The sequence below is a fragment of the Paenibacillus sp. FSL M8-0334 genome, from assembly GCF_038000405.1.
GTDB classification, from domain to species: Bacteria; Bacillota; Bacilli; order Paenibacillales; family Paenibacillaceae; genus Paenibacillus_AQ; species Paenibacillus_AQ campinasensis.
The window spans coordinates 1,209,703-1,440,388 of record NZ_JBBOCH010000001.1; the positions used below are offsets into that span (position 1 = coordinate 1,209,703).

Sequence of the window (230,686 nt, forward strand, 5' to 3'; positions counted from 1 at the left end):
CCCTCCCGTCGCAGCATCCGCCGCGCCAGGATCCGTAATGTTCAGTTTAAAATATCTTGCCTGAACAGGGACGCTCAGCGTATGTGCAGTCTCTTGATATGTATTGCCTGTCACCGTTACTGCCGGCGTCCAGTTCACATCATCGGTGCTCACTTCAATCGAATAGTCCCGGGTATTGTAGCTGTCCGGTTCACCGGCTGCTCCTGCATGAAACAGCACGAATTGGCGCACGAGAGCCTCAGCGCCAACGTCTACCTTAATCCAATACGGGTTCGCTGGATCCGGCAGGCTTGAACCTCCTGCATAGCTCCATTTCCCGCTGTTCTTGCTGCCGTCGATTGCTTTAGACGGAGCGAAGTCATCCGATATGTATCCGTTCGCCGTTGCCGTGACTCCTGCTCCGGCGAATACATTCGTATCTGTGGCTGCCACGCCAGCCATCTGCGCCGGACTGTACCCTGCTGGCAGCAGAGAGGTCAATAACATAACTATGGCAAGCACACGGCTTGTCAGCGTGATCCTCTTCTTCACTTTCTCTGTTCCCTCCTAAAACATTATAATGTTCGTACATAAGGGTACGTGCTTCTCTCCAGACATTCAATCCATGCATTGTAAAGTGACGAACAATTCTGTGTAAATATTTGAATATGCATATGCGCATTTCGAGATGGAAGGAATTTCCTTATTATGTTCGATCACAATAAACACGCTTACATTTCCAGTTGGTTGTTAGATACTATGAGAGACTTACTTATTATAGAAGGAAAAAAATAAACAGGATTAGGGGGGAGTTCGTGGGAAGGGGAACAGACGACAAACAACTATCTGACCAAATAAAAAAGCAGCGACCTTCGCTGCACGTTAATATGATTTCAATTCGTCAAAACGATTCTATGTCATATTCAATTCCGACCGATCATACTTAATGCCTGCGATAATGGTAGAGGACCGTTCGATAGATTTGACCGGAAAAGATTCGGAACCCGAATGCGCGGCCCGACCACTTCCGCAAAATTCCGCAAAATTGCTTCCACTCGGCGGGGTAAGCATTCAGACCCGTGATCCGTTTCCGTTGATCGCCCCATTCAATCTCCAGGCTCCAATGGGTTCCTTCACTGGCCCCAAGGTCCACATAATGATCATGCCAGTTAAAGATCCGGCAGTTTCGAAGGTCCTCTACGAGAGCAAGCTTGCTCTCCATTCCTGTCAGGGGCCGCGGGCTGATCTCGGCAACAATGCCTTGTTCCGATAGCTCCCAATAGATTTCTCCTGCTGCGAAATCAATCACGATGGTGCATCCGGGACCCAAGGAGCCTCGGATTGTAGCCATCATTCTCGTTAATTGCCTGTACTGATCCATCCATAGTCCCCTTCCTGATGTCATGATTCCGAGGCAGAACCCTCTCATTCTTCAAGTGAGCGATCTCCGTCGAATACCCTTGTCTATCCGAATCCGCTCAGGAATTAAACGTCTTATTTACGCAATGGGTTTCACATTTTTACGGTACGTTGATCGATAATATCGGTTGAGAAGCTCGTCCAGTTCCATAGATTGCTTAAGGACCCTCGGATGCCGCAAACCATACTGCTGCTCCATCTGATACAGCAGTTGTCTAGCATCTTCTATTCGCTGCAGCATCACGTCAGTATACATCATCGCTCGCACCTCCTCGTGTAATATTTTAGAATATAATGTAAAAATAATGTTTTTAGTTTGTAATGCATTGTTTCTGTTTATACACTAGAGTGTACCAGTGATGGTTGTCACATCCATTCTTACCGAGTCGAACGGAAGCGAATGGTTAATGTCATGTAAAGTCAATGGGGCGGGATGTAAAAAAACAAGCCCCGATATCTATCGATATCGAAGCTTGTCTATCTATCTCGTCTACATATTCAGCTATAATGCCTGATTGCTTGATCCTGATTATACGAGCATCCCATTGCGGCGGCGGTAGGCCCAATGGTTGGTTGGACCATGACCGTGGCCGATTCCCAGCTCATCCTCAATCGCTGCCTGGATGAAGGCTTTGGCATCCAGAATCGCCTGCGATGGAGAGATGCCCTTCGCCAGACCGGCCGTAATTGCAGCTGAGAAAGTACAGCCTGTTCCGTGTGTATGCGTGGTCTTTACCCTTTTGCCTATCAGCTCGGTGAAGGATGAGCCGTCATAGAACAGGTCCAGCACCTGGCTGCTCCCGCCCTCTTCATCATGGCCACCCTTGATGACAATCATCTTCGGCCCGGACTGATGAATACGTCTCGCAGCCTCTCGGCGGTCCTCCATCGTCCGAATCTTCATATCCGCCAGCGCCTCCGCTTCCGGAATATTCGGCGTAACGACCATCGCTAGCGGCAGCAGCTCCTCCTTCAGCGCCTGGATCGCTTCCATCTGAAGCAGCTCCGCTCCTCCCTTGGCAATCATCACCGGATCAACGACCACCTTCTCCCAGCCAAAGGCTCTTATTTGCTCCGCTACCAGCCGTATAATCTCGGCACTGAACAGCATCCCGGTCTTCAGCGCATCGACCCCGATATCGGTGCCGACCGCATGAATTTGCTCTGCAGATGCTTCCGCCGGCAGCGGATAGACCCCTTGGACGCCGAGCGTATTCTGTACCGTAATGGCCGTGATGGCCGACATGCCATAGGCTCCCAGCTCCTGAAAAGTCTTAAGATCCGCCTGGATACCGGCACCGCCTCCGCTGTCGGAGCCCGCAATCGTCAGCGCTTTATATACCCTGTGCTCATTCATCATGATGTTATTCCCCCCGTTGCCGCATAATCCTGCACCGTCGCATGCCCGGTCAGCGAGTCCGGTGCAAGCCGGTCCAGTTCATCCAGGAAGGCTGTCTGGAAGCTGCCCGGCCCCAGATCTGTCGTGCGTGCCCCCGCTCGGAAAGCCGCTGCCCCGTAGAAGGCCAGCCCAGCTGTACCGGCAAGCAGCACGTCCGGCTCCACCGCGGCAAAGGCGCCAAGCACCGAGGTCAATAGACAGCCTGCTCCCGTTATCTTAGTCAGTCTGGCATCTCCGCCACGAACCACCCGTAACGTGTCCCCATCTGTAATGACATCCTCCGCTCCGGTAATGGCCACGACGGTGTCCAGCTTGCGTGAAGCCCGAACTGCAAGCTCGGAATGGCCGCTGCTCGATTCGTCATCCCCTGCATCCACGCCGCGAATGCTCCGGCTCTCTCCGATCAGATGGGCGATTTCAGCCGCATTGCCTCTGACCAGCGCAACGTTGACCTCTTGCATAATTCGAAGCGACGACTCCGTACGGAAAGGGGTTGCCCCGGCGCCAACCGGGTCCAGCAAGACCGGTACGCCGTGAGCATTGGCGGATTGCCCAGCAATAATCATTGCATCGACCTGTTCACGGCTGAGCGTCCCAATGTTCAGCACGAGGGCACCGGCGATCTTGGCCATATCGGCCACTTCCTCCGGAGCATAAGCCATTACAGGCGAAGCGCCCAGCGCATAAAGGCCATTTGCCGTAAAATTCGTAACAACGACGTTGGTCATGTTATGAACGAGCGGCTTCTCATTTCGCACCTTAGTGAGAAGTCCAGAAAGCTTTTGTTCCAACAGACTCATATCATCCTGCCTCCTACATACTCAGATCGGCTGTACAGGCCGGGAGATCGCTTCCGGCATCGGCACCGGCCACGCCTCCAGCTTATAAGCCATATCCCAGAACATATACTCCAGCTGGCAGCTGAGCATAAAATGCTCCTTCATCCGTCTGCGCTCATCCGCCGTTGCCGTTTCCGCCCAGGCATCCACCCTTTGACGAAATTTATCCGTGGCACCTCCCGCCCGGCTGCCGTAGAACTGAATCCATTCCTGGAACGGATGATTCTCATCCGGGTTCACTTCCTCCATCAGCCTGCGGCCGATTTCCAGGTACGTCCATGGGCATGGCAGCAGCACCGCCATAATCTCGCCCAAACTGCCCTCGTGCGCCACCGTCAGCATGTGACGGATATAGTGATGTGCGGAAGGCGCCAGCGGGTAACCCTGCAATTCCTCGTAACTGACGCCAGCGACCGTACAAAAATTATGATGCGGGTGAATCTCACTGTTCAGGATAAACGAGATCTGCTCGTTAAATGCCGCGATGTCCTCCCGGTTCGCACATTTGGAAATCGCGATGCCATAAATCCGCATATAGGCATTTAAATACTCGAAATCCTGCTTGACGTAATGGGTCAGCTGCTCCTTGCCCAGCTGTCCTTCGGCAATACCTCTGACAAAGGGATGTTGAAAAATAGCCTCAAAAATACCGTCCGCCTCGCGGCGAAGCTCCTCTGAAAAACGCATGTATACCCCACCTCCTGAAAAATAAAGAGCAGGGAGTCCCGTGATCACCGATTTTCGTGGACAACCAAAAAAGCCGCCCCGAAAACTGGAGCGGCTTCATCGCATAGGACCGACAACGTCAAGTGACGCTGCCATCCTGTATTATGAAGGCTCCACTTTCCTACGCTAGTACGAACTAGATCAGGTTCAAAGGGTCCAGGATATGCTCCTGTCTCAGCCGCTGACGGCTCCCCTAGTGGACTTCCTATTCTTTTGACTAATACTGTACAATAGGTTTTCTTCTGCTGTCAAACTTTCATTTGATGGCTACTGGTTAACCATTTGCCGACGCGGACTGACCGATTTCTTTTGCGACGACGAAGAATACCGAGCGGGTTCTTCTCCTTCTGTCTTTCTTCATACAGCTGCCGGACCCCGCGCATCAGCAGTTTGTATCTCATATCATCATTGTGGCTGAACTTTCTCATTTCTTCGAAATACTCTTTTGTCATGGACATCACCCTAATTACATAAGTCTATAGACCTAGGTTATAGGATGCTGCTATACAATTTCTTTACATGGGTGCCGATTCGTGTCCAAATGCAGGTCAAAGTGACGTCCGTCACAATTTTGTCATAAAGATACTCTTTACAAATAAAGGTTTTGACAATTAAAAAATGGAATATATATCATGTGCTTTATCCCAGAAGTTCGCATATCACAGCGGCGAATCGTGAGCAAGGTGCCGCACAGAAAGGAGATCGTCATGTTGAATAGCAATGAGGTCCACCCGCCGGAGTTGTTCACCGCAGCCTTTACACACAATCCTTATCCCGATTATAAAAAGCTGCGCCATGCGTTTCCGATCTACAAGGTTGTGTTCCCGAGCGGAGAGCCCGGATGGATCATCAGCAAGTACAACCATGCGGTTGAAGTGCTGAAGGATTCGCGCTTTAGCAAGGATATGGTCAAACGGTACGGGCCCGAGAGCCGCAGCGTGTTCACGAACAACATGCTGTTCTCCGATCCGCCGGACCACCGCCGTCTGCGGGGGCTTGTGCAGAAAGCTTTTACTCCGAAAATGATTGCCGGCATGCGCAGCCACATCGAGGATATTGCCAACGATCTTCTGGACCAGGTGTCCGGACGCGAGCAGATGAACTTGATCGACGACTACGCCTTCCCGCTGCCGATTATTGTGATTAGCGAAATACTCGGGGTGCCGCTCGAGGACCGGGACAAATTCCGTACATGGTCCAACACCATCATCGGCTCCGGCAATGAAGACGCCGCGACTTTTCAGCAGCATGCCAAGGAATTTATCGACTATTTGCGCGATTGGTTCGCCCAGGTGCGGCAAAATCCCGGGAAGGATCTGATCAGCGAACTGCTGATGGCGGAAGAGGCCGGGGATCAGTTAACCGAGGAGGAGCTATATGGCGTGGTCACCCTGCTGATCATTGCGGGGCATGAAACGACCGTCAACCTGATCGGCAACGGCATGCTTGCTCTCATGGAGCATCCGGAGCAGAAGGAACTGCTTCTTCAACATCCGGAATACATTCATAACGCGATTGAGGAAATGCTCAGATACAATGGTCCTGTGGAATTCAGCACCTCCCGCTGGGCCAGCGAGGATATCGACTTTCATGGCCATTCGATAGCCAAAGGCGATCTCGTTATCGTCGCCCTCGACTCAGCCAATCGGGATGAGGAGCAGTTCGGCGATGCGGATGTGTTTGATATCACCAAGGAGAAGAGCCCGCATCTTGCCTTTGGCACCGGCATCCATCTGTGCTTGGGGGCGCCGCTGGCCCGCCTGGAAGGAGAGATTGCGATCCAGACTCTGCTCAGGCGGTACCCGCATATCGCGCTCGCCGCAAAGCCGGAAGAACTGGAATGGAGGCCTGGCATGATCGTGCGCGGCGTCAAGGAAATTCCGGTCACGCTCCGCTGACCGCTCGTCGCGGCAGCAATGCGACTGCTCCAGGGCGTGGTGACGCAAAGCGGTCGCTGATCCGCACTTATGGCACAGCGCAAGGGCCCGACCGCCAATGAGGCAGTCTGACGCGCCCCGAGTCGAACCATATAGCCATCCGCCCACTCTTCCACCTGTGAAGGGATGGGCGGATTTTTTTGCATGCAACGACAAAAAAGCACACCCGCCCCGCCTGCTCCGGCAGAAAGGATGGGACGTGCTTCCATGCTTCGCCACATGAAGATTTGTACGATTGATCGTACAAATCCTATGCTAAATCCAGGGATGACAAGCCATTTGTACGATTGATCGTACAAATCACCTTAGCATCCCTATCCAACCTCCGATTTTGTGTGAGAAATCGTACAAAACGGTCCATTTTATCGCATAAATGCATCCCTTTGTATGACAAATGATACAAAAAACGCGAGGTTGTATGAGCAACCTCGAGACGAATACGAACTCCCACAAAATTTAATTCCTATACTGCCCTGCGACATTGTGAAATTGAATGCGAGAGCGTGAAAAAGCCGCCCCTGTCGGAGCGGCCGCCAGAATAACAGGACCCCCAAAATTACAACATCATATGTACGGATAACCGCTTTCGTTCGCGGGACATCTTGTCCATCATATTCAGAAAGTAAGCTCTTATGAAAGTCCCTGTCTATTCTAGTTGCCGGAGCCTTCGTTTCCCTGGCCAGCCGGCGCACCATCCGATGCCGCTACACCGTCCATGAATTCGGAAATCTGGCTGCTGTAGCGATTCAATGTTGCCGGAGATACTTCATGCTTCTTCGCCAGCTCGGATTTCGTTACCGGCAGCTCAAGCAGCGAGGTTGCCAAATGCTCGAGTGCAGCCGCGTATCCCCCTGGCTTGCGATAGCTTGGATTCACTTCCTTCGAGAAGTTGTTCCAGATCAGAAGCAGGCTGAACACCTTGAACAGCGTGTCCTCATCCTTGAGCTTGTAATCGCGGCAGATCTGCGGGAATACGCTTTCCGCAAGCTCGCGATGCTCATCAGCTTTCCAATCCAGCCATACCAGCTTATCATTCAGCATTTGCCATAGACGCTCAGCCTCTGGCTTCATGGCACTAGCCGGTTTCGAACCCGGGAACTGGATCACTTTACCGCGAACGGTATGGCGTTCCCTATGCTGATCCTTCTCCAGACAACATTTCTTGTACTTCTTCCCGCTTCCGCAGTGACATAAATCGTTTCTTCCTAGCTTTTTCATTTCCAGGCTCCTAATTAAAAGATGCTTTCCCTATTATAATAGAATTAATATGAAAATTGCACCACTCCGGGATATTGTTAAAATGTAATTTCCATCCAATTTAATGCTAGAATCTCGTTTTCGGCGGCGCAGACACCCAAAATAGTAACACAAAAACCCCATCCCCACAAACTGTAAAAGTTTCCCCCTTGTACCGCCACCCTCCCGTTAGCGGCAGTTCCGCTGTCTGTACCTGGAACCGAACGGGTACTTAAGTCCTTGAAAACGCGGCAGCTTTCTGGATTCTAGGCCTTTCGGGATACCGCCCCCCAACCCTCACGTCCTGTCCTCTTCCTGGACTTCTGTCCCTTCTTAGGCCTTAATGAATTCTACGCCTTTCTGGATTCCAGGCCTTTCTGGATACTGCGCCCCCCCCTCACGTCCTGTATCTTCCTGGGCTTCTGTCACCTTCGCTGCAGTCGAGAATACACTGGCCATATACCTACAGCCCGAGGAGGGATCGTGAGCATGCCTGTGTTAGACCAGAAGCTTGGCGATGTGAATGGAGACCGGATTCTCGATCTTGTCTATCTGACCGGGGACTCTCAAGCAGACAGCCCTTTTTATGAAAATATTACGTTACACATCCGCGACGGACGGACTGGCCGGATTAGCACCATCCCGCTAAAACAAAATTCAGGATACAATCCGACGATCCAGTTGGCCGATTATACCGGAGATGGTGCCAGCGACATCCTTATCGTTATCGATTCCGGCGGCTCAGGCGGCTTCATCTATGCTTACGTCTTCTCGTATCTTAACAACCAGCCCCGCTTGCTGTTCGACTATGAATTATACAATCAAGCCCATGCTTACAGCATCAACTACGAGGACGGCTACAAGGTCAGAGCCACCAGCGCTACCCCCGCTTCCACGTACATCATCGACTTAACTTATAAAGGCGAGGCTTATTTATCTGAAATCTACACCCCGGACGGAAAGCTCAAGGAGCCGATTCAGGGCGATGTGAATCCGCTTGGCGGCCTGTACCCCGTTGATTTTGACCGGGACGGACGCTATGAGCTGATGGCGCTGCAGCGAATAACGGGGCGGTATAACGCCGACGGACTCGGCTATTTCATGAACGAGCTCAACTGGAATGGTTCTCACTTCTATCCCAGCCAGCAATGGGTATGGATTACTGGCTCAGACACAGGCACAAGCAACGCCTAACATGCCGATGCGCTCCCGGGAACGCGCACGTGATGAACGGACGGCAGTACGCTGATCTGGCGACGCCCATTCCGTGCCCCGGGAGCTTCGGCTGAGTGACCCCCTATAGACATCCCCCGGTGACATCACCCGGTCCGCCGCTCGAAAGCGCCTGACAGGCGCAGAACAAGCCTAATCGCTTCGACCCGACCTACGGCCGCTACGCTATCACCAGACGCACATAGGCGAACACGGGCGAGCATAAACCTACAGGAATGTCCGCCGGTCTTTTCCTAGAAAGGAATCTAATATTTAACTGAGGCCTCAAATCCGGTATACTATCAAAAAATGCCAGGAAAGGGGACAAGTTATGCTGGAACAAATTCTATACAATGAAATTCCGGTTCGCCATATCGAAAAGTCGGCGGCCTGGTTTCAAGAGGTGCTCGGCCTCAAGCTTGCGTGGCACATGCCGGAGGAAGCATTGGCCCAGCTTAATCTACCATCCGGACAGATGCTGTTTTTGGTAGAGACCGCTGACGACACTCAGGCCAACTTCACCAAGAACGGCGAGACACATAATGTGATCGGCTTTCAGACGCGGGATATCGAGAAGCTGTATGCTCATCTGAAGGAACACAACGTTACGGTGGAGAGCATCGTTGACGACGGCGTAGGCAACAAGTTCTTGAACTTCTTCGACCCGGACGGCAACAAATTCAACGTGCAGTGTGATGCCTGATAGGTTCCTTCTCCCTGCTAGCGATCCGTACTTATCCACATGAAAATTCACACCACCTTCAACATCTCGGTCCATACATAACAAGCCCGCTCCCGCTTGAAGTGCTCAAGCAGGAGCGGGCTCTTGTCTTATCTTGCATGGGGTCGACCGACCCCAACCATGCGGCGAAACAGCGTGCGCTGGAGAGCTGCCGCACGGGGCGAATATGTGTCTAAGGAAGCTTCACCAGCACTTCGTACTGCTGACCAGCCTCTACACCGGTGATGACGCTGCCTTCGATCAGGCTTCCGTTCACATAAACCTCCACATCGCTTACGCCAGCCTCACGCTTGAAATTCACCTTCAGCTCCGCACCGCGGAACAGGCGCGTGACGCTTGCCTCATGCCACGCCTCTGGAAGCTGCGGACGAACGCGCAATCCTTCCGGAGTGCCCTGCAGCCCGAACAGGCCGTCGATCAGGCAGCGATACACCCATGGCACGGTTCCGGTGTTGAACAGATGGCTCGACCGTCCGGCTGTGCGCGGAAACTGTCTGTACGCACCGCGATAATAGTTCGGGATAAACACCGGCAGCTGGCCGCGCTGCATAATATCATCCAGGTCCGGACCCGGAATCATTTTGCGCAGCAGACGATACGCATTCTCACGCTCGCCGACCAGATACAGCGCATAAATATAAAATGCCGCCGCATGGTTGTAGACCGCCCCGTTCTCCGCACTGCCCGGATGCTTCTGCGTGACCCGCCCAACGTCCTCGCGCATGGCGGTGAAGGAAGGCGCCAGCTTCTCCACACCATAAGGACTTTCGAGCTGCTCGTGTACCGCCTGAATCAGCTTCTTGCGCTTGTCTTCGTCAGCGGCTCCGCTCATCAGCGCCCAGCCCTGCGGATTGATGTAAATGCGGCCTTCCTTGTCTGTGCTGATGCCGAACACAACATTGTCATCCGTAATTCCGCGCGCATACCAATTCCCATCCCACAGATAGCGGTTCGCGGTCTCATTCGTTTCATCCGCCGCTTGTCTGAACTCCCGGGCTGCCTGCAGATGTCCGCTCTGCTCGCATATGTCGGCCCATACCTTGAAGGCATACGCGGTCGCAATCGTGAGCCAGCCTGATACCCCTTTACCCTTATAGCCAACCATATTCATCGGGTCACACCAGTCCCCCTGATTAATATAGTTGAGCCCGCGGTCATCCCGGTCGCGGATCAGCCAGTGCATGGCCAGGGTAATATGCTCAAATACCGTCGCCAGCTCCTCGCTGTCCTTAAACGGCACTTTCTCTTCCAAAATGCTGTAATCATTCGTTTCGTCCAGATAAGTGCTCAGGCATACCGGCAGCCATACGCAGTGGTCGGTATGCGGAACCTGATTGATATATTTCAGCTCCGCATCCGGATGCAGAATGATGCCGTCCGGCATCGCGCCGCTTGCTTCCTGCTGCGACAGCGCCGTCAGAAAAGCGCCTCGGGCAATCGTCGGCTTGATATAGCTCATGCCCATGTTATCCTGCAGGTAATTTCGCGTCTGCGGGTCAGTCGTCAGCCGGTTCGTCACGCCGTGATAATACATCTGTCTTGGCAGCCAGTGGTTCACAAAATTGTCCAGCCAGCTGTCCGGAGTGCGAATCTGAATGCTGCCTTGGCCCTCGCCCACGTAGGCGGCGTATTCCGGCCCTGCCGCTTCGAAGCCGTCCAGACCATCGGCGTTCTGCTCTAGGAAATACGCCTTGCGTATCCCTTCAATCTCGGCCTCATTCCGGGCCGGGCCGAACAGGAAGCGGTACTGCTGCTGCTCGCCAGCAGCCATCTCCAGCCTGTACTGCATGGCGCATACCGGCGTTTCGTAGCGCGCATCTCCGCAAGGCAGCGTCTCTGCCGCAAGCGCAGACGGGGCGTGCAAGCCTCCTTCGCCCTCAAACGCCTCCTGATTCACCTCCCAGGAGACAGGCGGACGATCCGCGAGCAGATAGGTTTTGTCGCTGAAATTTTTGATTTTGTCATAGTCCTGATACTTCTGATAAGGCGTTACGGAGGAGCAGACGATGCCCTGCAGCTCCTTCACGTACTCCCCGGACTGATTCATCCAGGACATATAGCCTACGGTAAAGTAAGGATACAGGCTGAGCTTGCGCGGCTTGGAGGACAAGTTGGTCACCTTGATCTTCCACAGCTCGATCACATCGGACTTCGGCAGGCTGAGCGTCATCTCCACCGCAATATCGTCGCTGATCACCTTCCACCGAATATCATGCTTGCCCACCGCAAAGGTGTAGCTGTCCAGCTGCTTGCGGACCGGCTCATAAGGCGCAGAGAAGATGTTACCGCTTACTTCATCCTTGATATAAAGGAACCTCCCTGGATGATGCGCGTAATACGGCTGCTCCGGCTGCATGAAGGTCTTTGCCTCCAGATTGGGCGCATGCGAGTACTTCGCTGGCTCCGGCTGCATAAACTGGGCGACCGCATAGCCGCGGCAGTTCATATGTATCATCATGTTCTCATTCCATAGAAATCCCGATGCCTTCGGCATGCTGACAGGGCTGGTCAATTCATAATATTGCTGGTCTTCCGTTGCTCTGATCATCGCTTAACCTCGCTTTCAAAAGATAAAATTCCAACTTGTATACAACTAAACAAGTATACAAGTTTATCCTACCACATCTGATTTCAGAATTCATCTCTTCCTTTGCGAGAGACAGGCATAAGGCCCGCTCCCATCGGAACGGGCCCACGACAAATAGCGGGCTGCCCGGCATCACTGGCAGCCCGCTCCCTGATCTTATTTTTTTACTGTAACGACTATCCTCTTGTTCACGCAGGGGGTGGCTATGTATAAAAGTGACCCGGCGGATGCCAATCCTGCGCGCGCCTTGCCGCACTCCTCAATGCTCAATAGGAGGAATCGGACCTGAAGAGGTTTGCGAAATATGCAGTTCAAGGTTGTCATCGATGGAAGCGTAGAAGATGTCTTCCTTCTGAATCCCTTTCGCTTGCAGCTGATCTTCCAGCCAAGCCTCGTCTTTATGGAGGTAGGACAATACTTTCTCCGAGACAGCCCCCTCAAGAATCAACGGGTAGGCTATGCCCTTCGGAGGCTCCGGCAGCCCCATATCCGCCAAGGTTACCGTCGCTTTCAGCGGCTTCTTGTATACCGACAATTTGCCGTTGGCTTCCAGTATGGCAAGCTCGACGTCATTCAGGTGGAAGATATCCTTCTCACGCAGCATCTGAAGGATGTTGTCTGTCGAATACCGAACTTTGCGCATGTTTTTCACAAGCAGGGTTCCGTCGGAAACAACCACGGTCGGCTCGAAGGTAATCCATTTGCCAAAGGTTCTGCTTTTGATGGCCCATACTGAGACCACTCGCTGCAGCAGCCCAATAAGGATGATGGCGACAGCCGTATGGATATGCTCAATCTTGGGATCGGCGATATCTGCGCCCACGACCGCACCCAAGGCGATGACAACCAGAAAATCAAACACCGGCAATTCACCAACCGACCGTTTGCCCATGAACAGCGCGATGGCCAGCAGCAAGGGGAAGATGGTTACAATTCGTCCTGAGACCAGAAGAAGCTCCTTCAATAATTCCAACACCACTCAACCTGCCTTCTCGGATAATACACAATCTGATACTACTCACTATTTCCAGTCGGGTTGCCGGATAAACTCCGAATAGCTGCTGCCGGGGGACCGCGGGCGGTGCTTCCAATCATCGGTTTCATCTGGTAGCCGAAAAGCGCTCTGGCCTGCCTGATGTCCTCTAGACGCATGGGAGCGACCTTCCACGCCGTTGGCCGAAACGAGAACAAGGAAGGCACTCTTCACGAGCGCCTTCCTTCATCTTGTCTGCCCATCACGACGCGCTCGCTGTCCGCAAACGGAACCGTTATCGAGCATTAGCGGGCTTTATGCTTTATGCATTAATTGATTCACGGCGCTAAACAGCGCTTTTACCGACGAGGTCATAATGTCTACGTCAATGCCGCAGCCCCAGTACCGGGTGCCGTCCGGAGCGGTGATGCCGATGTAGGAGACAGCCTGCGACTTCGAACCTGTTTCCAGGGCATGCTCGCTATAGATCAGATCGCTGTATTCAACGCCAAGGCCGTCTTGCAGCGCATGGCTGATCGCATCCAGTCTTCCGTTGCCGGCGCCTTCGATTTCCTTCACCTCATCACCGGTCCGAATCGTGACAATGGTATGAAAATCATCCTGCTCGGCAGAGCGGTATTTGACAAACTCGACAGGAGCGCTGATGTTCACATATTCCCTGACGAAAATGTCGTAAATTTCATCCGGCATCAGCTCCTTTTGCTGCCGGTCCGATACGTTCTTCACGAAATAGCCGAAGCTTTCCCGCATCTTCGCCGGAAGATCCAGCCCGTACTTCAGCTGCAGCACATAGCCGATTCCGCCCTTGCCGGACTGACTGTTAATGCGGATAATATCGCCTTCATACTCCCTGCCGATGTCCTTCGGATCAATCAGCAGATAAGGAACCGACCAATGCTGCGGCTGCTGCTCCTCGCGCCATTTCATGCCCTTGGCGATGGCATCCTGGTGCGAACCGGAGAAGGCGGTGAAGACCAGCTCGCCTCCGTAAGGATGGCGTTCGCTTACCCGCATTTTGGTCAGGCGCTCATACACGGAGATGATCTTCGGGATGTTCTCGAAGTTCAGCTTCGGATCCACCCCGTGAGAGTACATGTTCAGCGCCAGCGTCACAATGTCAACATTCCCGGTTCTTTCCCCGTTCCCGAACAGCGTGCCTTCCACGCGCTGCGCGCCGGCCAGCATTCCGAGCTCCGCGTCCGCCACGCCTGTTCCTCTATCGTTATGCGGATGCAGCGACAGAATGACATGCTCCCGGAATTTCAGATGCTCGCTCATATACTCGATCTGGCTGGCGTAGACGTGAGGCATGGACATGGATACCGTCGCCGGAAGATTGATAATAACCGGATTGTCTGCTGTCGGCTGCCATACTTCCAGCACGCGGTTGCAGATTTCCAGTGCAAACTCAATTTCAGTGCCTGTAAAGCTCTCCGGCGAATACTGGAACTGGAAGTTCCCTTCCGTCTCCTCTGCGCACTGCTGCAGCAGCTTCGCACCATTCACGGCGATGTCGATGATTTCTTGCTTGGATTTGCGGAATACCTGCTCCCGCTGGGCCACAGAAGTCGAATTGTACAGATGGACTACCGCCTTCTTCGCCCCTTTCAGGGATTCAAAGGTTTTGCGAATAATATGCTCTCTGGACTGGGTAAGCACCTGAATCGTCACATCGTCCGGAATCAGTTGCTGCTCGATCAGCGTCCGCAGAAAGGCAAACTCCGTTTCCGATGCTGCGGGAAAGCCAACCTCGATCTCCTTGAAACCAATATCCACAAGCAACTGGAAGTATTCCAGCTTCTCCTCCAAGTTCATCGGAACGATCAAAGCCTGGTTGCCATCGCGCAGGTCGACGCTGCACCAAACCGGAGCCTCGGTAATATACTCCTTCTGGGTCCAGTTCAAGCTGGTTTTCGGCGGCATAAAATATCCTCTTGCGTACTTTTCAACATTGTTCATGGTTATCCTCCTCTTCATCGACTTGATGCGCTGATCCTCTAAAGACCAGACATGTAAAAAAAGCCTTCCATCTCCTGCAACAGAGACGAAAGACTTTGATATCTTACGCGGTACCACTCCGAATTCATGCCAAGCGGCATGCACTCTACGGATACGGGGCTGTCAACATCGACAAACCAGGCATCCTCCTGATGATAACGGTCAGGCTCCGGCTCCGCCTACTTGAACAAGGGGTCCAGAAGTACGGGATATCCGACTTATTGAACGCTTGCTTCTACGGTTCAGCGGGCAACTCCAAGGCGAGTTCCGATTCTCTCCACGGCTGTTTCGCACCATCCAACAGCTCTCTGATCGTTTGAAAAATCGTACTATTCCTTCTCAACGTATTTTCACTATTTGAAGCAATGTTATATTAGTAACACGTCTGTGTCAATCCTATTCTGAATTTTATTATTTCCGTCCCGCAATGAAAGCAAGTCTCCGGCTCCCATAGCCTCTACCCTTTAAACATCAGCCGGATCGCCACAAGGAACAGGCATACCGACAAGATCCGGACAATGATGAGCCCCGGGATCCTGGAGGCGAGCCTCGCCCCGATTTGTCCCCCTGCCAGCGCGCCAACCGCAAGCCAGATGAACGTGCCCCATAACACATGATCCAGCACGACATGGGAGATGGTGCCCACCAGCGAGGAGAGCAGGATTGAGAACATGGATGTTGCGGTCGCGATATGCGGCGGAAACGCCAGAAACAGAATCATGGTAGGCACCATCACCGAGCCGCCGCCAATGCCGAACAGGCTGGAGATAAAGCCGACAAAAAACGCCACCCCCGAGCCGAACCACAGATTGAACGCATAGCGATGCTCCAGGCCCGAGGCATCGATGAAGCTTCTGGTCACCGTCGGCCGGAGAAATCCACCCCGGCTCTCAGTAGGCTTAAAGTTGATCACGATGGCCATCAGCATGAGGAACAGCCCCAGCGCGATAAAAAAGACGCGGCTGTCCACAATACTCGTCGTCCAGGCTCCCAGCACGGAGCCCGGGATCATCGCCACCGAGAACGCCAGGCCACTCCGGTAATCAATTCGCTTTTGTCTGGCATATGCCCATGTGCTGGAGATCGCGCTGACGAACAGAACCGCCATCGACGTGCCCGAAATCTGGGACACCGGCATCGTATACATAAGCGCCAGCACCGGCACGATGATAAATCCGCCGCCAAGGCCGGCAATCGCCCCGCTCACCGCGGCCAGCATGCCGACCAGCACCAGCAATACTTGTTCCATATGTATGTCATCCCTTCCTTACAAACGATCTGTTATGATATAGCCCTCATCAAGACCGGCCTCCCGGAAGCCGGCCATATGCCGCTCCTGATACCTAATCGGGTGCGCAGCCCCGATGAGAATGATGTTTTGCATATCGGTGCGGCGATCCGACAGAAAAAAAGCCTTCGTATAAGCAAACACCGTTTGCAGCGTCGTATGGATTGCACGGATATAAGGATCCTTCGTCCCGCGTCCAATCAGGTTCATGATGACAGCCCCCTGATCATGCAGCTTCTCCGACGCCATCTTGAAAAACTCTGCCGAAACCAGATGCCGCGGTGTCCCTTCCTTCGTAAAAGCATCCACGATCATATAATCGAGCGTATCCGCCGCCTCCCACTCCAGCAGCTCGCGCCCGTCGCCTATCCTCACAGATTCAGCTTCACTTCCAAAATAGGTGCAGGCCAGCTCCGCCACGCGCGGGTCCACCTCGGCTGCCGTCATCCGGCGGCCGGCATAATGGCGGACAATCGTCCCGATGCCGTGCCCGATCAGGAATGCAGCCTCAAAATCCGGATGGTTCGCATCCATCAGATGAATGATCGCCCTTGGATACTCAAGAACGATCCGCGCCGGATCATCCAGATCCATCGCCCCCTGCACCGCCTGATCGGAGAACTCCAGCACACGGTACCGCCCCTTGACCCCATACAACTCCGCTGTATCATAGACCTTCAGTTCACGAACATCACTTATATCGTGTAACAAAATGCGCACTTTCGTTAATCCCCTTCAATTATCGCTCACTTACGCAGGAATGATTCTCCCAGCGGGACCGTTTGCTGTGGCCGGTCCACCCCATGCGGCCTTGCCGTTTGTTAATGCAGTAATCATATTGTACACCATTCCCGGGCCCGGGCATCGCCAAACCAACAAATTCATCCCGGCTGAACCGATAACAGCACCAGAAGGACCCCACTCCCGCACATCGCAGGAGCCGAGGTCCTTCCCGTTTGCCACTCAACATCCTCCAGGTATCTCACCTGGCACCGCTGAATCAGCCACTACAGCCGACTTCGATGAAACCTGCCGCCGCAATTGATCTCGGTTGAAGCAGCCGAGGGCGAGCCTTCCCGGCTTAAATCACTTCCAGCCCATCGTTGTCCGGCAGCGGCGGATGAGGCGCATGCGGCTCCGACTGATACCAGAAGCTGACGGACGCAATGTCATCCTGCAGCGGCAAGTACCGTCCGCCCGAGCGCCAGCCAAGCGCCTGGATGCTCACGCGCAGATCGGTCTCGAAGCGAATCGGGTCCATCACATGCCAGCGATACATGCCAAAGCGCTGCTGGCTACGGTACAAGCCGTCCGGCTTGATCAGCTGATGAAAGCCCAGATAGGCGGTGGAGTATGTGGCATACTCGCCCCTTGGCTGCTCGAAATTCCAGGCCCCGCCGAAATAATCCTCTGTGCCCGTACCACAGATTGTCGGAAACTCCCGGTCTCCATCCATGTAAAATTTAATCTCCCCTTCACCCCACCAGCCGCTGTTGTTCACCTGCCAGGCCAGATAAGTGCCGACATAATGTCCCTTGCCCCGGACGCCATCCAGCAGCACATGTACATCCTTGTAGCGAAGCGGGTTGCTTCTTCTCCACTGGGCATGAAAATAAGCTGCATCCTCGGGCACCGAGGTCAGCGTATAATCGATCTGATAATACAGCACGACCTCTCCAGGCATCCGGTTCTCCAACGTGATCAGCGCCTTTCGGCGAAACGGCATCACCCAGTAGCTGTTCATACCGCCAGCCGGGTTCACCGCCACTGGCAAGGAGTCCACATTGCTGCGCTCACACCAGCCGTTACAGAAGAAATCCCCCAGCGGCGTCTCCACGCTCGGCTCGCTCTCCCCGTCCCAATACATCCGCACAATCAGATGCCGCCAGCACTCCGGCGCGCAGGTCAGCCAGATATGCTGAATGGCCCCGGGACCATCGATCTCCGCCATCGTGAACACCTCGCCCGCCGGGATCATGACCGATGGCGACACCTTCCAGCCTTGGCCCAGATCGCGCGCAGGTCCCGCACCTGTTCCTTCCGTGGCCATGCCGCCCTGCCCTTTCGCTCCCGTAAAATTTTCCGCGCTGATGGATCTTGTCTTGGCTGCTGACAGTCGATACAAATTGCCCAAGCCGACATCCAGTCCGTTAAATTCGCTCATGCTCATCGCTCTCCCTTGTGTTCATATCATGGTATTCGTCCTGCTTCATCTTCAGCGTTCCGTTTATTCACCAACGTGTACACCTTGGATTGTAGCGAAGACAGACGCCCCTATTCGATGTTAGGACTTGTGATTTGTTGTCCATTCTTGCTATTGTGGGATCATGAAACAAGCGACGGATTGAGTCTGTGACGGAATAATTGCATCCGATCTTGCGAATCAGGAGGAAACGATGAACCATCTGCCGATGCCGCCGACGATTCAGCGCCTGATGCGAAGCCTGTCCCCGAACGTTCGCAGAGCCTGGAACCACCGGGTAGACAGGATGCGCCTCGCGCCGAGAATCATTTTTGACTATGAGCTGCTGTACGTGGAGCGAGGGGAGCTTACGATCCGCGTGGAGAATGAGACATTCCTTGCCGAGCCGGGCGATATTCTGCTCTTCAAGCCGGGGCTGGAGCATGAATTTGTCATGTCCCGGGGGGAGTGCTGGATGCCCCATATTCATTTTGACGTGCTGGATTATGCGGATTACGAAGCGGTGCCGATTCATTTCAAAAGGCGCAGTGAGTGCAGCGAGGAGGAATTGGCCTGGCTCCGCCCGGACATTCTCGGCTCCGCCCTCGGCTGGCCGAATGTGATCCGCATTCCGAATCATGCCGAGGTGTTTCACACCCTGATGCAGATCATCCACGCCTACGAGCGGCGCGATCCCGATTATCCGCTGCTGCAGAAATCGCTGGTGCTCCGCATCCTCTATCTGATTCTGAAGGGGCTTCGGGCCGCCGACAACGCTCACCTGACGATGCACCAGCGGGCGATGGAGCGGGCGGTTACGTATATTATGGAGCATTATAACGCCACCATTCCGCTGGAAACCTTGTCCAAAATGGCCGTGTTGAGCGTGTTCCATTTCTCCCGCCTGTTCAAGCAGACATTCGGTGTAAGCCCGCATCGGTTTCAGATACGCTATCGTATGGAGAAAGCCAAAGAACTGATGATGTTTCATCACCATCTGTCCTTGTCTACGATCGCCGAGAAGGTTGGCTACAGCAATGTGCATTCGTTCAGCAAAGCCTTCAAGCAGGCCGAGGGCATGTCCCCTCGGCAATTTCTGAAGACGCACACCAGCCCTACGTGATCGCGATCGGACCAGGCTGGACAGATTACGACGGCATCGGATCACGCACGATGAGCGAGATCAAGAAAGAGGACACCCTGCGCAGCTTGCTGTGCCTGGTGTCCTCTTCTCCTCTTCGGGCTGGGGCCGCTCAAGAGCCCTTGTTCTTCCCTCTGCGCCCCGACATTCGCGGCGTCCCCTGCTGTATGTTCACAATTTGCTCCGCTGTGGCTTCATCCGTAATCAGCATGTTGATGTAACCGCCCTTCAGCGCCGCTATAATACAATCGATTTTATGAAGTCCGAATGCCATGCCTACCACCGTCTTCGTCTGCTTCAACTGCTCCAGCGGCAGGCCGATCACCTTCCGGTTGATCGGATGGCTGCTCACCTCGCCGCTGCGGGTGATGAACCGGGAATTGATGTCGGCAACCACCTCCAACGACTTCAGCTCGGCCAGCACCTGCTCGTTGAGGTAGCCGGATCTTTCCATCGTTGACATCGAATACGGGTTGCCGATCCCGACAAGCGCCACGTCGATATGCTCTCCCTCCTGCAATACCGAGGAGATGTTGGGCAGCTGAATGATCTGTTCCTTCAGCTCCTCTGTCTCCACGACGGCAGGCGCATACAGCGTTTCGCAGCTGACGCCGAGCTTCTTGGACAGCTCATACGCGATCTGGTTGGAGTGCATCTCATTGCGGGCATTCCCGGTGCCGCCGACAAGCGGAATGACCTTCACATTCTCCTTCTTCTCCAGCGGAAACTCCCGGACCATATGATAAAGCGTATTCCCCCATGACACCCCGACGCGGTCCCCGTTGCGGATCAGCTTCAGCACGAACTGGGCCGCTGCTTTTCCGACGGCGCTCGAGATCAGCTCCTTGTTCAGGTCCTTCGTCGGCACCACCAGCACTTGCGTCAGGCCGAAGAGCTGCTCCAGCTCCTTCTCCAGCTTGGATACCTCATGGTCATCATCGTGAATGACAATCTCCACAATCCCTTCGTCCCGAGCCCTTTGCAGCATCTTGGAAATGACGGGTCTGGACACGCCCAGCTGCGCAGCAATCTTCTCCTGCGTCCAGGATTCGTAATAGTACAGCCTGCATACCCTTACCATGTTTTTGCGTTCTTCTAGGTTCACAAGTCGTCCGCCCTTTTACATTCTTTGGTACAACTTCAAGTCGTTTTGCAATTACAACCCCCACTATAAAATGGCACTCCGGGCATAGTCAAGCGACGGGACTCCCCGCGTTCAGGCGTTTACACAAAATTGACAATAGCTTGACACAGCAATAACAGAGCCTGCTTACAATTGTAACCGTGCAGAACAAATGTAACAACATTGGGTCATGAACAAGAGGTGTGAGGCATGAATGTAAAAATTTTAGGCTATTGGGGAGGATACCCGTCGGCTGGAGGTGCCACCGCCGGCTATCTGGTTACGACGGAGGAAGGACAGATCCTGCTGGATTGCGGAAGCGGCGTGATGAGCAGGCTTCCGTATGAAACGAAGGTTGAACATTTGTCCGGTGTCATTTTATCGCATTTGCACTATGATCACATGGCGGATCTCGGCGTGCTTCAATACGCGGCAGCCGGCGCGATTCGCAACGGCCGAATGAACCACCGGCTGAAGCTGTACGCGCCAAGCGAGCCCGTCGATATGCACAGCAGGCTCTACGGCGAGCATACGGAGGTGCATACGATTGATCCGGCGACCACCATCAGGCTGGCCGGAGCCGAGATCGAATTCGTTCCGGTGCAGCACACGATTATGTGCTATGCCATCCGCATCACCTACCGGGGGAAGGTGCTGGTCTACTCCGGCGATACCTCCTACTGCGAATCCTTGATCGAGCTGGCCAGAGATGCGGATATTTTTCTGTGCGAGGCGACGATCTGCGAAGGAAGTGTGCATACATCAGGTCAAGGTCATATGGATGCCCAGCAGGCTGGGATGATCGCCGGCAAGGCGAATGTGAAACAGCTTGTCCTCGTTCACCTTCCGGGTGACGGCAACCTTGAATATATGCGCCAGGAGGCGAGCCGGGTGTTCCACGGTCCGGTAGCCATTCCCGAGCCGCTCAGCATGTACACCATTTAAGTGAATGTTAACGGAGGATTGATCGATGTATAAATTGCTTGCGCTGGATATGGACGGCACGCTGCTCAACCCGGACAAGATGATTACACCGCAGACGATGGCAGCGATCCGGCAGCTGATGCGGGCGGGCGTGAATGTCACCATTGCCTCCGGACGCTTCCCGGCCTCCGTCTGGCTGCACGCCCGGGAGGTCGGCATGAATTTCCCGCTGGTCGCGCTGAACGGAGCGGTGACGATTGATGCTGATACCGGTCACTTGCTGGAAGGCACTCCGCTTCTGCCAGAGGATGCGCTGACGCTGCTGGACCTGACGGAAACCGCCGGAGCCTACATTCATTTCTACGGCTTCAATGTGCTGTATGTGCGGGAGCTTAATGACATGAACCGGCGCTGGCCGCTCCACAATGTTGTCGTCAGGGCCAACCGGGAGCTGAACGAAGTGAATTACCGGGATCAGACGATGCTCATCCGCGTGGAGGACGTGGGCGGAGATTACCGGAAATTTATCTGCAGCACCGGTGATCCGATCTATAAAGCAGCGGTCATCTGCCGCGACCAAACGGCCCGTGAACAGCTGTACCAGGCGCTGGAGCAGCAGGGACGCTATCAGCTGTCCAGGACAGGCAGCCTGCGGTTTGATGTGAACGCGGCCGGGGTCACCAAGCGCGGCGCGCTGGAACGGCTATGTGCCGCCCATGACATTCCCGCGAGGGAGGTTGCCGCTGCTGGCGATTATGACAACGATCTCGACATGCTGCAGTGGGCCGGACTCGGCATTGCCATGGGCAATGCGGAGCCCCATGTGAAAGAACGGGCTGCGGTCGTCACCGGCAGCAACCGGGAAGACGGCGTAGCCGAGGCCATTCATCGCCATCTGCTGCTGAAAGCCACAAGCTGATGCCATGATTCATTTTTACACCTTATATACAAAAACGAACGAACCAAAGGAGAGATCATCTGTGAAACCATTAACGAAAAAAGCCATACTTCCCCTTCTGGCGGGCATGCTCTTATTCAGCGGCTGCGGCAATCCCCAGCCTGCTGCCACAACCGGACAAGACAGCGCCGAAACACCACCGGCCGCAACAACTGAAATTTCGGGCAATCTGTCGTTCTATACTTCACAGCCGGAAGAGGATGCAAGCAAGCTGGCTGCCGCATTCAATAAGCACTACCCGGATGTGAAGATTGATATTTTCCGCTCCGGTACCGAGGAGGTAACGGCGAAGATCCAGGCTGAGCGCCAAGCGGGCAAGGTTCAGGCCGATGTGCTGCTGCTTGCCGATGCGGTTACGTTTGAAGCGCTGAAGAAGGAAGACATGCTGCTCTCGTATAAATCGCCCGAGCTGAGCCACATTCCGGCTGAGCTGGTAGATCCGGACGGCATGTATGCCGGCACCAAGGTGATGGCTACCGTCCTGGCTACCAATACCCAGAAGGTATCGAGCACGCCGGATTCCTGGCAGGTGCTGACTGCGCCGGAAAGCAAAGACGCCAGCATTATGCCAAGCCCGCTGTACTCGGGCGCAGCCGCCTATAACATCGGCGTATTCAGCCGTACCGATGGCTATGGCTGGGATTTCCTGCAGCAGATGAAGGACAACGGCATGGCTGTCATTAAAGGAAACGGCGCTGTCATGCAGGCTGTTGCCAGCGGCGAGAAATCTTACGGGCTTGTTGTGGACTACATGGTTGCCCGCGAGAAAGCGAAGGGATCGCCGGTAGAATTAACGTACCCTAGCGAAGGCGTTCCGGTCATCACCGAGCCGATCGGCATCATGAAGGATGCTGCGAATGTGCCGGCCGCCCAGGCGTTTGTCGATTTCGTATTGTCCGAAGAAGGACAGAAGCTGGCCGCAGAGATTGGCTATTCCCCGATTCGGGAAGGCATCGCGCCGCCGGAAGGACTTAAGGGAATCGCGGACATGAAGATTCTCTCTGCCGATCTGGCGCAGCTGACAGACGAGCGTGAAGCGGACAAGCAGCAGTTCATCCAGGTGTTTGGTGAGTAACAACATGGAACCGGCATGGATGGAAAATACAAACGCTAGCACGATCGCACTCCCAAAGACCGGAAAAGGGCGCAAGTCCCTTTCCGGTCTGCGGAAGCTTCTGAACCTGAGGCTGCTCGCCAGACTGCTGGGCGCAGCGGCGGTACTGATCTTCTTTGTATATCCGATCCTGAAGCTGATTCTTCTCAGCTTCCAGGGAGAGCATGGCCTGACACTGGACCATTACGCCAACTTGCTGCAGCAGGACCGCTTCTGGTCCACCCTGCGGAACACGGCGGTGATCGTCATCGGCTCCACCGTCTTCTCCCTTGTGCTTGGCACCGCATTCGCCTGGATTGTCGCTTATACCGACATCCGCTACAAGGGGCTGCTGCATATGGCGGTATTGCTCTGCTTTATTCTTCCGTCCTATGTTCTGACCTTGTCCTGGTCCTCCTTCATGGGCGCACAGGGCTGGGTTGCCCAAGGGCTTCGGATGATTCATGCTGACCTAACGCCATGGAGCATGTACAGCATGGGCGGCATCATATTTGTGATGGGCATTCATCATTTTCCGCTGGTATATCTGTTCACACTGGACGTATTCCGCAAAATTCCGCGGGACCTGGAATGGGCCGCCCGCGCCGGGGGGGCCGGCAGGCTGAAAACGATCCGGCAAATTACGCTCCCGCTGGCGCTGCCGGGGCTTACCGCCGGAGGGCTGCTCGTCTTCCTGGCTTCCCTGGACAACTTCGGCATTCCGGCTTTCCTCGGATCGCCGGTGAACATCTCGGTGCTCAGCACCTTGATCTATGAGGAGATTATCGGCTTCGGGCCATCGGCCTTTGCCCGCGGCGCTTCCCTGTCCGTCATGCTCGGCGTGGCGGCGGTGATCGGCAGTCTGATCCAATGGATTCTGCTGCGCAAAAGCCACGCCTCCGACACGATCCAGCCAGACCATGCGCCCCGCTATGCGCTAGGCAAGATGCGCAAGCCGCTGTCGGCGGTGCTGTGGGGCTTCCTGCTGCTGGTCACGGTCGTGCCGCTGGCCTCGATGGTGTCCATGTCCCTCAAGCGGGCCTACGGGCTTGGCCTGACGCCTGCCAACTTCACGCTGGATAACTATCGCTACATTCTGTTCGAGAATGAGCGGGTATGGCAGGCGATCCAGAACAGCCTCGTGCTGTCTGGCGTGACGATGCTGGTCTGCCTCGTGCTCGGCTGCGGATTCGCCTATATGCGGGTGCGCAAGCCGACCCGCTTCAATAAAGCGGCAGAGCTAGCAACGGCCGTCCCTTACACCCTGCCTGGCATCGTGTTTGCCCTGTCCATGATTCTCGTCTGGATGGAGCCGATTCCGGGCTGGAATCCCGGCATTTACGGATCGATGACGATTCTGTTCATCGCCTATATATGCCGCTTCCTGATTCTGCAGATTCGTTCCGGCATCACCTCCTTCATGCAGCTCGACGCTTCGATGGAGGAAGCTGCCCGGGTCTCCGGCGCAGGCGCGTGGCGCAAATGGACCGCCATCCTGCTTCCGCTGCTGCTGCCCGGCATTCTGACCGGCGGCCTGCTGGTCTTCTTGACCGCGCTGACCGAGCTGACGGTATCGGCGCTGCTGTATGCCTCCGGCTCGCAGACGATTGGCGTCACCATATTCAGCTTCGAGCAGGCCGGCAACACGCTTTACTCGACCGCCTTGTCCAGCCTGATCGTCCTGCTGATTGGCATAGGCGGAGCGGGGCTGCTGCTCGTTCAGCGCTGGGCCGCGCGCAAGGGCTTTAAAGCTTAATGAACAATGAAGTGAACGGAGGGTGTCATCGATGAGTATAGAGATCAAGCATGTGAGTAAATCCTTCGGCAGCTTCGAGGCGTTGAAGGATATTCAATTAACGATTCAGGACGGGGAGTTTGTGGCCATACTCGGCCCGTCCGGCTGTGGCAAAACAACGCTGCTGCGCATTCTGGCCGGATTCGAGCAGCCCACCAGCGGCGAGGTTCGGATGGAGGGCCGTGTCGTGGCGGGCGAGCATACGCTGCTGCCGCCGGAGAAGCGGCGGATCGGGATGGTGTTCCAATCGTTCGCGCTCTGGCCGCATATGAATGTGACCGAGCACATCCGCTTCCCGATCCGGACCCATAAAGCCACCCCTGCCCATATTAAAAGTCAGGAAGAGGATCGCATCCGGCAGATTCTGGAGCTGACCGGACTGTCCCATCTGGCTGCGCGGATGCCGCACGAGCTGTCCGGCGGTCAGAAGCAGCGGGTCGCGATTGCCCGGGCTTTGGCTCCCGAGCCTTCCCTGCTGCTGATGGATGAGCCGCTCAGCAGCCTCGACGCGATGCTGCGCATGGATATGCGCCGCGAAATCCAGCAGGTCCACCGCCGGACCCGTTCGGCCATCGTCTACGTCACCCATGATCAGGGGGAGGCGCTGGCCATGGCTGACCGGATCGTGGTCATGAAGGACGGCCGCATCGAACAGGCCGGAACGCCGCAGGACATTTATTTGCGGCCGGAGACCGAATTCGTCGCCAAGTTTGTATCCAAGTCCAATCTGGTGCAGGGCAGCTGGAGCGGCAACCTGTTCACGCCGGAAGGCAGCAACACCGCCTGGAACGGTGACGGCATTGCCGATTATTTCAAAGCGCGCGGTCTATATCCTGTGCGCCCCGATCAATTTCTGCTCCAGCCAGACGGCACGGAAGGCATTCCCGGTGAAGTCGTCAACGTCCAGTTCCAGGGCAAGGAGTTCCATTACGATATCCGCAGTGATGAACGGAATTGGGAGGTCATCTCCCCGGTGGCGCTGCGTCTGCATGAGAAGGTCCGGCTGAATCTGGCGGACAGCGCCGAGCCGCTGGGAGCGTGAATCTTGTGAAGAAACCGCAAGGAAAACTGGTCCTGTTCGACATCGACGGCACGCTGCTGGACCGACATAATCGGATTCCGGCCTCCGCCAAGCGCGCCATCTTCACCCTGAAGGAAGCCGGGCACACTGTGGCGCTTGCTTCCGGACGCTCCCCGTTCATGCTGGAGCATCTGCGGCGGGAGCTGGGGCTGCATTCCTACGTCAGCTTTAACGGGCAATATGTCGTGCACGAACACCGGCTGATCTACAGCAACCCGATCGGGCCGGAGCTCGTTGCGCAGCTGGCCGCCTTCGCGGCAGAGCGGGAGCATCCGCTGGTGTACCTCGATGCGGAAGGGATGCGCTGCAATCAGCAGCATCACCCCTATGTCGAGCAGTGCATGCGCTCGCTGGATGTCCTCCATCCAGAATGCGATCCTCGGTACTACGAAGGCAGGCACATTTACCAGACGATGCTGTTCTGCACGGAGGAACATGAGGCGATGTTCCGACTGGCATTTCCGGACCTGCATTTTGTCCGCTGGCATCCCTGCTCGATGGATGTGCTACCTGCGGGCGGATCGAAAGCGGCCGGCATTGAAAGGCTGATCGCCGAAACTGGGTTCAGGCCGGAGGATATTTACGCTTTTGGCGACAACTATAACGATATGGAGATGTTCCGGTTCGTCGGGTGCAGCATCGCGATGGGCAATGCACCGAAGGCTGTCAAGAAGCTGGCCGCCTTCGTCACCTCCGAGGCGGAGCAGGACGGCATCTGGCATGGACTGCGATGGGCGGGACTCCTCTAGGCGTTCATGCCGTTATCTCCCCGTGCCACGTGCCGCCCGCCGCACTGGACCGGAAACAACCGGTTGATCACAGGCTGCACCATAGCTGTCCCCCAAGCGCTGGCTGCCACCATAAGCCGCAATATAAAAAAAGGACTTCATTCCCACCTGTACCGTGGAATTGAAGTCCTTTGTATATTCTACAGGAGCATCCAGCCGACGAGCCCGGCCAATATGCCGATCGCCACAACCGAGGATGCGGTGAATGCCAGCACCTTACCCGGAAAATGCTTCGCCAGCATCAGCAGCGAAGGCAGACTGATCGCCGGCAGTGTCATCAGCAGCGCCGCTGCAGGGCCAACGCCCATCCCCATGTCCATGAAGGACTGGATAATCGGAATTTCGGCAGCGGTCGGGATGACAAACAGCATGCCTGCAATGGCAAAGCCGATAATGGCCAGCAGACTGTTCGAGCCCGCCCCGTCCATCGCCGGGAACAGCCACGCGCGGAATGCGCCGAGCATCAGGACGACCAGCACATACGCCGGAATGACCGATATGAACATGCTCCACATCGCCTTGCCCCAGCGCACATACATCGGCTGCTCCGGCTCGTTGTCCTCCGGAAGCGCAGCCTGCACCTGCTGCGGCACGAGTTCATTCGGCGCAAAGCGGTTCGCCAGATAGCTGACCCCGAACGTAAGCAAGAGGCCAAACACCAGGCGCAGCAGCGTGAATTCCCAGGACAGCACAAATGTCATGAAGATCAGTGTTGCCGGGTTAATCGTCGGGTTGCCAATCCAGAAGGCCAGGCTTGCCCCTATCGACGCCTTCTTCTTGCGCAGCCCGACAGCGAGCGGAGCGGCGCAGCAGGAGCACATCATCCCGGGCAGGGAGGCCAGACCGCCGATAGCGGTGCTCTTGAAATTGGCTTTGCCGAGCATATCCAAAAGCCACTTGGAAGGCAGCAGCACCTGCACGAGCGAGCCGAGCAGTATACCGAGCACAGCCGCTTTCCAAACGGCTTTAAAATAAGCCGCCGCATATTCCCAGGCGGCGCTCCATGAAGGCGCCGGAATCGTATCGCCGGCATCGGTTAGTATCGACGAGCCGATCGAATGCGTGGTCGCAGACGTGATGGCTTTGCCATAATACGGCCACCATTTTACATACAACAAGCCAGCCGCAGTGATCACGATAAAGAGCAATGCAAACAGCAATGTCTTTCGATTGAAGTGACCGGACGGCTTGGTGGTTTCCACACTATGCATTTCCTTTCCCTCCGGTAAGAACAGTAATAGATTGATAAGAACGGATAGTATTATATCACAAGCAAACGAGGTTTTTACTATTATTTATTGGAGGAGTATAATAGTGACTTGGGTAAGTGTATGCCCAGTTCCTATTGAAAGGAAGTTGTGATGATGTCACTTCAAAATCATATAAACAACGTCAAATTGACGTCTCTATCCTCCAAAGGCGGCTGCGGCTGCAAGATCGGGCCTGCCGACCTGGCGCAGGTCATCCGGAGCCTTCCGCCTGCCGAGCCGAATCCGAACCTTCTGGTCGGCCTGGACACCAGCGATGACGCTGGGGTATACAAGCTCAACGATGAGATGGCTATGGTGCAGACGGTCGATTTCTTCACGCCAATCGTCGATGATCCGTATGCGTTCGGCCAGGTTGCTGCCGCCAATGCCATCAGCGATATCTATGCGATGGGAGGCACGCCGCTGACCGCACTCAACATTGTGGCCTTCCCAATCCATACGCTGGACAAAAGCATTCTGTCCGACATATTGCGAGGCGCGGGCGACAAGCTGAAGGAAGCTGGCGTCACGCTAGTTGGCGGGCATTCGATTGACGACAAGGAGCCGAAATTCGGCCTGGCTGTGACCGGGCTCGTGCATCCGGACAAAGTGCGGACCAACGCCGGCGCCAAGCCGGGAGATCAGCTGATTCTGACCAAACCGATCGGGGTCGGCATTCTGACCACCTCCATCAAGAAGGATCAGCTCAGCGAGGAAGAGATTCAGCGCGTTACCACCGTCATGTCCACGCTGAACAAAACGGCGGCCGAGACGATGGCGTCCTATGACGTGCATGCCTGCACGGACGTTACGGGCTTCGGCCTGCTTGGGCACGCCTCGGAGATGGCCAAGGGCAGCGGCAACGGCGTTGTCATTGAGCAGGCGCTCGTCCCTCTGCTGCCGCGTGTTCGCGAGCTGGCCGAGGCCGGATTTGTGCCGGGAGGAACGAAGAACAATTTCGCCCATCTCGAGGGATCGGTGACGTTCCCGGCTGATATGGATCCGCTGGATCAGTATATTTTGTGTGATGCCGTGACATCCGGGGGCCTGCTGATTGCCGTGGACGGCAGCCAGGCCGAAGCGCTGCTTGCCGATCTGCTGGCAGCGGGCGTCGAAGCGGCGCGCATCGGGGAAATTACAGCAGCGCATCCAGGGCACATCGTCGTCCGTTAAGGACTATTATAGAGGGAGCGATAACACTTGATTCACGACATCTCTGTTGAAGAACTGCTACAACTTCAGAAAGACAATAATCTGCTTCCGATTGACGTCAGATCGCCGTCCGAATATGCTGCTGCAACGATTCCGGGCAGCATCAACATCCCGATCTTCAACGACGAGGAGCGTGCCGAAATCGGCACCTTGTACAAGCAGGTGAACGTACAGGCGGCCAAGGAGCGCGGGCTTGAGATCGTGTCGGCCAAGCTGCCGGCATTTATCCGCGAGTTCGCGGCCATTCCGCAGCAGAAGGCGGTCTTCTGCTGGCGGGGAGGCATGCGCAGCAGAACGTCGGCCACCGTCCTCTCGTTAATGGGCATCAAGGCCTATCGGCTGACGGGCGGAATTCGGGCGTACCGCAAATGGGTCGTTGATCAGCTGGCCAGCTATGAGCTCGAGGCCCCTGCTATCGTCCTGAATGGCCATACCGGATCAGGCAAGACGGAAATCCTGCGCCAGCTTCAGCAGGAGGGCTACCCTGTGCTTGATCTCGAAGGCATGGCGGGCCACCGCGGATCGGTGTTTGGTCACATTGGCTACGCGGCCCGTAACCAGAAGACATTCGATGCCCTGCTGCTGCAGGAGCTGCTTCAGCATCAGCAGGCACCCTACATGCTGTTTGAAGCCGAAAGCCAGCGCATCGGGAAAGTGGCCTTGCCTGAATTTTTGTTGACCAAAAAAGAACAAGGCACTCATCTGTGGATCGACCTTCCGATGGAAGCGCGCATCCGTCACATCATCGAGGATTATAAGCCCGAGCAGCATGCTGAAGCGTGCATGGAGGCATTTCTGCGCATCAAGGAGCGGATTCATACCCCGATCGCGGCGGAGATCCAGCGTCATCTCGAGAGCAGCCAATATGAGGATGCCGTGGGCCTGCTGCTGCAGTATTACTATGATCCCCGCTATGAGCATACCGCGAGCCACTATGACGGTGACAAGCGCATCATGATCCAGGCGAACTCGGTCATGGAAGCCGCTGAGCGGGTCAAGGAATATCTTGCCGCACAACAGAACAGGTAAACAAGAAAGGCATGATCGCCAGCCTCCCCGAAGGGATGGCGGCGATCATGCCTTTTCTCACTTTTCTGCCTTTGCTCTATTCGTTACGGAAAATGAATGCTCCCGGTGTTATACCACAACGCATCATTCATCCCCGATTTGTGCAGATCGACAAGCAGGTTGGTCGCTGCGTTATAATCGACGCTCGGGCGGGACGACACGCCGGAATCCCACACATAGTTGTGAATCCAGCGAATGTTCGGCCACTCCAGCTCCCCGATGTTGTACCAGATCAGGCCCGTATTTTCGCTCGTATGCAGCTCGATGATCTTGTCTGTGCCAATAAAGGCAACCGCCGGATCCTTGCCATCCTGACCGCCCATGCTGCCGCTTGCGTTCCAGGTGATATTCCCGTTCTGGCCCCATGTGCCTGTCGTATAGTTCAGTCGTCCGCCGTCCCGATACACGACAACGATTCTGCCGTCCTGGAAGGCGACATCCGGACGCTCGCCATTCTGATTGTTGATCGTTCCACTGTTGCTCCACGTTATGCTGTAGTTCGACGTGTTGATGCGCCCGGTGTGATAGTGAAGCTTGCCGCCATTCAGGTACACAAGCACTGCCCGATCGCCGTCGATGGCGATGTGCGGCCAATCTCCCGACGTATGCGAGCCGCCGATGGCAATCCGCTCGTTGGTGATCCAGGTGATGGTCGAGTTCGGCTCCAGTCTGCCGATGTTGGCCCACAGCCCGGAACCGGTGCCGTCGGTTTTATTGACCTGGACCACGATCTGCTGGCCGCCCACATTCGTGACATCACTGTGAGGCTGAACGCCGTTTTTATTCTGACCGCCAGGATTGATGCGTTCGTTCGTCACCCACTGAATGTACCCGTCATCACGTACGGACCCGACGGAATACCACAGATTGTTGTTGAACAGTCCTTCGGCCTTGTGCACCTCTACGACGCGCCGGTCATCCGTTATGGACACCGATACGTCTACCCCATTCTGCGTGCCGCCCGGTTTCTCAACCCGGTGGTTGTAATCCCGGAGCGGAACGAGAAAGTGATTGAACAACTTCGTCATGGACTGGTAGGAATCGGTCGATACGAAATGGCGCGTACCGAGCTTGTGGTTCATGTAAGCGAACTGGGTCCAGCGCTGTGCCGCGTCCCCGTCGCCGTTCGGGAATTTGTAATGCCATGCGCCTTCATTGCCGTTCAGGCTGTAGAAGCGGAGCGTGTACCCTTTTTGCTCGGCCATGTACATCATGTCCTTCAAGCGCTGCTCTTCCTCTTGCGACCAGTTGCCCGGCATCAGCGTGTCAAAGCCGCTCTCGATATGCTTCCAGTGAACCGCATAGAACCGGTGATAGATGTCCGCAGCGTTCGGGAAATAATCAGCGACATTGCCATATCTGCTATGCGTTATGCTGTATACCTCGTCTTTAAAGGCCAGCAGCTTGCCCGTCTGTCCGGAAATGTAGTTGAAATACGCATTCTTCAGCGCGTCAGTGCCAGACAAGCACACGGTGATCGCACGCTCGGTGAAGCTGTTCGCACTGCCGATGTAGCCATGGCTCATATAAGACTCATAATGGGTGAAAATCGCCTGCAGCGAGTCAGCCACATCCTCGTAGTTCGGGCTGTTGGCCGTCTTCATGTCCAGGTTGACGATGATGCTTCTTCCGTCGCCGTGAATGCTGCCGCCTCGGGCAGCAATCTGCGCGGCCATATCTTCAAAGTATTGATACAGATGCCTCGTATTGGGCCAGGCAGCCGCATCATGCTTCACGTACAGCTTCACCTTGCCCTGCAAATAGTCAGGATACTGCGGCCCTTCGTAACGGGTGCGATTCGTGTCCACCATGATGTCCAGCTCAACGTTGTAGAACTTCATATCGAGCGCATCGCGGAATTTGCGGTCCGGATCGCTTTCATCATACGTATCGTGAAACGCTTTGTACGGATTGGCGTCAATGAATACCGAGCTTGCCGACGCGCTAGTTGCGATAAAAGGCAGCACTGCTGCTGCGCTTAATACCACCTTCAACAGTTTGCTTGTCCATGAATGCCGCGTGCCCATCATAACCACTCCTTAACCGGTATAAGATGATTATTTTCGTTCCCGGCGAATCCAGAAATTGAACACATCATTACGCAAGTAATCAAGCGAATACAGCACTTCCTTGTTCTGCTCGTCATAATGCAGCTGTTTCATCAAGATGACGGGCGTTTCTTCCTCTTTATCAATTTGCAGACGCTGCACGTACTTGTCTTTCTTCAAAGGAACTAGCAGCTCGGTGTCCGCCCTGGCAATCTGAATTTTGCACTTGTCCTCCAGGAAGCCGAACAGCGACCCGGAGAAATCAATCCGCTCAAAGGCGTCGCCCACCAGCTCCTTCGGCATAATATTGATCGAGTAAGCAACGGCATCGCCGTCCGCATAGCGAATGCGCTCCAGCTTGACTACCCCGCAGCCCTCTTCAATGTTCAGCGCCTCGGCCCACTCGGGGCTGCACTCCACTTCCCCGATCATCTCCTTGTTCTCCTCTTCCGTCAAACCTGCCAGCTTGATCATCGTCCCGATGCTCTGGAGAAATTCAAGCCGGCTCGGAATCATCGGAAGCGGCTTGATGACAAAGGTGCCCACGCCGTGCTTCACCAGCAGCTTGCCCTCCTGCTCAAGCAGCTTGATCGCCGTCCGTAGCGTCTCGCGGCTGACGCCGAAATATTTAGCCAGCTCATATTCCGAAGGAAGCTTCTGGCCGACCTTCCACAGCTTGCTGTCGATCATCTTTCCGATTTCCTGTTTGATATGTTGATAGGTGCCCAATGCTACAGCCTCCCGGTTCTGTTAGTATTCTTCCTGCTCAAGCAAGCCGGCTTGCAGCACATCGAAGATGCGAGGATTGCAACAGATTAATAGCCTGTGATTGTCCATATCCTTGTTCAGTACTATGGCCCCTGCTTCCTTCGCAATTAAAGCCCCTGCGCACATATCCCAATCGCTTAAATCGAATTCCCAATAGCCATCCAGGAACGAGGCAGCGACAAAGCACAGGTCCAATGCGGCACTGCCGGTGCGCCGGATTCCCGACACCTTCCTGATCATCCGGTTGAAATAAGCGAGGTTCACGGTCGACTGGCTGTCTCCGGCAGGAAATCCGGTGGCCAGCAAGCTGTGCCTCAGCTCACATGTCTGTGACACCGCGATGCGTTCCCCATTCAGATAGGCGCCCCGTTCCCGAATCGCACTGAACTTCATCGCCATCCACGGCGCATAGACGATTCCGGCCTGCGTGATCCCTTTATATTGCAAAGCGACCGAGATAGAGGACATCGGAAAACCATGAATAAAATTGGTGGTCCCGTCAATCGGATCGATCACCCACAAATAGTCGCTCTGCTTGTCGATTAACCCACGCTCCTCGGTCAGGATGCTGTGATCGGGATATTTCTCACTGATGCGCTGGACCAGCATATCCTCAGACTTCAGATCCACATTGGTCACAAAGTCCATCTCATGCCCTTTGGTCGACACCTTCAGTTGCTGTTCTCGTTCCGTTTCTCGCTGGAAGGCGGCCACTTGCTCGCCCCATTCCTCCATGTCCTTCATCCATTGCTCCACATTCATGCCATCACATGTCCTCATTTGATTAATTACAATTCCCACTCCCCTGCTGCCAGCCGTCATACGGTCGCTTCGCCAAACCCGACCATCCCAGAATCAACGATGCCCATCTTGCTCGCTGCCTCCGATGGACCGTTTAATATAGAACACGGTGAAAGCCAGGACCAGCGCAACCATGATAACGGATGCAGCCGCGCCGTAGCCTACCTGCAGATTAAACACGCCATGCCTGTAGATATACTGGGTCACGGTCATCGTTGAATTGGCCGGCCCCCCGCCAGTCAGAATGTTCACTTTATCGAACAGGCGGAACGTGTCAATCGTGCGAAGCAGGATCACCAGCAGCAGCGTCGGTATAATATTCGGAAGCGTAATATGCGTAAAAATATTCAGTTTGCCGGCGCCATCCACTCTGGCTGCCTCGTATTGCGACCGTGGTACGGCCTGGAGCGCAGCATACAGCAGCAGGAAAGCAAACGGCGTCCATTGCCAGATGTCAATGAACAGAATCGTTCGGAAAGCTAGATTCACGTCCATCAAAAAATTGAAAGGCCCTGCGCCGAACCAGCCGAGCAGATGATTAATAATGCCATTATGGTTGCTCAGCATCATCTGCCAGATCAGCGCCACCGTAACCGGCGGCAGCAGCGACGGGATCAGCAGCGATACGCGCAGCACTTTCGTGCCCCGTCTCATGCTCTCGACCAGCAGTGCAATCGCAAGTCCCAAGGCGGTTTCAATCGAAACCGCCAGTAGCATGAACTTGACAGTATTCCAGATAGCCTGAAGAAATAACTGATCCTGCAGGAGGCGCTTGTAGTTGGCAATCCCGATAAACTGTTTGGAATCACCCGCCAAGTAGTAGTGGTCGGTAAAGCTGCTTGAGACGGTATAGATGAACGGAAAGACCGTCAATCCGATTAACAACAAGATTACGGGAGCCAGCATGGCCCATTGAAACCGCCGCCTGCTATACAAATTCATTCCGCTCCTTTATCGTCAAACCGCTATTATTGCATGATTTGATTAATCGCATGGTTAGCACTAGCAAGCGCGTCCTCGATCGATTTCGTTCCAGCAATAGCCGCTGACAGTTCAGCACCCAGTGCTTCTTCAACCAAAGACCATTTCGTCGTTCTCGGTCTGGCTACCGAGTTCTGCAGCGCTTCGAGCTGTACAGGGAAATGCTCAAACTTCGCGGACAATTCGCTGTCCAGATACACGCTCTTCCGTGTCGGCACACCGCCGTGCTGAGCCATTACCTTCTGGCTCTCGCTGCTTGTAATGAAGGTCAGGAATTTCGCTGCAAGCTCCTTGTTCTCGGAGTTGGCTGCTACGCCCATCATCCAGTTGCCAATCATACCGGTCGAAGCTTCTGCATCGCTCGCGGACGCCTTGGACGGAATTGGCGCGTAATTCGCGCTAGCCTTTCCTTCGCTAATGAACCATGACGGCCAGCCCAAAGCCATCGCTGCGCGTCCCTCGGATACCGAGCTTACAATATCGGTCTGCTCATAGTTCACGCCGGCTGCCAGCAGATTGATATACGTGTCCAGCGCTTTGCGCCCGGCCTCGGAGTCTAGCTGCGCATTCCAATTGTCGTCAAACACTTGTCCGCCATGTGCCCAGAAGATCGGCAGGAAATCGGAAACGATCGGGTTCCCCTGCTGTCCGCGGATGACATAGCCTGCTCCATCCCCCGAAGCATGAATGGTGTTCGCTGCATTCACCACTTCTTCCCAGGTTTGCGGAACGCTGAGGCTATGTTTGTCGAGCAGCTCTTTATTGTAGAAGAACAGCTGTACATTGCCTGCAAAAGGAAGAGCATACAGATCGCCGGTCTCATAAGGATGCTTGCCCAGCGCCAGCGAGGATTCCTCGAAATCTGCGTCAGCCTCTACACCCAGCTCGGACAGATTCGCAAAAATGCCTGCTTCGCCAAACTCCGGCATCCACGGGTCGTCAGCCATGATCAGATCATAAGCACCGTTCTTGCTTGTTGAATCCAGGGACACCTTCTGCTTCAGGTCCGCTGCTTCCAGACCGAGAATTTCGATTTGCGCATTATGTTCTTGTTCAAACGTTTCTTTCACCGCTTCCATCGCTGTTACGTGCGTCCCGCCCCTAGCGGCGATCACCAGCTTGGTCGGTTCATTGGCCGATGTGGAAGAGGATGACTGGCATCCTGCCATAATGCTAACTGCCGTCACTATGCTTACTAATGCAACCATACGTTTTTTCATTTCTCTCTTATCCTCCTATTCTTTCACTGCACCGGCCGTCAGGCCGTTCATTAAATGCTTCTGCATAAAAATCGCCGCCAGCAGCACCGGCATCATGGATATCAGCCCGCCGCCAGCAACCTTGCCCCACTCCGTCAATTCCTGCTCACTGTTGAGCGTCGCCAGCTTCAACGGGATCGTGAAGTCGCTGGGACGCTGAATGAAGATAACACTGTACAAATACTCATTCCATGAAGCCATAAAGGACAGAATCGAAATGGCGGCGATGCCCGGCACCACGAGCGGCAGCACCACCCGATAGTAGATCGTAAATTCGGATGCACCGTCCATCCTTGCGCTTTCCTCGATTTCCTCCGGAACATGGTAGAAGAACGCAATCATAAACCAGATGACAAAAGGCAAGTTCACCAGAATATGTGCCAGCACAATCGGCATTTTGGTGCTCAGAAGCCCCACATCGTTCATTAAGATGTATAAAGGCAGTGCAAATGTAATCTGTGGCAGCACTCTGACCAGCAAAATCCAGATCAACAGCGTTTTTTTGAGCGGTACCCGAAAGGATCGCCGTGCCAAGACATATGCGCAGGACAAGCCAAATGCGAGTACGATCAGCAAGGAGATGGCTGTAACGGTAAAGCTGTTGATTAACGCCCCTAAGTAATTTTCTTCTGTAAAAACACTGATCACATGCTCCCACGTAACAGAACGGGGGAATAGCGACACATCCGCAAACAAATCGGTCTGTGTGGCCACGATCACCATCCAGTAGATCGGAAACAAGGTCCAGATGAGAACTGTAATCAGTAGTCCGTATTTGGGACTGGCCTGCAACCTGTTCAAGTTATTCTCCTTTCACCGAAATTGTCTAGACGTCTATACCTCTACTGTAATTTTCAATTGTAATCTGGATGTTATCCGCATTTTAGGAGTTGGTTAATTTTATGAATAGATTCTGAGGAAACAGCGGGGATTTGTTAACAAATGAAAAAAGCCCTCCTGGGATCAGGAGAGCTTTAGGGGCAGAGGAAACGGTCGCGTGTGGGAGATAAGTAGCGATGGAGAGGGAGGAGGTGATCTAACAGAAATGGGATAGATCGGTTCGTTAAATCCATGCACTTGTCGCACTCGCATAGAGTGCGACGTGGTCCTGACCCTGGTTGTACTTGTACATCATATTTCGAGCCACGCACTCACGTAGAGTGCGACGCCGGACCATGCCAGCCCAGAATTCTGGGGCGGCGAATTTCAATCCACGCACTCACACAGAGTGCGACCCATATTTGGATAGGCTTTGTCTAACCTCCCAATATTTCAATCCACGCACTCACACAGAGTGCGACAAAGCAAAACAGATCCAGGGTACATACGTAGATGAATTTCAATCCACGCACTCACACAGAGTGCGACATCGAGCAGCGTCAGCGTAGTGGGGACGGCAGTATTTCAATCCACGCACTCACACAGAGTGCGACTGACGATGAGCGCACGGAATTAAGGACACCAAGAATTTCAATCCACGCACTCACACAGAGTGCGACCTGCTCATGTTTCGCAAATTGATCCACCATCGGATTTCAATCCACGCACTCACACAGAGTGCGACCTTATTGACGTTGGATACCGGCATCCGCCCGTCATTTCAATCCACGCACTCACACAGAGTGCGACGTGATATTGCGCCTCTTCCAGCGCAGAGGTCAAGCATTTCAATCCACGCACTCACACAGAGTGCGACACCTGTTCAAAATTTTCTGAGTTTTGAGGTACCCCATTATTTCAATCCACGCACTCACACAGAGTGCGACTTATGTAGGGGCATTAGATATGCCCGCCCGGATCATTTCAATCCACGCACTCACACAGAGTGCGACTTGTCTGTACCTGTATCTAGGCCGATAGATTTTGATTTCAATCCACGCACTCACACAGAGTGCGACTGTTCATTCACAAAAAATTCTTTAAATAGGAGAATATTTCAATCCACGCACTCACACAGAGTGCGACTATCTTTACCTAGTGGACAGACTAGGTCTAGATTGTATATTTCAATCCACGCACTCACACAGAGTGCGACTTATACGTTCAGACATTCAAATTCACCGTCCCAAGCATTTCAATCCACGCACTCACACAGAGTGCGACAATCTTCGCATCTCGGACAAAGGCAGCTATTTCGTTATTTCAATCCACGCACTCACACAGAGTGCGACAGCCCGCCTGACAAGGCCTTGTGATTCATGGGTTTGGCGGGTCAAAAGTGCGAACCTCATTTCTAGATTACTATAAACACCCTGAATTTACCATGTAAATCGCGTTATCCCTTGTCTGACGCGGGGTGCGAACCTCCCTGGGATTTTATGTTCGCTTGGGGTTCGCACCAGAGAGCTCCCTTGAACTAAAAAAGGTTATCCTCTTTAAACCGTGTTTCCACCGCCAAAAGGATAACCATCTTATTCAACCATCGGATGTTACTGTTCCTGGCTAAGAATCTTGCGTCCGCCAGTCTATCGCCTTGTTATGAAATGTCCGTTTATCGCAACCCGACAATACTCAAATTCTGATTCTTGAGGTAGGTGATAATTTCCGGAAGCGAATCTACCACTGCTTGAGACTCATGCAGAATAACGATCGAGCCCGAGGCTTTCATCTGCTTGATGTAATCCACAATTTTGTCCTGATCACGTGTCAGCCAGTCCTCCGGATCTCGATTCCACATTACAATTTTCTTGCCAAGCTGTCCGCTAACGGATTCCGTCCGTTCATCTAACGCCCCGTAGGGAGGTCGAAACAGAATCGACGATTCGCCAATAATGTCCTCTAAGAACCTATCTGGTCCGGTCATCTCCTCCTTCAGCATCGCAAGACCCAGCCCTGGCAACTTGGCGTGCGTCATCGAGTGGCTGCCAATGGAGTAGCCGCTTTCATGAATGGTGCGGACATAATCGGGATGTTTCTTCACATTCGTGCCGACGAAGAAGAAGGTCCCTCCCACCCCATACTCTTTCAAAATACTCATAATTTCAACCGAGTATTGAGATGGCCCATCATCAAAGGTCAAGGCTACGTAGCCTTCAGGAAGGCCGTAGGTAACCCCTTCCTCCAGTTCGACATAAGGCATCTGAGATACCGGCTCCTTGCTCGGCTTGCTGACGCTTGTGTTGAGAAGGGATTTTCCGTTCTCAGCCGGATTCCCCGCAGAGCTTACAGCGGCTTCTACTGTCACATCCGGTGTCAACACGGTCGTCTCGGCGAAGGCCGGATCCGTTGGAGCTGCCTGGTTCAGCACGTCTGCGCTTGAATCCGTGAAATTATGCGAATAATTAAAGGAGCTTAGCACCGTGACCAGAAAGATACTGACAACAGACATGCTGACCAGCTTGAGGGACTGTCTCAAACGGCGGGTACGCCGGAATTGACGTGGTCCGTTCCTTTCGCTGGAGACGTTCTCCTCCTTGTGCGGTTCCGAGTCGGTATGAACTCTGGACAAGAAGGATAGCGCGAGCAGCTCCTGAGGATGCTGTACTCTTTTTACCTCGTCCAGATTGCTCTTGAAGCCCGGCGAACAGCTGAATGGATAACGCGTGCTCTCTTCGCGATACGTTCTCGTAACTTGTGCAATATCAGTCTCGTTCATTACGTCCCGTACGGTATGGCAGGAGAGGCGGTATTTATGCAGCCCATCCATGACCAGGACGGCCTTTAAACTCTGAACGGTCTCACGGTCGGCTTCCCATAGCCACTCCACCGTATCCGTGGAGAATTTGACTCGCAGATAGCCGGACTCCCCGCTATCGCTTTCCTCGACCGCCAGAAGCTCTATGACTTTTCCGTAGGAGTCTGACAAGACGGCGCCCCCTTTCTCTAGTTGTATCTGGAACCCGGGGTGGTGTGCCCGCCCCGTTCAATGCCGGATGCTTTCCGGCACCGCGCCCGGTCTTTAATCCTAAGCCGGAAATGTCTTATTCATCGCTTGATTTCGGGGAGGTTGCCCCTTTTGGCGTGAAGGAGAAGGACATTTTCTCGGTAAAATCGGTAATGGTCTGCATGAGCTTAGCCTTCTCATCCACGATGTTCCGGTACTGCTCCGCATACTTCTGGTTCTCAATTTCCAGCGCTCTGATTTTGTCTTCGAGAGCATTGATTTTGAGCATGTTCTGATATTGGGTGTTCGTTGTCTCCTCTTGGAGCTTGTTGTACTTGGCAATTTCGGTCTCCAGTTGGCTGGACAGCTTCTCATAAGCCAGGTTAGAGGTAAGCTGATATTCCTTGTAATCCTCGAGAAGCTGATCATAGCTCATCTGCTTGTTGGTCAGGACATTTTCCAATTCGCGAATTTCCTTGCTCTTCTCCTGGATCAGCTGGTCTTTCTTGATCTGCTCGTGCTTGTAGCGGCTAATCGCTTCATTGGCAGCGGCCAGCTGCTCCTCCAGGCCCTTGTTCTTGTAAGTCAGCAGCTGCCGATCCTTGAGAATGTTCTCAATGGATACGATGACATCCAGGCTGATCTTGTCCTGATGGTCTTTGGAAAACACGCCGTTCCCCCCTTCGTCGGGAGTGTGCCCGGATTCAGCTGAAAGAGCAGGCTCTGCCTGGGTCTCCTCCGCCGCGGTGCCCTCCTGGATAACCTCATCCTGCTTCTCAGGCTTCGAGAGAGCGTTCTTAAACCACACCATGCCTCGTTTATCCGTATCCCTGGCCAAAAATATCAACTCCTATATATTCCCATTAATTTAAGTATGTAATAGGCAAAAAAGACCCCTAACTATTATCATCGGTCAAAAGACCTCCAAAACTTTACCCCATTTGGCCCAGGAATTAAAAAAATCAGGAAATATTCGATATTTTTTTACGTTTTTCTTGTCATCATCCTGGAATCGTTGAATATCTCAACTATGAAATTAGTCCTGTATATGTTCTCAAAGACACATTCGACTCTCCGAGTGCTCCACAATCTGTACCACAATGCGTATACTTCAAGAAGGAATGATGATCTATGACGGAGAACACCACTTTAGGCAAGAGCTTACTGTGAATTTACAACAGAACTAGGAGGGAAGCATTTGGATTGTTTTGATTTTAGAAGACTTCATGACTACTATCCCATTACGCCAGTTATTGAGATTAAGGAAATAAGCACAGGGAATACCTCCAATGCAAGATTGGTGGTTACTATGGATAACAAATATATTGTGAGAAAGCTGAGAGATACGGAGCAAGCCATCACTGAATTCCGGATATCCACAGCGCTACAAGAGCACGCCATATCCCCCACGATCCTGTTAAGTAATGACAACCAGCCTTACATTAAAGATCAGGAAGCTGTATATAACCTGCAATTCTACGTCGAGCATCATAAGGTAAATAACAGCGATATCCATTTCTATAATCTAGGTAAAACAATCGCTCTATTTCATTCTGCAACCCAGAGCATTCCGGGCATCTATGAACAGAATGACCGGTTTGCTTTAGAACACATGTGGACGGAGCTCATCCAACTGGATGAATTCGATAACATGGAATACAAACCGCAATTGTTAGCCTTGTTTCAGCAGTGTACAACATACAATCATGATAACAACTGCTATATCCATGGAGACTTAGGAATATGGAATCTGCTATTTAATCATAACAAAATGTATATTATCGACTTTGGTGAAGTCAGAAAAGGGAACCATCATTTTGACATCAGTGCCGCGATTTCATCCGCTCTGGACTGGAATCAGGAGGATAAGATCATGGCTTCCTTAACTGATTTCAGAAACGGTTATAGCTCTATTTTTGAGCCATTTCATTGGAACGTTCTTAAAGAGAATTTCAACTTATGGTTTACAAGAGGTATGATGGCTCTATTGATCCATCACGGGATGAACGAGCGCACCCTTCAGTATGTAAATTTAACGTTGTCTAGAAAAAATCAACTGGATAGCATCATCGATGCTCATTTCCTTCAACAGCCGTAATTTTTTTGAAAAAAGAAAGCAGCTTTAGCCGGTAAGGTTACCGTACTAAAGCTGCCCAGCTTCTCAGATCACTGTCCACTCATCTGTGTAGATGGACACCATTTATAGCTTGAATTGTTCAACAAGCTGTTGCATCTCCTCCGCCATCTCGGTCAGTGAGCTCGCCGATCCTTTAATTTCCTCCAGCGAAGCCAGCTGCTCCTCCGTCGAGGCAGAAACGGTCTGTGCTGCACCTGCTGTGGAATCGGCAACCTCGGCCACGTTCTGGAAAGTTAGCACAAACTGCTCTGTTCCGGCAGATATATCTGCGATTTTTCCGGTAATTTCGTTGATCTGGTCCGTAATGGAATGAACATAGCCCGTAATGTTTTTAAACGATTCCCCGGCATGGTTCACGACCTCAATTCCTTTATCTACTTCTGCTGTTCCGGCATTCATCGAATCAACAGCTTTCGTCGTCACCGACTGGATCGTCGTGATCATGTCGCGAATTTGTTCGGCAGATCGCGTGGATTGCTCCGCCAGCTTGCGCACTTCACTGGCCACCACCGCAAAGCCTTTGCCGCCTTCGCCTGCTCGTGCCGCCTCAATTGACGCATTCAATGCTAACAGATTGGTCTGACCTGCGATATCTGTGATCACATCGACAATCTGACTGATCTCTTGGGAGAACCTTCCCAGCCCCTGAATACTTTCGGAGAGATCAGACACCGTATTCTTAATATCATGCATCTGCTCCACGGTGGTCGCAATCGCCTCGTTGCCTTCCTGAATCACGGTAACGGCACGGGCAGCTGTGGAAGAAGCTTCGGCTGCGCTAGAGGAAATGTGGCCAATCGACGCTGACATTTCACCAGCCATTCTGGAGCTTTCTTCTATACGGTGTGCCTGTCCTTCGATTTCAGCCGTCATCTCCTGAATGGATGCCGACACATGCTCACTCGCCAGCGTGTTCTGCTCCGTACTTGCCGTTAATTGCTCGGATGAAGCCGCGAGTGTCAGTGACTTGTCCCGAATCTGCAAGATCAGATGGCTCAAGTTCTTTCGCATATGATTAAAAGCCAGCGCCAGCGTGCCTAGCTCATCCCCGCGTTTCAGATCAATAGGATGGCTCAGGTCTCCCTGGCTCATTTTCTCAGCTGCCTGTACAAGGGCATGAATCGGTTTGGTCATGCTTCGAATCATGAAAACAATCAGCAGGCCGCCTCCGGCAATCGCAACGAGAATAACAATTCCCATCGTGAACATAATCGGGTTGACTTCATTCGTCACCTCGGATTGCGCCATGCTGGCAACGATCTTCCACCCTGTCGTTCCATTCGTATGGAAGGCATATTTCAGCTCTTCCCCGTCAGCCTTATAGTTGAATCCGCCGGAGGTCGAGCGATTGATCTCCTCAAGAAACTCGCCGCTCAGTGGCTCACCTGCTTGCACCGTCGGGTGGCTGATGATGTGGTTGTTCTGATCCAACAGGAAAATGTAACCCTTCTCTCCAATCTTAATATTTCCGATCAGTTCGGTTAAACTCTCCAGTTTAAGATTGACAGCTACAACGCCGCGCTCATCAGCTGTTGCCTTGGCGACAGTAACTACCACCTGCCCGGAAGATTGGGAGATGTAAGGGTCTGTGATGATGATCTGCCCCTGATTCTCCATAGCAGATTGATACCAAGGTCGCTGGCGCGGATCGTAATCCGGCGGGTTCTGGAATGTGGTTGGCGAGTTCATGAAATCGCCGGTACTCGTCCCTACATAGGTCTGCTCCACATCCTCTTTCGAGGATTGAATCCGGTCAAGCAGCTGTCTGATGTCGGGATCATGGTCGTCTTTAATGCGGCCAGCTGCGATCGCCTGAGATAAAAAGTCGATGTTCTCCATCTGTGCAGACATAAACTGGTCAATCGATTCCTCCGCCATCTGAACATTGTTCTGAGCCGTGTCGAGCAAGCGTGTGTCTATCATTCCTTTAACGCTTGTGTAGGTAGTGAAGGCGATCACCGAGCTTGGCACTAACAGAATGACTAAAAAAGACAGTATGAGCTTGTTGCCGTATCGGTTCCATTCCTTAAAAGAAAATTTTGTCCATTTCTTGTTGCGCAATCTAACCCCTCCGAAATTCATTTGTTGTTTTTTGCTACTCACTTGAGTTTTATCGGCAAAAACCGATCAATGGATTATAGATGATTGTTGCATAATGAAACAATTTTGGTGGCGGGGGAATTCCATTAACAGATGAGAAGTGGAAGTGTATGAATTCGGGAAGACAAAAAGCCCTCCGCTTGCTCTGGAGCGGAGGGACATTAGAAAAATCAATCGGCCCTGGGCAGGAGCCGATTGTTGTAATGGTGTGCGCCTCAGGAGATGGAAGGAGCGGAGTATGAATCCACGCATTCATAGGGAATCCGCACGCATCATGGTTATCTCCGCGGATACACTAGTGGAATTTCAATTGACGCACTCATAGAGTGCGTCAAGCACTGGCACAGTGGACACAATACGGATATATCTTTTCAATCCACGCACTCACATAGAGTGCGACTTTGGAAGCGACATTTACGCCTCCGACTTGGTGCAATTTCAATCCACGCACTCACATAGAGTGCGACATCAAACGCCGAAAAACAATTGGGCGCAGCGCAGATTTCAATCCACGCACTCACATAGAGTGCGACAGCGGGCGCTCCTGGTAGGGTTCCAGGCGCATCGGCAGATTTCAATCCACGCACTCACATAGAGTGCGACAGTTGTCATATGGGATTCATCCTCCTGATATGGGTATTTCAATCCACGCACTCACATAGAGTGCGACACCTCCAATTAGTATTTTGGGATTGGTGGACGATGGACATTTCAATCCACGCACTCACATAGAGTGCGACGCAAAGGATTATAAAGCTGCCGCACAAGCGTTGTGGATTTCAATCCACGCACTCACATAGAGTGCGACTATCGAAGCGGGCGACCGACCAAAGGTACTCAAGGACGATTTCAATCCACGCACTCACATAGAGTGCGACGAGGTTATTTTCGCGTTAAAGGAGACGACGTAATATTTCAATCCACGCACTCACATAGAGTGCGACGTAAATTTAACCAAGTATCAAAAAGGAGATCATTCGATTTCAATCCACGCACTCACATAGAGTGCGACCAACAATCATCCGAGCAAGTAGATAATACGGGCGTTATTTCAATCCACGCACTCACATAGAGTGCGACGTGATGCTATACTTCGTTGCATTTAATATTTTTCAATTTCAATCCACGCACTCACATAGAGTGCGACGCACGAGGGAGACGGCTCCTGCTTCGGATGGTGGAAATTTCAATCCACGCACTCACATAGAGTGCGACTTTGATCTTCAAACGATGATGGGGGTCCTACCTTATTTCAATCCACGCACTCACATAGAGTGCGACCGCAACAAATTGGCATGGCGCAATAGACACTTCGATTTCAATCCACGCACTCACATAGAGTGCGACTTGAGATGACACGGCTTTTATTTCTTGTGTTAAGTTGTGGAGTGCTACGATAAAAATGCAGTCGAAAAACACCCTCGTATGAAATAAAATGAAAGCTAATGAGGGGATGAGCGAGAATGAATCGGTACGACAAAACATTCAAAGAAGAAGCGGTAAGGTTAAGCGATGAGATCGGGCCCAAGAAAGCCGCCGAGCAGTTGGGCGTAGCCTACCACACCTTGCAGGACTGGAGGAAACGAAGAACCCTGCACGGTGATGGAGCGCATATCGGAAGTGGACGCGCTTATGCATCTACCAATAAGACTGCGCGTGAAATCGAATTAGAAAGAGAAAACAGCGAGTTGCGTCGTGCGAATGAAATTCTCAAGGATGCACTTGGTTTTTTCGCAAAAGACCGGAAGCGGTAAAAGCATGCCAGCTCTATGGTTACATCCGTGAACGACGGGATCGATGGACCGTCAAGGAGATGTGCAAAGTACTTGCTGTCAGCGAATCAGGCTATTACCGCAGCTTGAAGCCCACACCCAAACGAGAGCGGCAAGAACGCCTTCTGGTCAAAATCAAAGAAATCATCGAAGAATATGAAGACAACAGTAATTACGGCGCCCAGCGGATTAGGCTGGCTCTAGCGCAAAAAGAGATCGTGACCAGCTATAGCACCGTCTATCGCATCATGAAGAAGCACGGTCTGCTGAAGAAAGTGAGGCGTCATCCAAACGGCATTACACGTGAGGATGCGACAGCTCAAAAGAGCGAGAACCTGATTCAGAGAGACTTCAGCGCCTCAGCGCCCAACCAGAAGTGGTTATCGGATATCACAGAAGTGCCTTGTTTAGACGGTAAGGTGTATGTGTCCGCCGTATTGGACTGTTTCAATGGAGAGATCGTGGGTCTGGCCATGGATGACAACATGCGCAAGGAACTCTGCATCCAAGCTTTTGAGAACGCCTGCAAGGCCAGAAATGCTCGTGGAATGATTTATCACAGCGACCGAGGCAGCCAGTTCACGAGCCATGCATTCCGAGCGTGTCTGGCTAAACGAGATGTCGTTCAAAGCATGAGCGGCACAGGGCGCTGCTATGACAACGCAAGAATGGAAAGCTTCTTTGCTACGCTAAAGAAAGAAAAGCTATATAAGATCAAAACCGAGCAATACCCGATGGCCTATATGAAATCGATTATCTTCCGATACATCATGGTCTATTACAACAGACAGAGGGTGTACACCTCTAATCCAGGGGGCTGGCCCCCAGCTATTTATCGCGAAAGAATGCTGTCACAGGCAGCTTAATCATGGGGTTCTCATGAGTGTGTTTTCAAACTGCACTTTTTTTGACAACTCCATTGTATTTCAATCCACGCACTCACATAGAGTGCGACGTCGTAGCGATAGCGGCCATAGAACCTATAGTGAGATTTCAATCCACGCACTCACATAGAGTGCGACAAAATTGAAGGACCGGGGTGAATATTGAATCTATATTTCAATCCACGCACTCACATAGAGTGCGACATCCGCATAGGCCACCACCACAAACGCAAAGATATTTCAATCCACGCACTCACATAGAGTGCGACCTGAAGCCTGTGTGGAGCTATTGCAGTATATCGAATTTCAATCCACGCACTCACATAGAGTGCGACAAGGAAGAGCGCCGGATGGAGGAAAACGCCAGCTCCATTTCAATCCACGCACTCACATAGAGTGCGACGGTCATCAATTTCACCAGGGAGCAACACTTTATATTTCAATCCACGCACTCACATAGAGTGCGACTATAATGTATAACATGGATCATTGAGGTGGGAAAATTTCAATCCACGCACTCACATAGAGTGCGACAGCCCACCTTATAACCCCTTATGCAGTAACGCTTCTTAAGAGCAATAGTGCGAACCTCTTTTTAAAGTACTATAAAATGAGCATATTTTCCACTTAAATCGCCGGGAGTCCTTGTGGGACGCGAGGTGCGAACCTCCCAGGGATTTCATGTTCGCTTGGGGTTCGCACCAGGCCTGCCGTTCATCTGTATTATGGTATAAACTGCTGTAATCTCATTCGATTTCATTTTATTTTACATCAATGACATCCATAATGAATTTCCCGGTTTGCTTTCTCGCCACATGCCCTTAATCCTTATAAGGATCGAATTCATCCGCTCCGGCCATGCACACACCGATTGGCTTCAATACATGCAGGACTTCGATGGTCTCTGCATGTGCATCCAGCACGTCCTGAAGCTTTCGATATACGTAAGGGCTCTCGTCTGTCCCCGCACCACGCAGTTCAACACCGAAATCCCGAACAGCCTTGTGCATTTGTTCTGTCGTAATTTGACCGCCGCTGCGCTTGCGAGTCTTCCAGTTCATTCGGCCTGCCGCCTGGGTGCGGCTCATGATCCGGCCAGCCCCATGAACGGTGCTGTAATAAGCCTCCCGGTTCTCTTCGCTATCCTTGCCTCTAACGATCACGGAGATATCCCCCATACTGCCGCCGATAAAACCAACCTGCCCCGGTGCAGACGGCGTTGCTCCCTTGCGGACGACCACCACTTCTTTGCCGCTGTGCTGCTCAATCCAGGCGAAGTTGTGATGATTATGCACTTCAAGATTCGCGTCCGTTCCCAGAATGTCCAGCACCTGCTGGATCACATAATCCCTGCCCGCATACGCGTAGCGTCCGGCCAGCTTCATCGCCCGGTAATACATGTCGCCCAGCTCGCTGCTCAGATCCAGCAGTACCGGCGGCTGATCCATCTTCTCGCCGGGAGCGTTCGCAAGAAACGGCCTGCCGGCGGCAAGGTTGATGAAGCCGCTCGCTGTCTTATGTCCGAATCCCCGGCTGCCAAAATGATTCGACACCCAGACGCGGCCTGTCCCGACTTCTTCGAATATATCGACAAAATGGTTTCCGCTCCCCACCGTGCCAAGCTGGCTCTGTGCCAGGGCTTTCAGCTTGTCGTGTTCCTGCGTACCTATCGCCTTATAAACCGCCCAATCCGGATCATCGAAGAGCTCATGATCCACCCGTTCATGATTCACGCGGCCGATCCCGAAAGAGACCCTGCGGGATATCTCATCCATGATTATGTTCAACTTAGGCATGATCTCATCGGCCAGCAGGCCGGTACGGACTGCCTTATTCCCGCATGCAATATCATAGCCTACCCCGGAGGGCGAGATCTGCCCGTCATACGCTATCACCCCTCCGATCGGCTGGCTGTAGCCTTTATGATGATCCGCCATCAGCAACGTCTGCACGACATTGCCGGTCTTCGCACACCTCTTGGCTTGGGCAAGCGCCCCTTCGTCAGGCGTCCCCCAGACACGGACACCGTCTATCTGTTGATATGCCATGTATCTTTCAGCTCCTACTCCTGCTCATCTTCTCTCATCCCCTGGCTAAAAAGGGGCCACATCCTTTTATATATCATATTGCAGCGTCATCCGAACATAACGCAATAACAGACCGCCTCCATCCTGCCTCACGGCTCGAATGGAAAGCGGCCTGTTTCCATGAAATCCCAACGGAATTGCTTCACCAGATATCCTTCTTCACGAATTAAGATTTCAGGCTTGCCGGAAGCGGAACATAGTACAGTTTGCCGCCGGTCTGGATCAGCAGCTCGTCACGAATCGTGCGCGTGGTCTCAAGGAAATCTCCTGAACCAAGCTTGTAGGTGGCGACATCCTTGCCGGTTCTGATGTCCTTCAGCACCAGACGTCCATCCGCAAGCCCGATGACAACGACGTTCTCCAGAATATCAAAACGGCTTATTTTCGAAGGATATGACGTTACCTTATCTTTGCCGGTCTTCACATTCTTCAGAACTATTCGGCCATCAGCCAGACTCATCACGATCGTGCTGTCTTTGCTGTCTGAGAGTTCCATCTGGGTGATGACAGCATCATATTGGTAAGTCTTCACAGCGGATGAATAGTTCGGTGCCTGATGCGGTACGACCGCCAGCTGCCCCCCGTTGTCCTGCGTATTCTGAGTAAAGAAGTAATGATCAAACGCGGACGCCACCTTTTTTGCAGATTCCATTTCTACAAACGGCACCGGCTGGTACTCCAGCGTGTTTAACATTTTGCCAGTGGAATATTCAAGCACATCAATCGTGAGGGCATATCCATTATCAATGCCGTTATTATATCTCAGGATATGAAGCTCCGGACCCGTCTGCAGCAGGTCCTGGAAGTTGCCGTTGTAAGTCCATTTGATCTGCCCCGTATACGCGCTAATGGCGTGCAATTGGGTTGTCGTGATCGCGCCGCTAACGGTGGAGCTGGCCAACAGCAGGCCGTTCATCATTTCGATGTTATAGCTGGAATTTCCTTTGCGCTCGGTTTTCCATTTCAACTTGCCGGTCTTGGTGTCATAAGCGGTCAAGCCATAAGCATCGCTAAGGATCAGCATACCGCTATAGTAGTCGATGCTACTCGGTTCATATCCCTTTCCGCTCTTTGGCGCGGCATATGCTTTTTTAACCCATGCGCTCTTGCCGGTCTTCGCGTTTACCTTATGGATGCGGCCTGACGTGTCCGTGAAATAGACATACCCCAAATTTGTTATAGGTGCAGATGATGGGGTGGATTTGTAGCTCCACTTCGTCTTGCCTGTCTTCAAATTCGCCGCAGATAGCGAAGTGCCGGCATTATAATAGACAACACCTTTATCGAATGTATAGCCCATTTGAGGCTGGTCCAGACTTCCCAGATTTTTTTGCCATACCGGCTTCAGCGTCTTGGCACTGCTCTTCTGATGGGCCGCAGGCGCGGAAGTTTTGGCGTGGACTTCACTGTAAGGTATCGAAGTGGCAGACAACACTACGGCAGCCGCCAGAAGCACTGGGACCATTTTATTTCGATTTAATCGTTGTTTCATGAATGGTTAACCTCCTACATTGTGGAAATCTTCTTGCTCTCTCCTGTAAAAACGATCAGACACTGGAAAAGGTTGCAGGGCTACTATGAAAATAATTCCATAGTTCTATCCCTCTTGTCCATACGTAATCCCCTCTTGTGCCAGGTATCCCTAAGGCCGGAAAGCCAAACAACCCCTGCAGGCCGAGGCTGCAAGGGTATCTTCTGCTTCATCGTTGCTAGTCCGATGTTCCTATATCTTCACCCAGTTCAGGTAATTAGTTCTTCGGCAAAAGCGCTCAGCGTCTTTCGGCAGGCTGGGCCGGATTGCAGCTCAATGCTAATCTGTGGTTCCGCGTTCCTGTCTGCTGCCATATTACGCACAACCCACATCCCTTCATCCGCCGGTAGAAGGAACAGAATATTCTCGATCGCCATCTCGTTCCCTCTGCCCAATCTCAGGATGCTTACATTGTCCATTGTCCCGCCATTTGCCTGAAAATCCTGCTGCCACTTATCAATCAACTGCTCCTGATCGGGTGTAAGCGCGTCAGGTAACGAAGAGGCAGAGACTTTCCCGGATGTGAGCCCGTTCCATATCGCCTCAGTGACCACCGCCTTGGATTCGGGTAAGTTAGTGCCCGCAGCTGCCGGGTCTGCTCCATATAAGCGCACCAGCTCCTCTCCCCAATCCGCAGGCTCCGTCCAGGAGAGAAAATGCAGGACGTTGTTATCCGACAAGTGATATAAATACTTCTGACGAAGCTCATGAATCGTTAACGTTTGGCTTGTTTTGCGTTCCTTAACACCTCTGAGCATATAACTGCTGTGCAGCAAATGTTGAATCATCTGCTCGATTTCAGGCGTGAATTTCACTTCTCCTTGCTCTTCATCCAGCTGCTCGATAAATCCTTTGGCCATCAAGCTATGCGTAGCAGCCTGGAACAGCAGCTCCCAGCTCTCCTCCGGCAAATCGCCATAATACGCCTTCATCAGTCCTGCCGCCGCTTCCTCCCCTTGATGAACGGCCAAAGCGTACCCGAGCTCTTCCAATGAGAATATATAGGTATGCTCGCTCATGTAAGCAATCCTCCAATTAAGATCTATTTCGTATCTTTTCCGTTGCGGCTAATAAGTCCGCGCAGCTGCTTCATGACGGACTGAATTTCCGAATCGGTGATCAAGTAATACGTGTTTACTTTCCAGGTGTCTCTATTGGTCAAATGAAAAATCAGCTCAGGAAACTGCGGAACCAGCCATTTGCGAATGGAGGGCCCTTTATAGCTGACTCTTGATATTTCTGTCCATGCCACGGTGCGCGTACCATCTGAAATGGAGTGATCATCGTAGGTCAGCACAGCCGTGCTGGAGCTCAGCGCTCTGGGGAGGCAGGCCACGAAATAACCTCCAAAGAACGGAATCCCGATGATGGCCGACGTGATGCAAAAAAACTTGCGAATCATGGAAGTATCCATAAAAAAAGCCGCGTACAGCAAAAACAGACATGCCAGCACAAACAGCAAGCTGCCAAGCGCCTTGCCCCAAGCTACCGACTTCCGATAAGAGATTGTGTTCATCATCTAGCGCCTTCCTGATTTTATTTAAACAGCCCGCTAACCCAGCGGACACCCTTCTCCGCAAATCCAGCTACAGCATCACCGGCAAAGGCCCCCAATGTGCCGCCTATATAGGAACCGACAGCAGCGCCAACCGGACCTGCAATCGCCGCACCGGCAGCCCCGCCGAGAACAGCTCCGCCATAGGTCACCGCTGTTTTCACCACGACGTTGGATGCGGCCACAGCAACCTCTTCGCCGTTAAGCTTGCCGTCACGGTGCTTGCTGACCAGCCCGGAGGCCTCGCCGATCACATTAAAGGTGGCATTAATCGGGAATATTTTCTTGGCGATCATGCCTGGGATTTTACTCGTTTTGATCCCGTATCTGCCCTTCTCTACCCCCGCGATGACCTGCCTTGTCCATTGCGGAAAGTTCTTGGCCTGGCTAAAGCCTAACCCAAAATTAAGGCCGAGCTTGCTGGCTACCGCATCAAAGCCCTTCACGCCCTTCATGATCAGACCCGGGTTCACAATCTGCCGGTTAATGCTCCTGGCCAGATTTTTCAGGAATCTATTGTTTCCCTTTCCTTTGACCCACGGCGCATTATGGATCTTCGCCCGAGTCGGATCCCTCGGATCCACTCTGAATCGAACTGTATTGGACAGAACCAGAGAAGCTCCCACCGAGCTGTAGAGGAGCGTGCCCCACTTTTCCAGATTATCTCTCGTTCGAAGCGAGGTGTCTAACACGTTATGGGCTTGATCAAATGGATCGTCAGCCGCCCTGGCCTGCAAAGAAGCCTGCGTGGAATCCGCCTCTGTAAAACGATGCACAATATTAGTTAATTCCTTGCTGACTGAACCCACTGCAGCCGTAAAATTATCCATTTGCTGGCGAGCCAGCTGGAAATTCTGATAAAATCGTTGTCTTGTCGTACCTTCCCATCCGCTTTCAAGGATTTGAATCTGTTGGGTAAGGTGACTGCAAATCTGCACCCCGATCTCCCTGGCCTGCGCGAATTGTTGGGATATTTCCATAAGTCTTTCCGGGGGGACCAATATTCTGCCCATGGCATTCACCTCAACAATATACAAATTAATGTAACTATTGTAGTTAAGGTTTTCATTGTTCACAAAAGGAACAAGTAGCAGAATACTCAAAAAATTTTATGGGCCCGTGGCACTACCTATCTTCTCCTAATGACGGAAAAACAAGGACGTTCTGCTGCCTCGATACGAAAGGAACACTCCCTGAACGACAAATCCCTCCAAAGCAGTGGCTTGGGAGGGTGTAGTGCTTCTATATTATAGAAGCGAAAAGCGAACGACTCCGTTCAGACCGGCGTAGGATATAGCTCCTCTCAAATCGTTCTTTTGTCGTTTTATAGGTGAGTTTTCATTTCATTTTCACAATTTCATTTATGCTAATGTCGGGACAGTTCATCACGGACAACAACTCATCTAAATCTGTCATTTCAAAAGGACAAACCACTCCCTGCACGTCTTTATGCAGCGCAATCTTGGCTAACGAGGCGGTCACTATAGCTGTTGTATGATAGTCAGAAAACGTAGATAAAGCTAAAGTTCTAACCCGCTCCTGGTTGCGGTTGCGATCCTTCCCCTTAACCTCAACCGTAAGATAAGCATCCTCACGTTCTTTAGGGTTATGCTGGACTGCCTTAGATAGCCATTTATGATTGATTTTATGTATTTTCTGAATCACACCCATCCTTTTCAGCATCGAGATCAGTTTATTGAAGCCGCTCCCATTCCAAGAGGTGTAATAATTTATAAGGGAGGCTGTTAATCGATTTCGGATTAGATTTTTCTCTGAGTGCTCGATGAGTCTTACCTCTTGTTCCTTGTTGTAATTTAAGAAATACATGGTTCTTTTTTGGGTAAAACCGGGTACGACCTTATTAGGATAAACTACAGGTTGAGCAATGATTCTTAACATATCCAGAACGCCGGATATCCCGGCTTTGGCATTTTTATTTTGCAATAGGGCAACGTTAATCTCTTGAACCTCTTGAAAATCCGAAATCGCCTTTTGTATCATTAAGCCTGATAACCCGGGGAAGAAGCCAGACATCACAACCGAACCCACCTTGTGGTCTACCGCACTATGATGTAGCTCAATCACTTGCTGTACAAAGTCATAAAATGGAGTTGCGTCAATGCACAGGATTTTATTATGAATGCACACTTTTTGGATATAAGGGGTTTTCTGCTTCAGTACAACCACCGCCACATCCACGTTTCTAAGGACTCGCTCCACGCGATCCTCATCGTTCACATCTAAATATTGAAACTGAACATCGCCATGAAAGGAATCTGCCAGCCTTGTTCCTCTATCCGTCTTATAATCCGTAACGATGAGCTTGATTTGGTTGTTAAAAATTCTTAGCAATTCACCACATACCAATTTACCAAGAGCACCGGATGCTCCAACCACCATGATTGTTGTCATGATGACCCCTCCCTCCCAGATCCCTTGCTATCGCGCAATACACTCATTCAAACAACCGCTTATGTTTATCGAAAAATCGATAGAAGAATCGCACATTGTCCAGCTCAAACCATGCTGCTGTTTGCAAGGGCGTGGTATCCAGATTGTAAATTTTGGCGTTTAATGTACCTAGAACAAAGGGAGAATGCGTGGCAATAATGAATTGACTGTCAAAATAGCGTGCCAACTCATTGATCTGCTCGGCAAGCTTGATTTGGTTAGCAGGAGAAAGCGAGGTTTCCGGTTCATCCAATAAATACAATTGTCCGGGCAGCAGGTACTCCTCAAAAAACTGCATCGAGGTCTCCCCATTTGAGTATTTTTCCTGGGAAAATTGAATGTCGTCCAGCTTCTTGGCAAACGCATAGGATGCTTCATATTCTTCAACCTGATCCTGGGATTTTCCTTTACTCCGCTGCTCATGCAACAACGCCTCCCGCAGCACGGAGGATTGCTGTATTTTCTTAATCTCATACATAATATCTTCTGACTTCAGATAGCGGCTTCCATCAGGAAGCTGCCTGATTTCTTGCTCCCGTTCATCCTGCCCGAACTGGCAGCTGCTCATCTCAAGAAACCGCTGAACATAGATACTGTGCCCATGACTGGTCATCTTCTCAGCACCCTTAATATTCAACTTATTGGCTATGACATTGAGCAAAGTCGATTTGCCGCTGCCATTATTGCCGTACAGCACCGTAATTCGATCAAACCAGAGCACCTCGCCAGCGATATGCCTAAACACATGATCCGGATATATGTTGGGATTTCGATCTGTATAACTGGAAATCTTAAAACTCCTTAAATAAATCATACTCTCTCCTCCCCTGCCCAATAACTTGCATTCTATTGTACCAAAAAAGACATGGCATTCTTAGAGCCGCACTAAGCATGAAAAAAAGAACAACGCAAAACTCGCGTCATTCTTCATTCACACATGTTTATTTGATTGCCTGTTAGCCTCGGGACCGGAGCACAATTTCAATACGCTCACATGGAGTACGCCGTAAAGCGAGTGGGCAGCTTGCCTGGGCGCCTATTTCAATCCACGCACTCCATAGAGTGCGACTGGCAAATTAAAACTCAGCACCACAGGTATTATAATTTCAATCCACGCACTCACATAGAGTGCGACGGCAACACCATAGATAGGTTTATCGAGGACTTTTTGCTGATTTCAATCCACGCACTCACATAGAGTGCGACAGCCCGCCTAATACAGCCTTATGCAGCAAGGCTTCAGAAAGCCCAAAGTCGAACCTCTTTTTAAAGTACTATAAATTGAGCATATTTTCCACTCAAATCGCCGAAAACCCTTGCAGGACGCCAGGTGCGAACCTCCCAGAGATTTTATGTGCGCTTGGGGTTCGCACTCAAGGCCCTTTTATTTGATCTTCCTGTTTCCATGGAAGTCCGTCACAAGCCCACCGCACCCCTTCACTGCGCTCCGGCACTGCTAATCTCGCAATCCCTTACCAGCCCAGGGGTAGCTGGACAAAGATCGCATCTGCAAGAAGACCCTCCCTCTATTTCCTTTATTGACTTCTATTACAAACATATAGAAAAATCACTGACAGCTACATCAGTGATTTTCAAGGCGGATCATTTATATACAAAACAGCGGCCCCCGAACGTCTCGTTCGAAGGCCGCCCAGGGTCCACTTCAGTGCTGCTACTCCCGCAGCAGCACTGTCTTTGTATCCGCATGCCAGTTCACCGTCGCACCCAGCCCCTCGGCGATAAACCGGACCGGGACATAGATACGGCCGTCCTTGATATACGGCGCAACGTCCATCTGAAGCGCTGTCTGATCATCCTGGGTCAGGTGAGCTTCGATGGAGCCGACCGACAAGGTGACAGCATCGCCACGAGGTCCGGACAAGGTTACCGTGTCCTGATCCACGAATTTCAGGCTATACTCCAGCGCCTCGGCAATCGCGCGCACCGGCAGCATGATTCGCCCCTTGTGCATCTCCGGAGCCGTGTCAAACACAATCTCCTTCTGATTATGGAGCACGCGAATATCCCCGCTGCCGGCCTCCCAGCCACTTGGCAGCTCATAGAACGATACCTTGCGGATCTTATTGTTCAACGTATCGGCAATATAGAGATTGCCATCCCGATCTAGCGCAATGTCTGATGGCCTATATAATGCAGCCTGCTTTTCATATCCATTCGCACTCCCGTATTCCCCCGCGCTGCCAACGGCGGTGGTTACAAGCCCGTCCTTCAAATAGCGGATGGCGTGGTTCAGACTGTCTGCAATATAGAGTCCTCCGCCTTCATCAACTGCAAGACCGTACGGACTGAAGAACCTTGCTTCTTCCGCCGCGCCGTCGCGATATGCGCCTGAAACGTACATTTGTCCGGCCAGCAGCTCTCCGCCGCCTGCCACGGTAGTCACGATGTCCGTATGAAAATCGATGTATCGAATGCGTTGGTTGCCCGTATCACTCACATACAGATTGCCCTTGCTGTCGAGCGCCAGCCCGGAAGGCTCGTTAAACAGCGCCTCGGCAAGCGGGCCATCCCGATAATCTCCTGTCGCTTCGACAACGCCGTCGAACACTTCAACGATCCGCTCTGATAACGCATTGAGTGTCGTGACATTCCCGGCAGGGTCAACCTTACGGATGGCATGGTTCAGGGTATCGGCAACATAGACATTGCCCGCGGCATCAACCGCCACGTCGGACGGCGTGTGAAAAGAGGCCTCGCTCCCCTTCCCGTCCGCATCTCCCAGAACACCATTGCCCGCAATCGTTGTCACGTTGCCGTCAGGCGAAATTTTTCGAACAGCATGATTTCCCTGATCAGCAACATACACATTGCCCTTCCTATCAGATGCGAGGCCTATAGGACTTGAGAAGTAGCTTACCCCCGCCGCACCATCAGCATAAGCGCCCATCGGAAGGCGGTCTTCACCGGTCAGAACGGAGACCTCTGTTCCGGCATAAACGGCTGTATGGCCGTTCCGAACCGCACGAATCCGATGATTCTCTGTATCGGACACCAATAACGATCCGTCTGCCAGCACCAGAATCGCGCCGGGATGGCGGAACGCGGCTTCCGCCGCATTCCCGCTCCATTCGTTGTACTCCCCGCTGCCTGCAACATCCATCGTTTCAATCAGTGGTCTGCCCTCCGAATAAATCGCTCCATGAGCAGGAACAACCATTCCCAGGAACATAGCCGTCGTCAGCCCCCACATACTAATCGACTTCATCAATTTCATAATGAACTCCTTATTTATCATGGATTAAGTTCGTCCTCTTCGTTCGTCAGCATAACCTCGATTCCGTATCCGTTCTGCTTGAAGAAGCTCAAGCGGAAGATGTTAAGGATCGTGCTGGCCGACGGATCTACAATGGTGAACGGGATGATGACGAATCTGTCCTCAGCATGGAACGCAGCCCCTTGACTTGCTTCGAATATATACTCCATGAAGTCCACATCCTGGTAATAAATTCCCTCATGGATGTACACGGATTCTGTTACCGTTGCCGGATCGAACTTATGAGGATTGTAGTAGCGTACGTTATCGCCGATCAGCGGCTTTAGGCCACGGCCGTATTCGAATTCGAGCTCAGCCCTGTAAAACTCGGAATCTCCGGTGAACCGGTCAAGCGCGATGACCGCATTGAATTGTGTAGGAGAGACCTGCTCGATGAAGAAATACGCATAGCCGGGCAGTTCATGGAACGAAGACACCTCGATTACTTTGACACCCTCGCTTCCAGCTTGCTTCTCTGTGCCTTCGAAAACCGCCGTATACTTATGTGTGAAATCTGAGATCGGCTCCTCGATCAGCACATGAAAGACAACGCTCCCGTCCGCATTCAGCTCCTTGACTTCAAGCTCCCTATCCCCCTCATACAGTGTAACCGTCCCCACAGCCGGGACTTGACCGTGCTTCGGAGATACTTGAACGGTAAACGGGATCGTCTCGCCAACGAGCGCTACTCGATGCGGTGCCGAAATGTCCAGGGTCGTTTCATCCTGCATGACGGTAATGGCAACAGGGAATGAAGTGTTCGACTGCGTCCGTGATGTCGCAGCTGTTACCGCTTCGATTTGACGGGCACCCACATTTAGCGTGAAGCTCTGCTCCGGTGTAATGACAGCCGAAGCTTCGCCATTCATTGTGGTCGCCGTGGCTAATACCTGTTTGGAACTCCGGTCCTGAAAAACAATATTCGTGCCATCTGGAACCGGCATGTTGGTTGACGTAATCACCGCATGGGCACTCACGACGAAGGATTGACCCGCATAAATCTCATGCGTATCAACATCCATCGTTGTGGACGTTGCAAGTGGAGGCGGAACGGAAGGGCCCTGGCCAGGTGCGCCCCCGCTCCCCGGTCCTGCAGGTGCTGACGGTGCGGGCGTTACCGGTGGCGGCGATACTGGCGGTGTCGGTGTCTGTCGTGACACACGTTCTTCCTGCTGCCGCTTTTGCTGCTCAGCCTGCTGGACTCTCTGTTCCAGGCTGGCTCTTTGCTGCTCGCTTAACGTGGCCAAATATTTCTCCTGCGCCTCTTTCGCTTTTTGTTCTTGGGCCTCCTGATTGCGTCTGTTGATTTCTTCCTGCTTCTGCTTGATTTGCTCAAGGATCTGCTGCTGTTGCGCAATCTGCTGTTCGCGCAGACTCTCCTGAGCAGCGGCTTTCTCCTGTTGCCTTGCCTTCACTTCGTCCAGTTGTCTCTGGCGTTCCGCTACGCGATCTGAATCCAGCCCCACGGATGGATCGATAGGCGGAACAGGCCTATACACTTCGAAGTCAGAAAGAGAAGATGAATTTCTCAGAATATCTTCAATCTGCTGCTGGGATACTTTCCCCAGATCCTGAGCATTATTAATGATCCCTTGAATCAGGCGATCAAGGTTATCCCTAAATCGTTCCAGATCCGGGTCAAAGTCGGTCCCGTTCCCCACGTCTGAAGGGTTCTGCGCACCCTCTGTTATTGACTCCAGCATTTGTCTGTTTTCTTCTTGAATTTTGCTTAGTGAGGCAAGTATCTCCTCAACCACCTTACTGGGAACAGAACTCATATACAAACCTAAGTCCACCGGGGTATAACCCGGAAGCGAACTAGCCATTTGTTCGACCTGCTGTGCAGGATACAGGACAATCCCGCCTAGATCGGGCGTTATTGGACTACCAGGAGCCCGGGAAGGCGGCGTGACGGCAACTCGTCCCGACAGAACAGCTACGTTGGAAATCCCTGTAATCGGATCAATGAAGACGGTGAAATTCGTTCCCCGCACGTTCATGTCCGATGTTGGCGTCTCCACCTGATAGGAGCTTCCTTCTCGATCCAGCGTCTGAACGCTGTTGAATATAGATCCCGACCATGTATGTATAGCGGTTTCCATATCGCCAGCTTCGCTTACTCTTAACTTGGACAACGTTCCATTCCAATGCTCACCAAGCGTAATTTCATCCTCACGCCCCGCAACATTCAGCGTCAGGCTCGCGCCACCCTCAACACGAATCCGGTCCCCTTCATGAAAGGTCATTCCCTGATATACGCGAATCTCTTTGCTGCCCCCGGCCTTCTTTACATACACAGCCCCGACAACATCCTTAGCCAGTGCGTAGTGGCCGGAGGCACCGAAAGCTGTTCCTGCGAAATGGCCTAGCATAATGGTCAATATCATCAATAATGACAATCCGGATAACGCCAGTTGCTTCAATGCTTTCAATTTCATCTCCTCCTTTATCCTGAATCTCAACACCCCACCCCCTCACAAGAACTGCTTCGCTTATGGCCTTATAGGATGGATCCCTTGCAGCGCGATAATGTAATTCACCGTAACAAAAGGCTGTCTATTCTCATGAGGGGCATTGCCTCCATTTGGAGAAACCGCCTGCGGGCTCATAGATACCAGATTGGCGTCCGGATCCGCATAAGCCTCCGTTTGTCCCCGTGGAACGGATGCCCACACCGCCCCCTCAGGAGAGATCGTGCTTCCCAATGCAGCGACTTGAACAGCATGCTCATGCCTAGGCATTTGCTCTGGAAGCAAAGTAACCGTACTGGTCCCGCTCATCTCTCCCAAGATCCGCGGGGTAAGCCCCGGTCCGGCACCCGCATGCATCGCTGCTCTTCCTTGCAGATTAGGCAAGGCGAAGGTGTTCAAACCATCGCCACCGTATCGTGTACCCAGGATAGTGTACAGGGCGCGATGCTGAGCTACAGACAACAATTGTCCATTACAGAAAGCCCATCCCTTGGGCTCAAACCTCCCTGCAAAAATTCTAATCTCCCCAATAAACGGATCCATGTATCTTCTTCCTCCTTTTCCTCTCCCTGTCGTGACAACATCAGCTTCCTAGTCTCTTGATGGAAATATACCTTGTACGGCTATGCAATAATTTAGCGCGGTATAAGGCTGCATATTGGAATGAGCCTGCCCTTGACCTGCATTTGCAATCGCCTCAGTACTCATCTGTGTATTATTCGCGGATCCATATAGATGCTGCGTTTCATTGGCAGCCCATATCCTCCCATCCGCCTGCCTGTTATTTGCCCAGCTTGAAGAGGCCCTGACCGCATGATGATGCTGCGGCATTTCAGCCACAGTCAGAGCATGAGCTTCTACTCCGCCCGTAACCCCCACAGCTCCCTGGCCGCCATGAACGGCTACTCTCCCTTGCAGATTAGGAAGAGCAAAGTTGGTCATCCCATTCCCTCCATAAGAAGGACCTATAAGGGCATACAAAGCTTGATATTGGTGAACCTGTAACAGCTGTCCATTACATGGAAGCCAGCCGTTCGGCACTTTACCGAAAGCAAATAATCTGATCTCCCCAATAAAAGGTTCCGCCATGATTTCTTCCTCCTCTTGTGTGGTTATTTCAACCATTCGCTCATTTCTAGTCTAGTTATGGATATATCCCCTCTGTCGCAATCATAAAGTGAACAGCCAGTGTAGGCATCATATTATTGTGAGGCTGGTTTCCTCCAGCCGACTCAAGCGCTCCTTGAACCATCGTCCCGCTAACCTCACCTTGAGCATATTGAGGGATACCCGCGGCCCACACATGCCCGGTTGGACTTGCTTCTGTTCCTGGTGTGGAGGCTGCATTCACGATATGGGTATGTGGAGGCAAATGATTAACCGTTAAGCTCGCAACTTCGCTGCCCCCTTTTTGTCCTAAAGCATAGTGGGTGCCCGCACTAGAAGTCCCGTAATGAATAGGCACTCTCCCTCTTAGGTCCGGCAATCCAAAAGTCGTCAGGCCATCCCCGCAGTATGTCGTGCCCAGCAGCGAAAAAAGCAGTTCGTAATCTTGAATATGCAAAAGCCGCCCGTCACATAATTCCCACCCCACCGGAGCAAAATCCCCTGCAAACATACGTATTTCTCCTATATATTGATCCATATGTATCCCCCCATTACGATTTGGATTTCACCTGGATTGACGGTACCCAGTGCATGCTGATATAGGCTTCATGCTCTAATACCTTCTCAAAACCGAGTTTCACATACCACTTGTAAGCCCTCATATTGTGTGATTGAACACTCAGGCCGAGCGGCATTCTTCTCACCCTGGCTTCATGCTGTAATTTGACAACGACACTCGTCCCAATTCCGAGCCCTTGGAAATCCGGATGAATGATAAGATCGATCAACCGCAGTTCCCTGTCACCGCATACCGTTACCAGTTTGCCAACCGGCTGGCCTCTATAGTGGATCATTCTCCCTACCAGATTCGGATATTGCCACTGATAGGAGCGGCATTGAAAATCATACTGCATTCTCAGAAAGGTCTTCTTCTCCTGCTCCGTCCAGTTCCATAACGCCATCTCCGGCTCCCTGGATTTCTCATACAATAGATAGAAGAATTCTTCCTGCTCCAACCTGGCATGAACCGGCTTTAATGATACCCATCTGTGGATCGTTGTCTCCATATAGCCCTCCTTGCATAAAAAGAGTGTCGAACAGCTTAAAGACTTGCTGTCATAAAAACGTTCGACACTCTGTCTCTGACTTTACCAGGCAATGGTCATGCGAAGCCGGTCAAACATGACTGCAAGGTGAGCTCGGGTCAGAGATTCACCCGGCGGAATCTGAAAAGGCTCCCCTTCCATCCATCCCAGCTTCAGACCCAGAGCCAGTGCATTGCGAGACCATAACTTAACCTCCGATGCATAGGAATAATCCTGCAGTATGCGCTCCACTTCCTGTTCAGACAAGTCAACATCGCTTCCCGCAATAGACAAGGCGCGTGCGAGAATAACGCTGGCCTCCGCCAGGCTGATGTCCTGCCGGGGCTTAAACGTATGGTCCCCGTAACCCTGGACCAGTCCAAGCTCGGACGCAGCCTGCAGTGCAGACGCATACCATACGTTATCCGCCACATCGTCATACACGGTTTCCTGACGGTCCGTCCATAACCCCAATCCTCTTGCCAGAATGGCCGTGTATTCCGCTCGATTCACAGGATCGTCCGGAGCAAAATGTTTATCATCTCTCCCGTTCAGAATGAGCTGCGAAGCCAGCCGCTCCACTGCCTCCTGTGCCCAGTGTCCATCCATATCCTGGAATGACACTCCAGCCGTCTGAATAATGGCTATGTTGCCAGGCCGCATGCTCGTCACACGAAGATAGCGTCCATCCCCATTCTCCATTACCTTGGTAGGGAGCGGCAGCAGAGAACCATCCTCCAGAATGAGAACCGCCACAGCGGAACCATCCCCCGTGTAAGGAACAGAAATGAGCCCCGGAACATGCCCGGAAAATCGGTTGATCGAATATGTCTGCTCATCGTGAACCAGGTACATCTGCAGGTTCAGGACAGGGTTCACAATAGTCGCGCCTGTCTGACGAGCAGCATTCTGTACCCTTCTTTGCGCCTCTGCAGAGCCCTGCTCGACTTTCAGTACCAGCTTGACCTCCTGCTCTTGCAGCCCGTGCAGCTTCTTCACTTCGTTCAGATCAAGAGACTGAACAGGCAACCGATACACTGCTCCTGCGGTGACAACCTCCAGATCCAGCTTGTTGCTGCTTAACTGATTAAAGTGCATCTCCGGCAGCTCCGTCTGCAGCGTATCAGCCTGACCCGTAAGGACCAGCCGCAACGCATTCTCCAGCTTATCCAGCCCTTCCAGCGGAAGACGGTCTTCGAAAGTGACCCGGGTAACTTGCTGTCCGTTGATCACTACGTTCTGCGCCTGAACTGCTTCTGTCACCACGCCCTCGACATGCACCCGCACCCCTTCCTCATGCTGTCCGGGAGGAGGAGAAGGATTAGGCGATGGTCCTGGTGAAGGAGCCGGTGTAGGCCCGGGATTCGGTCCAGGGTTTGGCCCTGGGTTTGGCCCTGGGTTCGGTCCAGGATTCGGTCCTGGGTTCGGCCCGGGATTCGGTCCTGGACCTGGCCCTGGGTTCGGCTCCGGCACATACGGAGCAATATGAATCTCTACCGTCGCCTCTTCAGAGTACAGTTCACCGTCATACGCCCGGTATGTAAAAGTAACTGTACCGTGCTCCCCGCTGTCAGAGACATATTCAAAGCTGCCCGTCTGCGAATCAAAGCTTCTGATCTCGCCTTGATCTGGCTGCTTCACGATCTCAAAGCTCAGGTCATCCTGATCATTATCCACATCCGTCGCCCGCAGTTGACCTTCAAGGACACGGCCTGCGACCGTGTTTAAGCTCATCTTCTCGGCTACAGGTGCGTCATTGACCGGATCGACCTGGATGCTGATCGTCGCGAAAGTTCCGGCGTCTTCGTACTCGTTACCTGCCGTCCATGTCAGAGCGGCTGCTCCGTACCAGTCGGCGTCCGGCTCGAATACCAATCCTTTCGATTCGATCTCCGTCCACAGAATGCGATCACCTGCTGTTACACGCTGATGATCGAACCATAGCTCGCCGTTATCCGGCAGCGTACGGATATGAATCACGTATGGCTCGGTCCGATCCTCATTCTGATGTGCAAAATCCGCCCTGCTGAATGACAGCGGTGCATCTTCCATGCCGGATACGGTGCTGGACAAAGGCACGGGCACGGATTGGTAGATGAGACTGTCCGAAATCACCTGTGTATTCTCGTTCCCTGCCTCATCCTTGATTTGAATATAGATCATCTTCTGCTGATTTCCATCGTTCGGAAACGTCCATGGCTTCACGATCTCAACCGGTCCTGTGCCGACCGGATATTCGGACCATTCATTGTCTGGACTGTCCCAAGAAGCCAGGTCGTCGCTCAATCGTACAGACAGCTTGGAGGAGCCTCCGGTGTCCTCCGCCTGAATGGTAACAGACACCGCCAACAACGCAGAATATGCCGCTCCATCATTTAGGGTCACAACAGCTGTCGGCGCTGTTTTGTCGATCGTAAACCGGACCGTTGTCACATTGCCCGCACGGTCTGTCACCGTCAGCTCATGGCTGCCTTCGCCGCTCACCGTCGATCCGCTTGTGAATGCAGCCCCGTCCAGCCACGCCTCGACGGCATCGGATACGTCATACGTAATCACTTTATCCGCGTTATATAAGAAGCCGTCGCTGACGCCTTGCACCCATGGCGCTGTAGTGTCGATCGTGAACTGCAACCTCGTTTCGTTGCCCGCCTGATCCTTCACAATCAGCTCATAACTGCCTTCGCTGCTGACTGCCGTTCCGCTAGCGATCCGGCTCCCGTTCAAGGTCGCTTCGACCGCATCGGCCTCGTCATACGTAATGATCTTATCCGCGTTGTAATAGTAACCGTCCTCTACGCCCTTTACCCAAGGGGCTGTTTTGTCGATCCCAAAGTGCAGTCTTGTTTCATTGCCCGCACGGTCGGTTACGATCAACTCGTGATCGCCTTCATCACTCACCGTCGCGCCGCTGGCGAAAGACCGGCCATTCAACGTCGCTTCTGCCGCGTCAGCCGTGTCATACGTAATGACCCGATCGGTATTGTACAAGCCCCCGTCATCCACTCCGCTTACCCATGGCGCTGTTTTGTCGATGACAAAACGCACCGTTGTTTCATTGCCTGCATCGTCCCGAACGACCAGCTCGTAGCTGTCTTCGTCCCGTACGACGGTGCCGCTTGCAAAGGCGCGACCGTTTAACACGGCGGTTCCTTTGTCAAACGTGATCGTGACATCCGTGTTGGAATGACTCCCGTCGGTTATGCCCGTGACGACCGGCAAGGTGCGGTCCAGCTCAACGCTTGCGCTAAGGTCGGTCTCGTTATGCAAGCCGTCCCGCAGCTTGAGATACACGGTCTTCGGTCCATCCGTATCCTCGGCAAGCCTCCACACCCTGGACGCTGAGAAAGGCTCCCACGCATTCGCTGCCCATGTATTCGCATCGTTTGAGAGCTGCATTTCCATATTGCCAATACCAGCGCCATCATCGGCTGTTAATGTAAGCAATACCTGCGGGTCGTTGGTGTGCGTCCCCCCGCTGTTAATTGTGATGCTGCCGGTAGGCGCTGTCTGATCCAGCGCAATGCTGCTGTTGATCACGCGCTCATGACCCAGCTGATCCTTCAGCTTCATATACACCGTCTTGGCGCCATCGCCGGATGGCAGTGTCCAGGATGCCGTAGAGGAGAATGGCTCCGCTGCGCTCCAGGTCTGGCCATCATTAGACAGCTGCATCTCAATCCCGCCGATCCCGGCGCCATCATCGGCCGACAGCGTTAAGGTGACGGCTACGTCGCTCGTATAGCGCGCGCCCCCGTTAATGACGACGCTTCCCGTAGGCGCCGTACGATCGACCACCACCGTATTGCTGGTGATTGTATCACTGAGATTGCCCGCTTTATCTTTCAGCCACATGTACACTTGCTGATCGCCATCCGCCGGATCGAATGTCCAGCTGGCTGTATTGGAGAATGGCACCCATGCTCCGCTTGCACAGGTAGTGTCCGAATGTGAGAAGCACATCTGATCGAGATGGTCATCAATTCCCGTAACAGCCAGGCTCACCGTGGAAGCACCGACATAATCGGTTCCTCCGATCGTCCTTCCCGGCGTGATGCGCACATCTCCCGTCGGGTTAGTCGTATCCAGAATGACCTCTGCGGAATATATCCCCGATAATGCGCCGTGGCTATCCCGGTACTGAACCATGATCCTCTTCACGCCATCTCCGCCCGGAACACTCCAGCGCTTCGTCTCCTGGAATAGCTCCCATTGATCCAGGTTCTGGCCCTCGTTGTATACATTCATCTCAATCGGGTCCTGTTCCGGGTCCGAAGCGGACAATCTTAAATCCACTTCCGCTGCATGGGTATACCCATTGCCTTCGACTGACAGCGAACCCGTAGGAGGCGCGTTGACACCGTAGGTGATGACTAATTGCGGGCGATTCTCCGGCGTTCCATCTAGTTTAGAATAAAAGTACACTCTTCTTTCATGACTTGGAGCTGAACCCGGCTCAGGCCCTTCCGCCCCTCGGATCATAAAAGTCGCGGCCGGAGCTCCTCCGGACTGCAAACGATCCTGCACATAACTTGAAACATCAAAGTCGTAAACAACACGTGCCTGGCTTGTAACCGGGAAATGCCCAGTAATGGTTACATCCTGGCTCGGTATAGTTGGCGGACTGCTCCATCCGCTTTCGTTCGAGCCATAAATCTCGAAATAAGGATTATTAACCGGAGAGCTGGCACTTTCCTGAGTCAACCTCAGTTCGATCTTCTCAATCGTTCTGCGAGCATCGATACCGCTCAGATCGAATTGAAGCACGCTTAGCGAAACAATGGGGTCCCCACCCTCATACTCGTACCCTGCGATATTGATCGATTTGCCTAGGACCGTTCCCATATCCGGCTCATAGAATGATGGGTTTGGGTTCACACCCCAGTATTCGATCGTCCTGCTTTGCGCGACAACGATGCTTTGCGTCCTATTGGGGTTGGCGTCAGCTGTCCTTTCATATGCCGGGTATACCAGCATACAGGTCAATAGAAAAACTAGCGCAACCGATATATATCGCCTCATACTCTAACCTCCTTGATCCGGACTCATGCCGGCGCATATCGCAATCATTACCCTTCATCCTCGTTCAAAAGCCCCCACTTATCGCATTTATCAGCCAATTCCCTGCTTGATCGGCTCCAGTTGAATTTCTTCAAAATGCGACCCACATGCTTTTTGACGGCGGCCAGGCTGACCTGCAATTGTTCTGCGATTTGCAGCTGCGTCTTGCCTTCGACCATCAGGCTCAGCAGTTCGCGGTCCCCTTTATTGAGCAAGCTTCTCTTCTTCTCATATACAAGCTTCCTTAACCGGCTGCCGTATTTCGAAGTCGGATTGCTCATCGCCTCGTAGATCGTCTCGGGCAGCTTCTCGAAGTCGTATTTATACAAATAGTCGTAGGCCCCGTTCATGAACGCTTCGTTAAAAATCTCATCATTATCATCCAATGTGCTAAGCATGATCACCTTCACATCAGGGTACTGAATAGTAATATCCAGCGTGGCGTCCACGCCGGTCAACTCGGTATCATCTAGAAGGATATCCATCACCACAACATCGGCAGGCTGATCCTGGAGCACGGAGAAACAAGCCTCAATTGAAGCCGCACAGGCATATAAATCGATTCGCTCATGCGCCTGAAAAAAGTGGCTGATTCCTTCCCTCCACTCAGGATCATCTTCCACATACAGAACTCGAATTTTACTCATTGTTTTCGCTACCCTTTTTATATTGGAATGTTAGCATAACGGTGGTTCCCGCGTTCGGAGCACTCTTAACCTCTGCTTTGCCTCGATGGGCTCCCATGACCTTCTTCACCTGATACATGCCCAGCCCGAAATGCTTGCCGCTCCGATGCTTGGTCGAGTAGAACGGTTCAAATATGTTCTGCAGCTGCAAGCTGTTCATCCCCTGACCCGTGTCACGGATGATCACCTTGGCTTTATTCCGCCCGACTTCAAGCCCGACTTGAAGCGTCCCTCTCTCCTTCATCGCCTCAACCGCGTTGTTGCATATGTTCTGAAGACATTCCATCACGAGCATTCGGTCGATGAACAGCGTGATTGGCGCATAATGCTTGACAACTTGGATATCCTGATAAGCACCCAGCGGCTCCAGCACTTCATCAAGAATGTCCGCGAGATTGGCATATTCCTTCCTCGGTTCAATCTTGCTGCTCACAACATGGGAGATGGTTGACATCGTGGCAATCATCGCTTCGTGCGTTTTTAACAGATTATCAACATGGGTGTCGATCTGGGCATAGTCTCCGTTCTGTACATTTTTGCGAATGTTCAGCGCATTCAGCTTGATTTTGCCGATAGCGTTTTTCAGAGAATGATGAATCAGTCCGGTGCCCACATGCACGGTGTGCATGGACTTTCTTGTAACCCCGAGAAATGCGTCGCGAAAATACAAGAACGCTACGGCCAGCAAGCCTGCAATCGAGACATAGGGAATCATCGACAGAAGTTGGTCGCTAAAAGGGGCAACAGAAAAGTGGTACATATTCAAGATGGCGACTGGAATAAGGAAGATAAGCGCAATGGAAGTATGAATGAGTCGTTGTTTGTCATCCTGTTCCCGGACAATGAATCGCACGGCCAGGTAGACGGTCACCACCAAGTAAACCAGCCCCCACAATGCGACAAAACCGGTGTTCACTCGGTTCTCCAGCAGATCGGTTTGGAAGATTAACGTTACCCATATAGGTAGGCTAAGGGAGAGGAAGAGCCATCGTTGCTGTTGCACCACGCCATTGTACAGGAAGTAGAATACCGCGATGACGTAATAGGGAATGGTATTGACAGCAAGATTCAGCAGAGAGGTAAGCAGCAGCGAAGGTATAATGATAATCGAACTCATCTGCTGTTCGACCACGTATGGCAGCCACCCTTTCTCCAACACGACCTGAAGTCCTACAAGACCTCCGCACATCATAAGCACAGATGCCCATAAGACAAGACGATTGGCTTTGTATTTCAACATAAAATAGGCGCCAACCGACGTTAAACTGAAGAAGAGAAGCAGGAATTCAGCATAAAAGAACATGTAGACCCACCTTTGATCTAAATCGATGTTAAGCCAAGTATACATGTTCTAGTCCTTTCTTAGTAGACACATTCCTAAAGATGAACAACGGTGAGACCAAGTGCATAACGTGAGAATATCATGGATGCTCGGGACCCGGTAAGTGGACACTTTTATGTCTACCTATACCTGTATACTTTGGTCTGTTGCGGCTTATTCCTTATCGTATCTCAAGCTTTGTGCTTGCTTCGAGCGATTGGAGCAGGCGGGCCCGTCCGCTCTACCTCGGAAAGTGAGTCGACGATCCGTTCAACAGCTTCCCGATCCTTGAGTTGATCCTCAAGCAGCATCAATTTCATCACTCCGCACGCTCACTCCCCTTTCCTCCAATCCTCTTCTTATATCTACAGCCCAAATCCCATTGTACAAAGCGCCAATGAAAGATGAATGAAAGATATCGATCTGGTCATAGAAAAAAAACCGTGCGACACTGGGTCTCACGGCGAGGATGTAACCTATGATGTTCCTGCATTAATTCGACAGCAGCAGCTCCGCATACAGCGCTTTAAGTTCTTGCGAAGGATCGATGTTCAGCTCCTGGCGCAGCACCTTCTCGTACGACCGGTACAGCCTCTCGCACGATGACAGCTCCTTCTTGGCTGCATAGGCGCCCATCAGCAGGATGACGGTCTCCTCATCCAATTCATTGCGTGCATGCTGCTTGGCCAGCAATCCGATGGCCAAGTCTTCTTTGCGCTGCTCGATCAGCGCGCTGGCCAGCTTTTTGACCAATGCGGCATGCAGGGCGGACAGGCGTGAAGCATCGTTCAGCGCCCAGATATACCCCTTGTCGCCGAACAAATCGCCAACATACAGCTTCTCCGTCTCCAGACACCATTCCATATTGACGTTATCCATCGTGTCGATCTGTTTGAGACGCGCTTCAAATTCAACATAATCAATTATCGCATCATGCAGATCCAGCCCATACCCGTCGGCATTCGACTGAATGACCGATTTGATGCCATGGGGCTCCAGCGCTTTGCGAAGCTGGTAAATCGACGTATTGAGATAGGTCTCCGCATTCTTCGATGGCATTTCCCCGAACACCTCAGCAACTAGCCGGGCCCGGGATACCATCCGGCCTCGCAGCATCAGGAGATAGGCAAACAGTTCCGCGCTTTTTCGAGATTTCCATTTTACGCTCCCGGCCGCTGTTCGCACCTCAAATCCGCCCAAAGCAAAAATATGAACCGGTGGAGGAGTGGACGCCGCCGAAGCCGTCTCATGGAAATGATAGATGGCCTTCGCCCGCTTGATCGACTTCTCGACGCGTTCCAGCGACACCGGCTTCACGATATAATCAAGTGCCGACAGTTCGAATGCATCCAGCGCATAGCCCTTATGCGAAGTGACAAAAATGACATGCAGGTCAGGCCGCTGTGCAGCCATCCGTTCAGCAAACTGCATTCCGCTCTCCTGCGGCATGCTGATATCCACGAAAGCGACATGCACCTCATGTTCCTGGATGTACCGCGATGCAGAAGCCGTATCTGCAAAGCAACCTGCAAGCTCGATGCCCGGGAGCTTGCGCAGCATTTTGCCCATAATGAGATGCATGGCCTTCTCGTCATCTATGACGATCACTCTCATCCACCGTCCGCCTCTCTCCATGATCTGTATTGCATCTTCGGGGCTCCCGCCGTCGGAAGGGTGAAAAAGAAGGTGCTGCCTTCCCCCTGGCTGGACGTATAGCCAATCTCTCCCCCATTAAGTCGAACGAACTTCTCGCACAGGTAGAGACCGATGCCCGTGCCTTGCTCCCCGTCTGTACCGGGAGAAGAACTCTGCTGAATTTCCCTGAACAAGGATTGGACCACTCCCTCATTAACACCGATGCCGGAATCCTTCACGGACAAGGTGATCTGATCCATCTGGCGAGTCGCCTCGATTCGGATATGACCTCCGGTTCTGCTGTACTTGATGGCATTGAACATTAAGTTTCGCAGAATCAGCTCAACCATCTCCTTGTCAGCATACACAGAAGTACCCGCTTGAACCGATACCGTCATTCCGATCTGCTTGGCTTCCAGCCGATGCTTCATCGTCTTGACCGCCGCATGCACCATCGGTCCCAGCTCCCATGCAAGCGGGCGGAAATGAATCTTCCCCCCCTGACTGCGAACCCAGTCCAATAAGTTCCCTACCAACAGATGGGTATCTCTCACCTGGCTGCTGATCTCTCTGAAGATTTCCGATTCCTCACTCTCCGGATCGATGAAGTCCTCTTCAATAATTTCGGTTAAACTGACCAGCAAAGCAAGAGGATCACGGATATCATGCGTAACCACCGCAAACAATCTGTCCTTGAACGCATGCAGCTCCTCCAGCTGATTCCGGTTGGCCAGCAGCTGCTCCTGATACAGGACGGATTGTGTCACGTCGCTGAACACCATTAATTTGCCGAGGAATATCCCCCCCTGATCATAGATGACCGAAATCTTGACCTGATAATAGTGCGGCGCGCCATCCCGGTCCATGGAAATTCGGAGTTCCCTATAAGCGGAGGACGAGCTCATGGCCAGCAGATCGGGGTGGGATTCGAACAATTCCGCGATCGCGAGGGGCTCGCCCTTCCAGGACCTCAGCTTGGTGAAAAGACAACGCGCCGATTCGTTCACATGAGACAGATTGTGATCATAGTCCAGAACGATGACGCCATCCTGTATCGTTTCGAACACCTGTTGGTAAGCGACAGGAACAAGCCGCAGAAGATGAAAGCGATAGACACCATAGATGAAGACGATCCCCGTGGTCGCAAAACCGAACGGCGTGAGGTCAATCTTCACCACGTCATATGCGAATATGTAGGCAATATTGAACAGCCACGGCGCCACAGCGCCAAAAATCATCATGACCACTTGCCTGCGGACGATCGGCATCGCCCTGGAATACATCCGCACAAACAAGGTGATGCCGACCGCTCCTTGAGTATACAGGTAGGCCACATTCAGCCAGTAAAGTGGCCCCTTCTCAAGAAGGATAGGCGACATATACGAGCTATCAGGATCAAACTGAACATCACGGTAATACAGATGATGGTAGTCATTCGTAAATTGAAAAATGAAAACCATCACCGGAATGACAAACAGGAGCAGCACGCTCCATCTCTTGAGGAAGGCCTGATGCCCGGTGAAGATGATCGCCAGGATGAGCCAGAAGGTGGTGATGAAAGGAATGCCCAGATGCTGGACCTTCAGCCACAGCTTCCCCTGCTCCAGGCTTGTGCTTATAATTTCGAACGCATAGCCGAAAGAATAGCATGCTGCGGCAAGCATAGCCCAAGCGCAATACCGGGCCGCAGCTTGCACTCTTTTGCGATAAGCAAGATACGAAGCCGCGAGTTTAAGTGCCGTTGCAGCTAGCAGGATCCAAAAAACACTCGTGTCCAGACTCAGCCTGTCCACCCCCAGCGATCATTATAGAATCATGTGTCTACAAAAATAACCCGCCCAGGCATCAAGCGAGGTAACGGGTTATTGTGTCCTAAAGCCTTCTAGTTATTGCCGTTCTCTCAGCAAACGCCATATGAAAGCCGCTCCCTCGGCTCTCGTAGCCGATTGCTGAGGCCTGAAGCTGCCGTCCGGATAACCTATCAGCAGCCCATGCGAGGCAGCGGCTTCCACCGCATCGGTCGCCCAGCTCGCGATATCATCGCGGTCGGTATAATGTGGTACCGCACCTGTTCCAGCCAGTGGAGCGACATTCGTTATGATTCTGGCGATTTGCTCCCGGGTAATCGGATCATCCGCGCCAAACGTCTTCTCATCATAGCCGTGAATGATGCCGGATGCATAAGCTGTGCTGATGCTTGCTCTTGCCCAGTGGCTCGCTGTATCCTCAAATACTTTTCCCGTTGTTTCCATTATACCGAATGCTTGGACAAATATGGTCACAAATTCGGCTCTCGTCATCATGCGCTCCGGCTTGAACCCCCCGTCCGGATAACCGCTGATGACATGAAGACGGGTCAACTCATTCACACTCGCTTCCGCCCAGTGCCCCTTCATATCGGCGAATATCTTCTCCTGCGGCTGAACTTGTTCCTCGGTCTCGTCAACCGTGGCCAGCACCGCAAACTTGGTGAAATGATCCACCTCGCCGGTGACCGTCCCCGCTTGCCAATCCACCTGAACGTTGTCCAGTTCGATCCACTCGCCAGACTGTTCGTTTAGCCAGAACAGGCTGATACGAGAGTTCGCTTCATCCACGAGGGAGGAATGGAACGGCAAGGTGATCTGAATCGGGAAAAGAAAAGGGGTTGCCGTATTTTTGCTAATTTCAAACACATCGCTCATGACTCTTTGGAAATCGGGGAGCTTGTCGATCATTTGCACAAGCTCGACGTGGAGCCGGGTCAACTCACTTACTGCGTTTCTTGGAATTTGAATCGTTGCCCCCTGCAGGGTCACAGATCCTCCCGCAGAGGAAATCGTATTCCCCGTTCCGGGCATCGACGGAGCAGGGATGGGGCCTGCTCCATCGCCGCTGCTCCCGGATTCGCCAGCACCGCCGCCCCCTGAACCGCCAGATCCGCCAGATTCGCCAGATTCGCCCCCGCCGGAAGCCGCCGGGGTAACTTCAACGATGCGAGTCACCTGGTCTGCTGCATTGCCAGCGCTGTCAGTCACGTCATAGTAAAGTGTATATTGTCCCGCTCGGGATGTATCCACAGCGCCGGTAACAACAATCGAACCGGAGAGATCCCCGTCTTGATTATCGAAAGCGGAGGCTCCCGGATCAATGAAGGCTGCGCCCTGCACAATCGAGGTCCTCTCATCACCTGTGAGCGTAATGATCGGCTTCTCTCTGTCGATGTTGTCGATTTCAATGGTGGCCACTGTCTCGTTCCCTGCCATATCACGGGCATAGACGGTATAAACACCGTTCTCGCTTGCTTCAAATGTACCGTTCAAGCTTGCACCTGATTGCCCGAAGTAAGAGACCGGCTGATCTCCGGCAGCCCATTTCTGCGTATCTATTCCGCTTGCCAGGTCGTATACATCGGCTGTTACCGTCACGTTGCTGCCCGTCCATGCCGTGTCATCCACGCGTAGCGCAATCGACGGAGATGTCTGATCAATCCGGATTTCCGCCTCTCTGACCCCGCTTCCCGCTACTGACATCCGGGTCTCCAAGATGTAGCGGCCTTCCGTCGCAAATTCAATGGGAGCTGAATCGTCCTGCCAAGCGCCCCATTGACCATCCGAGGTCTGGATTCGGTACTGCACGTCACCCGTCCCATTGTAGCAAGAGCCGCCGTGCAGGGCGACCGAGACGTGCTGATTCCACTTTCCGTTGGCATCCGCAGGTGTCATCGTCAGATCCGGAGGCGTACAGGACACCACCTCTCCTTCGTATACATACAAATCCGTGTTCAAATAGATCACCGGTGCGATGCCTTGAGGCTCCCCTGTTGAAGCAGATACCGGAGAAATAAAGCCATTCGCATCATAATCCCGTATATTCATCAGATTCATGGCGAAATCCGTAGCGGGTGTCAAGGTGTAGTAATTTCTCACAGGATTCAAATGCTGCAGGAGGACGCTTCTGTTTAATTCCGCCTCGTCCATGCTGATAAGCCCAATCTTCGCAGAAACTGAACCTCTGTACCACGAGCCTGTCTGGATCCAGTCCGAATTCGATAGTCGGGAGATAAATTCCGTATTCAGCCAATAAGCGACACTCAGAGGATCCGATAAGTTAAAGTTCACATCTACATCGTATGGACTGCCAGAATTATAGTAATACCTGACATTAACACTATCGTTTGCTATGAATAAACCATCCGGCTGGCTTGCCAGATTCGCCAAATAGACCCATTCTTGCCCACTATAGTAAACCGTGTCACCTGCATTGAGATCGCTTATTTTCTTCGTTTGGGCCATTACTTCTGCAGGAATATGTAACCCGACAAGGAGAAATAGAATGACGATTCCATACCTCAAACGCTTCATTATCACAGCTCCTAAACATCTTTTTATACTTTTATCGTAAGAAATACGACTACCGTTACCCTCCACACGGCCTTCCGTCGATGCATAACCTTGACGGTTAAAAACTGTGGAAAGCTGTGATCTTTCTCATTGTAATCGACACATTTTGATAAGGTAAGTGGACATTTTTCTGTCTACCTATGCCGGGAAACGTAAGGGGCGAAGAGCTTAACCGTCTGACTAGAAAATGACGATGTTCTGCCCTTGTTATAAAAAAAGCTCCCTATCTCCCATGAGATAGGGGGCGGCTAATAGTCGAATCGGTATCACTTGAAAGCTTATGTATTGGCTTGTTTGTCAGAGCACTCGTCTGCTGCCGCAGCGTTCATATACCGCAGCTGCGCGTGTTCCGCTCACACCCTGAGCGAGCCGCGGAAGCCTCGGGCCCCATAATACGACTCTGCTCCGTTATGGTACACGAAGACCGTATCATAACGGCGATCGCAGAAGAGCGCCCCGCCAAGCTTCCGAATACGCTCCGGTGTCTGAACCCAGCTCGATGTTTTCATATCATAGTTCCCGAGCTTCTGAAGCTCCCGGTATTGTGCCTCGGTCAGCAGCTCAATCCCCATCTCGGCCGCCATCTCAACGGCGCTATGCTCCGGCTTGTGTTGTTTCCTTGATTCCAGGGCTTCGCGGTCATAACAAATACTTCTGCGCCCTTTCGGGCTTTCGGCTGAGCAATCGTAGAACATATACTCGCCCGTCTCGCTGTCTTGGCCAATGACATCCGGCTCGCCCCCCGTTCTCTCCATTTCATAGAGCGAGCGCAATTTATCCGGAAGAGCCTCAAGCTTCGCTTGTACATCCGCCCATACCAGCCCTTCATGCCGGATCATGTTCTTCTCAAAACGGGCCTTCAACGTTGCAAGCAGCTCTTCACGCTGGTCTGGCGTCAGCGCCTCCTGGCTGCCGCTTTCCTTGTTAGGCATTGGATTACTCCTTTCTTAGTCTCTGATTCCCTCGGTTCTTCATTCCTTCATTATATATAATTTGCGATAGCAATGCTTGCTCCCCTCAGCCCTAACAAAATAAGTTGCCGCCAGCAACGCAAACAAGCCCCTGCATCCGGTAAGGAACGCAGGAGCTTGGGTTCGCTGAAGGAGAGGGAAGGGGGAAGGAAATCCCTATCTCTGCGGGTCCATACGCAGCATGGGGCTACGCTTATATTGATGAGGCGAATGAAGGCTTCGCCGTCATCAAGTCGTTTTCCGCATAATGATAAAATCCGAGGAGGACTGGTCTCTATACCGCTGAGGCACAATCGCTTCGATGGAGAAATCCGGAAATTTTCTGAGATGGCCAAAAATATCCCGGTCCTTGATCGTATCCACGACATGCGCTTCCTTCCCGGTGGTCAGTCTGGTGTACAGGACAACCAGATCGGAGGACGAGTCGAAGATGTGCCGCAGGGTTGCCTCAAAATCCTCGTCGTCCGTAATATGATACAGGACGTCCAGACAGACGACCATGTCGAATTTCGACAGCTTCCCGTCAGCAAAGGTGCGGGGATCGTACTGCATGAATCTTTTTCCAGGATCGTCCTTGAACCTTTCCGTACACAATTGCACGGCAGATGCAGCCACATCCAGGCCCAGGTATTCGGGATACTTCATCAAGCTCAATTGATTGCCATCGCCACAGCCGAACTCTATGACGGTCCGGACACCGTTTCGCTCCACCAGTTCATTCACAACCTCTGCCTTGAAGTCCGCCAGTTCCCCGTAAGAGCCTCTCCCCGATGTACCGCCATTCGAATAGTTGTCGTCCCAATATTCAATATAATTGAACCTCACTTGCACACCTCCGCATACTCCAGATGCTCCATTGTATTGCGGTAAGTGTGAAAATAGTTCAACAAAGTGATCCCGCCCGCGGATTTATCGCATTAACGAAAATGCTCCAGAACGACTTTTCCCACCATGCTTCCCGACTCAAGCATCGCATGCGCCTTGCGCAGGTTGGCGGCGTTAATCGGCCCGAGCTTCTCATTCACCGTCGTGCGGAGGATGCCCTGGTCGACAAGCCCGGCCACTTCATTCAGCAGCTTGTGCTGCTCAGTCATGTCCGCTGTCCCGTACATCGGACGAGTGAACATCAGTTCCCACACAAAAGTCACGCTTTTGTTCTTCAGCAGCGTCAAATCAAGCAGTTCGTCCGTCTCGACAATCGAGCAGATCTTCCCTTGCGGGGCGATGGCCTCCGCCATGTTCCTCCAATGCTTCTCGGTACTGTTCAGGCAGAAGATATAGTCCACGAGCTCGAAGCCTATCGCCTGAAGCTGAGGGACGAAGTCCTCGAAATGGTTAATGACATGATCAGCTCCCAGCCCCTTCACCCATTCCGCCGATTCCGGCCTTGAAGCCGTGCCGATCACCGTAAGCCCTGCATACTTGGCCAGCTGGGTTGCGATCGAACCGACACCGCCGGCCGCGCCGATGATGAGGATCGTTCGGCCTGCATTGCTGCCTGGCTCGGATGAAATCCCCAATCGGTCGAATAGCCCCTCCCATGCTGTAATCGATGTCAGCGGCAATGCGGCGGCTTGGGCAAAATCCAGTGTGGCAGGCTTGACACCGACGATCCGCTCATCGACAAGATGAAATTCGCTGTTGCCCCCGGCCCGGACAATACTGCCGGCATAATAGACCTCATCACCAGGTTTAAATAACGTGCAATCCGGTCCCGTTTCTTCCACCACACCTGCTACGTCCCAGCCGATCACTCTTGGCTGCGCTTCCGTCCGGTCCTTCGGCGCTCGCACCTTAACATCAACCGGATTGACCGAAACGGCTTTGACCTGGACCAGCAAATCACGGCCGGTTGGTACAGGCTTCTCTATCACAACGTCGATCAGGCTTTCCGGATGATCGATAGGCAAGTATCGGGTTAAACCAACCGCTTTCATCGTGGTATTCGTCATATTGCGTCTCCTCCTAAGGAATGAAATGAATGATGGTTGTAAGTATAGTGGATATCATCTAGAATTGTTAGTACGCACATGAATGTGATATAGTATCCTTTTTTATACTGTTATTAGTGAAGGAGTGGAACGCATGCGCGACCGCAAGAGCGGCTACGGGCATTGCCCGAATGATGAAGGCTGTCCGGTGGAGTATACGCTGGACGTCATCGGCGGCAAATGGAAGGGTGTACTGTTATACCATCTCGTGGAAGGGCCGAAACGGTTTAACGAATTCCGCCGCATCTGCCCGGCCATTACGCAGCGGATGCTGACGCTGCAGCTGCGTGAGCTGGAGAAGGACGGCATCGTCCACCGCGAAGTGTATCACCAGGTTCCGCCGAAGGTGGAGTATTCCCTTACGGAATTCGGTCAGACTCTGGTACCCATCATTATGCAGATGAAAATATGGGGCGAGACATACAAAAACAAACCGACGCCGCCTACGCTGGCCGAAGGGTAAGCCATAGCACAACAGACGCTGCTCTATTCCCCACCTGCTATCGTTCTCCCGCACTTGGGCTTTAAAGAGCAGCTTGTGAATACCGTTTCGGGTAAGCCGGTTCTTGTTATCTGTACGATAATCAAAGACAGCAAGAAACCCAGGTCATGGTGACCTGGGTTTCTTTCACGGAATGTTCCCAGTGCGCTTTCTTTCCCCGATATTCCGGTATGGTATACTGTGGATACTGATAGGTGCTGGTCCAAGATCCTGAATTAAAGGAAGTGTAATGATGGTCGGTTATTCATCGAAGGAAGAGCATGTCCATGCTGTATTTGAGAAGGTCTATGAAAACTATGATTCCATGAACTCCGTCATTTCCCTGCGTTTACATAAACGATGGCGCAAAGATGTCATGAAACAAATGAATGTGAAGCCGGGCGACACGGCGCTGGATGTATGCTGCGGCACCGGTGACTGGTCTCTAGCCCTCGCGGAGGCGGTTGGCGAGGAGGGGGAGGTTATCGGGCTGGATTTTAGCGAGAATATGCTCTCTGTAGCCAGGGAGAAAGCCCACAAAGCCCAGCTCAACACAATCGAGTGGGTGCATGGCAATGCGATGAAGCTTCCTTATGAGGATCATCGGTTTGACTATGTGACGATTGGCTTCGGGCTCCGAAACGTTCCGGACTATATGACCGTGTTAAAGGAAATGCATCGGGTCGTGAAGCCTGGCGGAAAAGTCATATGCCTGGAAACCTCCCAGCCTACCCTGATCGGATACAGACAGCTGTATTATTTCTATTTCCGGTATATTATGCCGCTGCTCGGCAAGTTGCTCGTCAAGCGCTACAAGGAGTATTCCTGGCTGCAGCAATCCGCTCAGGATTTCCCGGGAAAACATCAATTGAAGCATATGTTTCTGGAGGCCGGCTTCAAGCATGTCGATGTCAAGAGTTATGCCGGTGGCAGCGTTGCCATGCACATGGGGCATAAATCTACTTGAGTTCTCTGCACTCAAGTTCAACAGCCCAGCATGATGGGGAGATCGGGCAGGAGACGGTGACGCTCCTGCTCGTCCCATACGCATCGTTGTCCGGGAACTAGAATTCCTCACGTCTCAACGCTGAAATCCCCCTGCTCAGACTTCATAGATTGGCTTCCGCTGCAAGCCCACGGATGTCACGGTCCTGATCATCACAACCACGATCTATTCCATCCTCTGCCACATGAACCTCCCTAACCACTTCGAGAAAAGACAATATGATTGGTGATAGCCACTTGTCTTTATGCCACAGCATCTGGGTGTACACATGCAAATTCGGAATATGCCATGGCAGTGCTACCAGCTCGCCGCGTTCAACTTCGGCTTCCGTTACCACTTCAGGAAGAAAGGCAATTCCGATGCCTGTTATCGCGCATTGTTTAATGGCTTCGGCACTCTGAAACTCCAAATACGTAATCGTATCGATGCCCTCCTGCTCAAATCCCCGGTCAAACATCGTCCGATAGGGACATCCCTTCTCATTCGTCAGGAACACTTCGCCGTGAAAATCCTCCAGCTGCAGCTCCATTCGTTGCGCCAGTGGATGGTCCGGAGCCGCGAACAGGCGGAACGTTTCTTCCTGCAACGGCTCTACCGCAAGTCCGCTTGAACGAAGAGGCTCGTCCAACATAAAGACAACATCTGCCGATCCCTCAAAAAGCGATTGTTTAAGCTCTTGATTAGGTACGGAGCGGAAGATGAGACGCACATCCGGATAGCGGGAGCGAAATCGGTGAAAAACAACCGGAAGCCGATAGGCGCACAATACCTCGTTGGCACTGATCGTTATCGTACCTGTCAGGTTATCCTCGTCATGAACGACGCTTCGCGCCTCGTCTAATCTGTGCAATACTTCCTCCACATGCTTTAAAAAGCGTTCCCCCGCCGTTGTAAGCACCAGCTGCTTGCCTAACCGGTCAAAGAGACGAACACCCAACTCTTCCTCCAATGCTTTCACTTGCATGGTGACATTAGAAGGGACATATCCCATCGCCTCCGCAGCCCGACTGAAATTCAAGGTTGAGGCAACCGTGCGAAACATATTCAATTGACGCAATTCCATCGCGCAATCCCCCTACTGCTTTCAATAATATTGAATACTATATTAAAATCCATTCACTTTTGTTGAGAGTATCACGGAACTATACTAACAACAAGCACCACATTTATAAATATTCAATTGGATGGAAGGGAGCAGACGATACGATGGATTATGAAATTTTTGATTTGGGGGACGTTGCCCTGCAATCCGGCGGGACGTTACCGGGCGCGTTTCTTGCCTATAAGACTTATGGGAAATTAAACGAGAAGAAGGATAATGTGATTGTTTACCCCACGGCTTTCGGAGACCAGCATACTCAGAATGAATGGTTGATTGGCGAGGGCATGGCCCTGGATCCGGCGAAGTATTTCATTATCGTTCCAAACCTGCTCGGCAACGGATTATCTTCGTCTCCGAGCAACACGCCTCCGCCGTTTGACCGGGCTCATTTCCCACAAATCACCATCTATGATAACGTTCGGTTCCAGCATCGGCTCGTGACGGAGAAATTCGGCATTCATCAGCTCGCGCTCGTCGTTGGATGGTCCATGGGAGGCATTCAAGCCTTCCAGTGGGGAGCAAGCTATCCGGACATGGTGGAACGCATCGCACCGTTCGCGGGTGTGGCCAAGACTTGGCCACATACGCATGTCGTCCTGGACGGAATGAGAGCCGCGCTTATGGCTTCGGTTCACTTCGATTCAAGCAGGCTGGACCAATTGACTTCTGCAGACATGCGCGCCGTAGGCCGCGTCTATGCGGGATGGGGGGTATCGCAGGCCTTTTATCGAGAGGAAGTATATCGTGAGCTGGGGATTGATTCATTGGCAGACTTTATAGAGAACGTCTGGGAAGACAGCTTCATGCAGATGGACCCGCACAATGTGCTGGCCATGCTATGGACAGGGCAAAACGCAGATATTAGCGCAAATCCCGCCTATAACGGAGATTTCGACAAGGCGCTCAGCAGCATTCAAGCACTCGCCTGCATCATGCCAGGGAGCACGGATCTCTTCTGCACCGCGGAGGACAACGAATATGAGGCTAAACTTATGCCGCATGCTGTACTCCATCCGATCCCGTCCAACTGGGGCCATTTTGCGGGGCGCGGGATCAACGGCGCCGATAACAAATTCATCGATGACAACCTAAAACAATTGTTGGCGATGACTCCAGCGAAGGCATAACCGCGAACCGATGGTGCCTGACTGTGATCCTCAAGCCATGATTGTACACCATAACGCAAACAGCTATCTAAACGTTTGATCTGAGCCACACTTGATGCGATATGATCCACCTGTTGCTAAGGAAGGGGAACAATGCCCTTCCTTTCTTAATGCGTATGCTGCCTTCTTGAGATTCGCTTCGTGATGCCCATAGCCATTGCCAAAGCGAGCAAGGATATGACCAAATGGGGAATCAGGCTTGTGCTGCCGAACTCCACCTGAGACGTTAGCGTCGAGGTCATGCTCACCGATACGCTGGGCGTGTAAAGCATGGTCAGCAGTATTCCTGATACGATTTGGAGTACGATATAAGAAATGCTGAACATCCCCGCAAACAGTAAGTATTTTTTCAAGTGTCATCCCTCCTTCTTGCTAGAACCTACGGATTAGGCATTGATTCGATTTCAGAATGCTGTATTTATCACAATTTGACTCCAGGGAGCAGTAATTCATAAAATGCTATGCCCTATCTTTCGGAAGTACAAATCCAACGGCAGATCATAGTTATTTGTGTCTATTTTGTAAAATATTATATTTATAACATCCTTTTACTGTAAAACAATAGATTTATATGGGATATTTTGGTATGTTATAGATGAGGGCAACGTTTCCTCCCTTTTGTACAGTCAGCGCATCCTCCATTTTGCTCTTGAAAGTGAGGTGAACCGGCTGTTTTTTTTCAAAGTCTACTTCATGGGTTTCATTAAAAGCATTCCGAAAGGAGCTGAAGAGAACGGTGATTCGCAAATGGAAATGGATGAGGAGCAAATGGTCGAAAAAAAGCGGAATATTGTTATTCAGCATTGTGTTAGCGCTTACAACTATGTTAGGGTCAATGACCCATTCTCCTGTCGCCAATGCGGCCGCCTCCGATTACAATTATGCCGAGGCGCTGCAAAAGTCGATTTATTTCTACGAGGCCCAGCGTTCCGGACCGCTGCCAGACAACAACCGGGTAGAGTGGCGCGGTGACTCCGGGCTGCAGGACGGTGCGGATGTCGGCCATGATTTGACGGGAGGATGGTACGACGCCGGGGATCATGTCAAATTTGGGTTTCCGATGGCAGCGACCGCCACGATGCTAGCATGGTCCGTATACGAATACCGGGAAGGGTACGAACAGGCAGGACAGCTTGATGAAATTCTGGATAATATCCGCTGGGCGACGGACTATTTCATGAAAGCGCATACTGCACCTAACGAGCTGTGGGGCCAAGTGGGCAACGGGACGGCAGACCACAACTGGTGGGGACCGGCCGAAGTGATGCCGATGGAGCGTCCGGCCTATAAAATCGATGCCAACAATCCCGGCTCCGATCTCGCCGGAGAAACGGCGGCGGCGCTTGCTGCAAGCTCGATCATTTTCCGGGACAGCGACCCGGCTTATGCGGACAAGCTGCTCCGGCACGCCAAGGAGCTGTACGACTTTGCCGACCAGTATCGCGGCAAGTATTCCGACAGCATTACCGATGCCAGACAGTTCTACAACTCCTGGAGCGGATACGCCGATGAGCTAAGCTGGGGCGGTGTGTGGCTGTACTTGGCCACTGAGGACGAAGCTTATCTCGATAAGGCTATCGCTGCCAGTGAGCTGTGGGGTACCAACCAGCAGGGCGAATGGGATTACAAATGGACCCATGCCTGGGACGACAAACATTACGGCGCCCAATTGCTGCTGGCCCGGATCACCGAGGATCCGAAGTTCATTCGTTCGGTGGAAAAGAACATCGAATTCTGGACGACCGGCGTTCAGGGAACGGGCGAACGCGTCACCTATACGCCGGGAGGGCTCGCACATCTTGACCAGTGGGGCGTTCTCCGCTATGCGGCTAACCAGGCGTTTCTCGCATTCGTGTATTCCGACTGGGTCGACGATCCCGCCAAGCAGTTAAACGCACGTTCATTCGCCGAACGGCAAATTCTGTACATGCTGGGCGACAATCCGCGCAACAGCAGCTATGTCGTCGGCTTCGGCAACAACCCGCCGCAGCGCCCGCATCACCGCACCTCGCACGGTTCCTGGGCGGACAGCCAGAATGTTCCTGATGACCACCGCCATATTCTGTACGGTGCATTGGTCGGCGGTCCGACCGCAACCGATAGCTATACCGATTCCATTAGCGATTATGTGTCCAACGAAGTTGCGATCGATTATAACGCTGGCTTCACCGGCGCTCTGGCAAGAATGATGATCCTTCACGGACAGGGACAGCAGCCGCTCCCTTCCTTCCCTGCTCCGGAGGAGCGCGAGGATGAAATGTTCGTTGAAGCCTCGGTCAACGCCAGCGGCAGCAACTTTGTGGAAATCCGCGGCCTGCTGAACAACCGCTCAGGCTGGCCGGCCCGCGCAAGCGAAGAGATGTCCTTCCGCTACTACGTCGATCTTAGCGAAGCGGTAGAGGCCGGGTACGGTCCGGAGGACATCACGGTCACGGCGGGAGGATACAATCAGGGGGCAGCGGTATCCCAGCTGCAGCCGCATGATACGGCCCGTCACATATACTACACGACGGTTGATTTTACCGGAACGCGCATCTATCCGGGCGGCCAATCCGCTTACCGCAAAGAAGTGCAGTTCCGCATCACCGCCCCGCTGAACACGAGTTTCTGGGATAACACGAATGACTTTTCGTTCCAGGGTCTGGCCCCTCAGGGAGCGTCTCCGATCAAAACCCCGTATATCCCGGTGTTTGACGCAGGTCAGCACGTGTTCGGCGAGCTGCCCCAAGGAGGCGGAAATCCGGGCGAGCCTGTGGCTCCCGCCGCACCGCGAAACGTAACGGCTGTTCCGGGTGATTCGCTTGTCCGGCTGACCTGGAATGCCGTAAGCGGTGCTCATGACTATGCGGTCAGAAGATCGCTTGTAAGCGGCGGCCCTTACGAAACGATCGGAACGACGACGGAGCCGGCATATATCGATACCGAAGTTGTCAACGATACGGCCTATTACTATGTCATTACCGCCAGAAATGCAGCTGGCGAGAGCCTCCCCTCCACCCAGGTCAACGCCAAACCGCGCGTTGCCCCGGTGCCTGTGGAAGGCGATTTGAAAGTCCAGTACCGCAACGGTGACGGAAGCTCCGCCGATAATCAGATCCGACCGCATTTCCGCATTGTAAACACCAGCGAAGAGACGGTTCCCCTCAGCGAGATTACCCTGCGATATTACTACACGATTGACGGAGATGTGCCCCAGCAGTTCCACTGCGACTATGCCGTGATCGGCAGCGGCAACGTAAACGGCCGGTTCGTCAAGCTGGACAGTGCGCAGACCGGCAGCGACTACTACCTGGAAATTTCCTTCGCTCCCGGTGCGGGCAGCCTGGCGCCCGGCGCGGACAGCGGGGAAATTCAGGCCCGCTTCAATAAGAGCAATTGGTCGAATTATAACGAGACGGATGATTATTCTTACAACGGTACGCAGCAAACGTTTGCCGACTGGGATAAGGTTACGTTGTACCGGAACGGCACATTGATTTGGGGAGTTGAGCCCTGAGCTTTACAGGGGTGAAGTTCAAGGAAACAACCATTTATTAATGGAAAGGATGATGTAAGGATGATGCATTGGCCCAAATGCAAGAGACCTGCTTCCGTCCTGATGAGCGCGGTGTTATTTCTCACTTTGATTACGACCGGGCTGTTCGGTTCCGGGACAGCCCAGGCCGCGTCCGCTTCTCCCGAGGCGGAACGTTTCCTTCAGCTGTATAATCAGCTGAAAGACCCGGGCAACGGCTATTTCTCCCCGGAGGGCATTCCCTATCACTCCATCGAAACCTTGATTAGCGAAGCGCCTGACTATGGGCATATGACAACCTCGGAGGCGTACAGCTATTGGCTGTGGCTCGAAGTACTGTACGGGTATTACACCGGAGACTGGAGCCAGCTTGAAGCAGCCTGGGACAATATGGAGAAATACATTATCCCGGTCAACGAAGGCGACGGCAACGAAGAGCAGCCGACGATGAGCTACTACAATCCGAACAGTCCAGCGACCTACGCGGCGGAATATCCGCAGCCGGATCAATATCCAAGCGAGCTTTCCGGCCAGTACGCGGCTGGCAGAGACCCGCTGGACGCCGAGCTAAAGGCAACCTATGGAGACAACCAGACCTACCTGATGCATTGGCTGCTTGATGTTGACAACTGGTACGGCTACGGGAATCTGCTGAATCCCGGGCATATCGCTACCTATGTGAACACGTTCCAGCGTGGTGAGCAGGAGTCCGTCTGGGAGGCGATTCCGCATCCTTCGCAGGATGACAAGTCCTTCGGCAAAGCCGGCGAAGGCTTCATGAGCCTGTTCACGAAAGAGAACCAGGCTCCGGCGCCGCAATGGCGCTACACGAATGCGACCGACGCCGACGCCCGGGCCATCCAGGCCATGTATTGGGCGAAGCAGCTTGGTTATGACAATGAGGTCTATTTTGACAAAGCGAAAAAAATGGGCGATTATCTTCGTTACGGCATGTACGATAAGTACTTCCAGCAAATCGGCAGCGCGGCAGATGGGAGCCCGGCCGCCGGAACGGGCAAAGACGCCAGCCATTACCTGATGGCCTGGTACACGTCCTGGGGCGGCGGCCTGGGACAAACGGGCAACTGGGCTTGGCGGATCGGAGCCAGCCACATGCATCAGGGTTACCAGAACGTTATGGCCGCCCATGCGCTCTCGGATCCGGACAGCGGCCTGATTCCGGACTCCCCGACCGCCGGGCAGGACTGGACCACTTCGCTGAAGCGCCAGCTGGAATTCTACACCTGGCTGCAATCGGCTGAAGGGGCAATCGCCGGCGGTGCAACCAACAGCTGGGGCGGCTCTTATCAGGCGTATCCGGCTGGAACGAGCACGTTCTACGGCATGGCTTACGACGATGCCCCGGTATACCATGATCCGCCGTCCAACAACTGGTTCGGCATGCAGGCTTGGCCGGTGGAACGGATCGCAGAATACTACTACATTCTCGCTTCGAACGGGGATACGTCGTCCGAGAATTTCCAGATGGCCAAACAGGTCGTTACCAATTGGATCGACTGGTCGATGGATTATGTATTTGTGGACAGCAAGCCGGTTACCGATGCCGACGGCTACTATCTGGACCCGCAAGGCAACCGGGTGCTTGGCGGACAGAATCCGCAAATCGCGACCACGCCGGCGCCAGGCGATTTCTGGATTCCGAGCGATCTGGAATGGCGGGGCCAACCGGATACCTGGAACGGATTCGGCAGCTTCACGGGCAATCCGGAGCTTCGCGTCGTGACCAAAAATCCTGGCCAGGACGTTGGTGTACTGGGCAGCTACATTAAAGCGCTGACCTTCTTTGCCGCTGCTACAGAGGCGGAAAGCGGCAGCTACACCGCACTTGGACAGCAAGCAGAGCAGTTAGCCAAGGCGCTGCTCGATACCGCTTGGAATTACAATGACGGTATCGGCATTGTCAAACCGGAGGCACGCGGCGATTACTACCGCTACTTCACCAAGGAAATTTACTTCCCGGCCGGCTGGAGCGGCACGTTCGGACAAGGCAATACAATCCCAGGGACAAACGCCGTTCCTTCCGATCCGGCTAAAGGCGGCAACGGCGTGTATATCAGTTACTCTGATCTCCGTCCGGACATCAAGAACGACCCTTCCTGGTCCTACCTGGAAGACAAATACACTACATCCTGGAATCCGCAAACTGGGCAGTGGGAAAACGGCGCACCAGAGTTTACCTATCACCGCTTCTGGTCTCAGGTTGATATGGCTACAGCTTATGCGGAATACGACCGTTTGATCAATGGCGGCGGAAGCGGCCCTGTTGAACCTGTGGCTCCACAGGCACCTCGGAACTTGAAAGCAGACGCCGGGGACGCTCAAGTGTCGTTGTCCTGGAGCAGAACGAGCGGCGCGGACAGCTACACCGTGAAACGGGCCGAAACGAGCGGCGGTCCTTATACGGAGATCGCAACCGTCTCTGAAACGAGCTATGTTGATCTGGACGTCGTCAACGACCGTACGTACTATTATGTGGTTAGCGCTGCCAATGCAGCGGGCGCTAGTCCGAACTCGGTCGAAGCCAGCGCGACGCCAACAGCCGCTCCCGTACCGGCGGAAGGTGACCTGAAGCTGCTCTATCGCACGAACAACACCAATTCCACCGACAATCAGATCCGTGCCCAATTCCGGATTACCAACACCGGCGATGAGAGCATTGATCTAAGCGATGTCAAGCTGCGCTACTACTTTACCGTCGATGGGGACAGGCCGCAGGAGTTCCACTGCGACTATGCGGTCATCGGCAGCGGTAACGTGAGGGGCACCTTCGTCAAGCTGGATGAAGCTTCGTCCGGCGCCGACTATTATTTGGAGGTTTCCTTCGCGCCCGGCGCGGGAACGCTTGCGCCTGGCGCAGACAGCGGCGAAATCCAGATTCGCTTCAACAAGAACGACTGGTCGAATTACAACCAAGCGAACGACTTCTCCTATGACCCAACCAAAACCTCGTACACCGAATGGGAGCGCGTTCCGCTCTATGTGGGCGGGCAACTTGTATGGGGGCTCGAACCATAATGCGAACTGGCAAATAACTCGAGCTCCAAACTGAAAAAGACCCGGCAGAGATAACCCCTGCCGGGTCTTGCCGTTGTCAGTGTCTTTGGGACACTTTCGCGTTCTTGCTCCGAATGATTGTGCCTGCCCTGAACATAAAGGCAGCTCAAGCTACTCCATTTCGATGTGAAAGCTTTGGTTCCCGATCTGCACGTAGAACCGATCCTCGGTACGCTGTGGCGGCACCGCAAATACAAAGCGTTCGACCTTGCCGTCAGTGTAAGTCAGGATGATTGTATTTTTCTGGATTTTATACGTCCCTTTGACCGAATCGCGGACGGATGACGCGTCGGTGCGTGCATTACCGGTATCAAGCGAAGCTAGCGAGGATTGATCACTAGTAAACGAACCGTCCGGATAAAAGGTCATGTAATTCGTCCAGGATGTTGCGTATGGCGTAATACCGACCAGACCCGTATAGCCCTGGGAGATAAATTCTCCGCCGAGCTTTGTGCCGTCTGGCAAAGGCACCACTTTGCGCATAGCTACGTCGTTAATTTCCAATTCCCCATCTTTGTTAATGGCAATCGGCAGCGGCTCTTCACCGCTGATTTGCAGCATGCCGTCCTTGATCGAGTATGACCGGCAGGTGTCCTTACTGCAGTCAATCGTTTCCGGTCCGCCTCCCTTCGGCTCGCCAACGACCACCTTTTGATCAGGCAGGAACGTGTAGAACAGCCAGCATACACCGCCGCAGCGATAGCCGGCATAGTCATACTCTCCTCCGAAATACATGCCCCGCAGCTGATTTAGTTGCACCGGGCCTCCGTTGTCTTGAACGACAGGCGGGAGTACGATGGACGGTTTAGCTTTCTCAGCTTCCTTGGCGGCTGCATGTTCGGCGTTCACTTTCGCTTGCGCTTCTTTTAACAGTTTCTCAACCTCCTCCATCGTCAAATCGAAGGAAGTCACATATTCATAGGTATATACGATAATTTCCCGATGCACGCCGTTCCAGTGAACCAAGGCGCCGGTCGATTCGCTCACGAATCGAAGCGGAACCAGCGTATGTCCCTTGACCGTCGTTGCCGGACGGTCCAGTTTCACCGACTGCCCGTTCACCTTCGCGGTTGTGCTGTTCAGTGGCAGAAGGATGGTGACTCCTTCTTTGACCGCAGATACCGTTTGATCTTTCTGGCTCCAAGTCACTTCCATGCCCAGCGCTTCAAAGAACGGGCGCATCTGGACAATGGTTGTTCCCCCTTTGATGTCCGGGTCGATGCTGAATGCAACTTGCTCGTCATTGACGAACACATCGATCGGCTTTAGGGCAGCATGGGACGTCTTCACATTCACAAAGCTAAGCAGGATCATTCCGAGCATCAACAAGCCGGCTGTGATCCACCATCTGGCTCGGGCGCTCCGGGATAATGAAAGATGCATGAGTTCACTCCTTTTCCATACATATCCACTCGATGTTAGCACAGAAGTGATCGCTGCGTAATCGCCCCAAAGTCGCGACTTCCCAAAGCCTGTTTATCCCTCCAAGGTCAGGTGTAGCCTAAGCCGAAATCACGAAACAATAGCTGCATAGCCATGCTTAAACCCGGACTAAAGTCGCTGCCTTTCTATTCGCGTTTCCCCCTGTCACTCAGTCCATACTTGGTGAATGCAGGGGAGCCGACTTCATTGAACGTTACATTTACATTTTCCAGATCCGGTAGAGAACCATCGCTGCTTCAGCACGGGTCAATGGTTCTGCTGGTGCAATCTTGCCATTCTTGCCGTTGACAATTCCGCTTCCTACAAGGGAGGCTACACTCTCCTTGGCGTAAGTGGAGATGCTTGCAGCATCGGAATAAGGAACTAGATTTCCGTTGCTGGCAGTAGGCTTACCAGCTGCCTTCAGGGCTTTCGCCGTCAGAACCATCATATCTTGGCGGGAAATGCTGCTATCAGGTTTGAATGTGTTATCTTCGAATCCGGATGCGATACCGAGCTCTTTGGCAATAGCCACGGCCTGTGCATAGTGAGCGGTTGGCTGTACATCGCTGAAGGCTGCCGTGCTCGTGCCCGATCCTTTCAATTCAAGTGCTCTGACAAGCAAGACGATAAAGTCTGCTCTCGTGATGGAAGCCGCAGGAGCGAAGCTGTCTTCCGTGATTCCTTTAATAATATCGCGTGCAGCCATCGCTTCGACTGCTTGTTTTGCCCACTGCACATGTTGCACATCGGCAAAAGACTTGGTTACATAGGCAACAGCATAGGTGCTGAATTGCGTTGTTATGAACACAACCGAGCCGGACTTGGCATCATATCGTCCGTTTGGTATCGCTGTTGCCTGTCCTTGATTGTCAATATTAAGAACCACGATTTGATCTGTATTGACAAGCTCCTGTGCAGCCGGGTCGTATGGAACCGATACCGTTACAGGCGCCGCAGGGTTGTTCCAGGCCAGAACACGCTCTCCGGCTTTTACGCTTAGATCGATCACCGGACGGCTGCCCACTTTAGCGCGAACATCTGCACTCAAGCGATCTGCCGGGACTTTGTTAATCTGAATAGAGACTTGGTCTGCTAGTTCCGTGATATTAGACAGCATGTTGGACGGAATGTGAAGTGCTGCATGTTCTGTCTTAAGCATAAACTCCACCTTATCGCTGCTCTGCAGGCTTGAGGCCGGGAACTGCACAACATAGGATTGTACATTTGTTTGCTTCGGCACTTCGATGGCTATCTGTTTCCTGCCATTGGCATCCGGGGAAGCTTGTGCAATAGCCTTATTCAGGCTCTCGCTCGAAATGGTTGCTGTGGCTGTCCCCTCTTCGACTTTAATATCCGGCACAATCACGGAGTCGTTTCCTGGAAGCTGTGGTTGAGGCTGAGGCGTAGTCCCTGAGCCCGATCCGCCACTGCCGCCGCCATGGTTACCTCCATTGTTGTTGCCTCCGCCGTTGTTGCCGCCGGAAGAAGGTTTGCCAGTCAGCGTCAATTCACCGAATACGGAAGTATCCTGGTAGCCTTGACCGGATGGATCGTTCCATGCGTTCACACTGATTCTGTTGCCGTCTTTGGCATCATTAATCTGTGCATCAAAACCGATGATGACATTGTTCGCAGGCTTCACCTTTTTGAACGGAATTTTCATCTCTACCGTGTAGTTGGTACCGGCCACGGAGACTTTGGATTCAAATCCTGCGGCGATATGCTCCGGATTAAAGGAAGCCTCGTTCTCGAAGTTCACTCTGTATTGCCCATCATCGTCTTGGAAGCTCGCCGTTTTTCCGTTATTTTCATCGACGAATACTTCAACGGAGTCTTGCTCCCACGGATTCGGGTTGGTTTTGTTCAGTTGATCGTCTCTGACTTGAACGAGCACATACAGATTGTCGTCATCCCACAGTGCTCTTGCTGTTCCTGTGGCACCTGACCACGCCATTTGCTTCGTATCCAGTTTCAATTCAGGAGCTTTGCTCCATATGCTGTCTACAGCACCATCAATGGACGGTGTCCCATAGTGCGCGCTTGATTTCTTGTATTCAAGCTCTTCGGGCGGATTTTCCCTCAGGTACTTTTCAGGATCAGCGACCCCGTAGAATGCTTCTTTGGCTTGAAAATCCTTATCGAACAAGGTTGGATTCTGCTCGGCTCTCCAGCTGGTGCCATCACTTAACCCCCAGAAGGTAACACGCGGAATATGCTCGCTGTTCTTCTTGTAGAGATCCATCAACTGGGCATACAAGTAGGCCTGCTGCTTCGCTTCTTTTTCAGTGATGACAGAGTTGGTGCCTGCCATGATATCCAATTCGGTCACGCTGACTTCCACACCCAAGGAAATGAAACGTTCGAGCGACATCCTGACATTGTCCAATCTCGTGCCCAGATTGTAGTGGGCCTGCATGCCGATGCCGTCAATCAGTTTCTCGCCAGGATGTTTTGCGGCGTACTTCTCATTGATCTCCTTCACCATGCTGTAGATGGCTGTAGATTTATTCTGGTTGTCATCGTTGTAGTCATTGTAGTATAGCTTGATATCCCAGCCGTTATCGTCGATGACTTCTTTGGCCGCAAGGAATGCCTCTTCAATAAATTCAGGGCCGATGGCTTGCAACCAGCCTGAATTACGCAAGGCATTTTTCCAGTCCTCCGGATTAGGCGGGTTATCGTTCATGGCTTCGTTAACAACGTCCCAGGAAATGACTTGGTCACCAAAGTGCTCAACGACCGTTTTCACATGCGTTCTCAGATTGGCCAGTGCTTCATCACGGCTCAATGGTTGACCGTTCGCTGCAGTATGAAGCCAGGTAGGTGACTGCGCATGCCATACAAGCACGTGACCGTGCAAATCAAAGCCTGCATCTTGCACTTTCTGGACAAGGGCATCTTCTGCCGTGAAATCAAATTGTCTGTCTGTGCCATAGGCATAATCCGGCTTCATGTCATTCTCAAACGTAACGACATTGTAGTGCTTCTTCAGAAGCTTGAGCCTTGTCTCGTCAAAGGAAGACGGATTAACAATGTTGCCGATCAGGAAATCATCCTTGTAAACATCCTTGAGGTTAGGCAAATTTTCTTGAATCGGAGGCCCGGAAGCTACAGGGCCCAAATATTTCAGGACAAAGTCATCCAAGAAGAAGGTCCGGTTTCCGCCGTCGTTGTTTGCCGTTTCAATGTAAGCGTTGAGTACGCTTGGAGTTGTCGTGAGTGTATACTTACCTGTCAGGTGTACCCATTCTTGATCTGTAACAGTTGCATTTTGTGACACGTTTGCAAAGCCGCTATCCGCATATTGAACACTGATACGAAGCGTGGTAGGCGCTTGGCCAGGTGCCATTTTCACCCAAGCGGACAGCTCATATTCGTGATTCTTTGCCATTTTTCCAGCTGCATCAACCAAAGCTCCATCATATTGTGCCGTAGTTGTCACAAGCAAGCTTTGTGTGCCGCCAGGTGTATGATTATCGTCTTGGGAAAGGACTACCGTTTCACGGCCGTTCCGTGCTTTGAATCCATCCAGACCATTCTCAAAGTCTGCAGATATGCCCGTTTGATCAACAATCTCCGGTTCCGTTTGTCCAGGTGTCACATCGGTGATGATGACTTCATCAATGTAAATATCTGAGGTTAACACATTGCCCGACGGTTCAACATAAATGATGAACTCATTCGTTCTAGAAGGAACTTCATAGCCCTTGGTTTCAAACAGCGTCCAGTCGGAAGCGGTTACAAGCCTGTTGCCTATAAGCCAAGGGTACTTCTGGTCATCGGCTAATATTTCAGAGTCCACCTTGGAAGCCAGATGGAACTCGCCTTCACCCGAACCGAGTCTCACCTTGAGCGAAATATCATACTTCCGGTCGGATTTCATCTTGTCCGTAAGCACGAGAGCTGGAACTGCCTTCTCATCCGCACGGTTAAAGAACTTCAGAGATTTCGTACCCTCGGAGGCTACATCGTCAACGACCGCAGTATCCCCGTTCGAACCCCAAGACAGCTTGCTCCAGCCTCCGGTATTTCCGTCTTCAAAGCTTTGGTTAAGGACTACAGTGGGCTCGACAGGTGTTTCTACTTGGGTGATCGTGATATCCCCGATATAGAAGTCGACCTCCTTCCCAGCATCATCAGACTTGATTCGCAGAGCTGTATTGACGACACTGGTAACGGTGAGATCTGCAGACAGTAAAATACCTTCTCCTGCTTTAAAGTCTGAAGAGCCGATCCCTCGGTATGCCTCCGAGCCAGCGATTCCCTTGTTAGTTACAATTTCAAGGACAGCTTTCCCTGCTGCAGGGGCGTCAGGATCTTCGTCAACATAAACGGAAGCGGTTACATTGTATTCTTTGTCCAACTCCAAACCAAGGTCATCGAAGGCAAAGTCCACGCCGTCCCAGTTATTGGACCGGTTACTAACTCTTAAAGCAGCTCCATCATCATTGCCGCCAAATGGCTTGCCTGTTACTGCGTCCAGCTGGGCACCGCCTGATTGCGTTGCCTTGCCCTGGCCATTCTGGAATGTTTCTTGATATACGATTTGTGAGTTAGATCCCACTGGATCTACAGCGTTGATTGCCGGAGCAATCCAACCGACCGGAAGAAGCAGAGCCGCTGCGAGCACCCCCGAAACGACCCGCTTAAATGATTTCCTCATTCGAAGCATTCACCCCACACTAATTTTTTAGAAGTCATGTAAAAGCGCTTACATAATTTACTGTAACCAGCCTCCTTTCCCCCCAGATAATACCACTTCATGAAAGAGAAATCTTACTCCAAACTAAAGGTGAAGCCTAGTTTTTTACAGAACTATTCCAAGTCTGATACGCGGGCGGACATGCTCTCCGTCCCCCTGATCAGGCCGCGGCAGATAAATCAATTCGGAAATCCTTATCGAATAAGAAGCAGACTGCAAAAAAGACGCTGGGTTCATTCTTTCCCAGCGTCTTTCATTTCTTCGAACGTGTTACTGTTCTTTGCGTACAACCTTGCAGACGTTTACTCTTTTTTAGTGCTTTGCTTTATTCCCTTACCAACAACGCCACACTCTCTACGTGTGTTGAGTAGACAGTGACCACAAACATGTACGTGTCTAAAGGAATGTGTTTTGGATAAAGATTCCCACTCCCTAAATTCGTTGTTGAAACTATGATTATTTTTATGAAATTTTCTTAGTATTAGGATTAAGCTGGGATAATGATTATCGTGATAAACTTCTCTTATTAGTTTTCGTAAAGATTAAATGAGTTACCATCAACATATCCAATATAAGTGTAGGATATAACTGATACTCCTACACCTGAGAAACTATCAGCAAAGTTAAGCGAAACATAGTTAGAGTCATTTTCGTGTTTAGGATAAGTCTTTTCAAAGATTTTACCGAATCCATCAGTACCTATGGCACCATAAGCAGTAATCCTTGCTTCCACTCCAAGACTTTTACGTTTACTGAGGTCAGAAGTCTGGACATTAATAAAACCCTCAAAAGATCCTCCAAAAAAACCTATGTCACCTTTATAGTAACCAAATCCTTCTGCGTTACCCATTGAACCACTAAAGGTTACATGACTACGTCCCATAGGCTGCGCACTATTTTCAGAAGGTGAACCAATATGCTCCTTTACAAACCTCGCATCTTCCTCACTGAACTCTTCCCTGACCTCATAACGAGCATTAATTTCATCCAATTTTTCTCGAATTTGAATATCAGATAATCCTTCTTCTGGTGCTGCAAATGTCATACCTAATCCGCTAATAGTAAGCCCTAAAACAAGTAATGGTGTCAAAACTAGTCTCACGATTTTCTTTAACATCGTAAATCCTCCCTTGTATTAATTGTGGTTCTATTAATATAAACAATCAATAAATTGAAAAGTTATACAAAATATCAAAAAAGTTCTCTAAATGAACCAAACTTTATTTGATACCAATGTGTTTTTATATGTAGGGACTCAGAAAATCTTAATTGGGAGGAGAAGCAATGCAAGAAAAAAGCAAATCAATTATTCTAATTGGAATCTTAATTTGTCTTATAATGATCGCTCTTAAGCCAGGCCCCTCATTTAATAATAATGCTCCTGATTCTCCATCATACGCCAGCAAGTTAGTTGTCCAGTTAGCCGAGAACAGAATAGCTATAGTTGAAACAGAACCTAATTCTGGACTGAGTGGAGAAGTAATTGTTTTGGAGTTCAATGAGAATAGAAAGACCTTTGATCCTATTGGAAGATATAATTATCTTGACTTTTTTAGAAATCCTGAAAAATACAATTTCTGAAAAAAATGAATCTTTAAAAGACGGGACTGACCCCTGTTTGTGAGACAGGGATCAAAACACCTTTCAAGTTCTAAGCAGCCAGTTGCCGGAAATGAACCGGCGACTGGTTATTTAGTTTTGTTTGAATGCGAATTGAGTTATAGTAAGTAATGTAGTCTTGAACGGTTTGTTCGACGATTGCCGTCGTCGTACAAGTTAAACCTTCGAGATAGAACGTTTCAGACTTTAGCGTGGAATGAAACGATTCGATGGGGGCATTATCAGCGGGTGTACCCTTGCGGGACATGCTCATGGTAATGCCTTTTCCCTTTACAGCTTCTTGATACGCCACGCTGCCCTGGTCGCTATGGAGCACCGTGCCTGGCAGATCGGGTAACTGGCCCAGTGTGTCCAGCACGAATGCCGTGTCTTGCTGTCAGCTATACTGTAGGCCACAATCTCTCCATTAAACAAGTCCAAAATACTCGACAGGTATAACGTTTTTCCGCCAAACGGCAAATACGTAATATCTGTAGTTTTTGCATGGGGGCATCGGCCTCGAATTGACGCTTTAACAGGTGTTCTGCGATGTAGGCTGGTTGCCCCGTAGGTTTGCGTTTCTTCACTTTAACACGGCATTGCAGCCCCTCGTTCTGCATAATCCGCTGTACACGTTTGTGGTTAATCCTGTGCTCTCTCCGAAGCATTCCATGATCTTTCGAGTTCACGAATTTTCTCCACCATGTGATCTTTGTAGCTACTCCATAGGCGGCTTTCCAGCGACAGTAAGTGGCACGAGGAATTCCGATCCATGCACACGCTTGGCTCACACTGACGTCCCCTCGAATGGACTCCACCCACTCTACTACAATCTTCGGGCACACCTCCTTTCCATTTCCCTGTACTTTTTTAGCAGATCTAATTGTTGCTTCAAAAACCGATTCTCAGCCTTTACTTTCTCCATTTCTGAAGTATATTCAGGCCCTTTGCCCGTAGCCATACTGTTTACCCACAGGCTGCTCTAACCGATTCCATTCTCCCTTACGGTACCATCTCATCCAGGTTTCCACTTGTGTCTTATTTCGTATATTCAGTTGTTCCATGACTTCTTTTACGGGAATGCCAGCTAATCTCATTTCGATGGCTTTCATCTTCACTTCTATCGGGTAGCTTACTCTAGTTGCCAACGCAAAAACACCTCCAAGGTTGCCTCCATATCTTACGACATGGCTGCATTCTCTTGAAGGTGTTTTAATTTGTCTCACGCTATGGGGTCAGTCCCCAACGACTTTTTTAACTAATGCGTTTATTGTTATTTAATCTTTTAATTTTATGAAACCTTGAGAGCCTACTCCTCCAACTACTTCAATGCTGCCTTGTTCTTCAAGCCTTCTCAAAAGTGCTTTTAATTCTCTCATCGATATATCAAGCTTTTGGTTGTATATAGCTTCCCACAGTACTTGTATATGCACGACTCTTTTTTTAGATTGCAATGACTTAATAGTACTTAATAATGCATTTGGACCTAAAACTGTAATCGAGCTGAAAAAATTGTTTTTACTCTTAATTTTCTCCAATTCTTGTATTGTCTTATCTTTAGCATCAACAATTCTTTGAGGGGCTTCTGGTCCATCCCCCTGGTTCCCCTTAATTTTGAATTCGAGGTCATTTATGGCCTTTTGAACATCATGTTTTATCTCATCCACTTCTCTTAATTTCTCATCATTGTATTTTTCCAAAGTTTCGCTAACCTTCTGCAAGCTATTTATGTTATGAATCAATTCATTAATCTTACCAGTCAAATCTGCCGTTTGGTTAGAGTTGTCTGAAGACTGAAAGAAAAGAGTATAGCTATAATAGCTAGTGCAATGGAAGAAAGTGTTGAAGCAAAAGATAGTTTAGAATTAGCCAATGACGGATTGTCTGTATAGAGGGTGATTAAAAAGATAATCGAGAATATTAACATCAAAATCCAATAAGTAAGATCTTTTCTGTCCGGAAACTGTTTCCTTTTCAAATTAATGTTAACCCCCACTTTTTAATCTTTTCTTCATTTTGCCATAATTCAAGCTACCCTACAAGAAATAAACTACTTGCTTTGTTGTCTGCAATTTTCTTTTCTGATCTTTCTAGCATCGTCTGAACTGCGCTTTTGGTAATACCCATCTCAAGAGCCACCTGCCGCAAACTGAAGCAAAGACCAAAATGTAGAATGTAAGCTTGCTTCTCTCTCGCTTAATGTAGAAAGTGCATCCTCAATCTGAAACCGTTCAAACTCTGACAATGTTGTAGGGCTTCCGCAAGCTGCTGGCTGGGCGTATGATTGCATTCGCAGTGGATCGAAAGAAATTTCTCCTTATCTTCCTGATCGTCGGTGTATACCCCGTTTAGGGCCCGGATTACGACCTTTTTAATCCAATCAATTGCAAACTGAACATCGGATAACATACTGTTCAGCAGTTTCATTTCTACTTCATCAGTCACTTTGCTTTTTACGCTCATAAGTGTGGCTCTTGTTTTCTTATATTCCAGCAATAAATATCATTCAAAGCTTTCACCCCTCCAGACAATTTTTCTATCAGGCTTGCTTTGGAAACAATTCAGTTATTCTCATTCTTCGCTGAACTAATCTTCTTCGTTCCTTATTTTCATATAATTGGCTACACAATTTGTTGTACTTCGACATCGCCAATTCATATTTCTGATGGGCAGGGCCGATCTGCTCAAGGTACTCAGCGCCTTTGATTATATTTTCTCGCAATCGATTCTCATGATATTGAACAAGTTCATTGAATAATCCCTCGAAATGATCGTATATTTCTCCCCTCGTATTAGCTTCACAAACCCTGCTTAAAAAGTTCAAATAAGTATCAGGCTCCATTTCGCCTTTTTGATAAGCTGCCTCAACTTGCCGAATCAGCATATCTTGATATCGCGCTATAAGTTGTTCATTATCCTCGGCGTAATTCAGTGATACGCTGTGTGGTTCGGTCATAATGCAATTCCACCTTTCCGCATTTTCCGTTACGCTGCTTGGTAAAATTGACTTCCAGAATGTTTTGTTTCTCACTATTCGGATCGTAATATCCCGGTACAGAAGGGCTATAACATCGGCGTTCGTTTCTATACCTGTACTCCCCGATAAGTCTGCATTACCAGGACGTTTATCTTTGCGATCCTCTACGCCACGCACCACTTGGGACAACCCCATCACATGACAATCACATTCCTTTGCTGCTGCCCGAAGTTTCCGGCATACCCTCGCCAGTGCGCTGCCACCGTTATCGTTGATCTCGCCTTGTTCTTTAACATCCTGCAAGTAGTCCACTACTACGAAATCAAGCCCCTGTGTTCGTTTAAGTCTTCGCATTTCGTCCGCGATATAGTCTGCGGAAACCGCCCTCGTAGCGTCTATATAGAGCTTCTTTAGCTCGTCTTTGTACTTTTGCATGTTCTGGTAATGATTCGGAGCCAACCTTCCCGTTCTAAACAGTTCGAAATTAACCTGCATCAAATTGGACATCATCCGAAAGTATAACTGTTGTTTGGACATTTCGAGGGAGAACATAGCGCACTTATAACCGTTGCTTAGGCGTAGAAACATTTCAATTACGAACACAGTCTTCCCCATACTAGTCCGTGCTCCTACTACTGAAAAATCCTTCCTGTGCCAGCCCGTTGTCATTCCATCAATCGTGCTCATGCCGGTTAATAGTCCGAATGCTAAGGCGGGATCCTGGGCAACCTTTCATTACGTAGTCAACCCACTCTTCTACATCGCGTTCAGGGTCGCTGCTATCCTTACTTCCACTAGTGTTCAACTCAAAAACGGACTTTTGCAAACTCCGTAACATTTCGTCGGGGTCTTCACCCATAACGGCTGTGTCTACCACCTTCCGTGATATTTCCAGAAGCTTTTGTCGCAACAGATTCTTCTTCATCAAAGAACCCAAGACTAAAAATTCTAAACGCAAAGTTGCGCTGCCGGCTTCTGTTCTTGAGGAACTGAGGGAATATTACGCCTATAGAGTTAAAGAAAGAGACAAGCTTGGTGATGCATGGAATGGAAGAGATATTGAAGGCAGGGAATGGAACTTCGTCTTCTCACATCCGGACGGAACACCGTTTCACCATGAGCGTCCATATCTTTGGTTTAGACAGTTCATAATGAAAAATGGATTACGATATATTCGCTTCCACGATTTACGCCATACATCGGCTACGTTGCTGATTAATCAAGGAGTTCATGCTAAGATTATTTCAGAACGGCTAGGACATGGAAATATAACGACAACTATGAACATACACGGCCATGCTTTACGATCCGCTGACCAAGCAGCGGCCGATAAATTGGATTCACTGTTTTCCACACGTAAAGAAAAGAATAGCAAAAAGACACTCGGTTAATTTTGCTGAGTGTCTATTTTTGTGTAGAAATTATCACTATTTATTGGAGATTAACATGAAGTTTCACATCAAATTTCACATCATTTGCTTATACCCTCACCTGTTATATTCAGAACCAACAATCGGTTACACATCTAAAACCCTTGATATAAAAGGGGTTTTCGATCTGTATTATTCTCGAACGAGTAACGCAACACTCTCCACATGCACCGTATGTGGGAACATATCCACCGGCTGCACCTCGACGGTGCGGTAGCCGCCGTCTTCCAGAATCCGCAAATCGCGGGCCAGCGTTGAAGGGTTGCAGCTTACATACACGACCCGCTCCGGCTTCATCTGCAGGATCGTGTCCAGCAGGCGAGGGTCGCAGCCCTTGCGCGGGGGATCGACGACGATGACGTCGGCCTCGATGCCCTGCTCTTTCCACTTCGGAATGACATCCTCAGAGGCGCCGACCGCAAACTCGACATGATCCATCCCGTTCAATCTCGCATTGGCGCGGGCGTCCTCGATGGCTTCTTTTACAATTTCAACGCCATATACCTTCTTGGCATGCTGGGCCAGGAACAGCGAGATCGTGCCAATGCCGCAGTAGGCATCGATGACCGTCTCGTTGCCGGTCAGTCCGGCGTACTCCACCGTTTTGCTGTACAGGACCTCCGTCTGAACCGGATTCACTTGGTAGAAAGATCGGGCCGAAATCGCAAACTTCACATCCCCAATATAGTCATGAATGACTTCGCTTCCCCATAATACACGGGTAACATCGCCGAAGATGACATTCGTCTTGCGCGTATTCACATTCTGGCAGATGCTGACGACAGCAGGAAGCTCCTTGCGGATAGCTGTGATCCATTCATCCACATGCGGAATCCGGTCCCCGTTCGTCACAAGGACAATCATCATCTCCTGTGTGGCAAATCCGATCTTCACCACCACATGGCGCAGCAGCCCCTGCCCGGTCTCCTCATCATATGCGGTAATGCCAAGACGTCGGCCCAGCTCCTTAATGCGGCTCACCACTTCGTCATTGTGCTCATGCTGAATGAGGCAGGCTTCCATATCGATAATGCGATGACTGCCTCTGGCATAGAAACCGCCGACAAGGCCGCCCTCCGTTACACCGATCGGAACCTGCGACTTATTGCGATAGCGCCACGGGTTGCTCATGCCAAGCGTCGGAAGAACCCGAATGCCGTCCCTTGGATCTTCTGTGGATTGAGCCCCGGCTGTCAAACTTCCTGTGGCATTCTCTCCTGCGGAGAGTTTCCCTGTGGCTTGACTCCCGGTCACTGATCCCTCTGCCGATTGGCCTACGCCTACCACTGCCTGATCCAAGCTAGCGGAATCGCCCCGTCCAGCAGCTTCCCCTGCCAAGAGTTCTGCCTGTTCCCCCCCTTCTGCCTCACCTGATACCTGCGGCTCCCGAAGCACCGTCAGCTTCCCGACCCGCTCCAGGTTGTCCACCACCAGCTGGCGCTTCCAGTCAAGCTGTGCGGTGTAGTCCATATGCTGCAGCTGGCATCCGCCGCATTGGTCATAGATCGGGCATGGGGCAGCGATCCGGCTTGGGCTCGTTTCGACCAGCTCCAGCAGTTTCGCGTAACCATACTGTTTCTTGGTCTTGAGTACTTTGACACGGACCTTCTCTCCCGGCAGTGCTCCCTGCACGAACAAGGTATAGCCGTCGGCGCGGCCCACGCCTTCTCCGTCATGATTCATTCCGATAATATCGATGACCACTTCATCGTTCTTCGCAACCGGCAGTCCGGCAAGCGCTGCCGATGCTGCTGATGGGCTGCCGGGGCGCGCTTTGCGTCCACTGCGGTTTTTGTTCATAATGGATTGTCACTTCTTTCATTTAACTTGTTCATATGTTGCCTATTCATCACGGCATGATATATGATCGCCCGAACGCGCGGGCTGTCGCTTATTCTATCGATACACTTGTTCTATCAGTACACTTGTTCTATCAGTACCGTTATTCTATCGAACGGCCTCATATGGCCGCTGCTTTCCACTCTCACAACTGACACCCATGAACCTGGCCTTCCGGTTACACTCTCACACCATATAACCAGCATAGCCAGATCCCGTCAAAATAAAAAGCTCCCTCAAGGGAGCCTTGCCACTACACTACTCTCCGTCCATCATTATACGGGAGCGGTGTTCCATATTCAATCCATTGCGGGCGGTCCGGATTACCCTTGCCGCCAGTGCAATTTTCAACCTACCGCTCATACTGCCGTCCGCCATCGCAATCTTCCACGACTGAACGTCCACCATGCATGCGGCAACTTCCAAGTTCACCCTCACGTATCATCATGCAAAAATACGCAGATGCTGCGGCAGAATGCGGAACGTGCCGGGCAGCACACCGCCAAACTCGCCGTCCAGGTTCAGCTGAACCTGTCCCGGAGAGACCACCTCCATATAGTCGGTGCGGAAGTGAACCACCTTCTTGTCATGCACATGCTCACCGCGCAGGGCGAGTGTAGCCACGCGGACGAACTCGGCCAAATTGCATTTGCGCAGCGCGATGACATCGAACAAGCCATCGTCGATGCTGGCTCCCGGAGCCAGCTTCTCGAAGCCGCCGACCGAGTTGCTGTTGGCGATGAGAAACAGCATGAATTCATCATGAATCGGCATATGGCCGTTGGCCTGAATCATGAGCTCCTGCGGCGCCAGGCTGACCATTTTCTCGATTCCCTTCAAATAATAAGCCAGCTGTCCGATCATCGTCTTCAGCCTGCTTGGAACCTCATAGGTCAGCTCGGTCAGCGTGCCGCCTCCGGCAATATTGATAAAATAGCGATCATTGGCCTTCCCGACATCAATCGCCCGCGTCTGGTTTCGGATCACCAGGTCACAGTATTCCTCCCAGTTCTTCGAAATGCCAAGCGCACGTGCAAAGTCGTTGGTCGTTCCTACAGGGAAGATCCCGAGCGGAGGCAAGTTATCCTTGCCCGCCATCCCGTTGATGACCTCGTTCAGCGTCCCGTCACCGCCCGCAGCGATGACAAGATCATAGCCTCGCTCTACCGCCTCGGCTGCCTCGCGCGTCGCGTCGCCCTCCCCCGTTGTTGCATGGCAGGAGGCCTCGATACCCGCACCATCCAGCCGATCCAGAATGTCGGCCAGCCTACGCTTCATTTCCTCCCGCCCGGAGGTCGGGTTATATATCAATCTTGCATTTCTCATCAAGGATACGCCACCTATTTACAAATTCAAGGATTGCAGAAGATGGACCGCCTGAGACTCCATCCACTGCGTAAGCAGCGGGTGAGGAAGCAGCGTGTGACCCGAATAGCGGCAATTAAGACCCGCGAGCCGCTCCGGTATCACCTTCTCCGTAAAGTACCCCTCACTTAAAAAAAGCGGAGCCACGATGACATCGCAGCCGCGCTCCTTCCAAAGAATGGCCTTATCCCGGACATCGCCGGGACTTAGCAGAGCATAATCCGCGTTGGTACCACTTATTTCGCTAACACGCCGGCCGAGCGAGGACATGCCCTGTTCCCAGCGTCGGCGAAAACTGTCATGCCTGCTGCCGTGACCGATAAGGAGCACAACCTCCTTCTCCGGCTGAACCGACAGCGCTTTAACTTTATCCCATACCATCAGGGCAACGTCCGGATCATCGTCCATCGGTGTGCCAAAATGAACACGAGCCTGAACCTGAAACAGGTCAAGCTCCGTCTCCAGCTCGGGAACGTCCTTCGCGCCGATCGCGTAGGCTATTTCATCCACATGTGTGCTTCCTGCCGATACAAACAGCGGAATGACCAGCAGATCGGTAACGCCCTTAGACTCCAGCGCGGTAATGCCATCTTGAATCAGTCGCCCTTCCACCAGCTCAAGATAGGAGGAATAGACCGGCATATCGAGCCGGGCTGCCAGCTTCCCGACAGCTTCGTCCACCAGCGACACCCACTTCGGCTCACGCGAGCCGTGACTGATAACCAGTACCCCCGGCTTGATGGTGCTCATTAGCGGCCTAGACGCTCCAACGTCATTTTATACCCGTCGTTCCCGTAGTTCAAACAGCGCTTCACACGCGAAATGGTGGCCGTGCTGGCTCCGGTTTCTGCTTCAATCTGGTTGTATGTGCAACCCTTGCCCAGCATCCGCGCCACCTCTAACCGCTGGGACAGGGACTGGATTTCGTTAACGGTGCAGAGATCATCGAAAAATATGTAGCATTCCTCGATATTTTTCAGCGTCAAAATCGCCTCGAATAATTGATCAATACTTTTATCATTTAACTTCTTCAACTGCACTGGATGATCATCCCCTATTGTTACTGTGTATAACACTCGCATACTCATTGTACCCGAGCGGATACAGTCTTTTCAAGCATTAACGATTTCACGCACTGCAGGACTCCACCCGGCCAGGCAACCGCATCTCGAATCCGGCCGCCAAGGCGCATCCTGCTTCTGCCTTCATCCCCCGCAGTCCCTATAGGCGCTCGCCCGATTCAGCTCCTATCCCGCCAATTCGGGCATACGCCTAAACCCATTGTAGGCATTCATCATACAGTATAGTATCAATCAAAAAAGGAAAGTGATATCATGTCTGGTCATTCGCACTATTATCACCGACGGTCTGCTTCCACACGATCGCTCAATGAATCACTGCCATCCGAAACACCGCCATCGACGCCTTACCCGGGCATCTCTCCATACAGCGAATATCCCGAAGTAGGAGCCTCCTCGGTGTATCCTTACACCGATATTCCGGCGAGTGCCTCACCGGTTCCGGGAGCGGATACAGCCATGAACACAGCGGCTTTGGCTCCCGACAGCAGCTCGGGTGGACTGTCCAGCCTGTTCGGGGGAGGCAGCGGCAGCGGTGGCAGCGGCGGGCTGCTGTCCGGTCTTGGCATCAACAACATGAATGATGTCAAAGGCCTCATCGACCGGATGGGCGGCATTGACGGCATCATGGCTAATATCGGCAAAGTTCAGAAAATCATGCAGGGTGTGCAGCAAATGGCCCCCATGATCTCCCTGCTGACCGGTGCCCTGGGCAAAAAGAAAGCCGCAACCCCGCCTGTCGCCCATACCGATCACGACGATGATGCTATCGAGTACACGGTCCGCAGACGCCGCCGCAGATCCGGCACGAAGCGAACCGGCAGCGCTGGCAAATCCTCGGGTGCAGCAAGACGCAAACGCCGGGGATAAACGGGCCTGCCAAAAAAAGCGAAGCACGTAGCTCCTCCCATTCCCGGCAGAGAGCAGCTTCCATGTTTCCACAATGCCCGCCCTTGGCAGATGCTATACCTGCTAGGGCGGGTTTCTACCTACATACCGATTACCGGCTCCAGTTCGCGGCATCCTCTGCCGCTTCCTTGTCATCGCGGTCAATCGCTTTCAGGCGGAACCAGTACGAGCCCCGAATGCCAGACCTCAGGAGCATCGAGATGCTTCCTAATAAATACAGCACCTGCGGGATCGGCCTCGTACCCGGATAAAATAAGCATATGCTCCCGGCTACAAATAACATGCCCGTGAACAGCTCGCTGATCATCATCCCGGCCTCGTACCGATTGGTCACGGTCAGCCTGCGCTTGCGTCGTAAAGACTGCCGAATCCGGCGCAGCGCCCGCAAGCGAGGCGGCGCCTCATCATATTCGTTCCTCTGATGGCTATCCGTCTGTTTGCATGATTCTTGCTTCATCAGGCTCCCCCCTCTGGGGCCTTTACCCTTTTGCCGCCTATTTAAACCAGCCTCTGCGGACAAACAGCAGCACCATGCTGCCTGCGAGCGACAGCATCAGAAGCAGCACAAACAGGTACCCGTACCGCCACCCCAGCTCCGGCATCACCTCAAAGTTCATCCCGTAAATGCCTGCAATGAGCGTTAGCGGCATGAAGATGGTCGTAATCACGGTCAACGTTTTCATAATATTGTTCATCCGGTTGGAGTTCAGTGAGATGTAGCTGTCCCTGAGATCGGAGGTCATCTCCCGGTCAGCCTCGATCATATCAGTCAGCTTCAGCAGATGATCATAGATATCGGAAAAATAAGCATGGTGCGCGTGCTTCTCCAAATGCTGTGAGTTCACAATCCGGTACAGCAGATCGCGCATCGGCACCACCGTTCGCCGCAGCCGGAGCAGCCTCGATCTGAGGGCAAACACCTGGTTCATCATATCCTCAATCGAATCCCGTTCTTCCCCCTGGCTCTCCAGCTCACCCAGCTCGTCCTCAATCGCAAATAAGGCCGGAAAATACTGATCCACCAGCTTGTCCATAATCGTGTACGCCGTAAAACTGGGGCCAAAACGCGCCAAACTGCCGCCTCGCGCAATCGCCGTTACACGCTCCCAGGCATCGTCCATCTCCTGCAGATGATCCTGATGGAAGGATACAATGCAGGATGGGCTGAGGAAAATATCCACCTCAACCGCTTCAAGCGTATCCGGATGCAGCGCATGCAGCACAAAAAACTGCGTCTCATCATAATAGTCCAGCTTCGGCCGCTGCAAAGTATGCAGGCAATCCTCCACCGCCAGCGGATGAAAGTGGAAGTAGGCATCCAGCAAATTCGCTTCCTCCGGTGTCGGCCCGCTGAAATCGGCCCAAATCCATTCATACTCGTTCCGATCCATTTGGTCCAGCGGCAGTCCTGTGACGACTTCATGATTTTTGGTGACAGCCAGTGTACGAATCACAGTGTACGGTCTCCTTTCGGCATCGATTACACTTCATCATATCGCCAAGCAAAGAAAAAAGCCAATTCGTTCCATCGAATGGCTTTGGGGCATGTACCTCTATATAGTTCATCATTCTATATGGTCATGTAAACCTAAAAAAGAAGCTTAAATATAAGGCCTGCAAGCACCGCCGTAATCGGAATCGTAATGAACCAGGTTACCACGATACGCCCGGCAAGCGACCATTTCACCGCCGAGAACCGCTTCGCGGACCCTACGCCGAGAATCGCTGACGTGATGGCATGTGTCGTGCTGATCGGCAGATGCAGCAGCGTGGCTGTAAAAATAACCGACGCCGCCGAAAAATCGGCTGCAAACCCGTTGATGGGCTCGATTTTGAAAATTTTCGTTCCCATTGTCTTAATAATCTTCCATCCGCCAACCGATGTACCAAGCGCCATCGCGGTTGCCGCGGATATTTTAACCCACAGCGGTACTTCCATCTCCTGCAGCTTGCCTGAGGTTACAAGCGCGAAGGTGATGATGCCCATCGCTTTCTGTGCATCATTCGTGCCGTGCGTAAAGGACTGCAGCGCCGCCGTGAAGATCTGCATCGTCCGAAAGCCTTTGTTGACCGTATGCGGGCTCCGTCTGGCAAAGATCAGTTTCAGCAGCTGCATGACGCTGTAACCTACAACAAAAGCGATAATCGGCGACAGGATAAGCGCCAGCACGATGTCCGTAAATCCGGAATAGTTCAGCTTGTCATTGCCCGCCCCAACGAATACGGCACCGGCCAAGGCGCCAATCAGCGCATGCGAGGAGGAGGACGGCAGTCCGAACCACCAGGTGACAAGATTCCATATAATCGCCGACAGCAGCGTCGCTATAACGACCTGGATTCCGTTGTCCAGATCGGCCGGATCTGCGATACTGCCGCCAATCGTTTTGGCAACACCGGTAAACATCATCGCTCCGATAAAGTTCATCGAAGCGGCAAGCAGAATCGCTGTTCTGGGCTTCAGTGCCCGGGTCGATACAGAAGTGGCAATCGCATTGGCCGTGTCATGGAATCCATTAATGAAATCGAACGCCAAAGCGAGAAAAATAACGATACCTAATACAAGCATTGTTGTTTCCATGAATTCAGGACTCCCTTACGAATTACGCATGATAATCGATTCAAGCATATTGGCTACGTCTTCGCAGGTGTCCGTCGTCGTCTCAAGGCGCTCATAAATTTCCTTGCGCTTGATCAGCTCAATCGGATCAGATACGGAGGCGAACAGGTCTTTCGTGCAGATGCGGAGCAGTTCATCCCCCTGGTTCTCCAGATCGTTCAGGCGGATCGTGTACTCCCGTATGGCCAGCAGCTTTTTCTCCGACAGAAGATGAATCGCCTTCTGAATCTCATAAGCAGACTGACGCAAAATTTCTGCAAATTGAATCATGTAATTATCCGGCTGACCCAGTTGATACATATAGAACCGGGATGCCGTCGCCTCTAGTCCGTCCATTACATCATCCATGCTGGTTGCCAGATCCATAATATCGTCGCGTTCGATCGGTGTGATAAATGTTTTGTTGAGTTCAGTGATGATCGTATGTGTGAACGAATCACACTTCGATTCATACTTCTTCATCTCATTCGCAAATTCAAGGACATCATCAAGCTTGGTCACATGCTGTGAGAAATAATCGGCGGCTTGTACGATCGTATCGGCCATATTTTCCAGTGTTTGAAAGAATATATCTTTCTTCTTTAGTCTCATGTGCTTTTTAACCCCTTTTGTGGATAATCGCCGCGAACGCAAACGGTAAGATGTCTAGACAACCTTGATTATCTTATCACATCCGATGGAAGCTGTGTATAGAAAAGAAATTTTCAGAAATCTCATTCATTATCATTCATGACATAAACAGGGTGTTAAAACAAGTGTAATTTCTGTCATAATGTGCCCGATTTGCCGCGTTTCATCCTTACGCTCCCTTACGGATTCGTAATCGTAAGATGGCTCTCAAAAGGAGGATCATTCGGAACAATATTCAAATAGGTTGTGCCTGGAACGAACGGCACCTCCTGCCCGTCCTTCACAAAACGAATGACATCGCCCGCAGCCCGGACCCATTGCCCCTTGATCACCCGGCCATTCTGGAACAGCATCGCTTCGCCCCCGCGTTCGAGGTCGATGGCCAAACGACCGACATCATCCAGCACTTTATGATCGGCGCCAAGCACCATCACATTCGATGCCTTGAGCTGCTCATTATCATTCAGGTCAATATGAGGGTTGCCGTTGATCGTGCGCTTGTACACGTTGGCTTCCGGGTCATATTCGTAACCGACCACATAATTTTTCAGTAAAAAGGTAAGCTCCACCTTGGCTGCTGCTTCTCCGCCTTCCGCTCCCGAAACAGCCACCGCATCCCCGGATTCCGCATTCTCCGATGGATAGAACGTGTATTCAGGAATTGGAACCTCGCTGCTGTAACCAAGCTTGTCCGCGCCTTCACGCAGCTTCTCGTCACTGGCATAGAGATTATGCGGCGCCTTCCGGGAGCTGTCCCGCCAGAAGTAGGCACCTGCGTTTCCGATTTCATCCAGGTCTGCCTTGCCCTGCTGTTGAATGATCGCATAGGCCTCCGGGCTTCCGCCGGCATGGACCAACAATCCGCCATAGCTCTCGCCCAGCTCGATCAAATACGGGCGGATGCTGCGAATCGGACCGATGGTATCGATGCCGCTCTGGCTCTGATAGATGCCGACCAGTCGCGTAATTCCGCCTTCTGCCAGCACCTCGACCACGATATCCGCTTGTCCCAGACCGGACTGCGGTCTGGCCGCCGGCGCGTTGTTGATCATGACTGCAAGCGGCCGCTGCGTAACCGGCTCCTCCAATGGCATGCCTGTCAGCGGAGCTGTATAAGGTGCCTCGCCCTCTGCCGTTGCCGGCTCCTCAACCGGTGTCTCCACCGCGACCGGGATTTCCGGCTGCGACTCTTCCTTCGGATTGCTGTTGCAGGCAGACAGCAGCATAACTGCTGCGGCGGATAACAGCGCTATTTTCCAGACTGACCTTAACTTCGTTCGTGTATTGGCATTGTGACTCATCGTTCTCCCCCTAGCTTCGCACTCCCATGCGTAAGTTCAGACCCTTACTTAAACTTCAACATTCATTTAATCATAAATGACGGGCTTTGTCTGTATTGTCATAAGAAAAACCAGCGAAATTGGCTATAGTCCAAAAATAAACAATTAAAATTTTGAGTATAATGTGATTTAAATCACATATATTGTGATTTTTTTCACTTATAATGAAGGTGTAAGGAAGAGATGATCATCTGATAAACAAACAGCGCCTCACCTTTTCAAGTCCAGCGGCGCTAATCCAAAACAAAAATAAATATCAAACCAAGGAGTGGTTCATATGTTTAACAATTGGCTGAGAAACAACAAAGTTGCAATGTGGCTCTTGACGGTCCTTCGGATCTACATCGGGTATGAGTGGTTAACCGCTGGCTGGGGCAAACTAACCGGCAACTTCGATGCAGGAGGCTTCCTGCAAGGCGCCATCGCCAAGGCAGCCGGTGACCATCCGGCGGTGCAAGGCTGGTGGGCCGCCTTCCTCGAGCATGCTGCCCTCCCGGGCGTGAAGTTCTTCAACTTCCTCATCCCGGTCGGTGAAGTCCTCGTCGGTCTCGGACTGATTCTCGGTACCTTCACCACCTTCGCCGCACTGATGGGACTTGTGATGAACGCTGCGTTCCTCCTGTCGGGCACAGTGAGCACCAACGTGCAGCTGCTGCTGATTGAAGTCCTCATCATCGTCGCTGCTGCCAACGCCGGCAAAATCGGCTTCGACCGCTGGGTGCTCCCTTTCCTTCGCGGACTGTGGACCAAATGGACCCGCAAGGGCTATGACGGACATACACCGGCAGCCCGCATGAAAAAACAAACGGCTTAACACGGGATTGGAGGATGGGTGCATCCTCCTTCCTGACTCACATACAGCTGGGATGAAAATCCCAGGCAATCCCCTAAAGGTGATCGAGCATGTCTCGGTCGCCTTTTGTCTATTGAGTTTCAGAAGGCGCATGATCACTTGTATTGCATGGCTTCATGTTGTCCATAGTCCCCTTTTCACACAATTGCAGATGCAGCTTCCAATCGGCTCACTGCTCCGGCAGTTTGGCAAAAACAACAATCAGAAAGGTCGCTAACGGACCGAGCAATAACGAGATGAAGAACCAGTTAAGGCCGCTGCGATTTTTCCCTTGGGCGAGCCCCGCATTGATCAATGCCAAGGTTCCCCAACCCACAAAGTAATTTTCCATCCTCATCGCCTCCGTGTACATAGATACGTATTATTACGCCCCCATGATCAGATGGTTTCTAATCTTGAGACATGTTTGTTGTCTCGCACCACGCTTGCATCATGATCCCTTTGATTCAGGAAGCTGCCTGATCAAACGGGATCATGATGCTAACCCCCACCCCAACAGGGAGTCTGCACTCTCCAAAAAATAAGCAATTAAAATTTTGAGTATAATGTGATTTAAATCACATATATTGTGATTTTTTTCACTTATAATGAAGATGTAAGGAAGAGATGATCATCTGATAAACAAACAGCGCCTCACCTTAATCAAGTCCAGCGGCGCTGATCCAAAACAAAAATAAATATCAAACCAAGGAGTGGTTCATATGTTTAACAATTGGCTGAGAAACAACAAAGTTGCAATGTGGCTCTTGACAGTGCTGCGGATCTACATCGGGTATGAGTGGTTAACCGCTGGCTGGGGCAAACTAACCGGCAGCTTCGATGCCGGAGGCTTCCTGCAAGGCGCCATCGCCAAGGCAGCCGGTGACCATCCGGCAGTGCAAGGCTGGTGGGCCGCCTTCCTCGAACATGCTGCTCTCCCGGGCGTGAAGTTCTTCAACTTCCTCATCCCGGTCGGTGAAGTCCTCGTCGGTCTCGGACTGATTCTCGGTACCTTCACCACCTTCGCCGCACTGATGGGACTCGTGATGAACGCTGCGTTCCTCCTGTCGGGCACAGTGAGCACCAACGTGCAGCTGCTGCTGATTGAAGTCCTTATCATCGTCGCTGCTGCCAACGCCGGCAAAATCGGCTTCGACCGCTGGGTGCTTCCTTTCCTTCGCGGACTGTGGACCAAATGGACCCGCAAGGGCTATGACAGACATACACCGGCAGCCCGCATGAAAAAACAAACGGCTTAACGCCTGGATGAGGAGCTTGATCATCCTCGACCCAGGTCAGCATAAAGTGTAACTCCCAATCTTATACTCCCCCGAAGGTGATCGAGACAACTTCTCGATCACCTTTTATATTAGGGTGGGCTACCATCATCACCAACCGAATGCCTATTAATCGGAAGTCGAGCCGCCTTCGCAGTGCTGAACACGCATTGTTCCGTAAATTACCCAGTTCGGCCAACTCCCGCTCCTTACGCGCACAACAAAAGCCGAGCTTGGATAACCAAGCCCGGCGCCTTATCATCTCTTATTCAAATGACCAGCAGTTCAAGCTCAAACTGCCATATTGGTAAGATTGGAACAATCGCTTTGCCTTGCGGCCATTATCGGCAGCTCCCATCGCATAGAACAGAGGAACAAAATGCTCCATTCCGTAAGAAGGCACGGCGTGGCGGGCATGGGGCGCTTTTTTGTCATAATTAAACAGTGAAGGGAGATTCCAGCTAGCCAGCTGCTCCGCAATCCACTCATCAAATTCCACTGCCCAGTTATCCGGCTCCTCGCTCTCATGGATCATTCGCAAATTATGAACCAGGCCGCCGCTCCCGATAATCAGGATGCCTTCCTGCCGCAATTCGGACAGCATTGCGCCAATATCATATTGCTCCTTCGGAGAACGCTTGGAATCCACCGATAAGGCGATAACCGGGATGTCGGCCGCCGGGTACATCTTCTTCAGAACCACCCAAGCGCCATGATCCAGTCCCCTGCCGGTTACGGTCTTGGCATGCAGATTGCCTGCCTCGAAACAGGCGCTGATGCGAGCCGTCAGTTCCGCGCTTCCTGGAGCTGGATACGTCAGTTGGTACATCTCCTCCGGAAAGCCGTAAAAATCATGCATGGTCTGATGCTGCTGGTCTCCGGTCATTCGTTGATCCGCATCATCCCAGTGGGCCGAGAAGACGGCAATTCCTTTTGGAGTCGGCAGCTCTTGGCCCAGACGTTCCAGAAAACGGGTATATTCGTTGTTCTCAAGCGCCATCATCGGCGAGCCGTGGGCAATAAATAAAGCGGATAACGTCATCGATGCCACCTCCAGCTTCATAATCAAGGGACAACTCTATTGTAACCGTTAACCGCCCGCCATGCCAAATACGTTTATATCATCCAGTGCTGCCATTCCTGCTGGGCCGACTCAAGCCCGTTCAGCCACGCTGTCGTGCGGTTGAGAAGCTGCTCCCGCTGCGGGCCCGCCGAGAATGTATGGTCGCCCTGGAAGATGATCTCTTTATCGCACCGGCCCTCCTGCCGCATCCAGAATACCTTCTGGTACAGAAATGCGTAGTCGACCGGAATGATTTCATCCGACGTCCCGTGAATGACCAGCACATTCCCCGCGAATCGCACCGCTTCCTGGAACGGCTGCACCGTTGCCAGCGATTCGAAGAATACCGGCGTCAGCTCATAGCCAAGGTAATCCGCTTTGCCTTCCTTCACGGACGTGTCGTAGACGTCGCGTCCCGTGATTTTCACAATATCGTTAAACGGATAGCCTACCGCCGCCCAGAGCACCAGATTTTTAACCCGGCGGTCTCTGACCGCTGTGTGAATCGCCACCGCACCGCCAAGACTGTGTCCGATCAGTGTCACGCGGGTCGGATCGACATCGGCGCAGCTCACCCCGTAATCAAGAACGCTTCGCGTCTGGGCAATCATCGACTCCAGTCCTTCGCTGCCATAGCAGCCCGAGCTCTCGCCACAGCCGATGTAATCGAAGCGGATCACCATATACCCCTCCGCGGACAGCTGGCGTGCCGTCTTGACGAACAGCCGATCCACCCCGATGCGGCTCCCGACGAAGCCATGGCAGATGACAACCAGCGGAATGCGGCTGCATCTGCCTGTCTTCTCACTTCCCCCCGCAGCGGGATAATGTATCGTTGCTGTCATTTCCTCCTGATTGTGCCGGATTGTAATTTGCCGCTCCATGCCGAATCCTCCCCACGATCAACTTCAATTTCCAATTAAACAAATTCCGATAAGTTTAATAAGATTAATATTTGAACTTATCTTAGCATTGGGATCGCGGGATTGTCAATGCGGAGGGTTATGCCTGATGAAACGACGGCCTCTGCTTATTCATAGCTTTGACGGAACATGGCGTGTGTCTCTTCGCGCCCGTTCCATTGTCTCATCCAGCTTTCGTCATTCTCTCCGGCGTTGTCTTCCCCCCACAGCGTTTCTTTGGCGAATTCCGTGTCTTCGATCTGCTCGACATCGCCCTCCACCGGCCGGCCAACCTTCCAGTCGCCGGTATTGCTGCGCCGTGCATCCGCCGAGCTGCCAGCCTGCAAAGTGTTCAAACCTTGCCCGGTATCCTCTCTGCCTGGAAAACGCTCCTGGTGATTGTGAAACTGATCGTTGTCATTGTCAGCCATGTTAATCCTCCTTTACCGCCCTGTAACTTAGGGCTTTATCATGATTCCGAATAGTTATTATTGTGAAGTAGGAATGTCGGAATTATACTCCGTTCACAAAAGTGACACCCTCCCCGCCTTCGGTCCTCGCCTACCATCTTGCATGGCAGGACCCGATCCCATTATGCTATTACAGGTCGCTTCAAACGCCCTGACGAAAAAAGGAAACGCGTCGCCCCGGCCATTCCAGGAACGCTGGGGAACGCTTAAAACAAGGATAAAACTCATTTTACACCGTGGAGGACAACAGCCATGAACATAAGACAGATGATACAAGAAAACAACAAGCTTCAGGAAGCCATGACGCCCTCCAACCTGGCGTACTATACAGATATGGTCGTATACATCCGCACCACAAGAGGGCAGGAAGCAAGGGGCGAGGCGCTTCTGCTGGACATCGCCAAGCAGCTGCTTGAAGCACAGGCTGAAGGCAAAACAGCTGAAGAAGTGTTCGGGGAACATCCGGAGGCCTATTGCCGCAAGCTCGCCCAGCAGCTCCCGGAGAGAAAGAGCATGTCCCGGCTTCAATACCAGCTCATGATTCCCTGGATCGCATTGACGTGGTTTTTTCTCATTCATGCCTTGATCGGCTTTGTGACGTTATGGATCGGCGGTCCGCTTGAGCGAGCGCGCCAAATTCCGATTTCGACCCTGATCCTGCTGGCAGCGGGCGCTTCCGTGCTGATCAATCTCGTGATGAATGGACTTACAAAAAGCAGTGCTCAGACCGACCCCAAAACCAAGCCGACGGTCCATGTGCGCGGAATCGCCATCTATGCCGTTATCGCAATCGTCATTATTGCCATAGGCTTCTGGCTCGATCAATGGCTCCCGGTACTGAGCCTTCATCCCGGAACCAGTCTGCTCCTCTTCCTGATCGGACTTCTGGGCACGAGACTGCTGTTCAGAAGAACCTGACCGGTGGCATGACTGCATCCGACAGAATGACAAAAAGTTCAACTTTTGTCACCCACATTGTCATCTTCTTAAGCTAAGATAATGTTAAGATAGGGGAAATGTGGAAAATAGGGAGTGTTCCATGATGAAATCAAAAATGTCAGCAGCAGCCATGATTGTTGTACTCGCCTTATCTTTTCAGACTTTCGCTGTTTCCGGTGCTGCAATAGCCGCATCCGCCACAGATCAGACGACATCGTCGTCAAGCAAAGCAGCAGCTTATGCCAAGGCCGTATATAACAAAGCGGTCAAGCTGCTGAAGGAGAAGGACATTCCTTACGCCAAAGCGTATATTACGAAGCATATTCGAAGTGTCAGCCAGTACCAGGCTACCCTGCTTGTGCTGAGGCTTGAGAATGCCATGAATGCAAAGCTTGGCGCATATACCGACAGGATGTTCACCCCCGGCACCCAGGAAACGATTATGAAAGTGTACAAGTACGGGGAACCGATCAATACAACCATCAGCAAAATCAAGGACACGAACCTCCGCAGCCTGCTAGCGGATTTGAGGGATAGCGGCTATCGGCTTCATACCGCCGAGGGGGTTGTGTTCCCGATTATCGACTACAAAACCTTGCTGCCCTACAAGCCTTATATCAGCAAGGATATTCAGGATTACATCGACATCATGGTGGTGGAATCCGAGAAGGTCGCCGTGAGTGATGCAGCGCTGGTCATCCCATGGTCGGAGGTCATTGAGCGCGCGCTTGCGCAGGAGGTGTTCCTGAAGAACCATCCGAACTCCAACCGTGCCAAAGACGTGAGACAGATGCTGAAATTCAACGAGATCAGCCTGTTCTACGGCTATAACAACACCCCGCTGTTCCAGTACACCTCCAACACCGTCAATCCGGAAGCGCTGGAAGCGATCCGCAAGGCGGTCAGCGGCGATCTATCCGGCAGCAGCTTCCTGACCAAGCTGAAGGGCTGGTATGATATCCTGAAGGACAATGACGGAAAGCTGACCCAAGAGGTATGGAAGTATCGGGCCGATCTGGTACCGAACAGCTAAGCGGCAAACCAACTCATACGTAAAAAGCGATCTATCGCGCCGGAAACACCCGGGGGCGATGGATCGCTCTTTTTTCGTTCAAGAAATCCCTTGAATCCGCATCGGAGACACCGCGTCTCAGATGAGCAGATTGAACAGATTCATATTCTTGTTCAGTTCCGTATATTGAATGCCCTTGCGCTGCATGCGCTCGATCAGCGGCTCGTAATCCTCCGGCCGAAGCAGCTCGATGCCGACAAGGGCCGGGCCGTTCTCCTTGTTGTGCTTCTTCGTATATTCGAAGCGGGCGATGTCATCATCAGGCCCAAGCACTTCCTCCAGAAACTCGCGGAGTGCCCCCGCACGCTGCGGAAAGTTGATCATGAAGTAATGCTTCAATCCTTCATAGATCAGGGAGCGCTCCTTGATCTCCTGCATCCGGTCGATATCGTTGTTGCCGCCGCTGATAATGCAGACGACCTTCTTCCCTCGAATCAGCTCCCGGTTCAGGTCAAGCGCCGCCACCGCCAGCGAGCCGGCCGGTTCCACAACGATGGCATTTTCGTTATACAGCTCCAGAATGGTTGTGCACGCCTTACCTTCCGGGACCGTCACGATATCGTCCAGCAGCCCGCTGCAGATGTCATAGGTCAGCTGGCCGACACGCTTGACGGCGGCGCCATCGACGAACTTGTCGATTTCGTCCATCGTCACCACTTCCCCCTGCTTGAGCGCCTCCATCATGGAAGCCGCACCGGACGGCTCGACGCCGATCAGCTTCGTTGAGGGACTGACTGTTTTCACATACGTAGCGACTCCAGCCGCAAGCCCGCCTCCGCCAATCGTCACAAACATATAATCCGCCGGCGTGTCCATATCTTCCATGATTTCCATGCCAATGGTGCCGTTGCCCGCAATGATCTTCGCTTCATCAAACGGATGAATGAAGGTCATCCCGTGTTCATTGCACGCTTTCATCGCTTCATGGTAGGCATCATCAAACGTGTCCCCGATCAGAATGACCTCGACATAACCGCCGCCAAAACGCTTGACCATCTTCACCTTCTGGTTCGGGGTTGTGCTCGGCATGTAGATTTTGCCCTTGATCTCCAGCGCATTGCAGGAAAAGGCCACGCCTTGGGCATGATTCCCCGCACTGGCACACACGATGCCCGCCTCCCGCTCCTGCTCGGACAAGCTGCGGATCATATTGTAGGCCCCTCGAATCTTGAAGGAGCGAACAACCTGCAAATCCTCGCGCTTCAAATATACGTCACAATCATACTTGGCCGACAGCACGGCATCTCTCTGAAGCGGCGTCCGCACAATCACTTCGCGAAGGACGTGATGGGCGCGCACGATGTCTTCCATGCTGACTAGCCTTCTTGATGTATAGGTTTCTTCCATTTCTCCTGATCACACTCCACTTCGCCGCCATGTATGCATGAAGCCATGTTGCAGCCTTGAATCGTTCTTTCCTACCATTGTAACACTTTTCATGAAAATTTCTCGCCCTTTCTGGCATATTCCCGCCAGATCATTGCCGGATAGCCTAAGAGTACCCCACCACGATACACAGAACAGCGCACACCTCGAGGTGCGCGCTGGTTCTTAGCGTCCTTATGATAGAAGAGCGGAACCCTTAATTCCGGATGTCCACCTTCAGCGGAACCGACTTCTTGCCTTTGTCCGGTTTGAATTCAAAATGCAGCACATGATTGCCGTTCTTCAGGCTGTCCAGGAAGCTCCGGGTCAGATCAATCCGCACATTGTTCACCGTGTAGTCTACCCCTTCCCGGAGATCGGCGCCCTTGTATTTAATGCCTGCAAATTCATTCCCGTTCTTCTCCAGGAACACCTTCGTGGACGTATTCCGGTCCAGGGCGCTCTTGGAATATTCCAGCTTCGTGATATCGAGGCGCGGCGCCATCGGCGTCCGGTCATACAGCTCCACCTCGTTGAACGGAAGCGAGCCCCGAGCGCGGGCCGACGTCACGTTCAGGCGGAAGTACCGTCCCTTCACATTGTCGAAGTCAAGCACATAATCCCGGATATTCACGAGCGTCCCGGTTCTCACCGTTGTCCACGCATTGCCGTCTGCGGAATACTGCAGCTCATAATCGCCAATTCGCGGCTCCTGCTGGCGAATCACGAAGCGGCCAAACGTCTGAGGCGAGCCTAAATCGAAGGTGATCGAGGTCGGCGACTCGACCGTCGGCACCCGGTCTGACGTCTGCCATCTCGTGTCCAGATCCCCGTCAATCAGTAACTTTTTGTCCTGCCCAGGCGCCTCATGCGACACCGACACATCCTCCGCATTCAGGCTTAACAGCAGATTGTCCGGCCGGGCATAGCTGAGCTGCGGCTGATAATCATACACGACCCGGTCTTCCGGAGCCGCGTAGCTGCCGATCTGCACCTCATGAATCCCGATATCGATGCCGCCATCGCGATAGTTCGGATTACCGTAATAATCGACCGTCCCCACCTGCGGAACATACCGCCCTTGATTGATAAGCGGGGACGTTTCCTTCAGCTTGAAGCTCTGCGTACCCTCGTACAAGCCCGTGCCATATTGGGTCGGATCACCCACGAATTGCGGATCAACCGTGATTTTGTACAGATCCACCGGCTCATGCTCCCCGCGAAGGCCGCTCGCTTCATAGATCGCATTGTTCTGGAAGATCATGTTCTGCGTGCCCGGGATGCCGCCGGAAACTCTGCGCGCCCAGGTGGTCGGCGTCTCCGTATTGTAGTTATAGAAGATGTTGTTATAGAAATACATCGGCGATTTGATCTCTTCATCATGCACTTCCGCAATCGCCCCGTCATACACAAACACGTTATTCACAAAATAAGCCGGGGTCCAGTTCACATGCAGCTGATTCTTGATCAGCACCCCGTTATCGTTGACACTCAGGTTGTATCTGGCGACATTGCCGGCCGCCCGTCCCATGTAGGCCATCCAGCCAGCCGGATTGTCATGGGTGTAATTGTATTGGTACACCACGTTGCGGCTCGTGAACTCGAAGTCAAACGCCGTCCCGTCATAGAATGCCGAGGTGCCGCCGTACACTTCGTTGAACTGATGCACGACATCCTGGCTGCACCAGGCGTACAGGCCAGCTGATATCGAGTCATACCGCTGCAGAAATCCGTTCACGACGTTGTATTCCACCGTCATGTTCTTGGTGTTGGCGAGCTGGATCGCCCCTTGGCCGATACTTTCCGCATAGTTGTGCCCGATGTAGACGTCGCGGCTGTACATGTTTTTGCTCCAGATCCAGTCCTGCTCCCAATTGCCAAGGTCATCGAACCAGTTGAAGGCGAACTGAATGGCATGCAGCTCTGTTTTGTAGAAATGGTTATTCTCGATTCTCACATCCTGAAAATAGTACGCATCATCCTCATACGCTGTGTAGGGCTTGGACCCGAACACCTGAAAGTTGATCCCGCCATAATGCATGCGCTGCCAGGTCGTCACCCCGTCAATATCATGGATGTAGTTATCCGAGATCCGAAAATAGTTCATCACCTTGTCGTCCCCGTCTTTCAGCAAGTCCGCATGGATGGAAATGCTGATCCCGTCCCGCACCACCTGCCGCTCCGTTCCCGGCACGTTAATATCATGCTCGAAATCATCATCATTGGAAATTTCCAGATTGCGAATTTCGTAATACTGCTGATTCATCAGCACGACGGCTCCCGTGCGTCCCACCTTGTCATAATCCTTCTTCCAGGTGGTGCCCTCCAGGTAGACCGGTGTCGGCACGTTGCCGTTGATCGCAATGTACGGCTTGCCAAGCTCCGGATCGCCGTACATATCAATGATAATCGGCGCGCCTTCCGCTCCGCTGCCCTTCGGCCACAGCTGCTGATTCTCCCACACCTCGCCGGCCTTCAGCAGGATGCGGTCTCCCGGCCCAAACGTCTTGGCATTGACCGGCTCGAACGAGCGCCATGCCCGCGCCGGAGATGTTCCGTCATGACTGTCGTCCCCGCCGGTGGCGTCCACATAATAATCGGTACCGATCGTGTTCACTTCATCCTTCACCGCAGACGGACCCTCCTCCGCATAGGTGGCCCCCACCGGGGCGAAGGCGGCGGTGGACGTAGACACAAGGGTGATCATTAAGATATAACAGAGCCATTTTCTCAATCGTCTCATTCTCCCTTCCATGCGTTTTCATAGCGTTCATCCCGAATTTCAACCATTGCCGTGTGCATGAGTTCCTCTACGTAAGCTTCATACTTCTCATCAATAACGCTCCTTCGGACAGAATCAAGCCTGCGCTGGTGGTCATCCCCCCCTTCACTGCTTCTGTCGGTCAACTGCACAATGTTCCAGCTGCCGCCGCTTTCCACCGGCTCCGGGCTGTATTGCCCCCGATCCAGCCCCTGGGCGGCGGTCAGCAGGTTATAGGAAGCCCGAATATCCTCCTTGTAGGTATCCGGGGTGAAACGCCGGGTCAATATCTCGCCTTCGCGGTTGTATTTGCGCGATACTTCCTCGAAGCTGATCCCCTGCTCCAGCTCCTCTGCCGCGCTAAGCGCTGTCTCGTAGGACGACGCCCGCTCCTCTGCCGTATGGTACGGCACCGAAATGATGCGGATCGTTATCGACTCGGACGTGGCATCCCACTGCGCCTGATGGGAGAGGTAGCTCGCCTCCGCTTCGCCATCAGTTACATAGAGCGGATCGTCCGGCGATTTGCTCATCTCCGATTTCAGCCGGATGCGCACATTGCTGATCAAGTAATTGGCATACTCGATTTCGCTATAGGTTACCGGGCCGTAGATAACCTCCCCGCGCGCCACCGCCTCCTTGCGGCGTTCGTTCTCCTGCTGGTGGGCCTGCTGCAGCTCCGCATAGGTCGTGAAGCCGATCAGCCCATATTGTTTCGCCAGCACCGTCTCCAGCTTCCGGCGGACCGCCTCCTCCATCGCCCGCGCCCGCAGCACCTGGATCGGCTGCTCCCCGCGATGCTCCTGCTCCCAGAACGCCGCCGAATCCACCTTCAGCCCCTGCCGGCTGAAGTAATTCCGCACCTCCGGCTTCAGCCGCTCCATCAGGGCTTCCACCTCGCCCTCGGCAATCGGCTCGCCGTTCACCGTGGCCACTGTCCGGTGTTCATCCCGGGACGCCGACAAGGTCAGGCTGAGCCCGGCCGAAGCCGCGAGAACGATCAGCAGCAGGGCGCCCCATAAAGCGCCCTTGCCCAAGATCGGCCTTCGGTCCCGAATCGGAGTGCCGCTATGAAGCGGTGTGCGGTCCCGAATCGGGGGGCGGCCGTGGACCGGGGTGCGGCCCTGCAGCGGCCTCCACCCCCGAGCCCGCGCGGACAGCCCCGTCCCCGCCTTCGTTCCGTCCGTGCGCTTCCGGGCAAGCCTCTTGCCCTCGGCGCGTCCGGAATCGCTTCCGGCAGTCCCGGCCCGAGCCGCTTCGGTGCGTCCGGCCTGAGCCCGGCCTTCGGTCTCCATCCTGCCCCCGGCCGGCCCGCTGCTCGGCGCACCGCTGTGCTTCCTCGTCTGTTTCGCACGCGACATAAGCGATCTCTCCCTTCTGCGATTAGATGATCAAGTCTTCCTCACCCTTTCAGTCCGCCCATATTGAGTCCGGCGGTGATGCGGTTTTGCAGCAGCGCGTAGATGAGCAGCGTAGGAACCATGACCAGCACCAGCCCGGCGAACAGCGCGCCCCAATCGGTCGCGTAGCGCTGCACCTCCATCAGATAAGCCAGCCCCAGCGTCAGGGTGCGCTTGCCCTCCGAGGAGATGAAGGACAGGGCGTAAATATATTCGTTCCAGAAGCCCATCACATTAAAAATCGTAATCGTAATGATCCCCGGCTTCGCCATCGGCGCAATGATCCGGATCAGTACGCCGAACAGCGAGCAGCCGTCGATGGTGGCCGACTCCTCATAGTCCTTCGGAATGCTGGCCAGAAAGCCGGACAGCAGATAAATCGTGAACGGAATCGCACTGACCGCGTATACGATGCTGAGCCCGGCGCTCGAATCGAGCAGATGCATCTGGTTCAGCAGCATAAACAGCGGCACAATGCTGAATGCGGCCGGGAAGAACAGGCCGGCGATATAGAATCTTTTGATCACGGCGAGAAAGCGGAACCGATACCTTGTCATCACATAAGCTGCGGCGAATCCCGCCGCATTGCACAGGATAAGCGCCAGCACAGTCACCACAACCGAATTGACAAAATACTCCGCCATCCGCGACCGCGCCAGCGCGTTCACATAATTGTCCAGACTCAGACCCTGCGGCAAAGCGAAGGGACTGGCATAGAACTCCTCTGTCGTTTTGAAGGACGAATATACCGTCCACACGAGCGGATACACGACGACAATGGTATACAGCGCCAGCAGCAGCGTGGTGAGAATACGCCAGCCTTTGGCTGCAATCGCGTTCGTTGTCATATCAATCACCTAGTATTCAACGGAATCCCTTTCCGTAAGTTTTTCGCTGATCAGGGCCAGGCCGACCGTAATCAGCAGCATAAATACGCCGATGGCCATCGCATATCCGAAATTGCCGTTGTTGAAAGCCTGGGAATACATATACGTCATCAGCACCTCCGACCCGTGGTTCGGTCCGGCATTGGTCATCACCTTGATAAAGGCAAAGCTCCCGTTAAACACGCCAATGAGGAAAAATACAATCGTCACCCGCACCACATTCCAGATCAGCGGAAATGTCAGGCTGCGAAATTGCCGAAACGCCGACGCCCCGTCGATGCTGGCCGCCTCATACATATCGGTCGGCACGCCCTCGATGGCGGCGATGTAGATGATCATGTAATAGCCGATCGACTGCCAGATCATCGGGAACGCGATTGCCCACAGCACCGTGCTGCTGTCGCCGAGCCAGGCCCTCGTCCAGCTCTCCAGCCCGATCAGCTCCAGAAAGGAATTCAGGATGCCGAAGGTCGGGTGGTACACAAAGGACCACAGTACGGAAATGACAACAATCGACAGCACGTTCGGAAAGAAAAACACGGTGCGGTACAGCTTCTTCCCCTTGATCTTCCGCTGTGTCAGCAAAGCCGCAAAGAGCATCGAGGCCCCCATGGTCAGCACCGGAACAACCAGCAGCAAGAACAGATTGTTCACCAGCGCCTTCCAGACGATATCGTCCTGCCACAGCGTCTTGAAATTGTTCAGTCCGATATAACGGGCATGCTCGCTAAGGCCGCTCCAGTCATAAAAAGCCATCACAAACGCTTTGCCAAACGGGTACAAGGCGAATACGGCAAACAGGATCAAGGCCGGCAGCGTACAGGCCGTAATGAATAGATTGCGCTCGCGGTGCTTCATCACTCCACTCCTAACCGGGCGGCTCGCGATGCAGAAGGGGTGCAACCAGGCGCCAGAGCTGCCGCCCTGACCGTCCGTTGCCGCCCTTCCAATCTCTCAAACGCCCTCAATCTGACCCTTGTACACTTACGACTGATTCAGCAGGTTTCTCAGCTTGGCGGAAGCCTGCTCCACTTTATCTGCCCACTGGTCTGCCGTCATTTTTTTGTTCATCACATCGCCCAGCGGATTAAACAGCTCGTCATTGATGATGACCTCGGACTTCGGCGTCTGCTTCCACTGCACCATCATCGGCAGCGCCCCCTCGTCATACACCTTGAAGGCTTCATAGGCGGAGGCCGGGATATAGTCCTTGGCCAGCTCCACCGCGCCCTTGACCGCCATCACGCCATTCGATTTCTCCGCATTCAGTTGCACGATGTCGTCATTGTACTGGTAGCGCAGAAACTCCTTGGCCAGCTCGGGATTTTTCGCTTTGTTCGGGATATACATCGCCTCGAAGCTGCTGAGCACATAGGCCTGGTCACCCTCGCTGAACACCGGCACCCCGAGGAATCCGAACTCGAATCCTTCCTCTCTTGGCGCATCCGCCATCTCGCTCTCGAACCAGCTGCCGTTCGGAATGAACAGCGCGCCGCCTTTCAGGAACTCCGTTTGCGCCTGAGTATGATTGAGCGCCACCGTGCCTTTCATCACGTCATCGTTCTGAGCCATGCGTTCGAACACACCCATCACCTGCTTCACCGCGTCCTGCGTGAAGCCGCCTTCTTCGTAAGACAGCGCTTTGTTCATCGCCTCCAGTCCTCCAGCCGAAGCGACCGCCGGCCAGAAAACGCTCTCATTATAGCTTGGGTAAATCCCCTGATAGGTGTAGAGCGCTCTTCCTTCCGCCTTAGCCACCTCTCCCAAGGCGAAGAAATCCTCCCAAGTGACCGGCACTTCCCATCCCTTTGTTTCAAACAGATGCTTGTTGTACCACATGCCGAGCACGGACATGTAGTTCGGCGCGTAATAGATGTTGCCGTCTCCGTTCGGCTGCATATACGCCATCAGGCCGTCGGTCAGTTTGTCCTTCAGCGGACGGTCCGAATCCAGCGCAGGGCCATCAAATACGTCATTCAGCTCCATCAACGCCCCTTCTTTCACCAGCGCCTTGATCGTTCCGGTGTTCTCGTCGGGGCTGACATAGATGAAATCCGGCGGGTTGCCCGCGACAAGCTGAGGCTTGATAATGTCCATAATTTTAGGATTGGAGGTCATGTTCACCTTCACACCGGGATAATCCGCTTCGAATCTTTCGATGACCGCCTTCCAGTATTCGCTGCCGTATCCGCCCTCGAACACGGCGATGTTCAGCTCCTTATTCTCAAACGTTGTACCGCCGGAGGCCGATTCCTCGTTCGGGGCAGAGCCCGCCTCTCCTCCGGATGCCGCAGGCGTTCTGCCGCTCCCTGAACTGCACGCCGTCAGCATGACGGTACAGATCAGCACCCAGGCCAATTGCCTGAACCCCCATTTGCTCAAGCCAACACGACTCCTACGCATACGCAAAGCCACCTCATTTCTTATATTTGGACTTATCCACAATTATAGGGGGCCCCTATTCCGGCTGAAATGAACTCCATTTACTTTTTCATATCTTTTATTGATAACTTTGCAGGGGGCGGGCATTCGAGGGAGGGCATTTTGCTATACTGGGGTCAAAAACAAAGGAAGGGGCCCGCCATATCAGATGAGCCGACATTGGAATGCGCTTGGCAAGTGGATTCGACGTATCAAAATCAGGTCCAGACTGCTGTACTCCTTTCTCATCCTGTCACTGTTTCCGCTGATCACCATCGGTTTCTTCTCGATCTCCAAATCCAGTGACGCCATCTTCACCAAAATGAACACCTCCTCCTATCAGATCATGAGCCTGCTCAAGGACAAGGTGCGCGCCGAGAATCAGAAGTTCGTGCTGCTGTCCGAGCAGCTTACGCTGAACCCGGTCATCCAGTCGGCCATGCAGCATTACTTGAGCTATGACGATACCGCCAAGCGGGATATTGCCGTGAAGATCGACGCCATCCTTCGGGATAAATACGAAATGCTTAGCAGCATCAAGAATGTGATCGTTACAACAACGGCGGGCGACACCGTGTTTGATCTCGGCTACGATGCGGTGGATGTCCGCTATCTGACCGCCCAGAACGAGATTATCGACGCGAGCGGCAATGGCGGCTATGTGCTTGGACATGCCATGACCAAAAGAGGCGTGCCCTGCATCCTGCTGTCCCGCCCGGTCAATTCCACCTCCAATTGGTCGCAGCGGCTGGGCTATGTCCATATTCTGATCGACGAAGCCTTCTACTCGCAGAAGCTGTACCATGAGCTGGATATGGGCGAAGGCTCCATGACCTTTATCACCGACAGCGAGGGCCAGATTCTGTCGAGCCGCAGCTCCGCGCTGCCGGTCGGATACGGGATTGTAGACGATGGCCTGCTCGAGCCCATCATCCGCAGCGCCATGGACACCGAGCAGATGCATTCGGTGGAGTTCATGTCCGGAAAATATCTGGTGTCCGCATCGTTTGATATTTTTGCCGATTGGTATCTCGTCAGTCTCATTCCTTACGATTACTTGAACAGCGAGACCTATGCGATTCGGCTGGACATCGCCGTCGTCTGCCTGATCGTGCTTGTGCTGGCCTGCGGCTGCTCCTACTACCTCTCCTCCACGATACTCCGGCCTCTGGCGCGGCTCGTTTCCTCCATGAGAAGAATCCAGGACGGAGAATTGTACGTGAAGGCCAAGGACGACAGCCGTGATGAGGTGGGCACGATCCATCAGATTTTTAACGACATGGTGCTGACAATCCAGCGGCTTCTGGCGCAGACCGAGGCAGAGGAGAAGGCCAAGCGGGAGACGGAGCTGCAAATGCTGCAGGCCCAGATCAACCCGCACTTTCTGTTCAACACGTTGAATTCGCTCAAATGGGCGGCCATGATCAGTCAGACCGGAGGCGGTGTTGCAGATGGTCTTGGCGCGCTGGCCCAATTGCTGCGCAATACGATTGTGGACAAAGCGGAGTTTGTTACCCTTGAGGAGGAACTCGACAATATCAAGAACTACATCATCATCCAGAAGATTAAATACGGCTCCTTCGAGGTTCATTATGAGGTGGACCCGGATCTTCGGCATTATCGCGTGCTGAAGTTTCTGCTTCAGCCGATTGTGGAGAACAGCATTATTCACGGACTAAGCGAAGCGGAGGGCGGCGGTGAAATTCGCATCATTTGCCGCAGCCGGGGCGGCTGTGCGGAGATCGTCATTATGGACAACGGTGCAGGCATGAATGAGATGCAGCTGTCCAGGCTGCGCCGGGAGCAGCGCGGGCATGGAGAGCGGCTTGCGAATATCGGCATCCATAATGTGGAGGAGCGGATCAAGCTCTATTTTGGCAAGGAATATGGATTACACATCGAGAGCGAGGCGGGACGGGGAACAACCACAACGCTGACGCTGCCCCTGAACCCGGACATGGGCAGGCCGGTGCAATACGGCACGTCATGATGCACTTGACTGCACTTGGCTTGGATGCACGTTAGCGGGCATCGGGATATACGCAGCAACCTACCGCAACCTCCCCTTAGCAAGCGCGGCATATCATCCCGCCACGGCCGCCGGGGCATGGCAGGACGAGCTGCCAGATGACTGCACCTGGCTTAGCTGTGGCTGCCTCGGTATTGGTTGGGGCTTTGCCCCACTCTTTTTTTGAACAGGCGGCTGAAGTAGAAGGGATTGTCAATGCCTACCCGTGCCGCGACCTCCTTCACGGACAGCGCCGTGGAGCGGAACAGCCGCTTGGCCTCCTCGATCCGAAGGTCGCTTAAATACTGGAAGAGGTTGTGTCCGGTCTCCTGCTTGAAGAGGCGGCAGAGATAGCTCTCATTCAGCGCCGCCACCCTGGCGATGTCCTCGAGCGTAACTTTGTCCTGCAGGTGGGATTCCATGTACAGGATGACATTGCGGATTTCCTGACGGTACTGTCCCCGGAACTGCTCTTTCCTCATCGCAAGCAGCTGTTGAACCGCATCCTGCCAGTGCTGCTCCAGCTCCTGGACAGTGCGGGCTGCCTCGAGGGACTGCTGCACCGATTTGAGCCATGCGCCGTCAGGTTCCGAAGCACCGAGCATCAGCTCCCTGGCCGCTGTCACCGCATTGACGGCACACTGCTTTAGCTGCCTGATCTCGGTCCGCTCCGCCGCCGCCAACGCACCTATTTGGCTTATCACTGTCTGGAAACGTTCTGGCTCGGACGATTGCAGCATCTCCAGCAGCTCCTTAACAAGCTTGTTGAAATCGCTTTCGCGGAAGGATTCGGCGCTAACCGCCGGCTCCACAAATCCGTATCCCTTGTAAAAGGTGACCCGCACCGCTTCCCGGCACTGACGAAACACCTGCCTGAGCTGATCCAGGCCTTCGGTGGAAACGCCGACGACCGCGCACGGGTTCAGCCCGGTATATAAGCGGGCCGTGTCGACAAGCGACCTGGCCATCTTCATGCCTTGGGCATGGGAATCAACGCCCATTGGCACCACGGCGAGCCACTGCTCAGGCCCAAGTTCAACCAGCTCCGTCCCGCTTCGGCCCGCGAACACCTCATCCGCAATGTTGCGGATGACCAGCGACAGCAGCTTGCGCTCGGCATACTTCCCTGATACGAGCACCGGATCCTGACTGTCCAGCTCCAGATAGATGACGGATACCGGCCGTTCTGCCAAGACGATGCCCAGCTCGGCCGCCTCCTGCTCCGCAGATGCCGCCGAAGTCTCGGGACGCAGCAGAAATGTTCTAAAAAACATGTTCTTCATAATGGCCTGACGTTCTCTTTGCGTCATTTCCTGCCGGATGTCCTCTTCGATCTGTCTGCGCTCATCAGACAGCTTTGTCATCATTTTGTTCAGGACGACCAGCAGGTCATCCGGATTCAAGGCAACCTTCAGCAGGTAATCGGAAGCTCCAAGCACCATCGCTTCCCGGATCAGCTCGTATTCGGCATAATTGGTGAGCGCGACAATCTTGCCTCTGTAACGTCGCCGCTTCAGCTGGCGAATCAGCTCCAGACCGTCCATCTGCGGCATTTTCAGATCGGTGAACACGATGTCCGGGCTATACTGCTCGACCATATCGAGCGCATTCGCCCCATTCTTGGCCGTCCCGACCAGCTCGAAACCATGCTGGTACCAGTTGATCATCGATTTGAAACCGATCCGTACAATCCTTTCGTCATCCACAATGAGCACCTTGTTCATTGGAAGTTCCCTCCCTTATCTTGGGCTAGCCTGTTCGTCTGCCTATAGAAGAGAAATCAGTGACCTGTCTCGCTAAATTGCGGTTATTATATCATAATTGTCTTCGAAAATACGTAGGCTTGACGCACTATCCATCGAAAAAAATCCAGGCTTAGCAGCCGTTCACAGATGGGTCCTGGCATCATGAGCGAAGATGTGAACAGCAAAAAACGGAGGCGAATTTCTCGCCTCCGTCTTCGCCATCCATGTGATCGGCCCATCTCTCACAATCGCTTGTCAGCTCGTGAATGAATAGGGGCCCCTGTCAGAAATCCGTTGTTCCATTTCCAGCAAAGTATGCCGCTGCGCGGAATGAAGGGTCCCTACGATCACTTCAACAAAGCATGGGTTGAGCCAACATGATTATGCTTCAAACTTCTCCTGAAACCATTGTGCTGCCGCCTCCACTTCGGTTCGGGTCAGCTGATGTCCGCCATTCACCCAGTACAGCTTCACATCCGCGCCTGCGCCCGCCAGCAGCTCGTTCAGATCCTCCGACTCCTGCGGAGGGCAGATCGGATCCCGCTTCCCGGCCGCGATGAACACCGGCACGCCGCCAAGCTCCGGCAGCTCCTTGTCTCTCAGCGGCACCATCGGATGATGCAAAATCGCGCCCATCAGCGCATCCCCTTGATGAAACAGCAGGCTGGCCGCAATGTTCGCCCCGTTGGAATAACCGACAGCGACGACACGACGGCGATCAAATCCATATTCCTCCGCAGCCGAATCGAGAAATGCACTCAAATCCCATGTCCGTTTAACAAGATCCTCGATATCGAAGACCCCCTCAGCGAGCCGCCGGAAAAACCGGGGCATGCCGTTCTCAAGCACATTGCCGCGTACCCCAAGCACGTTCGAGCCGGGTGAAATCATCTCCGCCAGCGGCAGCAAGTCCCGCTCGTTCCCTCCGGTCCCGTGCAGCAGCAGCAGTGTAGGGGCATCGGGGGATGACCCCTTTTGGTAAATATGTTGATGTTCCATCTGTATGATCTCCTTTCATCGATCAGGCATATTGATCAAGCCCAAGCCCAATCCATCCTTAACACCAGATTCCTTCTTCTCATTCCCGTTACGGCACTTCTTATACCACTCGACATATTTATCTTAATTTCGAGATATTTAACAACATGTTACCACAACGGTTCCCGAAAAAGCAAATTGCGAACAAACGAAAGCAAGGGAGCTTCTGAGCAGAAGACTCCCTTGCTTGCTGTTCTCTATATAGTCCGTACGTGTTCCCCCGTAACAACACTCATTATACCAAAAGACCTATAGGTTGTCAGCGGATCATTTGTTATTTTTCACAATTTTTTTCGATGTTTTTAGTCAATCCTCCAGTTTTAGCAGCATTCTGGCAGCTGAACGGGCATGACGTTCATATTGTGGTGTGGTTGAACTTAGATGATTGATGTAACTTTGCGGTTCATATGACGTCAGAAGAGTATTACCCCTGAATGATATGGAGGAACAATTATGAGCCGAAAAAGGATCTGGATAGTGCTATGGGGAGTTATCCTGACGTTAGTCGTTTCTTGTGGCAACGCATCAGACACGACAAAGCCGACTTCAGAAGAACCGGTCATACCTGAGTTCAACGTCCCATTACAAGATGTAGCTGCTGTAATCATCTTAGGTGCTGAAGGAAACGAGACAGAAATGACCAATCCGGATGACTTACAGACGTTCATTAACTTCATAAACACGGCATACCATGCAGAGAGTCCGGGCGCGGTAACGGAAGTAGGTTATCGAAATGTCATCATTAAATTGAAGGATGGGACCGCGAAAACTCTTATTTTTGGCGGGTATGGAAGCTACTTTGTCGTATCAGATACGAATTTTTCCTATTTTCTTCAACCTGGGCAATCCGCTGATGCCCTGAGAGACCTGATAGATCGAATTGAGGCAAAGGAGTGAGGAGTGGGAAAATAAATTACCCCCCATTGGCTAATAATAAGCCAAAAATTAAGGGGAGTACGATTATCCATGAAAATTACAGCGGCAATCACACCGGATCAAGGTAAAGATTTTGTATTAGATGAGATCGAGCTTGCAGAGCCCAAGGCCAATGAGGTATTGGTCAAAATCGTTGCTTCCGGCGTATGCCATACTGATGCCGTGGCACGTGATGCGGCCATTGCCCCGCTTCCAGCCGTATTAGGCCACGAAGGAGCAGGCATCGTGGAGAGGATCGGTGACAATGTTACCCAATTCAAACCAGGAGACCACGTCGTTCTCTCCTTTGCACATTGTGGTCATTGCCGCAACTGCCTTACCGGACACCCAACGGTCTGCGAAACCTTTAATGATCTTAATTTTGGCGGCGTGCATGATGATCATACCCATCGGTTGTCGCAGGATGGACGGTCGTTATCGACATTCTTCGGCCAATCGTCATTTGCTACCTTTGCCATATCACACGAGCGCAACATCGTGAAGGTTGACGAAGATGTGGATTTAGCCCTCTTAGGACCGCTTGGGTGCGGGATCCAAACCGGTGCGGGAACGGTATTAAACAAACTTCAGCCTCCATTTGGATCATCGATCGCGATTTATGGTACGGGCGCTGTCGGATTAAGTGCCATCATGGCTGCTAAAATTGTGGGCTGCAAAAACATCATCGCTGTGGATGTGCACGAGAATCGGCTTGAATTGGCTAAGGAGCTCGGTGCCACCCATTCGCTTAATGGCAAAGAAGTTGATGTCGTCAAGGAAATCAAAGCCATCACGCATGGAGGAACCGAATTTGCCATCGATACAACCGGGGTTCCGCCTGTCGTTCGTCAGTCCTTGCAAGCACTCCGACCGCTAGGAATTTCAGCCATTGTTGGCGTTACGCCCGAAATGACGATCGATGTGCATAACGATATCATGGCCGAAGGAAAAACCATGCTGGGGGTCATTGAAGGCGATGCCATTCCTCAAATCTTCATCCCTCAGCTCGTCGATTACTATAAAAGAGGGCTGTTTCCTTTTGATAAGCTCGTGAAGTTCTTTGATTTCAATGAGATTAATGAAGCATTCTCGGCTTCCAAATCCGGTGAGGTCATCAAACCGATTTTAAGGATTCAGTAAAGCCCATCCTCTAATCTGAATTAGCAAAGCACCCCTTCCACACCGTTTCAAGTCTTTGCACTTGAAGTCCGTTTGCTGTGCTGGAAGGGGCCGCTTTGCCTGTACTCTCTATTTCATTGAACCGCCGTAACTATCCACGAGTCACTTGAAGTCTGCGAAAGCAGCCTTACCCCTTGCTCGCTCCCGCCGTCATGCCGTCTACAAGCAGTCGCTGCAGGAAGACAAACAGAAGTGTGATCGGCAGCGCAATCAGCACCGATGCTGCCGCGAACAAGGTGAAGTTGCTGTCCTGCATCGAATTGACCAAATCCCACAGTCCGACCGCCAGCGTCCAATTCTCTTTCGTGCGCAGCACGAGCCGGGCAAAAATAAAGTCAACCCAAGGCCCGACAAACAGCGTAAGCGACATATACGTGATCATCGGCTTTGACAGGGGCAGAATGATCTGGCGGAAAATCTGAAAGTTCGTCGCCCCATCCATCTTCGCCGCTTCATCCAGACTTCGCGGGATCGTGTCCAGGAAGCCCTTCATAATCAGCGTGCCGCCAAGCGGCGCCCCCGCGGAATATACGATGATCAGCGCCATATGCGTGTTCAGCAGATCCAGGGAATGCAGCAAAATATACAAAGCGATCATGCTCATGAATCCTGGAAACATCCCGAGCACCAGAATGATGGACAGCGCGTTCTGCCGTCCCTTGAACCGGAAACGGGAGACGGCATAGCTTGTAAGCAGCACCAGAATCGTCCCGATCACCATCGAGAAAAAGGCGATTTTTAGCGTGTTCATATACCAGGTCCCGAACAGGAACGACTGCGAGGTGAACAGTTCCCTGTAATGATTCAGCGTGAACGTCTCGGGAATCAACGTCGGGCTGTACAACGATTTTCCCGGACGGAGTGAGGACAGCACGATCCACAACGCCGGGTAAATGCAGCCGATCGCCAAGATAACCAATGCAATATAGCTCAACGTCAATCGAATGGCATTTCTCATTTTCATTCCCATTATTGAATCATATCCTCCTCTTTAAAGGATCGGGTTCGACGATAATTGTAGATCGAGAAGGTGGCAATAATCAGGAAAATAATGATCCCGATCGCCGAAGCCATATTGTATCTCTGCTGATCCAGCGTCAGCTTATAGAGCCAGGTTACGAGCAAGTCGGTCGCCCCCGCGTACTGATAATCGCCTACCGCCGGATTGCCGTTGGTCAGCAGGAAGATCAGGTTGAAGTTATTGATATTCCCGGCGAACTGCGCGATCAGAATCGGAGCTGTGGAGAACAGAATCATCGGCAAGGTAATAATCCGGAACTTCTGGAAGCCGGTCGCTCCATCCACCTCCGCCGCCTCATACAGATCCTTCGGAATCGTAGTCAGCACACTCATCACCAGCAGCATGGATACCGGAATGCCGACCCACATGTTGACAAGGATGACCGTCACTTTCGCCCAGAACGGATCGGTCAGCCACGGCAGCCCGCCAAGACCAAAGTAACCCAAATATTGATTGATCGGGCCGAATTGACCATTGAACATATTCCGCATCACGAGCAGCGAGATGAGCTGCGGGATCGCATACGGGATAATGAGGATGACGCGCCATACGCTTTTGAAGCGGATGCCCTTTTGCTGAATTAGCAGTGCAACGAGAACCCCGCCAAAATACGTCGTCACCGTTGCCAGTACCGCCCAGATGAGCGTCCAGGTTAATACGCCGAAGAAGGTATGGCTCCATGATTTCAATGCCACCAGATTTCTGAAGGTTTCAAATCCGACCCAATCCACCAGCTTGGCCGGCGGCAAATTGTTCGGTGCCGAATAGTTAGTGAAGGCAAGCAAAATCATGAAGATAATTGGCATGATCGTGAAGAACAGAATGCCCGTGGCCGGAAGCGTCAGAAAAGACTGGGCAAACTTCTGTTCAAAAATATAATTCAGCGTCTGTCTGAAATTGTTCGGCGCGATTCCTTCTTCTCTCTTTCTGCCGGTATTATACGCATTTCGAATATTGGCATAATGTCCGATCAGGAAAATAGCAAGCGCCATTAAGGTGATCAACCCTTCAATCAGCAGATTGATCGAATGGTCTCCCGGGACCATCTGGGTCAATCCGTTCACCTTTTCCAGCCGGCTGCCGTGCTCCCCAAGCGTAATCATTCCCCGGATCGCCGGCCCAAGGTTGTTGGCAAAATAATACGTTGCGTATCCACCGACCAGGACCATCATAAGGCCCTTGATCCATTGACGATTGTACAGCTGGCCCAGCCCCATGCAGAAAGCCGATAAGACAGCTGCTATTGTTCGATGCTGACGCATGCTCCCTCCATTCTCCTTCCCATCCATCGAGGAATCACCCGCCTGTTCCAGGCGGGCGCGATTCTTCCTATTCATTATTGGCGAATGGTCTGTTATTTGGCGGCTCCGCCGCTATTCAGATCCTTGATCTGGGATACCGCTTTATCGAGCGTTTCCTTAATATCCTTGTTGTTGTCCCAGATTTCAGCCAAAGCCGCGCCTACAGGCGACCAGACGTTGGCCATTTCCGGGATAGACGGCATCGGCACAGAGGAACGGAACTGCTCCGTAAAGGCCGAGATATACTCGTCATTCTTGATCTGGTCATCTTCCTGCGCCTCATTGTTCGTTGGCACCGATCCGACCAGCGCACTCAGCTTCAGCTGGGCTTCCTTCGAGATGGCAAAGTCGGCGAACAAACGGGCCGCTTGCGGATATTGGCTGTATGAGTTGACATACCAGGCTTTAATTCCGGATAGGGATACGGCCGGCTGCCCGCCAATGCTCGGGATTGGAGCAACACCCAGATTGTCGCCGAGCGCATCCTTGTAGCCGCCAAGCTCCCACGGACCGTTGATATCCATCGCCAGATCACCGGATGTGAACAGACCGCGTTTAATGTCCGGCGTGATGTCGCCTGACTTCACCGGCAGAATCTCCCGCAGGCTGGCGTAGACCTCCATGCTTTGCAGGGTCTGTTCGGAGTTAATGCCGATGTCGTTAATGTCCGTGCCACCGTTTCCATAAATGTAGCCGCCAGTGGAAGCAAGGAACGGATAAGCAAAGTACAGGTTGCCGGTTTCGAACATGAAGCCGTACCGGTTTTTGGACTTATCGGTAAACGTCTTGCTGAACTCAATGACTTCTTCCATCGACGTTGGCGGTTCACTCACCAGCTCCTTGTTGTAGTACAACAGGTATGTCTCTGCCGCGCGAGGATAGCCATACAGCACACCGTCATAGGATACGCCCTGAATAGCCGCCTCGGTGTTGTTGTTTCTTGTCTTCTCCTCAAAAAAATCATTAGGCATAACCAGATTAGAGGTAACCGCCTTACCTAGGCTATCATGTGGAAATACGACCACATCAGCAGCCAGTCCCGCTGGTCCGTCCTGTCCCAGCTTGGTCAATTGGTCGGTAGGGTTAACTTCCTCAACCAACACCTCAACGCCATATTTCTCCGTGAATTCCTTGGCCACAGCGTCCGTGTAGGCGCGTTCATCGCGACTCTCCCACACGACCAGCTTGGCTCCTTCTTCCGGCAGAAGCTCAGGTACTGCCGTCTCGCCCTGCGATTCCTGAGCAGGGGGAGTCTCCGTATTCCCAGGTGATTCCGGCTGTGCTGCTCCTCCGCCACCACCGCATGCCGTAACCAATGCCAGCGTAAACGTTGAGATCAGCGCCAATATCTTTTTCATCTTCATTCCCCGATACCCCTCTCAATAAATATGAATAAGTTCGAATTCAGCGCAAACGATTTCACAAAAAGCCAGACGTATTCTGTCAATATCGCTTCAATGTGGATAACAGCCGAAAAAGCCGATCAAGAAAGCGCTTCATTCACTGAAATTATCATACAACATTCCTTTCAGTTGTAAAAACGTTTGCATAAGGCAGAAGTGCTTGGTTATCTGCTGTTATCTTCCGTTTTCTTTTAATATCTGGCTTTTTCGTATACTACTTTAAAAATACCGCGTTTGCACAAGAAATATTGCATTCGGCTTGGACTCCTATGTTTCCTCATTGCTTATGGTTTGCACAACATAACGGCATAACCCCGGCGCATCGTCGCACCGGGGCTTATTACGGCAATATATTCAGACTATAACCAGTCTCTTCGCTCAAAAAAACGCTGGCCCAGCCACAGATACAGGCCTCCTGTGAAGAATACAATCGCCCACAGGCTGTACGGTTCAACTCTTGGTGCATAAATGGCCTCTTGCGGCATCATTACATAATAGGGAATCGTGAACGGTAGCCAGGCACCGATGGTGGAGTGAAAGCCTGTGAATACAATATTGGGAACAACATAACCAATCGCCAAGGCCAGCGAGGCTCCGAAATTCCGCACCTTGATCGACACGATCAGCTGCAAGGCAGCAAGCGGCAGAATACCCAGCCATCCTCCGAACCCCGTGTAGGCCAGCGTGCCCCAAGGAATGCTGCCTGGCGCATGAGCGAGCTTCCCGGCTGCCAGATAACCCAGCATAAACACCAGCTGCACCACCGCCAATATGCCGATCAACACCAGGTATTTGGCATAAAATATGTGATATCTCGGGCCAGGAAAGGCCAATGCGATCTTCCACCCCCCGTCCCTATGCTCGTACATACACAGCAATGAGGCGATTATGCCGCAATAGAGTGGATAGAAAAACATCGCGTGAAGATTGACGCTGTGGATATACAGACTCATCCAGCTTGGCGGGAAGAATTCTTTTAAGCTATCCAGCTGCTCCATCCCCATCAATGCGTTAATCAGCGTATCCAGCAGAATGAGCAGTATGACGACTCTCCATTGCGTTTTCATCGTTTCTGCACGTAACAGCATGTTCATGGATCCCGCCTCCCCTATTCAAACTCTCTTCTGGTAAACATCAGCGTTCCCAGAATCGATAGCATGAGTCCTACACCAAGCGAAATCCCGATCCACTGCATATGGCCAGGGATGAGCGGGCTCGATAACGCGGGATAGGACCAAGGAAGAAGATGAATGACCGGTGAACTGCTGCGGGCCAGAAACAGACTGGAGACGGAGCCGAATATTCCCAGAGCGAGCGGCAGCGCCTGATTGGCAAACACAGTGGACAGCCACAACTGGATCGCCATCATCGGCACGGACGACAAGCTGACGAACAGCGGCTGCAATATCATGATTTTCCACGGGATCGGTTCATTGGTATACAGCACCCAGATGACACACATGCCCACAACCGTGATCACCACGGTACATAGCTGCAACAGAAAGATCCACACCAATTTTGCTAAGTATATTGATCCCTTAGGAACAGGCATAGCGAGCAGCTGCTTCCACGCTCTCGTTTCATGCTCCGTGCCTGCCATAATGCTGGCAAGCAGCGTAATGCCTAGTAAAAAGACAAACGACAAAAACATATACATCACCGCAAAGCCTGCATAGACTCCCCCGGGTCCTTGACGGAAATACAGATACCACTCCAGCGCCGTCATGCTGATGAGAATGATGCCCTGAATAAGCGGTATAAGACGGCATAATCGCTTCAGCTTGAGACCTTCCGCATGCAATAACGTAAGCTTCATAAGCTGTTCTCCTGACCGGTTAATTCCAGGAAAATCTCCTCCAGCGTCTTCTTCTTCTCCGTTACCCGGTAAACATCGTAATGCTGCTGGACTAGAAATCGAATCATTTCGGCCGATTCCTTCCGGTAGGTCACGGAGGTTCGAAGCTGGCCTCCTGCTTCATCCGGCTCCGCATCCCATCCTTGACCGTTTAACGCAGCAGCGGCCTCCCTTGGTCGGTCCGTTTCCACCCATACATAAGGCTTGCTACGTTCCGTTAACTGCTGGAGCGGTCCTTGAAAGATCAGCTCCCCCTGATTAATAATCCCTACGTAGGTGGCCACCTGTTCAATCTCGCTTAAAAGATGGCTGGAGAGCAAAACCGTAATATCAAAGTCACGCGGCAGCCGCATGATCAACTCGCGAATTTCCTGAATACCGGACGGGTCCAATCCGTTCGTCGGCTCGTCCAGAATCAGCAGCTTAGGGTTCGTAATAAGCGCCATCGCGATGCCGAGTCGCTGCTTCATACCAAGCGAGTAGCTCTTTACCGGACGGTGTGCCGCCTGCTCGAGCCGAACCCATGCTAACACCTCGTTGATTCTGGACTCCGGCATTCCGTGCATCAGTGTAACGATTTTCAGATTTTTATAGCCGGATAGATGTCCGTAATAAGATGGTGACTCGACCAGAGAGCCAACATCCTTCAGAATCTCCATACGATTCTCGTTCAGATCCTTGCCCAGAATGCGGATATTCCCTGATGAAGCTCGAATCAGCCCGAGAAGCATCCGAATGGTCGTGGTTTTCCCAGCGCCGTTCGGTCCTAGAAATCCATAGACCTCCCGCTTCGGAACCTTCAAGTTGATCCGCCTGACCGTCTCTCGTTGTCCAAACTTGCGTGTTAGCTGATGTGTATCGATCGCATATTCTTCTGTCATCCCTTATTATTCCTCCCTCAAGAAGTAGCATCGTCGACACCTCAAGTGTAGCAACGCAAGGTAAATAACAGGTAAATAAGGAATAAACATCAGCATAATTCAGACCTACGTCAATACCAACCCTAATTGGCATGCCTACTTCGCAGTCCTACATGAGTTCAACAACGCAGTCCAACATCGGCAATGTGATTTCCACCCTCGTACCGCCGCCGTCCGATTTGACGATATTCATATGACCGGAGTGCGCTTCAATAAAGGCTCTGGCAATCGCAATTCCTTTACCGGAATGATATAAAGCCCGCTTCAGCGCCTGCTCATCGATCCCCACTCCATCGTCTTCGACAACAAGGAGGCAGCTGTTCTCTCGAAAGCCCAGATCACATGTCACCTGGGTTCCTGGCGGATTGTGAATCGCAGCGTTCATCAGCACATTTTGAACCGCTCTGCCGAACAGCTTGCTGTCAAACTCCATCATATGCACAGGCTCGGAAGCCGTAAATGTGAACAGCGTATGCTCGGCCATAGGATGGTTCGCAATATCTATGACCGTATCACGAACAAAGTCCACGATATTATCCTCCTGCAGGTTCATTGGAAAGTTCACACTGCTCGCAGCACCTGGCGTTCGCTTCTTAGCTTCCTGAAGGCTGTCGGTCTCCCCCCGCTCCTGCTGCACCTGCCACCGGCTCGTCTGGTTCAATTCCTGGATCAGCTGCTTCATCTCCGCGGTCTTGCTGCTGATCTGTCTGCTGAAATCCAGCTTCTCCTCATCGCTCCAGTGATACTCGGCTGCCGTCAGCATGTGGGCGTAGCCTTCGATATACGACAACGGCGTCTTCAGATCATGACTGATGGAAGCAATCCATTCCTGCTTTTTAGCCTCCAGATTCAGCCGCTCCGCTTCGCTCTTATACAGCTGCTCCGTCAATCGGCTCATTTGCTCCAACAATTCCTTATATAAGACAAATGGGTAACGGTAGACAGGTTTTTCGGTCAGGTCGTCATGTTCTTTATCATGTTCTTTATGATCATGTTTTTTACGGTAGTGTTTTATACGGTAGTGCTCTCCCGGCTCGGTGTAGTTCCCCTTGGACAGCCTGTTAATCCAGCGGATGAAATAGATGAGCGGCTTGCCTACGAGCCAGCCGTAAGCACAAACAAATGCAATTGTTAGGATAAATCCTAGGGACAGCAATAAAGTTCGCGGCGAAACCGGGTTCAGCCAATCCAGATGCTCTTGAATATATAACAATCCAACCGCACATATAATAAAACTAATGACTAAAGCCGTTACAAACAGAAGGGTAAGGCGTAGAAAGCGAAACGCCATTTTCACCATAGAATTCATGTCGGCTCCTTCCTCGGAACCATCATCTTGTACCCCAGACCACGAACATTAACAAGAAACTGCGGCTTGCTCGGATCAGGCTCAACCTTCTTTCTAAGCCGGGAGATATGTATAACAACCGTCTTCTCATCCCCTAGATACGGCTCCTTCCACACGGCTTCATATAATTGACGTGTGCTGAAAATTCGATTGGGATGGCTGCACATATAAACCAGCAGCTCCCATTCACGCGCCGGACATTCCACATGCGCTCCATCTACAATGAGCTCCCCCGATTCCAGCTCAACCCTGAAGTAACCAAAATCCATCGGCGCCAAGCGGGCAATCTCCGGCTTTTCCCGCTGCATTTTATATTTCACGCGGGCTTTAATCCGGGCAACCACCTCCAGCGGATTAAAGGGCTTGGTAACATAGTCGTCCCCACCAATGCCAAATCCCATCAGCTTGTCCAAATCGGTATCTCTGGCTGTCAAAAAAAGGACGGGCACCTCGGTGATTTTTCGTATTTTCCGGCACACCTCGAATCCGTCCTCGTCCGGAAGCATCACATCCAGCACGATTACATCAATATCCGACTCTATCACTGCTTCCAGCGCCTCACGTCCGGTTCCCGCAGTCCGAATATGCCGAAAGCCTTCCTTCTTCAGCACAGCGGCAAGCATTTCACACAACCCCTGCTCGTCATCTACCAGCAAAACGGAAATATGGTCCATGTCCTCTGCTCCAATACATCTTATAATACATGTATTATATAACAGATCAGGGAGAATGAAACAATTTATCAACCTCTGTTCACTTTTGAAAATAAAAAGAGCTCATGCTTGGAAATCTATCCATCATGAGCTGCTTCTATTATATTCTATTCAGCCGAGGTTCTTACTAATGGCGATAAATACTCACTTTCCTCCAGAGATTCGGAATCATCCGTTGAGAGATAGGAGGATGCTTGAATTTCAAACATTTCATTATAAGCACCATTCAATCTCATCAGACGATCATGGGTGCCCGCTTCGATAATACGGCCGTTTTCCAGCAAAATGATTTTATCCGCCGTTCTGGCAGTAGAGAGTCGGTGAGAAATAAAAATCCCGATTTTATCCTCTGTGAGCTGCTCGAACTTCCCGAAAACCTCCTTCTCCGAATGAGGATCCAAATAAGAGCTCGGCTCATCCAAAATATATACATCAGCATTACGCATAAAGGCTCTGGCAATGGCAACACGCTGCCATTGACCTCCGGATAATTGCTGTCCCTCCTCAAACCATTTGCCCAACACGGTATTCAGTTTATTAGGCAGGTTGTGAATCAATTCGGTAATCCCCGATTGTTCAACAGCTTTCCATACGAGTTGATCATTGTCTTTTCCCTTCACATCCCCAAAACCAACATTGTCTTTAACTGTCATTTCATATTGTACAAAATCCTGGAATACGACTCCCATTTTCTCTCGGAAGCTATCTTTATTTAGCTCCCGTATCGATTGGCCGTTAATTAATATATCTCCTTCAAAATCCGAGTACAATTGTGTAATCAGCTTCACAATCGTCGATTTGCCAGATCCATTCTTGCCTACAATAGCTAGCTTCTCGTTTTTATTCAGTGTAAAACTAATATTCGAAATGGCGTATCTATCGGTATTCGGATATTTAAAGGATACGTTACGAAATTCCAAGCTCTGTATACCGGAAATACGTTGCCCCATTCCTTGCACCTCTTCTTCCTCCGGCAAATCCAGAAAATCAAACAGCTGTTTGACGTACAGATTATTCTGACACAGACTCAGAATGCCTTGGACGATATTTTGTGAGGTAGATTGGGTTAGGCCAATTGCTTGAATAAAGCTTATAAGATTCCCGAGCATAATTTGCCCCATATAAGCGGCATGAACAGCAAGAAATATTACGATTCCGCATGCCCCTTGATTGATTGTCTGAAAAAATAACGAAGTATACGATCTGCGGGCAGCAAGAAATTTATCTTCCTTATAAAACTCCTTAAGAATATCTAAATATCTCCCGCGCAGATAATGTCCCAGTTGAAAAATTTTGATCTCTTTAAAGCTGTTATCCCGTGTCACCAAGAACGAAAGGTACCAGGACTCCCGCTGCTTCGCCGCTCTCCGATAATAAGTATTGAATTCTCGTTGTCCAATCTGCAAAAAAGAATAGAAGGACAGACATGGAATTAGGAAGATTACAAATATAACCCACCACTTCCAGGCAACAAGAATTGCGCAAGCAGAAAACAACGTTACGACACTGCTAATGATAGCCAGCATCTGCACAAATATTTCGAATGGTCGATAATTCGCTTCGGCTTGCGCACGTTGAAGCTTATTTTGAACATCTGCGTCTTCAAAAGATTGCAGCGTCATTAGATGCGCCTTCTCAATAATCTTTAAGTTCACCCGGTTGGACAGAAGACTCTGAAACATTTTCCGGAAGTATCCGTCAACGATATTAAACAGATCCGATAAAATGTTAAGGAAGATCAGAAAACCGAAAGCAAGCAAGACAGGTCTAAAGTCTCCTGCAGTTACTCCCCCGATTACAGAATTAATTAATTCTCTTGTTGCAATAAGGACGACAGCCGGTAGAATGCCCTTAAGCAAGCTTACGATTAGAATACCGATCAAATACGCAGCGTGGGTCTCCCATAACAGCTTAAATATTCGCGGCCAAAACAGAAATGTCCGCAATATATTTTTAGAGGAAAACGACACGTAATCATCCTTCATAGTAGTATCAGGAGATAGCATTTAGAGCTCCTTTCGCATGATAAAAATGAGCTGCTGCAAATTTAGCCAATGCCATGCATTTCATTTCAAGCTCGCGATCTATACCAAGCAAACGATTGATATGCATATGCACCAAGCTGGCCAGAATATCGCTCGGGTCATTGGTTAATCCTGAGCGCCTAGCGTTCTCTTTATTAATAAATTCAGAATATGTTCTAATCAGCGACTGTCTCTCATATAATGCCTCAAGGAGAGGATTCGGAGCTTCAGCCTTAAACAATTGCCCCGAGTCTTTGGCCTCCATAGCTTTGATGATGTCCGATTTCAATTCCCGGTAGGCTTTCATATGCTCTTTACCATCAATTCGCTGTTCTAGCCAATTCATCTGCTCTTCCATGTTCAGACCAAAGCTGGAAAGGATGTCCAAAATATTGATGACTGCTGACACTTCATCAGCTAGTTGTATTTGCTTTTTTCGGACTTCCCCCAGATACAGACTTACGAATTTGCTATCTGCAGCAAAAACAGACTCTGCCATTTCCATACACTCCATACCGCCATACCTTTCGATTTCCGGAACGTAGGTGTCAATAATCATTCGATTTAGAAGGCCTTCATCTCGTAATTTCTTGCTCCATTGATTCAAATCTCGAATCCCTTTTGACCACAACTCTTGCGAATCTCCGTAAAACCTTAACCTGATATGATGTTCCTGATCCTTATAGCGAACAAAATAAAACTTTTGCCCCCACTTCTCCAATGCCATTCGCCCCCACAGATCCGCCAAATGCAAACCTATCAGGTCGTTCTCCCTTTCATAAGTACCGTACAATTTTATATAAAGCCACTCTTCGCCTGGGAACACCCCTCTGGCTACGAATGGTGAACAAGCTTTCTTATCTGTTGACCTTCCTGCTTCATCACGGTTAGGAGAAGGCTTTACATCCACCTTACTTTGGAGCAGAGGAAAAACAAATTCCCCGATATATTTTTCGCTGTTAGAGGTTATAGGCGTAGAGCTTGGATGCGATATACACTCTGTTAGAAGAAGCTCCTGGCCGTTCTTAAGCTTCCCGAATTCCCGTCGCAATTCTTTGACGCATAGAGGATTGTTTAAATCAAGAAGCAGCCGGTTATCCCCCATCGTCAAATATACATACCGTGGGACTCTCCATCTGTTCTTCCATACGTTAAATTTAGCGTCCCATTCCGACTCTTCTCCTGAGTGTGACCAATCAAGAGTGATGTTAGAAAGCCTCCACTGCGCAGTGCTAATAATAATATTTTTGTATCTGAGCCGCGGTAAAAAGGGGGATTGCTCAACCGGACCCCAATTAAAATAAGACCACGTTCCTGTCGATGTTCTGGATACATCACTAAGGAACCGAAAAATAAAAGGAGAAATTCGATGATTAAACATATGTGTTTGCATCGGAATAATCTCTTTACCTAACCTTTTGGATTTAATATAAAAGCGGTCATATGTAGCTCCGACCAGCAAGTCGTCAATATGCAGGGTGTGCTCCTCATCCTTAGAGGATGTTGTGCCTGATACGATTTCGTATTCCATCACATTTCTACCCATCATAATGTTTGCTACCCTGCCATTGGCGGGCATAAACACCATTTCAGCCATCACAGCATCCGGATGACATCGTTGATGATGCGTATGGGCATGCTTTAATTTTTCTATAAACGTCGGATCCAGCATATCCAGAAAGCGTCCCATCGTTTTCCCCGCCCCGCTTGACCCTGCACTTGCACCCAGTACCAGCATATAATCCCCCTGATCGACATGCTGAGCTGAATCTGCTAGCAAAGTGTAATAAATCTCTAGCGATTCCGGAGCTTTATCGGGACTGTCAACAGCCGTTAGCTGCTGAATGTGTTCATCTGTAAGCTGAATTTCAACAGCCCCCTGACATATAGCCTCAGTTGCCAGCTGGAATAATACCGAGTTACGTGCATATAAGTTCTGCTGCGGTTCAGGACGCATTCCGGATTGATAGGCCTCAGGAATTCCTAGCCCCCAATCTGGATCAAACAGTTCTTGAATCGGAACTTCCTGATATACTCCATACTTCTCGAGAAATCGGTTTAAGTACTCTGTTAATCCGGTACCTTCATCAACGAACATCTTACACATAAGTTCAGCTCCTAGCACAACATCATCCGCTACGGATCGAGGAAGCATCACATTCTTTTTGAGCTTAACATCCACTTGAACCAAATTATCCGTCTTTACAACATCTTTCATAGTTTTTGTGAGTTGACGATATATAAGCTCGCCTTCTCCGATAGGACATTCCTCATAATGAGAGAGCAAGCCTTTAATATCACTTAAAAGCTTAACCCACTGCTCAGAACCGTTCTTCCCGGACAGCACACCTTGTATATGTTCCAGCGGAGAAATATCCATGAAGGGCGGACGAAGCTCACTTAAGAGAAACTCCTGCTCTAACAACTGGGACAAAAAATGGTGAACAATGTCCGTTGTGGCTTCCGGGAAAGCTTTTAGAATAGCATGCTTTAGCGTCCCCACCTCTATTGGCTCCTCAGCAGTTTGAAGTGTAAAGTCAACGACCTCGGATAATCCAATGGATGTTGTACCGGCAGGAGATGTTTCAAGGTTCAACATCCCATACTGGGGACGAACAGGCAATTTGACTCGATTTCCTTTGAACATCATTGTTTTATTGCGGCAAACCATTATTTCATCAACAATAGCAGGATCAGACTCGATGAGTTTGATTATATGAAAAATCCATTCCATATCAGGTCTAGCTCTTTTTCGATTATTCCATACAAAACCAATATCCAGATCGCTGCGATCTCCGAAGTACCCCTGACCCACTCTTGAGAATAATCCGTAAGGCGTCGTCCGGGTCGTCATTCTAATAAAATATCGAAGAAAACTAATCAGTGTCTTCTCATATTTCTGCAGGGTTTTTCGGTCAGCTTCATCTGTTCTCGTATTCAAGCAGTCTAAAAAAGACCTCAAGGATGGAGATGCAACCGCTATAGCCTCTTGAATGATAGAGCTGGCCGCTTCCTCTATTATTCGTTCCTCCGTCTTTCGGGCTGCCTCGGATTGACAATCCTGTCGCGACAGAACCTCCAGGTAGGCATTCAGAGAAAGCAAGGGAATTCTCACTAAAAAGAAATCACACGACTTAAACCATCTCTCCGATTTCAAATGATTTATACTGGAAAGCTCCTTCATAACTAGCCTACCTCCAAATTATTGTTTACGACATTCAATCGATACCCTAGCCCATGGCAAGTTACCAGTATTTTCGGATTACTGGGATCTTCCTCAATTTTTTCTCTCAGCTTCCGAATATGAACATATACAGTGTTAGATGAAGTAAAAGTATCTACACCCCACACTTTATTGATGATGTGATCAATATCGGAAACCCATTCACCGCATTCCAGGAAATATTCCAGCAATCTGTATTCCATCAGTGTAAGCATTTGCCCCTCGCCCTGCTTCCAAATCATTTTGACATTGGGATCAAAAATGACCTCTGGCGATAAATAAATCAGATCTCTTTCCTTCTTTACCTGTTTATAATCACATTGTGAGGAAAGGGAAAGAAGTTGATGCAGAATATCGAGTTCTAGCTGCTCGTTATTGCCTGGTGTGAGAAATACAAATGGAATACTGCTTTTTTCTCTTAGACTTGACCAGATTGATAATTCCTTCAGCGATAGGTCCAACTGACATACAATGACGCCAATACATCGATGATCAACCGCATGTTCAATTTCGTGAAAGAAGTCATAAAACATAATTTGAATACTATTGGATTTATTCATTCGGCTAAAAAACGTCTGGATCGGACTATCGGGTGCAACAACAATTATTGTTTTTTTCATATAATCCCCCTATTTAAATAGCCCTGTTTGCTTTGCTAGAATGGTTCTGCTGCATGTTATGCAATAAAAAATAGTTCTCTCCATTTACCCGAATACTGAGGATCATCCCGCCTTCCATACTCAAGTAAGCTTAACGCAATCCCGACAGCGCCCTGAAGCAAACCTGGGCTATCGAGCAAGACGCGATCTTCCATGTCTTGATAACCGAAAGGAACCGATTCGTCATATCTGTTGACCAGCTTATCAGCCACGATGTCAGAAAACAGCGCAGCGTCTTTACTTCCACATAGTGCATAAATAGAATTTGAGAGTTGTAATAAACCAGCCAACCCATGACAGAATGAAGATGTCATACTATTCAACTCGTAATCACCCAGCTTGAACACGGAGCCCGCAGCTTCCTGTGCAATCGCTTTCCAATGATCATTGTCGCAAATTAATCCTGTTCTTAATAATGTTACCGCGATCCCTAAGGTGCCGTGACACCAGCCCTCAATTTCCCTCGACTCTTCCTCACCATCGTTTAAGGAAAAATGACGCTCAGAAGAAATAGGCCAGTACAATCCGAATCGATCTCTCCGAACGTGCTTGGCCAGATAGTCAGCGATATTGTGAATGACTGCCTGTAAGCCATCCACTTCAAAGCCTTTGTGTAGAGCTGTAGTGAATAGAGCAAGAATTCCTGCTAGACCATGAGCAACCCCAAGCTGAACCACTTCTGTCCGGCTACAGGATATATCCTCCATACATGAGCTGGCTTCTGCAATTAGCATGGAAAAAAAAAGATCGGCAATATCGCGAATACCCTCATCTTGACTGCATTCTAATATATATCTGCCGGCTCCGCTTAAACCATTGACGACCTCCAGAGCATTCCATTGAGATGCTTCTAATATAGTTGTGGCCAGATGTCTTACTATATAATGATTAAGATTTGTCATGGCCTGTCTATAATGAGTTCGATTATCCGATGCTAACAACAGCCCGTAGGATAATCCCGTTATTCCTGCAAAAAGCGAAAGATTAGGAGTGCTGAACGTTAAGTCTTTTGTTAAGGACAGAACATGTTGGTGAATCAGCATCCTCCACTCTTTTTCTGGTTCAAGATGATCCCACTCCGCAAATAACACCCATATTCCAGGAATTCCATCTGCTAGGGAAGCCGGATTCCATGGGGCATCTCCTCTGGAAGGGGACATATTTTCAGGTTTCTTAACTATGCTTTCTATATATGATAGGTTAGCGACTCTTTCCGCTATAGATCGGCTAATCCGGACAGATTGCTCCTTCAAGTGAGTCATCACATTCCCAATGTCTCCTTTTCGTCTAACTGTAATGTGAGAAAAAGACACGGTTTGAATAACCGTGTCTTTTGTTGCGTGTCTGCCTTAACTTAGCAAGTTCTGCAGAATGTCAAGCTGACTTTGCAGTTAAGTGTTCCGGTTAAACAAGATGGAGTACAGATTAGGCCGCTAGCAGGTTGTACTTCCTTAGGAGCAACCTCATCTTTCGCTACTTGCAAATCCAGATCGAATTGGTTCTTCATGGAATATCACCTCCTTCATATTTACAACTCAATAATATAAACCCATTTATTAAATGGTCTTTATTTATTCCTTAATTAATCCTTAAATAAAAAGTCATTATTAAAAGCTTATTAATTAACAATTAATTACATTTTAAAGACAAGAATGGTATTTCGTAACATAATGAAGTATAGAGCAATTAAGGAGGTTACCCGCGTGAATGACTATATATCGATTGTCAAAGAACAAAAGTCTGTTTCCTTACATAATAAAGCAGTAGAAATTAGTAGAGAAATCGCCGTTCGTCTAAGCGATCCCAAATTCGTAATAGAAGCTGTCCATTCTAAAGACAACGTTTTGAGCGGTTCCGATGTATTCCCATGGGGTGACATTTCCCTATCTCATGGCTATCCAGGTAATATTCATCTGCTATCATTATGGAGGGAAATAGACAATACGTTTAATTGGAACGAAGCAATACACTCGAATTTGATAGCGATTCAATCCTATCTTGCTGAATATGGAACACGAGATATATCACTATTTAGCGGCTGGACCGGTATTGCATCATCCGTAGTGGCCGCATCAAATCATGGTGAATTTTATACACAATTTCTAGATAAAATCCATCGCTGGATGGCCCCCTTAATTGAAGAATGGCTGCAGGCCTGTTCGGAGTTAGCAAAACAAAAAAACGGAGTGCCTGTACAAACGTTTGATACGATCTCAGGCGCGAGCGGTCTCGGCAGATATCTGTTAAAAAATTGTGCCGCCCCCCACCTAGCTCCGTTAATAGAACCTCTTCTTCAATTTCTGATCACTCTTACCCAACCGATACAGGTGCATGGCAAGACTGTTCCAGGCTGGTTTACACCTAGCGAGCTTCACTTGACGGACAGAGACAAGCAGATTTTTTCTATGGGCAGCTTTAATTGTGGGATGGCGCACGGTATCCCCGGGCCCCTCGCTTTATTATCCATTGCTTATAACAGCGGAATTGAAATTCCCGGACAGCATAACGCAATTGAATATATGACAGAATGGCTGCTTAGTTCACAAGAGGAAGACGAATTGGGTTCCTACTGGCCCCACATTATTCCTTTTGAATATGATAAAAAGACAGTCGGACATACATTACAACGCCAAAGAGAGGCTTGGTGCTACGGCACACCTGGGGTGACATCCGCTTTATATACAGCCTCACTGAGTTTAAAGAATCCAAGCCTAAAACAGCATGCACTTCAGACCTTTATCCAATCCGTCACCTATGAATGTGAAAAGAATGAAATGAGCTCCCCTTCAATATGCCATGGCTTGTCGGGACTCCTGCTGATGTGTCAGCGTATGTGGAGTAACAGCAAAGCTCCGGAACTTGAACCTTTAATCCAACGAATAACTACCGAATTGCTCCAACGCTTCAATCCCAACCATCCACTATGTTTTAAGGATGCGGAACCGGAATCGGCAGAGAGCACGCGTTGGCTAACAAAAGCTGGGCTTCTGGAGGGAGCTGCTGGAATTGGTTCGGTTCTGCTCAGCGTAGCAGAACAACAGAGTAATGACTGGGATTATCTCCTAATGCTCTCCTAGCCGTACTTCCATTAAACAATATATTTTAGGATAATAAGGTAATTAAATTATTATTTATAAATAAATTCTATCTAGGAAAAATAAATTCTAGATAAACAACCAATAAATAGAAAGCAAATTAATATAATAGTCTAATATAAAGGAGCTCCCATTAATGAGAGCTCCTCTTTTTTATCATTTTCTATTACTGCCAATAATTATACCAACGCTTTCAGCGCAATATCCGACCGGCAGTGCTTCCCTTCAAATTGGATCTGCTCCGCACGCTGATAGGCAATCGCACGCGCAGCCTCAATGTCCGGACCGAGGCCGACGACACCCAATACCCTTCCGCCGTTCGTTCTCCACGTGCCATCCTCATCCCGGGAGGTTCCTGCATGGAAGACAAGGGTATGCTCCGTCTCCTGCTCTAGGCCGGTAATCGGCAGCCCCTTAGGATACGAAGCCGGATAACCGCCGGATGCGAGAATGACACAGACGGCCGCTTCATCGCTCCATTCCAGCTCCAGCTCATCCAGTCTGCCTTCCACTGCTGCAAGGAATACCTCCAGCAGATCGGTCTTGAGACGCGGGAGCACGACCTGCGTCTCCGGATCGCCGAATCGGGCATTGAACTCAATCGTCTTCGGCTTGCCGTCCGGCGTAATCATCAGTCCGGCGAACAGGACGCCGCGGAACGGACGACCTTCCGCAACCATCGCCTTCGCGGTCGGCTTAATAATCGTCTCAACCGCTTCCTCAATGATGCTCGGATCGATATGAGGCAGCGGGGAGTAGGTTCCCATACCGCCCGTGTTCGGCCCCTTATCCCCGTCATATACCGGCTTATGATCCTGGGCCGCAGACATCGGCTTCACTGTCTCTCCGTCAACGAAGGCCAGAATCGACATCTCCTGCCCTTCCAGGAATTCCTCGATGACAACCCGGCTGCCGGCTTCACCGAACACTTTCGACTGCATCATATTATGGAGCGCCTCCTCGGCCTCCTCCATCGTACGAGCAACGGTAACCCCTTTGCCAGCCGCCAGACCGTCGGCCTTAATGACAATAGGCGCTTTCTGCAGCCTTAGATAAGCCAGCGCATCGTCATAGTTGTCAAACTTCTGATAAGCTGCCGTCGGGATGCTGTATTTCTGCAGCAGATCCTTCATGAAGGTTTTGCTGCCTTCAATCTCAGCGGCATTTTTCCGGGGGCCGAAGACAGGAATGCCTGTTGCGTCAAACGCATCAACGATGCCGTCAGCAAGCGGATCATCCGGTCCGACTACGACCAGTCCCACCTGCTTCTCCGCTGCAAAAGCCGTAAGCTTGTCAAACTCCGAGACGGCAATCGGCACGCACTGTGCCAACTGGGCAATCCCCGCATTGCCTGGTGCGCAATAGATCGTTCCCGCTTTCGGGCTTTTGGACAGCGCCCATACGATGGCATGCTCGCGTCCTCCGCCTCCGATAACCAAAATGTCCATGCTCTACCTCCGGTTCATATTAAGATCTTCGGATCGGATCGATCCATCAGCCGCATCGCATCATTCACGGGCTGAATGATTCATGTATTAAAAGGAACTCCCACGGTTCATATGGGCGATGTGTGCTCATTAGTGTTTGAAATGACGCACGCCCGTGAACACCATAGCAATGCCATGCTCATTGGCGGCCTTGATGGATTCCTCGTCCTTGATGGAACCGCCAGGCTGAATGATGGCCGTAATGCCGGCTTTCGCCGCAAGCTCAACCGTATCTCCCATCGGGAAGAACGCATCGGATGCCAGCACAGCTCCCTTGGATTTCTCACCGGCTTGCTCGATAGCGATACGGGCAGCGCCGACGCGGTTCATCTGTCCTGCGCCCACGCCAATCGTCATATTATCGGCCGCAAGCACAATGGCGTTCGATTTCACGTGTTTTACAACCTTCCAGCCGAACAGCAGCTGTTTCAGCTCCGCCTCCGTAGGCTCGCGATCGGTAACCACTTTCAGATCCGCCGGATCGAGGGAATGCACATCGCTCTCCTGCACAATCATGCCGCCTTCGATGGTTGTAACCGCCAGCGTGCTTTTCCGTTCTTTAGCCGAGGCGAATTCACCCATCTTGAGCAGACGGATATTCTTCTTCTTGGTCAGAATTTCAAGCGCTTCCGGGGTGAAATCCGGCGCAAGAATAATCTCAAGGAAAATCTCCTTCAGCAGTTCGGCCGTCGGTGCATCAATCGTACGGTTGGCAGCCACAATCCCGCCAAAGATCGATACCGGATCAGCGTCATAAGCTTTCTGGTATGCCTCCAGCACATGGTTACCGATACCGACTCCGCATGGATTCATATGCTTCACGGCAACGACAGCGGGCTCGTCAAATTCTTTGACAATTTGCAGCGCGGCATTCGCATCATTGATGTTGTTGTAGGACAGCTCTTTGCCATGAAGCTGCTCAGCGGTTGTCAGCGTGCCGGCCGGAGCAAGCGGCTTCTTGTAAAAGGCCGCCTTTTGATGCGGATTCTCCCCGTAGCGAAGATCCTGGATCTTCTCATAAGTAACGCTGAAACGCTCAGGCAGCGGATCGCCGGTCACATTCGACAAATATTCGGAAATGAGCGTGTCATACGCGCCTGTGTGACGGAACACTTTGGCCGCAAGCCGCTTGCGCGTTTCAAGCGTCGTGTCTCCGGCACTGCGAATTTCCTCAATGACCGTGCCATAATCCGCCGCATCGACAACAACACTGACAAATGCGTGGTTTTTTGCAGCCGAACGCAGCATCGTCGGGCCGCCAATGTCGATATTCTCAATCGCATCCTCGTAGGCCACGTCAGGCTTGGCAATCGTCTCCTGGAACGGGTACAGATTCACCACCACAAGGTCGATATAATCCAGGCCCAGCTCCTGCATTTGCCGCTGATGCTCTTCACTGTCACGGATCGCCAGCAAGCCGCTATGAACGGCAGGATGCAATGTTTTCACCCGGCCATCCAAAATCTCCGGGAACCCAGTTACGTCCGAAATCCCGATTACCGGCACCCCTTCTTTGGCTAAGAGGCTCTTGGTGCCTCCTGTCGAAATAATCTCCACCCCTAGTGCAGACAGTTCCCGGCAAAATTCCACGATCCCTGTTTTATCCGAAACGCTGACCAATGCTCGTTTGATTCCCACGTCTATACCTCCTATATGGAATGAAAAATCCGTTGTTTTGCAATCTCATGCCGTTCATGCTCACAGATGCTGTCGATAAACCGAACGGTTAAAAATATTTCCCGAGAAATATCGAACATGTCGATTATTCCACAATCGTCACCTTACGCCCATCAAGCGATACCCGGCCTCCGGTAAACCAGGACACGACCTCAGGATATAGCTTGTGCTCCACCGTATGAATTCGCTGGGCCAAAGTTTCAGCATCATCACCAGCCAGCACTTCGACCGCCCGCTGCGCGATCACCGGCCCCGTATCCATACCGCCATCCACAAAGTGAACGGTAACGCCGGTCACTTTCACACCGTATTGCAGCGCTTGTCCGATCGCATCCTTGCCTGGAAATGCCGGAAGCAGCGAGGGGTGAATATTGATGATCTTACCGCTGTAGGCTTCGACAAGCACAGGGCTCAGCAGCCGCATATAACCAGCCAGCACAATCAATTGAACGCCTTTTCGCGCAAGCTCCGCAGCGACCCCGCGTTCATAGTCCTCCTTCGAGGCGTAATCCTTCGGCTGAAACACATAGGTGTCCACCCCCGCAGCCTGCGCCAGTCCGACGACCGGCGCTTGCGGTTTGTCACAGACCAGAACACAGATGTCGCCGCCGAGAACACCAGCTCGCTGCGCGTCCACCAAAGCCTGAAAATTGCTGCCTCTGCCGGAAGCGAACACCGCGATCCGATACGCGCTCATTATACTTCAGCCCCCGTAAAGGTAACCTTCTGATCTCCGGATGTCACACGCCCGATCACATACGCTTCTTCCCCTGCAGCACGCAGAGATTGAAGCGCAGTCTCGGCATCCTGCTCCTTAACGACAAGCACCATCCCGATCCCCATATTAAATGTCGTAAACATATCGCGGTTCGAGATGCTGCCCTTCTCCTGCATCAGCTGGAAAATCGGCAGAATCGGCCAGGAGCCGTAATCGATGTCGACATTGACGTTCTCTGGCAGCATGCGCGGAATATTCTCAATAAATCCGCCTCCTGTAATATGCGCCATGCCTTTGACCTCGATCTCCTTCATTAAACCGAGCAGCGGTTTCACATAGATTCTCGTTGGCGCCAGCAGCACATCACCCAGCCGACCGCCAAGCTCTGGAAGCTCCTGCTCCAGCGAATAGCCGCTTTGCTCCAGCAGCAGCTTGCGCACAAGCGAGAAGCCATTGCTGTGCACGCCGCTGGATGCCAGTCCGATGACCGTGTCGCCTGCCGCAATGCTTGATCCGTTGATCATATTCTTACGGTCCACAATACCAACGGTAAAGCCGGCGATATCATACTCGCCTTCACTGTACATGCCCGGCATTTCAGCGGTTTCGCCGCCGATCAGCGAGCAGCCAGCCTGATTGCATCCGTCCGCAATGCCTTTGACAATCGCTTCGATTTTGGCTGGGATGACTTTGTCACAGGCCAAATAATCGAGAAAAAAGAGCGGCTCTGCCCCCTGCACGACAACGTCGTTGACACACATCGCCACCGCATCGATGCCGATCGTGTCATGCCGGTCCATTGCAAAAGCAAGCTTCAGCTTGGTACCAACCCCGTCCGTGCCGGAAACAAGCACCGGCTCTTCATATAAATCCTTATTCAGCTTGAACAGCGCGCCAAACCCGCCCAGATCGGTCATGACCTCCGGCCTGAACGTCGTTTTGACATGCTTCTTCATCCGCTCTACGGCTTCATTGCCCGCTGCGATATCCACGCCTGCGTTTTTATAAGTATCCGACACGAGCTCAACACTCCTTTAGCTTATTGAGAACATCGGTGATCGAAATCGTCCAACATCCTGATATATTTCATCTGATGAATCAGCAATTTGCTTAACTCTTCGTCTATATAGCGCCCCAGGCGCTTGAGATACTCGATAACTTGCCGCTTAGGGTCACTGTGCTTTGTACACTGTATATTTCACGGGCTTAACCTTTCACCGGGCTCCGTAAACTCACGGGGTCATGCGCTGCATTCATCCAATCCTTCACCCGCTTAACATCTAAATCAAGCATTGTGCCTGGGTTTGTACGATGATTCGCACAAACCGCGCACAAACCTTTAATCCGCAGGCCACACACGACCCGGGTGGCACTACAGGAGGATCAGCAGCTGCAGCTCATCTTCTCATCGCCGCCGAAATCAACCGGGGTCGGGTAATCATTGTCAAAGCAGGCCAGGCACAGTCCACCTTTGAAACTGGCCTCATCATAGCCTCCGATCGCTGCAATCAGCCCTTCAGGACTCAGGAAGGAGAGCGAATCGGCATTTATTTCCCGGCAAATCTCTTCCACCGTTTTGGAGGAAGCGATCAGCTCCTTGCGATCCGGCGTATCGATACCGTAGAAGCAAGGATTCTTGAACGGAGGCGACGTAATGCGCACATGCACCTCGGTCGCTCCCGCCTCCCTCAGCAGATTGACGATCCGGCGGGAGGTCGTGCCCCGCACGATGGAGTCATCGATCATGACCACGCGTTTGCCTTCGACCACCCGGCGCACGGCGCTCAGCTTCATCTTGACGCCCTGTTCGCGCAGCTCCTGGCTTGGCTGGATGAAGGTCCGGCCGGTATATTTATTTTTGATCAGGCCAAGCTCGTACGGAATGCCCGTCTGCTCAGCATAGCCGATGGCCGCCGAGATGCTGGAATCCGGCACGCCAGTCACCACATCCGCATCGACAAAGGATTCAATCGCCATCCGGCTGCCCATCCGTTTGCGAGCCGAGTGCAGATTGGAGCCGTTCAGATCGCTGTCAGGCCGGGAGAAGTAAATGTACTCCATCGCACAGAGCGCCTTGCGCCCCGGAGAGGTGTAACGCTCTTCGCGCAAGCCATCCTTGTCGAGAATCAGCAGTTCTCCTGGGGCAATATCCCGAACGGTCTCCGCCCCGATCACTTCAAACGCACAGGTCTCGGATGCGAATACATATGCATCCCCCAAGCGTCCCATCGTCAGCGGACGAAGTCCGTTCGGATCGGAAGCGACGAGAAGCCTGTCATTCGTCATGAGCAGAAAAGCAAATCCGCCCACCAAACGCTGCAGCGCATCCTTGGCCGCCTCGACAAAATCCTTCGGCGAGCGCGCAATCAAATGCGCAATCACCTCGGTATCGCTCGTCGTCTGAAAGATCGAGCCCTGCTGCTCCAGCTCCCGCCGCAGCTTAGGCTCATTCACGATATTGCCGTTGGTCGCAATCGCCAGATTGCCTTCCCGATATTTGAATACGAGCGGCTGGGCGTTCGCAAGCCGGCTGTCTCCGCTGGTGGAATAACGAACATGCCCAATCGACATGCTCCCCTTCAGCGACTCCAGCTTGTCCCGGTCAAACACTTCCTTGACCAGTCCCATGCCGCGATGATAATTGAAATCCTCGCCTTCCCCATCCGACACGCAGATTCCTGCGCTCTCCTCACCGCGGTGCTGAAGCGCGTGAAGGCCGTAATAGGAAAGGGAGGCGGCGTCAGGGTGTCCAAACACCCCGAAAACGCCGCACTCTTCTTTTAACGTATCAAAAATGTCGCTTCGACCTGTTCCCTCATTGTAGTAATCCCCTGTCCACAGTGCATCGGGTATCAGTTCATGAGACATGGAATGGCATCCTCCCAGACGGATTTCAAAGCCTCCACGGATTCTTCCAGCGCAGAAGCACCGTTAATCGTAATGCTAAGCTTGTTTCCTCCGACCAGACCTACTGGGGTAAATGGCACACCCGCTTCCTGCACCAGCTGTTCAAACGAATTTTTGTGATCCGGCGAAATGGATAGCACGATGCGGGACTGGCTTTCGCTGAAGAGCATAATATCACTCCGCAGCTCACTTGCCAGCGCAATCGATGCGCCGACATTGCCGCTGATGCAGCTCTCGGCAAGCGCAGCCGCAAGCCCGCCTTCGGACACGTCATGTGCGGATTGCACCAATCCGGACTGAATCGCCTTCAGCACAGCGGAAAGCAGTTTCTTCTCGGTAGCAAGATCAAGCTGAGGCGGTCTGCCTTCGGACACGCCGTGCACAACAGCCTGGAACTCACTGCCGCCAAGCTCTGCATAAGTCTCACCGAGCACATACACAAGATCGCCTTCGGCTTTAAAGCCTTGGGTTGTAATATGATCCGTATCGTGGATCAAGCCGACCATGCCAACCACCGGTGTCGGGTAGATCGCGCCTTTGGCATTCTCGTTGTACAGGCTGACATTGCCGCCGATAACCGGCGTCTCCAGCTCGCGGCAGGCTTCCGCCATGCCGTCCACCGCTTGTTCCATCTGCCAGAAAATATCCGGCTTCTCCGGACTGCCGAAGTTCAGGTTGTCCGTAATCGCCAGCGGCTCGGCGCCTGAGCATACAATGTTGCGCGCTGCTTCGCTGACTGCAATTTTGCCGCCCAGCTCCGGATCCAGGTATACATAACGCCCGTTGCAATCCGTTGTCATCGCCAGCGCCTTGCGCGTGCCTTCAACGGTCACTACCGCTGCGTCCGAACCCGGACGAACGGCCGTGCTTGTGCGAACCATATAGTCATATTGGTTATAGACCCAGGCTTTGCTTGCCAGGCTCGGGGAACCGAGCACCTTCTTGAGGGCACCGCCCAGATCCTTCACTTCCTCATAACGCAGCGTGTCGACAGAAGCCTGCTCCTTGTAATAGGCAGGAACCTCAGACGGCTTGTTGTAGATCGGGCACTCGTCCACCAGCGCTTTGACCGGCATGTCGCCAACCACTTCGCCGTGATGGAACAGCTTCAGACGTCCATCGTCGGTTACTTTGCCGACTTTGGCGCAGATGACGCCCCAGCGCTCGAAAATTTCGCGCGCCTGCGCCTCATGCCGCGGCTCTACGACAAACAGCATGCGCTCCTGGGACTCGGACAGCATCATTTCATAAGGCGTCATGCCTTCCTCGCGCTGCGGCACCTGATCCAGGTACAGCTCAAGCCCGTTGCCGGCCTTGCTCGCCATCTCGGCGCTGGAGCAGGTTAAGCCTGCGGCGCCCATATCCTGAATCCCAAGCACGATGCCAGAATTGATCAATTCCAGACATGCTTCCATGACCAGCTTCTCCATGAACGGATCGCCAACCTGAACCGCTGTCCGGTTTGCTTCCGATTCCTCGGTCAGCTCGACGGAGGCAAAGGTCGCTCCGTGAATGCCGTCCCGGCCCGTAGGAGGACCTACGTAGAAGACTGGATTGCCGACCCCTTTGGCCACGCCGCGCTGAATTTTGTCATGCTCGATAATGCCGACACACATCGCGTTGACCAGCGGGTTGCCTTCATAACTCTCGTCAAACACCACTTCCCCGCCGACAGTCGGAATGCCGATACAGTTCCCGTAACCGGCGATGCCGGATACGACATGCTCGAACAAATATTTCACCCGGTCGCTCTCCAGCTTGCCGAAGCGAAGCGAGTTGAGGATCGCCACCGGTCTTGCACCCATCGAGAAGATGTCGCGGATGATGCCGCCAACACCTGTCGCTGCGCCTTGGTATGGCTCGACTGCCGAAGGGTGGTTATGGCTCTCAATTTTAAATACAACGGCCTGATTGTCGCCGATATCTACAATCCCTGCGCCTTCACCGGGTCCCATCAGGACGCGCGGACCGCTTGTCGGAAAGCGGCGGAGCAGCGGCTTGGAATTTTTATAAGCGCAATGCTCGGACCACATGACACTGAACACGCCGATTTCCGTGTAATTCGGCTTGCGTCCCATGAAGGAACAGATCAGCTCATACTCGCTGTCCGAAACTCCCATCTGCTTGTAAATCTGATGTTCTGCGATCTGCTCTGCGGTCGGTTCCTTAGCGGACGTTTGCTGCGCCATGAGTATCCCTCCAAGCTTGTAATATGGATGTGAACATTGCCTTGCCGTCGACCGATCCGAGCAGACTGCTCACGGCCCGCTCCGGATGCGGCATCATGCCGATCACATTGCCGCGCTCGTTGCAGATGCCTGCAATATCCGCCACCGAGCCGTTCGGATTATCCTTGTACGTAAATACGATTTGCCGGTTGTCCCGGAGCTGCTTCAGCGTTGCTTCATCACAGTAATAGTTGCCCTCGCCATGTGCAATCGGGATCACAATCTCCTGTCCCTCTGCATAATCACGTGTAAATGGCGTCGTATTGTTGACTACCTTAAGCACACTGTCATGACAACGGAACTTCATCGATTCATTGCGGCGGAGCGCTCCCGGAAGAAGTCCTGCCTCCGTCAAAATCTGGAATCCGTTGCAGATGCCAAGTACATATTTGCCTTCTTCAGCCGCTTTGGCCACTTCGTTCATCACCGGGGCGAACCGGGAAATCGCACCACACCGCAGGTAATCCCCATAAGAGAACCCGCCAGGTACCAAAATGCAGTCGTAAGGGGAGAGATCCGTCGCCGTATGCCACACATAATCCACCGGCTGGCCGATCGTCTCTTCCACCGCCTTGTAGCAGTCAATGTCACAGTTGGAGCCGGGAAATACCAGCACTGCAAATCTCATTCGTTTAGCCCTCCAATTCGTACCGGTAGTTCTCGACCACCGTATTCGCCAGAAGCTTCTCACACATTTCCTTGACGCGGCGCTCCGCCTCTTCGCGGTTGTCCGTGTTCAGCTCAAGCTCCATATATTTACCGATGCGCAAGCTTTCCACTTCCTTATAGCCTATCGAATGAAGCGCTCCCTGCACCGCTACCCCTTGAGGGTCCAATACGCTCTGCTTAATCGTGACGTAAACCTTTGCTTTCAACATCTTATCCAGTTCCTCCTCGGTATATATGAATGATGGCAAGCTTCAGATTCTTACAGACTGGCCGCCGTAAGACGGCGGTAAATATCGGTGTAGCGGCGCGTCGTTTCCTCCACTACATGCGGCGGGAGCGGGTCGGGCTCGCTGTTCTTATCCCAGCCGGAGGAAGCAAGGTAGGTGCGCACAGGCTCCTTGTCCATGCTGTCAATTTCAATGTCCAGCGCGTAATTCGCCTCGTCCCAGAAGCGGGAAGAGTCCGGCGTGAAGATCTCGTCGATCAGGATGAGCTCTCCGTCCAGCAGACCGAATTCAAACTTGCAATCTGCCAAAATGATGCCGTGCCGGCTGCAGTACTCACGAGCGAACGTGTACAGTTCCAGGCTTTTCGCCTGAAGCTGCTCTGCGAGCTCTTCGCCGACAAGCTCCTTCATGCGTTCAAACGAAATGTCCTCGTCATGGCCGACATCATTTTTGGCTGCCGGTGTGAAGATCGGCTCCGGAAAAGCCGCATTCTTGCGCATGCCCTCCGGCAGCTGAATGCCGTTCACCTCACCGGAGGTCTGGTACTGCCGCCAGCCGCCGCCGGTGATGTAGCCGCGCACCACACATTCAATGTCAATGCGCTCCGCTCTGCGGCACACCATGATGCGCCCGTCCAGCAGCGCCTTGTCCTTGACGATGTCCCCCAGCAGATTCACATCCGTGTGCACGACATGGTTCGGAATCAGATGCCGGGTCTGCTCAAACCAGAAAGCGCTCAGCTTGTTCAGCACCGTGCCCTTCGCAGGCACCGGCGGTTCCAGCACGTAATCAAAAGCAGAGATGCGGTCCGTTACTACAATGAGAACATGTTCACCCAGATCATACAGCTCGCGAACCTTGCCTTTATACAGCAGCGGCGCCTGGATCAGATGGACTGCGGTCGATAAAGCCGGTAATGTCATGTGCTCCTCCCCCTGGGGCGGCTGCGCCTCTAAGCTGGCATCAGCCGCCCGCCAATTCTTCAGTTGAACGATGGCGTATCGGAATTGCTGCGTAAGCCGAAATTGGTCATCTATCTGTTCCATACAGCTTAATTGCGGTGGTATCTATCGGTTTCCCTTGGTTTTATTCCAGACCCAGCTTGGCAAAAATCGTATCCACATGCTTCAGATGCCAGCTAGGATTAAAGGCATCCTCGATGTCTTCAGGGCTGAGCACCTCGGTAATCTCAGGCGTCGCCTCGACGATCTCGCGGAACTGACGCTGCTCCTCCCAAGCCTGCATCGCGCGCGGCTGCACGGTATCGTAGGCCTGCTCGCGGCTGAAGCCCTTGTCGATCAGCTTGGTCATGATGCGGCCGGAGAATGGCACCCCGAACGTGCGGGTCATGTTGCGCTTCATGTTCTCAGGGAAGACGGTCAGATTCTGAACGATATTGCCAAAACGGTTCAGCATATAGTTCAGCAGCATGGTTGCGTCCGGCAGAATGATGCGCTCTACCGACGAGTGGGAAATGTCGCGTTCATGCCAGAGCGGCACATTCTCGTAAGCCGATACCATGTGGCCGCGAATGACGCGGGCCAGACCCGAGATGTTCTCGGAGCCGATCGGGTTGCGCTTGTGCGGCATCGCAGACGAGCCCTTCTGCCCTTTGGCGAACGCCTCTTCCACCTCGCGAACCTCGCTCTTCTGGAGCGCGCGGATCTCGGTTGCAAATTTCTCCAGCGATGTCGCGATCAGGGCCAGCGTAGCCATATACTCGGCATGGCGGTCACGCTGCAGCGTTTGGGTCGAGATTGGAGCCGGCTTGGTGCCAAGCTTGCGGCATACAAACTCTTCCACGAACGGATCGATGTTGGCATAGGTTCCGACCGCGCCGGAAATTTTGCCGTACTGAACGCCGTCAGCCGCGTGGCGGAAGCGCTCCAGATTGCGGATCATCTCTTCATGCCACAGGGCCATTTTCAATCCGAAGGTTGTCGGCTCCGCATGCACCCCATGCGTTCTTCCCATCATCGGCGTATGTTTGTACGCAATGGCCTTATCCTTCAGAATCCCGATAAAACGCAGAATGTCCTGCTCCAGAATGTCATTCGCCTGCTTCAGCAGGTAGCCGTTCGCGGTGTCCACCACGTCCGTCGAGGTCAGCCCGTAATGCACCCATTTCCGTTCCTCGCCCAGCGTTTCGGATACCGCACGCGTGAAGGCAATGACATCATGGCGCGTCTCCTGCTCGATCTCATATATGCGATCTATGTTGAAGCTTGCGTTCTGGCGGAGCTTGACCGTATCCTCCTTCGGGATCACACCGAGTTCTGCCCACGCTTCACATGCGCACAGCTCCACTTCAAGCCATGCCCGAAACTTGTTCTCTTCCGTCCATATCGCTCGCATTTCCGGTCTGCTGTATCGTTCAATCATCGTTTAATCCTGCCTCCAAATCTTTGTTTTCTCTACCCAATCCAGCCCGCTCTGCACATCAGCGCACAGCAGGTTGATATGTCCCATCTTGCGGTTTACCTTCGCTTCGCTCTTCCCGTACAGATGCAGCTTCGGCACGATGCCCAGATCTTCGGCAAGTTCATCGGGCTGGCCGAAGCGGCCGATGACTTCCTCCAGATGCTGGCCAAGCACATTGACCATGACGACAGGCGTGAGTAGTGTTGTCTCCCCGAGCGGCAGGTCGCAGATCGCTCTGACATGCTGCTCGAACTGGGATGTCGTGCAGGCCTCCATCGTGTAATGACCCGAGTTATGCGGTCTTGGAGCCAGCTCATTCACATACAGTTCGCCTTCCTCGGTTACAAACATCTCCACGGCCAGCAGCCCCACCGCGTTCAGCCCGGCGGCTACCCGCTCTGCCAGCTCTGTTGCCCGTTTCAGCACCTCGTCCGGCACCCGGGCAGGCACGATCGACAGATGCAATATATTGTTTACATGCACATTTTCTGCCGGCGGGAAGCTTTTGATACGACCGCTTGGCGTCCGGGCTGCAATGACGGAAATCTCACACGCGAACTTCACGAATTTCTCCAGCACCAGCTCGGCGCCGGTCGAAGCCAGCGTGTCATAAGCGGCGGCCAATTCCTCTTCCCTGCGAATGACGGCCTGGCCTTTCCCGTCGTAGCCTCCTGTAGCGGTCTTCAGCACACACGGCAGGCCCAGCTCCGCCGCCGCCGAGGTCAGCTCTTCCAGACTGCGGATCTGGCGATAAGGTGCCACCGGCACACCGGCAGCTTCAATCGCCGCTTTCTCCCGCAGCCGGTGCTGGGTCGTGTACAGCAGCCTGCTGCCCTGCGGCACATAAGACTGCTCCTCCAGCAGAGCGGCTACGTTCGCATCCACATTCTCAAATTCATACGTAATGACATCCGCCTTCTCCGCCAGCTGTCGGGCAGCCTCGACATCGTCATAGGCCGCCGTAATCTGCTCTGCGATCTGGCCAAGTGGAGACTGGGGCGCCGGATCCAGTGTAACGAAGGAGTAGCCCATGCGCACGCCTTCCAGCGCAATCATCCGTCCCAGCTGTCCGCCGCCCAGAACACCGATCGTTGTCCCCGGCAGAAGCGGCTTGGCGGCTGCCGTCTGCTCATTCTGATATGGCTGTCTCATAGGTTATCACTGCCCTCCAGCACTTCGTCGCGAATACGATCCCGCCGCGCCTGTACTCTGGCGCGAACCTGCGGATCCGCGGCGCCCAGAATCTGTGCAGCCAGCAGCCCGGCATTCACGGCCCCGGCTTTGCCGATCGCCACGGTGGCGACCGGAATGCCGCCTGGCATCTGGACAATCGACAGCAGCGAATCGAGGCCATTCAGCGACTTGGACTGTACCGGCACACCGATGACCGGTAGCGGCGTCTTGGCAGCCACCATTCCCGGCAGATGCGCTGCACCGCCCGCACCGGCAATGATAACCCGAAGGCCGCGGCCTTCGGCTTCCTCCGCATATCGGAACATGAGATCCGGGGTCCGATGCGCGGATACCACCTTTTTCTCATATGGAATTTCAAGCTCCTCCAGGATCTGACACGCATGGGACATCGTTTCCCAATCGGATTGGCTTCCCATAATAACGCCTACCTGTACTGTCATGTTCTAATCCTCGCTTTCGACTCAATGATTTGTCCATATACTCAAGAAAAAAGTCCGATCCCACAGGCAGCATCCATCAGCTCAGGTCTCGGACAATCCGGGAATGAAAGCGTCTTTACTTAAACAGCCCGCAGGCAATATAAAAACAGGAAGATCCGTGCATCCGCCGTAACGATGCGGATTGAAGCCAGACCTCGTTCCTGCCTTACCGCTTTCATTCCCTCGTAGTCCGAAAATTTACGGTTTTCGGGTAGAGACTTCCGGGCCGTATTCCCGGCTTTATACGAGTCATATTTAAATGTGATCATTCCGATTTCATTGGTTCTTTTCTGTCGCAACATCCTCAGTTTATCAATTTCTGACACCAAGTGTCAACCAAAACACGAACATTTGATTAACTCAAAATAGCAATGTTCGTGTCTGGCGAAAATCCAGATTATCTCTTCTTATATGAAGGAAACGTATAGGACCAGCATATATGGAAAATGTTAACGATAAATAAAACCGTAGGGGCACTGCATGCGCGAGGCGGCGGAAACGAGGCCCTATGGGAGCCCGTACCGGCTACCGCCATCGTAAAATGCCCATAAAAAAGGGCCAACCAGAAATAACTGGTTAACCTGATAATACGAAAAGAGACGCTAAATCGCGCCTCTCGTTATTTAACAACCAATACAGGGATGGTGGCATGCTGGACGACATTGTGACTGACACTGCCCAGGACAAACTCGCGAATGCCGCCAAGCCCCCGGCTGCCGACCACGATCAGGTCCGAGCCGTTCTGCTTCGCATACTCCAGAATAACCTCCGCCGGGCCTCCCTGAATCATCTCGACGTTCGCATGAATCCCGGCATGCTGCACTTGCTTCTTGGCTTCTTCCACCGTCTGCACCGCGATGTCATACACATCCTTGTTCAGCGTCGCGGGAATCGGAGCCAGCGCCTCCCCGATAAAGAATCGAGGATAATCATACGCATGCACGACATCCAGAACAGCATCCGGCGATGCTTGAGCAAGCTCGATCGCGCGTCCCAGCGCTTTACTTGCGGCTTCCGAACCGTCATATGCCAGCAATATCTTCGTAAACAGCATGACAGCCACCTCTTTTTCACTTCGGGGTTATCTAATCCTTAAGGACAACAGCTTTCTTATCATTTAAACTTCGGCCACGCGATTGAAACCCGCTGCGCCTATCCCCAGAAGTATCCGTATAAAACAGCATTCAAAAATAGCAGCAATGGCACACCGATCTTGAAGGACAGGTGCCTTGTCTTGTGGCGCTTGCGATACATCGCAATCCAGGTGCCTAACGCGCCGCCGATGGCCGCAAGCAAAAACAGCGTGCGCTCCGGCATCCGCTCCCTGCCCATTCTGGCCCGCCGCTTGTCCTCGGACATGACCAGATAGGTGACCGTATTAATGAATATAAACCAGACGATTAGCGCCGTCTGCATCAGTCCCCGCCCCCTGTTCCTCCTGCCGCCTGCGACAGGCAGCCGATTCACGATTACTTTCATTATAGAGCCGCAGAACCGGCAAAACAATGGCAGCTCGTTTCGTCGGGGGCCAGGGAGCAAGGAACACCCAGCTAACACCCAGCTAACTCCCTGTTTGTATGACGGCGGTCGGTCATCACCTACTGACATCCACCTTATGATGCCCTAGCGTGCGGTCTTACAGCACAGGTTCAGCTGGGCTATCCGATCTTATCTCATCAGGACTCGTTCTTCGGAATCTCGTTCAGGCTTGGCACATAATCACCGGCCTTTTTCGGTTTCAGTGTTTTGCTTTCTTCCATAATGCTCGATTTGTTCTGTTGATTCTCGGTCTTGCGCGGTTTATGATGCGGCATGCACAATCACCTCCTGTTCGTAGAATGGGCTTTAAGCCCGGAGGTTATGCCGTTCTGGCACAAAAAGATTGCACTTATAAGGAAAGCCCGGCAATGTGCGTCCATTGCCGGGCTCTTCCTCTTATAGCAAACCGCGTGCTGTGCGGTTTACGAAGCCTAGTATTCAATAACGAGCTGGTGTCTATCGCACCTATGGCCGCCTCGAGCGCCGCTATTCCTTCTTCTGCTCGAGCGCTGCCTTCAGCAGCTCGCCCAGGTTAGAGCCGATCGACTCTTGCTTGCTGTATTGCTGCACGAGCTTCCGTTCCTCGCGCTTGTTGACATGCTTGGCATCCTTTTTCAGCGTCTCCGTAATGCCGCAGCCAAGACACTGCACGAACATGCCGGCCTTACCTTCCTTCAGCTCCATCTTCTTGTGACACTGCGGGCAGCGGCGGTTCGACAGCCGCTTCTCCCCCGAACGCTTGTAGCCGCAATCCTCGCTCGGACAGACCAGCAGCTTGCCGCGCTTCGTCTTCTTCTCAAGGAGCCGCGTGCCGCAATCCGGACAGTGGCTGTGAGACAGATTATGCGGCTTGTATTCGGCATCGCTGCCCTTCACTTCCGTAACCAGCTTGACCGTCATCTCGCGGATGCCCTTCAAGAAGGGCTCCGGTTTGCCTTGCCCCTTCGCGATTTTCTCCAGCTCCGCTTCCCACCGGGCCGTCAGCTGCGGCGTGCGCAGCTCGGGCGCAACGAGCTCGATCAGCTGCTTGCCTTTGCCGGTCGGGTGCAGGGACGATCCCTGGCGCTCAATCGTATCCGAGCTGACCAGCTTCTCGATAATATCGGCGCGTGTCGCCGGTGTGCCGAGTCCGTGCTTCTCCATCTGGGCGAGCAGGGCTGCCTCCGTATAGCGCTTCGGAGGCTGGGTCCGGCCCTGTCTAAGCACACAGCGGGCCACCTTGACCTTCTCGCCCTCGCTCAGCTCAGGCAGCAGCTTGCCGGACGCACTCGCGTGAGGATCGTCGTTCTCCTCGTCCGACTCATCCTCATAATCCCCGCCGTACACTTCACGCCAGCCGCTGTCCTTGACCGTCGTCCCTTTCGCATAGAAGCGCTCGCCTTCAATCTCAACCGTCACCGCCACGTTGTCATAGCGGGCCGGCGGATAGAACAAGCTGATGAAGCGGCGCACGATCAGGTCATACAGCTTGCGTTCATCGGCGGACAGCTGATTGAGCAGCACCGTCTGCTCGGTGGGAATGATGGCATGGTGATCGGTCACCTTGCTGTCATCGACGACCCGCTTGCCAGGATTCAGATTCTTGCGCAGCAATGGACGCGCAAGCGAAGCGTACGGCCCGACGGCGATGCTCGCGAGCCGTTCTTTCAACGTGCTCGTCATGTCCGAGGTCAGATAACGGCTATCCGTGCGTGGATAGGTGACCAGCTTGTGCTGCTCATACAGGCGCTGCAGCACATTCGACGTCTGCTTCGCCGAGAAGCCAAACCGCCGGTTGGCATCCCGCTGCAGTTCGGTCAAATCGTAAGCGAGCGGATGCGGCTCGGTTTTCTCACTCTTTTTCACACTGATGATCGTCCCGGAGCGTCCGTCCAGCTTCTGCTTCAGCTTGGCTGCCTGCTCCTTGTCGAAGATGCGCGCGTCCCCGCCCGCAGCCCGCCAAGAGGCCTCAAAGCTTCCCAGGTCAACCTGCAGCGTCTCGTATTCCTGGGAGCGGAAGCTCGTGATCTCTTTCTCCCGGTCCATGATCATGCCCAGCGTTGGCGTCTGCACCCGTCCGGCCGACAGCTGGGCGTTAAACTTGCACGTAAGCGCACGCGTCACGTTCAGCCCGACCATCCAGTCCGCCTCCGCCCGGCAGCGGGCCGATTCATACAGCCGATCGAACTGATTTCCCGGCTTGAGCGACGCGAAGCCTTCCTTAATCGCCCGGTCGGTCTGGGACGAGATCCACAGCCGCTTGAACGGCTTGTTCCATTTGACCATTTTCAGAATCCAGCGGGCCAGCAGTTCCCCTTCCCGAGCCGCATCCGTGGCGATGATCATCTCCCCGATGTCCTGGCGTTTCATCAGATGCTGCACCGCTTTGAATTGATGGCTCGTTTCGCGCAGCACCTTCAGCCTGGTGTTGTCCGGGAGAATCGGCAGATCCTCCAGCGCCCAGGTCTGATATTTTTTATCATAGTCCTCCGGCTCCGCCAGTCCGACCAGATGGCCCAGCGCCCAGGTTACAACATATTTCGGTCCTTCATAATGGCTCTTATGCTTGTCGCGGCTGCCCATCACTCGCGCAATTTCCTTCGCGACCGAGGGCTTCTCCGCCAGTACCAATACTTTCATGCTTCCTCCCCTTCCTCTGCTGCTTCTATTATAACCTCCCTTCGTTTGTTTCCACAAAACCGTACGTCTGGCAATATCGGTTTCATGAGGGAATGAGGATATCACAGCATGGGAGGCATGACAGTTGGGGGCATGGGGAGTTATGGGGGGGGCATAACAGCGATACTTGAGCAGCCTAACAGCCCCCTTTCCAGCAACCCGGCAGATCCACGCACTCCCCGTCCATGCACGCCAAAGAGGCGGGCACGCGGCCCGCCTCCTCACTCTTCCTTCTGGCTGCTCATTACTCTTCCTTCTGGCTCCGCAGATCCCGGCGCACGTACCGGCCGTGCTCCGGCACCGCCAGCTCGTTGAAATCCCTGGCCAGCCGCTGCAGGGAATCGGTCAGCTCCTGCCCGGCCATCGATACTCCGTGGCCCGTCAGCACGAGCTGCGGGTTCAGATCCGCAAGCCGCCGCACCGAACTGCGAGCTTCATCCCAATCGGGCGTAAAATACATCGGCGGCCCGTGCAGCTCCTTCTCCTGACGGATGACGGCCAGCGCCGATTCCTGCTGCACCGTAATGATCGCATCTCCGGCGATCAGCGCCCGATCCCGCTCGCGGAACAGGGACACATGCCCCGGACTGTGCCCCGGGGTCGGAATCCAGCGCCACTCCGGCAGACCCGGCACACTTCCGTCTGGTGGCAGCGGCAGCACTCGCTCGCCCAGATCGATCGCCTTGTTAGGATAGACCGGAGCGACTCTGGCCATCATGCCGCCCCCGACAGTAGGATCACCGGGAGGGTAATCCTTCAGTCCTGTCACATAGGGCAGCTCGGTCTGATGAATATAAATGTTGACGCCCCAGCGATCCGCCAGCTCCTTCGCATTGCCGACATGATCAAAATGACCGTGTGTCAGCACGATACACACCGGTGGACGGCTGAATCTGCGCTCCGCCTCCTCTGCAATCGACCCCTCGAATTTGCCGATCCCGGTATCCACGAGCACCCAATCGCCCGAACCCGGTGTCCCGACCATCACCACATTGACCATCATGGTGCGCAGGGAGAGAAGATCCTGAGCAGGCTCCTCCGTCTCTACGGCACCTGTCTTTAATATGCTGTGTTCATTCATTGCCGTTTAGCGCCTCCATTCCTCCATTAGCATGCTATGGTAATAACATACCCGTTTTGGCGAAATTCAACATGCGATGGAGGAACAAGCCGCCTTCTATTTCATTGAATGATGTGATACATGCGGTTCAGGTAGCGCCAGCGTGTGACCAGGAAGTACACAATCTGCAGCCCGAGGAAAAAGATAAATATGTTCACGGAATGACCTACGATTGAAAAATCGACCAGCTGCTGCAATCCAACAAAGGCTACCACGGTGTGAATCAAGGCGACCAGCATCGGTAGAAAGAACATCATCACCAGCTGACGGGTAACGATCGTTCGAAGCTCCCGCCGGCTGAGCCCCACCTTGGCGATCATCCTGTACTGCTGCTCGTCTCTTGCCAGGTCGGTATACAGTCTGAAATATACGAAGCTCGCTGCAAACGTAAAGAACACAATCCCGACCAGACCGCTGACGATCAGCAAAATTCCGTTTTGCTGCAGCGCACCTTTCCACTGCAAATATAATGATTTAAGGTAATAGCTGTATTCCCCGCTCTCATTCATCCTGTTCATGATCGTACGGGTAACCTCGCCGGTGTCTTTCCAATCCGGCACAAAAAACGTGTGGTAGGTACTAGAGCTGTATTCCTCCGATGCTGCCACCCAGTCGTACAAACTGTCGGACACCACCAGCATAACGCCATAGGAATCAGGAACGGCGATAAAAGTCTCCGCTTTGATCACATCCACGGCTACCTTCTCATTTCCAGCATCGATTTCCATCTCGCTGAACATCAACCCATTGATTCTGTAATTGTTTTTTTCCGTCACGGTTCCTGGCGTTAATATCCCCTCATCTTCTCCCAGCGTCTCTGCCGGGTAACCTTGGGACTCGACCAGCATGTTGTATTCGCTGAGCTTGATCACCTTGATTCCATTATCCGAGTAAGCGGGGGTAACGCTCCCTTCGCGATAAGCGAATCCGGCCTTATCCAGCTCCTGTCTGACAATCTCCAGATCCTTCTTTCCTCTGTCTGCTTCCTCTTCATAATAACTGTAGGTATACGCATACGGATTCTCCATGGCCGACAAGCCGGGATCCCCAATCGCTAGCGTCGTTCCGATGCCGGTAAAAGCCGATGCCGAGATGACCGACACCAGGAAGAACATCACCGCATTATCCTTCATCCGGTATATAAGCTCAGATATCGTCAGCAGGTTCGTCCGCCGGAAAAAGAATGGCTTTTTGTTCTGCAGATAGCGCATAAGATACACACTGAACTGCGTGAACAGAAAATAAGTCCCGCCAATAACGAGCACCACACCGCCCAGCAGAAGCAGGAATGAGAAGATTTGCAGCACCGAAAATACCATCACCATCCCGTAGCCGGTAACGATCAGCAGCAGGGCCAGCAGCGCCAGCCATGGAGACGCCTTCGGCTGCGGCTTCGGTGCATCCTCCGCTTTCACCAGCGCCAGCAGCGTTCCCTTGCGAAGCATAACCGAGGAAAATCCCGCAATAAGCAAAAATAATATGCTGTAAGACACCGCCGTAATCACAAGCGCTTTAAGGGGGAAATAGAACGGCAGCCCGTTATCTACAGCCATCACCTTGGCGCTGATCAGCAGGATCAGTTTGGCAAACAATAGGCCGGTGCCTAATCCAACTACGATGGCGGCCATCCCGATCAGCATGTTCTCTATGAAGAGCATCCGGTTCAGCTGCTTGCGTGACATGCCGAGAATGAGCAGAATGCCGAATTCTTTTTTTCGGATTTTGATAAAAGCGCCAACCGAGTACAGCAGGAAGAAAAACGAAAATATATAGACGATGTATTGAGCGACGTTCATCCCCATCGTGCCAAGCATGCTTAGCGTGCCGCTAGAGGCGCCGATGCCATCTTCAATCTGCGGGTGGAAGGCGAGCAGCCCGTACACAAAGAAAATCATGACGGAGAAGGCGCTGCTCAGAAAATGGGCAATATAGGTCCTTTTACTGCGGAGGACGTTGTTAACGGCGAATTGGCGAAAATTCATGTCCTTCTCCTCCCAGCAGCGATAACACATTGATAATCTTTTGATAGAAAGCCGGCTGGCTATCACCCCGGGTGATTTCGTTGTACAGCTGGCCGTCCTTGATGAAGATGACCCGGTTGCAGTAGCTTGCTGCCACTGCATCATGGGTGACGAGCAGCATCGTCGCCTGGTCTTCCTTGTTTCGCCGATCCATCATTTCCATGACGTCTCTTGCCGATTTCGAATCCAGATTGCCGGTTGGTTCATCGGCCAGAATCAGCTTCGGACCATGAATCATCGCCCTGGCCACGGCGGTTCGCTGAGCCTGCCCCCCGGATATTTCATAGGTCCGCTTATTCAGAATGGAGACGATGTCCAGCTTCTCTGCCAGTGACTGTACCCTGCGCTCCATCTCGTCCAGTGCGATCCCGTCCAGGGCCAAGGGAAGCAGGATATTCTCCTTCACGGTGAGCGTGTTCAGCAGGTTGAACGATTGGAACACAAACCCAAGCTCCCGCCGCCGGAACATCGCCAGTTGCTCCTCCGAGAGACGGAACGGGTCCTGCTCGCCAATCCGGATCTCGCCAGAGGTCGGACGGTCGATGGTGGAGATCATGTTGAGCAGCGTCGTTTTGCCGCTCCCGGAAGGGCCCATAATCCCGACGAAATCCCCCTCTTGTATACTCAAATTAATATTGCTTAGCGCTTCATGGGATACCGCGCCTTTATAGATTTTGCCTAGATTGCGAACAGACAGCACTTCCATAACGCATACCTCACTTCCTTCATCTTCAACTTCATATGGGTTATGGTCAGTGTACAGCAGACCTGATAGAACTCCTATCGATCACTCTTTCGCGAATCTTACATCGATGTAAGATTACAACAAAAACCGCTCGGCTCCCAACCGAAGGCTGCGATCACAAGCGGCAAGTGCTTCTATCATCTTTTAATTTTCCCACAATTTTATATTCCCATGTATATCCTGCAGGATCAGAACAGCAGCCTCACCGTCGTTCCCGCTCCAGGTTCAGACTCCAGCTCGATGCGGTGATTCATCTTGCGAACAACCTCTGCCACGAGATACAGTCCCATCCCGGTGGATTCCTTCAGCTGTCTGCCGTTTTCCCCGGTGTAGAACGGATCGAACACTCTGTTCATATCTGACTTGGGAATCCCGATTCCCTGGTCGGCAACCTCCAGCATCACATGCCGGCCATCCTCGGTCCGGCTTGCGGCGATCCTTACTTTTCCCCCGCTGCCCGCTGAATACTTGATGGCATTGGACAGCAGCTGGAGCATGACAAAATAAAGCCACTTCGCATCACTCTCCACGGTCAATTCAGAATCGATCCGCAGTTCAGGATACACATGACTATGGATAAAATAACGCTTGTTCTCGTTGACCGCATCCACAACAAGCCGATACAGCTCAACCTGCTCCACGCTGAAATCCTGTTCAAATGTCTCCAGCCGGGACATATAGAGCACCATATCCAGCCCGCGCCGAATCCGGTCGGATTCCTCCGAAATGCTCCTGAAGGCCTCGTTGTCGTCCTCCTGCGTGATCATCTCAATCACGGACAGCGGGGTCTTCATCTGGTGCACCCACCGGTTCATGAAAATGAGATGCTCCCTCCTCTGGCGCTCCCAATCCTCCAGCATATTGCGGTACTGCCGATACTGCTCCTCCATCCGTTCACCCAGCGCCCCCGGCAGCGGCGAGGATTCATGACGCTTGATCGACTCCTCCAGCGAATGGATCGGCTGAGACAACCGCTCATAGAACGCCCGGTGACTGTAGAACCTGTAAGCCAAATATCCGCCGAATACCGATAATCCCAGCAGGACAGCGTAAGCAGCCGTAACAGGATCATCATAGCCGTCATACCAGAACACAAGCAGAACGACCAGGAGCTGAACCAGCGTAAATAGAATCAGAGGCACATGCTCTCGCCAGAACAGCTTGTTCATCGCGCTGGCCCCCATCCTTTGTTCAGCCGGTATCCGGAGCCTCGCACCGTCTCCAGCGCACCCTCGATCCCAAGCTCGGCCAGCCTTTTACGCACCCGGTTAATGTTCACGCTCAGCGTGTTGTCATCCACGAACGCATCGTCCCACAGCTTCTCCAGAATCGTCTCCCGGCTTACAATCCGCGGACTGCGGCTAAGCAGCGTCTCCAGCAATATGGTCTCTTTCTTGGTCAGGGCTATGGTACGGTCATCGAGCGAAAGCTCCATCCGCTCCGGGTATAGCACCAGCCCGTCCAGCTCCACCGTCCGCTCCCCGGACGTGGCGGCATAATCGCCGTACACTCTTCGGAGCTGGCTGTGGATTTTGGCAATCACCAGGTCATAATGAAACGGCTTCGTAATATAATCATCAGCCCCGTTCTCCAGTGCCCGAAGCTGATCCGGAGCGCCGCTGCGCGCCGAGATGAAAATGATCGGACAGGTCGATACAAGCCGGATTTGGCGGCACCAGTAATAACCGTCGAAGCTGGGCAGATTGACATCGAGCAGCACGAGATGCGGCATCAGCTCCTGAAACTGCTCCAGCACCTGTTCATAATCCTGAACCACAATGCCTTCATTCCCGTATCGCTCAATATGCGATTTGAGCAATGAGGCCAGCTTGGGGTCATCCTCGACGATCATAATTTTGTACATCCGGCTCCCTCCATTTCTGCTCAGGCATATACATGATCTGTCTTGTCTAGCTCTGGCATCCACCTGCCAAAGCCGCCAGCGTTCATGCGCCGTTACAAATTCATAACGATGGCCGCTTCAAAATAGTTTTCCCCTTCCGGCGAGTTCCCCTTGAAATAGATCGTCCCCGCTTCAACCCCAGAGCGCTCGATGTGCAGCACATCGTTCATCTTGGCCTCGTGATGGTACGTGATCCTGAATCCTGTAACGTCTCCCTGCTCAAGCTCCCCGGGCTGCAGGGCGTCAAAGCATAAATCGGCGTAACGGGCGTTATTAAGATGTCCATTGCTGTCGATTCCACTGTAGCGAACCGTGTGCGTGTACGCTTCTTCCAAGACGGCCTCGTCAGGCACGATCTTCTTATCCGGCGGAGGGCCAGCCGACTCGGCATGTACGGGAACCTCATATGGAAAAGCGGACGGACGCAAAATTTTGCGCTTGCGAATATCCACCAAAGCCCACACCGAACGGGCACTCCCGATTTCATCCCCGCGCTCGTTCAGCCATCTGTAATCGCGCTGCCACAGCGCGCTCTTGGCCCCGCGGCTCCAGGTTGCCACCTGCAGCGTCTCTCCATATTGCGGGATGACATCCATCCCGGCATCCATCGTGATCAGCATCCAGCCCATGTCCTGTGCCAGCATCTGCTCACGGCTGACCCCAAGCGCCTCCACATGGGCATCGGCTGCTTGCTGCATCAGACTTAGCAGAGAAGACCACCTGCACTTTGAGCGATAATCCACATCGTCCGAGGTAATATTGAATGTTCCAATCCAGCGTTCGATATTCATCCCTTCATCTCCTTATCAGCAGTAATTCTATCTTATCAAACGCCTTGTCCGTTCCAAAGCGCCGGGCTCTCCGGTCGCTACGACCGGCATTTCCCCTGTACCTGAATACACGCTATAATTAAAATATTACCCGGCCTGAAAGGTGAGGACAATCATGCAGCTTAGCATTATGGACGAGCTTCAGCTTCAATATCGAAACCTTTCCCAGAAGGAAAAGGAAATCGCGGATTATGTCATCCTTCATAAGAACTCTATTCAAAATATTAACATTCGCGAGCTGGCCGAGCTTACCCGTTCCTCGACGGCAACCGTGACCCGTTTCTGCCGGAAGATCAACTGCGAAAGCTTCGTTGATTTTAAAATCCGGCTGGGCCGAGAAATTGAAAAACCGGTCGATGATAGCAGCAGCTTCTCCAAAGTCCGCAACCTGTATAACGATATCGTTAACTCGACCGCGGATCTGATCCAGCAGGAGAGCATTGAGCAGATTGCCGCCCTTATTAAAGGCGCTCATCGCGTTCAGGTATATGGACTCGGCAGTTCCGGCCTGTCAGCGCTGGAATTCAAGTATCGTCTTATGCGCATGAACATCTCGATTGATGCCATCACCGACTCACACCTGATGATTATGAGCGCTTCTCTGCTTAGCGAGAACGATCTGATCATCGGCTTGTCCAATTCCGGACGAACCCAGGAAGTCATTGATGCGATGGCCGTAGGGAAGAAGAACGGCGCCAGGACGGTCAGCATTACGAACTATGACCACACGCCGCTAACGGATATATCCGATGTGTCGCTGTTTACGCCCAGCCGCAACCGCGCTGGCGACGAGCACTTCATCAACAGTCAATTGGCCATCATTTATGTGCTTGATGTCATTACGATGCTGCTGCTGGATGATCCCGAGCTGCTGCATAACCGCGAGAACACCCTCCAGGCGTTGTACCGGAAGGGCAAATATGAGGGCCTGTCCAAAGATACATAGCATAGCTGAAACGTGGCAGCGTCCGTATGACAGGCTCAGCCTCGAAGTCTTGCTTATGTTTAGTGCAGGCGTCATCTGTATAAGAAAGAGGGTGCGCCTCTCCATCACCCTCGTGATTTCGAAGTCACACCCTGCTGGATCAAGTATTCAGATGCTCTACGAACCGTGCCGTAATCTGCTGCGGCCGCGTGATGGCTCCGCCCACAACGACGCTGTAGGCGCCGAGCTCAAGACAGCGCTTGGCCATGTCCGGCGTCAGTATGTTGCCTTCCGCGATGACGGGGAGCTGAACAGCCTGCAGCATATTTTTCATAATTTCAAAATCATGATCGTATACCTTCTGACCCTGGCTTGCAGCCGTATAGCCAACAAGCGTTGTGCCCACCATATCAAAGCCCAGCTTCTCGGCCTCCTCCGCTTCCTCGACTGTAGATACATCAGCCATCAGCAGCTGGTCAGGATACTTGGCCCGGATCTGCTGCATCAGCTCACCCAGCGTCAGCCCGCCAGGCCGCAGACTAGAAGTGGCATCGAGTGCAATAATCTCCGCCTTCGCTTCCACAAGCTCCTCAATTTCCTTCATGGTAGGTGTAATGTACACTTCGGAATCCGGATAATCCCGTTTCACAATGCCGATGACCGGCAGCTGCACCTGCGACTTGATCTCTATAATATCCGCCGCCGTGTTGGCCCGGATGCCGGACGCCCCTCCCTGGAGCGCCGCCAGTGCCATTCTCCCCATAATAAAGGAGCTGTGCAGCGGCTCGTTCTCTAGCGCCTGACATGAGACAATGAGTTTATGCTTAATCCCCAGCTGTTCCAATCTGTCAGTTCTGTCTGTTCTGTCTGTGTTCCCCATGTTTTATGACTCTCCCATATATTCTTCGATTTCATTCTTAATGATGGTAACCTGTGGGCCATATATAATCTGGACGCCGTTGCCTTTGACGATGACCGCTTTGGCACCGGTGCTCTTCAGCTGATCCTCCTGCACGCCGTCCACCTGAAACACCGAGACACGAAGGCGTGTCGCGCAGCAGTCCAGATCCTTGATATTGTCCTTTCCGCCTAGGCCGGCAAGGACCGCCGCTGCTCTCTGCTCCCCTTCGGATGCTTCGCTGGCGCCTGCGCTTCCCGCTCCGGAATTTCCGCCAGCTTCCGTCTCATCCTCACGGCCCGGTGTTTTCAGCTTGAATTTCACAATGATGAAGCGGAAGGTGAAATAGTACAGGCAGAACCATACGGCACCGATAACCGGAACGATCATCCAGTTCGTTTTGTCCTGACCTTGAAGCACCCCGAACAGAATGAAGTCAATGAGACCGCCCGAGAACGTCTGGCCAATCGTAATTTCAAAGATGTGGGCCAGCATAAAGGCCAGGCCGTCGAAGAATGCGTGAATGACATACAGAAACGGCGCGATGAACAGGAACGAAAATTCAAGCGGCTCGGTGATCCCTGTAAGGAAGGATGTCAGTGCCGCTGACAGCATCAGACCGAACACCTTCTTCTTGTTCTCCGGCTTGGCTGTATGATAGATCGCAAGCGCTGCCCCGATCAGCCCGAACATCATCGTAATGAAGCGGCCGGACATGAAGCGCGAGGTTCCGCTAAAGAACTGCTGCGTGCTCGGATCTGCGAGCTGGGCGAAAAAGATCTTCTGCGTTCCTTCCACCAGCTGACCGGATACTTCCATCGATCCGCCAAGTCCTGTCGTCCAGAATGGCATGTAGAAAATATGATGCAGCCCCAGCGGGCCGAGCAGGCGCAGAATAAAGCCGTATAGCAATGTTCCGATATACCCGGTAGCTTCAACCAGCCCGCCTGCCTGGAAAATGACCGATTGAATCGGCGGCCAGATGAAGTACATCGCCACGCCGACGAAGATCGCTGCAAATGACGTCACAATCGGAATGAAGCGTGACCCGCCAAAAAATCCGAGGAACTGCGGCAGTTGTATTTTGTTATAGCGATTATGAAATATCGAAGTGACCAAACCGATGACCACACCGCCGAATACACCGGTTTCAAGCGTTTGTATGCCGAGAATCATCCCCTGGCCGACAGATGACAGATCATCCGCAGCGAGATTGCCTGTGATGACCAGCATCGCATTGACTGTGGCATTCATGACCAGATAGGCAAGACCTGCAGCCAGACCGGCAGTCCCCTTGTCGGCTCTCGCAAGGCCAACGGCTACCCCGATGGCAAACAGCAGGGCCAGGTTGGCAAACACGATATTGCCGGCGCTGCTCATAATGGTGAATACGTTTTGGAGCCAAGGCACATCCAAGAACGGATACGTGCTTACCGTATTGGGATTCGACAGCGCTCCGCCAATCCCAAGCAGCAATCCGGCTGCCGGAAGAACAGCAATCGGGAGCATAAATGACTTGCCGAATCGCTGCGCTTTTTCAAAGAAGTTATTCATGATTTTGCGCCCCTTTCTCCTTTAAGAAAACTATTTTCATACAAATATATATTATGAAATCTATTTTCGTCAATGCTTATGTTATGTATTATTTTTACTATCTTTTGGACCTTGATATGTTCAAGATTCCATATTGATCCTTACGAAATCAACACTTTAGGTAACTGTTCTGTTTAAAAGTTGGTGCTTTGGTTAATAGTAAGGCACAAACAACTATAACTTATACGAGGTGATAAACATGGGTTTTCTTTGGTCATTAATTGTCGGCGGGATTATCGGTTGGCTTGCGGGATTGATTATGGGAAGAGACATCCCGGGAGGAATTATCGGCAACATTATTGCTGGATTTATCGGGGCATGGCTGGGTAGCCTGCTGCTTGGCACATGGGGGCCGGTCATCGGAGATTTCTACATTATTCCGGCGTTGATCGGTGCGGTCGTTCTGGTCTTTATCGTCAGCCTGGTGATGGGCTCGATGAGACGTGGCCGATCCTAAAGCGGATCACATGACAGCTGGACAGCAAGAAGCTTAGCGTCGTTTGGCCGGACTCCGACGAGGTTCATGTCATCCGTACCTGGTCCGGGTATAGCGGATGTCCGGTTGGGCGATGCAGGAAACCGCCGTGGGACCGGCGTCTCATACCGCAAGGCTCAGCCGAGTCCGGTGTGGACACGCTTGCCATCACATGCGGTCAGATGAAGCATACAGGGTGTCAGAAGCCAGATCTTGGCTTCTGACACCCTGTTTTGCTAGCCTTTCTTGCACCGCGCGCAGCTCCTGACGCGCAATGTTTCGCTGTATGGGCGGCGGCGACTGAACCGCATGCCCGAAGGTGTTCGTCCATCCCTCTTCATGCATTGCCAGCATCGCGCTGGTCAGTTTAGAGGCAATCTGTTCTTCTTGGCATATTGGCCCCAGTGTGGGTGCCGTCCATCGATGTCACGAATGCCGTATTCCACGGACAAGTCCCAGCTTGTCAGCGCTTGCCCGCTCTTCTCGGCTACCTTCGGGTCTGCGGCCAGCGCAGCCACTGCCTGTGCCACAAAATACGGCGTCTCTGACTCTATGAAATGAGCTTCCTTGGCTACCGCATCGCGCCAGTTGTCCTCTTTGACGCCGAAATAATCAAGCATCTGCTCCGATCTCAGGAAGCCCGGCGTTACCGCCACGGCGGTCACGCCATAAGGGCGAAGCTCCGCGGCCATCGCTTCAGCCAAATGAATCGCCGAAATTTTGGCCAAGCTGTAATAAAGATTGCCCCGGTAATTATAGGTGGAGCCGTCCGTCATTTCGATGACCAAACCGCTTCCCCGCTCTACCATGAGCGGAACCCCGTAATAACTTGTAATCATATGCGCGTGCACGGCTCTCTTCTGCATAAGCAGGCCATCGGATAGAAACTGCTCCCAGAACGGAATATTCCAATGGGTCAGATGCTCGCCGCCCCATATGTCATTCACAAGGATATCCAGCTGCCCGTTCTGCTCGGCCTTGACACGCTCAAACAGTGCCTGAACCTGCTCCTCGTCCGTATGATCACATTGAACCGGAATGCCAATGCCTCCGCGCTCGGACACCTGTTCGGCTGTCTCCTCAATCGTCTCCGGACGCTTCAGGTCCGATTGCTGTCCGCGTATGCTGCGGCCGGTGCAATACACCGTTGCGCCCGCAGCGCCAAGCATGACGGCAATCGCCCTTCCCGCTCCCCGTGTCGAGCCGGCTACGACAGCGACTTTGCCGGCCAGCGGTTGCGCTGATGCAGCGCTACCGCCAGATCTCTCGTGATTCGGCTGGTCTTTATTCATAATTTCGTCCTCCATGTGCTCAAAATTTTATATGATCGAACTCCATCTTATCCGGTATATATGACATCTGCTGTCTTATATAAATGCTACAATAACTAGTATTCAGTTAATATGAGCTAGTATCCACTAGTATTCGGAATTCGAGGTGACCTTATGAGAGCAGACCGGCTGTTATCGATCCTGTTCATGCTGCAAAACGGCGGAAAGAAAACAACAAAATATCTGGCCGAGCAGCTGGAAGTATCTGAACGAACGATCATTCGGGATATGGAAAGTTTAAGCATGGCGGGGATCCCCGTATATGCCGAAAGAGGCGCCGCCGGAGGCTGGCTCCTTGAGGAAAGCTACCGCACCAATCTGACCGGCATGACTCCTGAGGAATTGTTGACCTTGCTTCTGTCCGGGCAAAGCCAGCTTATGGAGGAGCTCGGGATTGGCAAACAGCTGGATGCGGCATACCAGAAGCTGCTGGCTGCATCGCCCCGTTCCGTTCGTCAGGATGCCGAGATGATCCGGCAGAAGGTTCATATTGACGGAGCGGGCTGGCACAGCGTCCATGAGCCACTGCCCTGTCTCCCTGTCGTTCAGGAGGCGGTGTGGGCAGACCGGCAGCTGTCCTTTCGGTATCATAAAGGAGAAGATCTGGTAGAGCGGCATGTGTCGCCTCTGGGGCTGGTCGCCAAGCGCAGCACGTGGTATTTGGTGGCCGAATCGGCAGGAGAGCTCCGAACGTACCGGATATCCAGAATGGTCGATGCGTCGATCTCGGACGAGCTGTGTACACGGCCTCCCGGTTTCGATCTTGCCGCGTATTGGGAGCACTCCGTGCAGCAGTTCAAGCAGCAGCTCCCCCGTTATCCGGCCATGGTCAGGTTGACCACTGGACAGCTGAGCCGCCTGCAGCGGGAACGTTATATCCATACCATCCGCCATGACAGCTCTGGCGAGATGCCAGGCTGGACTGTCGCTCATATGGAATTCAACACGCTGGAATCGGCGGTGTTCATTGTGCTCGGCTGCGGTCCAGAAGCCGAGGTGCTCCAGCCGCCGGAGCTGCGGGAACAGGTCAGCGCAACCGCCAAAGCCATATGGCAGGTATATGCCCCATCGCCATCGCATCACAATGCAGAAGAAATCTGAACATCGAGCGGATATGCCGATACAGACAAACGGCCTCGAAGTCTGCTTGACTGCAGACTTCGAGGCCGGTGCTTCGTTGAGACCATCCCGATTATGAAATGACGTATTCCTCCGTGCGGACCGGAGTTACAATGAGGTATCCAGCGGTCTCAGCTGCGCTTCAATCTCTTCCCGCTTCGGTTCCAGGAAAGGCGGAAGTGCCAGCGACTCGCCCAGGTGCTCCAGCGGCTCGTCCGTGTCGAAGCCGGGCCCGTCTGTCGCCAGTTCGAACAAAATCCCGTTGGGCTCCCGGAAATAGAGGGAACGGAAGTAGAAGCGGTCCACATAGCCTGAATGGGCAAAGCCCGCCGCTGTAATCTGCTGAATCCACTGGCGCAGCTCCTCTTCATCCTCGGTGCGAAACGCAACATGATGCACACCGCCCCGGCCGAGACGTTCCTGTGGCAGGTCGGTCCGCTCCTCGATATGAACCTCGGCGCCGGTCCCGCCTTCTCCGGTCTCATACACGACGATATCCGGCTGGCCCTCAACCTGTGAAGGATACTGGCCTGCATGCCGGAAGCCCATCAGCTCGGTCAGCACACGCACGGTCTGCTTCGCATTCGGTACCGTCAGCTGGACAGGTCCCAGCCCGATGATGCTGTATTCGGCAGGAACCGGACTCTTATCCCACGGCACACCGCCGGCGACGCCGCTATTGTGCTCATCCGATACGAGTATGATCCGCTGTCCCTCGAAATCCCGGAATGCCAGCGTCCACCGCCCTGCACGCTCCAAGATCTCTTCACGCTCCACACCGTATTCGTCCAGCCGTTCCTTCCAATATTCCAGAGCACGGTCGCTTGGCACGCGAAGCGAGGTCGCCGAGATGCTATTGTTCCCTTCCCGCGTGCGTCCGGCCATCGGAAGCTCGAAGAAGGTGAACTCGGTCCCCGGACTGCCCAGCTCATCGCCGTAAAACAAATGATACACGGAAGGATCATCCTGATTCACCGTCTTCTTGACCAGACGAAGTCCTAATATTCGGGTATAAAAATCAACGTTGCGGCGAGCATCTGCCGTAATCGCGGATACGTGGTGAATGCCTTTAAATTGCATGATGTTATTCCTCCACCTTCTATAGACTGGCGGCGATTTCAGGCTGCCACTGTTTCCTGCCTGGATCGCCAATGCCGAATTTGCCGTACGGATGACCATGATCAGCCATACATCATCAGCTTGCCCTTCTTGAGCGTTCTTGATGGGTGCAGCGTGGCTGGAAATGCGATGAATCTGTCGTATGACGGTAAAGCCGCAGCTTCACACCATGATCGTCTATCTAGTCCGACGCTTCGTTCATGTTTCACCCTCAGTTTAAACTCGTTTCGTTCGAGCGTCAAGTCTTAATATTAAGATTCTTAATATATAAAAAAGAGTCCCCCGTCCATCGGACAAAGAACTCCGTATCCTCGTGACCCTCTCTATATCCACCAGCGGCCCACCGGCCCCGCCTTGCTGTACTATACCGCTTCCTCTCGAAATTCCGAAGGTGTCTTTCCGGTTATTTTCTTGAATACTTGTGTAAAATATTTCGGGTCCTGATAGCCTACCATCGGGGCCACCTGGTACACTTTGACATCCGAATGAAGCAGAATCGTCTTCGCTTTCTCAATTCGGCATTCCGTTAAATACTCCAGAAACGTATACCCTGTCGTCTGCTTGAACAGCGTGCAGAAATGGCTGATGCTCAGGTCGGCGAGCTCGGCGACCTCTTCCATGCTGAGATCCTTGTAATAATGCTCTTCCATGTATGCTTTGGCCTTGTCGATGACAAATTGGACTTTGTCTTTCGGCTGGCCTGCTCGGCTGGCTGACATCCAGCTCCCGAATTTATCCTTGATGACCTCGATGGATGCTGCTAAAGTTCCCGAAGCATGCAGATCCTGCAAAAGTCCCTCCAGCGACCACTCAAACGGGACCTGCATGAACTCGAACTGGCGATACAGCACCACACTCATCTCAACCAGAAGCCGCTCCGCGCTTTCCTTGCTGTATGCAGACTGCTCGATGTAAGCCCTGGTCTCATCAAAAAGCGCCAGCAGACGTTCCTTCTGCAATGTCCGGACGCTCTCCACCATCTGCTCCTCCAGATGCTTCGGATACCGGGCCTCCCCGCCCAGCTGCGCATCGGGTTCGGCCAGTACCGTGAACACGCCGCCCTCCCCTGAATAAAAGCGGCGATAAAGCGCGCGGACCGCTTGCTCATACGCGGTGCCGAGGCGATCAATGCCCTTCATAGCCGGGCTGAAGCCGACGGAGCACGACAGCTTCGTATGCTGCCGGATCACCTGCACAAGCTGCTGCCCTACCTCCTCTTGCCGTTCAGCCGGAATGTCCGGGAACAGCAGCACCCATTCCCCGCTGCGAAACGGAAACACCGTCAGCACATCATGAACAAGCGACCATTCCTCCACAATGTTGCGGACGGCAAACAGCCACAGCCGCTTCTCATCCATCGTCCACTGCTCGTTCAGCTTCAAATAGTGATCCAGCTGCACCACCGCCATCGTATAAGCATTGGCCAGCTCGCTGCTCTCCAGCCACTGCATATGCTGCAGCGGACTGCCGCTCCCTTCGATGAACTCGGTGAACATCCGCTCGCGAGCCAGCAGCGACAGCACCTTGATGGAATGATGCATCTTGTCGTCTTGTGCCTGCTGATCCAGCGTTTTCACCGCCTTCATGATCGTCTCGGTCAGCTCGTCATGATCAATCGGTTTGAGCAGATAATCAAACGCGCCTTCCCGAAGCGCTTCCCTTGCATATTCAAATTCACCGTAACCGCTGATGAAAATAATGAGCCGCCGCCGGTCATCCGCCATCAATTCCTTCATGAGCGTGATGCCGTCCTTTCCCGGCATGCGGATATCGCTGATGATGATATGCGGCGACATCGCCCGCGCCACCTGCAGCGCCTCGTCGCCGTTCCGGGCTTCCCCCGCGACCTCCAGGTCAAGCTCCTCCCAAGGAATGGCCGCCCGTAAACTGCGCAGAATGATCGGCTCGTCATCCACCAGCATCACCCTGTATTTTCCGTTCGGTTCTCCCATGCCATAGCCCTCCCTATTCCCCCGCAGCCGAGCTGCGTCTCAGCTCCCAGTACTGCAGCGATGTCTGCTGAATCTGCTCCAGCGCCGATCCGGCCGTAAGCCGCCCGCCTAGCAGGTCCTCCACCACTTTCAAGAACGTTTTCTTCACTTCCGGCGACAAAATGTTATCGTACGGAACAAAGCTGTCCGGCGTGCTCTCCATCAGCTCAATCACCTGTGCAAACACCGGTCCCGTCCGATCCGGGTCGAACTCAACCTTCATCGAAGGGATGCGCATCGCTTCATAGACGAGCCGGCTTTGCACCTCCGTTGTATAGACCATCTTCAGCAGCTCATAGGCCGCCTCCCGCTTGGCCTCGTCGAGGTCGGAAGATAAGCCGATGCCAATCGTATAGCCGCCAGCGACGGAGGCGGGACGGTTCGCGCTCATGGCCGGAAACGGAATGACCCCAACCTCATTCTGAAATTCAGGATAATGTTCACTGCGGAATAAACCAATGTCCCAGTTTCCGTTCACATACATCGCCGCTTGCCCTGAAGTGAACAATTGAATGGCCTCCTCCGTGGACAGATCGTTCGAATTCGGACTGAAGGCCTCTTCCTCGATCCATCTCTCCAGATGACGGAAGGCCTGCTCGTAAGACCTGTTCTGAAAGCTAACGTCCGCTCGTCCCTGAATTAATGCCTCGATCATCTCCGGTCCCGCATAGCGATCCATCAAATAATGGGCAAAAATCCCGCCAGGCCACCGGTCCTCGTTCCCAAGCGCAAACGGAATGTAGCCCCGATCCTTAAGGATGCGGACAGTCTGGTTCAGCTCCTCCAGCGTTCCGGGAGGCGTCAGGCCAAGCCGGCGAAAAATCGTTCTATTATAATAGATCGGCTCGGCGTTCCCTTCAAAAGGCAGCCCATAGACCCGATTATCAAACGTCCACAGATGCAAATCCCTGAACTTCTCCCCCATCCCGCTTGCCGCCAGAAACGACGTTAAATCCATCAGCCGGTTCGATCGAACATAAGGCTCGATCTCCGCGCCCCCGAACAATACAAACATATCCGGAGGCGTGCCGGTCACCATCTCGCTCTTAAGCTTCTGTTCCCGGTGAATCGTCTGGTCCATTCCTTCAAAGCTGATTTTGACATTCGGATGCGCAGCCTGATAGTCCTCTACGATATCTTCAAAAATGTCCAGGACCTGCTTATCATGTTCCTTGTTCCAGAAGTGCCGGAAGGTCAGCGTAATTTTCTCCTCCTGCACCGCTTCGAGCGGCTCCTGGTTCTGTATCGTGACCCACAGGACGGAGAGCGCGAGCAGAGCGGCATAACCTAATACCCATCCCCAATTCCAGAACCCTCTCATGTTCACGCCCCCCTTCTAGGTCAGCAATTTCGGCAAGCGAAGCCGGATCGTCGAGCCGCATCCGCTTGCCGAGCAGATCATAATGCCATAACGGCTGCCAAAGCGGATTTTCAGCCGTTCGTGCACATTTTTAAGACCGACGCCGTTCTCGCGATATTTCTTCATCTGCGACGGTTCCTTGTCCCATAGCATAAGCAGCGTTTCCTGACTGAAGCCCGGGCCGTTGTCGGTAATGTCAACAACGATATCCGTCTCCTCCTCCATCACCTTGATGGAGATAAAGCCGGTACGGTCCATCGGCTCAATACCGTGGTATAAAGCGTTTTCAACGACGGGCTGGACAATCAGCTTCTGCGTGACATAATGCCTGAGATGCTCCGGCAGTTCAATCGCATAGTCGAATTTGTCCTCGAACCGGAACTTCTGGATGCGCATATAGTGACGCACATGCTCCAGCTCCATGCTGAGCGGAATCAGCTCATGATTCTCACTGATGCTGATCCGCAGCAGCTTGCCGAGGGAAACGACCATTCTGCTAATATCCTTGTTTCCCTGAAGTACGGCCATGGAGTTGATCGATTCGAGTGAATTGTATATAAAATGCGGATTGATCTGCGCCACCAGCGCCTGCAGCTCCGCCTCCTTCTTCCGGGCCTGCTCGGTCTGCACCTGTCCGATCAGCTCCTGAATCTGCGAGCTCATCCGGTTGAAGCCATCGATCAGCAGATCCGTCTCATCGTCTGCCGGACGGTGGGAGGAAATCGGGGAGAAGATGCCCTGCTTCACCCGCTTCATCCCATTCACCGCGCTGATGATGCTACGCACCATCCGGCGCACGAAGAAGCGGTCGAACAGAAAGGCCGACCCGAGCGAAACCGCACCGAGCAGAAGCGCAATGTTGCGAATCGGCGCCGATTCCGAGGAAATGAGCCGGCTCGGCGTAATCGCCACCAGGAACCAATCCTTATGATGGGAGGGCAGATAGGTGATCAGCGATTTTTCGTTCAAATAATTGTCGACGTAATATCCCTTTCCATTGTCCTGCTCCTGGGTCAGAAAAGGAAACGCCGCCCGATTCCCAATATGCTCCCCCGACTTGTTGAATACAACCTTCCCCTGCTTGTTCACCAGCAGGATGTCCCCCTGCTTCAAGGTCTGGGCCTCCCAGAACACCTGATCCAGCAGATCGGGCTTCACATAGATGACCACGGTCCCGATATCCTCCAGCGAGTCATAATCTTTAATGATCCGCGCCTGAACCAGTGCCATCGTCCCCGTCTCGGCCGAGCCGTTCTCCCCCGGGCCGACCCATACCGGTCTGCCTTCGGCCTCCCGCACCTTCCCATACCAGTCCTGCTCCCGCAGCTCCTGCATGCCAAGCGCATCATCGGTGTGGTATACAAGCCGCTCGTTCGAATAAAAGGCAAATGAAGCAATCATCGGATGATTGATCAGATTGTTGATCTCCTGCCTGCGATCATAGGTGATCGCATATTCCGGCTGCTTCAGCATCTGCTGCACCGATTGCTGCGTAATCGCCGAATTGGAGATCGTCGTAATTTCGCTTAGCGCAAACTTCAGCTTCCGGTCCGTCTCAAGCAGCGAGACCCAGTAGAAATGGCTCGATTTTTTCTCTATCGTATCCGAGAAGCTGTAGTAGGACACGCCCCCCATGACAATGACCGGAATGAAGACGAGAAGAATAATAGCAAGCAAAATTTTTCGGCGGAGTTTCATCGTGGTTCCCCCTTCGCTTCCTATAACTATTATTCTTCGCGTTTCCTCTATTCTCCTAGCATCTGGCCGCAGATGCCGCTAACTTTTTATCGCTCCCGAGGTCAGGCCGGCAATGACCCAGCGGCTGAACAGCAGAAACACAATCAGCAGCGGCAGCGTCGCGGTGAAGGTGGCTGACATGATCATCCCGTAATCGAGCCCATCCTTGTTCGTGAACAGCTGCTGCAGCGCGATCTGGATCGTGTAGTTCTCCCGGTTCTTCAGCACCACGAGCGGCCAGAAGAAGTCGTTCCATACATTCATGAAATTGAGGATGCCCAGCGTAGCCATCGCCGGCGTCACGACCGGAATCGCGATATTCCAGAAAATCCGAAAATGCCCGCCGCCGTCAATGCGCCCCGCTTCAATCAGCTCGGAATGCACCGCGGAGGCGATGTACTGCCTCATCCAGAAGATGCCGAAGGCGTTCACCATCGCCGGAACGATCAGCGCCTTGTAGCTGTCGATCCACTGCAGCTTGGCCATAATGACATACTGCGGCAGCACCCCCAGCTGAACAGGGACGAGCATCGTAGCAATAACAAACACAAACAGCGTCTTCTTCAAAGGGAATTCATACTTCGCAAACGCATAGCCCGCGAGCGTGCACAGGAATACAACCGACAGCGTCACCGAGGTGGACACCACCACCGAGTTCAGCAGCGCCCGGAAGAAGTCGGTCCGCTCCAGCACCCGTGCAAAGTTGTTGAAGAACTCCAGCCCCGGGGTCAGCAGCGGCGGAATTTGAAACGCGGCATCCTTGCCATTGGTCGCCACCACGAACATCCAATAGAACGGAAAGATCGAAATCAGGGCTCCGAGGACCAGGAAAAAATAAAACAGAATTCTGGAAATGATGCCCGGTTCATCCGGTTTTTTTCGACGTAATGCTAGTGAGCTCATGCTTTACCCCTTCCTGTCTCTCCGCCCATCCGGCTGGACAGCATCATGTTCAGGACGGAGAAGATGATCGTCGCGATAAACAGCAGCACTGCCGTGGCGGCTGCGGTGCCGAAGAAACCGTTCTTGAACGCTTCGTTATACAGATAGGTCACCATCGTAACCCCTTCCTGCCGCGTGGAGCCTGTGCCCGACTGGCCGAGGAAGACGTACGGCTCGGTGAACAATTGAAGCGCCCCGATCGTGGACACCAGCGTCACGAACAGAATGAACGGCCGCAGGAGCGGCAGCGTGATGTAGATCAGCTGCTGACGGCGGCTGGCCCCGTCGATTTTGGCCGCTTCATAGATATCGGTCGGGATGCTCTGCAGCCCGGACAGAAAAATAATCGCGTTATATCCCATCCATCTCCACATGACCATGGTGGAAATGGCGATTTTGACACCCCACCAGCCGGAATTGAACGGGACACTTTCCATGCCGAAGCTGTTCAGCATCCAGTTCACCATGCCGTTGTTGCCGAACATCGTGCTGAACACCAGGGTGACCGCTACAATCGAGGTGATATTCGGCATGAAATAAAGGATGCGGAACGTATTCTTGAATTTGTTCAGCGCCGAGTGAAGCATCACGGCAACAAACAGCGCCACGATGAGCTGCGGCACGGTTCCCATGAGCGCCATGAGCAGCGTGTTGCCAAAGGCAATCCAGAAGGTCGGATCACCAGTCACAAGCTCATAGTTTCGGAAGCCGACGTACTGCATCGGCCCGAGCGCGTCCCATTTGAAGAAGGACAGATAGATCGTGAACACGATCGGGTATAACCCGAATATGGCAAACAAAAGAAAAAACGGGGAAATAAACGTATACGCCGTAAGGCGGCTTCGCCTTGTCTCGGTCATGAAGCGGCGTTTCCCCGGCGCGGGCTCGGACCGCTTGGCTGTAGCTGTCTCAGCCATGGATGCACCTCCAGGTTCAAGAGTAAATCCGAACCCGGACCGAGAGCGCCAACACCTGGCACCCCCTGTCCCGGATTCGGACCATATGGCAAACGTAATTTAATGGATAGATCAAGCAATGGGAACGCGATCTCCCGGCCGGACCTGAACCTGCGGTTCTGACCGGATTCGAGGCTCACGATGGATCACCGAAGCCGGGTCAGCGCGATTCATGGACAGAGCGCGAAGTTCTTATCCTGTCCAGGGCCAGGTACCGCTCCGCTGAGTAGCACATGCGCTATGGGTGTTCTTGGGCTGTGGCCCAGTTCTCCTCAGGCAATCAGCCTAGCTGCGTTCTACCAGCGTCTTGATCTGCTGAATGGCGCTCTCCCATTCTTTTTGCGGATCGGCTTTTTTCTCAAGCACGTTTTTGAGCGCATTCTTGATGATTGTATCCGTCTGGTCATGCAGCGGCCCATAGTAGACCGGTTTGACCCGCTCGGCGGATTTCGCATAAGCTTCGGAGATGACCTGCCCGCCGAAGAACTCATCCTGATCCTCCTTGAAGGCCGGCTCGCTGTACACCGCTGGAATCGACGGGAACAGACCGCTTTCTTTAAAGGATTTCAGCTGATTCTCCTGACTGACCAGCCAGGCGATAAAGTCGTACGCCTCTTGCGGATGTTTGCCTTCCTTCGGCAATGTCAGGAAGGAGCCACCCCAGTTGCCTGCACCTTCCGGAAGCTGGGCGATCTTCCACTTGCCTGCGCTGTCCTCGGCATTTCGGATCGTGCCTGCAATCCAGGCCGGGCCGAGCATGACGCCGAACTCACCGTCATTGATCGCTTTCTGCCATTCCGGAGACCACAGCGTCCAGTTGCCGATCCAGCCTTCCTGGATGCCTTTGACCGTAAAGTCGTACGCCTTTCTGACCTGCGGGTTCGTGTCCCCGACAAAGCTGCCGTCTTCCTTGCTGAAATAAATCTGGTCTGCCGACTGGTCCCGCACACCGTTGTACACCAGGTCTGTCAGATCAGCAAACGGCTTGCCTGTCTTGCCCTTGAAATCGTTCGCTACCGCGGCGAATTTATCCCAAGTATCAATCGCGGCGCTAAATGCGTCAGGATCGGTTGGCAATCCCGCCTGCTCCGCCAGGTCGGTGCGGTAATACACGACGGTCGGGCCGATGTCTGTCGGCAAACCGAGCTGGAACGCACCATCCACCGAGGTCGCCTGCTGCCATTTCCAGTCGAGGTAGTTGCCCTCGATGTCCTTGGCGCCAAGATCGTACAGGTTATGGAATTTGTCCTGGTTGTTGATAAAGCGCTCCATGAATGCGATTTCAAGCATAAAGATATCCGGTGCACCCGAGCCGGCGGACAACGCTGTGGTCAGATTGTTGTGGTGTGCTGTCTGGTCGGATGTATTCTGGAACTTAATCGTGATGTTGGGATGCTCTTTCGTATATTCCTTCGCCAGCTCCTCATAGTTGGTCGTACCGAGTGACCAGAAGGAGAGCTCTATCTTTTTCCCGGCATCGGCTCCGCCGTTGCTGCTGTTCGAATCGGTACCCGGTGAATCCCCTTCTCCCGTACTTGTTCCCCCTCCGCCGCTGCAGGCAGCCAGCGAGGCGATCATCAGGATGCTGATCAGCATGATGCTCCACGCTTTGAATCTGTTCATGCTTATACCCCTTTCGAAATTGTCATTTTTCACCTTTAAGTCTAAAGAAAGTGACATCCGATGTTGAGGAGGCAATCTTCCGATTTATGGTTGAATTTATTATGATTACCGATTGGATCTGTCTGTTCTCGCCTGGCAGATTTGATGGAATGCCATAGTCTCACAGGCTCATGCTTGGCTGAATCTCTAACGGAGCCCGCTCCGTTTTGAAGAGGCTCGGTCTTTTCATTTTTTTAACAAAAAAGTTCGGAATTGGGCGTCAGAAACGGAATACATCCATCGTTGTATATAGTTGAAGCGCTGAAGAGCTACATCGACACCGGAATTTCAGGGGCGCCGGAAGTAGTACTCTCCATGGAAAATGCACGAAAAATCCAAAGCGAAAGGAGGCAGGAAACGCACACAAGGGACAAATGGTAAAACCAAGGGATTGATGGGACCGGTACATTTTTTTCATACGGACAAGCAGGAGCGTGAAACATTTGCCATTCATAACCGTCTGTAAGAATGAAGGTTATGCAATAATTTCCAGAAGCACCATACGACATCCGCTCCAAACGATACTGTCCAAAGGATTAAACGTTTGCTCCATAATACGGATCTAGTGGGAGGGAAATGTTGTGACAGGATGGAAAACGAAGGTTAGCCCGTATCAAAAAATAATCACTTCTGTTCTCTTGACCATCATGGTAGTGGCCATGATCATGCCAGCCAGCAGTGCGCATGCGGCAAGCAAATACTTAAGCGTTACGGCCACGGACCAGGAAAAAAGTCAGTGGTGCTGGGTAACAGCCCCACAGATCATCATTAAGTTCCACTTGGGATCTGCGCCGTCCCAATGCACATTAGTCAAGCGCGGCAAGAACATTAAGGATTGCCCGAACAAGCCCGGCACGTTGAGTGAATCCAAAAGAGCGATGACCCAATCCGGAATATCCAGTGGTGGTACGACTTCAGGAACGGTGAACTTCAGCACCATCAAAAGCGACATCAACAATAATAGGCCTATGATTTTGAGAAAAGAATGGAAGGATGGAAAAGGCAAAAAGACAGGGGTCGGTCACCTCAGCGTGATTTATGGATTCAATGATAATTCCGGCAACTACGTAAGCCTGGTGAAGATCAGAAATTCCAACTCCTTCAAATCATCAACTTCCTATTCGAAACTGACGAACAACTCGGACTTTGCCTGGACGCATACCGTGCACAATATTAAAAAGTAGGGGGGATTTAAATGTCTTTCATCCAGCGATGTACAGCGATGTTGGCGCTGCTGTCTCTATTAATCGGAGTCTCTCTGATCGGAGGGGCAGCTGCTGATGCTAGCGTTAGTCAACCGCCGGAAGGCGCGGTGGAATTTGCCAAGCACCATTTCCAGCAAATTGTCGAGGACGTTGTTTTCTCGGATGTTCCGGCTGACTGGGGCTTCAAAGAGGAGCCGGGAAACATCACATTTAGCGATCTGTATCCCATCTACAGCTTGAACGCAGACTTTGCCCTCGGACAATCGGACAGCCTCATCACGGAAAATCGGCAGCCGAAATGGGTTGCGGTCATTTTCCAAGACGGGCAGCCGGTCAATGCCATCGGGACAGAACTAACGGCAGACGGACATTGGGAATTGGCCGAGATTGGGTATCCTCGCGAGCTTCCAGGAGGACTGCTGAATCTCAAGGAGAACGAATTGCTCGTACATGACTTCCCGGCCGAGGAGTACTACGTGTATTCGGAGCCAACCAATTCCGTCATGAAACTGGAGCCGACGGAAGGGAAATACAGCCTCAGCAGCTCGCAGAGCAAGGAACAATTTCAAAGCCTGTTAATGGAACGTTACCATGATATAGACGCTTGGGCAGAGGATGCCTCCGGCGGATTCATGGATGCGGAGCCGAGTCAATCCGGGTTCCGTTCATCGAATGCACTGTACGCGGGGATCTCCATTCTGGCTGTGGGTGGCACCTGGCTGTATTTAACAAAACGCAACCATTCAGGAGAATAAAATAGACGGCTAACAACACCATGCCTTGCCTTCAGACCAGCGCACGGTCAGTGATCAAGCAAACAGCATAGGGCTGCCCCCTGAGGGACAGCCCCTTAATGCTTTCTATATGGAGTTCACCTATCACCAGGCCAAAGGCTGCTGAAAGCGTTGGAAACCCTGTATCCTACCGTTAAATGGTCCAGCGAAGCAGGGAACCGGCATAGGTCATGCCGCCGCCAAAACCGTACAGCAGCACCACATCGCCTGCCTTCAACCGGCCATCATCCACTGCCAGCTGAAGTGCCAGTGGAATCGAAGCAGCGGACGTGTTGCCGCGATACTCCACACTGGTCAGCGTCCGCTCCAGCGGGACCAGCCCCCGTTCGCAAATCGCTTCGATCATCCGCAGATTGGCGCTGTGCGGCACGAACCAATCCACCTGCTCAGCTGAAAGCTCCGCTTTGTCCAGCAGCTGCCGCACGCCTTCCGGAATGTTGCGAACCGCCCATTTGTACACTTCCCTGCCGTTCTGCACAAGGCTGCCGGGTTTCAGCTCGACACCTTCCATCTGCTCGGACAGCGATGTTTTGTATAGATGAATGCCGCCCTCGCCATACGTGCCCGAGATGGACGCCATGAACTCCCCGGCGCTGTCATCCCGCTCCACCAATACGGCTCCTGCCCCGTCCCCGAACAGCACACATGTCGTTCGGTCGGTGTAATCTGTCACTTTGGACAAAGTCTCGGCTCCAATCACGACAATCTTGTTATACATTCCGCCGGTGACTAAACCGTCAGCCATCTGAAGCGCATAGACAAAGCCCGCGCAGGCCGCATTGATATCAAGTGCGCCCGTGCTTGCAATGCCGAGCTTCGCCTGAACCCTGGAGGCCGTGCTGGGGAAAGCATAATCCGGTGTGCTGGTCGCAACCAGAATCATGTCCGCATCCTGGACGTTGACACCGTAACGGTCGACCATATCCCGGACCGCCTTAATGGCCAGATCCGATACATACTCATCCGGTGCCGCAATCCGCCGCTCGCGCATGCCTGTGCGCTGAACAATCCATTCGTCGCTCGTATCGACCATTCTTTCCAAATCCGCATTGCTCAGCACGCGCTCCGGAACGTAGGTGCCGATCGCTGTAATCTTCGATTTTGACTGGCCCAATCTACTAGCCTCCTGTCGCTGGAATCCATATTTTAGAGAAACTGTACTTTAGAATCTGTATTTTCAAATTTGAAGTTATAACTATTATAACACCTGGTATTAGTACTTGCTACTAATTTATAGTTGGAACAACATGAGGAAGCTTAATGTGGCCCCACACGGGCGCCACGATATTAAGCCAGATACTTCATCATATTATGTAAAATAACCGCATAGCCGCTGGGGAACATGTGAATACCATCAATCGCATATTCCTTCTTCAAATTCCCTTCCTCATCGGTCAGCCCCTCATTCACATCGATATAGGCATACCCATGACGAGCCGCCAACTGCTCCAGCGCCTGGTTCGCCTCCCGGATCGCCTCATTCGTCCTTCTCTGAAAGATTTCCTCCATCTGAGCCTTGGACACAAAGGGAAAGTCATCCTTCGCATTCACGGGATAATACGCCATCACATACACCCGGCAATCCGGCAGTCTTGATGCAATTCGGGTCAATATTTCATCATAGCCTGCAATCAGCTTCTCCAGCGTGTAATCCGGCGCACTGATATCATTGGTACCGATGTTAATAAAGATGGTCGAGGGCTCCAGTTCATAAATGCATGTCTCCATCGACGCGAGCAGCTCCTCCGTCACGTACCCCGCGATCCCGCGATTATAAATGCAATACCGCTGTCCTAGCGACTGCTGCAGCTCATGAATCGGAAAAAACTCCATCAGCGACGAGCCGACCAGCACCGTCTGCCCTTTCTTGGCCAAACGATTGAGCAACTTATAATGGTACAGCTTTAGCTTTTTCTCATCGTATCCTTCCGGTGCCATGTCCGGCTCGGTCCACGGTTCACCTTCTCCTGCCGCTCCCGTGCCTTTAGGGTTGTCCGATGAAACCATTTGCATCCCTCCTGCTTCAAGATTCTTCCTAATTCTACATCAAAGATTCCAATCCATGTGAGAATTCTGCACGATTCGCAACAAAAAAATCGGACCAGGAAGGCTTCTGCCATCCCCGGTCCGATCGATTAAAACCATAATTCTTCACTGGCCGACATCGAATGAATCTGCACTTGATCATGCGCGGCCTCCACCTCTTCCAGCAGCCGGCTGCGAAGCCGGTCTGTTTCTTCCTTGACGGCATGTACCAGCACGTTATGCCTTGCCGGCATGGCTGACATCATGCGCCGCACATCCTCGCAGCCTTGATGCACCTTGTATTTGAGCTTCTTCACCGCACAGACGCCGTATGCGCTCGGCTGCCGCAGCAGCCGCTCGGCAAAGGTGCCCTTGGAAGCGTGGCCCGTCAGCAATACAAGATGCCTTGGATCATCGCGCAGCTGTTCATAATACCACCGGGCCAGCTCGGACTGCATCATGCCGTCGGTAATAAACCATATCGAGGCTCCCAGCGTGTCGAGCAGCCGGATTCGGTCATCCTCATGCCCCGGTACAAGCAGATCTTCGCGTCTGAGAAACCGCTCGACCTGAGCTTTCATGTCCCGGCCTGTATAGCCATCACGCTCACGCAGCCATTCCGGGCTGCTGAGCAGCCGCTCCATGCCGTTTAGCAGTCCGCGCTCGATCACAATCGGCGTGTCCCGGTAGGTCCGGTAAGCCCACAGCAGCATCTCCTGGCCCCGGCCTGTTGCCGGTACGGGAAGCAGGACTTTGCCCCCCTGATCCAGCGTACCCCGGATCGTCTTCTCCAGCAGTTCCAGCTTGTCGTTCTGTGACTCGGCATCCGTACCGTAGGCTGCGTCAATGATCGCCAGGTCCGCATAGATCGCTTCCTTCCGGACACCCCGCGGGCTGTCATCCTCCAGCAGCATGGACTCGGCCGTATAGTCTCCGGAATAGAAGATTTCCTTGCCCTCGGCCCGGATCAGCAGCCATACCGAGCCAGCCATATGCCCGCTGCGCCCCCACATGGCCTCAACGCCCGGAACCACTTCGAACCAGGTCAGCCTCGCGGCAGCCTCGTCAAGGAAACGATATCGGATCGCTTTATAGTCCGCCTCCTCGTAGGGCAGCGGCCCCCCGGAGCGCTCCGTAAACGCTCGCCAGCTCTCGAAATAGGATTCCACTTGAGCCGCTGTCTCCCGGGTCGTCCACACTTCACCCTGATAGCCCAGCCGATACAGCATCGGAATCGCCACGGAATGATCCTCATGGGCATGGGAGAGAAACACGGCGTTCAGCTTGAGCACCAGTTCCGGCTCAATCAGGGGATACTCCCCGGCGCCTTCTCTTTTGACGCCGCAGTCCAGCAGCAGATGAATATCGCTGCCGCTCAGTACATAAGCGGAGCGGCCATGTTCGCCAGCGCCGCCCCAAACTTTGAGCTTCATCATGATGCATTCCACTTTCTGTTAGATTTAAGCGCCTCAACCACGAGCAGCAGCGCCACGGTCATCCCGACAGATACGACAGCCATGGCCATGCCGAGCGATACTTGCCCCTGTTCAAACTGGGCGAAGATATACGTGGCTGACGTCTGCATCGAAGGAGGCAGAATCAGCAAGGAACCGACCAGCTCCCGCACCGAGATGGTGAACGTCATGATCCACCCTGCCAGCATTCCCGGCACAATCAGCGGAAGCAGAATCCGCCGCATAATCAGCAGCGGGCCGCCTCCGAATACTTGCCCGGCCTGGAATAGGCTCCCGTCAATTTGCGTGAAATTGGCTTTGACATACTGCACCGTGTACGGCAGGAAGAGCACCACATAGGTGAGCACCACCATGCCGTAGGTGTTATACAGCGTCGCTGGCAGCCATGGCGAGTTCCAGAACAGAATCAATCCGACAACCGTGACGATGCCCGGCACGGTGTTGGGCAGCAGGCTGAACAGGTCAATGACCCGCTGTGTCCGCTTCTGCGATTTCCCGACGGCCAGGGCGAATCCGGTACCAAGCACCACCGCAATCGTGGAAGCAGCGAGCGACAAGCCCAGACTGTTCCCCAGCGCCTTCATGCTGACAGAGCCCCAGGTCAGCAGATCCCTGTAATGGTCCAACGTCAGGTTATCCCATGCCAGACCGGCTCCACGCAGCTTCATCAAGGAAGCGACGATGACCGAGAAGTAAGGAATGCCTATCGAGAAGATCAGCAGCAACGCCAGATACACCACGCTGGCTGCACCCGTCAGGCCGCGCAGCGCGTATCGCTTCGAGCGCTGTCCCTTGCCGCCGACGAGCCGGTAAGTGAACCTCCGGCTAATGGTGGACTGCATATACCACATCACAAGACAGACCGACAGCAGAATCGAGGCCAGCGATGTTGCCTTGCCGAAATCGATCGGCCAGCTGGAAATGTACTTGTGAATTTCCGAGGTCATGACATAATAGCCGATACGGCGCCCGAACGTGGCCGGGGTGCCGAATTCCGCAATCGTTTTGACAAAGACCAGCATCGCCCCCATGCCGTACGAAGACAATAGCAGCGGCAGCATAATTCTGCGGAAGCGATATCCGCTGCTGGCCCCGTGCACCGCTCCGGCCTCCTCCAGATTGCCGCCGATGCGAATGATCGCGTCGCGCAGCAGCAAATAGAGGAAAGGGAACAAGTGCAGACACATGATCAGCACCATCCCCCCGAAGCTGAAGAAGGAGTCGCTTAGTGCGGCGCTGCCCGGCAGCCATTGCTGCAGGTAGCCTCCTTTTTGCATGAACAAAATCCAACCCATGGAGCCGATATAAGGAGGTGTCATGAACGGAATCATGAGCACCACATCAATCCATCGATGCTGTCCGAGCCTCGTCTTTGACATGATCCAGGCCAGGGGCAGCGCGAGCAGCGTGGTTCCCGCCACTACACATACCCCGAGCCATATCGTCTGAAAGAGTACGCTGGACAGATCATGTCCGGCAATCGTTCGTATCGGTGCCAGCAGATCCAAACCCTGCCCTGTCGATACACTCTGCCAGAAAATCAGCAGCAGTGGTATGACGATACCTATTACGAGTAGAAATAAAGCAAGTATAATTCCGATATTCCGAAAGAAGCTAGGGCTGTCCTTGAAAACAGGTTTCACTGCTGCTCACCTCACATACATTGCCTTCCTATGCTTCTTAATGCTTACTTGAACACCTCGGAGAAACGGGCTGCCGTCTCATCCCCATGATCGTTCATCCATGCCCAGTCTACAGGCAGAAGCGGGATATCCTTCAGGTTCGTGCGTCCTTCCGCTTCCACGTCCTCGCGACCTGGAATCAGGTATGCTTCAGCGACAAGCTTCTGTGCTTCATCAGACAGCAGGTAGTCAATAAATGCCTTCGCGTTGTCGACGTTCTGGCTGGAGTTCAGAATGGCTGCCGGTCTAGGGCTCACGACCGTTCCTTCTGCCGGGTATACGATGTCTACCGGCTCGCCTTTGACTTTGGCAGAGTAAGTCATGTAATCCACACCTGCGGCAACGATGCTTTTCGCACCGGTAATGACGGGATCAAGCGCCTCCTGGTTTGCGCCGGCCATAGCTACACCATTCGCTTTGTAGTTCTCGAACAGCGACCATCCTCCTTCACCCTTTACGCTCAGATAGCCTGTAATAAAGTCAAGGGCAGAACCGGACAGCGTTGGGTCAGGGATGTTCACGGAATCCTTCCACTCCGGAAGCTCCAGATCGCTCCAGCTTTGAGGCGGATTCGATACCAGGTTCGTGTTGTAGACAATGCCGAGCGCCGATGCGCTAGTGCTGAAATAGTGACCGTCCGCATCCGACCATTCTGTGTTCAGCTTGTCGCTGTTCACGGCATCCGGATAGGCCATTGTAAGTCCTTCCGCTTTCAGCGATTGGGCCGAAGGAAGGGAAGCCAGGATGACAACGTCCGCTACCGGATTTCCTTTCTCTGCTTCCAGGCGAGCCAGGATTTTGCCTGTGGTCCCTTGGAACATTTCAACTTTCACGCCCGTTTGAGCTTCAAAACCGCTGATCAGGTTGTCCGCCAGCTTCTGTGGACCGGCACTGTACAGCACCAGTTTGCCGCCCAACGCATTTCCGGTTTCCTGAGGTGCTTCTTGAGTTGCCGTTTCCTCCGGCGCCGCTTGTCCGGTGTTCGCCGGCTCGATCGTTTGGCTGTTGCTTGTTGCGTTGCCGCAGCCGAACAGGCTGATGCTCATGACGGATGCCAGCAGCAATAACGTTCCTTTTTTACGAAAAGCCATCTTTTTCATTTAGACCATCTCCCTTTATTAGTTAACCTAAAGCTAAAGGCTCCAGGTTTGGTTGTTGTTGCACTGCTGAAGAAATATCTGCTCCCTGCATCCAGCATATGGATTCCGGGGAAACATACAGCTCCACACGCTCCTGAACGGTTGCTCGCTTCGACGAGTAAACCGTCCATTCATCCAGCCCGTCCACCTGAAGCCGGATCTCATACCGCTCACCAACATAACTGACATGACGTACGGTTGCCGCATAACTTCTGTCATCATCTGAGGTTCGGCTCCACTTCACCTGCTCCGGACGAACCATCGCCCGCTCCGGCTCCAGCCAGTTCGACTTGCCGATGAACGAAGCGACAAAAGGATGACTCGGCGCTTTATATATCGATTCCGGAGTCCCTCGCTGCAGCACTTCCCCCTTGCGCATCACGACGATTTCATCGGACATGGACATCGCCTCGATCTGATCATGGGTAACATACAGCGCCGTTAAGCCCATGTCCTTCACCAGCGACATCATCTCCACCCGCATTTCCTCCCGCAGCACCGCATCAAGCGCGCTGAGCGGTTCATCAAACAGCACCAGCGCCGGGCGAATTGCGACCGCTCTGGCAAATGCGACCCGCTGCTGCTGTCCGCCGGACAGCTGATGGGGATAGCGGTCTTCCATTCCCTGCAGCCGGACCATGGCCAGCGCTTCGGTCACTTTCTCCTTGAGGCCGCTGTGCTGCTTTGCGGCTTTCAGGCCGAAGGCGACATTCTCGAAGACGGTCATATGCGGCCACAGTGCAAAATCCTGGAACACCATCCCGAATTGCCGCTTATGTGCAGGCACATCCGTTCGCTTGCTCGCGGAGTAAATGCACTTGCCGGCGGAATAAATCTCTCCGCCATCGGGCTGCTCCAGCCCTGCAATCATGCGCAGGAGGGTGGTCTTGCCGCAGCCGGAAGGCCCCAGCAAGGTTGTGAATTCGCCCTGCCGCAGTTTCAGATCTGTCGGCAGCAGCGCAGGCGTGCCTGCAAACGATTTATGGATCCCTTTGATTTCGATCTCCATTTTGATCCCCTGCCTGTTCTTTTTAAGCTGATTTCAGTGTAACGGTTCCGTTCAAGTATTGTATTAGACTTATGTAAACGCGGAATTAACTTTTTGTTTGAATTCTGTTGATATTCATAGAGTAAATCTATAGTGAGACATCTATTTAAGTTGAACAAAATGAATACCTGGTACTCCTGTCCAATTCGGCTTGCTCAACTACATATCTAGAACATGGGGAGAGTGGAAAGATGAATCTGATGAAACTGAAGATTGTGGAGCTGATCGACCGCCATCATAATATGACCAGTGTTGCGGACATTCTAGGGATTAAGCAGCCGACGGTGACATTTCATATGAAATCGCTCGAGGAGGAAATGCAGGTGAAGCTGTTCGAATCCCGTAATGGCAAAACCTTTCTGACCGAGGCGGGACAAGCTTTGCTGCATTATGCTGTCAAAATGAACGCCCTTGCCAAAGAATCCAAGCGTGTCGTCCGGGAATATGACAGCCTGTACCGCGGCACGCTGAACATCGGGGCCAGCTATGTGCCGGCGACCTACTTGCTTCCGCGTATCCTGAACGCTTTTTCCCAGGAGTTCCCCGGCATTCGCATCTCCTTGTCCGTCAAGCCCTCGCCCGTAATCCGCGATATGCTGATCCGCCATCAGATTGATCTGGGCATTATCTCGTCGGAACCCTTTACGGGTCAGAGCCTGCTGGCCGAATCGCTATGTTCCGATGATCTGGTGCTCGTCTGTGCGGCCGATCATCCATTAGCCAAAGCGGAAGCGCTGGAACCTGATCAGATTGCCCGCACCCCGTTCGCACTTCATGGAACGGAATCAAGCACCCGGCAGCTGACAGATCAATGGGTGGAGCGCCACGGCGTTCGGCTGCGCAGCACGGTTGAGCTCGATTCCCTGGAGGCCATTAAGCAGCTGGTGCTGTTAGGCCACCATATTTCCTTCATGTCAAGGATGGCCGTGCGGCGGGAAGAAGAACAAGGCTGGATGCATATCCTGCCGATCCCGGGGCATCAGGCGTTCCGGCATATCTACAGCGTGTATAATGCGGATCGGCTGCCTTCCGTACAGATGAGCCGTTTCCGCGAGGTGTTGAGAGAGGCAGGAGCGCAGGCAGAGCAGGGAATGCTGTAGCGAGAGGGGACAAGTCTACGGGGAGATGCCCATACGCTCTGAGCTTCCTGAAGTTCCCGAACTTCCCGGACTCCCCGAGCTCCCCGGACTTCCGGCAGCATCTTGGGCACCATTCCTGCCAAGTCCGAGATTAACAATAATTGGAGTATGCCATTCAAAAATTCTATGGAAATTTGATGCATTTCCCCCTTCCTTTTAACAGCGGTCTTGTACTTCACCTTTACAGTGAACATGTATTCAATAATTCAAAGGAGTGGTGGATAATGATGAAAACATGGAAACGCATGACGCTGGCAGCGATCGTTGGTGTCACGGCATGGGGAAGCGTGCTCGCAGGTACAGGACTCGAGTCTGTATCAGCCGCACCGAATGCGGTGCCTTCGTATGAGGTGAAATTCAGCGCAAGACCAGAAGCGGTATTAACCCCGGACCGGCAGGTTCGCCCGGAAGTCATTCAACAGCTGGGCGTCTCTTCAACGCCACTGGCAATTGGTGTTGCCTATTTCGATACCGATGATCTTGCCCTGAATGAACAAGGCTGGAATGTTCGTTTCCGCAAGAAAGCAGATAAGAACAACTACGAATTGACTTTCAAAAAGCGGTATCCGATCATCAACGGAGACATTGATGCTGCGCTGACTTTGGCGAACAAAGAGGGCTTTGATTCCTCCGATGACAATTACGAGGCTGAAATCGACTGGGGCTACAGCCGGCAAACTCTCAGCTTCTCCAACGAGAAGAAAGTCAGCGTCAATATGGCGGGTCCTCAGCTGCCATCCGAACAAGTGATGCTCTCCCATCTGTTGGACAAGCTGCCTGGCAAGCTCAATAAATGGTCTGCTCCAAACTGGGGCAAGCAAATGCTGTCTCAGTCCCGCTCTTATGGACCGGTGGTATTCGACCGTTACGAGGGGCAATGGCAAGGGGTGAAGATGACTCTCGAAGTATGGCCGATTCGCAACAGCAGCGGTACAGGTACCGAGGATTTCATCGAGGTTTCCTTTAAAACTGCTGATCGCAATGTAGCAACCCGTCTTCGTGCCGAGTTGCTGGAGCTGCTCGAGTCTAACGGCTGGCTGCTGCCTGGCGACGACTTGAAGACCCAACTGATCCTCGAGCGGTATTAATGATCGGCGAGGAATACTGACTTCGCGGTCATGTCTGCATGCAGTAAATCATAGAGGCTGTCCCTTAGCGGACAGCCTCTATATCATTTTGACAGAATTCATTTTTCAGTTGACATACATGGCCGCCAAAGGGAGTGAACACAGGCTGAACTTGCTTCATAGCAGCACGTTTTTTTGCCCCTCACTTGGATGCCTATCTTACACTCGTTCTAGCGGCCGAAATGGTTCAGGCGGGAGCTCAACTCGGATGGGATCCCCTGCTCGTATTTCTCCCCCAACTAGCACGATAGCCATGACGCCAGCCTTTCGAACAAGCTTCCCATCCGCGTCTTTATCTAAAACGGCACTCAACAGTCCTGGCTGAAAGTTGTCGATCTGAGCACAAGGATTGCGCAGTCCTGTGATTTCAATAACCGCGGATTCGCCAATATACAGCTTTGACCCTGTTGGCAAATCAAGCAAATGAATCCCGCGGGTCGTTATGTTCTCACCCATTTGCCCGGGCTCAACGTGAAAACCAGCCCTCCCTACTTCGTCGAATAACTCCGAATGAATTAAGTGCACTTGCCGCAGGTTCGGTTGATCCGGGTTTTGCGCCACTCGTGAACGATGCTTCACAGTCCCTCCCATGTGGGCATCACCTTCCACTCCCAGACCAGCAAGTAAGTGGATCGTCGTTACTACCTCTTTGCTAAAAGTATGTGTTGCACTTCGACTGACTGACATCACTTCTCCGACTTGAGAAACAAGGCTTGTCATCATGATATTGCACCTCCATTCCATGAAAAAGCACGTCCACCACTACAACCAAAGTCTTCTTTAACTCCATTATATGTGGATTCATAACAACCTTGCAGTCCCCGGCGTATATCTATGGTTGGACACTAAGTGCCCTTACCCGCAGCGGTGCTGCCATCAGCAAAAAAGGGGCTGTCCAATAAGTCCCTAAAGTAAAAAGGTTGGACGAGAAGAGAACCATTTCTCCGTCCAACCTTTTTACGTCCCTGCGTTTGAAAGAATGTAGCGAGGCGAATGCCTGCTACTTTCAGTAGATTGTGGGCCAAGGCCACAATCCCAAACTCTGTATGAACTTTTTCTAGACCCCGCAAGGAAAATCTGCGGAACGACCGATTGCCCTTGATGTGACCGAATACACTCTCAACCTCGACTTTACGTCGAGCATAGATCGCGGATTTCTCGTCATCCTCAAGGGCTGTTTTTGCCTTTGCCTTTAATTCTTCCCATACCGTGTTCCAGTGTACTTGACGATTTCCCTTTGCTTTCGTACATGCTGCCTTTAATGGGCAATCGCTACAATCCTCACATTCGTAAATCTTAAAGCTTTGCTCTAGGCCGGAGCGTGTCTTCTTCGTCTGGTACTTCTTAAACGAAACGTATCGACCATTCGGGCAAATAAAGCGATCGTCTAACTCTTCATACGTCCAATTGCTTGCATGCTTCATGTTCTTTTTGTAGCGTCTGGTTTGTTCGTGCATATAGCTGCCATATGGAATAAGAAAATCAAATCGCGTCTCTTTTTCTTCGCCTAACGCGTACAAATAGTTTTCCTCACTACCATAACCAGCGTCAGCAATCACGGTTTTAGGCATGGGTAAAGAAGACGCAGCAAGTTGCTCCATATGCGGAATGAAGCAGCGTGTGTCCGTTGGTCGTTGGTGAAGACTATAAAACAAAATAAATTGGTTTTCCGTTGCCATCTGTACATTGTAACCTGGTTTAAGTTGACCATTTTTCATGTGATCTTCTTTCATTCGCATAAACGTAGCGTCTGGATCGGTCTTGGAGTAGCTATTGCGATCACCAAAGCAAGCTTTCTGCTGATCATACTTGGCCAGACGTGGAAGAAAGTCTTGACGAATCTTTTTCAGAGGCTGTTTCCAGGCACTACGCTCTTTTCGTAAGGCTTTTCTCGCTTCACTGTCATTGGTTTGAGCGATCTGTTCAGTTAAGCGCTCTACTTGTTCTTCTAGAATAACAGCTGTTTCTTCAAGCTGTACAGGAAGCTCATCTGGATCGGTAGCTACCATTTCACTAGCTTCTTGCTGCGTGAGCGTATGAATATGCGCAAGGGTTGCCTGCACCTTTTCTTTGAGTTTCTCTTCAAAGCGTAACGTAGATTTTTTCCACACAAAAGAATACTTGTTGGCATTAGCTTCAATCTTTGTGCCATCCAAGAAGTAGTTCTCCATGGTAATAAAATTGTCGTTGATGAGCTTTTTAATCATCGTTTGAAAGAGCTCATCCATAAGGCTCTTCATTCGCACACCACGGAAGTCATTCAGGGTGCGGAAGTCCGGCTGTTGCATCGCAGCTAGCCACATCGCCGGTAGGTTTTCTTGTAATAGTTTTTCAATGCCACGGCAGGAATAGACTTTTTGAGAGTAGCCATAAAGAATCACTTTGAGCATCATTTTAGGATGGTAGGAACTACGGCCACCGCCAACATAATGAGCAAACAACAGCTCGTCAGGAATAGATTCAATCATTTCATCAATGATACGAGCGACATGGTGGGAAGGGATTAGTGATTCTAGATCCAAGATCATATGCATCTGCTTGTTATCATAAGCTTTAAAAGCAGGTGTGAGCTTTCGTTTAGAATCTATGTTTCCTTCTATATTTTCTAGAGGAAATGTGAGTTGCATGTTATAATGTTTAGTAGTAGTCATTTGATTACGCATAAAAACCGTCCCTTTCTGAAATGGTTGTGTGGTAACTTTCATTTTACAGGAAAAGACGGTTTTTTTGCGCATATTTTTAGCGTTTTACAAAAAAAGAGGCTGCCAGTAGTCAGGTTTCACTGACTTTCTGGACAGCCTCCTTGTTCTGCGTTGAGTTAAGCTAAACCCCTTGCCCACCCTCAACAATTTATAGCCAACACACGGTAGTTACATTTAAGAATACACTGTACTTACATGCTGAATCGCAATCTTGTTACAGTACCGGGCTAACTTTAATAGTGTCAGACATGGCCCTGCGTCCAACGATTCGGAGGTCCAATTTTCCCTATTGGTAGGGTTGTGTTCACCTCTATAAATTGTTTACCAGCTTAACTATTCAACCAGATTAACGGTCCAGTTCTTTTCCTGGATTTTAAAATCCAGCTCCCGGTATTCCTTCGATAAACGATCAATCTCGCTTTGGATTTTTGGAATGTCTACGGTGGCCTGGTACCTTACCTCAGAGCGGCTGTATCGATCCTGGCGGATGGACGCATGCTCCAGTAATTCATCGAGGATCTTTCGCTTTTGCATCACACTGTCCCGTTCCGCTAAGACGTCTGCAATGGTTCTGTTTTCATCAAATGGGGTGAGCGAATTTGTTTTGTTGATGGACATAATTAATACCGTTAATTGATTTATCGTCTCATTCAGCTCTTGAAGCAGCAATTCAGGCTTCTCGGCAGGCTCATCCCCTTCTTGGACTTTGACAACACGTGAAAGCCGCTCTCTCAGCTGCGAAATTTTCCGCTGACAATCCACACGCAACACTAAAGCTTCTGCAAGTTTCATCGAACTGTACCTCCTTAGGTATACCGATACTGATAACGAATAAGTTTAGGCGCCTCTCCCACGTCATGTTCACAGGCGCCGCTGCCGATTTCCCTGAAGCCTATTTTTTCAAACATTCGTCTGGATCTTATGTTCGTTTTCCGGAACTCGCCCACTGCTTCCTTACAAAAACCTTCATCGCTCCATCCGCCGCCCCTTCGCTCGTCTGTACACCCTAGAGCTAACCACTACCAGCACGAGCGCTGCCACATTACAAACGACCGTAACCATGCTCAAGCTCCCGATCTCAAAATAGCGAATCACATTGCTGATCAGAAACACGAGAAAAAGAAAGCTTGAGAGTATGAGCGTCAGCTTTTTATCTTGTTTATCCCTCATAGCTCCCCTTCCCTGCATCCGTCTATAATATGTACTTCTCCTTAATATACTTCATATGCTCTTCAAATTCCTGCCAAAATTGTCCATACTGTCCTTCAAACAGCTCCATGCCGCCCGCGTCCACATCCTTGCCGATATAAAAATCAGATGCCTGCTCGGCAAACGCATACACGATGGTGGCATATTCAGCGAGTGGCAGTGTAACGGCAAGATCTCTGTAATCCACATGATCATTTTTAACAAAGTGGCTCAACGTCACTTCATCCCCGTTCAGCGTCACATTCCACTTGATGTACGAAGAGCAGAAGAGCATGTACGCACCGCAGCAATTAATCAATGTTTCCTCTTTGATTCCTTCCGGATAGTACCTCGGCGGGGCCGCTAGAGGATTGGGGAATCCGTACCTTACCGTCCGCATTAGAGCAAGGGCGGCTTCATTAATGACCCAGTCACCGTCGTCCTCGCTTGAGATCATCACATCATTCACCTTTAAGTAAATCGGACCGTGGGAGCAGGGCTCCTCAAGTTCTTGAGTCAGGAAATGCTGATGCACAATTTTCAATTCAAAGTGGCCCATATCCATCTCCTTTGCTCATATCAACCCGGTCTCCTGTAAAGGTAAAGGGGCCCAGCCAAAGGGACCCAGCCGCAAGCTGTGATGCACCCTAACGCGCAATAAATTGGGACAACTATGAATTGGATAGATTTATCTCCGGTTCCTGTTGTCTTCTCTTATAAGAGTATAACGAACCGCGATGGATGAAAAGTGTAAAATAACACGTCTTCACTTCGGGAGTGACCGCGGCCTATATTGCTGCTTATTCCTTGCCGTTTCGTAAGTTGGAACAGCCCCACCTGATCAAGGTTGGGGCTGCTTGAGATCCAGGGCGGGGCGGGTTGAGCCGGATTCAGGTCAACCGCTCCTCTATTCACCACCGTCTATCGCTTGGCGATCGATTTTGTACTTGCGCCTGGCTTGGCACGGATTCACTTTACGTTTGCCCCGCTTCATCTTCAGCTTGCGTCTGGCTTTGCATATACTGCGCTTGCGCCGGACCCGGTACCGCTTACGTTTCCTTCTCCGCCGCAGGCGCCTCTGTAGCTCCGAATGTGCTGGCGGGCTAGCCGGAACTCCGGTTTCGGGTGATCGTGCTTCACCCGGACCTGGAATTTCGGGAGATTCCGGCGGTCCCGCGGGTCCAGGCGGGCCGGGAGGAGTCACTGGCGGAGCGCCCGGCGGTCCTGGGGGAACAGGCGGGGCTGGGGGAACGGGCGGAAATATGCTGCATGTTTCGGGGATATACACAGATGCCGGCGGAAAGGATTGACTCATGACCAGTCCTGTCTCCGTCCAGATGGCAGCCGCATTCAGATTCGTCCTCATATCTGGAATCCCTATCCTATTATTCGAAATGACACCCTGGTTTGCCGCGAGTTGAAATTGCAGGATGCTTCTGTAGTATCTGCCTTCCCCCGCTGCCGCTGCTTCCGCTGACCACAGGTCCCCCACGACAAAAGAATGTCATAGCTGTTGGGTTGAAATGATACGGATACAACATCGCTGCTGTTAATATCGACAGGCTGATAGATGACCGGACTGGCGGGCGTTTGGACATAAGCGACCCGGAACGAGGTTAGATCCAGCTCGAAAGTCCCGTCATTTTGAATCGTGTATGGTGATGAACGACGAGGAACACGATCGGTGATGACTACATTTTCAGTAATGGTGTATATTTGTCTGGCGGACGCCACCATTTCATCGCGCAACGCAACCTGCGCGTTGCTAATATCACGCGGAACGATGTAAGCCTGGCCAGAGGAAGCCGTTTGGTCCAAATATTCGGGCAGCCGGACTGCCCCGCCGATCCCAATCGTATTGATCACAATGCCATTCGCACGTGCGGCATCCGCCGCAGCAATCATGAAGCGCTTCGCAGCATTGCTTGCGTACACGTTGCGGCTGGTTAACTCGTAATAATCGATCTGGCGGGTCTGAGGAATTTTTTGATCCGTAGCAAAAATCATAAGTTCGGTCTCAGAGTTATCATACGTCACGGTATCCAGCGACTGGCCCACAATGCTCTGCGGAAAAAATGGATCCGTATATACAGGCTCAAGCGGCACCCCCGAGGCCGACTGGGAATACTGCCATATTCCGTTGACCTTGGCGAAAAAGGGGCTCTGCTCGTAGTAATAATAATTCGCAGCGAACCCGATCCGCCCGTTGGACCAGTAATACCCATTCAGCGTCACATCATCCAGCATATTGGGAACGGCAGGCACACGTGTGATATTGTCCGCATTTCTTCCGTCAAAGTTATGCCATTCCCCGGCAAAAGGATTGACCGTTAACTGGCCTGCAGTCGCCTCGAAAAATTCCACACTTCTGCTCAAGGCACGCAATTTCAGTCTGACGATTTGCAGCGGTGTAAATGTGGCAGGATCATAATTGTCCGGGTCGATCCCCTCCCGAACCAGGTCTTCACTCGTCACAAGCGCCTGAATCCCGTTATACACAGCGTACAAAAGCGCCCCTTCCTGAACAAGCGAAGCGGCATGGATGTGAGCCGGGATATTCGCTTCATTGTAATAAGCATAGAAAGTAGAAGATGCCGCGCTTTCCCCATCCGTGATGAAGATGATCAGCTTATGGGCATGCTCCGGAACACCCTCCAGCAGCTCGTTTGCGAGCAGCAGCCCCGATTGTGCATTGGTATTGCTGTAGCGGCTGATGTTGTTGACCATGGAAAGAATATCATTCTCATCCTGATAGAAAAATTCCGTTTTATCCGCCACGCTCTGGAAATTGGCGAGTGCGGTTGCTGCTTGTGAAGGGCTGTATGCATTGGCGCCGATATAATAATCCTCGACGGGCGCACCGCCGCCGGCCGGCAGCGTCGAAGGAGCGGGGTTGACCAAGCCGCTGAATTGGCCTTGGCCATCGGCTTGGGTGACATGCACACGGGCTCCGTTGCCGAAGGTGACGAGCGCGATATTTTTCTCAATGGCCGCATACTCCTCCGAGAATATGATATCCAGAAATCCTTGTATCGCTTGTGCCGTCACCTGAAAACGAGTGGCCGTGTTGTTGTTAATATCCTGTGTCCCCATGGAAGAGGTAGCATCGACGACAAACACGAGATAAAGAGGTATTCCGGTCAGGATCGAGCTGCCCTCAGCCGACAGCGTTACGGTAAAGGTACAGGGATTATTGGGATTGCTACTCGCTGTTTTTTCAATATTTAGCACGGCATGCAGTCCTCCTTTCTCTGATATTGTCCTTATTTGCCGGTCATTAGGCCTTATAATAGGCATCTTATGTAATAAGACATCTTCACGAGTTGGGTTACCTGCTCATTTTTACCATAAATATACACCCGCCTATGAAACACTCGAAAGAACGCCATCCGAACATGTATCAATTCTACACGGTTAACAAAAAAAAACCGCCCTTAACGGGCGGCTTATGCGCAATCTTCAAGTCATAACCACTTTCTCAATCTTGCCGCCACCAATCTGCATCCGGTCGATGCAGAGCTGGCGGTGACCCGGCTCGGTGTCGCCGATGATCCGGCGATGGTAGACGATCAGCCATTCGTCGGTATCCGGCAAATGCAAATAACCGTGGTGGCCAGGGCCATCGGCAAGCGGCTCCTGTCTTTCCAGAATCGTGCCTTTATTCTCGAATGGGCCGAGGGGATTGTCACTTACGCCATAGGCTACACGATATGTTCCGTTCGTCCATCCGCCCATCGACCACATTAAGTAATACAAATCGTCCTTCTTAATCATACAAGGGCCTTCGACATACCCTTCCGGCGTGATCGACCGGAACACCTCATCGCTGTCCTCCGTAAGCGGAACAAATCCCGTCATATCCTCGTTCATGCGGGCGACATTGCAGTGCCCCCACCCTCCGTAGTACAGAAAGATCGTTCCGTCCTCGTCCTTGAACAAATGCGCGTCGATCGGCTGCGCCTTGTGAATGAATCTATCCACCAGCGGTTTGCCCAGATAGCCTTTGTACGGCCCTTCCGGACGGTCCGCCACCGCGATCTCCAGCCCGCCGATTTCATCATCGGACTGAATGTCGTTCGACGCAAAGACGAGATAATATTTACCGTTATGCTCGATGTGGGTCGGAGCCCATACAGCCCGCCATATCCACGGAAAATCCGCCATATCGATAATGCCTTCATGCTTCTCCCAGTGAATAAGATCATCTGAGCTGAACGCATCCAGATTCATCTGCTGCGTGTATTCCGTGTATGAGCGGGTCGCATAAATCCAATGCTTCCCCTCATACGTCCGGGCCTCAGGATCTGCATACCAGCCAGGTATGATCGGGTTCTTAATATTCAACTACACGTCCCCTTCCTTTCTTATCCCTTCAGCCCGGTCAACGTAATGCCTTCCAGGAAGTAGCGCTGCCCGACCAGAAATACGATCACGCAAGGAATCACCACCATCGCCGAAGCAGCCATCAGAAGATCCCACTGGGCCGTATACGTGCCCTGGAACATCTGCAGGCCCAGGGCCAGCGTGAACAGCCTGTCGCTCTTCAAATAAATGAGCGGTCCCATGAAATCATTCCAGGAACCCAGGAAGCTGAACAGTGCAACGACAATCAGCGCCGACCGGCTAAGAGGAAAAATAATTTTGCTGTAAATCTGGAAATAGGAAGCACCGTCCACAAAAGCCGCCTCGTCGAAATCTCTCGGAATCGTTAAATAGAACTGCCGCAGCAGGAAAATATTAAAGATGCCGCCGCCAAAATAGGCGGGCACTATCAGCGGATAGAACGTATCGTAGAAACCGAGCATTTGCCATCCGAGAAAGCTTGGAATCATCGTCACAGCAAATGGCAGCATCATGCTCGTCATCAAAATGGCGAACACCGTGTCCCGCCCCTTCCAGGAAATCCGCGAAAATCCGAAGGCGGCAATGCTGCTCGTGATGACCGTCCCCACGAGAACGCTTACGACGATGATCATCGTATTGGTGAAAAAGACGTCAAAAGGCAGCGCGGTCAGAGCTCTGTGAAAATTCCCCCACTGAAATGGCTTCGGAATCCATTCGGGCGGCATCGTAAAGATCTGCGATAAATCCATCAGCGAGCTGCGCACCAGCCATACAAAAGGAATAATAAACATAGCCGAAATGACGATAAGAGCCGCGTACCCTCCGGCAAGCGCTAGCTTCGATTGTCTCACGGGCGCTCCCCTCCTTCATAATACACCCAAGACTTGGAGGTTTTAAAGACGATATAAGTAAATATCATAATAATCACGAACAATACCCACGCCAGAGCGGATGCATACCCCATCTCGGTGTCCCTGAACCCGGTTCTCCACAGATAGAATACATAGAACAAGCTTTGGTTATTAGGCCCTCCCTGGGTTAAAATATAAGCCTCATTAAAGACCTGGAATGAGTTGATCAACGTCATGATCGCATTAAAGAACAGCGTTGGCGTAATCATCGGTATCGTAATTTGGCGCAGCTTGCTGAACCAACCTCCGCCGTCCACTTCAATCGCTTCATAGTACGACTGAGGAATGCCGGCAAGACCCGCCAGAAAAATAATAACCGTGCTTCCGATCCCCCACAGCGTTGTCAATACGACCGAAGGAATAACGCTGCCCTCCGAGTACAGCCAGTTGCTCGTTGGCAGATTCAGCCACTCCAGCATCGAATTCAGCAGCCCCAGATCCGGGTTCATGAGCCACATCCAGATCATCGCTGACGCGACGGCCGGCACAATGCTCGGAAGGTATATAATCGTACGGAAGACCGCTCTTCCCTTCACGTTCATGTTGAGCAATAGCGCGACGGCGAACGAAATGATGATGACCGCCGGCACACGCAGAAGCACAAAATAGAACGTAACTCCTAAAGATTTATAGAACAGATCATCTTCTCCGGAGAACAGCTTTGCATAGTTGGCAAAGCCGACAAACGAAGTTTGATCTTTAAATACATTGTAGTCCGTTAAACTGAGCACTAGGCTGGCAACCATCGGCCCCAAGGTGAATATCAGAAAACCGAGTATGGCCGGTGCCGTGAACAGCAATCCGTACCAGAGTCCCTTGCGCATCTATGCCTCCTATCCCGAATGAGAAGAGGACGGTCTGTGAACAGAATGCCGTCCCCCCCTAATCGTAACTCCCTAAGTCTCTTGGCTGCTTGCCTTACTTGCCTTACTTGACGTCCCGGCGTCCCTGCACTTGCTCCTGCGCTTTGGCGGCGATAGAATCCATCGCTTCCTGCGCCGTTTGCTGTCCAAGCCATACTTTATCCAAGGCAGGGTTCACGATATCCATAATCTTGTTGAAGTTCTTCACGTAGCCGGTAGGCGTCTGATGGCCATGGGTCAAAATCACGTCAACGACAGCATCTTTATACCCCGATGGCCGCGCATCCAGATTCTCTGTCCATCTGGCCAACAGTTCCGGCTCAGTGTACCAATCTTTATAAGACGGCATCCAGGTGCCGCTCGTAATCATCTCTAGCGAGGCTTCCGGATCGATCAGCGCTTTCATCAGCTCCCACGCCTCTTGCGGATGCTCGGTGGACTCGAATATCGAGAACATCGCACATACAACCGTGGTCACCGGTTCTTCCAGAACAGGCATCACCCCGACGTTAAAGTTGAATTTGGACTGTGCCAGCCCTGCGCTTGCCCATTGGCCGTCAATGACCATTGCAACCTTCTTCGTTTGCAGCGCTACGTTCGTAGCCGGAATGTTCTTGGCTTGCACCGGCGACGGCGCGACATGATGCACGTTCATCAGATCCGACATTTTCTGAAGCGCATCTACTGCAGCGGGTTCGTTCAGCGTGAAGCGCGTGCCGTCCTCAGACACAAAGTCCCCGCCGTTGGAGTAAATAAAGTTGCTGTATACGCCCCACCAGGTGGAGACACTTACGCCATATTGCTTGATATTCTTCGGATCGAAGTCCGGATCATTAGCTGTCCGGCCTTTCGTATCAATCGTCAGCTTCTTGGCCACTTCTACAAATTCATCCCATGTCCAGGCTTCCGATACCTTGGTTGGCGGAGGGGCAACGCCCGCTTCCTTGAAGATGTCCTCGTTATAGAACAGAACGAAGGACTCCGGCCCTGGCCCGATACCGATCACGTTGCCCGGTTCAAGCGAATACGTAATGTTCGGGACGAAGCTGTCCACGTTGATATCCGGATCATTATCCAGGAACTGTTGCAGATTCAGAAACTTGCCCTGCTCAGCAAGCGGATAGGCAATACTGCCTGATTCCATCATGGCGATATCAGGAACGTCGTTACCAGCAACCATCGTCGTCAGCTTGGTGTCATAGTCAGCGGCGATGTGCTGCAATTCGACCTTTATATGCGGATGTTTCTCTTCAAAACGCTGGATTCCGAACTTGTATGCGTCCACTTCTTCCGGTGCACCCCATACGGTCATGCGCAGCGTAATCTTATCTTTGGAACCGCTTCCGTCCGAATTCGAAGAAGACTGGCTGCTGCCTGAATCGGATCTCACGCAGGCTGACAATACGCTGACAAGCATAAGCATCATAGCGAAGAGAACCACGATCGATTTGTTGGACCTTTTCATTTTGCCGAACCCCTCTCGATTGCTTCTTTTTAGTTCATAGCTGCAGTCTATGATATAGTTTGATTATAGATGGTGGGTAGCGCTTACATAACCCGAAACTCTTTGGAATGGTGGACTAATATTAGGAATGCAGCGGCAGCTTGATCAGGACGCTCGTCCCCTTGCCGGGCATGGAACGGATCGTAATCCCGTACTCCTCGCCATACATGAGCCGGATACGATCAATCGTATTTTTGATCCCCACGGAGGAAGATTCGCTATACATAATCGCGTTGACTGTCTCAGGACTCATTCCCCGGCCATTGTCGGCAATCTCGTAATACCGTAAATCCCCTTCGATCCAGCCGCGAATGCTGATCAGCCCGCCAGTTTCGGTCTGGTCAAAGCCGTGCAGTATAGCATTTTCAACAAAGGGCTGAAACAGCAGGCGAGGCACTTTATAATCGTATAACCGCGGGTCGATCTCATATCTGACGGTGAAACGGTCTTCAAAACGAACAGCCATAATGTAAAAATAGTTGCTCATCCATTCGGTTTCCTCCGACAGCGACACGGCTCCCCAGTGCTTGCGCGACGTGTAGTGCAGCATGTTGGATAGACAAGCAAGCATTCGGCTCAGCTCATCTTGCCTGCTCTCGATGGCCATCCAGTTCATCACGTTCAAGGTGTTGTAGAGGAAGTGGGGATTGATCTGCATCGTAAGCGCCTGAATTTCCGCCTCCTGCTCCTTCAGCTTGATTTCATAATTCTCCGTGACAAGATAGCGGATTTGTTCATTCATGCGATTGAAGCGCTGCAGCAATATGCCGAACTCATCATTCGTGCGCATCGTAATCTGGGTCTGAAAGTCACCCTCCCCTACCGATCGCATGGCGCTCAGCAGCTTCTTCATCGGTTTCGTGATTCGATCCGCGATAAAATAAGCAAACACCATGGCCATAATGCCCATGATGACCGCAATCAGCAGGCTTGACGTCTGGATTACAGGCACGAGGCTGCTGACCAGCGCCGACTCCGGTATCCACACGACCGACAACCAGCCAGTGACGGCAGAACGGTCAAAACAGACAATAACGGCCTCTCCGTTCAGATTGATCCGCAGCGTTCCGCTGTTCTCCAGCTGCAGCTCCTCCAGCCAATCCTGTCTGTACACCGTCGTTACCAGATCCGGATTGCTGCCGGCTACCACTCGATAATGCTCGTCTACAACCAGATAGCTTGAGCTATCAGGAAAGCTCTCTTCATACAAGGCGTTCAGCGCATCCGACTTGAAGCTGATCGTAAGCACCGGGCGCTCCACATCCGCATCCATTTTCTCAAGCGTGGTATCATTCAGATGGGAGAAATCCAGCAGCCGCGTCGCCGAGAATAAATGACGAAACTCCAGCCGGCCATCCTGCAGATAAGGCTGATTGAACATGTCCACGAAATCATAGGTGGGATACCACACAATTTTGCCGCCGGCCTCCTGCGCCTTGCGGTATATGTCCGACTGCGTAGGGTCGCCTTGCGGCAGCCTTTGTCCAAAATTGAAATAGGATGTCCAGAGCTGGTAAGCATAGACATCCTCATTTAAAGAGAAATATTTTCTAAGGACTGACGAGACCTGACGATCCGCTTCGAAAATATCCGCTTGGTTCTTCGGGTCCAATTGATTGAATATTTGAAATAAATCCTTATCCACGAACAGCGCCATGCTGTTCTGCTCGATCATGCCGAGCTTCATGTCCATAATCGCATTGTTCTTCTTCACGATCTCATACACATTCCGCTGCGCTTGCTCCGTAACAACCTGCAGACTTGTTCGGTAATACAAGAGCCCCAGCACAACTAGCGGAATAGCAACCAGGAAAATATAACTTGCCAAAATTCGAGAGCGAAACGTTGTCATCGCTTGCTGTTCCTTTCCGGTAGAGATGTATGCTTATACGCTTCTGGCGATATGCCGTAATATTTCTTGAATACTCGGCAGAAGTATTTCGTATCCTGGTAGCCGCACTCCGCGGAGATATCGTAGATTCGAAGACGGTGGTCAGCAAGCAGCTCCTTGGCGCGCCTCATCCGGACGGCCGTGACATGCTCGGAGAAGGTGCGTCCCGTCTTATTTTTAATGAAGGTGCTGAAATACGACGGATTAAAGAAAAAATGCGCAGCCGCCCGCTCAAGCGTCAGCTCCTCCTTCATGTTGTCTTCTATCCATCGCAAGCAGTTGGCCACAACAATTTCGTGTTTGTCCTGCTGGGTCTGCGCAAGCGTGCTATGCGCTTCCTGGAGGCTCGCTTCGAGCAGCTCAAGCAGCTTCGCATACGAATCGCACTCCTGCACGAGCACGGCTGCCCCTTGCGCAAGCTGGCCGCTCACCTGCCGCTCACCCAGCTCGCGGAGGGTGCTTTTCATGCTCATCAGCAGCAGCAAGGCTTGCTCCTTCATTAGCGCCGGTGCGGCGTATCCATCATCGGCCAGCTGCTCGAAAGCGCTTTTACATTGATCCACCACAATCTGGATCTCTTGGCTCAGCAGCGCCTGAACGAGCTTATCCGTGTCGATCGGTACAGGGCGATGGGAAGAGCGGAGTTCATCATAAAAAAACACCCCCTCCCAGCGTTCGAAGAAGTTTTGCTCGTTGGCCTTTTGAGCTGCCCGATATGCCTGCGGGGCCCCGATAGCCAGCTGCTCGCAATATGGGCCAATCCCGTGTACAAGCCGGCCCGCCGCCGACATTTCCCTGGAAAGGGAATCGGCTAGCTGGCATATCTGTTGCTTCGCCTCCCGTGTAACCGGAGCCGTACTTACGACCGTTATCGCATGCATCCGGCGGTCCTGAATCCCGTTGTGGAGAACCGTCATCGCTTCCCCAAGCCGGGACCAGCTTTGCTCCAGACATTGGGCGAAGGCCAACCCGCTTGTTGTCTCTACATCCTTCCCTTCGTTGTTCAGTTCGGAATAAATAATGAGCCCCCCGCCCTGCAGCCACGCCTCCTTATCCATCTCTGCTTGCTCGGAGGGAGTCAGACTCCCGTTCAGCCAGGACAGGTACAGGCGGCTTCGGTATGCGGAAGAGGCGCGCACGAGCTGGTGCTTCATCTCTTCCTTTACCTTGCGCTGATGCGATTCACTGTTCAATTGAAGCTCAATCCGGTCTAGCAAATGCTTGACGTTCTCGATCCCGACCGGCTTCAGTAAATAATCGTAAGCGCCATGGCGAACCGCCGTCTGCGCATATTCGAACAGATTGTAAGCGGATACCATAATGACTTTGGTTGAAATGCCCTCTTCTTTCAGCTGCTCCAGGAATGCTAAACCGTCCATGCGGGGCATCCGGATATCCGTCAGCACCGCATCCGGGCAATCTGCCCGGATCTGCTCCAGCGCAGCGATCCCGTCCTTCGCGGCCATAACCTGGGCATTCGGTCGTAATTCACGAATCAGCCCAACCATACCCCGAAGATGTCTTGGCTCATCATCGACTACTATTATTTTCACTCGCCCACCCCCTGTTCACTTCTGCCTAACCACGACGAGGATTGTCCAGAGCCAATGGCCCATTTGACTTTCATTATATTATACGATTCCCGCTGATCAACAGGGCGCTTGTTTTGGATAGGTGGACTATTTTTAGATTTCATAAATCAAAAACCGAACCCGGCAAGAGGAGGCCTCCGCCGGGTCCGGCTATGATGGGAAAGATGTGGATTGCTTTTATCTGACAACAGGTGGTTTACCCACTGTTACCTGAATTATCGTACAAATGTATTTTTGACTCGGACTGACTTCAGGAAATATGGAATCCAGATCAAGCTGGTAAATCCCGCTCTGATTAAAGCTTGAACAGTACTTCCATCTTCCATTTCTCTGGCTAATGGGATCTGCATGACGAGAATATAGTCAAAGATGCCCAATAACAGGCTTCCTCCATAGAAAATGATCATGAGCTTGGGCACGATCGCTTTTCTGGCATAAAAGTCTATGAGAATAAAAACGCAAAAGGCACTGAGAATGATGCCATATGCTGTTTCATAAACGATAACAGGCCCCCACAAGTAATGATAATACTCGGATTCCTTGGAGGTAATCATATTCCATGTTTCAGGGCTGAATACGGGCATAGTCACCACCAATTCATATAATGCGATTATCAGTGTGGCATAGAGCCCGATCTGGACTAGAATAAGCCAGCCCCCGAGTCCTGATACCCCTGACCTTCCAGTCCCCGGTTGATTTCCTTGAAGCTTTGTTTCCAACAGGCAGCACTCCTTAAACGTCAATTTGTTCGATTTATACCACTTTCAGTTATGTACTCATTTCTTATTTCGGTTGCTGCGCCCATTTTCGTTATCTTTCTCTAACTCTTCTTCTATTTCTTGGTTGGTGTTAGACATCCATTCTGAATCCTGATGTAACCTTCGATACGCTTGGATCCCTAGATCGGTCCTTTCCTCTTCACTCAGCAGTCCCAGCTTGCCTTTGATTTGCTTGATATCCTCACTCATTTGCCTGGTTTTTAGATATGTGCTAAAGACCAGTCCGAATAAAATAATGAAAAAGACAGGGATACTATAAGGCATTAAAAAAAAGGACAGTACAACAATCAATGTAGCGATTAACATCCCGGCGATCATTTGATTCTCTCCCTTGTCATTTCTGTTCATGTCATCACGCAAGCAGCGGATAACGTCAATATAGGCCTGATGCTGGAGAGCCTTCTCCCTCCCGCATACACGACGTGGCCCAGCCTCAGATCGTTCTGATCTGCCACCCCCTATCCTCAAACGCCAATTAATTTCAAATCTGAAATCATATCACCATGCGCTGATAATTTCCCAGAGACATGAATATGAAGTTATGTACAGCATGACCGCAAATGAACCGATCAATGTCATGAAGGCGATAAACACATCTTCCAGTCCGCGGTGGCTACTTCGCCGATTTCAAACAAATCGTTCGTCAGGCTGGACAGTAAATGCCCTGTCTTATGGATGATGATAATCAGATCATTATCATATAGCAATAGGATATTTGCCATCCACACCACAAATGACTCCTGACTTCCTTCGACATTTGCTGAATTGTGTTCGTCTACTTGCCAATTCGGTTTCAGCAAATGCCCCTAATCTTCCGGTCTGATCAAGAAGAAAGACCGCGTCAATGGTATTCGATAACGACAATAATTCTTCTAGTTGACATTGGAGTTAACTCCAATGTTATTGTGAATGTATGGAAAAACAATATTCAATAACTGAGGTTTCACGGATGCTTGGTATTCCGAAGGATACGCTCCGGTATTATGACCGTATTGGAGTCGTATCGCCGTCCCGGGGACACAATTCTTATCGCAGGTATTCTAGGGACGACATCGTCGATTTGATGAATATTCAAATCATGCAGTATGCGGACTTTTCTCTCGAAGAAATCAAGGGGAAGTTTCAGTTTCACAGAATGCAGAGTGTTGATCCTGCTTATTTCCAGGAGGTCGCTGAATTCCTTGATGCCAAGAAAGCAGAAACACGCAAGAAAATCACACATCTTGAAAAGGTCAGTCAGTTGCTCGACGTAGCAGTTAAAACGCTAAGGGACTTTAATCCTGAAAGTGACCAGCGGCTGGCAATGTTCGCTCGGGAGATTTACCGGGATCTTCACAAGAAGGAGCCTGAAATAACTAAGGAGGATTGTGATGGACATCAGATTTAAGAATTATTACTGTTTGATTGCCGGCATTCTTGCAATACTTTTTGCTGTTACGCACGCATGGAACGGGCATTCCGCTGTATTGCCAACGCTCCTAGTGAAGGATATCGCCTTGGATACACGGATAACATTTACGTATGTCTGGCACATTATCACCGCTGAGAATCTGGTTTTCGGCATAGTATTCATTATCCTGTCATTTCAAAGCGAGAAATCTAAGATCCGGTTTGCTGCGTGGATGATCGTGTCACTTCTGCTCATTCGTCTAGTGGTCATTCTCGGTGTAACCGCATTTTATGATGTGTCGGCACTTACGAATACGTTAATCGATTCGATTGCCATCTTAATCTATTCCGTGTTCATTATACTTGGCACAAGAATAAAGAAAGAGAGTAAGGAGGTCAATCTAACGGGATACTAGTTCAGAAAAAACCGCCTAATGTGGCGGTTTTTCCTTTAGTTGCAAATCAACAATCAAGTCGTGCATCTAGCACGATCTCAACCAGCCGCACGGTGTGGGATGAATGGATGTTTCCCGGCAATCATTTCTTCGACTTTTCCTCCGGGACCGAAGCGGTTTGTCCGCCGATCCGTGAACACATTGTTAGCTGGTGTCGACCTTTCCTTCGAACGATCATGCTTACTTATCCTGAATTTCATTCACCTATATTCCTTAAGGAGCTGACGGAGTGCGCTCTTCACATCTCCTTGAAATAGTCCCCCATGATAACAAACAATTCGCGCAATATCATAAGTTAACAATCGTTGAACAGATCTAACTGCTTCATCTAGATCCCATGCATATTGGGGATTAGCAATATTCAGTTTTCCATCTTCGATTACGATGGCATCTCCAGCAATAAGTGTTTTGTTAGCAGGTAGATACAAAGATATATGCCCTTCTGTATGACCTGGCGTATGTATAACCTTAATGCCTCCACACCAAGGTAAATATTCATTAGTATGTAACTTTCGATCAACATGAACGGGTTCGACTGACCGGAGAAAGTGAATAAAATGTTCAGCATTTCGTTTTTCTTCTCCTGTCATTTCGTGAAGACTTGACTCTGCTTGTACTAACCTCAACGGTTTTTTAGTGCCGTTAATGTACTGAATTTCCGCGTCAAATGCACTAATCTCAATGTGTGGGTATTTTCTTATTAGTGCTGCAGCCGAACCGACATGATCCACATCATGATGTGTCAGAATCAATTTGGTAATCGTATCAAATGTGATATTATTCTGTGTAACAGCTTCTTCAAGAAAATGCAAAAAGTCAGGATACCCGCAATCAACAAGAATTACGTCCGATTCATCATGAATAATGATAGGCCACAATGTTTGTTCTTGACCATTAAATTTAAATTGAATATCTAGTAGACGATAATTATACATATGTTCTCTCCTCTATCACATACATCGAGTGCGTTGTGTCTGCCAGTCTTATTCTATCTTTACTCTCCCTTTAACGCTGCTGGTAATTGAAAAAGTCCATTCGCTAGTGGCTTGAAATCATACGTATTTATTACTGCCTCTAAATTGAGGACTCCATAGATGTGAGGATAAAGCTCATTCAAGTTATAAAGATCTTCCCATATCACTTTTGCGTTCACCTTATCTTCATCAATCAGAAGGAGCAGCAAATTGCCTTGTCCTTGATATAAGTTGTTTGCCACCTTTAATACCTGTTCCGGTGAAGAACAGTGAATAAACCCTTCACTGGCTATACTGTCATAATCATAATGCCCTTTGTCTTTTGCTTCTTTCCATTTCTCTTGTGTTGTGATATGCAGTATTTTCATATGGTTTTCCCCTTTACCAATGATAATCCGTGTCTTTAGCCCAAAGGCAGCCTGACTGTAAAAATTGAACCTCGATGAAGCTCGCTTTCTACCTCAATCGATCCTTCACACAAATCGACGATGCGCTTTACAAGCGTTAATCCGAGACCGTTCCCCGCCGTTGTCTCAACGTGCCAAGTGACTCGCCCATGCGAACCTTCTTGCCCGGAATCAAATCTCCGCGAAGAGTAAATGTGTGATCCTCGGTGAGAAGCACCACGGTGGAGCCGAATTCGAAATAAGCCAGTTCCTGGCCTTTCTCGACATCCTTATTCAGCGGCTCCACGTATTTGATGCTGCTGACGTTCATAGCGCCTACCTTGATGACGGCGATCTCGCCGCCGGAATGGCGGATATAGGTTGTCAGTCGCTCATTGCGGCTCAGCACCCGCTTCGCGTGTCGAAGACCAAACTCGTTCACCGGGTAAACCTTGCCTTGGATGTGCACACGCTCGACGATCGTGCCGTCGACAGGGATATGAATCCGGTGATAGTCAGTCGGACTCAAATAAAGAACGAGATAGAAGCCCCCGGTATATTGGGCTGCCCGGGGAGAACAGCCCAGCAATTCTTCGATGGCGTAGTCCTGCCCCTTGATGTTAAATATCATGCCTGATTTCACCGGGCCCGCGCCCATAATCAGTGCGTCTACGGGACTGACAAGCGCAGCGGGATCGTTGTCGATAAGGCGCGCTCCGGGCTTTAGCCGCCGCGTAAAAAAATCGTTCAGGGAGCGGTATTCGTCAATCGGCTTCTCCGCTTCCTGAATCTGGATTCCATATATTCGAGCGAATGAAGGTATAAACCCCCGACTGATCCTAGACTGAGCCAGCTTCCCCGTTATACGGGAAATCCATTTGCGCGAACCGAGCTCGGTCATGGATCGCATCAGCCATCTCATCATAAAGGTTGCTCCCCGTCCTTCCTGCATTGATTCCACCCGCTGATAAGCAGTTTGGCAGCAACAGCTGAGCGTTTGGAGATCTGATCCTTTGTCAAATTCAACTGAGAGAAATAACCTTGATAAAACATATCTGCGAATCCCTGAACGAGAGCGAGCAGCGCTTCCATAAGCTCGAGCAATTCATTCCATGTTGCTTCAGGTGCGGCTTCCTGCGTTATTGTAAAAAGAAAATTGATCATCTCGCGACTTTGTTCATGGAATGCGGGTAGCCGAGATTCTCTGGCTGCAGAAAACAATTGAAAACTGACATTATGGTCAAGTGCATATTGGACATAGGCGCCAGCTACAGAAGCCACACGCTCAATTGGATCATTACCTGCTTCGGTTGCGGCAGTCCGCATTCTCGACGTGAGTTCCGTAAGAAAAACGATGCCGGTTTCCGCAAGCAAACTTTCTCGATTGGGAAAATGACGATAGGGAGCGCTGATCGCAACTCCTGCTTTTTTGGCGACCTTGGCCACGGAAAAACCTTGAATGCCGTGTTCAGCAATCATTTCAAGGGAGGTTCGAATTAGCGTTTCCTTTAAGTTTCCATGATGATAATTTCGCTTGTCACTCTGCATGTTTACATCCCCTTTTTTCATCATTATATCACAACAACAAATAATGTGATAGACGTATCACATTCGTTGTGTTATTATGTGATAGGTATATCACATTAAAGACGAGGAGTTGGTTGAATTGACAGTTACATTAATTACAGGTGGAAACAAAGGTCTGGGCTTCGAAACCGCGCGACGATTGATCGCATATGGTCACATTGTGTATATTGGTGCTCGCAGTGTAGAACGCGGCAAAGAATCGGCTGACAAGCTTGGCGCAAAGTTTGTACGGCTTGATGTGACCGATCATGCATCTATACATGAAGCAGTTGCCGAAATTAAACAAAATGAAGGACACTTGGATGTCCTTATCAATAATGCGGGAATAACAAGGGGACTCCTAGGCGCTGATGATGTGACTGCAGATGACTTCCGCACCGTTTATGACACCAATGTCTTCGGTATTGTTCGTGTGACACAAGCCTTTCTTCCTCTGCTGCACAAGTCGACGATGCCTGTTATCGTTAATGTCAGCAGTGGATTAGGTTCCTTTGCTCGTGTAACGAATCCTGAAAAGATTGAATCCCGAGTAAACGATTTGATTTACTCTTCATCCAAAGCGGCAGTCACGATGCTGACTGTGCAATATGCCAAGGCTTTGCCCGAATTTCGTATTAATGCCGCAGATCCCGGCCCGACAGCAACCGACCTTAATGGACATCGCGGCTTCCAAACCGTCAGTGAGGGTACAGATGTCATTGTGAAGCTTGCAACTCTTGACGACAATGGACCTACGGGTACTTTTATGGATCGGAGTGGGATAGTTCCTTGGTAAATCATCATCCGATATGTATAGAAAAGGTGCCATGTATTTCGTATTAGGAGAGGAGACTATGTTGTGAGTAGCTTTATTGCGGCAATGCTCCTGATGCTCTTTATCCCGGCGTTCGGTAGAAGGCCGGACAGAGAAACGCAATTACGCATAAAAGGATCTGTTCATTATAAGAATAACAAGTTTGTGAATGATATCCCTACTTCAACCAGAATGTCTATGCTCAACCAACTATCTGTGCTTTGGGATTTTGCTCGCGGAAAGCCTGCCGATGGCAGGCCTTCCGCGCCAATTGAGCTGGTTATGACGGATATCGAGAATACGAAACCATTGTCTGATTTCAATCAGGCCATCTGGTTCGGTCATTCCAGTGTACTCATTGATTTAGACGGCGAACGCTTACTATTCGACCCGATGTTTGGACGGTCTCCATTCCCTTTTCCTAAGCTGGGAAGCAAACGGTTTAACGACAACCTGCCGATTGATGTTAAAAATATGCCTGCCATTGATGCAGTATTTCTTTCCCATGATCACTATGATCACCTGGATTATTATTCAATACAACATTTAAAAGATAAGGTTGGTCATTTTTTTGTCCCGCTGGGAGTTGCGGGCCATCTTGAACGCTGGGGTGTCCCTCGCTCAAATATCACCCAGATGGACTGGTGGGAGGAACTAGAGTGGGAAGGGTTGAAGATCGTCTGCACGCCTGCACGTCACGTGTCGGGGCGAAGCTTCTTGCATAAAAATCGAACCTTGTGGTGTTCATGGTCAATCATCGGGTTATCGGGAAGCGTGTTTTTTAGCGGGGACAGCGGGTATGGCCCTCACTTTCGTCAAATCGGGGAAAAATACGGACCCTTTCAACTTACTCTTGTGGAGTGTGGACAATATGACGAACGTTGGCCGGACCTCCATATGTATCCAGAAGAATCAGTACAAGCCCATATGGACTTAAGAGGTGAATTAATGCTTCCGATTCATTGGGCTGCCTTTCAATTAGCACCCCACGGGTGGCTTGATCCAATCCATCGTGTAATGATTGCGGCTAAAAAACAATCGATCACAATTACAGTTCCCCGTATGGGGGAATCTGTATCGCTACAAGGAGACAACTATCCCGTTAATGAATGGTGGAGTCAATAAATACGTATCACGGCTTAAAACGGACTGGAAAGAGGTGAATGACTCATCACTAAAATCATACCGAGCCTACTTACTCTTGGTAATCTGAGCTTAGGCGTCATTTCTATCGTGCTAGCATTTAACAATAATACGGGCATGGCTACGCTTCTAGTTTTTGTTGCGATATTACTTGATGGCGCAGATGGATGGGCGGCACGTAAATTGCATGTACAGAGTGAGTTTGGAAAGGTTTTGGATTCCTTGTCGGACATGATTACGTTCGGTGCAGCACCAGCCTTTATTCTATATGAGGCAGCATTTCATGAGCTAAGTCCAGCGTTAGGCTTGGGGATCACGATCCTGTTTCCTGTTTGCGGTGCTTTGCGCCTGGCAAGATTCAATGTTGAGAACGGAATTAAACAATACTTTGTTGGATTGCCGATTCCTACTGCGGGCGGGTTGCTGGCTTTACTGTCTTTTTTCAAAGATGATATTCCCGTCATTGTATTATTGGCCGCCTCACTTCTGTTATCACTGCTAATGGTCAGTTCAATTCGTTACCCAGGCTTTAGAAATTTTCATCCCTCCCGCAGAACGATTTGGGTTGTTCTTCTTATCCTGTTGATACTAGCGGGGGGAGGATTTTTATTCGAAAAACAATTATATGAACTCTTGTTTGCTCCACTTTTTTTGTATGTGGCGTATGGCTTTATGACTTATATGGTGCACGGGTTTTCTGATAATAGGAAAAATAAATAGATCAATCGGTAAAAGACGTGGAATGCCGGCTTGCTAAAGTCAAGCCGGCACTTTACTGAAAGCTTATGTTAATTTTCGATGTTTACCAGCCAAAAATATAACCGCCCTGTTAAGGGCGGTGTCGGAACCGAGGGCGAATGGCCCGATGCGTGAATACTTTGTTATATGATGTCAGCGCCCATCGAAATTCTGATAACTCTTGTTATATTGAATCTTTGTTTGATTCTAATCGATTTATTCAAATGCAGAAATATATGCCTTGTCACAGGCATTGGTATTAATCCAGCTATTGTCTTATTTCCCCAATATTCAAGCAACCAAGCAGCCTCTTTCTTAACTGCATTTTGCTCTCTAAGAATATTAATCCTTCTTGCATCTACTTTGTTCCTAAATTCTCCTGGTAATAAATGAGCTACCATTTCTCGAGTTTTCCGTCACTTAGCATGTTGAATGTATCGATTGAATAAACTTCTTGGAAATCCTTCTTAGCGATCAAGGGCGATTGCCCACTGTAGGAATGCTGTGTTATCGAAATATTCTTATTCACTGCTTCTCATTATTCCAATTTTTTTAATATTAATGATTATCGATAAAATACAATTGATAGCAGTAAGACCCATCCACATATATACTGAATATGACATCCATACCCCTATCATTACATAGTTATAGTTTAATAGATAAGGCCAGATCATGACCAACACCAAAAGCATAATGCTTAAGATTAGTGCGATCCTACTTCCTGTCATTTTTTTGAATCTTGTCTTTTCTTCTTCAATGTTTAGTTGTATTCCTCTAAAAAGTTTAATTACTTGGACACATAAGATCGCGACGGCTATAATTACCAAGAATGAAAATACCAAATCAATTAATAGATACACGTCAGCATAATTATATTTATGCATGTGATTTCCATTCATATTCTCATATAGGTTATTAGCAATTAGCGATGGTGCAGATGAATTCAAGTTAGCCAGAACAAATATGGCCTGCTGCTTCTCTAAATTAATCATAACGTGCGAGGAATAATTAGGATTACTTCCACTATGACTAACAACCCTATTGTTCGTATCAATACTCCATCCGAAGGAATCGTATTGATTTTCATCTTCGTATCCCGCCGTTTTGATGTCGACTTGATGAGATCGTTGTATCGCTTTCCATAAATGATCTGGTATGTCGCCTATCCCCATTTGAGCATTAATCCAGCGTTCTAAATCTTTTGAATTCGTTACCAAATATCCTGCAGCGATATTACCATAATATCTAGGGGCATCATATTCTATGCTTCTTCCAAAAAACACACGATAACCTTTGGTAAGCTTATCAGATTCCTTCTCCTGACCTGTTGAAAAATAACTGTCCGTCATTTTTAATGGAACGAGTATATTTTCAGTTACATAATCCTGATAACTATCACCTGTAACTTGTTCAATAATCATCGCTAAAACATCATAATTCACGGTTGCATAAGTATGCTCAGTCCCAGGGTATGTATCTAATGCTATGTTTGAAATATTAAGTATGGTCTTTTCAAGCATATCCTCTGTTGTGCCTTCTGGAATTAACCGAATACTCCATGACGGAATTCCACTTGTATGTGCTAACAACTGATGAATCGTAATATTAACTTTCTCACCCTTAAAGGTTGGCTCAAACCAAGGAATATAATCTGAAACATTATCTGAGTAAGATAAGTACCCCTCATCTGCTAACAAAATGATGGCCAAAGCCGTAAACGCCTTAGTAGTCGATCCCAATTCAAACAATGAATCTTCAGTAACCATCTTATGATTATTAACATTTGCATATCCGTAAACTTTATATTGGGTCTCGCCCTGCTCTGATACTACTATAGCCACTCCTGGAGTCGCTGATTTGGCCATTATGGTTTCCACCATATGATCCTCATCATCATAATTTCCCGCTTTAAGCAAAGTTCCGAGTGCATTCCAACACGCTATAGTACTAATGATTGCGATAAGTAGGATGACACATACTGTTAATGTGCCTGTTGTACTCAGTATTTTCTTCAATGTGGTTCTCCCTAATTGTAATCTTTCCACTCATCAGATTTCATGCCATAAATCATTCTATCCAGATATTTACCATTGATATATTCATAATCCCTAAGGGTACCTTCATGTTTGAATCCTAGTTTCTCTGGAATGACCGAGGAGTGTATGCGACGACGCGTTTTACGATTCTTTTTTTATCATTTTTTCAACATTTTCACTTGTGATGTACAACCACCTAACTCCACTCATTCTATCCCTCCCTGTTTCTTCGAGAATTATCTTGTGCTGATTTCCGATAACGTTATTGTATTCACGAAACGATCCAGCCTTTAATAGATCTTATCTTAGGCTGGATCGTTTGTTGTCCTGAGCTTCTTCCATGATTATAGACCTGACAACCGAGGGGCATAGCCCAGATGCGTGAATACGGTGTTATACGAACCGGAAGGAGGTGACGCACACCCTCCGAAATGCCGATAAACCCTTATGTATCAAGGGATTATGGCGTTTGTAAAACAATCCCAATCAACTGCAAATATCCCGGTTTTTCGTGAAAGTTATACGAAACCGTATATCCCGTAGTTATACGAAACCCTCCCTCCTACTTCGTATATCCGTTTTGGTTCGCATAACTTCATAAGGAGGATATGCGAAGTGCAAAACCAAGATCACTTCATTATGAACGTCAATTGGAACGATGCTGTGCAGTTCTTTCTTCAGGATTGCAAATCTCGAAACTTAACCAAGGAGAGTATTCGTCGTTACCGCAACGGTTTGGAAAAGTTCCACCAGCATCTGGTTACTCAAAAATTGCAATGGTCTGATCTGGCACCCACAATCCTTACCCATTACATCATACCGAGCATGCTGGAAGAAGGTCTTTCGCTTCGGACAGTCAATTGCAATCTATGCATTTACAAGGAGTTTTTCAAGTTTCTCTACGAAGAAGGACTGGCAAAGGCCAATATTGGAATGGGGTTAAAGCCGTTTAAGCTTGAACCTTCTATGGCTCATACCTTTACGGATAAGCATTTGCATCGATTGCTTTCCCAACCGGATCGGGCTACCTTTACCGGCTTTCGCAATTATGTCATGATGCTGACGCTGCTTGACACCGGAATCCGACTGAAAGAATTGGCTGGTCTTCAAATCACGGATTTTTTACCGGAAGAAGGCGTACTCCGAGTCCAGCAAGCCAAAGGCAGGAAAGCTCGACTGGTCCCGATTCAACGTGTTGCCGCCGATGCCCTGCAACGCTATTTACTTGAGCGAGGGGCATTGAGTCACAATTATATTTGGGTCACCTTGGAGAATGAACCTTTTCGAGCTGGCGGCATCCGAATCATGATTTCCCGCTATTGCGATACGGCCAAGATTAAAGGCATTCAATGTTCTTGTCATACGTTCCGACATACGTTCGCCAAAAAATACATCTTGAATGGCGGCGACATGTTCACGCTAAAAAGCATCTTGGGGCACGAACGAATCGAAACCACTGAAATGTATGTGGAACTGTTTGCGCGTGACTTGAACATCCAGCACGAGAAGTTTAGCCCGATCGAACATTTGACCGATGAACTCTCCTTTTATATGGAGGAAAGCGAGGTGCAAGTTTAATGAGCACCAGGCGTCGGCAAAATA

193 protein-coding genes, 3 pseudogenes, 3 CRISPR repeat arrays, 2 riboswitches and 1 other annotated feature (2 of these 202 running past the window's edge) are annotated in these 230,686 nt (G+C 51.8%); of the genes and pseudogenes, 45 read left to right on the forward strand and 151 right to left on the reverse strand.

The window, feature by feature from the left end; translation table 11 throughout:
* The 7 genes from MKX64_RS05270 to MKX64_RS05300 all read right to left on the reverse strand — a co-directional run.
* On the reverse strand, positions 1 to 531 hold the start of the coding sequence (locus MKX64_RS05270; protein ID WP_095265541.1) for a PA14 domain-containing protein. 3,729 nt of this gene lie to the left of the window's left edge; 531 of the gene's 4,260 nt are visible here — the first part of the coding sequence; it begins with the start codon at positions 529 to 531; the stop codon falls past the left edge of the window.
* A gap of 391 nt (positions 532 to 922) precedes the next feature.
* The gene (locus MKX64_RS05275) at positions 923 to 1,360 is read right to left on the reverse strand and encodes a hypothetical protein (RefSeq protein ID WP_095265542.1); all 438 of its coding nucleotides are present in this window, start codon (positions 1,358 to 1,360) and stop codon (positions 923 to 925) included.
* 117 nt (positions 1,361 to 1,477) lie between these two features.
* A complete protein-coding gene (locus tag MKX64_RS05280) occupies positions 1,478 to 1,657 on the reverse strand; it encodes an aspartyl-phosphate phosphatase Spo0E family protein (protein ID WP_176475470.1) in 180 nt (59 codons plus the stop codon).
* A 270-nt stretch (positions 1,658 to 1,927) separates the two neighbouring features.
* Positions 1,928 to 2,755, reverse strand: coding sequence for a bifunctional hydroxymethylpyrimidine kinase/phosphomethylpyrimidine kinase (gene thiD, locus MKX64_RS05285; RefSeq protein ID WP_155618310.1), 828 nt, complete (start codon positions 2,753 to 2,755; stop codon positions 1,928 to 1,930).
* Entirely contained in the window at positions 2,755 to 3,597 is an 843-nt protein-coding gene (thiM, locus tag MKX64_RS05290) for a hydroxyethylthiazole kinase (RefSeq protein ID WP_095397657.1), read from the reverse strand. The genes thiD and thiM overlap by 1 nt, the downstream gene beginning before the upstream one ends.
* Positions 3,598 to 3,618: 21 nt before the next feature.
* Entirely contained in the window at positions 3,619 to 4,323 is a 705-nt protein-coding gene (gene tenA / locus MKX64_RS05295; protein ID WP_155618281.1) for a thiaminase II, read from the reverse strand.
* 140 nt (positions 4,324 to 4,463) lie between these two features.
* A riboswitch (TPP riboswitch) is annotated at positions 4,464 to 4,567 on the reverse strand.
* 43 nt (positions 4,568 to 4,610) lie between these two features.
* Positions 4,611 to 4,814, reverse strand: a complete 204-nt coding sequence (locus MKX64_RS05300) for a hypothetical protein (protein WP_341035464.1) — start codon at positions 4,812 to 4,814, stop codon at positions 4,611 to 4,613.
* A gap of 258 nt (positions 4,815 to 5,072) precedes the next feature.
* Between MKX64_RS05300 and MKX64_RS05305 the strand changes: the two genes are divergently transcribed.
* Positions 5,073 to 6,260, forward strand: a complete 1,188-nt coding sequence (locus tag MKX64_RS05305) for a cytochrome P450 family protein (protein WP_413773621.1) — start codon at positions 5,073 to 5,075, stop codon at positions 6,258 to 6,260.
* Positions 6,261 to 6,950: 690 nt separating this feature from the next.
* Here the strand turns inward: MKX64_RS05305 and MKX64_RS05310 are convergent.
* Entirely contained in the window at positions 6,951 to 7,517 is a 567-nt protein-coding gene (locus MKX64_RS05310) for an SEC-C metal-binding domain-containing protein (RefSeq protein WP_095265546.1), read from the reverse strand.
* A gap of 507 nt (positions 7,518 to 8,024) precedes the next feature.
* Between MKX64_RS05310 and MKX64_RS05315 the strand changes: the two genes are divergently transcribed.
* On the forward strand, positions 8,025 to 8,729 hold the full coding sequence (locus tag MKX64_RS05315) for an FG-GAP-like repeat-containing protein (protein WP_095265547.1): 705 nt from the start codon (positions 8,025 to 8,027) through the stop codon (positions 8,727 to 8,729).
* 349 nt (positions 8,730 to 9,078) lie between these two features.
* Positions 9,079 to 9,450: a VOC family protein gene (locus tag MKX64_RS05320; RefSeq protein ID WP_095397659.1), complete on the forward strand. Its 372-nt coding sequence runs from the start codon at positions 9,079 to 9,081 to the stop codon at positions 9,448 to 9,450.
* Positions 9,451 to 9,661: 211 nt separating this feature from the next.
* On the opposite strand, the gene MKX64_RS05325 is transcribed toward MKX64_RS05320, so the two are convergent.
* From MKX64_RS05325 to MKX64_RS05350, 6 genes are all read right to left on the reverse strand, one after another.
* Positions 9,662 to 12,037, reverse strand: a complete 2,376-nt coding sequence (locus MKX64_RS05325; RefSeq protein WP_341035465.1) for a GH36-type glycosyl hydrolase domain-containing protein — start codon at positions 12,035 to 12,037, stop codon at positions 9,662 to 9,664.
* Positions 12,038 to 12,335: 298 nt separating this feature from the next.
* A complete protein-coding gene (locus tag MKX64_RS05330) occupies positions 12,336 to 13,049 on the reverse strand; it encodes a DUF421 domain-containing protein (protein WP_141235815.1) in 714 nt (237 codons plus the stop codon).
* A 315-nt stretch (positions 13,050 to 13,364) separates the two neighbouring features.
* Complete coding sequence (gene leuA / locus MKX64_RS05335) at positions 13,365 to 15,029, reverse strand: 2-isopropylmalate synthase (protein ID WP_095397661.1); 1,665 nt, start codon at positions 15,027 to 15,029, stop codon at positions 13,365 to 13,367.
* Positions 15,030 to 15,107: 78 nt separating this feature from the next.
* Positions 15,108 to 15,420 (reverse strand) — a binding site (T-box leader).
* Between the two features lie 105 nt (positions 15,421 to 15,525).
* A complete protein-coding gene (locus MKX64_RS05340) occupies positions 15,526 to 16,317 on the reverse strand; it encodes a sulfite exporter TauE/SafE family protein (protein ID WP_095397662.1) in 792 nt (263 codons plus the stop codon).
* A gap of 18 nt (positions 16,318 to 16,335) precedes the next feature.
* Positions 16,336 to 17,076 (reverse strand): spermidine synthase, encoded by a 741-nt coding sequence (locus MKX64_RS05345; RefSeq protein ID WP_330163996.1) that lies wholly within the window; start codon positions 17,074 to 17,076, stop codon positions 16,336 to 16,338.
* Positions 17,077 to 17,437: 361 nt separating this feature from the next.
* Positions 17,438 to 18,520, reverse strand: coding sequence for a glycoside hydrolase family 172 protein (locus MKX64_RS05350; protein WP_341035466.1), 1,083 nt, complete (start codon positions 18,518 to 18,520; stop codon positions 17,438 to 17,440).
* 232 nt (positions 18,521 to 18,752) lie between these two features.
* Between MKX64_RS05350 and MKX64_RS05355 the strand changes: the two genes are divergently transcribed.
* A complete protein-coding gene (locus MKX64_RS05355) occupies positions 18,753 to 19,661 on the forward strand; it encodes an AraC family transcriptional regulator (RefSeq protein ID WP_095265560.1) in 909 nt (302 codons plus the stop codon).
* Between the two features lie 130 nt (positions 19,662 to 19,791).
* Here the strand turns inward: MKX64_RS05355 and MKX64_RS05360 are convergent, their stop codons facing one another.
* On the reverse strand, positions 19,792 to 20,784 hold the full coding sequence (locus tag MKX64_RS05360) for a sugar-binding transcriptional regulator (RefSeq protein WP_255222969.1): 993 nt from the start codon (positions 20,782 to 20,784) through the stop codon (positions 19,792 to 19,794).
* A 228-nt stretch (positions 20,785 to 21,012) separates the two neighbouring features.
* Between MKX64_RS05360 and MKX64_RS05365 the strand changes: the two genes are divergently transcribed.
* The 6 genes from MKX64_RS05365 to MKX64_RS05390 all read left to right on the forward strand — a co-directional run bounded on the left by MKX64_RS05365 (position 21,013) and on the right by MKX64_RS05390 (position 27,402).
* Positions 21,013 to 21,747 carry an MBL fold metallo-hydrolase gene (locus MKX64_RS05365; protein WP_341035467.1) on the forward strand — a complete coding sequence of 245 codons (735 nt, stop codon included), beginning with the start codon at positions 21,013 to 21,015 and terminating at the stop codon, positions 21,745 to 21,747.
* Positions 21,748 to 21,772: 25 nt separating this feature from the next.
* Entirely contained in the window at positions 21,773 to 22,645 is an 873-nt protein-coding gene (locus tag MKX64_RS05370) for a Cof-type HAD-IIB family hydrolase (RefSeq protein WP_095397666.1), read from the forward strand.
* A 106-nt stretch (positions 22,646 to 22,751) separates the two neighbouring features.
* Complete coding sequence (locus MKX64_RS05375; RefSeq protein WP_445670830.1) at positions 22,752 to 23,759, forward strand: ABC transporter substrate-binding protein; 1,008 nt, start codon at positions 22,752 to 22,754, stop codon at positions 23,757 to 23,759.
* 4 nt (positions 23,760 to 23,763) lie between these two features.
* A complete protein-coding gene (locus MKX64_RS05380; RefSeq protein WP_095265564.1) occupies positions 23,764 to 25,533 on the forward strand; it encodes an ABC transporter permease in 1,770 nt (589 codons plus the stop codon).
* 31 nt (positions 25,534 to 25,564) lie between these two features.
* Positions 25,565 to 26,614, forward strand: a complete 1,050-nt coding sequence (locus MKX64_RS05385) for an ABC transporter ATP-binding protein (RefSeq protein WP_341035469.1) — start codon at positions 25,565 to 25,567, stop codon at positions 26,612 to 26,614.
* Positions 26,615 to 26,619: 5 nt separating this feature from the next.
* Entirely contained in the window at positions 26,620 to 27,402 is a 783-nt protein-coding gene (locus MKX64_RS05390) for a Cof-type HAD-IIB family hydrolase (protein WP_341035470.1), read from the forward strand.
* 179 nt (positions 27,403 to 27,581) lie between these two features.
* Here MKX64_RS05390 and MKX64_RS05395 read toward each other — a convergent pair whose 3' ends face one another.
* Positions 27,582 to 28,652, reverse strand: coding sequence for a permease (locus tag MKX64_RS05395; protein ID WP_341035471.1), 1,071 nt, complete (start codon positions 28,650 to 28,652; stop codon positions 27,582 to 27,584).
* Between the two features lie 153 nt (positions 28,653 to 28,805).
* Between MKX64_RS05395 and selD the strand changes: the two genes are divergently transcribed.
* Positions 28,806 to 29,864 carry a selenide, water dikinase SelD gene (gene selD / locus MKX64_RS05400; RefSeq protein ID WP_341036254.1) on the forward strand — a complete coding sequence of 353 codons (1,059 nt, stop codon included), beginning with the start codon at positions 28,806 to 28,808 and terminating at the stop codon, positions 29,862 to 29,864.
* A gap of 27 nt (positions 29,865 to 29,891) precedes the next feature.
* A complete protein-coding gene (gene mnmH, locus MKX64_RS05405; RefSeq protein WP_341035472.1) occupies positions 29,892 to 30,932 on the forward strand; it encodes a tRNA 2-selenouridine(34) synthase MnmH in 1,041 nt (346 codons plus the stop codon).
* 83 nt (positions 30,933 to 31,015) lie between these two features.
* On the opposite strand, the gene MKX64_RS05410 is transcribed toward mnmH, so the two are convergent.
* The 8 genes from MKX64_RS05410 to MKX64_RS05445 all read right to left on the reverse strand — a co-directional run bounded on the left by MKX64_RS05410 (position 31,016) and on the right by MKX64_RS05445 (position 41,489).
* A complete protein-coding gene (locus MKX64_RS05410) occupies positions 31,016 to 33,001 on the reverse strand; it encodes a hypothetical protein (protein ID WP_341035473.1) in 1,986 nt (661 codons plus the stop codon).
* Between the two features lie 27 nt (positions 33,002 to 33,028).
* Positions 33,029 to 33,748 (reverse strand): GntR family transcriptional regulator, encoded by a 720-nt coding sequence (locus tag MKX64_RS05415; protein WP_095265571.1) that lies wholly within the window; start codon positions 33,746 to 33,748, stop codon positions 33,029 to 33,031.
* A gap of 21 nt (positions 33,749 to 33,769) precedes the next feature.
* Entirely contained in the window at positions 33,770 to 34,549 is a 780-nt protein-coding gene (locus MKX64_RS05420; protein ID WP_341035474.1) for an inositol monophosphatase family protein, read from the reverse strand.
* Between the two features lie 93 nt (positions 34,550 to 34,642).
* Positions 34,643 to 35,524: a carbohydrate ABC transporter permease gene (locus tag MKX64_RS05425; RefSeq protein ID WP_341035475.1), complete on the reverse strand. Its 882-nt coding sequence runs from the start codon at positions 35,522 to 35,524 to the stop codon at positions 34,643 to 34,645.
* Positions 35,525 to 35,556: 32 nt separating this feature from the next.
* Entirely contained in the window at positions 35,557 to 36,789 is a 1,233-nt protein-coding gene (locus tag MKX64_RS05430; RefSeq protein WP_095397674.1) for an extracellular solute-binding protein, read from the reverse strand.
* A 15-nt stretch (positions 36,790 to 36,804) separates the two neighbouring features.
* On the reverse strand, positions 36,805 to 37,629 hold the full coding sequence (locus MKX64_RS05435) for a carbohydrate ABC transporter permease (protein WP_230875737.1): 825 nt from the start codon (positions 37,627 to 37,629) through the stop codon (positions 36,805 to 36,807).
* 334 nt (positions 37,630 to 37,963) lie between these two features.
* Positions 37,964 to 38,999: a CRISPR direct-repeat array (repeat unit 32 nt; unit sequence ATTTCAATCCACGCACTCACACAGAGTGCGAC).
* Between the two features lie 320 nt (positions 39,000 to 39,319).
* A complete protein-coding gene (locus tag MKX64_RS05440; protein WP_341035476.1) occupies positions 39,320 to 40,633 on the reverse strand; it encodes a polysaccharide deacetylase family protein in 1,314 nt (437 codons plus the stop codon).
* Positions 40,634 to 40,748: 115 nt separating this feature from the next.
* Entirely contained in the window at positions 40,749 to 41,489 is a 741-nt protein-coding gene (locus tag MKX64_RS05445; RefSeq protein WP_095265594.1) for a hypothetical protein, read from the reverse strand.
* A gap of 360 nt (positions 41,490 to 41,849) precedes the next feature.
* On the opposite strand from MKX64_RS05445, the gene MKX64_RS05450 reads away from it, so the two are divergent.
* Positions 41,850 to 42,749 carry a phosphotransferase gene (locus tag MKX64_RS05450; RefSeq protein ID WP_341035477.1) on the forward strand — a complete coding sequence of 300 codons (900 nt, stop codon included), beginning with the start codon at positions 41,850 to 41,852 and terminating at the stop codon, positions 42,747 to 42,749.
* A 102-nt stretch (positions 42,750 to 42,851) separates the two neighbouring features.
* On the opposite strand, the gene MKX64_RS05455 is transcribed toward MKX64_RS05450, so the two are convergent.
* Complete coding sequence (locus MKX64_RS05455; protein ID WP_341035478.1) at positions 42,852 to 44,849, reverse strand: methyl-accepting chemotaxis protein; 1,998 nt, start codon at positions 44,847 to 44,849, stop codon at positions 42,852 to 42,854.
* A gap of 407 nt (positions 44,850 to 45,256) precedes the next feature.
* Positions 45,257 to 46,236: direct repeats of the CRISPR family, unit length 32 nt; unit sequence ATTTCAATCCACGCACTCACATAGAGTGCGAC.
* Positions 46,237 to 46,351: 115 nt separating this feature from the next.
* Here MKX64_RS05455 and MKX64_RS05460 point away from each other — a divergent pair.
* Positions 46,352 to 46,642: a transposase gene (locus MKX64_RS05460; RefSeq protein ID WP_155619201.1), complete on the forward strand. Its 291-nt coding sequence runs from the start codon at positions 46,352 to 46,354 to the stop codon at positions 46,640 to 46,642.
* A 14-nt stretch (positions 46,643 to 46,656) separates the two neighbouring features.
* Positions 46,657 to 47,526, forward strand: a pseudogene (locus MKX64_RS05465) (IS3 family transposase); the annotation flags it as partial.
* Between the two features lie 57 nt (positions 47,527 to 47,583).
* Positions 47,584 to 48,078: direct repeats of the CRISPR family, unit length 32 nt; unit sequence ATTTCAATCCACGCACTCACATAGAGTGCGAC.
* A 287-nt stretch (positions 48,079 to 48,365) separates the two neighbouring features.
* Here MKX64_RS05465 and MKX64_RS05470 read toward each other — a convergent pair.
* The 23 genes from MKX64_RS05470 to MKX64_RS05580 all read right to left on the reverse strand — a co-directional run bounded on the left by MKX64_RS05470 (position 48,366) and on the right by MKX64_RS05580 (position 79,110).
* Positions 48,366 to 49,592 (reverse strand): RtcB family protein, encoded by a 1,227-nt coding sequence (locus tag MKX64_RS05470; RefSeq protein ID WP_341035479.1) that lies wholly within the window; start codon positions 49,590 to 49,592, stop codon positions 48,366 to 48,368.
* A gap of 205 nt (positions 49,593 to 49,797) precedes the next feature.
* Positions 49,798 to 51,123, reverse strand: coding sequence for an outer membrane protein assembly factor BamB family protein (locus MKX64_RS05475; RefSeq protein WP_341035480.1), 1,326 nt, complete (start codon positions 51,121 to 51,123; stop codon positions 49,798 to 49,800).
* Positions 51,124 to 51,371: 248 nt separating this feature from the next.
* The gene (locus MKX64_RS05480) at positions 51,372 to 52,181 is read right to left on the reverse strand and encodes a hypothetical protein (RefSeq protein ID WP_341035481.1); all 810 of its coding nucleotides are present in this window, start codon (positions 52,179 to 52,181) and stop codon (positions 51,372 to 51,374) included.
* A gap of 23 nt (positions 52,182 to 52,204) precedes the next feature.
* A complete protein-coding gene (locus MKX64_RS05485; RefSeq protein ID WP_095265603.1) occupies positions 52,205 to 52,678 on the reverse strand; it encodes a DUF5381 family protein in 474 nt (157 codons plus the stop codon).
* A gap of 20 nt (positions 52,679 to 52,698) precedes the next feature.
* Positions 52,699 to 53,730, reverse strand: a complete 1,032-nt coding sequence (locus MKX64_RS05490; RefSeq protein WP_341035482.1) for a WXG100 family type VII secretion target — start codon at positions 53,728 to 53,730, stop codon at positions 52,699 to 52,701.
* Between the two features lie 325 nt (positions 53,731 to 54,055).
* Positions 54,056 to 55,129, reverse strand: a complete 1,074-nt coding sequence (locus tag MKX64_RS05495) for a saccharopine dehydrogenase NADP-binding domain-containing protein (protein ID WP_155618270.1) — start codon at positions 55,127 to 55,129, stop codon at positions 54,056 to 54,058.
* 43 nt (positions 55,130 to 55,172) lie between these two features.
* On the reverse strand, positions 55,173 to 55,982 hold the full coding sequence (locus MKX64_RS05500) for an AAA family ATPase (protein WP_155618269.1): 810 nt from the start codon (positions 55,980 to 55,982) through the stop codon (positions 55,173 to 55,175).
* Positions 55,983 to 56,840: 858 nt separating this feature from the next.
* Entirely contained in the window at positions 56,841 to 58,403 is a 1,563-nt protein-coding gene (locus MKX64_RS05505; protein WP_341035483.1) for a stalk domain-containing protein, read from the reverse strand.
* A gap of 17 nt (positions 58,404 to 58,420) precedes the next feature.
* Positions 58,421 to 60,874 (reverse strand): FecR domain-containing protein, encoded by a 2,454-nt coding sequence (locus MKX64_RS05510; protein WP_341035484.1) that lies wholly within the window; start codon positions 60,872 to 60,874, stop codon positions 58,421 to 58,423.
* A gap of 60 nt (positions 60,875 to 60,934) precedes the next feature.
* Positions 60,935 to 61,456, reverse strand: a complete 522-nt coding sequence (locus MKX64_RS05515) for a phage tail protein (protein ID WP_341035486.1) — start codon at positions 61,454 to 61,456, stop codon at positions 60,935 to 60,937.
* Positions 61,457 to 61,504: 48 nt separating this feature from the next.
* On the reverse strand, positions 61,505 to 62,002 hold the full coding sequence (locus MKX64_RS05520) for a phage tail protein (protein WP_341035487.1): 498 nt from the start codon (positions 62,000 to 62,002) through the stop codon (positions 61,505 to 61,507).
* 55 nt (positions 62,003 to 62,057) lie between these two features.
* The gene (locus MKX64_RS05525) at positions 62,058 to 62,558 is read right to left on the reverse strand and encodes a phage tail protein (protein ID WP_341035488.1); all 501 of its coding nucleotides are present in this window, start codon (positions 62,556 to 62,558) and stop codon (positions 62,058 to 62,060) included.
* A 13-nt stretch (positions 62,559 to 62,571) separates the two neighbouring features.
* Positions 62,572 to 63,087 (reverse strand): GNAT family N-acetyltransferase, encoded by a 516-nt coding sequence (locus MKX64_RS05530; RefSeq protein WP_095397703.1) that lies wholly within the window; start codon positions 63,085 to 63,087, stop codon positions 62,572 to 62,574.
* An 81-nt stretch (positions 63,088 to 63,168) separates the two neighbouring features.
* The gene (locus MKX64_RS05535) at positions 63,169 to 68,124 is read right to left on the reverse strand and encodes an S-layer homology domain-containing protein (protein WP_341035489.1); all 4,956 of its coding nucleotides are present in this window, start codon (positions 68,122 to 68,124) and stop codon (positions 63,169 to 63,171) included.
* 47 nt (positions 68,125 to 68,171) lie between these two features.
* Positions 68,172 to 68,810 carry a response regulator transcription factor gene (locus MKX64_RS05540; protein ID WP_341035490.1) on the reverse strand — a complete coding sequence of 213 codons (639 nt, stop codon included), beginning with the start codon at positions 68,808 to 68,810 and terminating at the stop codon, positions 68,172 to 68,174.
* Positions 68,803 to 70,152, reverse strand: coding sequence for a sensor histidine kinase (locus MKX64_RS05545; RefSeq protein ID WP_341035491.1), 1,350 nt, complete (start codon positions 70,150 to 70,152; stop codon positions 68,803 to 68,805). The genes MKX64_RS05540 and MKX64_RS05545 overlap by 8 nt, the downstream gene beginning before the upstream one ends.
* A 209-nt stretch (positions 70,153 to 70,361) precedes the next feature.
* Complete coding sequence (locus MKX64_RS05550; protein WP_341035493.1) at positions 70,362 to 70,493, reverse strand: hypothetical protein; 132 nt, start codon at positions 70,491 to 70,493, stop codon at positions 70,362 to 70,364.
* A gap of 169 nt (positions 70,494 to 70,662) precedes the next feature.
* Entirely contained in the window at positions 70,663 to 71,784 is a 1,122-nt protein-coding gene (locus MKX64_RS05555) for a response regulator (RefSeq protein ID WP_176475480.1), read from the reverse strand.
* Positions 71,781 to 73,598: a sensor histidine kinase gene (locus tag MKX64_RS05560; RefSeq protein WP_341035495.1), complete on the reverse strand. Its 1,818-nt coding sequence runs from the start codon at positions 73,596 to 73,598 to the stop codon at positions 71,781 to 71,783. Before MKX64_RS05560 ends, MKX64_RS05555 begins: the two co-directional genes overlap by 4 nt.
* Before the next feature lie 93 nt (positions 73,599 to 73,691).
* On the reverse strand, positions 73,692 to 76,148 hold the full coding sequence (locus MKX64_RS05565) for an S-layer homology domain-containing protein (RefSeq protein ID WP_341035496.1): 2,457 nt from the start codon (positions 76,146 to 76,148) through the stop codon (positions 73,692 to 73,694).
* Between the two features lie 392 nt (positions 76,149 to 76,540).
* Positions 76,541 to 77,119 (reverse strand): DUF4256 domain-containing protein, encoded by a 579-nt coding sequence (locus MKX64_RS05570; RefSeq protein ID WP_341035497.1) that lies wholly within the window; start codon positions 77,117 to 77,119, stop codon positions 76,541 to 76,543.
* Between the two features lie 267 nt (positions 77,120 to 77,386).
* A complete protein-coding gene (locus MKX64_RS05575) occupies positions 77,387 to 77,983 on the reverse strand; it encodes a class I SAM-dependent methyltransferase (RefSeq protein ID WP_244908187.1) in 597 nt (198 codons plus the stop codon).
* 92 nt (positions 77,984 to 78,075) lie between these two features.
* A complete protein-coding gene (locus tag MKX64_RS05580; RefSeq protein ID WP_095265627.1) occupies positions 78,076 to 79,110 on the reverse strand; it encodes a zinc-binding alcohol dehydrogenase family protein in 1,035 nt (344 codons plus the stop codon).
* Between the two features lie 133 nt (positions 79,111 to 79,243).
* Here MKX64_RS05580 and MKX64_RS05585 point away from each other — a divergent pair, with 133 nt between their 5' ends.
* Positions 79,244 to 79,612, forward strand: coding sequence for a winged helix-turn-helix transcriptional regulator (locus MKX64_RS05585; RefSeq protein ID WP_095265628.1), 369 nt, complete (start codon positions 79,244 to 79,246; stop codon positions 79,610 to 79,612).
* A gap of 271 nt (positions 79,613 to 79,883) precedes the next feature.
* Positions 79,884 to 80,597, forward strand: coding sequence for a demethylmenaquinone methyltransferase (gene menG / locus MKX64_RS05590; RefSeq protein WP_341036255.1), 714 nt, complete (start codon positions 79,884 to 79,886; stop codon positions 80,595 to 80,597).
* 142 nt (positions 80,598 to 80,739) lie between these two features.
* Here the strand turns inward: menG and MKX64_RS05595 are convergent, their stop codons facing one another.
* The gene (locus MKX64_RS05595; RefSeq protein ID WP_341035498.1) at positions 80,740 to 81,699 is read right to left on the reverse strand and encodes a LysR family transcriptional regulator; all 960 of its coding nucleotides are present in this window, start codon (positions 81,697 to 81,699) and stop codon (positions 80,740 to 80,742) included.
* A 143-nt stretch (positions 81,700 to 81,842) separates the two neighbouring features.
* Here MKX64_RS05595 and MKX64_RS05600 point away from each other — a divergent pair, with 143 nt between their 5' ends.
* Positions 81,843 to 82,865, forward strand: a complete 1,023-nt coding sequence (locus MKX64_RS05600) for an alpha/beta fold hydrolase (RefSeq protein ID WP_095397709.1) — start codon at positions 81,843 to 81,845, stop codon at positions 82,863 to 82,865.
* 146 nt (positions 82,866 to 83,011) lie between these two features.
* Here the strand turns inward: MKX64_RS05600 and MKX64_RS05605 are convergent, their stop codons facing one another.
* Entirely contained in the window at positions 83,012 to 83,257 is a 246-nt protein-coding gene (locus MKX64_RS05605) for a hypothetical protein (protein WP_095397710.1), read from the reverse strand.
* A 404-nt stretch (positions 83,258 to 83,661) separates the two neighbouring features.
* On the opposite strand from MKX64_RS05605, the gene MKX64_RS05610 reads away from it, so the two are divergent.
* Both MKX64_RS05610 and MKX64_RS05615 read left to right on the forward strand, forming a co-directional pair.
* Positions 83,662 to 86,400, forward strand: a complete 2,739-nt coding sequence (locus tag MKX64_RS05610; protein ID WP_445670831.1) for a glycoside hydrolase family 9 protein — start codon at positions 83,662 to 83,664, stop codon at positions 86,398 to 86,400.
* A gap of 63 nt (positions 86,401 to 86,463) precedes the next feature.
* A complete protein-coding gene (locus MKX64_RS05615; protein WP_341036258.1) occupies positions 86,464 to 89,454 on the forward strand; it encodes a glycoside hydrolase family 48 protein in 2,991 nt (996 codons plus the stop codon).
* 150 nt (positions 89,455 to 89,604) lie between these two features.
* On the opposite strand, the gene MKX64_RS05620 is transcribed toward MKX64_RS05615, so the two are convergent.
* From MKX64_RS05620 to MKX64_RS05630, 3 genes are all read right to left on the reverse strand, one after another.
* Positions 89,605 to 90,876 (reverse strand): copper amine oxidase N-terminal domain-containing protein, encoded by a 1,272-nt coding sequence (locus MKX64_RS05620; protein ID WP_341035499.1) that lies wholly within the window; start codon positions 90,874 to 90,876, stop codon positions 89,605 to 89,607.
* A 259-nt stretch (positions 90,877 to 91,135) separates the two neighbouring features.
* A complete protein-coding gene (locus MKX64_RS05625; RefSeq protein WP_341035500.1) occupies positions 91,136 to 95,581 on the reverse strand; it encodes an endo-1,4-beta-xylanase in 4,446 nt (1,481 codons plus the stop codon).
* Positions 95,582 to 96,146: 565 nt separating this feature from the next.
* Entirely contained in the window at positions 96,147 to 96,737 is a 591-nt protein-coding gene (locus tag MKX64_RS05630; RefSeq protein WP_155618422.1) for a hypothetical protein, read from the reverse strand.
* A 167-nt stretch (positions 96,738 to 96,904) separates the two neighbouring features.
* On the opposite strand from MKX64_RS05630, the gene MKX64_RS05635 reads away from it, so the two are divergent.
* Positions 96,905 to 97,201, forward strand: coding sequence for a hypothetical protein (locus MKX64_RS05635; RefSeq protein ID WP_095397717.1), 297 nt, complete (start codon positions 96,905 to 96,907; stop codon positions 97,199 to 97,201).
* A gap of 70 nt (positions 97,202 to 97,271) precedes the next feature.
* Here the strand turns inward: MKX64_RS05635 and MKX64_RS05640 are convergent.
* The 4 genes and pseudogenes from MKX64_RS05640 to MKX64_RS05650 form a co-directional block, all read right to left on the reverse strand.
* Positions 97,272 to 98,367: pseudogene (locus MKX64_RS05640) on the reverse strand (IS3 family transposase).
* Positions 98,368 to 98,496: 129 nt separating this feature from the next.
* Complete coding sequence (locus tag MKX64_RS05645) at positions 98,497 to 98,919, reverse strand: hypothetical protein (protein ID WP_095397718.1); 423 nt, start codon at positions 98,917 to 98,919, stop codon at positions 98,497 to 98,499.
* Positions 98,920 to 99,250: 331 nt separating this feature from the next.
* Positions 99,251 to 99,400: pseudogene (locus tag MKX64_RS24280) on the reverse strand (sigma factor-like helix-turn-helix DNA-binding protein); the annotation flags it as partial.
* Positions 99,401 to 99,758: 358 nt separating this feature from the next.
* Positions 99,759 to 100,883 carry a replicative DNA helicase gene (locus MKX64_RS05650; protein WP_095397720.1) on the reverse strand — a complete coding sequence of 375 codons (1,125 nt, stop codon included), beginning with the start codon at positions 100,881 to 100,883 and terminating at the stop codon, positions 99,759 to 99,761.
* Positions 100,884 to 101,062: 179 nt separating this feature from the next.
* Here MKX64_RS05650 and MKX64_RS05655 point away from each other — a divergent pair, with 179 nt between their 5' ends.
* Positions 101,063 to 101,587 carry a site-specific integrase gene (locus tag MKX64_RS05655; protein ID WP_255222977.1) on the forward strand — a complete coding sequence of 175 codons (525 nt, stop codon included), beginning with the start codon at positions 101,063 to 101,065 and terminating at the stop codon, positions 101,585 to 101,587.
* Positions 101,588 to 101,758: 171 nt separating this feature from the next.
* Here the strand turns inward: MKX64_RS05655 and rlmD are convergent, their stop codons facing one another.
* From rlmD to MKX64_RS05680, 5 genes are all read right to left on the reverse strand, one after another.
* The gene (rlmD, locus tag MKX64_RS05660; protein ID WP_155618420.1) at positions 101,759 to 103,426 is read right to left on the reverse strand and encodes a 23S rRNA (uracil(1939)-C(5))-methyltransferase RlmD; all 1,668 of its coding nucleotides are present in this window, start codon (positions 103,424 to 103,426) and stop codon (positions 101,759 to 101,761) included.
* Positions 103,427 to 103,723: 297 nt separating this feature from the next.
* On the reverse strand, positions 103,724 to 103,891 hold the full coding sequence (locus MKX64_RS05665; RefSeq protein WP_155618419.1) for a hypothetical protein: 168 nt from the start codon (positions 103,889 to 103,891) through the stop codon (positions 103,724 to 103,726).
* An 18-nt stretch (positions 103,892 to 103,909) separates the two neighbouring features.
* Positions 103,910 to 104,791, reverse strand: a complete 882-nt coding sequence (locus MKX64_RS05670) for a diacylglycerol kinase (RefSeq protein WP_095265634.1) — start codon at positions 104,789 to 104,791, stop codon at positions 103,910 to 103,912.
* Between the two features lie 18 nt (positions 104,792 to 104,809).
* Positions 104,810 to 105,580: a sirohydrochlorin chelatase gene (locus MKX64_RS05675; protein ID WP_155618418.1), complete on the reverse strand. Its 771-nt coding sequence runs from the start codon at positions 105,578 to 105,580 to the stop codon at positions 104,810 to 104,812.
* Complete coding sequence (locus tag MKX64_RS05680) at positions 105,580 to 105,870, reverse strand: YerC/YecD family TrpR-related protein (protein WP_095265636.1); 291 nt, start codon at positions 105,868 to 105,870, stop codon at positions 105,580 to 105,582. The genes MKX64_RS05675 and MKX64_RS05680 overlap by 1 nt, the downstream gene beginning before the upstream one ends.
* A 294-nt stretch (positions 105,871 to 106,164) precedes the next feature.
* Here MKX64_RS05680 and MKX64_RS05685 point away from each other — a divergent pair, with 294 nt between their 5' ends.
* Positions 106,165 to 106,779 carry a hypothetical protein gene (locus MKX64_RS05685; protein ID WP_095265637.1) on the forward strand — a complete coding sequence of 205 codons (615 nt, stop codon included), beginning with the start codon at positions 106,165 to 106,167 and terminating at the stop codon, positions 106,777 to 106,779.
* A gap of 130 nt (positions 106,780 to 106,909) precedes the next feature.
* Here the strand turns inward: MKX64_RS05685 and MKX64_RS05690 are convergent, their stop codons facing one another.
* From MKX64_RS05690 to MKX64_RS05710, 5 genes are all read right to left on the reverse strand, one after another.
* Complete coding sequence (locus MKX64_RS05690) at positions 106,910 to 107,275, reverse strand: YrhK family protein (protein WP_095265638.1); 366 nt, start codon at positions 107,273 to 107,275, stop codon at positions 106,910 to 106,912.
* A gap of 37 nt (positions 107,276 to 107,312) precedes the next feature.
* Complete coding sequence (corA, locus tag MKX64_RS05695; RefSeq protein WP_341035501.1) at positions 107,313 to 108,272, reverse strand: magnesium/cobalt transporter CorA; 960 nt, start codon at positions 108,270 to 108,272, stop codon at positions 107,313 to 107,315.
* Positions 108,273 to 108,406: 134 nt separating this feature from the next.
* Positions 108,407 to 109,396, reverse strand: coding sequence for an inorganic phosphate transporter (locus MKX64_RS05700; protein ID WP_095265640.1), 990 nt, complete (start codon positions 109,394 to 109,396; stop codon positions 108,407 to 108,409).
* Between the two features lie 15 nt (positions 109,397 to 109,411).
* On the reverse strand, positions 109,412 to 110,026 hold the full coding sequence (locus MKX64_RS05705) for a DUF47 domain-containing protein (RefSeq protein WP_095265641.1): 615 nt from the start codon (positions 110,024 to 110,026) through the stop codon (positions 109,412 to 109,414).
* 218 nt (positions 110,027 to 110,244) lie between these two features.
* A complete protein-coding gene (locus tag MKX64_RS05710; protein ID WP_155618416.1) occupies positions 110,245 to 111,366 on the reverse strand; it encodes a DUF3048 domain-containing protein in 1,122 nt (373 codons plus the stop codon).
* Between the two features lie 316 nt (positions 111,367 to 111,682).
* Between MKX64_RS05710 and MKX64_RS05715 the strand changes: the two genes are divergently transcribed.
* Entirely contained in the window at positions 111,683 to 112,219 is a 537-nt protein-coding gene (locus MKX64_RS05715; protein ID WP_155618415.1) for a DoxX family protein, read from the forward strand.
* Between the two features lie 208 nt (positions 112,220 to 112,427).
* Here MKX64_RS05715 and MKX64_RS05720 read toward each other — a convergent pair whose 3' ends face one another.
* A complete protein-coding gene (locus MKX64_RS05720) occupies positions 112,428 to 112,589 on the reverse strand; it encodes a hypothetical protein (protein ID WP_176475664.1) in 162 nt (53 codons plus the stop codon).
* A gap of 370 nt (positions 112,590 to 112,959) precedes the next feature.
* Between MKX64_RS05720 and MKX64_RS05725 the strand changes: the two genes are divergently transcribed.
* A complete protein-coding gene (locus MKX64_RS05725; RefSeq protein ID WP_341035502.1) occupies positions 112,960 to 113,496 on the forward strand; it encodes a DoxX family protein in 537 nt (178 codons plus the stop codon).
* 283 nt (positions 113,497 to 113,779) lie between these two features.
* On the opposite strand, the gene MKX64_RS05730 is transcribed toward MKX64_RS05725, so the two are convergent.
* From MKX64_RS05730 to MKX64_RS05740, 3 genes are all read right to left on the reverse strand, one after another.
* On the reverse strand, positions 113,780 to 114,556 hold the full coding sequence (locus MKX64_RS05730) for a DODA-type extradiol aromatic ring-opening family dioxygenase (RefSeq protein ID WP_095398653.1): 777 nt from the start codon (positions 114,554 to 114,556) through the stop codon (positions 113,780 to 113,782).
* A gap of 74 nt (positions 114,557 to 114,630) precedes the next feature.
* Positions 114,631 to 115,461, reverse strand: a complete 831-nt coding sequence (locus MKX64_RS05735; protein ID WP_095398652.1) for an alpha/beta hydrolase family protein — start codon at positions 115,459 to 115,461, stop codon at positions 114,631 to 114,633.
* A gap of 146 nt (positions 115,462 to 115,607) precedes the next feature.
* On the reverse strand, positions 115,608 to 115,910 hold the full coding sequence (locus MKX64_RS05740; protein WP_095398651.1) for a hypothetical protein: 303 nt from the start codon (positions 115,908 to 115,910) through the stop codon (positions 115,608 to 115,610).
* A 291-nt stretch (positions 115,911 to 116,201) separates the two neighbouring features.
* On the opposite strand from MKX64_RS05740, the gene MKX64_RS05745 reads away from it, so the two are divergent.
* Together MKX64_RS05745 and MKX64_RS05750 are read left to right on the forward strand one after the other, a co-directional pair.
* Complete coding sequence (locus MKX64_RS05745; protein ID WP_095398650.1) at positions 116,202 to 116,867, forward strand: DUF1129 family protein; 666 nt, start codon at positions 116,202 to 116,204, stop codon at positions 116,865 to 116,867.
* A gap of 121 nt (positions 116,868 to 116,988) precedes the next feature.
* Positions 116,989 to 117,921 (forward strand): hypothetical protein, encoded by a 933-nt coding sequence (locus MKX64_RS05750; protein WP_095398649.1) that lies wholly within the window; start codon positions 116,989 to 116,991, stop codon positions 117,919 to 117,921.
* Between the two features lie 117 nt (positions 117,922 to 118,038).
* Here MKX64_RS05750 and ilvA read toward each other — a convergent pair whose 3' ends face one another.
* The 6 genes from ilvA to MKX64_RS05780 form a co-directional block, all read right to left on the reverse strand.
* Positions 118,039 to 119,307 (reverse strand): threonine ammonia-lyase IlvA, encoded by a 1,269-nt coding sequence (ilvA, locus tag MKX64_RS05755; RefSeq protein ID WP_095398648.1) that lies wholly within the window; start codon positions 119,305 to 119,307, stop codon positions 118,039 to 118,041.
* 235 nt (positions 119,308 to 119,542) lie between these two features.
* Positions 119,543 to 122,059 carry a discoidin domain-containing protein gene (locus MKX64_RS05760; protein ID WP_341035504.1) on the reverse strand — a complete coding sequence of 839 codons (2,517 nt, stop codon included), beginning with the start codon at positions 122,057 to 122,059 and terminating at the stop codon, positions 119,543 to 119,545.
* Between the two features lie 5 nt (positions 122,060 to 122,064).
* On the reverse strand, positions 122,065 to 123,447 hold the full coding sequence (locus MKX64_RS05765) for a peptidylprolyl isomerase (protein WP_341035505.1): 1,383 nt from the start codon (positions 123,445 to 123,447) through the stop codon (positions 122,065 to 122,067).
* Positions 123,448 to 123,488: 41 nt separating this feature from the next.
* The gene (locus MKX64_RS05770; RefSeq protein WP_095398645.1) at positions 123,489 to 124,334 is read right to left on the reverse strand and encodes a carbohydrate ABC transporter permease; all 846 of its coding nucleotides are present in this window, start codon (positions 124,332 to 124,334) and stop codon (positions 123,489 to 123,491) included.
* A 9-nt stretch (positions 124,335 to 124,343) separates the two neighbouring features.
* A complete protein-coding gene (locus MKX64_RS05775) occupies positions 124,344 to 125,231 on the reverse strand; it encodes a carbohydrate ABC transporter permease (protein ID WP_095267196.1) in 888 nt (295 codons plus the stop codon).
* A gap of 126 nt (positions 125,232 to 125,357) precedes the next feature.
* Complete coding sequence (locus tag MKX64_RS05780; RefSeq protein WP_196426442.1) at positions 125,358 to 126,755, reverse strand: carbohydrate ABC transporter substrate-binding protein; 1,398 nt, start codon at positions 126,753 to 126,755, stop codon at positions 125,358 to 125,360.
* 208 nt (positions 126,756 to 126,963) lie between these two features.
* Between MKX64_RS05780 and MKX64_RS05785 the strand changes: the two genes are divergently transcribed.
* Entirely contained in the window at positions 126,964 to 128,784 is a 1,821-nt protein-coding gene (locus tag MKX64_RS05785; RefSeq protein WP_095398643.1) for a cache domain-containing sensor histidine kinase, read from the forward strand.
* A gap of 152 nt (positions 128,785 to 128,936) precedes the next feature.
* Here the strand turns inward: MKX64_RS05785 and MKX64_RS05790 are convergent, their stop codons facing one another.
* Both MKX64_RS05790 and MKX64_RS05795 read right to left on the reverse strand, forming a co-directional pair.
* Positions 128,937 to 130,526, reverse strand: a complete 1,590-nt coding sequence (locus MKX64_RS05790) for a response regulator transcription factor (RefSeq protein WP_095398642.1) — start codon at positions 130,524 to 130,526, stop codon at positions 128,937 to 128,939.
* 402 nt (positions 130,527 to 130,928) lie between these two features.
* Positions 130,929 to 131,546, reverse strand: coding sequence for an alpha/beta hydrolase (locus MKX64_RS05795; protein ID WP_095398641.1), 618 nt, complete (start codon positions 131,544 to 131,546; stop codon positions 130,929 to 130,931).
* Between the two features lie 492 nt (positions 131,547 to 132,038).
* On the opposite strand from MKX64_RS05795, the gene MKX64_RS05800 reads away from it, so the two are divergent.
* Both MKX64_RS05800 and MKX64_RS05805 read left to right on the forward strand, forming a co-directional pair.
* Positions 132,039 to 132,482 carry a hypothetical protein gene (locus MKX64_RS05800; RefSeq protein WP_095267191.1) on the forward strand — a complete coding sequence of 148 codons (444 nt, stop codon included), beginning with the start codon at positions 132,039 to 132,041 and terminating at the stop codon, positions 132,480 to 132,482.
* A 69-nt stretch (positions 132,483 to 132,551) separates the two neighbouring features.
* Positions 132,552 to 133,640: an NAD(P)-dependent alcohol dehydrogenase gene (locus MKX64_RS05805; RefSeq protein ID WP_341035506.1), complete on the forward strand. Its 1,089-nt coding sequence runs from the start codon at positions 132,552 to 132,554 to the stop codon at positions 133,638 to 133,640.
* 166 nt (positions 133,641 to 133,806) lie between these two features.
* Here the strand turns inward: MKX64_RS05805 and MKX64_RS05810 are convergent, their stop codons facing one another.
* The 13 genes from MKX64_RS05810 to MKX64_RS05870 form a co-directional block, all read right to left on the reverse strand.
* Complete coding sequence (locus MKX64_RS05810; protein WP_095267189.1) at positions 133,807 to 134,649, reverse strand: sugar ABC transporter permease; 843 nt, start codon at positions 134,647 to 134,649, stop codon at positions 133,807 to 133,809.
* Positions 134,649 to 135,962, reverse strand: a complete 1,314-nt coding sequence (locus MKX64_RS05815) for a carbohydrate ABC transporter permease (protein WP_095267188.1) — start codon at positions 135,960 to 135,962, stop codon at positions 134,649 to 134,651. The genes MKX64_RS05810 and MKX64_RS05815 overlap by 1 nt, the downstream gene beginning before the upstream one ends.
* Before the next feature lie 92 nt (positions 135,963 to 136,054).
* On the reverse strand, positions 136,055 to 137,365 hold the full coding sequence (locus MKX64_RS05820) for a sugar ABC transporter substrate-binding protein (protein ID WP_095267187.1): 1,311 nt from the start codon (positions 137,363 to 137,365) through the stop codon (positions 136,055 to 136,057).
* Between the two features lie 398 nt (positions 137,366 to 137,763).
* Positions 137,764 to 138,498 (reverse strand): ABC transporter permease, encoded by a 735-nt coding sequence (locus tag MKX64_RS05825; protein ID WP_095267186.1) that lies wholly within the window; start codon positions 138,496 to 138,498, stop codon positions 137,764 to 137,766.
* Between the two features lie 14 nt (positions 138,499 to 138,512).
* A complete protein-coding gene (locus MKX64_RS05830) occupies positions 138,513 to 139,220 on the reverse strand; it encodes an ABC transporter permease (protein ID WP_341035507.1) in 708 nt (235 codons plus the stop codon).
* The gene (locus tag MKX64_RS05835; protein WP_341035508.1) at positions 139,217 to 140,140 is read right to left on the reverse strand and encodes an ABC transporter ATP-binding protein; all 924 of its coding nucleotides are present in this window, start codon (positions 140,138 to 140,140) and stop codon (positions 139,217 to 139,219) included. The genes MKX64_RS05830 and MKX64_RS05835 overlap by 4 nt, the downstream gene beginning before the upstream one ends.
* A 148-nt stretch (positions 140,141 to 140,288) precedes the next feature.
* Complete coding sequence (locus MKX64_RS05840; protein WP_341035509.1) at positions 140,289 to 141,488, reverse strand: sensor histidine kinase; 1,200 nt, start codon at positions 141,486 to 141,488, stop codon at positions 140,289 to 140,291.
* The gene (locus MKX64_RS05845; protein ID WP_095398640.1) at positions 141,485 to 142,201 is read right to left on the reverse strand and encodes a response regulator transcription factor; all 717 of its coding nucleotides are present in this window, start codon (positions 142,199 to 142,201) and stop codon (positions 141,485 to 141,487) included. Before MKX64_RS05845 ends, MKX64_RS05840 begins: the two co-directional genes overlap by 4 nt.
* A 146-nt stretch (positions 142,202 to 142,347) precedes the next feature.
* The gene (locus tag MKX64_RS05850) at positions 142,348 to 144,123 is read right to left on the reverse strand and encodes an ABC transporter ATP-binding protein (protein WP_244908269.1); all 1,776 of its coding nucleotides are present in this window, start codon (positions 144,121 to 144,123) and stop codon (positions 142,348 to 142,350) included.
* Positions 144,124 to 144,232: 109 nt separating this feature from the next.
* Positions 144,233 to 147,448: a lantibiotic dehydratase gene (locus MKX64_RS05855; protein WP_095267180.1), complete on the reverse strand. Its 3,216-nt coding sequence runs from the start codon at positions 147,446 to 147,448 to the stop codon at positions 144,233 to 144,235.
* Between the two features lie 2 nt (positions 147,449 to 147,450).
* Complete coding sequence (locus MKX64_RS05860; RefSeq protein ID WP_095267179.1) at positions 147,451 to 148,107, reverse strand: winged helix-turn-helix domain-containing protein; 657 nt, start codon at positions 148,105 to 148,107, stop codon at positions 147,451 to 147,453.
* A 56-nt stretch (positions 148,108 to 148,163) separates the two neighbouring features.
* On the reverse strand, positions 148,164 to 149,408 hold the full coding sequence (locus MKX64_RS05865; RefSeq protein ID WP_095267178.1) for a lanthionine synthetase C family protein: 1,245 nt from the start codon (positions 149,406 to 149,408) through the stop codon (positions 148,164 to 148,166).
* A gap of 92 nt (positions 149,409 to 149,500) precedes the next feature.
* Complete coding sequence (locus MKX64_RS05870) at positions 149,501 to 149,653, reverse strand: FDLD family class I lanthipeptide (RefSeq protein WP_095267177.1); 153 nt, start codon at positions 149,651 to 149,653, stop codon at positions 149,501 to 149,503.
* 196 nt (positions 149,654 to 149,849) lie between these two features.
* Between MKX64_RS05870 and MKX64_RS05875 the strand changes: the two genes are divergently transcribed.
* Positions 149,850 to 151,223, forward strand: a complete 1,374-nt coding sequence (locus MKX64_RS05875; protein ID WP_255223044.1) for a lanthionine synthetase C family protein — start codon at positions 149,850 to 149,852, stop codon at positions 151,221 to 151,223.
* Between the two features lie 197 nt (positions 151,224 to 151,420).
* Here MKX64_RS05875 and purD read toward each other — a convergent pair whose 3' ends face one another.
* The 22 genes from purD to MKX64_RS05985 form a co-directional block, all read right to left on the reverse strand.
* A complete protein-coding gene (purD, locus tag MKX64_RS05880) occupies positions 151,421 to 152,689 on the reverse strand; it encodes a phosphoribosylamine--glycine ligase (protein ID WP_095398639.1) in 1,269 nt (422 codons plus the stop codon).
* A 129-nt stretch (positions 152,690 to 152,818) separates the two neighbouring features.
* The gene (gene purH, locus MKX64_RS05885; RefSeq protein WP_095398638.1) at positions 152,819 to 154,366 is read right to left on the reverse strand and encodes a bifunctional phosphoribosylaminoimidazolecarboxamide formyltransferase/IMP cyclohydrolase; all 1,548 of its coding nucleotides are present in this window, start codon (positions 154,364 to 154,366) and stop codon (positions 152,819 to 152,821) included.
* 124 nt (positions 154,367 to 154,490) lie between these two features.
* Positions 154,491 to 155,102 (reverse strand): phosphoribosylglycinamide formyltransferase, encoded by a 612-nt coding sequence (purN, locus tag MKX64_RS05890; protein ID WP_095398637.1) that lies wholly within the window; start codon positions 155,100 to 155,102, stop codon positions 154,491 to 154,493.
* The gene (gene purM, locus MKX64_RS05895) at positions 155,102 to 156,142 is read right to left on the reverse strand and encodes a phosphoribosylformylglycinamidine cyclo-ligase (RefSeq protein ID WP_095398636.1); all 1,041 of its coding nucleotides are present in this window, start codon (positions 156,140 to 156,142) and stop codon (positions 155,102 to 155,104) included. Before purM ends, purN begins: the two co-directional genes overlap by 1 nt.
* A gap of 364 nt (positions 156,143 to 156,506) precedes the next feature.
* Positions 156,507 to 157,991, reverse strand: coding sequence for an amidophosphoribosyltransferase (purF, locus tag MKX64_RS05900; protein WP_341035510.1), 1,485 nt, complete (start codon positions 157,989 to 157,991; stop codon positions 156,507 to 156,509).
* Positions 157,976 to 160,219 carry a phosphoribosylformylglycinamidine synthase subunit PurL gene (gene purL / locus MKX64_RS05905; RefSeq protein ID WP_095267168.1) on the reverse strand — a complete coding sequence of 748 codons (2,244 nt, stop codon included), beginning with the start codon at positions 160,217 to 160,219 and terminating at the stop codon, positions 157,976 to 157,978. The genes purF and purL overlap by 16 nt, the downstream gene beginning before the upstream one ends.
* A complete protein-coding gene (gene purQ / locus MKX64_RS05910) occupies positions 160,197 to 160,886 on the reverse strand; it encodes a phosphoribosylformylglycinamidine synthase subunit PurQ (protein WP_095267167.1) in 690 nt (229 codons plus the stop codon). The genes purL and purQ overlap by 23 nt, the downstream gene beginning before the upstream one ends.
* A 4-nt stretch (positions 160,887 to 160,890) precedes the next feature.
* Positions 160,891 to 161,136: a phosphoribosylformylglycinamidine synthase subunit PurS gene (gene purS / locus MKX64_RS05915; RefSeq protein WP_095267166.1), complete on the reverse strand. Its 246-nt coding sequence runs from the start codon at positions 161,134 to 161,136 to the stop codon at positions 160,891 to 160,893.
* A 50-nt stretch (positions 161,137 to 161,186) separates the two neighbouring features.
* Positions 161,187 to 162,077 (reverse strand): phosphoribosylaminoimidazolesuccinocarboxamide synthase, encoded by an 891-nt coding sequence (locus MKX64_RS05920; RefSeq protein WP_095267165.1) that lies wholly within the window; start codon positions 162,075 to 162,077, stop codon positions 161,187 to 161,189.
* A gap of 163 nt (positions 162,078 to 162,240) precedes the next feature.
* The gene (purB, locus tag MKX64_RS05925) at positions 162,241 to 163,536 is read right to left on the reverse strand and encodes an adenylosuccinate lyase (RefSeq protein WP_095398633.1); all 1,296 of its coding nucleotides are present in this window, start codon (positions 163,534 to 163,536) and stop codon (positions 162,241 to 162,243) included.
* Positions 163,537 to 163,539: 3 nt separating this feature from the next.
* Positions 163,540 to 164,727 carry a 5-(carboxyamino)imidazole ribonucleotide synthase gene (purK, locus tag MKX64_RS05930; RefSeq protein ID WP_095267163.1) on the reverse strand — a complete coding sequence of 396 codons (1,188 nt, stop codon included), beginning with the start codon at positions 164,725 to 164,727 and terminating at the stop codon, positions 163,540 to 163,542.
* Complete coding sequence (gene purE / locus MKX64_RS05935; protein ID WP_095267162.1) at positions 164,724 to 165,209, reverse strand: 5-(carboxyamino)imidazole ribonucleotide mutase; 486 nt, start codon at positions 165,207 to 165,209, stop codon at positions 164,724 to 164,726. The genes purK and purE overlap by 4 nt, the downstream gene beginning before the upstream one ends.
* A 205-nt stretch (positions 165,210 to 165,414) precedes the next feature.
* Positions 165,415 to 165,516, reverse strand: a riboswitch (purine riboswitch).
* A gap of 351 nt (positions 165,517 to 165,867) precedes the next feature.
* Positions 165,868 to 166,302, reverse strand: a complete 435-nt coding sequence (locus MKX64_RS05940) for a universal stress protein (RefSeq protein WP_095267161.1) — start codon at positions 166,300 to 166,302, stop codon at positions 165,868 to 165,870.
* A 98-nt stretch (positions 166,303 to 166,400) separates the two neighbouring features.
* Positions 166,401 to 166,664 (reverse strand): DUF1294 domain-containing protein, encoded by a 264-nt coding sequence (locus MKX64_RS05945; RefSeq protein WP_095267160.1) that lies wholly within the window; start codon positions 166,662 to 166,664, stop codon positions 166,401 to 166,403.
* A gap of 260 nt (positions 166,665 to 166,924) precedes the next feature.
* Complete coding sequence (locus MKX64_RS05950) at positions 166,925 to 167,062, reverse strand: hypothetical protein (RefSeq protein WP_176475592.1); 138 nt, start codon at positions 167,060 to 167,062, stop codon at positions 166,925 to 166,927.
* Between the two features lie 211 nt (positions 167,063 to 167,273).
* Positions 167,274 to 169,406: a DNA topoisomerase III gene (locus MKX64_RS05955; RefSeq protein ID WP_095267159.1), complete on the reverse strand. Its 2,133-nt coding sequence runs from the start codon at positions 169,404 to 169,406 to the stop codon at positions 167,274 to 167,276.
* Between the two features lie 283 nt (positions 169,407 to 169,689).
* Complete coding sequence (locus MKX64_RS05960; RefSeq protein ID WP_095267158.1) at positions 169,690 to 170,526, reverse strand: MBL fold metallo-hydrolase; 837 nt, start codon at positions 170,524 to 170,526, stop codon at positions 169,690 to 169,692.
* A 101-nt stretch (positions 170,527 to 170,627) separates the two neighbouring features.
* Positions 170,628 to 172,547: an ABC transporter permease gene (locus tag MKX64_RS05965; RefSeq protein ID WP_095398632.1), complete on the reverse strand. Its 1,920-nt coding sequence runs from the start codon at positions 172,545 to 172,547 to the stop codon at positions 170,628 to 170,630.
* A complete protein-coding gene (locus MKX64_RS05970; protein WP_095398631.1) occupies positions 172,522 to 173,292 on the reverse strand; it encodes an ABC transporter ATP-binding protein in 771 nt (256 codons plus the stop codon). Before MKX64_RS05970 ends, MKX64_RS05965 begins: the two co-directional genes overlap by 26 nt.
* 227 nt (positions 173,293 to 173,519) lie before the next feature.
* A complete protein-coding gene (locus MKX64_RS05975; protein WP_095398630.1) occupies positions 173,520 to 174,500 on the reverse strand; it encodes a sensor histidine kinase in 981 nt (326 codons plus the stop codon).
* Positions 174,497 to 175,195 (reverse strand): response regulator transcription factor, encoded by a 699-nt coding sequence (locus tag MKX64_RS05980; RefSeq protein ID WP_095398629.1) that lies wholly within the window; start codon positions 175,193 to 175,195, stop codon positions 174,497 to 174,499. The genes MKX64_RS05975 and MKX64_RS05980 overlap by 4 nt, the downstream gene beginning before the upstream one ends.
* A 92-nt stretch (positions 175,196 to 175,287) precedes the next feature.
* Entirely contained in the window at positions 175,288 to 176,025 is a 738-nt protein-coding gene (locus tag MKX64_RS05985) for an acyl-[acyl-carrier-protein] thioesterase (RefSeq protein ID WP_341035511.1), read from the reverse strand.
* A 154-nt stretch (positions 176,026 to 176,179) separates the two neighbouring features.
* Between MKX64_RS05985 and MKX64_RS05990 the strand changes: the two genes are divergently transcribed.
* Positions 176,180 to 177,010 carry a MurR/RpiR family transcriptional regulator gene (locus MKX64_RS05990; protein WP_095398627.1) on the forward strand — a complete coding sequence of 277 codons (831 nt, stop codon included), beginning with the start codon at positions 176,180 to 176,182 and terminating at the stop codon, positions 177,008 to 177,010.
* Positions 177,011 to 177,149: 139 nt separating this feature from the next.
* On the opposite strand, the gene MKX64_RS05995 is transcribed toward MKX64_RS05990, so the two are convergent.
* Positions 177,150 to 177,869: an N-acetylmannosamine-6-phosphate 2-epimerase gene (locus tag MKX64_RS05995; protein ID WP_095267151.1), complete on the reverse strand. Its 720-nt coding sequence runs from the start codon at positions 177,867 to 177,869 to the stop codon at positions 177,150 to 177,152.
* A gap of 3 nt (positions 177,870 to 177,872) precedes the next feature.
* Positions 177,873 to 179,441 (reverse strand): glucose-specific PTS transporter subunit IIBC, encoded by a 1,569-nt coding sequence (gene ptsG / locus MKX64_RS06000; protein WP_095398626.1) that lies wholly within the window; start codon positions 179,439 to 179,441, stop codon positions 177,873 to 177,875.
* Positions 179,442 to 179,679: 238 nt separating this feature from the next.
* Between ptsG and MKX64_RS06005 the strand changes: the two genes are divergently transcribed.
* The gene (locus tag MKX64_RS06005) at positions 179,680 to 179,937 is read left to right on the forward strand and encodes a GlsB/YeaQ/YmgE family stress response membrane protein (RefSeq protein ID WP_095267149.1); all 258 of its coding nucleotides are present in this window, start codon (positions 179,680 to 179,682) and stop codon (positions 179,935 to 179,937) included.
* 380 nt (positions 179,938 to 180,317) lie between these two features.
* Here MKX64_RS06005 and MKX64_RS06010 read toward each other — a convergent pair whose 3' ends face one another.
* On the reverse strand, positions 180,318 to 181,247 hold the full coding sequence (locus MKX64_RS06010) for an SDR family oxidoreductase (RefSeq protein ID WP_095398624.1): 930 nt from the start codon (positions 181,245 to 181,247) through the stop codon (positions 180,318 to 180,320).
* A 153-nt stretch (positions 181,248 to 181,400) separates the two neighbouring features.
* Here MKX64_RS06010 and MKX64_RS06015 point away from each other — a divergent pair, with 153 nt between their 5' ends.
* On the forward strand, positions 181,401 to 182,387 hold the full coding sequence (locus tag MKX64_RS06015) for a helix-turn-helix transcriptional regulator (protein ID WP_095398623.1): 987 nt from the start codon (positions 181,401 to 181,403) through the stop codon (positions 182,385 to 182,387).
* A 126-nt stretch (positions 182,388 to 182,513) separates the two neighbouring features.
* Here MKX64_RS06015 and MKX64_RS06020 read toward each other — a convergent pair whose 3' ends face one another.
* From MKX64_RS06020 to MKX64_RS06050, 7 genes are all read right to left on the reverse strand, one after another.
* Positions 182,514 to 183,485, reverse strand: a complete 972-nt coding sequence (locus tag MKX64_RS06020; protein WP_095398622.1) for a ring-cleaving dioxygenase — start codon at positions 183,483 to 183,485, stop codon at positions 182,514 to 182,516.
* Between the two features lie 401 nt (positions 183,486 to 183,886).
* On the reverse strand, positions 183,887 to 185,476 hold the full coding sequence (locus MKX64_RS06025) for a response regulator (RefSeq protein WP_095267146.1): 1,590 nt from the start codon (positions 185,474 to 185,476) through the stop codon (positions 183,887 to 183,889).
* A 13-nt stretch (positions 185,477 to 185,489) separates the two neighbouring features.
* On the reverse strand, positions 185,490 to 186,836 hold the full coding sequence (locus MKX64_RS06030; RefSeq protein ID WP_095398621.1) for an ABC transporter substrate-binding protein: 1,347 nt from the start codon (positions 186,834 to 186,836) through the stop codon (positions 185,490 to 185,492).
* A gap of 15 nt (positions 186,837 to 186,851) precedes the next feature.
* Entirely contained in the window at positions 186,852 to 188,573 is a 1,722-nt protein-coding gene (locus MKX64_RS06035; protein WP_095398620.1) for a sensor histidine kinase, read from the reverse strand.
* A gap of 78 nt (positions 188,574 to 188,651) precedes the next feature.
* Complete coding sequence (locus MKX64_RS06040) at positions 188,652 to 189,515, reverse strand: carbohydrate ABC transporter permease (protein ID WP_095267143.1); 864 nt, start codon at positions 189,513 to 189,515, stop codon at positions 188,652 to 188,654.
* On the reverse strand, positions 189,512 to 190,471 hold the full coding sequence (locus tag MKX64_RS06045; protein ID WP_095267142.1) for a carbohydrate ABC transporter permease: 960 nt from the start codon (positions 190,469 to 190,471) through the stop codon (positions 189,512 to 189,514). The genes MKX64_RS06040 and MKX64_RS06045 overlap by 4 nt, the downstream gene beginning before the upstream one ends.
* A 324-nt stretch (positions 190,472 to 190,795) precedes the next feature.
* Positions 190,796 to 192,133, reverse strand: a complete 1,338-nt coding sequence (locus MKX64_RS06050) for an ABC transporter substrate-binding protein (RefSeq protein WP_095398619.1) — start codon at positions 192,131 to 192,133, stop codon at positions 190,796 to 190,798.
* A gap of 620 nt (positions 192,134 to 192,753) precedes the next feature.
* On the opposite strand from MKX64_RS06050, the gene MKX64_RS06055 reads away from it, so the two are divergent.
* Positions 192,754 to 193,356 (forward strand): C39 family peptidase, encoded by a 603-nt coding sequence (locus tag MKX64_RS06055; protein ID WP_095267140.1) that lies wholly within the window; start codon positions 192,754 to 192,756, stop codon positions 193,354 to 193,356.
* Positions 193,357 to 193,367: 11 nt separating this feature from the next.
* Positions 193,368 to 194,132, forward strand: a complete 765-nt coding sequence (locus tag MKX64_RS06060) for a hypothetical protein (RefSeq protein WP_095267139.1) — start codon at positions 193,368 to 193,370, stop codon at positions 194,130 to 194,132.
* A gap of 172 nt (positions 194,133 to 194,304) precedes the next feature.
* Here the strand turns inward: MKX64_RS06060 and MKX64_RS06065 are convergent, their stop codons facing one another.
* The 6 genes from MKX64_RS06065 to MKX64_RS06090 form a co-directional block, all read right to left on the reverse strand.
* Positions 194,305 to 195,285 carry a ketoacyl-ACP synthase III gene (locus MKX64_RS06065; RefSeq protein ID WP_095398618.1) on the reverse strand — a complete coding sequence of 327 codons (981 nt, stop codon included), beginning with the start codon at positions 195,283 to 195,285 and terminating at the stop codon, positions 194,305 to 194,307.
* A gap of 173 nt (positions 195,286 to 195,458) precedes the next feature.
* Positions 195,459 to 196,178 carry a GDSL-type esterase/lipase family protein gene (locus MKX64_RS06070; RefSeq protein WP_176475591.1) on the reverse strand — a complete coding sequence of 240 codons (720 nt, stop codon included), beginning with the start codon at positions 196,176 to 196,178 and terminating at the stop codon, positions 195,459 to 195,461.
* 128 nt (positions 196,179 to 196,306) lie between these two features.
* Entirely contained in the window at positions 196,307 to 197,632 is a 1,326-nt protein-coding gene (locus MKX64_RS06075) for an MBL fold metallo-hydrolase (RefSeq protein WP_095398617.1), read from the reverse strand.
* Positions 197,629 to 199,314 (reverse strand): ABC transporter permease, encoded by a 1,686-nt coding sequence (locus tag MKX64_RS06080; RefSeq protein WP_095398616.1) that lies wholly within the window; start codon positions 199,312 to 199,314, stop codon positions 197,629 to 197,631. The genes MKX64_RS06075 and MKX64_RS06080 overlap by 4 nt, the downstream gene beginning before the upstream one ends.
* Positions 199,315 to 199,358: 44 nt before the next feature.
* Entirely contained in the window at positions 199,359 to 200,453 is a 1,095-nt protein-coding gene (locus tag MKX64_RS06085) for an ABC transporter substrate-binding protein (RefSeq protein WP_244908268.1), read from the reverse strand.
* Between the two features lie 22 nt (positions 200,454 to 200,475).
* Positions 200,476 to 201,501, reverse strand: coding sequence for an ABC transporter ATP-binding protein (locus MKX64_RS06090; protein WP_095267133.1), 1,026 nt, complete (start codon positions 201,499 to 201,501; stop codon positions 200,476 to 200,478).
* Between the two features lie 230 nt (positions 201,502 to 201,731).
* Here MKX64_RS06090 and MKX64_RS06095 point away from each other — a divergent pair, with 230 nt between their 5' ends.
* Positions 201,732 to 202,640: a LysR family transcriptional regulator gene (locus tag MKX64_RS06095; protein ID WP_095267131.1), complete on the forward strand. Its 909-nt coding sequence runs from the start codon at positions 201,732 to 201,734 to the stop codon at positions 202,638 to 202,640.
* Positions 202,641 to 202,906: 266 nt separating this feature from the next.
* Complete coding sequence (locus MKX64_RS06100; protein WP_095267435.1) at positions 202,907 to 203,767, forward strand: hypothetical protein; 861 nt, start codon at positions 202,907 to 202,909, stop codon at positions 203,765 to 203,767.
* A gap of 198 nt (positions 203,768 to 203,965) precedes the next feature.
* Here MKX64_RS06100 and MKX64_RS06105 read toward each other — a convergent pair whose 3' ends face one another.
* The 15 genes from MKX64_RS06105 to MKX64_RS06175 form a co-directional block, all read right to left on the reverse strand.
* Positions 203,966 to 204,529, reverse strand: coding sequence for an MOSC domain-containing protein (locus MKX64_RS06105; protein ID WP_095267431.1), 564 nt, complete (start codon positions 204,527 to 204,529; stop codon positions 203,966 to 203,968).
* A 122-nt stretch (positions 204,530 to 204,651) separates the two neighbouring features.
* Complete coding sequence (locus MKX64_RS06110) at positions 204,652 to 206,469, reverse strand: IS1182 family transposase (RefSeq protein WP_341035513.1); 1,818 nt, start codon at positions 206,467 to 206,469, stop codon at positions 204,652 to 204,654.
* A gap of 372 nt (positions 206,470 to 206,841) precedes the next feature.
* Entirely contained in the window at positions 206,842 to 207,300 is a 459-nt protein-coding gene (locus tag MKX64_RS06115) for a DIP1984 family protein (RefSeq protein WP_095398615.1), read from the reverse strand.
* A 174-nt stretch (positions 207,301 to 207,474) separates the two neighbouring features.
* On the reverse strand, positions 207,475 to 207,678 hold the full coding sequence (locus MKX64_RS06120) for a hypothetical protein (protein ID WP_141235856.1): 204 nt from the start codon (positions 207,676 to 207,678) through the stop codon (positions 207,475 to 207,477).
* Positions 207,679 to 207,700: 22 nt separating this feature from the next.
* Positions 207,701 to 208,255: a hypothetical protein gene (locus MKX64_RS06125; RefSeq protein WP_095267434.1), complete on the reverse strand. Its 555-nt coding sequence runs from the start codon at positions 208,253 to 208,255 to the stop codon at positions 207,701 to 207,703.
* A 348-nt stretch (positions 208,256 to 208,603) separates the two neighbouring features.
* A complete protein-coding gene (locus tag MKX64_RS06130) occupies positions 208,604 to 209,062 on the reverse strand; it encodes a hypothetical protein (RefSeq protein WP_341035514.1) in 459 nt (152 codons plus the stop codon).
* An 11-nt stretch (positions 209,063 to 209,073) separates the two neighbouring features.
* Complete coding sequence (locus MKX64_RS06135) at positions 209,074 to 210,927, reverse strand: VWA domain-containing protein (protein WP_196426441.1); 1,854 nt, start codon at positions 210,925 to 210,927, stop codon at positions 209,074 to 209,076.
* 228 nt (positions 210,928 to 211,155) lie between these two features.
* Positions 211,156 to 212,040: a glycoside hydrolase family 43 protein gene (locus tag MKX64_RS06140; protein WP_341035516.1), complete on the reverse strand. Its 885-nt coding sequence runs from the start codon at positions 212,038 to 212,040 to the stop codon at positions 211,156 to 211,158.
* 20 nt (positions 212,041 to 212,060) lie between these two features.
* Positions 212,061 to 212,831, reverse strand: coding sequence for a carbohydrate ABC transporter permease (locus tag MKX64_RS06145; RefSeq protein ID WP_095267478.1), 771 nt, complete (start codon positions 212,829 to 212,831; stop codon positions 212,061 to 212,063).
* A gap of 56 nt (positions 212,832 to 212,887) precedes the next feature.
* A complete protein-coding gene (locus tag MKX64_RS06150; protein WP_095267438.1) occupies positions 212,888 to 213,775 on the reverse strand; it encodes a carbohydrate ABC transporter permease in 888 nt (295 codons plus the stop codon).
* 103 nt (positions 213,776 to 213,878) lie between these two features.
* Positions 213,879 to 215,279, reverse strand: a complete 1,401-nt coding sequence (locus MKX64_RS06155; RefSeq protein WP_095267439.1) for an ABC transporter substrate-binding protein — start codon at positions 215,277 to 215,279, stop codon at positions 213,879 to 213,881.
* A gap of 121 nt (positions 215,280 to 215,400) precedes the next feature.
* The gene (locus MKX64_RS06160; protein WP_155618386.1) at positions 215,401 to 217,170 is read right to left on the reverse strand and encodes a cache domain-containing sensor histidine kinase; all 1,770 of its coding nucleotides are present in this window, start codon (positions 217,168 to 217,170) and stop codon (positions 215,401 to 215,403) included.
* Entirely contained in the window at positions 217,167 to 218,762 is a 1,596-nt protein-coding gene (locus MKX64_RS06165) for a response regulator transcription factor (protein ID WP_095267441.1), read from the reverse strand. The genes MKX64_RS06160 and MKX64_RS06165 overlap by 4 nt, the downstream gene beginning before the upstream one ends.
* 254 nt (positions 218,763 to 219,016) lie before the next feature.
* A complete protein-coding gene (locus MKX64_RS06170; protein ID WP_341035518.1) occupies positions 219,017 to 219,520 on the reverse strand; it encodes a DUF2569 domain-containing protein in 504 nt (167 codons plus the stop codon).
* A gap of 57 nt (positions 219,521 to 219,577) precedes the next feature.
* Positions 219,578 to 219,898: a hypothetical protein gene (locus tag MKX64_RS06175; RefSeq protein WP_095267443.1), complete on the reverse strand. Its 321-nt coding sequence runs from the start codon at positions 219,896 to 219,898 to the stop codon at positions 219,578 to 219,580.
* 595 nt (positions 219,899 to 220,493) lie between these two features.
* On the opposite strand from MKX64_RS06175, the gene MKX64_RS06180 reads away from it, so the two are divergent.
* Both MKX64_RS06180 and MKX64_RS06185 read left to right on the forward strand, forming a co-directional pair.
* Positions 220,494 to 220,967, forward strand: coding sequence for a MerR family transcriptional regulator (locus tag MKX64_RS06180; protein WP_341035519.1), 474 nt, complete (start codon positions 220,494 to 220,496; stop codon positions 220,965 to 220,967).
* Positions 220,951 to 221,385, forward strand: coding sequence for a hypothetical protein (locus tag MKX64_RS06185; protein WP_341035520.1), 435 nt, complete (start codon positions 220,951 to 220,953; stop codon positions 221,383 to 221,385). Before MKX64_RS06180 ends, MKX64_RS06185 begins: the two co-directional genes overlap by 17 nt.
* 239 nt (positions 221,386 to 221,624) lie before the next feature.
* Here the strand turns inward: MKX64_RS06185 and MKX64_RS06190 are convergent, their stop codons facing one another.
* Genes MKX64_RS06190 through MKX64_RS06210 form a run of 5 tightly spaced genes read right to left on the reverse strand, consistent with a single transcriptional unit; the run spans position 221,625 to position 224,332 of the window.
* Positions 221,625 to 222,359: an MBL fold metallo-hydrolase gene (locus MKX64_RS06190; protein ID WP_341035521.1), complete on the reverse strand. Its 735-nt coding sequence runs from the start codon at positions 222,357 to 222,359 to the stop codon at positions 221,625 to 221,627.
* A gap of 59 nt (positions 222,360 to 222,418) precedes the next feature.
* Positions 222,419 to 222,766, reverse strand: coding sequence for a DUF952 domain-containing protein (locus MKX64_RS06195; protein ID WP_341035522.1), 348 nt, complete (start codon positions 222,764 to 222,766; stop codon positions 222,419 to 222,421).
* A 35-nt stretch (positions 222,767 to 222,801) separates the two neighbouring features.
* Entirely contained in the window at positions 222,802 to 222,879 is a 78-nt protein-coding gene (locus MKX64_RS24285; protein ID WP_413773624.1) for a hypothetical protein, read from the reverse strand.
* 23 nt (positions 222,880 to 222,902) lie between these two features.
* Entirely contained in the window at positions 222,903 to 223,709 is an 807-nt protein-coding gene (asd, locus tag MKX64_RS06205; RefSeq protein WP_176475586.1) for an archaetidylserine decarboxylase, read from the reverse strand.
* Positions 223,706 to 224,332 (reverse strand): TetR/AcrR family transcriptional regulator, encoded by a 627-nt coding sequence (locus MKX64_RS06210; protein ID WP_095267447.1) that lies wholly within the window; start codon positions 224,330 to 224,332, stop codon positions 223,706 to 223,708. The genes asd and MKX64_RS06210 overlap by 4 nt, the downstream gene beginning before the upstream one ends.
* Positions 224,333 to 224,450: 118 nt before the next feature.
* On the opposite strand from MKX64_RS06210, the gene MKX64_RS06215 reads away from it, so the two are divergent.
* The 3 genes from MKX64_RS06215 to pssA all read left to right on the forward strand — a co-directional run bounded on the left by MKX64_RS06215 (position 224,451) and on the right by pssA (position 227,027).
* Entirely contained in the window at positions 224,451 to 225,146 is a 696-nt protein-coding gene (locus MKX64_RS06215) for an SDR family oxidoreductase (protein ID WP_095267448.1), read from the forward strand.
* Positions 225,147 to 225,209: 63 nt separating this feature from the next.
* Entirely contained in the window at positions 225,210 to 226,289 is a 1,080-nt protein-coding gene (locus tag MKX64_RS06220) for an MBL fold metallo-hydrolase (RefSeq protein WP_341035523.1), read from the forward strand.
* A gap of 57 nt (positions 226,290 to 226,346) precedes the next feature.
* On the forward strand, positions 226,347 to 227,027 hold the full coding sequence (pssA, locus tag MKX64_RS06225) for a CDP-diacylglycerol--serine O-phosphatidyltransferase (protein WP_095398609.1): 681 nt from the start codon (positions 226,347 to 226,349) through the stop codon (positions 227,025 to 227,027).
* A 539-nt stretch (positions 227,028 to 227,566) separates the two neighbouring features.
* Here the strand turns inward: pssA and MKX64_RS06230 are convergent.
* Positions 227,567 to 229,063 carry a serine hydrolase domain-containing protein gene (locus tag MKX64_RS06230; RefSeq protein ID WP_341035524.1) on the reverse strand — a complete coding sequence of 499 codons (1,497 nt, stop codon included), beginning with the start codon at positions 229,061 to 229,063 and terminating at the stop codon, positions 227,567 to 227,569.
* Between the two features lie 636 nt (positions 229,064 to 229,699).
* On the opposite strand from MKX64_RS06230, the gene MKX64_RS06235 reads away from it, so the two are divergent.
* Positions 229,700 to 230,662 (forward strand): tyrosine-type recombinase/integrase, encoded by a 963-nt coding sequence (locus MKX64_RS06235; RefSeq protein WP_244908292.1) that lies wholly within the window; start codon positions 229,700 to 229,702, stop codon positions 230,660 to 230,662.
* Positions 230,662 to 230,686, forward strand: the 5' portion of a protein-coding gene (locus tag MKX64_RS06240) for a tyrosine-type recombinase/integrase (protein WP_341035525.1). The gene runs 947 nt beyond the window's last position; only the first 25 of its 972 coding nucleotides appear in the window; the start codon lies at positions 230,662 to 230,664; the stop codon falls past the right edge of the window. The genes MKX64_RS06235 and MKX64_RS06240 overlap by 1 nt, the downstream gene beginning before the upstream one ends.

Excerpts from the sequence above, each read along its gene's own strand:
- MKX64_RS05275 (WP_095265542.1), bottom strand. The coding sequence starts at position 1,360 with ATGGATCAGTACAGGCAATTAACGAGAATGATGGCTACAATCCGAGGC.
- MKX64_RS05280 (WP_176475470.1), bottom strand. The coding sequence starts at position 1,657 with ATGATGTATACTGACGTGATGCTGCAGCGAATAGAAGATGCTAGACAA.
- thiD (WP_155618310.1), bottom strand. The coding sequence starts at position 2,755 with ATGAATGAGCACAGGGTATATAAAGCGCTGACGATTGCGGGCTCCGAC.
- thiM (WP_095397657.1), bottom strand. The coding sequence starts at position 3,597 with ATGAGTCTGTTGGAACAAAAGCTTTCTGGACTTCTCACTAAGGTGCGA.
- tenA (WP_155618281.1), bottom strand. The coding sequence starts at position 4,323 with ATGCGTTTTTCAGAGGAGCTTCGCCGCGAGGCGGACGGTATTTTTGAG.
- MKX64_RS05300 (WP_341035464.1), bottom strand. The coding sequence starts at position 4,814 with ATGACAAAAGAGTATTTCGAAGAAATGAGAAAGTTCAGCCACAATGAT.
- MKX64_RS05310 (WP_095265546.1), bottom strand. The coding sequence starts at position 7,517 with ATGAAAAAGCTAGGAAGAAACGATTTATGTCACTGCGGAAGCGGGAAG.
- MKX64_RS05315 (WP_095265547.1), top strand. The coding sequence starts at position 8,025 with ATGCCTGTGTTAGACCAGAAGCTTGGCGATGTGAATGGAGACCGGATT.
- MKX64_RS05320 (WP_095397659.1), top strand. The coding sequence starts at position 9,079 with ATGCTGGAACAAATTCTATACAATGAAATTCCGGTTCGCCATATCGAA.
- MKX64_RS05325 (WP_341035465.1), bottom strand. The coding sequence starts at position 12,037 with ATGATCAGAGCAACGGAAGACCAGCAATATTATGAATTGACCAGCCCT.
- leuA (WP_095397661.1), bottom strand. The coding sequence starts at position 15,029 with ATGAACAATGTTGAAAAGTACGCAAGAGGATATTTTATGCCGCCGAAA.
- MKX64_RS05340 (WP_095397662.1), bottom strand. The coding sequence starts at position 16,317 with ATGGAACAAGTATTGCTGGTGCTGGTCGGCATGCTGGCCGCGGTGAGC.
- MKX64_RS05350 (WP_341035466.1), bottom strand. The coding sequence starts at position 18,520 with ATGAGCGAATTTAACGGACTGGATGTCGGCTTGGGCAATTTGTATCGA.
- MKX64_RS05355 (WP_095265560.1), top strand. The coding sequence starts at position 18,753 with ATGAACCATCTGCCGATGCCGCCGACGATTCAGCGCCTGATGCGAAGC.
- MKX64_RS05365 (WP_341035467.1), top strand. The coding sequence starts at position 21,013 with ATGAATGTAAAAATTTTAGGCTATTGGGGAGGATACCCGTCGGCTGGA.
- MKX64_RS05370 (WP_095397666.1), top strand. The coding sequence starts at position 21,773 with ATGTATAAATTGCTTGCGCTGGATATGGACGGCACGCTGCTCAACCCG.
- MKX64_RS05375 (WP_445670830.1), top strand. The coding sequence starts at position 22,752 with ATGCTCTTATTCAGCGGCTGCGGCAATCCCCAGCCTGCTGCCACAACC.
- MKX64_RS05380 (WP_095265564.1), top strand. The coding sequence starts at position 23,764 with ATGGAACCGGCATGGATGGAAAATACAAACGCTAGCACGATCGCACTC.
- MKX64_RS05385 (WP_341035469.1), top strand. The coding sequence starts at position 25,565 with ATGAGTATAGAGATCAAGCATGTGAGTAAATCCTTCGGCAGCTTCGAG.
- MKX64_RS05395 (WP_341035471.1), bottom strand. The coding sequence starts at position 28,652 with ATGCATAGTGTGGAAACCACCAAGCCGTCCGGTCACTTCAATCGAAAG.
- selD (WP_341036254.1), top strand. The coding sequence starts at position 28,806 with ATGTCACTTCAAAATCATATAAACAACGTCAAATTGACGTCTCTATCC.
- MKX64_RS05410 (WP_341035473.1), bottom strand. The coding sequence starts at position 33,001 with ATGATGGGCACGCGGCATTCATGGACAAGCAAACTGTTGAAGGTGGTA.
- MKX64_RS05420 (WP_341035474.1), bottom strand. The coding sequence starts at position 34,549 with ATGAATGTGGAGCAATGGATGAAGGACATGGAGGAATGGGGCGAGCAA.
- MKX64_RS05430 (WP_095397674.1), bottom strand. The coding sequence starts at position 36,789 with ATGAAAAAACGTATGGTTGCATTAGTAAGCATAGTGACGGCAGTTAGC.
- MKX64_RS05460 (WP_155619201.1), top strand. The coding sequence starts at position 46,352 with ATGAATCGGTACGACAAAACATTCAAAGAAGAAGCGGTAAGGTTAAGC.
- MKX64_RS05470 (WP_341035479.1), bottom strand. The coding sequence starts at position 49,592 with ATGGCATATCAACAGATAGACGGTGTCCGTGTCTGGGGGACGCCTGAC.
- MKX64_RS05475 (WP_341035480.1), bottom strand. The coding sequence starts at position 51,123 with ATGAAACAACGATTAAATCGAAATAAAATGGTCCCAGTGCTTCTGGCG.
- MKX64_RS05480 (WP_341035481.1), bottom strand. The coding sequence starts at position 52,181 with ATGAGCGAGCATACCTATATATTCTCATTGGAAGAGCTCGGGTACGCT.
- MKX64_RS05485 (WP_095265603.1), bottom strand. The coding sequence starts at position 52,678 with ATGAACACAATCTCTTATCGGAAGTCGGTAGCTTGGGGCAAGGCGCTT.
- MKX64_RS05490 (WP_341035482.1), bottom strand. The coding sequence starts at position 53,730 with ATGGGCAGAATATTGGTCCCCCCGGAAAGACTTATGGAAATATCCCAA.
- MKX64_RS05495 (WP_155618270.1), bottom strand. The coding sequence starts at position 55,129 with ATGACAACAATCATGGTGGTTGGAGCATCCGGTGCTCTTGGTAAATTG.
- MKX64_RS05500 (WP_155618269.1), bottom strand. The coding sequence starts at position 55,982 with ATGATTTATTTAAGGAGTTTTAAGATTTCCAGTTATACAGATCGAAAT.
- MKX64_RS05505 (WP_341035483.1), bottom strand. The coding sequence starts at position 58,403 with ATGAAATTGATGAAGTCGATTAGTATGTGGGGGCTGACGACGGCTATG.
- MKX64_RS05515 (WP_341035486.1), bottom strand. The coding sequence starts at position 61,456 with ATGGATCCGTTTATTGGGGAGATTAGAATTTTTGCAGGGAGGTTTGAG.
- MKX64_RS05520 (WP_341035487.1), bottom strand. The coding sequence starts at position 62,002 with ATGGCGGAACCTTTTATTGGGGAGATCAGATTATTTGCTTTCGGTAAA.
- MKX64_RS05525 (WP_341035488.1), bottom strand. The coding sequence starts at position 62,558 with ATGGATCAATATATAGGAGAAATACGTATGTTTGCAGGGGATTTTGCT.
- MKX64_RS05530 (WP_095397703.1), bottom strand. The coding sequence starts at position 63,087 with ATGGAGACAACGATCCACAGATGGGTATCATTAAAGCCGGTTCATGCC.
- MKX64_RS05535 (WP_341035489.1), bottom strand. The coding sequence starts at position 68,124 with ATGAGGCGATATATATCGGTTGCGCTAGTTTTTCTATTGACCTGTATG.
- MKX64_RS05540 (WP_341035490.1), bottom strand. The coding sequence starts at position 68,810 with ATGAGTAAAATTCGAGTTCTGTATGTGGAAGATGATCCTGAGTGGAGG.
- MKX64_RS05545 (WP_341035491.1), bottom strand. The coding sequence starts at position 70,152 with ATGTTCTTTTATGCTGAATTCCTGCTTCTCTTCTTCAGTTTAACGTCG.
- MKX64_RS05555 (WP_176475480.1), bottom strand. The coding sequence starts at position 71,784 with ATGAGAGTGATCGTCATAGATGACGAGAAGGCCATGCATCTCATTATG.
- MKX64_RS05565 (WP_341035496.1), bottom strand. The coding sequence starts at position 76,148 with ATGAAGCGTTTGAGGTATGGAATCGTCATTCTATTTCTCCTTGTCGGG.
- MKX64_RS05570 (WP_341035497.1), bottom strand. The coding sequence starts at position 77,119 with ATGCCTAACAAGGAAAGCGGCAGCCAGGAGGCGCTGACGCCAGACCAG.
- MKX64_RS05580 (WP_095265627.1), bottom strand. The coding sequence starts at position 79,110 with ATGACGAATACCACGATGAAAGCGGTTGGTTTAACCCGATACTTGCCT.
- MKX64_RS05585 (WP_095265628.1), top strand. The coding sequence starts at position 79,244 with ATGCGCGACCGCAAGAGCGGCTACGGGCATTGCCCGAATGATGAAGGC.
- menG (WP_341036255.1), top strand. The coding sequence starts at position 79,884 with ATGGTCGGTTATTCATCGAAGGAAGAGCATGTCCATGCTGTATTTGAG.
- MKX64_RS05595 (WP_341035498.1), bottom strand. The coding sequence starts at position 81,699 with ATGGAATTGCGTCAATTGAATATGTTTCGCACGGTTGCCTCAACCTTG.
- MKX64_RS05600 (WP_095397709.1), top strand. The coding sequence starts at position 81,843 with ATGGATTATGAAATTTTTGATTTGGGGGACGTTGCCCTGCAATCCGGC.
- MKX64_RS05610 (WP_445670831.1), top strand. The coding sequence starts at position 83,662 with ATGAGGAGCAAATGGTCGAAAAAAAGCGGAATATTGTTATTCAGCATT.
- MKX64_RS05615 (WP_341036258.1), top strand. The coding sequence starts at position 86,464 with ATGCATTGGCCCAAATGCAAGAGACCTGCTTCCGTCCTGATGAGCGCG.
- MKX64_RS05620 (WP_341035499.1), bottom strand. The coding sequence starts at position 90,876 with ATGCATCTTTCATTATCCCGGAGCGCCCGAGCCAGATGGTGGATCACA.
- MKX64_RS05625 (WP_341035500.1), bottom strand. The coding sequence starts at position 95,581 with ATGAGGAAATCATTTAAGCGGGTCGTTTCGGGGGTGCTCGCAGCGGCT.
- MKX64_RS05630 (WP_155618422.1), bottom strand. The coding sequence starts at position 96,737 with ATGTTAAAGAAAATCGTGAGACTAGTTTTGACACCATTACTTGTTTTA.
- MKX64_RS05635 (WP_095397717.1), top strand. The coding sequence starts at position 96,905 with ATGCAAGAAAAAAGCAAATCAATTATTCTAATTGGAATCTTAATTTGT.
- MKX64_RS05650 (WP_095397720.1), bottom strand. The coding sequence starts at position 100,883 with ATGAGCACGATTGATGGAATGACAACGGGCTGGCACAGGAAGGATTTT.
- rlmD (WP_155618420.1), bottom strand. The coding sequence starts at position 103,426 with ATGAACAAAAACCGCAGTGGACGCAAAGCGCGCCCCGGCAGCCCATCA.
- MKX64_RS05670 (WP_095265634.1), bottom strand. The coding sequence starts at position 104,791 with ATGAGAAATGCAAGATTGATATATAACCCGACCTCCGGGCGGGAGGAA.
- MKX64_RS05675 (WP_155618418.1), bottom strand. The coding sequence starts at position 105,580 with ATGAGCACCATCAAGCCGGGGGTACTGGTTATCAGTCACGGCTCGCGT.
- MKX64_RS05685 (WP_095265637.1), top strand. The coding sequence starts at position 106,165 with ATGTCTGGTCATTCGCACTATTATCACCGACGGTCTGCTTCCACACGA.
- MKX64_RS05690 (WP_095265638.1), bottom strand. The coding sequence starts at position 107,275 with ATGAAGCAAGAATCATGCAAACAGACGGATAGCCATCAGAGGAACGAA.
- MKX64_RS05700 (WP_095265640.1), bottom strand. The coding sequence starts at position 109,396 with ATGGAAACAACAATGCTTGTATTAGGTATCGTTATTTTTCTCGCTTTG.
- MKX64_RS05705 (WP_095265641.1), bottom strand. The coding sequence starts at position 110,026 with ATGAGACTAAAGAAGAAAGATATATTCTTTCAAACACTGGAAAATATG.
- MKX64_RS05710 (WP_155618416.1), bottom strand. The coding sequence starts at position 111,366 with ATGAGTCACAATGCCAATACACGAACGAAGTTAAGGTCAGTCTGGAAA.
- MKX64_RS05715 (WP_155618415.1), top strand. The coding sequence starts at position 111,683 with ATGTTTAACAATTGGCTGAGAAACAACAAAGTTGCAATGTGGCTCTTG.
- MKX64_RS05720 (WP_176475664.1), bottom strand. The coding sequence starts at position 112,589 with ATGGAAAATTACTTTGTGGGTTGGGGAACCTTGGCATTGATCAATGCG.
- MKX64_RS05725 (WP_341035502.1), top strand. The coding sequence starts at position 112,960 with ATGTTTAACAATTGGCTGAGAAACAACAAAGTTGCAATGTGGCTCTTG.
- MKX64_RS05730 (WP_095398653.1), bottom strand. The coding sequence starts at position 114,556 with ATGACGTTATCCGCTTTATTTATTGCCCACGGCTCGCCGATGATGGCG.
- MKX64_RS05735 (WP_095398652.1), bottom strand. The coding sequence starts at position 115,461 with ATGGAGCGGCAAATTACAATCCGGCACAATCAGGAGGAAATGACAGCA.
- MKX64_RS05740 (WP_095398651.1), bottom strand. The coding sequence starts at position 115,910 with ATGGCTGACAATGACAACGATCAGTTTCACAATCACCAGGAGCGTTTT.
- MKX64_RS05745 (WP_095398650.1), top strand. The coding sequence starts at position 116,202 with ATGAACATAAGACAGATGATACAAGAAAACAACAAGCTTCAGGAAGCC.
- MKX64_RS05750 (WP_095398649.1), top strand. The coding sequence starts at position 116,989 with ATGATGAAATCAAAAATGTCAGCAGCAGCCATGATTGTTGTACTCGCC.
- ilvA (WP_095398648.1), bottom strand. The coding sequence starts at position 119,307 with ATGGAAGAAACCTATACATCAAGAAGGCTAGTCAGCATGGAAGACATC.
- MKX64_RS05765 (WP_341035505.1), bottom strand. The coding sequence starts at position 123,447 with ATGTCGCGTGCGAAACAGACGAGGAAGCACAGCGGTGCGCCGAGCAGC.
- MKX64_RS05770 (WP_095398645.1), bottom strand. The coding sequence starts at position 124,334 with ATGACAACGAACGCGATTGCAGCCAAAGGCTGGCGTATTCTCACCACG.
- MKX64_RS05775 (WP_095267196.1), bottom strand. The coding sequence starts at position 125,231 with ATGAAGCACCGCGAGCGCAATCTATTCATTACGGCCTGTACGCTGCCG.
- MKX64_RS05785 (WP_095398643.1), top strand. The coding sequence starts at position 126,964 with ATGAGCCGACATTGGAATGCGCTTGGCAAGTGGATTCGACGTATCAAA.
- MKX64_RS05790 (WP_095398642.1), bottom strand. The coding sequence starts at position 130,526 with ATGAACAAGGTGCTCATTGTGGATGACGAAAGGATTGTACGGATCGGT.
- MKX64_RS05795 (WP_095398641.1), bottom strand. The coding sequence starts at position 131,546 with ATGGAACATCAACATATTTACCAAAAGGGGTCATCCCCCGATGCCCCT.
- MKX64_RS05800 (WP_095267191.1), top strand. The coding sequence starts at position 132,039 with ATGAGCCGAAAAAGGATCTGGATAGTGCTATGGGGAGTTATCCTGACG.
- MKX64_RS05805 (WP_341035506.1), top strand. The coding sequence starts at position 132,552 with ATGAAAATTACAGCGGCAATCACACCGGATCAAGGTAAAGATTTTGTA.
- MKX64_RS05810 (WP_095267189.1), bottom strand. The coding sequence starts at position 134,649 with ATGGGAATGAAAATGAGAAATGCCATTCGATTGACGTTGAGCTATATT.
- MKX64_RS05815 (WP_095267188.1), bottom strand. The coding sequence starts at position 135,962 with ATGCGTCAGCATCGAACAATAGCAGCTGTCTTATCGGCTTTCTGCATG.
- MKX64_RS05820 (WP_095267187.1), bottom strand. The coding sequence starts at position 137,365 with ATGAAGATGAAAAAGATATTGGCGCTGATCTCAACGTTTACGCTGGCA.
- MKX64_RS05825 (WP_095267186.1), bottom strand. The coding sequence starts at position 138,498 with ATGAACATGCTGTTACGTGCAGAAACGATGAAAACGCAATGGAGAGTC.
- MKX64_RS05830 (WP_341035507.1), bottom strand. The coding sequence starts at position 139,220 with ATGAAGCTTACGTTATTGCATGCGGAAGGTCTCAAGCTGAAGCGATTA.
- MKX64_RS05835 (WP_341035508.1), bottom strand. The coding sequence starts at position 140,140 with ATGACAGAAGAATATGCGATCGATACACATCAGCTAACACGCAAGTTT.
- MKX64_RS05840 (WP_341035509.1), bottom strand. The coding sequence starts at position 141,488 with ATGAATTCTATGGTGAAAATGGCGTTTCGCTTTCTACGCCTTACCCTT.
- MKX64_RS05845 (WP_095398640.1), bottom strand. The coding sequence starts at position 142,201 with ATGGACCATATTTCCGTTTTGCTGGTAGATGACGAGCAGGGGTTGTGT.
- MKX64_RS05855 (WP_095267180.1), bottom strand. The coding sequence starts at position 147,448 with ATGAAGGAGCTTTCCAGTATAAATCATTTGAAATCGGAGAGATGGTTT.
- MKX64_RS05860 (WP_095267179.1), bottom strand. The coding sequence starts at position 148,107 with ATGAAAAAAACAATAATTGTTGTTGCACCCGATAGTCCGATCCAGACG.
- MKX64_RS05865 (WP_095267178.1), bottom strand. The coding sequence starts at position 149,408 with ATGACTCACTTGAAGGAGCAATCTGTCCGGATTAGCCGATCTATAGCG.
- MKX64_RS05870 (WP_095267177.1), bottom strand. The coding sequence starts at position 149,653 with ATGAAGAACCAATTCGATCTGGATTTGCAAGTAGCGAAAGATGAGGTT.
- purD (WP_095398639.1), bottom strand. The coding sequence starts at position 152,689 with ATGGACATTTTGGTTATCGGAGGCGGAGGACGCGAGCATGCCATCGTA.
- purN (WP_095398637.1), bottom strand. The coding sequence starts at position 155,102 with ATGAGCGCGTATCGGATCGCGGTGTTCGCTTCCGGCAGAGGCAGCAAT.
- purF (WP_341035510.1), bottom strand. The coding sequence starts at position 157,991 with ATGTCTCATGAACTGATACCCGATGCACTGTGGACAGGGGATTACTAC.
- purL (WP_095267168.1), bottom strand. The coding sequence starts at position 160,219 with ATGGCGCAGCAAACGTCCGCTAAGGAACCGACCGCAGAGCAGATCGCA.
- purQ (WP_095267167.1), bottom strand. The coding sequence starts at position 160,886 with ATGAGATTTGCAGTGCTGGTATTTCCCGGCTCCAACTGTGACATTGAC.
- purS (WP_095267166.1), bottom strand. The coding sequence starts at position 161,136 with ATGTTGAAAGCAAAGGTTTACGTCACGATTAAGCAGAGCGTATTGGAC.
- MKX64_RS05920 (WP_095267165.1), bottom strand. The coding sequence starts at position 162,077 with ATGACATTACCGGCTTTATCGACCGCAGTCCATCTGATCCAGGCGCCG.
- purB (WP_095398633.1), bottom strand. The coding sequence starts at position 163,536 with ATGATTGAACGATACAGCAGACCGGAAATGCGAGCGATATGGACGGAA.
- purK (WP_095267163.1), bottom strand. The coding sequence starts at position 164,727 with ATGAGACAGCCATATCAGAATGAGCAGACGGCAGCCGCCAAGCCGCTT.
- purE (WP_095267162.1), bottom strand. The coding sequence starts at position 165,209 with ATGACAGTACAGGTAGGCGTTATTATGGGAAGCCAATCCGATTGGGAA.
- MKX64_RS05940 (WP_095267161.1), bottom strand. The coding sequence starts at position 166,302 with ATGCTGTTTACGAAGATATTGCTGGCATATGACGGTTCGGAAGCCGCA.
- MKX64_RS05945 (WP_095267160.1), bottom strand. The coding sequence starts at position 166,664 with ATGCAGACGGCGCTAATCGTCTGGTTTATATTCATTAATACGGTCACC.
- MKX64_RS05950 (WP_176475592.1), bottom strand. The coding sequence starts at position 167,062 with ATGCCGCATCATAAACCGCGCAAGACCGAGAATCAACAGAACAAATCG.
- MKX64_RS05955 (WP_095267159.1), bottom strand. The coding sequence starts at position 169,406 with ATGAAAGTATTGGTACTGGCGGAGAAGCCCTCGGTCGCGAAGGAAATT.
- MKX64_RS05960 (WP_095267158.1), bottom strand. The coding sequence starts at position 170,526 with ATGAATGAACACAGCATATTAAAGACAGGTGCCGTAGAGACGGAGGAG.
- MKX64_RS05965 (WP_095398632.1), bottom strand. The coding sequence starts at position 172,547 with ATGAATTTTCGCCAATTCGCCGTTAACAACGTCCTCCGCAGTAAAAGG.
- MKX64_RS05970 (WP_095398631.1), bottom strand. The coding sequence starts at position 173,292 with ATGGAAGTGCTGTCTGTTCGCAATCTAGGCAAAATCTATAAAGGCGCG.
- MKX64_RS05975 (WP_095398630.1), bottom strand. The coding sequence starts at position 174,500 with ATGAACAAGCTGTTCTGGCGAGAGCATGTGCCTCTGATTCTATTTACG.
- MKX64_RS05980 (WP_095398629.1), bottom strand. The coding sequence starts at position 175,195 with ATGTACAAAATTATGATCGTCGAGGATGACCCCAAGCTGGCCTCATTG.
- MKX64_RS05985 (WP_341035511.1), bottom strand. The coding sequence starts at position 176,025 with ATGAATATCGAACGCTGGATTGGAACATTCAATATTACCTCGGACGAT.
- MKX64_RS05990 (WP_095398627.1), top strand. The coding sequence starts at position 176,180 with ATGCAGCTTAGCATTATGGACGAGCTTCAGCTTCAATATCGAAACCTT.
- MKX64_RS05995 (WP_095267151.1), bottom strand. The coding sequence starts at position 177,869 with ATGGGGAACACAGACAGAACAGACAGAACTGACAGATTGGAACAGCTG.
- ptsG (WP_095398626.1), bottom strand. The coding sequence starts at position 179,441 with ATGAATAACTTCTTTGAAAAAGCGCAGCGATTCGGCAAGTCATTTATG.
- MKX64_RS06005 (WP_095267149.1), top strand. The coding sequence starts at position 179,680 with ATGGGTTTTCTTTGGTCATTAATTGTCGGCGGGATTATCGGTTGGCTT.
- MKX64_RS06010 (WP_095398624.1), bottom strand. The coding sequence starts at position 181,247 with ATGAATAAAGACCAGCCGAATCACGAGAGATCTGGCGGTAGCGCTGCA.
- MKX64_RS06015 (WP_095398623.1), top strand. The coding sequence starts at position 181,401 with ATGAGAGCAGACCGGCTGTTATCGATCCTGTTCATGCTGCAAAACGGC.
- MKX64_RS06020 (WP_095398622.1), bottom strand. The coding sequence starts at position 183,485 with ATGCAATTTAAAGGCATTCACCACGTATCCGCGATTACGGCAGATGCT.
- MKX64_RS06025 (WP_095267146.1), bottom strand. The coding sequence starts at position 185,476 with ATGGGAGAACCGAACGGAAAATACAGGGTGATGCTGGTGGATGACGAG.
- MKX64_RS06030 (WP_095398621.1), bottom strand. The coding sequence starts at position 186,836 with ATGAGAGGGTTCTGGAATTGGGGATGGGTATTAGGTTATGCCGCTCTG.
- MKX64_RS06035 (WP_095398620.1), bottom strand. The coding sequence starts at position 188,573 with ATGAAACTCCGCCGAAAAATTTTGCTTGCTATTATTCTTCTCGTCTTC.
- MKX64_RS06040 (WP_095267143.1), bottom strand. The coding sequence starts at position 189,515 with ATGAGCTCACTAGCATTACGTCGAAAAAAACCGGATGAACCGGGCATC.
- MKX64_RS06045 (WP_095267142.1), bottom strand. The coding sequence starts at position 190,471 with ATGGCTGAGACAGCTACAGCCAAGCGGTCCGAGCCCGCGCCGGGGAAA.
- MKX64_RS06050 (WP_095398619.1), bottom strand. The coding sequence starts at position 192,133 with ATGAACAGATTCAAAGCGTGGAGCATCATGCTGATCAGCATCCTGATG.
- MKX64_RS06060 (WP_095267139.1), top strand. The coding sequence starts at position 193,368 with ATGTCTTTCATCCAGCGATGTACAGCGATGTTGGCGCTGCTGTCTCTA.
- MKX64_RS06070 (WP_176475591.1), bottom strand. The coding sequence starts at position 196,178 with ATGGTTTCATCGGACAACCCTAAAGGCACGGGAGCGGCAGGAGAAGGT.
- MKX64_RS06075 (WP_095398617.1), bottom strand. The coding sequence starts at position 197,632 with ATGATGAAGCTCAAAGTTTGGGGCGGCGCTGGCGAACATGGCCGCTCC.
- MKX64_RS06085 (WP_244908268.1), bottom strand. The coding sequence starts at position 200,453 with ATGAAAAAGATGGCTTTTCGTAAAAAAGGAACGTTATTGCTGCTGGCA.
- MKX64_RS06090 (WP_095267133.1), bottom strand. The coding sequence starts at position 201,501 with ATGGAGATCGAAATCAAAGGGATCCATAAATCGTTTGCAGGCACGCCT.
- MKX64_RS06095 (WP_095267131.1), top strand. The coding sequence starts at position 201,732 with ATGAATCTGATGAAACTGAAGATTGTGGAGCTGATCGACCGCCATCAT.
- MKX64_RS06100 (WP_095267435.1), top strand. The coding sequence starts at position 202,907 with ATGAAAACATGGAAACGCATGACGCTGGCAGCGATCGTTGGTGTCACG.
- MKX64_RS06105 (WP_095267431.1), bottom strand. The coding sequence starts at position 204,529 with ATGATGACAAGCCTTGTTTCTCAAGTCGGAGAAGTGATGTCAGTCAGT.
- MKX64_RS06110 (WP_341035513.1), bottom strand. The coding sequence starts at position 206,469 with ATGCGTAATCAAATGACTACTACTAAACATTATAACATGCAACTCACA.
- MKX64_RS06115 (WP_095398615.1), bottom strand. The coding sequence starts at position 207,300 with ATGAAACTTGCAGAAGCTTTAGTGTTGCGTGTGGATTGTCAGCGGAAA.
- MKX64_RS06120 (WP_141235856.1), bottom strand. The coding sequence starts at position 207,678 with ATGAGGGATAAACAAGATAAAAAGCTGACGCTCATACTCTCAAGCTTT.
- MKX64_RS06125 (WP_095267434.1), bottom strand. The coding sequence starts at position 208,255 with ATGGGCCACTTTGAATTGAAAATTGTGCATCAGCATTTCCTGACTCAA.
- MKX64_RS06130 (WP_341035514.1), bottom strand. The coding sequence starts at position 209,062 with ATGAGGACGAATCTGAATGCGGCTGCCATCTGGACGGAGACAGGACTG.
- MKX64_RS06145 (WP_095267478.1), bottom strand. The coding sequence starts at position 212,831 with ATGTTTATTATTCCTTTTGTATGGCTGGTGCGCAGCTCGCTGATGGAT.
- MKX64_RS06150 (WP_095267438.1), bottom strand. The coding sequence starts at position 213,775 with ATGCGCAAGGGACTCTGGTACGGATTGCTGTTCACGGCACCGGCCATA.
- MKX64_RS06155 (WP_095267439.1), bottom strand. The coding sequence starts at position 215,279 with ATGAAAAGGTCCAACAAATCGATCGTGGTTCTCTTCGCTATGATGCTT.
- MKX64_RS06160 (WP_155618386.1), bottom strand. The coding sequence starts at position 217,170 with ATGACAACGTTTCGCTCTCGAATTTTGGCAAGTTATATTTTCCTGGTT.
- MKX64_RS06175 (WP_095267443.1), bottom strand. The coding sequence starts at position 219,898 with ATGATCGCCGGGATGTTAATCGCTACATTGATTGTTGTACTGTCCTTT.
- MKX64_RS06180 (WP_341035519.1), top strand. The coding sequence starts at position 220,494 with ATGGAAAAACAATATTCAATAACTGAGGTTTCACGGATGCTTGGTATT.
- MKX64_RS06185 (WP_341035520.1), top strand. The coding sequence starts at position 220,951 with ATGGACATCAGATTTAAGAATTATTACTGTTTGATTGCCGGCATTCTT.
- MKX64_RS06190 (WP_341035521.1), bottom strand. The coding sequence starts at position 222,359 with ATGTATAATTATCGTCTACTAGATATTCAATTTAAATTTAATGGTCAA.
- MKX64_RS06195 (WP_341035522.1), bottom strand. The coding sequence starts at position 222,766 with ATGAAAATACTGCATATCACAACACAAGAGAAATGGAAAGAAGCAAAA.
- asd (WP_176475586.1), bottom strand. The coding sequence starts at position 223,709 with ATGATGAGATGGCTGATGCGATCCATGACCGAGCTCGGTTCGCGCAAA.
- MKX64_RS06210 (WP_095267447.1), bottom strand. The coding sequence starts at position 224,332 with ATGCAGAGTGACAAGCGAAATTATCATCATGGAAACTTAAAGGAAACG.